Origin of the sequence: Amycolatopsis japonica (assembly GCF_000732925.1) — a bacterium.
Classification (GTDB): domain Bacteria; phylum Actinomycetota; class Actinomycetes; order Mycobacteriales; family Pseudonocardiaceae; genus Amycolatopsis; species Amycolatopsis japonica.
Genome location: NZ_CP008953.1, coordinates 8144356 through 8368437, shown reverse-complemented (window position 1 = coordinate 8368437; position 224082 = coordinate 8144356). Strand labels below are relative to the sequence as shown.

Annotated in this window: 228 protein-coding genes, 1 tRNA gene and 3 pseudogenes (2 of these 232 cut by a window edge); 133 read left to right on the top strand and 99 right to left on the bottom strand. The window is 68.6% G+C overall.

The genetic code is table 11. The features are described from left to right. The 5 genes from AJAP_RS38865 to AJAP_RS38845 form a co-directional block, all read left to right on the top strand. Nucleotides 1–43, top strand: partial view of an SDR family NAD(P)-dependent oxidoreductase gene (locus AJAP_RS38865; protein ID WP_038520932.1) — the final stretch only. It extends 773 nt beyond the left edge of the window; 43 of the gene's 816 nt are visible here — the last part of the coding sequence; the start codon falls outside the window, past its left edge; its stop codon occupies nt 41–43. After that, nucleotides 43–972, top strand: a complete 930-nt coding sequence (locus AJAP_RS38860; protein WP_037335167.1) for a hypothetical protein — start codon at nt 43–45, stop codon at nt 970–972. The genes AJAP_RS38865 and AJAP_RS38860 overlap by 1 nt, the downstream gene beginning before the upstream one ends. Further along, the gene (locus tag AJAP_RS38855) at nt 969–1454 is read left to right on the top strand and encodes an NAD(P)/FAD-dependent oxidoreductase (protein ID WP_038520929.1); all 486 of its coding nucleotides are present in this window, start codon (nt 969–971) and stop codon (nt 1452–1454) included. The genes AJAP_RS38860 and AJAP_RS38855 overlap by 4 nt, the downstream gene beginning before the upstream one ends. Continuing rightward, the gene (locus tag AJAP_RS38850; RefSeq protein ID WP_038520926.1) at nt 1451–2938 is read left to right on the top strand and encodes a flavin-containing monooxygenase; all 1488 of its coding nucleotides are present in this window, start codon (nt 1451–1453) and stop codon (nt 2936–2938) included. The genes AJAP_RS38855 and AJAP_RS38850 overlap by 4 nt, the downstream gene beginning before the upstream one ends. Before the next feature lie 72 nt (nt 2939–3010). Next, the gene (locus tag AJAP_RS38845) at nt 3011–4543 is read left to right on the top strand and encodes a PstS family phosphate ABC transporter substrate-binding protein (RefSeq protein WP_038520923.1); all 1533 of its coding nucleotides are present in this window, start codon (nt 3011–3013) and stop codon (nt 4541–4543) included. Between the two features lie 91 nt (nt 4544–4634). Here AJAP_RS38845 and AJAP_RS38840 read toward each other — a convergent pair whose 3' ends face one another. Then, entirely contained in the window at nt 4635–5099 is a 465-nt protein-coding gene (locus tag AJAP_RS38840; RefSeq protein ID WP_034310019.1) for a GreA/GreB family elongation factor, read from the bottom strand. A 123-nt stretch (nt 5100–5222) separates the two neighbouring features. On the opposite strand from AJAP_RS38840, the gene AJAP_RS38835 reads away from it, so the two are divergent. From AJAP_RS38835 to AJAP_RS38810, 6 genes are all read left to right on the top strand, one after another. After that, entirely contained in the window at nt 5223–5810 is a 588-nt protein-coding gene (locus tag AJAP_RS38835; protein WP_037335180.1) for a TetR/AcrR family transcriptional regulator, read from the top strand. 115 nt (nt 5811–5925) lie between these two features. Then, a complete protein-coding gene (locus AJAP_RS38830) occupies nt 5926–7152 on the top strand; it encodes a M14 family metallopeptidase (RefSeq protein ID WP_038520917.1) in 1227 nt (408 codons plus the stop codon). An 82-nt stretch (nt 7153–7234) separates the two neighbouring features. Beyond that, nucleotides 7235–7756 (top strand): gamma carbonic anhydrase family protein, encoded by a 522-nt coding sequence (locus AJAP_RS38825; protein WP_037335186.1) that lies wholly within the window; start codon nt 7235–7237, stop codon nt 7754–7756. A gap of 33 nt (nt 7757–7789) precedes the next feature. Next, nucleotides 7790–8221: an uL11 family ribosomal protein gene (locus AJAP_RS38820; protein WP_038520914.1), complete on the top strand. Its 432-nt coding sequence runs from the start codon at nt 7790–7792 to the stop codon at nt 8219–8221. Then, the gene (locus AJAP_RS38815; protein WP_038520911.1) at nt 8218–8631 is read left to right on the top strand and encodes a CGNR zinc finger domain-containing protein; all 414 of its coding nucleotides are present in this window, start codon (nt 8218–8220) and stop codon (nt 8629–8631) included. The genes AJAP_RS38820 and AJAP_RS38815 overlap by 4 nt, the downstream gene beginning before the upstream one ends. A 111-nt stretch (nt 8632–8742) precedes the next feature. After that, nucleotides 8743–10011, top strand: coding sequence for a serine hydroxymethyltransferase (locus AJAP_RS38810; protein WP_037335192.1), 1269 nt, complete (start codon nt 8743–8745; stop codon nt 10009–10011). A gap of 85 nt (nt 10012–10096) precedes the next feature. Here AJAP_RS38810 and AJAP_RS38805 read toward each other — a convergent pair whose 3' ends face one another. Further along, nucleotides 10097–10615 (bottom strand): inorganic diphosphatase, encoded by a 519-nt coding sequence (locus AJAP_RS38805; RefSeq protein WP_016337787.1) that lies wholly within the window; start codon nt 10613–10615, stop codon nt 10097–10099. A 152-nt stretch (nt 10616–10767) separates the two neighbouring features. Between AJAP_RS38805 and dacB the strand changes: the two genes are divergently transcribed. The 14 genes and pseudogenes from dacB to folK all read left to right on the top strand — a co-directional run bounded on the left by dacB (nt 10768) and on the right by folK (nt 25123). Then, nucleotides 10768–12825, top strand: a complete 2058-nt coding sequence (dacB, locus tag AJAP_RS38800) for a D-alanyl-D-alanine carboxypeptidase/D-alanyl-D-alanine endopeptidase (protein ID WP_148311637.1) — start codon at nt 10768–10770, stop codon at nt 12823–12825. A 100-nt stretch (nt 12826–12925) separates the two neighbouring features. Next, nucleotides 12926–13954: a zinc-dependent metalloprotease gene (locus AJAP_RS38795; RefSeq protein WP_038520905.1), complete on the top strand. Its 1029-nt coding sequence runs from the start codon at nt 12926–12928 to the stop codon at nt 13952–13954. After that, a complete protein-coding gene (gene tilS, locus AJAP_RS38790) occupies nt 13951–14925 on the top strand; it encodes a tRNA lysidine(34) synthetase TilS (RefSeq protein ID WP_038520902.1) in 975 nt (324 codons plus the stop codon). The genes AJAP_RS38795 and tilS overlap by 4 nt, the downstream gene beginning before the upstream one ends. 13 nt (nt 14926–14938) lie before the next feature. After that, nucleotides 14939–15502, top strand: a complete 564-nt coding sequence (hpt, locus tag AJAP_RS38785; protein WP_016337783.1) for a hypoxanthine phosphoribosyltransferase — start codon at nt 14939–14941, stop codon at nt 15500–15502. Nucleotides 15503–15646: 144 nt separating this feature from the next. Next, complete coding sequence (locus tag AJAP_RS38780) at nt 15647–16012, top strand: hypothetical protein (protein WP_038520899.1); 366 nt, start codon at nt 15647–15649, stop codon at nt 16010–16012. A gap of 17 nt (nt 16013–16029) precedes the next feature. Beyond that, the gene (locus tag AJAP_RS38775; RefSeq protein WP_038520895.1) at nt 16030–17406 is read left to right on the top strand and encodes a WXG100 family type VII secretion target; all 1377 of its coding nucleotides are present in this window, start codon (nt 16030–16032) and stop codon (nt 17404–17406) included. Between the two features lie 64 nt (nt 17407–17470). Continuing rightward, the gene (locus AJAP_RS38770) at nt 17471–18265 is read left to right on the top strand and encodes an ESX secretion-associated protein EspG (RefSeq protein WP_038524720.1); all 795 of its coding nucleotides are present in this window, start codon (nt 17471–17473) and stop codon (nt 18263–18265) included. A 186-nt stretch (nt 18266–18451) separates the two neighbouring features. After that, entirely contained in the window at nt 18452–19285 is an 834-nt protein-coding gene (locus tag AJAP_RS38765; RefSeq protein ID WP_038520893.1) for an ESX secretion-associated protein EspG, read from the top strand. Between the two features lie 189 nt (nt 19286–19474). Then, nucleotides 19475–21892: an ATP-dependent zinc metalloprotease FtsH gene (ftsH, locus tag AJAP_RS38760; RefSeq protein WP_016337778.1), complete on the top strand. Its 2418-nt coding sequence runs from the start codon at nt 19475–19477 to the stop codon at nt 21890–21892. Continuing rightward, a pseudogene (locus AJAP_RS42660) lies at nt 21861–22133 on the top strand (GTP cyclohydrolase I); the annotation flags it as partial. The gene ftsH and the pseudogene AJAP_RS42660, both read left to right, overlap by 32 nt. 969 nt (nt 22134–23102) lie before the next feature. Then, nucleotides 23103–23447 (top strand): annotated as a pseudogene (folE, locus tag AJAP_RS38750) (GTP cyclohydrolase I); the annotation flags it as partial. Further along, nucleotides 23444–24286 (top strand): dihydropteroate synthase, encoded by an 843-nt coding sequence (gene folP, locus AJAP_RS38745; protein ID WP_037335215.1) that lies wholly within the window; start codon nt 23444–23446, stop codon nt 24284–24286. The pseudogene folE and the gene folP, both read left to right, overlap by 4 nt. Further along, nucleotides 24279–24638 carry a dihydroneopterin aldolase gene (folB, locus tag AJAP_RS38740; protein WP_020632060.1) on the top strand — a complete coding sequence of 120 codons (360 nt, stop codon included), beginning with the start codon at nt 24279–24281 and terminating at the stop codon, nt 24636–24638. The genes folP and folB overlap by 8 nt, the downstream gene beginning before the upstream one ends. After that, nucleotides 24635–25123, top strand: a complete 489-nt coding sequence (gene folK, locus AJAP_RS38735; protein WP_038520890.1) for a 2-amino-4-hydroxy-6-hydroxymethyldihydropteridine diphosphokinase — start codon at nt 24635–24637, stop codon at nt 25121–25123. Before folB ends, folK begins: the two co-directional genes overlap by 4 nt. A 158-nt stretch (nt 25124–25281) precedes the next feature. On the opposite strand, the gene AJAP_RS38730 is transcribed toward folK, so the two are convergent. Beyond that, on the bottom strand, nt 25282–26223 hold the full coding sequence (locus tag AJAP_RS38730) for a MerR family transcriptional regulator (RefSeq protein WP_038520882.1): 942 nt from the start codon (nt 26221–26223) through the stop codon (nt 25282–25284). Nucleotides 26224–26283: 60 nt separating this feature from the next. Here AJAP_RS38730 and AJAP_RS38725 point away from each other — a divergent pair, with 60 nt between their 5' ends. From AJAP_RS38725 to AJAP_RS38695, 7 genes are all read left to right on the top strand, one after another. After that, the gene (locus AJAP_RS38725; RefSeq protein ID WP_038520876.1) at nt 26284–26745 is read left to right on the top strand and encodes a DUF3180 domain-containing protein; all 462 of its coding nucleotides are present in this window, start codon (nt 26284–26286) and stop codon (nt 26743–26745) included. A gap of 69 nt (nt 26746–26814) precedes the next feature. Further along, nucleotides 26815–28827 carry a DUF6779 domain-containing protein gene (locus AJAP_RS38720; protein WP_038520873.1) on the top strand — a complete coding sequence of 671 codons (2013 nt, stop codon included), beginning with the start codon at nt 26815–26817 and terminating at the stop codon, nt 28825–28827. Nucleotides 28828–28855: 28 nt separating this feature from the next. After that, entirely contained in the window at nt 28856–30025 is a 1170-nt protein-coding gene (locus tag AJAP_RS38715) for a PrsW family intramembrane metalloprotease (RefSeq protein WP_084098492.1), read from the top strand. A 135-nt stretch (nt 30026–30160) separates the two neighbouring features. Next, the gene (locus AJAP_RS38710) at nt 30161–31078 is read left to right on the top strand and encodes a Rossmann-like and DUF2520 domain-containing protein (protein WP_378415295.1); all 918 of its coding nucleotides are present in this window, start codon (nt 30161–30163) and stop codon (nt 31076–31078) included. Then, complete coding sequence (gene panC / locus AJAP_RS38705) at nt 31075–31983, top strand: pantoate--beta-alanine ligase (protein WP_016337768.1); 909 nt, start codon at nt 31075–31077, stop codon at nt 31981–31983. Before AJAP_RS38710 ends, panC begins: the two co-directional genes overlap by 4 nt. Before the next feature lie 12 nt (nt 31984–31995). Next, nucleotides 31996–32490 (top strand): aspartate 1-decarboxylase, encoded by a 495-nt coding sequence (gene panD, locus AJAP_RS38700; RefSeq protein ID WP_016337767.1) that lies wholly within the window; start codon nt 31996–31998, stop codon nt 32488–32490. 4 nt (nt 32491–32494) lie between these two features. Continuing rightward, nucleotides 32495–33274, top strand: a complete 780-nt coding sequence (locus AJAP_RS38695) for a type III pantothenate kinase (protein ID WP_038520863.1) — start codon at nt 32495–32497, stop codon at nt 33272–33274. A gap of 46 nt (nt 33275–33320) precedes the next feature. On the opposite strand, the gene AJAP_RS38690 is transcribed toward AJAP_RS38695, so the two are convergent. Further along, nucleotides 33321–34085 (bottom strand): class I SAM-dependent methyltransferase, encoded by a 765-nt coding sequence (locus AJAP_RS38690; RefSeq protein ID WP_038520860.1) that lies wholly within the window; start codon nt 34083–34085, stop codon nt 33321–33323. After that, complete coding sequence (locus AJAP_RS38685) at nt 34082–34855, bottom strand: class I SAM-dependent methyltransferase (protein WP_038520859.1); 774 nt, start codon at nt 34853–34855, stop codon at nt 34082–34084. The genes AJAP_RS38690 and AJAP_RS38685 overlap by 4 nt, the downstream gene beginning before the upstream one ends. 96 nt (nt 34856–34951) lie before the next feature. Between AJAP_RS38685 and lysS the strand changes: the two genes are divergently transcribed. Then, the gene (lysS, locus tag AJAP_RS38680) at nt 34952–36463 is read left to right on the top strand and encodes a lysine--tRNA ligase (protein ID WP_038520856.1); all 1512 of its coding nucleotides are present in this window, start codon (nt 34952–34954) and stop codon (nt 36461–36463) included. 151 nt (nt 36464–36614) lie between these two features. Beyond that, the gene (locus AJAP_RS38675) at nt 36615–36968 is read left to right on the top strand and encodes a histone-like nucleoid-structuring protein Lsr2 (RefSeq protein WP_005165380.1); all 354 of its coding nucleotides are present in this window, start codon (nt 36615–36617) and stop codon (nt 36966–36968) included. A gap of 6 nt (nt 36969–36974) precedes the next feature. On the opposite strand, the gene AJAP_RS38670 is transcribed toward AJAP_RS38675, so the two are convergent. After that, nucleotides 36975–37814, bottom strand: coding sequence for a helix-turn-helix domain-containing protein (locus AJAP_RS38670; RefSeq protein WP_038520853.1), 840 nt, complete (start codon nt 37812–37814; stop codon nt 36975–36977). A gap of 66 nt (nt 37815–37880) precedes the next feature. On the opposite strand from AJAP_RS38670, the gene AJAP_RS38665 reads away from it, so the two are divergent. Continuing rightward, the gene (locus AJAP_RS38665; RefSeq protein WP_038520850.1) at nt 37881–38462 is read left to right on the top strand and encodes a TIGR03086 family metal-binding protein; all 582 of its coding nucleotides are present in this window, start codon (nt 37881–37883) and stop codon (nt 38460–38462) included. Here the strand turns inward: AJAP_RS38665 and AJAP_RS38660 are convergent. Next, nucleotides 38459–39217, bottom strand: coding sequence for an iron-sulfur protein (locus AJAP_RS38660; protein ID WP_228694796.1), 759 nt, complete (start codon nt 39215–39217; stop codon nt 38459–38461). The two genes, AJAP_RS38665 and AJAP_RS38660, sit on opposite strands and share 4 nt — an antisense overlap. Nucleotides 39218–39624: 407 nt before the next feature. On the opposite strand from AJAP_RS38660, the gene AJAP_RS38655 reads away from it, so the two are divergent. The 3 genes from AJAP_RS38655 (at nt 39625) to AJAP_RS38645 (ending at nt 44746) form a co-directional block, all read left to right on the top strand. After that, the gene (locus AJAP_RS38655) at nt 39625–42183 is read left to right on the top strand and encodes an ATP-dependent Clp protease ATP-binding subunit (RefSeq protein ID WP_038520844.1); all 2559 of its coding nucleotides are present in this window, start codon (nt 39625–39627) and stop codon (nt 42181–42183) included. Between the two features lie 408 nt (nt 42184–42591). Continuing rightward, entirely contained in the window at nt 42592–42930 is a 339-nt protein-coding gene (locus AJAP_RS38650) for an XRE family transcriptional regulator (protein ID WP_037335250.1), read from the top strand. Nucleotides 42931–42991: 61 nt separating this feature from the next. Beyond that, complete coding sequence (locus tag AJAP_RS38645; protein ID WP_038520842.1) at nt 42992–44746, top strand: Hsp70 family protein; 1755 nt, start codon at nt 42992–42994, stop codon at nt 44744–44746. On the opposite strand, the gene pcp is transcribed toward AJAP_RS38645, so the two are convergent. Together pcp and AJAP_RS38635 are read right to left on the bottom strand one after the other, a co-directional pair. Next, a complete protein-coding gene (pcp, locus tag AJAP_RS38640) occupies nt 44747–45382 on the bottom strand; it encodes a pyroglutamyl-peptidase I (RefSeq protein WP_038520840.1) in 636 nt (211 codons plus the stop codon). Between the two features lie 26 nt (nt 45383–45408). Beyond that, nucleotides 45409–46824 (bottom strand): M1 family metallopeptidase, encoded by a 1416-nt coding sequence (locus AJAP_RS38635; RefSeq protein WP_038520838.1) that lies wholly within the window; start codon nt 46822–46824, stop codon nt 45409–45411. A 151-nt stretch (nt 46825–46975) separates the two neighbouring features. Between AJAP_RS38635 and AJAP_RS38630 the strand changes: the two genes are divergently transcribed. Beyond that, the gene (locus AJAP_RS38630; RefSeq protein ID WP_038520835.1) at nt 46976–50161 is read left to right on the top strand and encodes a BTAD domain-containing putative transcriptional regulator; all 3186 of its coding nucleotides are present in this window, start codon (nt 46976–46978) and stop codon (nt 50159–50161) included. Between the two features lie 65 nt (nt 50162–50226). Here AJAP_RS38630 and AJAP_RS38625 read toward each other — a convergent pair whose 3' ends face one another. Together AJAP_RS38625 and AJAP_RS38620 are read right to left on the bottom strand one after the other, a co-directional pair. Further along, a complete protein-coding gene (locus AJAP_RS38625) occupies nt 50227–51027 on the bottom strand; it encodes an ABC transporter permease (protein WP_038520832.1) in 801 nt (266 codons plus the stop codon). After that, complete coding sequence (locus AJAP_RS38620; RefSeq protein ID WP_038520829.1) at nt 51024–52001, bottom strand: daunorubicin resistance protein DrrA family ABC transporter ATP-binding protein; 978 nt, start codon at nt 51999–52001, stop codon at nt 51024–51026. Before AJAP_RS38620 ends, AJAP_RS38625 begins: the two co-directional genes overlap by 4 nt. A 137-nt stretch (nt 52002–52138) precedes the next feature. Between AJAP_RS38620 and AJAP_RS38615 the strand changes: the two genes are divergently transcribed. Then, nucleotides 52139–53167, top strand: a complete 1029-nt coding sequence (locus AJAP_RS38615; protein ID WP_038520826.1) for an endonuclease/exonuclease/phosphatase family protein — start codon at nt 52139–52141, stop codon at nt 53165–53167. A gap of 25 nt (nt 53168–53192) precedes the next feature. Further along, nucleotides 53193–54023: a hypothetical protein gene (locus tag AJAP_RS38610; RefSeq protein WP_038520823.1), complete on the top strand. Its 831-nt coding sequence runs from the start codon at nt 53193–53195 to the stop codon at nt 54021–54023. Here AJAP_RS38610 and AJAP_RS38605 read toward each other — a convergent pair. Beyond that, complete coding sequence (locus AJAP_RS38605; RefSeq protein WP_038520820.1) at nt 54016–54828, bottom strand: SIR2 family NAD-dependent protein deacylase; 813 nt, start codon at nt 54826–54828, stop codon at nt 54016–54018. The genes AJAP_RS38610 and AJAP_RS38605 overlap by 8 nt on opposite strands. Then, complete coding sequence (locus tag AJAP_RS38600; RefSeq protein ID WP_038520818.1) at nt 54821–55129, bottom strand: antibiotic biosynthesis monooxygenase family protein; 309 nt, start codon at nt 55127–55129, stop codon at nt 54821–54823. Before AJAP_RS38600 ends, AJAP_RS38605 begins: the two co-directional genes overlap by 8 nt. Before the next feature lie 61 nt (nt 55130–55190). Here AJAP_RS38600 and AJAP_RS38595 point away from each other — a divergent pair, with 61 nt between their 5' ends. After that, on the top strand, nt 55191–56393 hold the full coding sequence (locus tag AJAP_RS38595) for an FAD-dependent monooxygenase (RefSeq protein ID WP_038524711.1): 1203 nt from the start codon (nt 55191–55193) through the stop codon (nt 56391–56393). 171 nt (nt 56394–56564) lie between these two features. Here AJAP_RS38595 and AJAP_RS38590 read toward each other — a convergent pair whose 3' ends face one another. Then, nucleotides 56565–58007 carry a M1 family metallopeptidase gene (locus AJAP_RS38590; RefSeq protein WP_038520815.1) on the bottom strand — a complete coding sequence of 481 codons (1443 nt, stop codon included), beginning with the start codon at nt 58005–58007 and terminating at the stop codon, nt 56565–56567. On the opposite strand from AJAP_RS38590, the gene AJAP_RS38585 reads away from it, so the two are divergent. After that, a complete protein-coding gene (locus AJAP_RS38585) occupies nt 58006–58803 on the top strand; it encodes an alpha/beta fold hydrolase (RefSeq protein WP_148311636.1) in 798 nt (265 codons plus the stop codon). The genes AJAP_RS38590 and AJAP_RS38585 overlap by 2 nt on opposite strands. Here AJAP_RS38585 and AJAP_RS38580 read toward each other — a convergent pair. The 3 genes from AJAP_RS38580 to AJAP_RS38570 all read right to left on the bottom strand — a co-directional run bounded on the left by AJAP_RS38580 (nt 58785) and on the right by AJAP_RS38570 (nt 60628). After that, nucleotides 58785–59219 carry a thioredoxin family protein gene (locus AJAP_RS38580; protein WP_038520812.1) on the bottom strand — a complete coding sequence of 145 codons (435 nt, stop codon included), beginning with the start codon at nt 59217–59219 and terminating at the stop codon, nt 58785–58787. The genes AJAP_RS38585 and AJAP_RS38580 overlap by 19 nt on opposite strands. A gap of 12 nt (nt 59220–59231) precedes the next feature. Next, complete coding sequence (locus tag AJAP_RS38575; RefSeq protein ID WP_037335273.1) at nt 59232–59582, bottom strand: rhodanese-like domain-containing protein; 351 nt, start codon at nt 59580–59582, stop codon at nt 59232–59234. Nucleotides 59583–59674: 92 nt separating this feature from the next. Beyond that, on the bottom strand, nt 59675–60628 hold the full coding sequence (locus AJAP_RS38570; protein ID WP_038520809.1) for a LysR family transcriptional regulator: 954 nt from the start codon (nt 60626–60628) through the stop codon (nt 59675–59677). A 159-nt stretch (nt 60629–60787) separates the two neighbouring features. Here AJAP_RS38570 and AJAP_RS38565 point away from each other — a divergent pair, with 159 nt between their 5' ends. The 3 genes from AJAP_RS38565 to AJAP_RS38555 are packed head-to-tail and all read left to right on the top strand — an operon-like array spanning nt 60788 to nt 63767. Next, the gene (locus AJAP_RS38565; RefSeq protein ID WP_038520806.1) at nt 60788–61474 is read left to right on the top strand and encodes a tRNA-dependent cyclodipeptide synthase; all 687 of its coding nucleotides are present in this window, start codon (nt 60788–60790) and stop codon (nt 61472–61474) included. A gap of 2 nt (nt 61475–61476) precedes the next feature. Then, the gene (locus AJAP_RS38560; protein WP_038520803.1) at nt 61477–62790 is read left to right on the top strand and encodes a purine-cytosine permease family protein; all 1314 of its coding nucleotides are present in this window, start codon (nt 61477–61479) and stop codon (nt 62788–62790) included. After that, nucleotides 62787–63767: a LysR family transcriptional regulator gene (locus tag AJAP_RS38555; protein WP_038520801.1), complete on the top strand. Its 981-nt coding sequence runs from the start codon at nt 62787–62789 to the stop codon at nt 63765–63767. The genes AJAP_RS38560 and AJAP_RS38555 overlap by 4 nt, the downstream gene beginning before the upstream one ends. Nucleotides 63768–64136: 369 nt before the next feature. Here AJAP_RS38555 and AJAP_RS38550 read toward each other — a convergent pair whose 3' ends face one another. Further along, on the bottom strand, nt 64137–65576 hold the full coding sequence (locus AJAP_RS38550; protein WP_038520798.1) for a M1 family metallopeptidase: 1440 nt from the start codon (nt 65574–65576) through the stop codon (nt 64137–64139). A 166-nt stretch (nt 65577–65742) separates the two neighbouring features. Between AJAP_RS38550 and AJAP_RS38545 the strand changes: the two genes are divergently transcribed. Then, nucleotides 65743–66897, top strand: coding sequence for an MFS transporter (locus tag AJAP_RS38545; RefSeq protein WP_038520795.1), 1155 nt, complete (start codon nt 65743–65745; stop codon nt 66895–66897). Here AJAP_RS38545 and AJAP_RS38540 read toward each other — a convergent pair. The 4 genes from AJAP_RS38540 to AJAP_RS38525 form a co-directional block, all read right to left on the bottom strand. Continuing rightward, complete coding sequence (locus AJAP_RS38540) at nt 66842–67804, bottom strand: peptidoglycan recognition protein family protein (protein ID WP_148311635.1); 963 nt, start codon at nt 67802–67804, stop codon at nt 66842–66844. The two genes, AJAP_RS38545 and AJAP_RS38540, sit on opposite strands and share 56 nt — an antisense overlap. 88 nt (nt 67805–67892) lie before the next feature. Further along, nucleotides 67893–68768 (bottom strand): HhH-GPD family protein, encoded by an 876-nt coding sequence (locus tag AJAP_RS38535; RefSeq protein WP_038520792.1) that lies wholly within the window; start codon nt 68766–68768, stop codon nt 67893–67895. An 18-nt stretch (nt 68769–68786) separates the two neighbouring features. Further along, nucleotides 68787–69278: a beta-class carbonic anhydrase gene (locus AJAP_RS38530; protein WP_037335294.1), complete on the bottom strand. Its 492-nt coding sequence runs from the start codon at nt 69276–69278 to the stop codon at nt 68787–68789. A 51-nt stretch (nt 69279–69329) separates the two neighbouring features. Continuing rightward, a complete protein-coding gene (locus AJAP_RS38525) occupies nt 69330–70430 on the bottom strand; it encodes a LacI family DNA-binding transcriptional regulator (protein ID WP_005165317.1) in 1101 nt (366 codons plus the stop codon). A gap of 200 nt (nt 70431–70630) precedes the next feature. On the opposite strand from AJAP_RS38525, the gene AJAP_RS38520 reads away from it, so the two are divergent. The 3 genes from AJAP_RS38520 (at nt 70631) to AJAP_RS38510 (ending at nt 73450) form a co-directional block, all read left to right on the top strand. Continuing rightward, nucleotides 70631–71560, top strand: a complete 930-nt coding sequence (locus AJAP_RS38520) for a metal ABC transporter solute-binding protein, Zn/Mn family (protein ID WP_038520789.1) — start codon at nt 70631–70633, stop codon at nt 71558–71560. Next, a complete protein-coding gene (locus AJAP_RS38515) occupies nt 71560–72393 on the top strand; it encodes a metal ABC transporter ATP-binding protein (RefSeq protein WP_038520787.1) in 834 nt (277 codons plus the stop codon). Before AJAP_RS38520 ends, AJAP_RS38515 begins: the two co-directional genes overlap by 1 nt. Nucleotides 72394–72568: 175 nt before the next feature. Beyond that, nucleotides 72569–73450 carry a metal ABC transporter permease gene (locus AJAP_RS38510; RefSeq protein WP_038520784.1) on the top strand — a complete coding sequence of 294 codons (882 nt, stop codon included), beginning with the start codon at nt 72569–72571 and terminating at the stop codon, nt 73448–73450. On the opposite strand, the gene AJAP_RS38505 is transcribed toward AJAP_RS38510, so the two are convergent. From AJAP_RS38505 to AJAP_RS38490, 4 genes are all read right to left on the bottom strand, one after another. Next, nucleotides 73447–74760 carry an alginate O-acetyltransferase AlgX-related protein gene (locus AJAP_RS38505; protein WP_038520782.1) on the bottom strand — a complete coding sequence of 438 codons (1314 nt, stop codon included), beginning with the start codon at nt 74758–74760 and terminating at the stop codon, nt 73447–73449. The genes AJAP_RS38510 and AJAP_RS38505 overlap by 4 nt on opposite strands. A gap of 228 nt (nt 74761–74988) precedes the next feature. Further along, nucleotides 74989–76212: a DUF445 domain-containing protein gene (locus tag AJAP_RS38500; protein ID WP_038520779.1), complete on the bottom strand. Its 1224-nt coding sequence runs from the start codon at nt 76210–76212 to the stop codon at nt 74989–74991. Nucleotides 76213–76262: 50 nt separating this feature from the next. After that, complete coding sequence (locus AJAP_RS38495; protein WP_038520776.1) at nt 76263–77489, bottom strand: DUF445 domain-containing protein; 1227 nt, start codon at nt 77487–77489, stop codon at nt 76263–76265. A 50-nt stretch (nt 77490–77539) separates the two neighbouring features. Continuing rightward, complete coding sequence (locus AJAP_RS38490) at nt 77540–78769, bottom strand: DUF445 domain-containing protein (protein ID WP_037335314.1); 1230 nt, start codon at nt 78767–78769, stop codon at nt 77540–77542. Between the two features lie 123 nt (nt 78770–78892). Here AJAP_RS38490 and AJAP_RS38485 point away from each other — a divergent pair, with 123 nt between their 5' ends. Continuing rightward, the gene (locus AJAP_RS38485) at nt 78893–79852 is read left to right on the top strand and encodes a coiled-coil domain-containing protein (RefSeq protein WP_038520773.1); all 960 of its coding nucleotides are present in this window, start codon (nt 78893–78895) and stop codon (nt 79850–79852) included. A gap of 4 nt (nt 79853–79856) precedes the next feature. Here the strand turns inward: AJAP_RS38485 and AJAP_RS38480 are convergent, their stop codons facing one another. From AJAP_RS38480 to AJAP_RS38465, 4 genes are all read right to left on the bottom strand, one after another. Further along, nucleotides 79857–81296, bottom strand: a complete 1440-nt coding sequence (locus tag AJAP_RS38480) for an FGGY-family carbohydrate kinase (protein WP_038520770.1) — start codon at nt 81294–81296, stop codon at nt 79857–79859. After that, nucleotides 81293–82627: an MFS transporter gene (locus tag AJAP_RS38475; protein WP_038520767.1), complete on the bottom strand. Its 1335-nt coding sequence runs from the start codon at nt 82625–82627 to the stop codon at nt 81293–81295. Before AJAP_RS38475 ends, AJAP_RS38480 begins: the two co-directional genes overlap by 4 nt. Before the next feature lie 315 nt (nt 82628–82942). Further along, on the bottom strand, nt 82943–83737 hold the full coding sequence (locus tag AJAP_RS38470; RefSeq protein ID WP_038520764.1) for a DeoR/GlpR family DNA-binding transcription regulator: 795 nt from the start codon (nt 83735–83737) through the stop codon (nt 82943–82945). After that, on the bottom strand, nt 83734–84360 hold the full coding sequence (locus tag AJAP_RS38465) for a histidine phosphatase family protein (RefSeq protein WP_038520762.1): 627 nt from the start codon (nt 84358–84360) through the stop codon (nt 83734–83736). Before AJAP_RS38465 ends, AJAP_RS38470 begins: the two co-directional genes overlap by 4 nt. Before the next feature lie 77 nt (nt 84361–84437). On the opposite strand from AJAP_RS38465, the gene AJAP_RS38460 reads away from it, so the two are divergent. The 7 genes from AJAP_RS38460 (at nt 84438) to AJAP_RS38430 (ending at nt 91150) form a co-directional block, all read left to right on the top strand. Next, nucleotides 84438–85124 carry an HAD family hydrolase gene (locus AJAP_RS38460; protein ID WP_037335327.1) on the top strand — a complete coding sequence of 229 codons (687 nt, stop codon included), beginning with the start codon at nt 84438–84440 and terminating at the stop codon, nt 85122–85124. Continuing rightward, the gene (locus AJAP_RS38455) at nt 85121–86806 is read left to right on the top strand and encodes a dihydroxyacetone kinase family protein (protein ID WP_038520759.1); all 1686 of its coding nucleotides are present in this window, start codon (nt 85121–85123) and stop codon (nt 86804–86806) included. The genes AJAP_RS38460 and AJAP_RS38455 overlap by 4 nt, the downstream gene beginning before the upstream one ends. Continuing rightward, a complete protein-coding gene (locus tag AJAP_RS38450; protein ID WP_037335333.1) occupies nt 86807–87262 on the top strand; it encodes a ribose-5-phosphate isomerase in 456 nt (151 codons plus the stop codon). A 37-nt stretch (nt 87263–87299) separates the two neighbouring features. Further along, nucleotides 87300–88334, top strand: coding sequence for a 2-hydroxyacid dehydrogenase (locus AJAP_RS38445; RefSeq protein WP_038520756.1), 1035 nt, complete (start codon nt 87300–87302; stop codon nt 88332–88334). Continuing rightward, a complete protein-coding gene (locus AJAP_RS38440) occupies nt 88331–89779 on the top strand; it encodes an FGGY-family carbohydrate kinase (RefSeq protein WP_038520753.1) in 1449 nt (482 codons plus the stop codon). The genes AJAP_RS38445 and AJAP_RS38440 overlap by 4 nt, the downstream gene beginning before the upstream one ends. A 2-nt stretch (nt 89780–89781) precedes the next feature. Next, on the top strand, nt 89782–90432 hold the full coding sequence (locus AJAP_RS38435) for a class II aldolase/adducin family protein (RefSeq protein WP_038524701.1): 651 nt from the start codon (nt 89782–89784) through the stop codon (nt 90430–90432). A gap of 121 nt (nt 90433–90553) precedes the next feature. Next, entirely contained in the window at nt 90554–91150 is a 597-nt protein-coding gene (locus tag AJAP_RS38430) for a hypothetical protein (RefSeq protein WP_038520750.1), read from the top strand. Between the two features lie 4 nt (nt 91151–91154). Here the strand turns inward: AJAP_RS38430 and AJAP_RS38425 are convergent, their stop codons facing one another. From AJAP_RS38425 to AJAP_RS38405, 5 genes are all read right to left on the bottom strand, one after another. After that, nucleotides 91155–91856 (bottom strand): HD domain-containing protein, encoded by a 702-nt coding sequence (locus AJAP_RS38425; RefSeq protein WP_038520747.1) that lies wholly within the window; start codon nt 91854–91856, stop codon nt 91155–91157. Nucleotides 91857–91923: 67 nt separating this feature from the next. Further along, the gene (locus tag AJAP_RS38420) at nt 91924–92562 is read right to left on the bottom strand and encodes a hypothetical protein (RefSeq protein ID WP_016337711.1); all 639 of its coding nucleotides are present in this window, start codon (nt 92560–92562) and stop codon (nt 91924–91926) included. A 40-nt stretch (nt 92563–92602) separates the two neighbouring features. Further along, entirely contained in the window at nt 92603–93649 is a 1047-nt protein-coding gene (locus AJAP_RS38415) for a hypothetical protein (RefSeq protein ID WP_228695034.1), read from the bottom strand. Nucleotides 93650–93798: 149 nt separating this feature from the next. Next, nucleotides 93799–94404: a transglutaminase-like domain-containing protein gene (locus AJAP_RS38410; RefSeq protein ID WP_038520744.1), complete on the bottom strand. Its 606-nt coding sequence runs from the start codon at nt 94402–94404 to the stop codon at nt 93799–93801. Next, nucleotides 94401–94961: a TetR/AcrR family transcriptional regulator gene (locus AJAP_RS38405; protein WP_038520742.1), complete on the bottom strand. Its 561-nt coding sequence runs from the start codon at nt 94959–94961 to the stop codon at nt 94401–94403. The genes AJAP_RS38410 and AJAP_RS38405 overlap by 4 nt, the downstream gene beginning before the upstream one ends. A gap of 87 nt (nt 94962–95048) precedes the next feature. On the opposite strand from AJAP_RS38405, the gene AJAP_RS38400 reads away from it, so the two are divergent. Beyond that, entirely contained in the window at nt 95049–95768 is a 720-nt protein-coding gene (locus tag AJAP_RS38400; protein WP_038520739.1) for an alpha/beta fold hydrolase, read from the top strand. Nucleotides 95769–95903: 135 nt separating this feature from the next. Beyond that, nucleotides 95904–96767: an alpha/beta hydrolase gene (locus AJAP_RS38395; protein ID WP_038520736.1), complete on the top strand. Its 864-nt coding sequence runs from the start codon at nt 95904–95906 to the stop codon at nt 96765–96767. Nucleotides 96768–96808: 41 nt separating this feature from the next. Here AJAP_RS38395 and AJAP_RS38390 read toward each other — a convergent pair whose 3' ends face one another. The 11 genes from AJAP_RS38390 to AJAP_RS38340 form a co-directional block, all read right to left on the bottom strand. Then, complete coding sequence (locus tag AJAP_RS38390; protein WP_038520733.1) at nt 96809–97273, bottom strand: HIT family protein; 465 nt, start codon at nt 97271–97273, stop codon at nt 96809–96811. A gap of 9 nt (nt 97274–97282) precedes the next feature. Continuing rightward, on the bottom strand, nt 97283–97627 hold the full coding sequence (locus AJAP_RS38385; RefSeq protein ID WP_016337706.1) for a hypothetical protein: 345 nt from the start codon (nt 97625–97627) through the stop codon (nt 97283–97285). A 10-nt stretch (nt 97628–97637) separates the two neighbouring features. Beyond that, entirely contained in the window at nt 97638–99071 is a 1434-nt protein-coding gene (locus AJAP_RS38380; RefSeq protein WP_038520731.1) for an MBOAT family O-acyltransferase, read from the bottom strand. A gap of 85 nt (nt 99072–99156) precedes the next feature. Further along, entirely contained in the window at nt 99157–100113 is a 957-nt protein-coding gene (rlmB, locus tag AJAP_RS38375) for a 23S rRNA (guanosine(2251)-2'-O)-methyltransferase RlmB (RefSeq protein WP_037335364.1), read from the bottom strand. 37 nt (nt 100114–100150) lie between these two features. Continuing rightward, nucleotides 100151–101548 carry a cysteine--tRNA ligase gene (cysS, locus tag AJAP_RS38370; protein ID WP_038520728.1) on the bottom strand — a complete coding sequence of 466 codons (1398 nt, stop codon included), beginning with the start codon at nt 101546–101548 and terminating at the stop codon, nt 100151–100153. 46 nt (nt 101549–101594) lie between these two features. Further along, nucleotides 101595–102281: an HAD family hydrolase gene (locus AJAP_RS38365; protein WP_038524696.1), complete on the bottom strand. Its 687-nt coding sequence runs from the start codon at nt 102279–102281 to the stop codon at nt 101595–101597. Nucleotides 102282–102388: 107 nt separating this feature from the next. After that, a complete protein-coding gene (locus AJAP_RS38360; RefSeq protein ID WP_037335370.1) occupies nt 102389–102784 on the bottom strand; it encodes a PPOX class F420-dependent oxidoreductase in 396 nt (131 codons plus the stop codon). 14 nt (nt 102785–102798) lie between these two features. Continuing rightward, a complete protein-coding gene (locus tag AJAP_RS38355; RefSeq protein ID WP_038520725.1) occupies nt 102799–103194 on the bottom strand; it encodes a PPOX class F420-dependent oxidoreductase in 396 nt (131 codons plus the stop codon). Nucleotides 103195–103222: 28 nt separating this feature from the next. Further along, nucleotides 103223–103693: a 2-C-methyl-D-erythritol 2,4-cyclodiphosphate synthase gene (gene ispF, locus AJAP_RS38350; protein ID WP_034310203.1), complete on the bottom strand. Its 471-nt coding sequence runs from the start codon at nt 103691–103693 to the stop codon at nt 103223–103225. Next, complete coding sequence (locus tag AJAP_RS38345) at nt 103690–104340, bottom strand: IspD/TarI family cytidylyltransferase (protein ID WP_407639389.1); 651 nt, start codon at nt 104338–104340, stop codon at nt 103690–103692. Before AJAP_RS38345 ends, ispF begins: the two co-directional genes overlap by 4 nt. Before the next feature lie 59 nt (nt 104341–104399). Continuing rightward, a complete protein-coding gene (locus tag AJAP_RS38340) occupies nt 104400–104891 on the bottom strand; it encodes a CarD family transcriptional regulator (protein ID WP_005165253.1) in 492 nt (163 codons plus the stop codon). 297 nt (nt 104892–105188) lie between these two features. Here AJAP_RS38340 and AJAP_RS38335 point away from each other — a divergent pair, with 297 nt between their 5' ends. Then, complete coding sequence (locus AJAP_RS38335) at nt 105189–105917, top strand: copper chaperone PCu(A)C (RefSeq protein WP_038520721.1); 729 nt, start codon at nt 105189–105191, stop codon at nt 105915–105917. Nucleotides 105918–106028: 111 nt separating this feature from the next. Next, nucleotides 106029–107387 carry a DNA repair protein RadA gene (gene radA, locus AJAP_RS38330; RefSeq protein ID WP_037335382.1) on the top strand — a complete coding sequence of 453 codons (1359 nt, stop codon included), beginning with the start codon at nt 106029–106031 and terminating at the stop codon, nt 107385–107387. On the opposite strand, the gene AJAP_RS38325 is transcribed toward radA, so the two are convergent. Both AJAP_RS38325 and AJAP_RS38320 read right to left on the bottom strand, forming a co-directional pair. Continuing rightward, nucleotides 107384–108481: a CU044_5270 family protein gene (locus AJAP_RS38325; protein WP_228694794.1), complete on the bottom strand. Its 1098-nt coding sequence runs from the start codon at nt 108479–108481 to the stop codon at nt 107384–107386. The two genes, radA and AJAP_RS38325, sit on opposite strands and share 4 nt — an antisense overlap. A 10-nt stretch (nt 108482–108491) precedes the next feature. Beyond that, nucleotides 108492–109121 carry an RNA polymerase sigma factor gene (locus AJAP_RS38320; protein WP_037335389.1) on the bottom strand — a complete coding sequence of 210 codons (630 nt, stop codon included), beginning with the start codon at nt 109119–109121 and terminating at the stop codon, nt 108492–108494. 158 nt (nt 109122–109279) lie between these two features. Between AJAP_RS38320 and AJAP_RS38315 the strand changes: the two genes are divergently transcribed. The 4 genes from AJAP_RS38315 to AJAP_RS38300 all read left to right on the top strand — a co-directional run bounded on the left by AJAP_RS38315 (nt 109280) and on the right by AJAP_RS38300 (nt 112496). Then, the gene (locus tag AJAP_RS38315) at nt 109280–109933 is read left to right on the top strand and encodes a C39 family peptidase (protein WP_038520717.1); all 654 of its coding nucleotides are present in this window, start codon (nt 109280–109282) and stop codon (nt 109931–109933) included. A 115-nt stretch (nt 109934–110048) separates the two neighbouring features. Next, on the top strand, nt 110049–111005 hold the full coding sequence (locus tag AJAP_RS38310) for a glycoside hydrolase family 6 protein (RefSeq protein WP_038520715.1): 957 nt from the start codon (nt 110049–110051) through the stop codon (nt 111003–111005). 165 nt (nt 111006–111170) lie between these two features. Next, entirely contained in the window at nt 111171–112223 is a 1053-nt protein-coding gene (locus AJAP_RS38305) for a sialidase family protein (protein ID WP_038520713.1), read from the top strand. Further along, nucleotides 112224–112496, top strand: coding sequence for a MoaD/ThiS family protein (locus tag AJAP_RS38300; protein ID WP_038520710.1), 273 nt, complete (start codon nt 112224–112226; stop codon nt 112494–112496). 78 nt (nt 112497–112574) lie between these two features. Here the strand turns inward: AJAP_RS38300 and otsB are convergent, their stop codons facing one another. From otsB to AJAP_RS38285, 3 genes are all read right to left on the bottom strand, one after another. Beyond that, nucleotides 112575–115103, bottom strand: coding sequence for a trehalose-phosphatase (otsB, locus tag AJAP_RS38295; protein ID WP_038520708.1), 2529 nt, complete (start codon nt 115101–115103; stop codon nt 112575–112577). Nucleotides 115104–115138: 35 nt separating this feature from the next. Continuing rightward, entirely contained in the window at nt 115139–116590 is a 1452-nt protein-coding gene (locus AJAP_RS38290) for an alpha,alpha-trehalose-phosphate synthase (UDP-forming) (protein WP_038520705.1), read from the bottom strand. An 81-nt stretch (nt 116591–116671) separates the two neighbouring features. Beyond that, nucleotides 116672–118246: a threonine/serine exporter family protein gene (locus AJAP_RS38285; RefSeq protein ID WP_038520702.1), complete on the bottom strand. Its 1575-nt coding sequence runs from the start codon at nt 118244–118246 to the stop codon at nt 116672–116674. A 149-nt stretch (nt 118247–118395) separates the two neighbouring features. Between AJAP_RS38285 and AJAP_RS38280 the strand changes: the two genes are divergently transcribed. After that, on the top strand, nt 118396–119964 hold the full coding sequence (locus tag AJAP_RS38280; RefSeq protein ID WP_038520699.1) for an alkaline phosphatase D family protein: 1569 nt from the start codon (nt 118396–118398) through the stop codon (nt 119962–119964). A gap of 44 nt (nt 119965–120008) precedes the next feature. Continuing rightward, nucleotides 120009–120084, top strand: a tRNA-Thr gene (locus AJAP_RS38275). Between the two features lie 62 nt (nt 120085–120146). Here AJAP_RS38275 and AJAP_RS38270 read toward each other — a convergent pair. From AJAP_RS38270 to AJAP_RS38260, 3 genes are all read right to left on the bottom strand, one after another. Then, nucleotides 120147–121040, bottom strand: coding sequence for a TIGR03619 family F420-dependent LLM class oxidoreductase (locus AJAP_RS38270; RefSeq protein ID WP_038520696.1), 894 nt, complete (start codon nt 121038–121040; stop codon nt 120147–120149). 46 nt (nt 121041–121086) lie between these two features. Beyond that, nucleotides 121087–121485 carry a hypothetical protein gene (locus tag AJAP_RS38265; RefSeq protein ID WP_051972736.1) on the bottom strand — a complete coding sequence of 133 codons (399 nt, stop codon included), beginning with the start codon at nt 121483–121485 and terminating at the stop codon, nt 121087–121089. Nucleotides 121486–121590: 105 nt separating this feature from the next. Further along, nucleotides 121591–122271, bottom strand: coding sequence for a hypothetical protein (locus AJAP_RS38260; protein ID WP_148311634.1), 681 nt, complete (start codon nt 122269–122271; stop codon nt 121591–121593). Nucleotides 122272–122565: 294 nt separating this feature from the next. Between AJAP_RS38260 and AJAP_RS38255 the strand changes: the two genes are divergently transcribed. The 3 genes from AJAP_RS38255 (at nt 122566) to AJAP_RS38245 (ending at nt 126416) form a co-directional block, all read left to right on the top strand. Beyond that, nucleotides 122566–123357: an ArsR/SmtB family transcription factor gene (locus AJAP_RS38255; RefSeq protein ID WP_038520693.1), complete on the top strand. Its 792-nt coding sequence runs from the start codon at nt 122566–122568 to the stop codon at nt 123355–123357. A 32-nt stretch (nt 123358–123389) separates the two neighbouring features. Next, nucleotides 123390–124169 (top strand): DUF3800 domain-containing protein, encoded by a 780-nt coding sequence (locus AJAP_RS38250; RefSeq protein WP_038520690.1) that lies wholly within the window; start codon nt 123390–123392, stop codon nt 124167–124169. Nucleotides 124170–124274: 105 nt separating this feature from the next. Beyond that, nucleotides 124275–126416: a terpene synthase family protein gene (locus AJAP_RS38245; protein ID WP_038520687.1), complete on the top strand. Its 2142-nt coding sequence runs from the start codon at nt 124275–124277 to the stop codon at nt 126414–126416. A gap of 4 nt (nt 126417–126420) precedes the next feature. On the opposite strand, the gene AJAP_RS38240 is transcribed toward AJAP_RS38245, so the two are convergent. Further along, complete coding sequence (locus AJAP_RS38240; RefSeq protein WP_038520684.1) at nt 126421–127608, bottom strand: beta-1,3-glucanase family protein; 1188 nt, start codon at nt 127606–127608, stop codon at nt 126421–126423. Between the two features lie 304 nt (nt 127609–127912). On the opposite strand from AJAP_RS38240, the gene AJAP_RS38235 reads away from it, so the two are divergent. From AJAP_RS38235 to AJAP_RS38220, 4 genes are all read left to right on the top strand, one after another. Continuing rightward, nucleotides 127913–128533, top strand: coding sequence for a sigma-70 family RNA polymerase sigma factor (locus tag AJAP_RS38235; protein ID WP_038520681.1), 621 nt, complete (start codon nt 127913–127915; stop codon nt 128531–128533). A gap of 238 nt (nt 128534–128771) precedes the next feature. After that, the gene (locus AJAP_RS38230; protein WP_228694792.1) at nt 128772–129605 is read left to right on the top strand and encodes a GAF and ANTAR domain-containing protein; all 834 of its coding nucleotides are present in this window, start codon (nt 128772–128774) and stop codon (nt 129603–129605) included. Nucleotides 129606–129634: 29 nt separating this feature from the next. Next, nucleotides 129635–130348, top strand: coding sequence for a GAF and ANTAR domain-containing protein (locus AJAP_RS38225; RefSeq protein WP_038520675.1), 714 nt, complete (start codon nt 129635–129637; stop codon nt 130346–130348). 52 nt (nt 130349–130400) lie between these two features. Continuing rightward, nucleotides 130401–131312 carry a LysR substrate-binding domain-containing protein gene (locus AJAP_RS38220; RefSeq protein WP_038520672.1) on the top strand — a complete coding sequence of 304 codons (912 nt, stop codon included), beginning with the start codon at nt 130401–130403 and terminating at the stop codon, nt 131310–131312. On the opposite strand, the gene AJAP_RS38215 is transcribed toward AJAP_RS38220, so the two are convergent. Continuing rightward, the gene (locus AJAP_RS38215) at nt 131294–132301 is read right to left on the bottom strand and encodes a small ribosomal subunit Rsm22 family protein (protein ID WP_038520669.1); all 1008 of its coding nucleotides are present in this window, start codon (nt 132299–132301) and stop codon (nt 131294–131296) included. The two genes, AJAP_RS38220 and AJAP_RS38215, sit on opposite strands and share 19 nt — an antisense overlap. Before the next feature lie 133 nt (nt 132302–132434). Here AJAP_RS38215 and AJAP_RS38210 point away from each other — a divergent pair, with 133 nt between their 5' ends. Together AJAP_RS38210 and AJAP_RS38205 are read left to right on the top strand one after the other, a co-directional pair. Next, complete coding sequence (locus AJAP_RS38210) at nt 132435–132851, top strand: YciI family protein (RefSeq protein ID WP_038520666.1); 417 nt, start codon at nt 132435–132437, stop codon at nt 132849–132851. A gap of 30 nt (nt 132852–132881) precedes the next feature. Further along, complete coding sequence (locus tag AJAP_RS38205) at nt 132882–134156, top strand: RNA polymerase sigma factor (RefSeq protein WP_038520663.1); 1275 nt, start codon at nt 132882–132884, stop codon at nt 134154–134156. 45 nt (nt 134157–134201) lie between these two features. Here the strand turns inward: AJAP_RS38205 and AJAP_RS38200 are convergent, their stop codons facing one another. The 6 genes from AJAP_RS38200 to AJAP_RS38175 all read right to left on the bottom strand — a co-directional run bounded on the left by AJAP_RS38200 (nt 134202) and on the right by AJAP_RS38175 (nt 139657). Next, nucleotides 134202–134642 (bottom strand): sigma factor-like helix-turn-helix DNA-binding protein, encoded by a 441-nt coding sequence (locus AJAP_RS38200; protein ID WP_228694790.1) that lies wholly within the window; start codon nt 134640–134642, stop codon nt 134202–134204. Between the two features lie 76 nt (nt 134643–134718). Continuing rightward, complete coding sequence (locus tag AJAP_RS38195; RefSeq protein ID WP_038520660.1) at nt 134719–135591, bottom strand: hypothetical protein; 873 nt, start codon at nt 135589–135591, stop codon at nt 134719–134721. Nucleotides 135592–135895: 304 nt separating this feature from the next. Next, nucleotides 135896–137578, bottom strand: coding sequence for an L-lactate permease (locus AJAP_RS38190; RefSeq protein ID WP_038520658.1), 1683 nt, complete (start codon nt 137576–137578; stop codon nt 135896–135898). Between the two features lies 1 nt (nt 137579). After that, complete coding sequence (locus tag AJAP_RS38185; RefSeq protein ID WP_037335451.1) at nt 137580–138362, bottom strand: IclR family transcriptional regulator; 783 nt, start codon at nt 138360–138362, stop codon at nt 137580–137582. 280 nt (nt 138363–138642) lie between these two features. After that, the gene (locus tag AJAP_RS38180) at nt 138643–139050 is read right to left on the bottom strand and encodes a CoA-binding protein (RefSeq protein WP_037335452.1); all 408 of its coding nucleotides are present in this window, start codon (nt 139048–139050) and stop codon (nt 138643–138645) included. A 34-nt stretch (nt 139051–139084) separates the two neighbouring features. Beyond that, nucleotides 139085–139657, bottom strand: coding sequence for a hypothetical protein (locus AJAP_RS38175; RefSeq protein WP_038520656.1), 573 nt, complete (start codon nt 139655–139657; stop codon nt 139085–139087). 13 nt (nt 139658–139670) lie between these two features. Here AJAP_RS38175 and AJAP_RS43915 point away from each other — a divergent pair, with 13 nt between their 5' ends. Together AJAP_RS43915 and AJAP_RS38165 are read left to right on the top strand one after the other, a co-directional pair. Next, nucleotides 139671–140780 (top strand): hypothetical protein, encoded by a 1110-nt coding sequence (locus AJAP_RS43915; RefSeq protein ID WP_148311633.1) that lies wholly within the window; start codon nt 139671–139673, stop codon nt 140778–140780. After that, nucleotides 140777–141331, top strand: coding sequence for an NUDIX domain-containing protein (locus tag AJAP_RS38165; RefSeq protein ID WP_051972734.1), 555 nt, complete (start codon nt 140777–140779; stop codon nt 141329–141331). Before AJAP_RS43915 ends, AJAP_RS38165 begins: the two co-directional genes overlap by 4 nt. A 48-nt stretch (nt 141332–141379) precedes the next feature. On the opposite strand, the gene AJAP_RS43380 is transcribed toward AJAP_RS38165, so the two are convergent. The 4 genes from AJAP_RS43380 to AJAP_RS38145 all read right to left on the bottom strand — a co-directional run bounded on the left by AJAP_RS43380 (nt 141380) and on the right by AJAP_RS38145 (nt 144742). Further along, nucleotides 141380–142552 (bottom strand): FAD-dependent monooxygenase, encoded by a 1173-nt coding sequence (locus AJAP_RS43380; RefSeq protein ID WP_158509820.1) that lies wholly within the window; start codon nt 142550–142552, stop codon nt 141380–141382. Then, nucleotides 142549–143655 carry an MAB_1171c family putative transporter gene (locus tag AJAP_RS44210; protein WP_051972733.1) on the bottom strand — a complete coding sequence of 369 codons (1107 nt, stop codon included), beginning with the start codon at nt 143653–143655 and terminating at the stop codon, nt 142549–142551. The genes AJAP_RS43380 and AJAP_RS44210 overlap by 4 nt, the downstream gene beginning before the upstream one ends. Next, entirely contained in the window at nt 143652–144197 is a 546-nt protein-coding gene (locus AJAP_RS38150; protein ID WP_038520651.1) for a hypothetical protein, read from the bottom strand. The genes AJAP_RS44210 and AJAP_RS38150 overlap by 4 nt, the downstream gene beginning before the upstream one ends. A gap of 65 nt (nt 144198–144262) precedes the next feature. Beyond that, a complete protein-coding gene (locus AJAP_RS38145) occupies nt 144263–144742 on the bottom strand; it encodes a hypothetical protein (protein ID WP_038520648.1) in 480 nt (159 codons plus the stop codon). A 300-nt stretch (nt 144743–145042) separates the two neighbouring features. Here AJAP_RS38145 and AJAP_RS38140 point away from each other — a divergent pair, with 300 nt between their 5' ends. Together AJAP_RS38140 and AJAP_RS45270 are read left to right on the top strand one after the other, a co-directional pair. Continuing rightward, nucleotides 145043–147343, top strand: coding sequence for a helix-turn-helix domain-containing protein (locus tag AJAP_RS38140; RefSeq protein WP_038520646.1), 2301 nt, complete (start codon nt 145043–145045; stop codon nt 147341–147343). Between the two features lie 306 nt (nt 147344–147649). Beyond that, nucleotides 147650–148105 carry a DUF6355 family natural product biosynthesis protein gene (locus AJAP_RS45270; protein ID WP_321167107.1) on the top strand — a complete coding sequence of 152 codons (456 nt, stop codon included), beginning with the start codon at nt 147650–147652 and terminating at the stop codon, nt 148103–148105. A gap of 361 nt (nt 148106–148466) precedes the next feature. Here the strand turns inward: AJAP_RS45270 and AJAP_RS38135 are convergent, their stop codons facing one another. Next, nucleotides 148467–149114 carry a prepilin peptidase gene (locus AJAP_RS38135; protein WP_038520644.1) on the bottom strand — a complete coding sequence of 216 codons (648 nt, stop codon included), beginning with the start codon at nt 149112–149114 and terminating at the stop codon, nt 148467–148469. Nucleotides 149115–149336: 222 nt separating this feature from the next. Between AJAP_RS38135 and AJAP_RS38130 the strand changes: the two genes are divergently transcribed. The 11 genes from AJAP_RS38130 (at nt 149337) to AJAP_RS38080 (ending at nt 158031) form a co-directional block, all read left to right on the top strand. Beyond that, a complete protein-coding gene (locus AJAP_RS38130; RefSeq protein WP_051972732.1) occupies nt 149337–149912 on the top strand; it encodes a hypothetical protein in 576 nt (191 codons plus the stop codon). A 164-nt stretch (nt 149913–150076) separates the two neighbouring features. Continuing rightward, complete coding sequence (locus tag AJAP_RS38125; RefSeq protein ID WP_228694788.1) at nt 150077–150922, top strand: hypothetical protein; 846 nt, start codon at nt 150077–150079, stop codon at nt 150920–150922. A gap of 124 nt (nt 150923–151046) precedes the next feature. Beyond that, a complete protein-coding gene (locus tag AJAP_RS38120; RefSeq protein ID WP_228694786.1) occupies nt 151047–151757 on the top strand; it encodes an SAF domain-containing protein in 711 nt (236 codons plus the stop codon). A gap of 65 nt (nt 151758–151822) precedes the next feature. Further along, complete coding sequence (locus AJAP_RS44205; protein ID WP_228694782.1) at nt 151823–152683, top strand: carbon monoxide dehydrogenase maturation protein; 861 nt, start codon at nt 151823–151825, stop codon at nt 152681–152683. After that, nucleotides 152680–154056: a CpaF family protein gene (locus AJAP_RS38110; protein ID WP_038520637.1), complete on the top strand. Its 1377-nt coding sequence runs from the start codon at nt 152680–152682 to the stop codon at nt 154054–154056. Before AJAP_RS44205 ends, AJAP_RS38110 begins: the two co-directional genes overlap by 4 nt. Then, on the top strand, nt 154053–154982 hold the full coding sequence (locus AJAP_RS38105; protein ID WP_051972885.1) for a type II secretion system F family protein: 930 nt from the start codon (nt 154053–154055) through the stop codon (nt 154980–154982). Before AJAP_RS38110 ends, AJAP_RS38105 begins: the two co-directional genes overlap by 4 nt. Beyond that, nucleotides 154979–155872, top strand: a complete 894-nt coding sequence (locus AJAP_RS38100) for a type II secretion system F family protein (RefSeq protein ID WP_038520634.1) — start codon at nt 154979–154981, stop codon at nt 155870–155872. Before AJAP_RS38105 ends, AJAP_RS38100 begins: the two co-directional genes overlap by 4 nt. A gap of 51 nt (nt 155873–155923) precedes the next feature. Further along, nucleotides 155924–156121, top strand: coding sequence for a hypothetical protein (locus tag AJAP_RS38095; protein ID WP_038520631.1), 198 nt, complete (start codon nt 155924–155926; stop codon nt 156119–156121). A 2-nt stretch (nt 156122–156123) separates the two neighbouring features. Continuing rightward, nucleotides 156124–156576, top strand: coding sequence for a TadE/TadG family type IV pilus assembly protein (locus tag AJAP_RS38090; protein WP_084098480.1), 453 nt, complete (start codon nt 156124–156126; stop codon nt 156574–156576). A 52-nt stretch (nt 156577–156628) separates the two neighbouring features. Then, nucleotides 156629–157564 carry a hypothetical protein gene (locus AJAP_RS38085; protein WP_038520628.1) on the top strand — a complete coding sequence of 312 codons (936 nt, stop codon included), beginning with the start codon at nt 156629–156631 and terminating at the stop codon, nt 157562–157564. A 62-nt stretch (nt 157565–157626) separates the two neighbouring features. Beyond that, nucleotides 157627–158031 (top strand): TadE/TadG family type IV pilus assembly protein, encoded by a 405-nt coding sequence (locus tag AJAP_RS38080; protein ID WP_267284118.1) that lies wholly within the window; start codon nt 157627–157629, stop codon nt 158029–158031. Nucleotides 158032–158036: 5 nt separating this feature from the next. Here the strand turns inward: AJAP_RS38080 and AJAP_RS38075 are convergent, their stop codons facing one another. Beyond that, nucleotides 158037–158561, bottom strand: a complete 525-nt coding sequence (locus tag AJAP_RS38075) for a M41 family metallopeptidase (protein ID WP_038520626.1) — start codon at nt 158559–158561, stop codon at nt 158037–158039. A 90-nt stretch (nt 158562–158651) separates the two neighbouring features. On the opposite strand from AJAP_RS38075, the gene AJAP_RS38070 reads away from it, so the two are divergent. The 21 genes from AJAP_RS38070 (at nt 158652) to AJAP_RS37985 (ending at nt 174497) form a co-directional block, all read left to right on the top strand. Next, entirely contained in the window at nt 158652–159041 is a 390-nt protein-coding gene (locus tag AJAP_RS38070; protein WP_038520623.1) for a pilus assembly protein TadG-related protein, read from the top strand. A 34-nt stretch (nt 159042–159075) separates the two neighbouring features. Beyond that, a complete protein-coding gene (locus tag AJAP_RS38065) occupies nt 159076–159495 on the top strand; it encodes a hypothetical protein (protein ID WP_038520620.1) in 420 nt (139 codons plus the stop codon). Beyond that, on the top strand, nt 159495–162422 hold the full coding sequence (locus AJAP_RS38060) for a BTAD domain-containing putative transcriptional regulator (RefSeq protein ID WP_038520618.1): 2928 nt from the start codon (nt 159495–159497) through the stop codon (nt 162420–162422). The genes AJAP_RS38065 and AJAP_RS38060 overlap by 1 nt, the downstream gene beginning before the upstream one ends. Before the next feature lie 942 nt (nt 162423–163364). Then, nucleotides 163365–163529 (top strand): hypothetical protein, encoded by a 165-nt coding sequence (locus tag AJAP_RS44475; RefSeq protein ID WP_167551729.1) that lies wholly within the window; start codon nt 163365–163367, stop codon nt 163527–163529. 39 nt (nt 163530–163568) lie between these two features. After that, on the top strand, nt 163569–163865 hold the full coding sequence (locus AJAP_RS38055; protein WP_038520615.1) for a hypothetical protein: 297 nt from the start codon (nt 163569–163571) through the stop codon (nt 163863–163865). A 46-nt stretch (nt 163866–163911) separates the two neighbouring features. Then, a complete protein-coding gene (locus AJAP_RS38050) occupies nt 163912–164238 on the top strand; it encodes a hypothetical protein (protein WP_038520612.1) in 327 nt (108 codons plus the stop codon). A gap of 78 nt (nt 164239–164316) precedes the next feature. Continuing rightward, nucleotides 164317–165516: an AAA family ATPase gene (locus AJAP_RS38045; protein WP_038520609.1), complete on the top strand. Its 1200-nt coding sequence runs from the start codon at nt 164317–164319 to the stop codon at nt 165514–165516. Between the two features lie 51 nt (nt 165517–165567). Next, nucleotides 165568–167325 carry a VWA domain-containing protein gene (locus tag AJAP_RS38040; protein WP_038520606.1) on the top strand — a complete coding sequence of 586 codons (1758 nt, stop codon included), beginning with the start codon at nt 165568–165570 and terminating at the stop codon, nt 167323–167325. A gap of 92 nt (nt 167326–167417) precedes the next feature. Continuing rightward, a complete protein-coding gene (locus AJAP_RS38035; protein ID WP_038520603.1) occupies nt 167418–167648 on the top strand; it encodes a hypothetical protein in 231 nt (76 codons plus the stop codon). Continuing rightward, complete coding sequence (locus AJAP_RS38030) at nt 167648–168199, top strand: hypothetical protein (protein ID WP_148311631.1); 552 nt, start codon at nt 167648–167650, stop codon at nt 168197–168199. The genes AJAP_RS38035 and AJAP_RS38030 overlap by 1 nt, the downstream gene beginning before the upstream one ends. Continuing rightward, nucleotides 168196–168837, top strand: coding sequence for a hypothetical protein (locus AJAP_RS38025; RefSeq protein ID WP_038520601.1), 642 nt, complete (start codon nt 168196–168198; stop codon nt 168835–168837). Before AJAP_RS38030 ends, AJAP_RS38025 begins: the two co-directional genes overlap by 4 nt. Further along, nucleotides 168834–169751, top strand: a complete 918-nt coding sequence (locus tag AJAP_RS38020; protein ID WP_038520598.1) for a hypothetical protein — start codon at nt 168834–168836, stop codon at nt 169749–169751. Before AJAP_RS38025 ends, AJAP_RS38020 begins: the two co-directional genes overlap by 4 nt. 32 nt (nt 169752–169783) lie before the next feature. Further along, the gene (locus AJAP_RS45160; RefSeq protein ID WP_267284117.1) at nt 169784–169909 is read left to right on the top strand and encodes a hypothetical protein; all 126 of its coding nucleotides are present in this window, start codon (nt 169784–169786) and stop codon (nt 169907–169909) included. A gap of 32 nt (nt 169910–169941) precedes the next feature. After that, nucleotides 169942–170259 (top strand): hypothetical protein, encoded by a 318-nt coding sequence (locus tag AJAP_RS38015; RefSeq protein WP_051972729.1) that lies wholly within the window; start codon nt 169942–169944, stop codon nt 170257–170259. Between the two features lie 43 nt (nt 170260–170302). Further along, nucleotides 170303–170746 (top strand): hypothetical protein, encoded by a 444-nt coding sequence (locus AJAP_RS38010; RefSeq protein ID WP_038520595.1) that lies wholly within the window; start codon nt 170303–170305, stop codon nt 170744–170746. A 62-nt stretch (nt 170747–170808) separates the two neighbouring features. Next, complete coding sequence (locus AJAP_RS43905; RefSeq protein ID WP_148311630.1) at nt 170809–171000, top strand: hypothetical protein; 192 nt, start codon at nt 170809–170811, stop codon at nt 170998–171000. A gap of 13 nt (nt 171001–171013) precedes the next feature. Further along, nucleotides 171014–171502 (top strand): hypothetical protein, encoded by a 489-nt coding sequence (locus AJAP_RS38005; RefSeq protein ID WP_038520592.1) that lies wholly within the window; start codon nt 171014–171016, stop codon nt 171500–171502. Then, on the top strand, nt 171499–172311 hold the full coding sequence (locus AJAP_RS38000; protein ID WP_038520589.1) for a hypothetical protein: 813 nt from the start codon (nt 171499–171501) through the stop codon (nt 172309–172311). Before AJAP_RS38005 ends, AJAP_RS38000 begins: the two co-directional genes overlap by 4 nt. 40 nt (nt 172312–172351) lie before the next feature. Further along, nucleotides 172352–172705, top strand: coding sequence for a hypothetical protein (locus AJAP_RS37995; RefSeq protein ID WP_038520586.1), 354 nt, complete (start codon nt 172352–172354; stop codon nt 172703–172705). Beyond that, on the top strand, nt 172702–173034 hold the full coding sequence (locus tag AJAP_RS37990) for a hypothetical protein (RefSeq protein ID WP_038520583.1): 333 nt from the start codon (nt 172702–172704) through the stop codon (nt 173032–173034). The genes AJAP_RS37995 and AJAP_RS37990 overlap by 4 nt, the downstream gene beginning before the upstream one ends. A gap of 212 nt (nt 173035–173246) precedes the next feature. After that, entirely contained in the window at nt 173247–174497 is a 1251-nt protein-coding gene (locus tag AJAP_RS37985) for a DNA/RNA helicase domain-containing protein (RefSeq protein ID WP_051972728.1), read from the top strand. A 313-nt stretch (nt 174498–174810) separates the two neighbouring features. On the opposite strand, the gene AJAP_RS37980 is transcribed toward AJAP_RS37985, so the two are convergent. The 13 genes from AJAP_RS37980 to AJAP_RS37920 all read right to left on the bottom strand — a co-directional run bounded on the left by AJAP_RS37980 (nt 174811) and on the right by AJAP_RS37920 (nt 191607). Continuing rightward, a complete protein-coding gene (locus AJAP_RS37980) occupies nt 174811–175662 on the bottom strand; it encodes a prolipoprotein diacylglyceryl transferase (protein ID WP_038520580.1) in 852 nt (283 codons plus the stop codon). A gap of 372 nt (nt 175663–176034) precedes the next feature. Beyond that, a complete protein-coding gene (locus tag AJAP_RS37975) occupies nt 176035–176493 on the bottom strand; it encodes a hypothetical protein (protein ID WP_038520577.1) in 459 nt (152 codons plus the stop codon). A 105-nt stretch (nt 176494–176598) separates the two neighbouring features. Further along, nucleotides 176599–177738 (bottom strand): hypothetical protein, encoded by a 1140-nt coding sequence (locus AJAP_RS37970; protein ID WP_228694780.1) that lies wholly within the window; start codon nt 177736–177738, stop codon nt 176599–176601. 6 nt (nt 177739–177744) lie between these two features. Further along, nucleotides 177745–178338 carry a hypothetical protein gene (locus AJAP_RS37965; protein WP_038520574.1) on the bottom strand — a complete coding sequence of 198 codons (594 nt, stop codon included), beginning with the start codon at nt 178336–178338 and terminating at the stop codon, nt 177745–177747. Between the two features lie 323 nt (nt 178339–178661). Next, nucleotides 178662–179636 carry a C40 family peptidase gene (locus tag AJAP_RS37960; RefSeq protein ID WP_038520571.1) on the bottom strand — a complete coding sequence of 325 codons (975 nt, stop codon included), beginning with the start codon at nt 179634–179636 and terminating at the stop codon, nt 178662–178664. A 71-nt stretch (nt 179637–179707) separates the two neighbouring features. Continuing rightward, nucleotides 179708–180787 carry a replication-relaxation family protein gene (locus AJAP_RS37955; RefSeq protein ID WP_038520568.1) on the bottom strand — a complete coding sequence of 360 codons (1080 nt, stop codon included), beginning with the start codon at nt 180785–180787 and terminating at the stop codon, nt 179708–179710. 130 nt (nt 180788–180917) lie between these two features. Further along, a complete protein-coding gene (locus tag AJAP_RS37950; protein ID WP_038520566.1) occupies nt 180918–183479 on the bottom strand; it encodes a type IV secretory system conjugative DNA transfer family protein in 2562 nt (853 codons plus the stop codon). 68 nt (nt 183480–183547) lie between these two features. Continuing rightward, nucleotides 183548–185518 (bottom strand): VirB4 family type IV secretion system protein, encoded by a 1971-nt coding sequence (locus AJAP_RS37945; RefSeq protein ID WP_038520563.1) that lies wholly within the window; start codon nt 185516–185518, stop codon nt 183548–183550. Between the two features lie 6 nt (nt 185519–185524). Then, nucleotides 185525–186778, bottom strand: a complete 1254-nt coding sequence (locus AJAP_RS37940; protein WP_038520560.1) for a PrgI family protein — start codon at nt 186776–186778, stop codon at nt 185525–185527. Nucleotides 186779–186791: 13 nt separating this feature from the next. Then, entirely contained in the window at nt 186792–189026 is a 2235-nt protein-coding gene (locus AJAP_RS37935) for a hypothetical protein (RefSeq protein ID WP_228694777.1), read from the bottom strand. A 117-nt stretch (nt 189027–189143) separates the two neighbouring features. Beyond that, nucleotides 189144–189467, bottom strand: a complete 324-nt coding sequence (locus AJAP_RS37930) for a pilin (protein ID WP_038520555.1) — start codon at nt 189465–189467, stop codon at nt 189144–189146. Nucleotides 189468–189676: 209 nt separating this feature from the next. Then, a complete protein-coding gene (locus AJAP_RS37925) occupies nt 189677–190771 on the bottom strand; it encodes a hypothetical protein (RefSeq protein WP_038520552.1) in 1095 nt (364 codons plus the stop codon). Nucleotides 190772–191406: 635 nt separating this feature from the next. Then, entirely contained in the window at nt 191407–191607 is a 201-nt protein-coding gene (locus AJAP_RS37920; protein ID WP_148311629.1) for a hypothetical protein, read from the bottom strand. Here AJAP_RS37920 and AJAP_RS37915 point away from each other — a divergent pair. The 3 genes and pseudogenes from AJAP_RS37915 to AJAP_RS45010 form a co-directional block, all read left to right on the top strand. Further along, the gene (locus tag AJAP_RS37915) at nt 191597–192391 is read left to right on the top strand and encodes a hypothetical protein (RefSeq protein WP_038520546.1); all 795 of its coding nucleotides are present in this window, start codon (nt 191597–191599) and stop codon (nt 192389–192391) included. The genes AJAP_RS37920 and AJAP_RS37915 overlap by 11 nt on opposite strands. Before the next feature lie 68 nt (nt 192392–192459). Next, entirely contained in the window at nt 192460–193542 is a 1083-nt protein-coding gene (locus tag AJAP_RS37910) for a DNA methyltransferase (protein ID WP_038520543.1), read from the top strand. 141 nt (nt 193543–193683) lie between these two features. Then, a pseudogene (locus AJAP_RS45010) lies at nt 193684–194160 on the top strand (DNA cytosine methyltransferase); the annotation flags it as partial. Nucleotides 194161–194322: 162 nt separating this feature from the next. On the opposite strand, the gene AJAP_RS45005 reads toward AJAP_RS45010, so the two are convergent. Then, the gene (locus tag AJAP_RS45005; RefSeq protein WP_228695041.1) at nt 194323–194658 is read right to left on the bottom strand and encodes a hypothetical protein; all 336 of its coding nucleotides are present in this window, start codon (nt 194656–194658) and stop codon (nt 194323–194325) included. 94 nt (nt 194659–194752) lie between these two features. On the opposite strand from AJAP_RS45005, the gene AJAP_RS44655 reads away from it, so the two are divergent. From AJAP_RS44655 to AJAP_RS44650, 7 genes are all read left to right on the top strand, one after another. Then, nucleotides 194753–194959, top strand: coding sequence for a hypothetical protein (locus tag AJAP_RS44655; protein WP_051972726.1), 207 nt, complete (start codon nt 194753–194755; stop codon nt 194957–194959). Further along, a complete protein-coding gene (locus tag AJAP_RS44565) occupies nt 194913–195404 on the top strand; it encodes a hypothetical protein (protein ID WP_174492077.1) in 492 nt (163 codons plus the stop codon). Before AJAP_RS44655 ends, AJAP_RS44565 begins: the two co-directional genes overlap by 47 nt. Nucleotides 195405–195503: 99 nt before the next feature. Then, nucleotides 195504–196193, top strand: coding sequence for a recombinase family protein (locus AJAP_RS37895; RefSeq protein ID WP_084098473.1), 690 nt, complete (start codon nt 195504–195506; stop codon nt 196191–196193). A gap of 2 nt (nt 196194–196195) precedes the next feature. Next, nucleotides 196196–197182 (top strand): hypothetical protein, encoded by a 987-nt coding sequence (locus tag AJAP_RS37890; RefSeq protein WP_228695032.1) that lies wholly within the window; start codon nt 196196–196198, stop codon nt 197180–197182. Nucleotides 197183–197345: 163 nt separating this feature from the next. Next, nucleotides 197346–197627 carry a helix-turn-helix domain-containing protein gene (locus tag AJAP_RS45000; RefSeq protein ID WP_038520537.1) on the top strand — a complete coding sequence of 94 codons (282 nt, stop codon included), beginning with the start codon at nt 197346–197348 and terminating at the stop codon, nt 197625–197627. 79 nt (nt 197628–197706) lie between these two features. After that, a complete protein-coding gene (locus AJAP_RS37880) occupies nt 197707–199212 on the top strand; it encodes a tyrosine-type recombinase/integrase (protein WP_038520535.1) in 1506 nt (501 codons plus the stop codon). A 414-nt stretch (nt 199213–199626) separates the two neighbouring features. Beyond that, the gene (locus tag AJAP_RS44650; protein WP_038520532.1) at nt 199627–201012 is read left to right on the top strand and encodes a hypothetical protein; all 1386 of its coding nucleotides are present in this window, start codon (nt 199627–199629) and stop codon (nt 201010–201012) included. A gap of 478 nt (nt 201013–201490) precedes the next feature. On the opposite strand, the gene AJAP_RS37870 is transcribed toward AJAP_RS44650, so the two are convergent. Continuing rightward, entirely contained in the window at nt 201491–202258 is a 768-nt protein-coding gene (locus tag AJAP_RS37870) for a hypothetical protein (RefSeq protein WP_202965555.1), read from the bottom strand. A 226-nt stretch (nt 202259–202484) separates the two neighbouring features. On the opposite strand from AJAP_RS37870, the gene AJAP_RS37865 reads away from it, so the two are divergent. Further along, nucleotides 202485–203852: an MFS transporter gene (locus AJAP_RS37865; protein ID WP_038520526.1), complete on the top strand. Its 1368-nt coding sequence runs from the start codon at nt 202485–202487 to the stop codon at nt 203850–203852. Between the two features lie 120 nt (nt 203853–203972). Here AJAP_RS37865 and AJAP_RS37860 read toward each other — a convergent pair whose 3' ends face one another. After that, complete coding sequence (locus tag AJAP_RS37860) at nt 203973–204398, bottom strand: MerR family transcriptional regulator (protein ID WP_038524650.1); 426 nt, start codon at nt 204396–204398, stop codon at nt 203973–203975. A 28-nt stretch (nt 204399–204426) separates the two neighbouring features. Here AJAP_RS37860 and AJAP_RS37855 point away from each other — a divergent pair, with 28 nt between their 5' ends. Continuing rightward, a complete protein-coding gene (locus AJAP_RS37855; RefSeq protein ID WP_051972724.1) occupies nt 204427–205212 on the top strand; it encodes a methyltransferase domain-containing protein in 786 nt (261 codons plus the stop codon). Nucleotides 205213–205261: 49 nt separating this feature from the next. Here AJAP_RS37855 and AJAP_RS37850 read toward each other — a convergent pair whose 3' ends face one another. Continuing rightward, entirely contained in the window at nt 205262–206107 is an 846-nt protein-coding gene (locus tag AJAP_RS37850; protein ID WP_038520521.1) for a class I SAM-dependent methyltransferase, read from the bottom strand. Nucleotides 206108–206231: 124 nt separating this feature from the next. Then, nucleotides 206232–206786 (bottom strand): hypothetical protein, encoded by a 555-nt coding sequence (locus AJAP_RS43895; protein ID WP_148311628.1) that lies wholly within the window; start codon nt 206784–206786, stop codon nt 206232–206234. A 280-nt stretch (nt 206787–207066) separates the two neighbouring features. Here AJAP_RS43895 and AJAP_RS37845 point away from each other — a divergent pair, with 280 nt between their 5' ends. After that, the gene (locus AJAP_RS37845; protein ID WP_038520518.1) at nt 207067–207273 is read left to right on the top strand and encodes a heavy-metal-associated domain-containing protein; all 207 of its coding nucleotides are present in this window, start codon (nt 207067–207069) and stop codon (nt 207271–207273) included. Beyond that, the gene (locus AJAP_RS37840; protein ID WP_228694775.1) at nt 207273–207512 is read left to right on the top strand and encodes a CDGSH iron-sulfur domain-containing protein; all 240 of its coding nucleotides are present in this window, start codon (nt 207273–207275) and stop codon (nt 207510–207512) included. The genes AJAP_RS37845 and AJAP_RS37840 overlap by 1 nt, the downstream gene beginning before the upstream one ends. 51 nt (nt 207513–207563) lie before the next feature. On the opposite strand, the gene AJAP_RS37835 is transcribed toward AJAP_RS37840, so the two are convergent. Next, complete coding sequence (locus AJAP_RS37835) at nt 207564–207845, bottom strand: metal-sensitive transcriptional regulator (RefSeq protein WP_016331924.1); 282 nt, start codon at nt 207843–207845, stop codon at nt 207564–207566. Nucleotides 207846–208009: 164 nt separating this feature from the next. Between AJAP_RS37835 and AJAP_RS37830 the strand changes: the two genes are divergently transcribed. From AJAP_RS37830 to AJAP_RS37815, 4 genes are read left to right on the top strand one after another with little or no spacing between them, the layout of a single operon-like run. Beyond that, nucleotides 208010–208291, top strand: a complete 282-nt coding sequence (locus AJAP_RS37830; protein ID WP_038520514.1) for a metal-sensitive transcriptional regulator — start codon at nt 208010–208012, stop codon at nt 208289–208291. A 31-nt stretch (nt 208292–208322) separates the two neighbouring features. Further along, entirely contained in the window at nt 208323–208529 is a 207-nt protein-coding gene (locus tag AJAP_RS37825) for a heavy-metal-associated domain-containing protein (protein WP_038520511.1), read from the top strand. A 49-nt stretch (nt 208530–208578) separates the two neighbouring features. Beyond that, nucleotides 208579–209550, top strand: a complete 972-nt coding sequence (locus AJAP_RS37820; RefSeq protein ID WP_038520509.1) for a hypothetical protein — start codon at nt 208579–208581, stop codon at nt 209548–209550. A gap of 27 nt (nt 209551–209577) precedes the next feature. Further along, the gene (locus tag AJAP_RS37815) at nt 209578–211833 is read left to right on the top strand and encodes a heavy metal translocating P-type ATPase (protein WP_038520506.1); all 2256 of its coding nucleotides are present in this window, start codon (nt 209578–209580) and stop codon (nt 211831–211833) included. Between the two features lie 348 nt (nt 211834–212181). Here the strand turns inward: AJAP_RS37815 and AJAP_RS37810 are convergent, their stop codons facing one another. Genes AJAP_RS37810 through AJAP_RS37800 form a run of 3 tightly spaced genes read right to left on the bottom strand, consistent with a single transcriptional unit; the run spans nt 212182 to nt 214092 of the window. Continuing rightward, nucleotides 212182–212979 carry an alpha/beta fold hydrolase gene (locus tag AJAP_RS37810; RefSeq protein WP_038520503.1) on the bottom strand — a complete coding sequence of 266 codons (798 nt, stop codon included), beginning with the start codon at nt 212977–212979 and terminating at the stop codon, nt 212182–212184. A gap of 11 nt (nt 212980–212990) precedes the next feature. After that, nucleotides 212991–213545 (bottom strand): DUF4396 domain-containing protein, encoded by a 555-nt coding sequence (locus tag AJAP_RS37805; protein ID WP_084098471.1) that lies wholly within the window; start codon nt 213543–213545, stop codon nt 212991–212993. Then, on the bottom strand, nt 213535–214092 hold the full coding sequence (locus AJAP_RS37800) for a carboxymuconolactone decarboxylase family protein (protein WP_038520497.1): 558 nt from the start codon (nt 214090–214092) through the stop codon (nt 213535–213537). Before AJAP_RS37800 ends, AJAP_RS37805 begins: the two co-directional genes overlap by 11 nt. 302 nt (nt 214093–214394) lie before the next feature. Between AJAP_RS37800 and AJAP_RS37795 the strand changes: the two genes are divergently transcribed. After that, nucleotides 214395–215831 carry an MFS transporter gene (locus AJAP_RS37795; protein WP_038520495.1) on the top strand — a complete coding sequence of 479 codons (1437 nt, stop codon included), beginning with the start codon at nt 214395–214397 and terminating at the stop codon, nt 215829–215831. Between the two features lie 192 nt (nt 215832–216023). Then, nucleotides 216024–216320, top strand: coding sequence for an STAS domain-containing protein (locus tag AJAP_RS37790; RefSeq protein ID WP_228694774.1), 297 nt, complete (start codon nt 216024–216026; stop codon nt 216318–216320). 8 nt (nt 216321–216328) lie between these two features. Here the strand turns inward: AJAP_RS37790 and AJAP_RS37785 are convergent, their stop codons facing one another. The 9 genes from AJAP_RS37785 to AJAP_RS37745 form a co-directional block, all read right to left on the bottom strand. Further along, nucleotides 216329–217264, bottom strand: coding sequence for a M56 family metallopeptidase (locus AJAP_RS37785; protein WP_038520489.1), 936 nt, complete (start codon nt 217262–217264; stop codon nt 216329–216331). Then, nucleotides 217261–217623 carry a BlaI/MecI/CopY family transcriptional regulator gene (locus tag AJAP_RS37780; protein WP_038520486.1) on the bottom strand — a complete coding sequence of 121 codons (363 nt, stop codon included), beginning with the start codon at nt 217621–217623 and terminating at the stop codon, nt 217261–217263. Before AJAP_RS37780 ends, AJAP_RS37785 begins: the two co-directional genes overlap by 4 nt. Before the next feature lie 37 nt (nt 217624–217660). After that, nucleotides 217661–218683, bottom strand: coding sequence for a C40 family peptidase (locus tag AJAP_RS37775; protein WP_228694773.1), 1023 nt, complete (start codon nt 218681–218683; stop codon nt 217661–217663). A 193-nt stretch (nt 218684–218876) separates the two neighbouring features. Continuing rightward, entirely contained in the window at nt 218877–219248 is a 372-nt protein-coding gene (locus tag AJAP_RS37770; RefSeq protein ID WP_038520479.1) for a hypothetical protein, read from the bottom strand. 260 nt (nt 219249–219508) lie between these two features. Next, entirely contained in the window at nt 219509–220159 is a 651-nt protein-coding gene (locus AJAP_RS37765) for a DUF305 domain-containing protein (protein ID WP_038520476.1), read from the bottom strand. A gap of 60 nt (nt 220160–220219) precedes the next feature. Beyond that, nucleotides 220220–220630: a DUF6153 family protein gene (locus tag AJAP_RS37760; RefSeq protein ID WP_038520473.1), complete on the bottom strand. Its 411-nt coding sequence runs from the start codon at nt 220628–220630 to the stop codon at nt 220220–220222. 49 nt (nt 220631–220679) lie between these two features. Beyond that, complete coding sequence (locus AJAP_RS37755) at nt 220680–221936, bottom strand: MFS transporter (RefSeq protein ID WP_038520470.1); 1257 nt, start codon at nt 221934–221936, stop codon at nt 220680–220682. Next, complete coding sequence (locus AJAP_RS37750; RefSeq protein ID WP_051972723.1) at nt 221933–223051, bottom strand: PLP-dependent cysteine synthase family protein; 1119 nt, start codon at nt 223049–223051, stop codon at nt 221933–221935. Before AJAP_RS37750 ends, AJAP_RS37755 begins: the two co-directional genes overlap by 4 nt. Nucleotides 223052–223969: 918 nt before the next feature. Then, nucleotides 223970–224082, bottom strand: partial view of a TetR/AcrR family transcriptional regulator gene (locus AJAP_RS37745; RefSeq protein ID WP_038520464.1) — the 3' portion only. The gene runs 457 nt beyond the window's last position; the window shows 113 of its 570 coding nt (coding positions 458–570); the start codon falls outside the window, past its right edge; its stop codon occupies nt 223970–223972.

Here is a 224082-nt window from a genome sequence, read left to right as displayed (position 1 = left end):
CGGTCTGCTCGGCCGGTTCCTGCCCGCCGAAAAGGAGAAGTGATGGCCTACGACTTCGCGGCGATGCTCCAGACCATCAAGGACAAGCAGTGGTCGCTGGCCGACATCGACTGGGACGCGCCCGGCGCCGAGACGATGACCGACGAACTGCGCGCCAAGATGCGGCCGTTCATGGCCGACCTCGTGTGGATCGAGCACGTCGGCGCCCGCGGGTTCGCCTCGCTGGCCAAGAAGGCACCGACTCCGGTGATCCAGGAGATCTACCGCTACTTCCACGCCGAGGAACAGAAGCACGCCAACGCGGAACTGGCGCTGATGAAGCGCTGGGGCATGCTCGACGAGCACGGTTCGATGCCCGAGCCGAACATCAACGTCAAGCTCGCCATCAAGGTCCTCGACGACTTCGGCGACACGCTGCCGCTGACGGCGCTCGCCACGCTCATCCCGCTGCTCGAATGCGCGCTGGACGGCGCGCTGGTGAAGTTCCTGCTGGACGAGGTCTCCGATCCGGTGTGCCACCAGGTGTTCCGGCATATCAACTCCGACGAGGCCCGGCACATCACGGCCGATTTCGAGGTGCTGGAACTGATCGGCGCCGGATCCACGACCAAACTGCTCACCGAATCGATCGGCTCGCTCAAACCGCAGATCGTCCTGGGCCTGATCGTGGTGTTCGTGCCGCTGATCAACAAGATGCGGGACAACATCGTCGCGATGGGCCTGCCGGAGAAGAAGCTGTACAACGCCGTGAAGCGGTTCTCCACCATCGGCGGCCGCGGCGAGTTCACGAAACGCATCCCGGCGTACCACGTGCTCAAGGCGCAGGCGGCGATGATCGTCGACCGTTCGCACGTCTACCACCGGCTGCTCGCCGACCCGATGGTGAAGGCGACCCGGCTGATTCCCGCGCGGCTGCTGGGAAAGCCGCAGTCGTGGACCGAGGAGATCACCCACGAACCGGTCGCGTCATGACGCTCGGCGCCTTCCGGGGCGAGGTGCTGCGCGGCACCGAGTGGTTCGGGCACGACTTCACCGGACAGCGTGTCGCCGTGCTCGCGCCAGGCCGCGAGGCGGCGCAGATCGTGCCCGAGGTGGTGGCGACCGCTCGGTCGGTGAAGGTGTTCCAAGAGGAGCCGGACTGGGTGGTGCCGATGCCGGTCCCCGGCCCGACCGTCCTCGGCGTCGCCGTCGCCCGGGTTTTCCTGCGCTGGCAGGTGAAAGACCCCTGGATCCGCAGGCTCCTGACGCCCGACCGGCGCTTCGGCTCGCGGCGGACGGCGCCGGGCCTCGGCTACTACGGAGCGCTCCGGCGGCCCGGCTGCAAGCTCATCACCTGGCCGGTTTACGCCTTCGCTCCCGACGGAATCCGCACCGCCGAAGGTATCGAGCACCAGGCCGACGTGGTGGTGCTCGGCCCCAGCTCACTGTTCGCCGAGGAAGGACTTCCCGCATGACGCCGGACCACGAGATCGCGATCATCGGCGGGGGATTCTCCGGGATCGGGGCCGCGATCCTGCTGCACCAAGCCGGTTTCGAAGACTTCCTGATGCTGGAGGAGGGCGATGGTGTCGGCGGCGCGTGGCACTGGAACACCTATCCCGGTGTCGCCGTCGACATCCCGTCGTTCAGCTACCAGTTTTCCTTCGAGCAGATTTCCGGCTGGTCGCGGGTCTACGCGCCCGGCCGCGAGCTGAAGGCGTACGCCGACTACTGCGTCGACAAGTACGACATCCGCCGCCGCACCCGCCTCGGCAGCAAAGTCGTCTCGGCGACCTTCGACGACGAGACGCACTTGTGGCGCCTCGAAACCGCCGAAGGGTGGTCGATGACGGCACGGTTCGTCGTCGGCGCCACCGGCGTGCTCACCCAGCCGAAGCCGCCGGACATCGAAGGCATCGACGCTTTCCGCGGCACGGTGATGCACACCGCGCGCTGGGACCACGGCGTCGACCTGCGGGGCAAACGCGTCGCCGTCGTCGGCACCGGGGCTTCGGCCGTGCAAGTGATCCCGTCCATCGCGCCGGAGGCCGCGCATCTGACGGTGTTCCAGCGCACGCCGATCTGGTGCCTGCCCAAACCCGACGCCGCGTTGCCCCGGACGGCGCGGCTCGCGCTGCGGCGGCTGCCGGGCGCGAAACTGGTGTCCCGGCTGGCCAGCCAGGCCCTCGTCGAGGTGACCTTCCCGCTGGCCGCGCATTTCCACAACCTGCTGCCGACCGCGGGCGCCGGCGAGCGGATCGGGCGCGCGCATCTGCGCCGCGCGGTCAAGGATCCCGAAACCCGCGAGAAGCTGACCCCGCGCTACGCCTTGGGCTGCAAGCGGCCGAGCTTCTCGAACGAGTACCTCCAGACGTTCAACCGGGACGACGTCAGGCTGGAGACCACCGGCATCGACGCGATCACCGAATCCGGGGTGCGCACCGCCGACGGCACCGAGCATCCGGTCGACGTCCTGGTGCTGGCGACCGGGTTCAAGGTGTTCGAGAAGGGCAACATGCCCGCCTTCACCGTGCGCGGTTCGGGCGGCGCGGACCTGGAGAAGTTCTGGGAGGAGAACCGGTTCCAGGCCTATCAGGGCGTCAGCGTCCCCGGTTTCCCGAACCTGTTCACCATTCTCGGGCCCTACGGCTACAACGGTTCCTCGTACTTCAACCTCATCGAGACGCAGACCGCGCACATCATCCGCTGTCTGCGCAACGCGAGGAAGACCGGCGCCACGCGCGTGGAGGTCACGAGCGAGGCCAACGACCGCTACTTCCGCAGCATGCTGGACCGGCGCAAGCATCAGGTCTTCTTCCAGGACAGCTGTTCACTGGCCAACAGCTACTACTTCGACGCGAACGGGGACGTGCCGTTCCGCGCCTCGCCGACGCTGGAAACCATGGTGACGAGCCGGTTCTTCGACCTCGACGACTACGCCTTCGCGGACGGCCGGTGAACACTGGCTGAAGTCCGCCGTCCCCGGCCGTGACGGGCCTTAGGTTCGATTCCCCGAACCTGGAGGCTGGTCTTGGAAGGCTTTCCCTGGGACGTCCTGCTCGCGGTGGCCGGGATCGCCGTCCCTGCCGTCGCGTTCCTGTGGGAGTTCGCGCTCGTCGGCCGCAAACGGCTCGGCTACCGCGTGCAGATGGACACCCCGACGGCGTCCGGACGCGGGTTCGCGCCGACCGCCGACGCGCTGGCGCAGCTGCAGCACGAGAACGGCGAGCGGCTCGTCGACCCGTCGTTCGTGCTGCTGCGCATCGAGAACAACGGCACCACCGACATCGACACCGACGACTACGCGGTCAACGAGAACGACCGCGTCGGAGTCCGCGTGAAGTTCCCCGGCCGCACCGTGGCGGGGATGGTGGTGACCGAACTCAGTTCGCCGCATCTGCACGAATGTTTCGGCGACGACTCCGGTTTCGGCGCGCGCGACGAGAATCCCGAGCGGCCGGCGGGCGTGATCGACCTGCCGAGGGTGCCGCTGAACCGCGGCGCGCACTACAAGATCCTCGCCGTGCTCGACCGGATCCCCAACGGATCGCCCGACGATTTCGACGATCCCCAGGTCGTCGGCGAGATCAAGGGTGGCAGCCTCCGCGAGACCAAAAGCCGCACCGGCCCGACGAGTTCGGTGATCGCGCTCATCCTGTTCCTCGTGGTGATCAGCATCTTCCAGCTGACCCGCTCCCTGTTCTTCGACGAGAAGCCGCCGCCGCTGGACTGCGCGTCCGGGAAGCTCACGATCACCGGATCGACGGCGTTCGCGCCGGTGCTGAAGGAAGCGACGGCTTCCTACGCGAAGACGTGCCCGGGTGCGTCGTTCGTCTTCGACACCCGGGGGAGCGCGGAAGGGCTCGGCAGCCTGAACCAGGCCGGGAACGAAGGCGTGCTGGCGTTCTCCGACGGCGCCAAGGGCGAGGGCTTCCCGCAACTGCTGCCGCGTCCGGTCGCGTTCTCGCTGTTCACGCTCGTGATCAACAAAGAGGCCGGGGTCCAGGACCTCACGCTCGCGCAGATCCGCGACGTCTACGACGGCAAGATCGCGAACTGGCGGGAGATCGGCGGCAAGGACCGGCCGGTCCGGCTCGTCGACCGGCATTCGGACTCCGGCACGCGGCGGACGTTCGAGGGGCAGATCCTGGCGGGCAAACGGGAGCCCGGCGACAACTCCGACGACTGCCTCAAACCGGCGCCGGGTGCCCAGCCGGGAGTGGTGCGGTGCGCGAAGCCGTCCACGAACGACGTCCTCGACGCGGTGTCGCGGGTGCCGGGCGCGCTCGGGTACAGCGAACTGGGCGCCGCCACGAAACGCGAGGACGTGCTGCCGGTGCGGATCGACGGCCACCAGGCGACGCTGGAGGGCGCGATCCACGCGGCCTATCCGTTCTGGGAGACCGAGTACGCGTACACGTTCGGCGAGCCGAAGGCCGACTCGCTCGTCGCGAGCTTCCTGCGGTACCTGACGAATCAGGTCGGCAAGGACATCGTGCGGTCGCACGGGCATCGGCCGTGCGCCGAGCTGGCGAATCCGGTGCTGTGCCGTCCGGGCGCGTGAAGCCTGACCGGTGCTCAAGTGTCATGAAAGGGTCGTTCAGGACGAAAAGTGTCCTGAACGACCCTTTCATGACATCCGGGGGAGTGCCAGGTCAGGCAGGCGGCTTCAGCGTGACGACGGTGGCGCTGGTCTCGCCACGCGGCGTCCGGTACGTGATCTCGTCGCCCTCCTTCGCGCCGACGAGCGCGAGGCCGAGCGGGCTGTCCGAGGTGACCGTGGAGGCGTCCGCGTCCTCGCCGGGGATCGTGACGATGTGGAGCTCGTCCTCGTCGCCGTCGGCGAACCTGAGGGTGACGGTGGTGCCGTCGGGGAGCAGGCCCTTGCTGTTACGGCCGCCGTGCTCGAGTTTCGCCGCGACGTCGGCGATGCGCCGGTCGAGGTAGGCGGCGGCCTCCGCGCGGTCCAGCACCTCGGCCTGGTCGGCGGCGTCGCCGGTTCGTTCCTGCTCGCCGACGAGCGGCGCCATCGCGTCGCGCTGCGCACGCAGATCGGCGAGTTCCTTCTCCAGCTGCCGTCGTGCGGCCGGGCTGAACCCGTTGTCCCCTGAGGTCACCATGCCGGGCATTGTCCGCTACGGATCGACGGCTAGCCACCTAGATTTTTCACCCGCTGTGATCGGACAGGACACTTGCCCTAAGATTCAGGGCTCATGTCCTGACTACTTGGTGTAAGGAACTTCGTGACCGCCGTTCCCGGCCGCAGCGCGCGGCTCTCCCCGAATCAGCTGCAGAAACAGGAACAGATCGTCGAAGCGGCGCGTGTCGTGCTCGCCAGGGACGGGCTCGCGGGCTGCACCGTGCGGGCGATCGCGGACGCCGGGCCGCTCACGAAGAGTGCGATTCATTACTACTTCGCGGACATCGACGTCTTGATCGACCGGGCGATGGCGGCGCACATCACAACGTTCACCGCCGATTTGCGCAAAATATCGGCGAAACACGATCACCCGGATGAGCGGCTCTTCGCCGCGCTGGAGGCCTTCCTCGCCGAGTTCTCCGGCCGTCCGAACGCGGCCTTCCTCTGGTTCGAGTACTGGATCGCCGCGGGCCGCGCGCAGCACCCTCAGGCCATCGACGTGATGCTGACGTCGATCACCGAACTGCTCGCGGAACTGCTCGCCCCGCTCGACGTCGAAGACCCGCGGGCGCGAGCGCGGGCCCTACTGTCCTATCTGCTCGGTGCGATCGTCCAGCAGCGCGTCCGGCGGCGGCCGTTCGCCGCACTGCGTGGTGACATCGAAGCGCTCTGTTTCGCGAACTACGGCTAGAAATACGCATTAGATCCGTACCGTTACGGATTGTTCCCCCTGCCTGCTCCGGCCATGGTGAGGTTCCCTTCCCTTGCCTGAGAGCTAGGAGACGACGATGCGCATAAGACGGTGCATGGCCGTGGCGATCGCGGCCGTCGCGGCGTTCACCATCCCGGTCGCCGCGAGCCCGGCGACCGCGGACCAGCAGGCCGAGGACGCGCAGGTCCAGATCTACGAGGTCTTCGGCACCGGGACTTCCCAGCAGCGCACCCAGATCTCCCGGCTGGGCGTCGACGTCCTCGGTTCCGCGGGCGGCACGACCACGTTCATCGGCGAGGCGCGCGACGCGGCGAAGATCCGCTCGCTCGGCTACCGCGTCGAGCAGCGTGGCGTGGTCGACCGGTCCGAGAAGGTCGGCACCAACGCGATCAACGACTTCCCGCCGTCGGACTCCGGTTTCCACAACTACGCCGAAGTGACGACGGAACTGCGCAACGCCCAGTCGAACTACGGGTCGATCGCGCGGTTGAGCAGCGTCGGCAACTCGTATCAGGGCCGGGCGTTGAACATGCTGAAGATCAGCGACAACGTCGGTACGGACGAGAACGAGCCGGAGGTCCTGTTCACCTGCAACCAGCACGCGCGTGAGCACCTCACCACCGAGATGTGCCTGCGGATCGTGAACCGGTTCACCCAGGGCTACGCCTCGGACCCGGCGATCAAGCGCTTCGTCGACAGCACCGAGATCTACGTGATTCCGAACGTCAACCCCGACGGCTCGGAGTACGACATCTCCGGCGGCAGCTACAAGTACTGGCGCAAGAACCGCCAGGGCAACGGCACCGACCCCAACCGCAACTGGGGTTACAACTGGGGCTGCTGCGGCGGTTCGTCGGGCTCGACCACCAGTGAGACCTACCGCGGCCCGTCGGCGTTCTCCGCCCCGGAGACCCGCGCGGTGTCCAACTTCGTCAACTCGCGCAAGATCGGCGGCGTCCAGCAGATCAAGGCGAGCATCGACTTCCACACCTACTCGGAGCTCGTGCTGTGGCCGTTCGGCTTCACCTACAACGACACCGCACCCGGCATGACGGCGGCCGAGGCGCAGCGGTTCCAGACGCTGGGACGGCAGCTGGCGGCGACCAACGGCTACACGCCGCAGCAGTCGAGCGACCTGTACATCACCGACGGGACGATCGACGACTGGATGTGGGGCACCCACAAGATCCTGAGCTTCACCTTCGAGATGTACCCGCGGGGTTCGAACCCCGGTTTCTACCCGCCCGACGAGGTGATCGTCCGGGAGACCACGCGTAACGACAAGGCCGTGGACCTCCTGTTGAACACCGCCATCGGCTGACGGACGTTCCGTGAAGGCCTCCTTGAGGGACTCTGGGTCTCTCAAGGAGGCCTTCACGGACTTTCGGCATAGGGTGCGGGGCATGCCGATGTTCGAATTCGAGGGGCTGCGTCCCCAGGTGGATCCCGAAGCGTGGATCGCCCCCACTGCCACCCTGATCGGCGACGTCGTCGTCGAGAAGGGCGCCTCCGTCTGGTACGGCGCCGTGCTGCGCGCCGACTTCGGGAAGATCATCGTCCGTGAGGGCGCCAACGTGCAGGACAACTCGGTCATCCACGTCAACGGCGGCGTGACCGAGGTCGGCAAGAACGCCACCGTCGGGCACCAGTGCCTCGTGCACGACTGCACGGTCGGCGAGCAGGCGCTGATCGGGAACGGCTCGACCGTGCTCGACAAGGCGCAGATCGGCGCGAAGGCACTGGTCGCCGCCGGCGCCACGGTGACACCCGGCATGGTCATCCCGCCGGAGACGGTCGCCATGGGCAGCCCGGCGAAGAAGCACGTCCCGCTCGACGGCACCGCCCGCGGCTGGGTCGAGCACAACGCGGTGATCTACCAGGAGCTGGCGCGCCGTCACGCGGAGACCGTCAAACCGATCGATTGACTCTCCAGTAACTGGAGACCATAGCTTCGGCGCATGGCACCGAAGTCGAAGAAGAAAACACATCAAGCGACCCTCGAGCTGACCGCCGGCAACGCGCCGGTGGTCGACCTCGGGAAGACGCTCGGGCAGACCGGCGTGAACCTCGTCGAGGTCAAGAAGGCCTACGACACGGCGACGGCGGCGCAGCGGGGCGACATCGTCCCGGTGGTCGTGTCGGTGTTCGAGGACCGGTCCTTCGAACTTCGGCTGAAGACCCCGCCCGCGTCGTTCCTCATCAAGAAAGCCTTGGGCGGCAAGGGATCCGGCCGTCCAGGACATGAGGTCGCCGGGAAGCTGACCCGGGAGCAGCTGCGCGAGATCGCCGAGCGGAAACTGCCGGACCTCAACACCGGCGACGTCGAGGCGGCCATGCGCACGATCGCGGGCACCGCTCGCTCTATGGGCGTCGCGATCGAAGAACCGTGACGCGCAAGCACGTGATCGTCCCGCCTTTCCGCGACCTCGACCCGGCGCTCGAGATCGCGGAAAGGCTGCTGGCCCAAGGGAATCCGTGGCTCGCCGGGGTCGTCTCGGCGCTGCCGGACGAACCCGCCGCCGCCGACCGGCTCAACCGGATCCTCGCCGGGAACGGTGCCGCGCCGCGGCTGGTCGAGTCCGGAACGGGGTGGCGGCTGGTGCACGTGACGGCGCGGCCCGGCTGCGGTGACCTGGTCGCGGGAGCCTCCGGGCTGGCGGAACTGGTCGCGTTCGGCGGCTGGCGGCGGATCAAACGCTGCGCCGTCTGCGAACAGGCGTTCTGCGACCGCACGGCCGGATGCAGCCGCCGGTGGTGCGCCGGACATCGTCCGCACGCCGGGCCTCGCGCCGTGCTCTAGGCTTGTCCGCACCAGCGACTGGCGCCATTTGAGGTGGAGCACCACCGGGAAGCGACGACAAGGCCGGTACCGCGCGCCTGGGTCCGGCCGTCTCTGGCAGGAGTACGTCCGATGACACACCAGCCCGAACTTTCCGCGCTCGCCGCCGCCGACCCGCAGATCGCGGGGCTCGTGGAGGACGAGGCGAAACGCCAGCACGACAAGATCCGCCTGATCGCGTCCGAGAACTACGTTTCCCAGGCCGTCCTCGAAGCGACCGGCACCGTCCTCACCAACAAGTACTCCGAGGGCTACGCGGGCAAGCGGTACTACGAGGGCCAGCAGCTCATCGACCAGGTCGAGACCCTCGCCATCGAACGCGCGAAGGCCGTCTTCGGCGTCGACCACGCGAACGTCCAGCCGTACTCCGGCTCCCCGGCGAACCTCGCGGTGTACCTCGCTTTCGCGCAGCCGGGCGACACCGTGCTCGGGATGGCGCTGCCGGACGGCGGCCACCTCACGCACGGCTGGAGCGTGTCCGCGACCGGCAAGTGGTTCACGCCGGTCCGCTACGGCGTCCGCAAGGAGACCGGCCGCGTCGACCTCGACCAGGTCCGCGAACTCGCGCTGAAGCACCGGCCGAAGCTGATCTTCGCGGGCGGCACCGCGATCCCGCGCACCATCGACTTCCCGGCGTTCGCGGAGATCGCCCGCGAGGTCGACGCCGTGCTGGTCGCCGACATCGCGCATATCGCCGGGCTGGTCGCCGGCGGCGCGCACCCGTCGCCGGTCGGGCACGCGCAGGTCATCACCACGACCACGCACAAGACGCTGCGCGGCCCGCGCGGCGCGATGATCCTTTCCGACGCCGACCACGCGAAGGCCGTCGACAAGGCGGTGTTCCCCGGCCTGCAGGGCGGCCCGCACAACCACACGACCGCCGCGATCGCCGTCGCGCTCGGCGAGGCGCAGAAGCCGGAGTTCTCCGCGTACGCGCACCGCATCGTCGCCAACGCGCGGGCGCTGGCGGAGGCGCTGGTGGAGCGGGGCTACGACCTCGTGTCCGGCGGCACCGACAACCACCTGCTGCTGATCGACCTGACGAACAAGAACGTGCCGGGCAAACCCGCCGCGCAGGCGCTGGACCGCGCCGGGATCGAACTGAACTACAACACCGTGCCGTTCGACCCGCGCAAGCCGTTCGACCCGTCCGGCATCCGGCTCGGCACCTCCGCGATCACCACCCGCGGGCTCGAGCCGGAGCACCAGGTCAAGGTGGCGGAGTGGATCGACCGCACGATCACCGCGGCGGCGGGCGAGGAACAGTCCGCTTTGGACACCATCGCCGCCGAGATCCGCGAGTTCCTGGCGCCGTTCCCGATCCCGGGCTACTCGGCGTAGACGGTCTCGTGAGTGGACGGACGAGACGCGAAGGGGCCCTTCACCGCATGCGATGCGGTGAAGGGCCCCTTCGGTGCTTAAGCGACTAGTGAGCCGCCGGACCGTCGATGGCCTCCTTGGCCAGCCGGTCGGTCTCACGGTCGAGCGAACGCTTGATCTCGGCCTCGGCCTCGGAACGCCCGACCCAGGTCGAACCCTCGACGCTCTTGCCCGGCTCCAGGTCCTTGTACACCTCGAAGAAGTGCTGGATCTCGAGCTTGTGGAACTCGTTCAGGTGGTGGATGTCGCGCAGGTGCTCGAGCCGCGGGTCGTTCGTCGGGACCGCGAGGACCTTGTCGTCCGGGCCCTTCTCGTCGGTCATCCGGAACATGCCGATCGCGCGGCAGCGGATCAGGCAGCCCGGGAAGGTCGGCTCCTGGACGAGCACCAGCACGTCGAGCGGGTCGCCGTCCTGGCCGAGGGTGTCGTCGATGAACCCGTAGTCGGCGGGGTACTGGGTGGCGGTGAACAGCGTCCGGTCGAGTTTGATCCGACCGGTCTTGTGGTCCACCTCGTACTTGTTGCGCTCCCCCTTGGGGATTTCGATAGTGACGTCGAATTCCACGCCGGCCTCGCTGCTCTCGTCTTTGGTACGCCCCGCCGTCGCGGACGGCTCACCGAAATCATCGTCTTGTCTTCACTAGTGTGGACCACGGGGGCTCGGGCGGTCGCATCGATGTGGTCGTATGTGAGCTTGGCCCCTTCCCCGGACGGTGGATGAAGGAGTGTTGCGTGCCGGAAAACGATGTCCCGATGTGGCCGTCGGACGACAAGGACACCTCATCCACCGAGCCCAAGGGCACCAAGGGGGAGAGTGAGGCCACCGTCTGGCTGCCGATGACGGGTCTGGCGAACGGCAAGACCGAAGAGCTGGCCGTGCCGAAGGTCACACCCGAAAGTGGCTCGTGGTTCCAGCCCGTCGTGGAGGTGGAGGAGGAGCCCGACGTCCCGGAGACCCCGACGCCGCAGTGGTCCGCCTTCGAGCCCGCGACGCCGGTCGAGGCCGTCAAGCCCGAAGAACCCGAAGCACCGAAGACGGTCTTCGTCCAGCCCGTCCAGCCGCGGCAAACGGACAAACCCGACTGGGAGCAGTTCGACCGGGGCGCCCCGACGCCGACGCGGGATCACGAGCTCGCGAGACCCGAGCCGCGGCCGGAACCCCCGCCGCAGCAGCCGCCGCGCCGTCCCGAGCCGAGCCGGGTCGAGCCGCCGTCGCCCGCGCCGGTCCCGTCCGCGACCATGCACGCGCGTCCGGTCCGCATCGAGCCCGCCGAAGAGCGCTTCGACGCCGAAGCGACCGTCGGGATCCAGCAGCCCGAGCCGCCTTCTCAGGAGCCCCCGGCCGCCGAGGCCGAATCCGCGCCCGCGCCGAAGCCGAAGCGCAAACGCAAGGCCCTGCTGATCACGACGCTGGTCGTGGTCCTGCTGCTCGCCGGGATGGGCGGCGCCGCCGCGATGCCGAAGGTGTCGAACCGGCTCGGCCTGCCCTGGGCGCCGAACGCGCCGAAGGGCGAGATCCCCAAGCCCGCCGGTGTCACCCGCGTCCTGCACGGGCCGGACATCAACGGCGCCGGGCCGACGAAGGACGGTCTCGCGGCCGCGCTGGCCGGCCCCGCCGGTGCGCCGGACCTGGGCACGCTCACCGGCACCGTCGTGGACGCGGCGACCGGTGAGGTCCTGTGGGACAAGAACTCCGGCACCCCGCTGACCCCGGCGTCGACCACGAAGATCCTCGTCGTCGCGGCCGCTCTGTTGTCGATGGAGCACGGGACGCAGTTCTCGACGAAGATCGTCCAGGGCGCCGAGCCGGGCACGGTCGTCCTCGTCGCGGGTGGCGACCCGTCGCTGACCGCGTTGCCGCTGGGCACCGATTCGCCGCTGTACCCGGGCGCGGCGCATGTCGACGACCTCGTCGCCCAGGTCAAGAAGGCCGTGGGCGGCAAGATCTCCAAGGTCCAGCTGGACATCAGCCTGTTCAAGGGGCCGACGGCGGCGAAGGGCTGGGACCCGGAGGACACCGCCGCCGGGAACACCTACATGGCGCCGGTCCTCCCCGTGATGGCCGACGGCGGCCGCACCGATCCGAAGAACGACCACTCGCCCCGCGTCGCGAATCCGGCGGCCGCGCTGACCCAGAAGATCGCGGGGAAGCTCGAAGCCCAAGCCGGCGGTACGACGACGGCGCCGAAGGACGCGAAGGTGCTCGGCGAGGTCAAGTCGCAGCCGCTGACCGAGTTCGCCAACTCGCTGCTGCAGCTCTCGGACAACCTGATGGCCGACGTCCTCGCCCGCCAGCTCGCGCTCGCGAAGGGCGTCGAGCCGTCGTTCACCGGCGGCGCGGCCGCGACGATGGACGTGCTCAAGCAGGCCGGATTCGACCTCACCGGGGTCCAGATCAACGACGGAAGCGGGCTGTCCGACCAGAACAAGATCCCGGCCAAGGTGCTCAGCGAGATCCTCGCGGTCGCGGCGGCACCGGACGGCAAGGACCCGAGGACGCCCAAGCTGCGGCCGCTGCTGGCGGGCCTCCCCGTCGCGGGTGGCAGCGGGACGCTGGAGAAGCGCTACGGCGACCCGGCGTCGTCGGCGGGCCGGGGTTGGGTGCGCGGCAAGACCGGGACGCTGTCCGGCGTGAACACCCTGGCGGGCGTGGTGCTGGACACCGACGGCCGGATGCTGGTGTTCGCGCTGATGTCGTCCGGTTCGGACCAGAACAAGGGCAGGGCGGCGCTCGACGTCGTCGCCGCGACCCTGCACAAATGCGGCTGCAGGTGAGCGACCGGAATCGGAGCGTGAGGAACTCGGGACGGAAACCGGTCTTCCAGCGGGTAGCGTCATAAGAGTGACTGAGGAAACGCCGACCAAGACACGTTCGATGGTCGACTGGTCCCTGGCCGCCTCGACGGGCGCCCTCCTGGTGCGTGGCGGTCCGGTGGTCGACCGCGAAGAGGCCGAAGAAGCCGTCGCCGAGCTACGTGACCTGACGAGCGAGGCCGAGGGGCACGTCCGCGAGCTGACCGGGCTCGGCCTCGACCTGCCGTTGCTGCCCGCCGAAGTCGTCGACAGGCCCGGTTGGGTCCGTTCCGCCGCGGCAGGGCTCGACGCGCTCACCGGTCGCGCGCTGCCGGAAGCGCAGGGCGGCCCGCTGGCGCCCGTGCTGGCCGGTGGCGCCGGTGTCCAGACCGGACTCGTGCTCGCCTTCCTGGCGTCCCGCGTGCTCGGGCAGTACGACCCGTTCGGCGGGCCGGACCGCACCGGGCAGCTGGTGCTCGTCGCGCCGAACGTCGTCGCCGCCCAGCGCGCGATGGACGTGCCGGGGCACGACTTCCGGCTGTGGGTCTGCCTGCACGAATGCACCCACCGGCTGCAGTTCACCGCGGTCACCTGGCTGCGCGACTACTTCGCCGACGAGGTCGAGCGCCTGATCGGCGGGCTCGCCGGCCGGGACGCGGACGGGCTGAGCGATCTGGTCGGCCGCCTGCCGGACACCATCAAGCAGATCGGCAAGGGCAAGGCGGGCGGGGCCGGTCTCGCCGAACTCCTGCAGTCGCCGGGCGAACGCGCGGTGTTCGACCGGCTGCTCGCCCTTTCCACCCTGTTGGAGGGGCACGCCGACTTCGTGATGGACGCCGTCGGGCCGCAGGTGGTGCCGAGCGTCGAGCTGATCCGGTCGCGGTTCACCGCCCGGCGCAAGGGCGGCGGCCTGATCGACCGCGTGCTGCGCAGCCTGCTCGGCGTGGACGCGAAGCTGCGCCAGTACGAACAGGGCGCGAAGTTCACCAAGCACGTCGTCGACGCCGTCGGCATGGACGGTTTCAACGCCGTGTGGACGTCGCCGAACACGCTGCCGACCAGGGCCGAGATCGGCGATCCGGCGGCCTGGGTGCGGCGCCTGCACGGGTGAGCGGACCCGATCCGGCGATCGCGGCCGTGCGGACGGCCGTACGGGAGTTCCTCGCGTCGGCAAACCCGCGTGACGAGGTGTACGTCGCGGTCTCCGGCGGCGCGGACTCCCTGGCGCTGACCGAAGCCGCCGCGTTCACCGGCGGCCGCGCGGGGCTGAAGGTGCGCGCGCTCGTCGTCGACCACGGCCTTCAGGACGGTTCCGCCGAAACCGCCGCCCGGGCCGCGAGCACCGCGCGAGAGCTGGGCGCCGACACCGCCGAAGTCCTGAAGGTGCGCGTCGAGGGTGCGGGCGGACCGGAAGCCGCCGCCCGCCGGGCCCGCTACGGCGCCTTGCGCTCGGCGCTGCCGGACGGACACGGCCTCGTCCTGCTCGGCCACACCCTCGACGACCAGGCCGAAACCGTCTTGCTCGGCCTCGGCCGGGGTTCCGGCCCGCGCTCGCTGGCCGGGATGCGGCCGCTCGACCCGCCATGGGGACGGCCGCTGCTCGGCGTCACCCGCGCCACCACTCGGCTGGCTTGCGCGGCGCTCGGCGTCGACCCGTGGCAGGACCCGCACAACGAGGATCCGCGGTTCACCCGTGTCCGGTTACGGACGGAAGTACTGCCCCTTCTGGAGGAGGTGCTGTCCGGCGGTGTCGCGGCCTCGCTCGCCCGCACGGCGGCGCAACTGCGCGAGGACACCGAGGCGTTGGACACACTCGCCGCCGACGTGCACCTGAGGGCTTTCACCGGCGAAGGGCTCGACGTCGCGGTGCTCGCCACCGAACCGCCCGCCCTGCGTCGACGCGTCCTCCGCAGGTGGCTGCTGGACTCCGGGGTCCGCGAGCTCACCGACGCCCATCTGCGTTCGGTCGACGCGCTCGTGGGGAACTGGCGGGGTCAGGGCGGGGTCTGGCTACCCGGCGACTTGGTGGCGAAGCGGGCGCATGGCAGGCTCATGCTCGAAACACCCCAGTCCACCACCTAGAGGGGAACGTCCTGTGTACGAAGGCGAGATCGCCTCCGTGCTCGTCACCGAGCAGCAGATCAACGACAAGATCGCCGAGCTGGCCGCACAGGTCGCCGCGGACTACCCGGCCGACGGCCCCGGCTCCGGGCAGGGAGACCTCCTGCTCGTCGGCGTGCTCAAGGGCGCGGTGATGTTCATGACCGACTTCGCCAGGGCTCTCCCTCTTCCCTCCCAGCTCGAGTTCATGGCGGTCTCCTCCTACGGCTCGGCGACGTCGTCGTCCGGCGTGGTGCGGATCCTCAAGGACCTCGACCGCGACATCGCCGGCCGCGACGTGCTCATCGTCGAGGACATCGTCGATTCCGGGCTGACCCTGTCCTGGCTGCTGAAGAACCTCGCGAGCCGGAACCCGGCGTCGCTGGAGGTCGTCTCGCTCCTGCGCAAGCCGGAGGCGGTCAAGGTCGACGTACCGGTCAAGTACATCGGGTTCGACATCCCTAACGAATTCGTAGTCGGATACGGCCTGGACTACGCGGAGCGTTACCGGGACCTGCCCTACATCGGCACCCTGGATCCGCACGTCTACACGTCCTGAGAACCGCTTGCCCGTTCGTGGGGAAATGCGGAACCCTGAGCGCGGAGAACGCGTCATAGGCTGCGATCAAGTGCGTTAACCTATGCGAAGACCTTTGCCACGAAGCCGTCGTGGCCTGGCCCGGGGGAAACGGAGAGAGCTCAGATGGGGAACAGCAGCCTGGCGGACGCGAACGCGTTCAAGAACGCCGCGGCTCAGGGGCAGGTCGGGATCGACCCGGACGCGGCCCAGACCGCACTGAACAAGATCCGCACCGGCAAGGACGCCGTCGAAGCGCTGCTCCACAGCGCCGGCGACCTCGGACAGGCGCCGAAGCTGGGCAACAACCCGGTCGGCAACGCGATCGCGGCGAAGGTCGCGAACCGGGCCGACGGCGGCGGCGACTCCTACACCGCCGCCCTCCAGAACCTTTACCAGCAGTACGAGGCGGCCGAGTCCGGCATCGTCACCGCGATGGCCCGTTACCACGAGATCGACCAGGCCGCGGCCGAGCCGTTCCGGAACGTCTGAGGGGGAGTCAGAAAGCCATGCCACCGAAGCACAGCGCCGACTCTTACGGCGAGAGCAGCACCAGCAGCACCCCGGTCCAGCTCGGCGACAACTCGGAAGCCGCGAACATCGTGTCGTCCGCGCGAGGCCGTTCCGACGGCTTCGACATCGGCGCCGACCGCGCCATCACGAACCCGCCGAACTGGGAGAGCGCGCCGAGCAGCCAGGACCTGTGGAACCAGGCCAACCTCGGCAACGACCCCAGCACCGCGACCGCGATCAGCCAGTCCTGGGGCTCGCACGGCAGCAAGCTGAGCCAGGCGTCGAACGACCTCTACAACGCGATCTCCGAACTGGGCGCCGCCTGGATCGGGCAGGGCGCGGCGGCCGCGCAGGGTTCGCTGGTCGCCATCGCGAACTCGGGTTCGCAGGCCTCCGAGGCGGCGCACACGATGTCGGACAGGCTGCAGAAGCAGGCCGACGCCGCCACCAAGGTCAAGCTCATGCCGAAGCCGACCGACTACAGCCCCGAGAAGGCCATGGGCCAGGCGCTGGCGGCGGGCCCGGTCGGCATGATCACCGACCAGAAGCCCCTCGCCGACCAGGACAAGGAAGTGCGGGCGGAGCAGGCCAGGTTCCTCGAGGCCTACACCAAGGAGATGAGCGAGGTCGACAGCTCGACCCCGAGCTTCGGCCCCGAATCCCTCGGCATGAAGCCGACCGCCACGCACAACAGCGCTTCGTTCAGCGGTGTCGGCAACATCGCCGGCGGCGGCCTCAATTCCGGCGCCGTCTCCGGCACCCCCGTCCTCGCCGGCACGCACGGCTACGGCGGCGCGCAGGGCAGCGGCGCGGCTCCGATCCACGCCGGTCCGGACTCGGGTGTGTTCTCGCAGGCCGGCTACAACCCCGCCGCGGGCAACCTGCCGGCTTCCGGTGTCGCGCCGGGTGCCGGCGTCGCCTCCGGCGCGGGTGCCCCGATGACCCCGCACGCCCCGGCGAGCGGCGGCAACGGACTCGGCCAGGCCCTCACCGCGGCCGGTCTCGGCGGCGCTCTCGGCTACGCGGGCGCCAAGACGCTCGGACAGGGCAACAAGTCCGGCGCCAAGGACACCGACAGCACCGACGCCGCGGCCACCGAGAAGGGCGGGCCCGCGCAGAGCGCGGCGTCCCAGGCCGTGCCGCAGCAGGGGATCGTGTCCTCCAGCGGCACCATCGGTGGTGGCGCCACCCCGCCGATGCAGGGCATGGGCGGCGGCATGGGCATGGGCGCCCACGGCGCGCAGGCCGAGCAGGAAGAGGAGCACACGCACGCGTCGTTCCTCATCGAGCCGGACCCGGACGACGCCTTCGGCGCCAACGAGGCGACCCCGCCGCCGGTCATCGGCGCCTGGACCGAAGACGACGAACGCTAGAACGGTTTTCACCGGGCGCGCGGCCGATCGGCCGCGCGCCCGCTGACTTGTTTGGGGGCGGATGATGGCGAACGGTGAACTGCTCACCCCGGTCGAGCTGGACTTCCTCTGGGAGAGCGCGAACGCCGGAGAGCTGCCGTACCCGCTACGGCTCCGCTCGCACGGGGCGACCATGGACGAGCGCGGCGCCCTGCGCACGCAGACGCTCCAGTCGCTGAACCAGCGCCGCCTCGCCGACGAGCGCGGACGCCCCGAGCCGCATATCGAGGACTACTTCGGTGTCCTCGCGAGGCCGGACCTGAGCCTGGACTGCGTCCAGCTCAACAATCCCAACACCGAACCGCTGCTCGCGGTCGCGTCCGTGCTCGGCGGCCAAGGCCTGCTGACGGTGCAGGACCCGCGCGGTTTCCACTTCCACCCCATCGCCCCGGACGGCCTCGCGAGCGCGATCGTCTCCCTCCTGCCGCCGGGGACCCGCGGCACGGAGAAGTCGATCACCCTCCCGCTGGACGGGCTCGTCGGCGCTTCGGGGGCGGACTTCCTCCAGCGTCGCCAGCCGCAGATCGACGGCACGGCGACGTCCGACGAGGACCGCAAGGCCCTGTCGCGGCTTCAAGCCCAGCCGCGGCTTCGCGGTGGCCAGTTCGGCGCGAACGCGCGCAGCAAGCACGGCACGCGGAGCCGGTCTTCGGTGCTGAGCTGGTTCGACACGCAGTCCGGCCGGTACTTCACCCAGGCCACCCGCGGTGCCGACGGACGGGACTGGATCACCATCGCGCCCGCGGATCCGGCGACGTTGCGGCACCGGCTCACGGAGATGCTGGGGAAGATCGCTTCCGAAGCGTCTCTCGCGCGCTGACCGGCCCCCTCACGCCCGTGCCATGAAAGGTCCTTTCCTTGCAAAATTTGCAAGGAAAGGACCTTTCATGGCGTTCGACCCGGGCACTTACCGCATCCGGACGACGACTGTCGTACCCCTTCGCTATCGTGAACCCGCTGGGCGTCCCGAGGCCCAGAAGCCGAGGTGCCGGGAGGGCACGGAGCAATGCACCAGGAACATTTCACGCCGATGGCGTTCGACTTCCTCTGGGAGTCCGCCGAGCTCGGCGACCTGCCGTACCCGCTGCGCGTCCGGTCGCACGGCGCGACCGAGCTCGAGCGGCGGGCGCTGCGCCAGCGTGTCGACAACGAACTCCAGGCCCGCGGCATCCGAGACGGCCGGGGCCGGCTGGACCGCAAGATCGAGGACTGGCTGTACCTCCTCGCCCGCGGTTCGCTGACCATCGACGCGCTGCACATCCCCGATTTCCAGGCCCCGACGATCGCCGTGCTCGGCGCCACCGACGGCCGCGACGCGGTGATCGCGATCCAGGACCAGTCCGGGATCTGGCTGCGTGAGGCACCCGCCGACGGGCTCCCGACCGCGGTCGTCGACCTGCTGCCCCCGGGGCAGCGCGGTTCGGAGGCGTCCATCACGCTGCCGATCGACGACGCCCGCCGCACGGAGCCGATCCGCGCCGCCATCAACGCGACGAAGCAGTCCGAAGAGCCCGAAGCGGCGAAGGCCCGTCGCAAGGACAAGCCGCGCGTCTCGCTCAGCGAACGCATCACCGCGGACCCGCGCGAGGCGTTCGGCAAGCTCACCGGCCAGCCGAGGCTCCGCGGCGGTCAGCTCGCAGCGAACAGCCGGTCCCACGTCGGCGCCAAACAGCGATCCCGCGTCCTCGGCTGGTTCGACACCGCCAGCGGCCGCTATCTCAGCACGTCACAGGCCGGTCCGGACGGCCGCGAATGGGTCACCGTCTCACCCGCGGACGTCAAGACACTCCGGATGAGGCTGGGTGAAATGGCCGCCGGTGTGGCGGTCGACACACGTTGAGACCCGGCTCCGGGAACCCTCGCGCGGCGTCCGCCGTTTACGTCCGAGAGGCTCACCACCCTCATCCGTCCAGGCGGGCGGTATCCTGAGGGGCGGGTGTCGGAGCACCATGGGTCGTCAAGATCGTGATGGCGGGTATCACAGGAGCCGCCCAACCAGGAAGGGTCGAGGCCACCAGGGCCGAGTCGTATGAACCGGAAGAGCGTGCTCAGGAACCCAGTGCTCTGGATTCTCGCGGCGGTACTGGCGTTTCTCGCATACAACACGATCTTCGACAGTGATCGTGGCTACACCCAGGTGCCGATCTCGATCGCGAACCAGCAGATCACCGCGAACAACGTCAAGGAAGCCTCGCAAGAGGACAAGGAGCAGCAGATCAAGCTGCTGCTGAACAAGAAGATCGAGGTCGACGGCCAGCAGGTCGACCAGATCATCGCGCAGTACCCGGCGAACGTCGCGGGCACCATCTACGGCCAGCTCATCGGCCTCAAGAGCGGTGACAACCCGGTCAAGTTCACCACCAAGGTCACCCAGCAGAACGTCCTCACCCAGATCCTGATCTTCGCCATCCCCTTGGCGCTGGTGCTGGGCCTGCTGATGTGGATGATGAACAACGCCCAGGGCGGCGGGAACCGCGTCCTCAACTTCGGCAAGTCGAAGGCCAAACAGCTCAACAAGGACATGCCCAAGACGACCTTCGGGGACGTCGCGGGCGCCGACGAGGCCGTCGAAGAGCTGTACGAGATCAAGGACTTCCTGCAGAACCCGGCGCGCTACCAGGCGCTCGGCGCGAAGATCCCCAAGGGCGTGCTGCTCTACGGGCCGCCCGGTACCGGTAAGACGCTGCTCGCGCGAGCCGTCGCCGGCGAGGCGGGCGTGCCGTTCTACACGATCTCCGGTTCCGACTTCGTCGAGATGTTCGTCGGTGTCGGCGCCTCGCGAGTCCGCGACCTGTTCGAGCAGGCCAAGCAGAACGCACCCTGCATCATCTTCGTCGACGAGATCGACGCGGTCGGCCGCCAGCGCGGCGCCGGCCTCGGCGGCGGCCACGACGAACGTGAGCAGACGCTGAACCAGCTCCTCGTCGAGATGGACGGCTTCGACGCGCGCGGCGGCATCATCCTGATCGCCGCGACCAACCGTCCCGACATCCTCGACCCGGCGCTCCTGCGCCCCGGCCGCTTCGACCGCCAGATCCCGGTGTCCGCGCCGGACATGCGCGGGCGCAAGGCGATCCTCGAGGTGCACGCCAAGGGCAAGCCGATCGCGCAGGGCACCGACCTGAGCAGCCTCGCCAAGCGGACCGTCGGCATGTCCGGCGCCGACCTGGCGAACGTGCTCAACGAGGCCGCGCTGCTCACCGCCCGCCAGAACGGGCACGTGATCACCGACGCCGCGCTGGAGGAGTCCGTCGACCGCGTCGTCGGCGGCCCCGCCCGCAAGAGCCGGATCATCTCCGAGAAGGAGAAGAAGATCACGGCCTACCACGAGGGCGGGCACGCGCTCGCCGCGTGGGCGATGCCGGACATCGAGCCGGTCTACAAGCTGACCATCCTGCCGCGTGGGCGCACCGGCGGGCACGCCCTGCTCGTCCCGGAGGACGACAAGGAGTTGATGACCCGTTCGGAGATGATCGGGCGCCTGGTCTTCGCGATGGGCGGCCGGACGGCGGAGGAACTCGTCTTCCACGAGCCCACCACCGGTGCCTCCTCCGACATCGAGCAGGCGACGAAGATCGCCCGCGCGATGGTCACCGAATACGGCATGAGCGCCCGGCTCGGCGCCGTCAAGTACGGCCAGGAACAGGGCGACCCGTTCCTCGGCCGCTCGGCCGGTCGCCAGGCGGACTACTCGCTGGAGGTCGCGCACGAGATCGACGAGGAGGTGCGCAAGCTCATCGAGACCGCGCACACCGAGGCGTGGCACGTGCTGAGCACCTACCGCGACGTGCTGGACGAGCTGGTCATCGAGCTCCTCGAGAAGGAGACGCTGACCCGCAAGGACCTCGAGCGGATCTTCGCGACCGTCGAGAAGCGCCCGCACATCACCATCTTCAACGAGTTCGGCGACCGGAAGCCGTCCGACAAGCCGCCGATCAAGACCCCCGGCGAGCTGGCCATGGAGCGCGGCGAGCCGTGGCCCCCGCCGGAGGAGAAGAAGGAGCAGCCGGTGCTGCAGCCGGCGCCGACCCCGGTCGGCACCGCGCAGGGCGGCGGCGACCTTCCCGGCGGCCCGCCGTACACGCAGCCGGCCCCGCCGCCGGACCCGAACGCCAACCCGTACGCCCCTCCGCCGCCGGGCGCCTACCCCAACGGCGGTCGCCCCAACGGCGGGCCGAACGGCACCGGTCACTGGCCCCAGGCATATGGTGGGCAGCAGCCGGGCGGACCGGCAGGCGGTTACCAGGGTGGGCCCGTAGGCGGCCCGCCGAACTACGGGGCTCCTCCCGGATGGACCCCGGCGACCCAGCCGGGCGGCCAGCCGAACCAGCCCTGGCGTCCCGCCGAAGACCGCCCGCGCGACGGCTGGTTCGCTGACCAGCCCGGCGGTCAGCAGGACGAAGGACAGCAACGGCGTGACGACGGACAGGACGACACCAAGCGATAACGGCGACCGCCCGGTCTTCGACCAGGACCGGGCCGAGAAAGCCGTACGCGAACTCCTGCTCGCCTGTGGTGAGGACCCGGACCGGGACGGTCTCTTGGAGACCCCGGCCCGGGTCGCTCGCGCTTACCGGGAAATGTTCGCCGGTCTCTACACCGAACCGGACCACGTCCTGGACCGCACGTTCGACGAGGCCCACGAAGAACTCGTGCTCGTGACCGACATCCCGATGTTCAGCACCTGTGTGCCGAGCAAGCAGACGGTGAACGCGGTCGGAGGCCGTAAGCAGGCGGCCGAGGTCGAAGTCGGTGACAAGCTGTGGACTCTGTCGGGTGGCAAGGTCGAGGAGACCACGGTCACCGAGATCAGCTCGCACCAGACTCGTGAGCTTGTCGAGGTCACGACCGCAGGCGGAAGTTTCAAGGTCACTCCTGACCATCCTTTGGCGACGCCCAAGGGCTGGGTGGAGGCCAAGGACGTCGAGGGTTCCTTCATCGAGTGGACCCACGCGCGCAAGCTTTGCCGGGATCGCTGGAAGCCGAAGTTCGGCTACGACTTCGGCTATGTCATCGGTGCGACCTGCTCGGACGGAACCGTCGCCGAGCGCTACGTCTCGCTGGTGGTGAACGACCGCGACTTCGCAAAAAAGTACGCCGAGTCGCTCTATCGTGCCTTCGGGATCGAGGCGAAACTCGAACCGGTCACGCGACCGTCGGGCTACCTTGAGCGCGATGTTCCGGGATTTCGGGTGCGAGTCGTCTCGTCGTTCCTCGCGGATCTGATGCGGCAGTACGTCGGTGGCGATGCCCACCATCAGCGACAGCGATTCCCCATGGTCGTGCTCAACGACCGAAGCACTTTCAACGGCTTTCTCGATGGCTACATCGACGGGGACGGCTGCGACGACAAACGACACCCGGGCCGCCTGATCACCAGCGCGAACATCCCTTTCCTCGAAGACTTGGCCACGATCATCGGAGCGAGGTTCACGCCGCGTAAGGCGCCTGCCTCAGTTCTCTACGTCGCTGACCGCTGGTTCGAGCGGCATGGCTTCCCCCAGGACGACTACACGACGGACCTCATCGAGTCGGACTACGTGGAGGTAGAGTCCGTCCGGCCGGTGAAAGCCACGGGAACCAAGCCCTACACGGTGTACAGCTTCAAATGCGAACCCCACCCGACCTTCCTGATCGCCGGGCACCTGACGCACAACTGTGAACACCATTTGCTTTCATTCCACGGCGTTGCTCACATCGGGTACATCCCCAACGAGCACGGCAAGGTCACCGGCCTGTCCAAACTGGCCCGCCTCGTCGACCTCTACGCCAAGCGTCCGCAGGTCCAGGAGCGGCTCACCTCCCAGGTCGCCGACGCGCTCATGCGCAAACTCGAACCCCGCGGCGCGATCGTCGTGGTCGAGGCCGAGCATCTCTGCATGGCCATGCGCGGTATCCGCAAACCCGGCGCCAGGACGACGACGTCCGCCGTGCGCGGGCTGCTGCAGTCTTCGGCGTCCTCGCGGGCGGAGGCGCTGGACCTGATCAAGGGCCGTCGATGACCGCCCTGCCCCGGCCCGGCCGGTGTGCGGTGATGGGCATCCTGAACGTCACCCCGGATTCCTTTTCGGACGGTGGCCGCTACCTCGGCGTCGAGCAGGCACTGGAGCACGCGCACGAGATGTGGGCGCGCGGCGCGGATCTGATCGACGTCGGCGGGGAGTCGACGCGGCCGGGAGCGTCCCGGGTGGACGCCGAGACCGAGATTTCCCGGATCATGCCGGTGATCCGCACGCTCGCCGCCGACGGCGTCGCGATGTCCGTGGACACCACCCGCGCCGAGGTCGCCCTCGCCGCCGTCGAGGCCGGCGCTTCCGTGATCAACGACGTCTCCGGTGGGCTGGCCGATCCGAACATGGCGAAGGTCGCCGCCGAGACCGGTGTCCCGTATGTGCTGATGCACTGGCGCGGGCACAGCAAGGACATGAACGCGCTGGCGTCCTATGAGGACGTCGTCGCGGACGTGCGCGCCGAGCTGCTGTCCCGAGTGGACGAAGCACTCGCCGCGGGCGTCGACCGCGGCGCGATCGTGCTCGATCCCGGGCTGGGTTTCGCGAAGAACGCCGAGCACGACTGGGCGTTGTTGAACGGCCTGGATTCCTTTCTGTCACTGGGTTTCCCGGTCCTCGTCGGCGCGTCGCGCAAACGGTTCCTCGGGCGCCTGTTGTCCGGAAAGGACGGAAAGCCCGCCCCGCCGGACGGTCGCGAGAACGCGACCGCGGCCGTGTCCGCGCTCGCCGCGGCGGCCGGAGCCTGGGGTGTGCGGGTGCACGAGGTCGGCGCGAGTATCGACGCCGTGACCGTCGCGGCGGCTTGGCGGAAGGGGAGTCCTGTTGTCTGACCGGATCACGTTGACCGGATTGAGGGTCTTCGGCAGGCACGGGGTCTTCGACCACGAGAAGCGGGACGGACAGGAGTTCGTCGTCGACATCGTGGTGTGGCTGGACCTCGGCCCGGCCGCCGCGTCCGACGACCTGACCAAGACGCTGCACTACGGCGAACTGGCGGAGCTCGCCGCCGGGATCGTGGCGGGCGAGCCGTACGACCTCATCGAGAGTGTCGCCGGGAAGATCGCCGACGAGGTGCTGCGCGACGAGCGGCTGACCGCCGTCGAGGTGACGGTGCACAAGCCTTCCGCCCCGATCCCGCTGAACTTCGACGACGTCGCCGTGACGGTGCGGCGGGAGCGATGAGCCGCGCGCTGCTCTCGCTCGGTTCCAACCTGGGTGACCGGCTCGCGTACCTCCGGTCCGCCGTCGACGCGGTCCGGCCCTCGGTCGTCGCGGTGTCGTCGGTTTACGAGACCAAGGCTTGGGGCGTCGAGGACCAGCCGGACTTCCTCAACGCCGTCGTCCTGGTCGACGACCCGGCGCGCGATCACTGGGATTGGCTGCGCACCGGGCAGGCCGCCGAGCAAGCGGCGGAGCGCGTGCGCGAACTCCGGTGGGGTCCGCGCACGCTGGATGTCGACATAGTGGCCGTGGACGGGGTGCGCTCCGACGACCCCCAGTTGGTGCTGCCGCATCCCGGCACGCCGGAGCGCGCGAGCGTGCTGATCCCCTGGCTGGAGATCGAGCCCGACGCGGTGCTTCCCGGCCACGGTCCCGTCGCCGGCCTCCTCGCCGCCCGCCCCGCCTCGGACCGCGACTCCGTCCGCCTCACGCATTTCGTCCTCTGAATGCGGTAGTTCGTGATGCGAACCACCGCATCCAGAGGACTAAACGCCCCCCGAGGTTGCGAAAGTGGCTTTCGCAACGCACCCTCGCGACCCAGTCGACCACTGCATCCAGAGGACGAAACGCGGGGCGGGTAGCGGGTGGTAGCAAAGGTCCCTTGCTACCTCAGCGCGGAGCGCAGGGCCGCGATGATCCACTCCGCCTGCCGCATCTGCGAGGGGAACGACGGCCAGCCGTTCATCTTCCCCATCAGCAGCCAGTACCGCTCGGCCCGCGGGTCGGAGCTGATCGCCATCCCGTCGGCGAGCCGCTTCCGCCAGGCGGGGTCGTGCGGGTCACGGCCGTTGCGCGAAGACTGCGTGAAGATCGTCTCCGCCAGTTCCCGGCCTTCGGGCGAGTCCGGTGCGAGGCCGGCTTCGAGGGCTTCGGTCGCCTTCGCGCTCCACGCCATCCACAGCTCCTGCTGCTTCGCGCCGAAGTCCGCCCCGTCCTCCTTCCGGAGCTGCGAGTGCCACTCGCTCATCCGGCGGATGGACGCGCGGAACTCTTCGTCCTGCACGAGTTCGGCGAACTCGATCCACGCCTCCAGCTGCTCGGGCGTCGGGTCGGCGGGCAGTTCCGGTTTCGCCGAGACCATCCGCTCGTAGAACTCCGGATCCAGCTCGAGCCCTTCGACCATGTCCGCCCAGAACTCGTCGAGCAAACGTTTGCGGTCTTCGTCCGACATCGACGCGAGTTTGTTCATCAGTTCGACCTCCTCCAGTGGTGAGTCCCGTTTGGCCACCGCTCGCAGGACCGCGCGGCGCAGCTCCAGCCGCCGGATCTGCTCGTCCAGGGCGGCGACGTGCTGGACCGCGAGGTCCCCGATGGTCGCTTCCCTGGTCAGCGCCCGCTCCACGTCCGCGAGGCCCAGCCCGAGTTCCCGCAGAGTCCGGACCAGCTCCAGGCGCGCCATCGCGGTGGCGTCGTAGAGGCGGTAGCCCGAATCGGTGCGGTCGGTCGGGGGCAGGAGCCCTTCGTCGGAGTAGAAGCGGATGGTCTTCACCGGCAGGCCGGTCCGTTTGGCCAGCTCCCCGATGGTGAAAACCGCTGCGGTGCCCATATGCTTCATCGTCGACTCTCCAGTTGGTGGAGAGTCAAGCCTGCCAGGTAGCGTTGGACCATGCACTTCACCCGGCCACGCGAGCTGGCGGTGGCCGGCCTCCTGGGATTGGTCCTGGCCTATCTGCTCTTCCAGGTCGCCTACGGATCCATCCCCGCGCTTCCGCTCTTCGCCGGAATCACGTTGCTCGTCCTCGCGCTCTGCGAGGTCGTGCTCGCCTTCATCATCCGTGCGCGGATCAAGAGCAACCGCGTGCTCGCCGCGATCTCCGTCGCCCGATCGGTGGCCCTCGCGAAGGCCTCTTCGCTCGCCGGATCCGTCATGACGGGGGTGTGGCTGGCGGCTTTCGCGTATCTTTTTCCGCGACGTGACGAACTCCTCGCGGCGAGCGGTGATCTCCGCTCGGCGACGGTCGGGATCGTCAGCTCGGTGGCGCTGGTAGCTGCGGCTTTATGGCTCGAACACTGCTGCCGGACCCCCGAGGGCGGCGATCGGGAGCGCGATCCCGAGCCGACCGGTTAACGCTCGAGAGCCACCGCTCGAAGTACCGACTAGGTCTCGTTCGGATTACTAGAAGGTACGGTGTTGGGCATGACCGGGGTGGGTGACGACTCGCGCGGCCGCCTTGCGGGTAGGCCGTGGCTTGTCGTCGGCTTGGTTCTCGCCGTCGGCGCGACTCTCGCATTGGTGCTTTCCGACGACCTCCGCTACTTGCGTTTGGGGATCGTCGCGGCGCTGTGGGCCGCCTTGATCGGTGCGTTCCTCGCGGTCCGCTACCGCAAGCACGTGTCGCAGAGCGAGGACGCCGTCGCCGAGGCACAGGCCGTCTACGAGCTGGAGCTGGAACGCGAGATCGCCGCCCGCCGCGAGTTCGAGCTGGAGATCGAGGCGGAGACCAGGCAGGCCGCCGAGAGCCGCTCTCACGACGAGCTCGAAGCGCTCAGAGCCGAGGTGAGCGCCCTGCGTGAAAGCCTCCAGTCGCTCTTCGGCGGTGAGGTGCTCCTCGAACGCGTCGCGCTCACCGCGCAGGCCACCCGGATGCGGTCCCTCGACAACAAGCAGCTGATGAGCGCGGGGTCCGAGAACGGCAACGGCAAACCCCAGCTCATGGCGGCCAAGAGCACCACGATCGACGTCGACGAGCGTGAACGCGAGCGCGAGCGCCCGACCGAGATGATCGACCGCGTCCTCGAACCCGCTTCCGCGCGGGCGGGCACGCCGCCCGCCGCCCGCCGCAAACCGGCGAACGGCCAGGTCAACGGCACCAACGGGTACGGGCAGAGCAATCAGGTCCAGCGGCCGAAGCCGGTCGACGAGTCGACTCGCCGCAGTATGCGCAAGGCGGATGCCCGCGCCTCGAAAGCGGCCGAGGCGCTCGCCGCCGAAGCCGCTCGCCGCGAGCGGATGGAGATGTCGAACCCCGGCATGTCGCCCGCCGAGGTCTCCCGGCCGATGCCGAGGGTCGAGGCCCAGCGCAAGACCCCGCCGCCGGTGACGCCCGCCGAGGTGTCCCGCCCGTCGATGCCCGGGGTGTCGCGTGCCGAGGTCTCGCAGCCGTCGATGCCCACCATCGCCCGGCAGCCCCAGCGGCCGGAGCCCCCGCGCAACGAACCGCCCCGCCGCCCGCAGCAGTCTTCGCTGCAGCAGCGGCTCGACGCCGGCACAGTGCAGCGTCCTCCCGCGACGCGGCCCGAGGAGCAGACCCGGAAGCAGACGCCGCCGGTGAAGCCCCCGGCGCAGGCGAAGCCGGTGAAGAAGGTCGAGCCGGACCGTCCCCGGCCGAACCGCGAGCTCGGCCTGACCCGCCCCGGGATGAAGCCCGTCGAGCGGCCGCGTCCGGCCGGTGGCACGCCGCCGCCCGCGAACAAGCCCGCCACGCCGGAGCCGATGGAGGCCACCGGCGAGTGGAAGCCGTCGTGGACGCAGGAGCGCCCGGTCTCCGATCTGAGCGCCGCGTTCCCCCGGAAGGACGACTTCCAGGACCGGTTGCGGCCCACGCCGCCTGCCAAGCCGCAGCCCGCGGCCGCGTCGCGTCCGGAACCTCGCCCCGAGCCGCGTCCGGAGCCGCGTCGCGACCCGGAGCCGCCGACCCCGCTGTCGATCCCGGCCGTGTCCGAGCCGCCTCGCCGGGCCGAGCCCGTGCGGCAGCCGGAGCCCGAACCGGTGCGCCGTCCGGCGGCCGAGGCGCCGTCGCGGCACGGATCCCCGGCCGCGGAGGAGCCGCCCGCGGTCAACCCGACGCTGCCCGAAGAGATCCGGCTGGCGCAGAACGGTGGCGGCGGACGCCGTCGCCGGGCCGCCGAGGACTCCTCGGTCTCGATCACCCCGGCCCCGAACGTCCCGGAGCCCACCGGAGGCGGCCGTCGCCGTCGTCCGGACGGGGAGCCCCCGGCCTGGCAGAGCACCGAGTCCACCGGCGGCCGTCATGGCGGCAGGCGGGCGAAGCCGGACGACGAGGCGCCGTCCCGGAACGGGTCGTCGCACAGCCGTCCGGAGACCTCCGACGCGGGCTCCCACGCCTCCGGCCGATCGGTGATGGACCTGCTCGCCGCCAACGGCGCGAACGAATCCACTCCGCGGCGCAGGCGGCGTGCGGAGGACTGAGCCCGTACCGACGGTAGGGTGACCCGCTGTGAGCGAGCCTTCCTCCCCGGCGCCCGGTCTCGACCGGCCCCGCCGGTCTCGGTCGATCACCGTGCTGCTGCCGGTGCTCGGGTTGATCGCCGTCGCGCTGTGCGGGTTGTTCGTCTTCGGCACGGTGACCGAAAAGGTGGGCCCGCTCGCGGTGGGGATCGGTGTGCTCGCGGCGCTGGTCCCGGTCGCCGTGGTGGTCACCGCGTTCCTGTGGGTCGACCGCTGGGAGCCGGAACCGCCGAAGCTCCTGCTGCTGGCCTTCGTCTGGGGCGCGTGCGTCGCGACGATCATCGCGTTGCTGCTCAACAGCGGCGCCGAGGCCGTCGGTGACCTGCTGCTCGGTACGGGCGTCGGCGGCAAGATCAGCGGGCTGGTCTCCGCGCCGCTGGTCGAGGAGGCCGCGAAGGCCGTTTTCATCCTGTTGCTGTGGTGGCGTCGCCCGAGCGAGTTCGACGGCGTCGTGGACGGCATCGTCTACGCCGGGTTCACCGCGGCGGGCTTCGCCTTCACCGAGAACATCTATTACTTCGGCCGCGCGTTCGCCGAGCACGGCTTCGGCGACGGCACGAGCGCCGGTGTGCTCGCGGCGTTCTTCCTGCGTGGTGTGCTCTCGCCGTTCACGCATCCGCTGTTCGCCGTGATGACCGGGATCGGCCTCGGGGTCGCCGCGAGCAGCAAGGTCCGCTCGCTGCGGATCCTGGCGCCGATCGGCGGCTACCTCGTCGCCGTCCTGTTGCACGCGCTGTGGAACGGCGCCGCGCTGCTCGGCGGCGCCAAGACCTTCCTGAACGTCTACTTCCTGATCATGGTGCCGCTGTTCATCGGCGTCTTCTCGGTGGTGGTCATGCAGCGGCGCCGCGAGCAGCGGATCGTCGCCGCGGCCCTGCCGATGATGGTCGACGCCCGCTGGATCGCCCCGTCGGAGGTGTCGCTGCTGGCCAGCCTCTCCGGACGGCGGTCGTGGCGGAAACAGGCCCGGAAGCAGTCGGGGCGGGAGGCGGCGAAGGCCGTCGGCCGCTACCAGGCCAGCGTGACCGAGCTCGCGTTCCTGCGGCGCGGCCCGAAGCTCACCGACGAGGCGAAACAGCGGCAGAGTGAACTGTTGCGGGTGCTCAAGACGTCACGGGCCGAGGCCGTCCGGCTCGCCGACGGCGCGCCGCGCGGGTGACCACGGTCAGGTGAAGCTGGTCACGAGCGCCGGGTCAGACCCGGGGCGGAGGGTTACCCTCGCGCCGTCGTCTGGTACCCGCGACCGCAGAGCGGGACTGGAACGAGTTGAGGAGTTTTCGACCATGAGCGTCCCCTGGCGCACGCCATGATGAGGCCCGCTCGCTTGGCCGTGGGCGTCGTTTCCGCAGGTCGCGTCGGCAGTGTCGTAGGCGCGGCGCTCACCAGGGCCGGGCACACGGTCGTCGCCGCTTCGGGCCTTTCCAACGCTTCGGTGCGCCGGGCGGAGCAGCTGCTCCCCGACGTGCCGCTCCTGCCGCCCGACGAGGTCGCTCGCCGGGCCGACCTGGTCCTGCTGGCCCTGCCCGACGACGCGCTCGCCGGGATGGTGCGCGGTTTCGTCGCCACCGGTTCGCTGCGCCCGGGACAGATCGTCGTGCACACCTCCGGGTCGCACGGCATCGACGTCCTCGCGCCCGCCGCCGAGGCGGGCGCGCTGCCGCTGGCGCTGCACCCCGTGATGACCTTCACCGGCCGTCCCGAAGACCTCGACAGGCTCGCCGCCTGCAGTTTCGGCGTCACGGCGGCGGAGGGTGACGAGGCGGCGTGGAACGTCGGCGAGGCGTTGACCGTGGAGATGGGCGCGGAGCCCGTCCGGGTCCCCGACGAAGCGCGAGCGCTCTATCACGCGGCGTTGGCGCACGGTGCGAACCACCTGATGGCGCTGGTCGCCGACTGCGCGGAACTGTTGCGGGAGGCGGGAATCGCCCAGCCCGAACGCCTGGTGGCTCCGTTGTTGTCGGCGGCGTTGGATAATGTTCTGCGACACGGGGACCGCGCACTGACCGGGCCGGTGGCCCGTGGTGATCTCGGCACCGTGCGCAAGCATCTCGCGGTGCTGGCCGAACGTGGCCCCGACATCGCCCCGAGCTATCGCGCGCTGGCCAAGCGCACGCTGGCGCGCGGCGACGCCGCCGGGCTCTTGGACGCCTCGGCCGCCGCCGAGCTCACCGAACTCCTCAGTGACCCCGCCGAAGGGCAGCAAAACCAGTGACCACACCGAAATTCGCCCGAGGCACGCTGCACACCTTCCAGCCGCCGGAGCAGGTCAGCCAGGTGACGCGTGCGCTGCACGGCGTCGGCCGCAAGGTCGCGCTGGTGCCCACGATGGGCGCACTGCACGCCGGTCACCGCGAGCTGATCCGCCGGGCGAAGCGGCTGCCGAACACGGTCGTCGCGACGTCGATCTTCGTGAACCCCCTGCAGTTCGGAGAGGGCGAGGACTTCGAGGCGTACCCGCGTCCGCTGGACAAGGACCTCGAGGTGCTGAAGGAGGACGGAGTCGAGCTGGGCTTCCTGCCCAAGGCGTCGGATCTGTATCCCGAAGGGGCCACCGTCACGGTGCATCCCGGCGCGCTCGGCGACGAGCTGGAAGGCGCGGTGCGGCCGGGGCATTTCGCTGGCGTGCTCACCGTGGTGGCGAAACTGTTCAACATCGTGCGGCCGGACTACGCCTTCTTCGGGGAGAAGGACTACCAGCAGCTGGTGCTGATCAAGAAGATGGTGCGCGATCTGAACTTCGACACCCGCGTCATCGGGGTGCCGACGGTCCGGGAGCGCGACGGGCTGGCGTTGTCCTCGCGGAACGTCTACCTGACTCCGGAACAGCGCGAGGACGCGATCGTGTTGTCGGCGGCGCTCACCGCGGGTGCCTTCGTCGGACGCGACGGCGCGGAAGCCGTGCTGGCGACCGCCAGGCAGACCCTCGCCGCGCGACCCGCGGTCGAGGTCGATTATCTGGAATTGAGGGGAACCGACCTCGGGCCCGCGCCCGTCGACGGTGAGGCGCGTCTGCTGATCGCGGCCAGGGTGGGGAGTACCCGGCTGATCGACAACGTCCCGGTGGTGCTCGGCGCGGCCGTGGACCATCCGGAACACGCGCCGGACGCAGGGGAATAGGGAGAGTCCACGATGTACCGCACGATGCTGAAATCGAAGATCCATAGGGCGACGGTCACCCAGGCCGATCTCCACTACGTCGGATCGGTGACCGTCGACGAGGACCTGATGGACGCGGCGGATCTGCTGCCGGGCGAACAGGTGTCCATTGTGGACGTCACCAATGGCGCGCGGCTCGAGACCTACGTGATCGCGGGCGAACGCGGCAGCGGGGTGCTCGGCATCAACGGCGCCGCGGCGCATCTGGTGCACCCCGGCGATCTGGTGATCCTGATTTCGTACGCGCAGATGGAGAACGCCGAGGCGGCCGCGTTCCGGCCGCGCGTCGTCTTCGTCGACGCGGACAACCGGATCGTCGAGAAGGGCGCCAACCCCGGGCACGCGCCGGAGGGCTCCGGCCTGTTGAGTGGCACCGTGACCCTGGCCGACGACGACACGATGACCTTCCCGGTCGCCGAAACCGCCGACGCCCGCCGTCTCGACGCGCTGCTGCACGCCGAAAGCTGAGTCCTTGCTGCTCACGATCGACGTCGGCAACACCAACATCGTTCTCGGGCTGTACTCGGGAAACGACCTGGCCGGTGACTGGCGGATGCGCACCGACGCGCGGATGACCGCCGACGAACTCGCGCTCACCATGCGCGGGCTCCTCGGCTCGCACGCGGACGCGGTCACCGGGATCAGCGCGCTGTCCACGGTTCCCGCCGTGCTGCGGGAGCTGCGCGTCATGCTTTCGCGGTACTACGCCAGGGTGCCGAAGATCGTCATCGAGCCGGGGGTGCGCACCGGCGTGCCGCTCCTGGTCGACAACCCCAAGGAAGTGGGCGCGGACCGGCTGGTGAACACCCTGGCCGCGCATCACCTGCACCCGTCCACCGCCTGTGTGGTGGTGGATTTCGGGACTTCGACCAATGTGGACGCCATCTCCGCCAAGGGCGAGTTCCTCGGCGGCGCGTTCGCGCCCGGTATCGAGATCTCGGTCGACGCGCTGGCCGCCCGGGCCGCGGCGCTGCGGAAGGTGGAGCTGGTGCCGCCGCGGTCGGTGATCGGGAAGAACACCGTGGAATGCCTGCAATCCGGCATCCTCTACGGTTTCGCGGGCCAGGTCGACGGCCTGGTGAAGCGGATCAAGCGCGAGCTCTCACCGGGCGGGGTGGATCCGGTCGCGGTGATCGCGACCGGCGGCCTCGCGCCCTTGGTGCTCGGCGAGTCCGAGACGATCACCGAGCACGCGCCCGATCTGACGCTCCTGGGCCTCCGGCTGGTCTACGAGCGCAACCACCGCGTTTAGTCCTCTGAATGCGGTCCTTGCGTGGGCAACTACCGCAATTAGAGGACTAAACGCGGCGGGAGGCGATCATCAGCACCCGCCGCGTCATCAGGTCCTGGTTCCGCAGCGTCTGTTCGAGGCTCGCCCGGAGCCGCGAAGGATCGTCGCCCGATTCCGCCGCCAGCTCCTCCAGCCGTTCGAGCGAAAGCTCCATGGTCCGCCGCTGCCGCGCCCGCCAGTCCGGTGTCTCCTCGTAGGCGAGGACGTCGAAGCCTGCCGCCTCCAGCAGCGGCCGGTGGTCGGCGACCTGGGGCGGCCGGTTCACCGGCTGCCCGTCGAAGTCCCAGGTCGTGACGAGCAGCCGCCCGCCCGGCGCGAGGATCCGTGCGAACTCCTCGCAGGCGCACCGCTTGTCGGGCGCGAACAGCAGCGCGTCGACGCTCATCACCGCGTCGAACGAGGCGTCCTCCAGGCCGGTGTCCTGGAAGTCGCCGATCCGGAAATCGGTCGCCTCGACGTCCATCGCCTCCGCCCGACGCCGTGCCGACGCCAGCGCCGTCGCCGCGATGTCGATGCCGGTGAGCGTCGCGTACGTGCGTGCGGCGACCCAAAGCCCGGGACCGCCGCGCCCGCAGCCGATGTCGGCGAGCCGCCCACCGGGCTCCAGATGCGCTTCGGCCGCGATGCGGCGCAGGTCGGTCCGGGTCACGAAGCTGTAGGTGTCCAGCTCGGCGGGGTATTCGTCGCCGTAGACCTCGGCCCAGATCCGCGCGGACACCGCCGACGCGGGGGCGCCGAACGTGGTCGTGAACGCCGCCTTCCAGTCGGTCATCGCTTACGCGCCCGGAAGACGGTGGTGGTGATCGGGAGATCGAATTCCCCGGCCGCGGTTTCCGGATTCCGGTCGAGGAATTCCCGCGCCGTGCGAAGTTTGGCTTCGCGTTCCTCCGCCGTGGCCACCAGCATGTGCGAATGGGTCGCGAGAGTGGCCACCAGGGTTTCCGCCGTCCTGGGTTGTTTGTGGCCGAACGTCTTCTTCTCGAACGGCTCGAGAGCCTCGTGTTGCGGCAGCGATTCGTAGTCGCTCAGCCAGCGCCTGCTCATCGAGGTCTTGATCAGCGCGTTCAACTCCGCCAGCCAGCCCGCCGACTCGTCGTCGTGGTTCCACAGCGCCGCAACGACTCCGCCCGGCCTCAGCACCCTGGCCATCTCCGGATAGGCCCGGTCGAGATCGAACCAGTGGACGGCCTGGCCCACCACGACGGCGTCCACGGATCCGTCCGGCAGCGGGATCTCCTCGGCGGTCCCGATGAGCGGGGTCACGGCGGGGAGTGTCCTGGTGAGCTCGGCGAGCATCTTCTCGTCCGGCTCGACGGCGGTGACCTCGACGCCCAGCGCCAGCAGTCCTTCGCTGACCTTGCCGGTCCCGGCCGCCAGGTCCAGGACCCGTTCCGGGGTTCCCGCCGCGCCGGCCAGCCCCCAGGCCAGTGCCTTTTCCGGATAGTCCGGCCGATGCGCGGCATAGTCGGCGGCCTTCGCGCCGAACGAGGCGGCGCGGCGTGCGTGCAGTTCGGGTTCGATGCCGGGAGTGGATGAGTTCACGCGCTCAAGGTTAATGGAGAGAAAACCGGCCGGTCCGGACCCGGAAAAGGTAATCCGGTTGGCGTAGGGAACCGGCGGGTTCGTACGCTGTGCGCCATGACTGAAATCCCCGCATCCGAGGGCGTGAGCCCCGACGAAGACCTGCCGGAACAGATGCGGGTGCGCCGGGACAAGCGCGACCGGATAATCGCGGAGGGTATCGATCCGTATCCGGTCGAGGTGCCCCGGACGCACTCGCTGGCCGAAGTGCGCGCGAAGCATTCCGGTCTTCCTGTCGACACCGCCACCGGCGACATCGTCGGTATCACCGGCCGGGTCATGTACATGCGCAATACCGGCAAACTGTGTTTCGCGAGTCTTCGTGAAGGCGACGGCACCGAGTTGCAGGCGATGCTCAGCCTCGCGAAGGTGGGCGAGGACGCGCTCGCGGCGTGGAAGTCCGATGTCGATCTCGGTGATCACGTATTCGTCTCCGGTGAGGTCATCACCTCCAAGCGCGGTGAGCTTTCCGTGATGGCCGACTCCTGGCGCATCACGTCGAAAGCATTGCGCCCGTTGCCCGTGGCGCACAAAGACCTGGCGGAGGAAACGCGGATCCGGCAGCGTTATGTCGATCTGATCGTGCGTCCCAAGGCGCGGGACGTGGTCCGTACCCGCGCCGGTGTGCTGCGTTCCCTGCGTGACTCGTTTCACGGCCGGGGATTCCTCGAGGTCGAGACCCCGATGCTGCAAACGCTGCACGGCGGTGCCGCGGCGCGGCCATTCGTCACGCATTCGAATGCCTTCGACCTCGATCTGTACCTGAGGATCGCGCCGGAGCTGTACCTCAAGCGTTGCGTGGTCGGCGGTATCGAGAAGGTCTTCGAGATCAACCGCAACTTCCGGAACGAGGGCAGCGACTCCTCGCACTCGCCGGAGTTCGCCATGCTCGAGTACTACGAAGCGTATGCGACCTATGACTCCAACGCGGTGATGACGCGGCAGCTCATCCAGGAGGCGGCGCAGAACGTTCTCGGCACTCAGGTGGTCACTCTCGCCGACGGTTCGGAGTACGACCTGTCCGGCGAGTGGACCACGCTCGGAATGTACGAGTCGTTGTCCGAGGCGTTGTCGGAAGAGGTCACTCCCGAGACGTCCGCGGACAAGCTGCGTTCCTATGCCGAAGCGCGAGAGCTGGAGCTCGACCCGAAGTTAGGCCACGGCAAACTCGTCGAAGAACTTTGGGAACATCTCGTCGGCGATCATCTCCACGAACCCACTTTTGTCCGTGATTTTCCGGTCGAGACATCCCCGCTGACCAGGCAACATCGCAGCAAGCCGGGGGTCGCCGAGAAGTGGGATCTGTACGTGCGCGGATTCGAACTGGCCACCGGATACTCCGAGCTGGTCGATCCCGTGGTAGAGCGTCAGCGTCTGGTGGAACAGGCTCGGCTGGGTGCGCAGGGTGATAGTGAGGCCATGAACCTGGATGAGGATTTCCTCCGCGCGCTGGAGTACGGAATGCCGCCGAGCGGTGGTGTCGGAATGGGGATCGACCGGTTGCTGATGGCGCTGACCGGCCTTGGTATCCGGGAGACCATCCTGTTCCCGCTCGTCCGCCCCGAATAACCCGTCCGCGTGAGAGATACCTCGATCGTTCTCGTAAACAAGATTTGCGTTATGAGTCGGTAGCGGGTATTAATGTCGCTAGACAAAGTCTTCTGTCCGGGGCATGCCCCGTACCAGATCATTCGTGTAAGCCCCCAGCAGGAGGAAACAGATGGCACAGAAGGTGCTCGTCTCGCTCGTCGACGACCTCGACGGCACTGAGGCGGAAGAGACCGTCGAGTTCGGTTTGGACGGTGTGAGCTACCAGATCGACCTTTCCGCGGAAAACGCGGAAGAGCTTCGTGACGCGCTGGCCCAGTATGTGGAGCACGCCCGTCGCGCGGGTGGCCGTAAGCGCACCGCCATTCGTCCGGTCGCCGGCGTGAAGGCCGCCGCCCGTCCCGCGACCGTGGACCGCGAGCAGAACCAGGCCATTCGCGCCTGGGCCCGCAAGAACGGCTTCCAGGTTTCCGACCGTGGACGTATCCCGTCCGAGGTCGTGGAGGCCTACCACAAGAAGAACTGAGGTCTTTCAGACCAGACGGCCGCCGGGAAACCTTTCCCGGCGGCTTTCTTGTTCTTGTACACGGTTCAAGCGGGCGTACTCGGTGGGCGCCCATCCGGTCACGGAGCGGAAATCCCGGGTGAAGTGCGCTTGGTCGCTATAGCCCAGCGTGAACGCCAGTTCCGCGTAGTCCGGCCGTTCCTCGGCAGCGATCCGTGCCGCCGCTTCGTTCAATCGGTATACCTGAATCGCCCATTTGGGGGCGGTGCCGACATGTTCGGCGAACAGGCGTTGCAGGCTTCGTTGAGACAGGCCCGTCCGGCTTGACAGCTCGGCGACCCGGGTAATGGACGGCTCGGCCGCGATTGTTTCCACCGCTTCGATGGCCGTCACGGCCGCGGCGGTGAGCACGGGGCGTTTCGCGAGGAGCAGTTCCTCCGCGGCACGGACCATTTCGAAGTCGTCCGTCGCATTCCGTACCGATTCCGTCACTCCTCCGGCGCCGGGGAAGAGATCGGTGAGCGGAACGGAACCGCCGGAGATCATCGAGACCGGACCGCCGAGGAATGCCCGGAATGCCCCAGGACGGAATCGCACGCCGATACCGTGGTCCGTGCCCTCGACGAGGTAGCGGAAAGGCCGTTTCCCCGGCCCGAACGCGCCGGCCGCGAGGCGGAAGAACGTGACGTTCACCGCGAGATTGGGCAAAACCGCCTGTTCCTCGCCCGGTCTGCCGCGCAGATCCCACCGCAGCACCCAGTGGTGGTCGACGTACGGGCGCAGTTCCGGCGAGGGCGGATGCCGGACGAGGCTGAACTTCGCCGCCCGCGCGTTGACGATCCCCGCCGGGATCCGGTGCCCGCTCACCGGATCAACCTAGCCGTGTCGCGTTTCTTCAAGACAGCGCGCGGGTCCCCGTGAACTCATGGCCTCATGTCCGAATACGCCACCCTGATCGCCCCCGCCGCCGCGGAGTTCACCGGAATCCTGCGCGGGATCGGCGAATCCGACCTCTCCGCCCGCACGCCGTGCGCCGAGTACGACGTCCGCGCGTTGCTGAACCACCTTCTCTACTGGGGTCCCTGGCTCGAGGCCGCCGGGAGCAAGACCGCACCGCCCGAAGTGTCCGTCGGTGAGGCCGAAGCGGGCCTCGTCGACGGCGAATGGCTCAATGCCATCGAGAAGCAGACCGCGCGGCTCGTGGACGTCTTCGGGACACCCGAAGCGTGGCAGGGCACGACGGCGCTCGGCACGGCGGAAATGCCGTCCTCGTTCGTCGGCGACATGGTGCTCGGCGAGTTCGTCTTCCACGGCTGGGACCTGGCGAAGGCGACCGGCCGCTCGCTCGACGTCGCACCCGAAGTGGCCGAAGCCGTCTTGGCGTCCGCCGCGGCGATGGGCGAACAGGCCCGGGCGATGAAGGTGTACGGGGAAGAAGTGCCCGTCGCGAAAGGCGCGACGACGTTCGAACGCGCTTTGGGCGCGACGGGGCGAAACCCCGGCTGGCTCCCTTAACGGACCCGCGGACAACCGCCGCATTCCGATTCCGCGGGAAGCAGATAGTTGTAACAGCAGCCTTCGCGGTTTCTCGTCCACTCGCGGCGTCCGTCGGCTCCCGATGTCAGCGTCAGCTTCGACGCGGACGTCAGCGGCGGGAACCGCGCTTCGAGTACCAGGGCGGCGTCCGCGACCCCGGCGCCCTCGGCCTCCGGGGTCCCGCCCAGCCGTCCCGCCGACCACAGCGCGTTGTCGAGCGCGTCTGTGGCGGCGGCCCACAACTGACGTCGCCCGAGCCTCGTCAGCGGGCCGTAGATGTCGATGAACCGGCTCGCGTGCGCGACGTAGCGGCCTCGCAGGACGGTCGCCAGCGCCCGCTCGTCCGGAGCCACGATGGCCTTCGGATGTGCCGAGCCAGGGTCGGTCGGCAGGCAGTGGAACCCGTCGCCGAGGACGGCCACGGAATCGGGATGGGGCCGGTCGGCGCCGATCCGGAACGCCAGCGCGGACGGCGCCAGCGAGGGGACGCGGCGCTCGTGATGGAGCAGCATCGCGCCGGCCAGGGCCGGGACGTGCAGGTACCAGGAAAGGATCCAGCTCGCCGGGGTCCGCTCGGGGATCGAGGCCGCCTCCGGATACGTCTCGGCGAGCCAGCCGGTGAGCCGCTCCCGCCAGCGCACGAGCCGGGCCGGTTCGCCGAGCAGGTCCCCGCAGCGGACCCAGCCCGGCTCGCCCTCCGGCACGTCCGCGCGGAGCCGGGCGTCTTCGGGCATCCTCGACAGGGAGGCCCGGAGCCCGTCCTCTGGCGACACGAGCGTGCGGGGATACGACACACCGGCCTCCCGTCATTAGGTACGCCTAACCTTACATACCGTCCGTGACTACTCCGGACGGGTGTCCATCCACTGGGCGGAGCCCGTGTTCGCGCTCAGCGGACAACCCTCGTCCGGCGGAATCCGGACGCGTGTTCGCACGTTGGGCTTGACGTAAAGGTGCAGGGCAACCGGAAGATGAAAGAGCGCACGGCCGGAGAACGGCCTGGGCGCGAACGGGCCGCAATCAGCCGTAGTGGTACGCCAGCGCGACCGCATGGCTACTAGAGTGGTCTCACGGTGCTGAATCCATCGCGGTGAAAGCACGATGGAAACGGGCCGCCGTCGCAGCAGTCGAGGGAGTGCACATGTTTGAGAGGTTCACCGACCGCGCGAGGCGGGTGGTCGTCCTGGCCCAAGAAGAGGCCAGGATGCTCAACCACAACTACATCGGCACCGAGCACATCCTCCTGGGTCTGATCCACGAGGGTGAAGGTGTCGCCGCCAAGGCGCTGGAATCGCTGGGCATCGCGCTGGAGGGCGTCCGCCAGCAGGTCGAGGAGATCATCGGCCAGGGGCAGCAGGCCCCGAGCGGGCACATCCCCTTCACCCCGCGGGCCAAGAAGGTGCTTGAGCTGTCGCTGCGCGAAGCGCTGCAGCTCGGCCACAACTACATCGGCACCGAGCACATCCTGCTCGGGCTGATCCGCGAGGGAGAAGGCGTCGCCGCACAGGTGCTCGTCAAGCTCGGCGCGGACCTCAACCGGGTGCGTCAGCAGGTCCTGCAGCTGCTGTCGGGCTACCAGGGTGGCAAGGAGTCGACCGAGACCGGCTCCGGACGCGGTGAAGGCACCCCGTCGTCGTCGCTGGTGCTCGACCAGTTCGGCCGCAACCTGACCGTGCAGGCCCGCGAAGGCAAGCTCGACCCGGTCATCGGCCGGGGCAAAGAGATCGAGCGGGTCATGCAGGTGCTGTCGCGGCGCACCAAGAACAACCCGGTCCTCATCGGCGAGCCCGGCGTCGGCAAGACCGCCGTCGTCGAAGGGCTCGCGCAGAACATCGTCAAGGGCGAGGTCCCGGAGACGCTGAAGGACAAGCAGCTCTACACCCTCGACCTCGGCTCCCTGGTCGCCGGTTCCCGGTACCGCGGTGACTTCGAAGAGCGCCTGAAGAAGGTGCTCAAGGAGATCAAGACCCGCGGCGACATCATCCTGTTCATCGACGAGCTGCACACGCTCGTCGGCGCGGGTGCCGCCGAGGGCGCGATCGACGCCGCGTCGATCCTGAAGCCGATGCTGGCCCGTGGCGAGCTGCAGACGATCGGCGCGACCACGCTCGAGGAGTACCGCAAGTACATCGAGAAGGACGCCGCGCTGGAGCGCCGCTTCCAGCCGATCCAGGTCGGCGAGCCGTCGCTCGAGCACACGATCGAGATCCTGAAGGGTCTGCGTGACCGGTACGAGGCGCACCACCGCGTTTCGATCACCGACGGCGCGCTGGTGCAGGCGGCCACCCTCGCGGACCGCTACATCAACGACCGCTTCCTGCCGGACAAGGCGATCGACCTGATCGACGAGGCCGGCGCCCGGATGCGCATCCGCCGCATGACCGCGCCGCCGGACCTGCGCGAGTTCGACGAGAAGATCGCCGACGTGCGCAGGGACAAGGAGTCCGCGATAGACGCGCAGGACTTCGAGCGCGCCGCCCGCCTCCGCGACGAGGAGAAGACCCTCCTCGGCCAGAAGGGCGAGCGGGAGAAGCAGTGGAAGGACGGCGACCTCGACGTCGTCGCCGAGGTCGACGAGGAGCAGATCGCCGAGGTCCTCGCCAACTGGACCGGGATCCCGGTGTTCAAGCTCACCGAGGAGGAGACCACGCGTCTGCTCCGCATGGAGGAGGAGCTGCACAAGCGGATCATCGGCCAGGAGGACGCGGTCAAGGCCGTCTCCCAGGCGATCCGCCGCACCCGCGCCGGCCTGAAGGACCCGAAGCGCCCCTCCGGCTCGTTCATCTTCGCCGGCCCGTCCGGTGTCGGTAAGACCGAGCTGTCCAAGGCGCTCGCGGCGTTCCTGTTCGGCGAGGACGACGCGCTCATCCAGATCGACATGGGTGAGTTCCACGACCGCTACACCGCTTCGCGGCTCTTCGGTGCCCCTCCGGGCTACGTCGGCTACGAAGAGGGCGGCCAGCTGACCGAGAAGGTGCGGCGCAAGCCGTTCTCGGTGGTGCTGTTCGACGAGATCGAGAAGGCCCACCAGGAGATCTACAACACGCTCCTGCAGGTCCTCGAAGACGGCCGTCTCACCGACGGTCAGGGTCGTACGGTCGACTTCAAGAACACCGTGCTCATCTTCACCTCGAACCTGGGTACCTCGGACATCTCCAAGTCCGTTTCGCTCGGGTTCTCGTCCGGCGGTGACAGCACCAACCGGTACGAGAAGATGAAGCAAAAGGTCAACGAGGAGATGAAGAAGCATTTCCGGCCGGAGTTCCTGAACCGGATCGACGACATCATCGTCTTCCACCAGCTGACCAAGGAACAGATCATCGAGATGGTCGATCTGATGATCGCCCGGGTCGAGACGCAGCTCAAGGCCAAGGACATGGAGCTGGAGCTCACGCCCAAGGCCAAGTCGCTGCTCGCCAAGCGCGGCTTCGACCCGGTGCTGGGCGCGCGGCCGCTGCGTCGCACGATCCAGCGCGAGATCGAGGACCAGCTGTCGGAGAAGATCCTGTTCGGCGAGGTCCAGGCCGGGCAGATCATCCTGGTCGACGTCGAAGGCTGGAACGACGAAGAGGGCGAGAAGGACGACAAGGCGCACTTCGTCTTCCGTGGCGAAGCCCGCCCCTCGTCGGTCCCGGACGCCCCGCCGGTGAGCATCGGTGCCGGCTCGACCGAAGAGAACGGTGAAGCCGAGGGCGAGTAACGCCTCACTGCTCCGGAAGTGCCCGTCGCGGTTCGCCGCGGCGGGCACTTCCGCGTTTCGGTGGTGTGTCGCCCGTCTGATCACGCGTGTCCCGCCTCCAATCACGCGAGTTCGCCGTTGGATCACGCGAGTTCCGCCTCCGATCACGCGAGTTCCGTGTTCCGTCACGCGAGTTCCGTCTTTCCGCACGGACGCCATTCGTGTGTGGGTGGACGACACGCGTGATTGGGCGGACGACACGCGTGATTGGGCGCGGGACTCACGTGATTGGGGCCGTGACTGGCGTGATTGGAGGCGGAACTCGCGTGCGGTCCTTGGCCGGAAACTGGAAACGGTGGTACGACATCAACATCCCGATCGCGGAGGAGCGATATCGGCACCATCTCGACGCGATGGAGGAAGGCTGAAATGGGTCGGTCCTGGAAAGAGGTCAAGGCCGAAAAGCTCGCCGCGGACCGTGACGCCGGCCGCGACGTCGAAGCCGCGCGGGCCGAGGCGCGGGAAGCCACTCAGGCGTACGTCCTCGGCTTCCGGCTGTCGCGACTGCGTGAGGACGTCGGACTGAGCCAGGCCGAGGTCGCCAAGCGGATGGGCGTCAGCCAGCCGCGGATCAGCCAGCTCGAGCAGGGTGATCCGAGCCAGATGGAATTGGACACGCTCCGCAGGTACATCGGCGCCTTGGGTGGCCGCATGCGCGTGGTCGCCGATTTCGACGATCACGACGTCACCATTTCCACCGCCGTCTGAACCCGCCCCGGTCTCCCGATCTTCGCGTGAGACGATGCCTTCGGGTCCGGGAGGGGGTCAGGTGGACGTTCTGGCGATCGATTTCGGTACCTCCAGCACGGTGGGGGTGCTTTCGATCCACGGCAGGGGGACGCAGGTCGTCGAGATCGACGGGTCGGTGACGATGTCGTCCGCGATCTACGCCGACAAGGACGGCACGGTCTTCGTCGGCCGCGACGCCGAACGCCGGGCCCGGCTGGATCCGAGCCGGTTCGAGGCGAATCCGAAGCGGCGCATCGACGAGGGCGCTCTCCAGCTCGGTGACCTCTCGCTTCCCATCGCCGACGCCTTCGCCGCGGTCCTGCGCCGGGTCGGCGAAGAGGCCGAGCTGCTCCTTCAGCGGATGCCCGCGCAGGTGCGCATTTCGCATCCCGCGGGCTGGGGCCCGGATCGCAAGCAGATCCTCCGCGACGCCGCGCTCAAGGCCGGATTCCCCACCACGGTGCTCATTCCCGAGCCGGTCGCGGCCGCCGCGCATTACGCCTCGCTCAACAGCGGCAGGCGCCCGCCCGGTCCGATCGCGGTGTACGACCTCGGGGCGGGGACCTTCGACTGCGCCGTCGTCGGCGTGAGCGCGCAGGGGTTCGCCGTGCTCGCCGAGGACGGGCTGCCCGATCTCGGCAGTCTCGACATCGACCAGGCGCTGCTGGTGCACATCGGCCGCGAGGTGTCGCATTCCGATCCCGCGCACTGGCAACGGATCCTGCGCCCGCAGTCGGTCAGCGACCGCCGGACGCGCCGGTCGTTGCTGCAGGATGTCCGGGACGCCAAGGAAAGCCTGTCCCGCCACCAGCAGACCGAGATCCCGATGCCAGAGCCCTTCGGCGACGTGCGGGTGACGCGGATGGAGCTCGAAGCGCTCGTCCGGCCGAGTTTCCTGCGCAGCGGCGAACTCCTGGCGACCACGATCCATCGCGCCGGGCTGACCCCGGACCGGCTCGGCGGCGTCTACCTCGTCGGCGGGCCGAGCCGGATGCCGTTGCTGGCGAGCCTGCTGGCGAACCAGCTCCGGATCGCGCCGACCACGCAGGACCAGCCGGAGACGGCGGTCGCGTTCGGGCTGCATCACGTGCCCACCGGCGGCGAGGATTCCCAGCTGACCGTGCCCGCTTTCGCGCCGGTGCGGCCACAGCCGGTTCAGCAACAGCCTCCGCCTGCACGGCGTCCGCAGCCGCCGCGCTGGACACCGCCGCAGCCACCGCCCGGCCGGAACTGGCAGAAGCCCACGACCTACGGCGTCGTCGCGCTCGCCCTCGCGGCGATCGTGACGACGATCGTCCTGCTCACCGGCGGCGAGGACGAGCCGGTCGCGGCACCGGCCCCGGCGAAACCGGTGACCTGCGATCAGCCCGGGGCGAAGGACGCGCAGGGGTTCACGGACTGTCTCCGCCGGATCGCCGCCGTCATCCCGCAGCGGGACGAATGCCGGGACGCGCCGGACGCGGCCGCCACGGTGGGCGCGTCGTCGGCGGTCACCTGCGTGTTCAAGGACGCCAAAGGATCGAACGCGATCAACTACTACCAGGGCGTCGCGATGACCGGCCTGGAGGACGGCGTCCGGCAGCGGATGACCAAGGGAAAGCCCGCGGAGGGCACCTGGGCGGCCGACGGCCTCCGAGGGCGCTATGTGGCGGGCGTAGGCGCGCGAAGCGGCATCGTGCTCTTCGGGACCGAAGACGCGCCGTTGAGCGCGATGCTCGTCTCGACCCGCAGCGACGGCACCGCGCGGACGACCGCGGAGATGGTCGAGTTCTTCACCGCACAGCTCAAACCTTGATCAGTGCAGGGTGCCGGCCGGCGTCGAAAGGTCTTCGGTCACCGAAAGCGCGGTGTCCACGATGATCTCCAGCGCCTCGGCGGCGCGGTGCACGGCCAGGCTCGGCGCGGTGGTCCGCGCGGCCTGCTCCGGGGTGTACGGCACGTGCACGAAACCGCCGCGTACTCCGGGAAAGTCGTTGTCCAGCAAGTGCATCAGGCCGTAGAAGACCTGGTTGCACACGTACGTCCCGGCGGTGTGCGAGACCGACGCCGGCAGCCCCGCGTCCTTGATCCCCGTGACACAGGCCTTCACCGGCAAGGTGGTGAAGTACGCGTTGGGCCCGCCGGGGATCACCGGGACGTCGACGGGCTGCGAGCCCGCGTTGTCCGGGATGCGCGCGTCGATCAGGTTGATCGCGACCCGCTCCGGGGTGACGTCGGGGCGGCCGCCCGCCTGGCCGACGCAGATCACCAGATCCGGGCGGTACTCGTCGATCGCGTCGCGCAAGGTGACCAGCGAACGCGAGAAGACGCACGGCAGTTCGACGGCCACGGTGTCGTGCCGACGGCCGGTGAGCAGGGAAACCGCCTGCCACGACGGATTCACCCGCTCACCGCCGAACGGTTCGAAACCGGTGAGGAGCACAGACGTCATGCCCTCACCCTAACGTGTGACACACCTCAGGCGGCGGGCTTGAGGTCCCCCGGGTAGAGGTACTCGGGCGCCGGCTTGGTGTTGCCGTAGAACCACGCGTCGAAGAAGCCCTGAAGGTTCTTGTGCGCGACGCGCTCGGCGAACTTCTGGAACTCCGGCAGGCTCGCGTTGCCGTCGCGGTGGATGGCGGGCCACGTCTTGAGGATGCGGTCGAACGGCGCCGCGCCGATGTAGTTCTTCAACGCGTGCAACGCCGCTGGGCCCTTCGAGTACACGTACGTGAACTCGTTACCGGGCCCCATGTCGTACAGCTTCCCTGCCCAGAACCGGTCCGTCGCCTTCTGCACGGCGTTCAGGTAGCGCGCCTTGAGGTCCTGGCCCGACTTCGCCTCGGACCACAGCCATTCCGCGTACGACGCGAAGCATTCGTTGAGGCAGACGTCCTTCCACTTGTCGACGGCGACCGAGTCACCCCACCACTGGTGGGCGTTCTCGTGCACGATCGTCGGGATGTTGCCCGCCGCGCCCGAGTAGATCGGCCTGCTCAGCGTCTCCAGCGAGAACCCGATCGGCTCGGTGAGGAAGATGCCGCCCGCCGCGTCCACCGGGTAGCGCCCGAACTTCGACGCCAGGAAGTCGATGATCTCCGGCAGCCGCGCCTCGGCCTGTTTGGTCGACGCGGGGGTGCCGGGGGCGTAGGCGTTGACGACCGGGGTGCCGTCGGACAGCTTCGTCCGCTCGAACTCCCATCTGTCGATCGCGACCGTCGTCATGTACGGCACGGCCGGGGTCTCTTCGGCCCAGACGTAGGTGGTCTTCGGCCCGTCGGCGAAGTGCCCGCGCTCGCGGCCGTTCGAGATGACGCCCCATTCCGAGGGCACGGTGACGGCGAGGTGGAAGGTCGCCTTGTCGCGCGGGGTGTCGTTGACCGGGTACCAGGTGGTCGCGGATTTCGGCTCGCCCGCGACGAACGCGCCGCCGGATTTCGCGTACTGCCAGCCGTTCTCGCCCAGCGCCGGATCCTCGATCGGCTGCGGGACACCGTGATACGCGATTTCGGCGGTGAACCGCTCGTGGTTCCGCAGCGGACGCGCCGGGGTGATCACGAGCTCGTGGTCGCCGGTGCGGGTGAAGGCCGCCTTCCGCCCGTTGACCTTGACCGAGTCGACGGTCAGCCCGTGCAGGTCGAGGTTGAACGAGCTCAGCGCCTGGGTGGTCCGTCCGGTGATCGTCTGCAGGCCGGTGAGCTGCTTGGTGGCGGGCTCGTAGCCGATTTTCAGGTTGTAGTCGCCGACGTCGTAGCCGCCGTTGCCGTCTTGCGGGTAGTAGCTGTCGCCCGCGCCGTCGGCGCCGGGTTTCCCGGTGTCGGCGAGGGCGGTCCCGCCGCCGAGGACACTCGCGGCCAGAACGGCGGCGATGACGGCCGCACTCCGGTACCTCATTCACGCTCCCAGTCGATCGGCTGTGACTTGGCCTCGAACGTAGCGCCGTGACGTCGGCCTACCGCCCGGAAAGCTCCCTGGTGCCCGGATAATCCCCACTTCCGTCGCCTGTCTGGGGTATGCGTTTGCGGCTTCTGGAAAGCTGGGGTCCGTGCGTGTGACGCTGCTGGGCCCGGTCGGAGCGGAGGCCGGTGACGGCACCCCGGTCGACATCGGCGGTGCCCGCCTCCGCATGCTCTTGGCCAGGCTCGCGCTGGAGCCCGGCCGCGCCGTCCCGGCGACGGCCCTCGTCGACGGTCTTTGGGGCGCGGAGCCGCCCGCCGACGCGGCGAACGCACTGCAGTCCCTGGTCTCGCGGCTGCGCAAGGTCCTGCGCGCCGAAGACGTCGCCCTCGACTCCGGCCCGGGCGGTTACCGGCTGGACGTCGCCCGCGAGGACGTCGACGTGTGCCGCTTCGAGCGGCTGGCCGCGGAGGGGCGCGCGGAACTCGCGGCGGGCCGGGACGCCGGTGCGGCCGCGATCCTCGCGGAGGCGCTCGGGCTCTGGCGTGGTCAAGCGCTGTCCGACGTCCTCGACGCTCCTTTCGCGCAGGCGCCCGCGACCCGCCTGGAGGATCTGCGTCTCGAAGCCGCCGAAGACCGGTTCGAAGCGGAGATCCGGCTCGGTGGACAAGACCGGGTGCTGGCGGATCTCAAGGAGGCCGCCGCGCGGCATCCGCTGCGCGAACGGCTCGCCGGGCTGTGGATCCGGGCGCTGTGCGCGGCCGATCGCCAGTCCGACGCCCTCGCGGTCTACGAGGAGGTCCGGGCGGCGCTGGCCGATCAGCTCGGCGTCGATCCCTCGGCCGAACTCCAGGAGATCCATCTCGCGGCGTTGCGCGGTGAACTCGGCCCGCCACCCGCGCCCGCCGATCATCTGCCGGTGCGGCTGACCAGTTTCGTCGGCCGTGACGACGAGTTGAAGCTGATCGCCGAACTCCTCGCCGGTGCGCGGCTGGTGACGCTCGTCGGGCCCGGCGGCGCCGGGAAGACGCGGCTGGCCACGGAGGTCGCGACGCGGCATCCGGCGCACGCGCGCGGACGCGTCTGGTTCGTGCCGCTCGCCGGCGTCCGCGACCCCGGCGACCTGCCCGGCGCGGTCTTCGCGGCGCTGGAGCTGTGGGATCTCGGCCTTTCGCACGCCGGTGATCCGATGCGCCGCCCGGCGGACGCGCTGGCCAGGGTCGTGGAGACGCTCGGCGCCGGTGAAGCGGTACTGGTGCTGGACAACTGCGAGCATCTGGTCGACGCGGCGGCGGAGCTGACGAACACTTTGCTGCGGCGGGTGCCGACCTTGCGCGTCCTCGCGACGAGCCGGGAGGCGCTCGCCATCGACGGCGAGACGCTGTGCCCGCTCGGTCCGCTGTCCGTCCCGGAGGGCACGCCGACGGTTTCCCAGGCGGCCGAGGCGGGCGCGATCCGGTTGTTCGTCGACCGGGCGGCGGCCGTGCGCCCGGATTTCCGGCTCGACGAGTCCACAGTGGACGACGTCGCACAGATCTGCCGCAGGCTGGACGGGATGCCGCTGGCGCTGGAGCTGGCCGCGGCGCGGCTGCGGTCGATGACCGTCGCGCAGATCTCACAGCGTCTCGACGACCGGTTCCGCCTGCTGACCTCCGGCAGCCGGACGGCGCTGCCGAGGCAGCGCACGCTGCGTGCCGTCGTAGAGTGGAGCTGGGACCTGCTCGACGACGCCGAACGCGTGCTCGCCAGACGGCTTTCGGTGTTCGGGGGCGGTGCCGAGGTCGAAGCGGTCGAAAGCGTCTGCGCCGACGAAGTCCTGCCCGCCGAGGACATCCTGTACGTCCTCGGCTCGCTCGTCGAGAAGTCCATTGTGGACGCGATCGCGGGTGAGCACGGCGAGCCGCGCTACCGCATGCTGGAGACCATCCGGGCGTACGCGGCGGAACGTCTCGACGAGGCCGAAGAGCGGGAACGGCTGAGGAAGGCCTATCACCGCTACTACGCCCAGCTCGCCGAGCGGCTGGAGCCGATGCTGCGGACGGCGGATCAGCTCGTCGCCATCTCCCGGTACGACGAGGAGCACGGCAACATCGTGACCGCGCTCCGCCAGGCCATCGACGCAGACGACGTCGAGATGGCGATGCATCTGTTCGGCAGCACGTTCTGGTACTGGCTGATCAAGGGCGACAGCGACCGGGTGGAGTCCTTCGTCGCCGAAGTGCTCACCTTCGGCGACCGCCTGGAGGACGACTTCGCGGCCGCGTTCCGCGCGATGCGCGAGATCACCACGATGGTGCCCGGCGTCGGCGACCCGGAAGCCGTTCGCTCTCTCATCGACGAATGCGTGCGGACCGACGCGTACACCCGGTTCGCCGGGCTGGCCATCGGCCTGCCCATGCTGGCCTTCTTCTCGCAGGACAAGAAGCTCGCGCACCGCGAGGTGGAACGGGCACTGTCGAGCGAGGATCCGTGGTCGAGGGCGGCGGGATCGTGGGCGCACAGCTTCGTCCTCACCGACGACGGTGATCCCGACGGCGCCGAACAGGCCAGGGACCGGGCCTACGAAGGGTTCCTGGCGCTGGGCGACCGGTGGGGCACGGCGATGGCGCTGGGCATGAAGGCGAGCGACATCTCGATGTCCGGCGATCACGAAGCCGCGCTCGCGCTGTACCGCCGAGGGCTCGCCCTCGCGCTCGAACTGGGCTCGCAGGACGACGTGATCCAGCAGCGCTGGCGGCTCGCGACGGAGTACGCGCGGGCGGGCGATCTCGACACGGCGACGCGCGAGATGATCGAGGCCGAGCGCTACGCGAACGAAACGGGCAACGCCCAGCTCGCGGTGATGGTGCTGGTGGGCAAGGCCGATCTGCTCTGCCGCGCCGGACGAGTGGACGAGGCGCGCGAGGCCGCCGTCCGATTCCGGGAGAAGATGGCCTCGGTCGCGGCGCCGGGCATGTTCGGCGAGGAGTTCGGCGGGTACATCGACACCGAGATCGGGTTGGCCGCCGGGGATCTGGCCGCGGCCGAGCGCGGTGCCGCGGTCGTCGTGAAGTCCACCGCGGACCGCGGCGACATCGCCGATCTCGGGCGGATCGTCGAGGTCTGCGGCCTGATCCGGTTCCGGCAGGGCGACCCCGAGACCGCCGTCCGGCTGCTCGGCGTGGCGAAACTGCTGCGCGGCAGGCTGGATCTCGGCGAGCCCGCCATCCGGGACCTGATCGGCGAACTTCGCGAGCGATTCGGCGAAGAGCGCTACGAAGCCTTGCTCACGCAGGATGCCGGGCTTTCCCGCCCCGCCCTGATGTCCTGGGTACTCCAGGAAGTGGGCGAGTGAAGAAGGGCCCCTCGCCCGGCAGTGGCGAGGAGCCCTTCTTCACGCGCGTTCCCCCTGACCCGGAGTCAGACGCGCTTCCGGTATGCCCACGTGGCGAGCGGGAAGAAGACCGCGAGCGCGGCCGCCATCCAGATCAATGCCCCGGTCAGCGGCCCGGCGATCGGCCCGCCGTTCATCAGCCCGCGCAGGACGTCGGACATCTGGGTCACCGGGCTGATGTCGGCCCACGCCTTCAGCCAGCCGGGCATCGTGCTCGTCCCCACGAACACGTTGCTGCCGAAGGTCAGCGGCATCAGCACCACGAACATCAGGCCCTGCACCGCGCCGGGGCTCTTCACCAGCATCCCGACGAACACCGAAGCCCAGCAGAACGACAGCGCGAACGCGATGACGAGCAGGATCGCCAGCGCGAACTCGGCGGGCCCGGTCTGGATCCGGTAGCCCATGATCGTCGCCACCACCATCAGCACGACCAGGCACACCAGGTACCGGACGATATCGGCCAGCACGGCGCCGATCAGCGGCGCGGACCGCGCGATCGGCATGGCGCGGAACCGGTCGAACACACCCTTGGTGACGTCGGTGTTCAGCTGGACGCCGACGGTCATGCTGGCCTGCAGGATGTTGAACACCATGATGCCGGGCACGATCATCTGGAGGTAGCTCTCGGTGCTGCCCATGATCGCGCCACCGAACAGGTAGACGAACATGACCAGGAAGATGATCGGCGCGAGCGTGACGTCGGCCAGCTGCTCCGGGTTCTTGCGGATCTTCAGCACTCCGCGCCAGGCGAGGGAAAGCCCGTGCCGCGTGCTGCTCGACAGTGATACGCGCCGTGGTGGTGCGGGCGCGGCGATGGTCGTCATACCAGGCTCCCTTCCGGAGTAGCGTCCTTTGTGGACTCGTCGGTCTTCTTGCCGGTCAGCGCGAGGAACACCTCGTCGAGGCTGGGCAGCCGCAGCGCCAGCTCGTCCGCGGTGATCCCGGCTTCGTCCAGCTTGCGGACCAAAGTGGACAGCAGGACGGGATCGGCGACGGGTGCGGTGAGCAGCCCGGTGTCGTCGTCCCGGTTCGGCCGGACCCCGGTGAGCCCGGCCAGGATGCGCTCGACGGCGTCGAGGTCGGCGAGCGCGGACGGCCGCACCTGCAGCGTCTGGCCGCCGGTCCGCCGCTTGAGCTCGTCGGCCCGCCCGTTCGCCACGACGTGCCCGTGGTCGAACACGGTGATCGTGTCGGCCAGCTGGTCGGCCTCCTCCAGGTACTGCGTGGTGAGCAGCACCGTCGTGCCGTCGGCGACCAGCGTCCGGACCACGGCCCAGACCTCGTTGCGGGCGTGCGGGTCGAGCCCGGTGGTCGGCTCGTCCAGGTACAGCACCTTGGGACGGCCGACCAGGCTCGCGGCGAGGTCGAGCCGCCGCCGCATCCCGCCCGAGTAGGTCTTGATCGCGCGGCCGGCGGCATCGGTGAGCTCGAACCGCTCCAGCAGATCGGCCGCGCGCTTCTTCGCGTCCGCCCTCGAGAACTCCAGCAGCCTGCCGATCAGGACGAGGTTCTCCGTACCGGAAAGGTCCTCGTCGACCGACGCGTACTGCCCGGTCAGCCCGATCATGCTCCGGACCGCCATCGGGTTCTTGACGACGTCGTACCCGAAGACGCTCGCGTGGCCGCGGTCCGGCCGGATCAAGGTGGCCAGGATCCGGACGGCGGTCGTCTTCCCCGCGCCGTTCGGCCCCAGCACCCCGACCACCTTGCCCGCCGGGACCTCCAGATCGACCCCGTCGAGCGCCTTCGTCTCCCCATAGTGTTTGACCAGGCCCTCGGCCCTGATCGCGTGAGTCATCGCTTTCCTCCTGTGGATCTCGCCCCGCGGACAAAGGTGCACCCCTGGCCTGGCAGACCGCGCACAGCGCGCTGGCAGCGGCTGACAGGAACTGATAAGCGCTGGTAGACGCCGCGTGAGGAGGTTGTGAAGGTGTTGTGGAGACCGCCGCCCCGGCGCGCTCGATCGGCATACTCGACGGCATGGTGATCGAAGAACGTCCGGTTCGTCCGGCGGCGCGTCCCGGCGCCGGACGGAAGCTGGTCAGCGGGCTCCTCATCGCGGCGGTCGTGCCGTTCGCGGTGCTGACCGGGCTGCGGCTGGTCGGCTACGACGGCAACACGTACACGATCGCCGCGCTCGCGCTGACCCCGTACGCCGGGATCGCGACGCTCGTCCTCGGCGTTCTCGCGCTGGTGCTGCGCCGCTGGTGGACCGCGGTCGTCGCGCTGGTGCTGACCTGCACGATCGCGTCCATGGTCCTGCCGCGCGCCTTCGCGAACGAGCAGAAGGCGCTCGACGGGAAGCACGTCCGCGTGCTGGCGTCGAACATGCTCGGCGGCGGGGCGGATCCGGCCAGGATCGTCGGCTACGTGAAGGAACACCAGGTCGACGTCCTGAGCCTGACCGAGCTGACCCCTGAGGCGATCACCGCGCTCGACCGGGCCGGGTTGTTCCAGGTCCTGCCGTACCACGTGCTGCATCCGGCCGAGTGGGCATCCGGCTCCGGGCTCGTGTCGAAGTACCCGCTCACGCCGTTGAAACTGAGCGGCGACTCGGATTACAAGCAGCCCAGCGCGAGCGTGGATCTCGGGGACGGTGTCCGCGTCGAGGTCGTCGCGGTGCATCCGTCGGCGCCGATGTGGGACCGGCACGAGTGGGTCGCCGAGGCCAAGGACCTGCCGTACGCCGACGCCGAGCACGACATCCGGATCCTGGCGGGCGACTTCAACGCGAGCCTGGACCACGCGCTCTTCCGTGAGTTGCTGACCAGGGGATACGTGGACGCGGCCGACGAGCTCGGGAAGGCGTTGGAGGGGACCTGGACGAACGGGATCGCGCCGCCGGTGGCCATCGACCACGTGCTGGCGGACAAACGGACGGCCATCGCGGACTTCAAGGTGCTGGAGACGCCCGGCAGCGATCACGACGCCGTCTACGCGGAAATCGTGCTGCCCGGAAAGTGACCTGCCGCTGGCAGGCTTCCCGCCCATGAGGAAGCTCTGGGGAGTGCTCGCGCTGTCGCTGCTCGCGGCCTGTGTCCCGGGGCAGTTGCCGCCGAGTGAGGCGAAGAGCGCGCTGGGCTTCGCCGCCCGGCCCGGCGAGGCGAACGCCTTCGGTGTCCAGGATCCGGTCGCCGAGATCCAGCGGCTGTTCCGGCCAGGGCCCGGCCGGACCGGGGTGGCGCTGACCCGCGCGGGCCGGACCGCGATCGGCGTCGGCTTCCGGGAGTTCCCCGGGGAAAGCCGGTCGGACCCGATCGCGTGGGTATCTGGGGACGGAGGCACCCGAGAGATCGTGTTGCCGCAGGACAGGCCGGGTCACTGGGCGCCGACCGCGATCGCCGCCGACGGCGAGCGGGTGCTCGTGACCGCGGCCCTCGGCGGAGACGTCCGGGTGTGGGCATCTGGTGACGCGGGCGCCACCTGGACGGTCTCGCAGGTGCTGGTGCGGGCGAGCGACGTCTGGTTCTCCACCGCGCTCCGGGTGGGCGGGAAATGGCTGCTGGCCGGAGGTTCCGCGGCCGGTGCGCTGGTCGTGACCGGCGAGCCCGATGCCTGGGAAATAGCTCCGCTCGGCGATGGCCGGATCCTCGGCGGGACCGTCGGCAAGGCGGGTGAGCCCGTGCTGTTCGGGGACCGCGTCGAGTGGAACCGGGGCAAGACGTCGAATCGGTCGTGCTCGGTGGTGTGGGTCGGGCAGGGAGGCTGGCAGCGCGGTGAGCTCGGCTGCCCGGCCGGACGGCTCACCGCCGCGATGACCCTCGACGACGGGCGTGTGGTGCTGAAGGGCGACCGCGACCTGTGGGTGCGGCCTAGCTGAGCAGGGCGTCCAGCGCTTCGAGGGTTTCCAGGCCGTTGGTCGCGAGGGAGACACCGCGGCCGTGCCGGATCCCGGGTTCACGCGGGTTGATCCGCACCAGGGCGCCGGTCGCGGCGCTGGCCAGCTCCGAGTACCGCCGCACCGTCGGCACGGCCTGTCCGGCGCCGAGTTCCACCACCACGAGGTCGCGATGCGCGCGGCGCCACGCGTTCAGCTCGTCGAGCTGGGCCTGGCTGCGCTGTCCGAGCCAGTCGTAGTCGCCGAACATCAGGATGTTGGGCCGGGCGAGACCGCCGCAGCGCGGGCAGGACGGCAGCGGGGTCCGCGCGCGCATGGTGTCTTCGTCGATCGGGACCTCGACGTCGTCCGCGGACCAGATCTCCTTGGTGCATTTTTCGAGGCACTGAAGGTGATGGATGGAGCCGTGCGCCTCGGCGACGTGCGGATAACCCGCCTTCTGGAACTGTCCGTCCACATTGGACGTGAAAGCGCGGGTGCCGCCCGGTTTGCGTGCTCCCCAGGACGACAGGAGACGGAACCCGTCGTGCGGGACGGTGGCGCGGTACAGCGCGAGCCGATGCCCGTAGAAACCCCAGGCCAGCTCGGGATCCTCGGCGAAATGCCGCGGGTCGGCGAGCTCGACGAAGCTGATGCCCAGCCGCTCGTACGGCGGATATGCCTTCCAGAAACCTTCATCGCCCCGGAAATCGGGCAGGCCGGAGTCGACGCCCATCCCGGCACCGGCGCAGACGAGCAGCGCGCCGGCGCCGTCGATCAGTTCCGCGGCTCGTTCGAGTTCACTCACCCGGCTTCGAAGCCTGGACGACCTCGAATTCCAGCAGGTTCGCACCCGTGGAGACCGGCTTCGCGCGCTCACCCGCGTGCGCCTCACGCGCCGGGCCGGACGCCCACGCCTGGTACGCCTCTTCGGACTCCCACTTGGTGTAGACGAAGTAGCGCGACTCGCCGGAGACCGGGCGGAGCAGCTCGAAGCCGAGGAAACCGGGCTGATCGTCGACGGCGTGCAGCCGCGCGGCGAACCGCTTCTCCAGCTCGGGGCCTGCGCCTTCGGGTACCTCGATCGCGTTGATCTTCACGACAGCCATGCCGCCAGCCTACGACGAAATCGTTTTGCGCCGCGATGTGATGCGTGGGACCTTCCAGGCGATGGCTGACACCAAGATCCTCATCTCCGGAGCGAGCGTCGCCGGACCGGCCTTGGCCTTCTGGCTCACCCGGTACGGCTTCCAGGTGACCGTCGTGGAGCGCGCGCCGTCGTTGCGTCCCGGCGGCCAGGCCGTCGACCTGCGCGGAACGGCCAAGGAGGTCGCCCGCCGGATGGGGCTCGACGAACGCATCCGCGCGGCCTGCACGGACACGAAGGGCGAGACGCTCGTCGACCGGAAGAACCGCACGAAGGCCACCATCCGCGCCGACGACTTCGACGGCGACGGCGTCGTCGCGGAGATCGAGATCCTCCGCGGTGACCTGACCGAAGTGCTCTACGAAGCGACCAGGGAGCGGGCGGAGTACGTCTTCGGCGACCGGATCACCGCGCTGGACGAGCGGGCCGACGGCGTCGGCGTCACCTTCGCGAGTGGTTCGAGGGCGACGTACGACCTGGTCATCGGGGCGGACGGGCTGCATTCGGGCGTGCGGGCGCTGGCCTTCGGAGAGGAGTCCCGGTTCGTCCGGCATCTCGGCTCGTACCTGGCGTTCTTCGCCGTGCCGAACCGGCTCGGCCTGCGGAACTGGGCCGTCGGCTACGACGACGTCGGCCGGGCCGCCGGGATCCGCGGCGTCCGCGACGGCGACCAGGCGATGGCGTACTTCGGGTTCGCGTCGCCGAAAATCGACTACGACTACCGCGACGTCGAAGCGCAGAAGGCGCTGGTCCGCCGGTTCGCCGCCGGAATGGAGTGGGAAGCGCCCTGGCTGCTGGACCGGATGGACGAGGCGCCCGACTTCTACTTCGACTCGTGCGCCCAGGTGATCATGGAGTCCTGGTCGCGCGGTCGTGTCGGGCTGCTGGGCGACGCCGCTTTCTGCCCCTCGCCGCTGTCCGGGCAGGGCACGAGCCTGGCGTTCGTCGGCGCGTACGTGCTCGCCGGGGAACTCGCCGCCGGTCTCGACACCGGGCTGAAGCGCTACGAAGCCGTCATGCGCGAGTTCGTCGAGAAGACCCAGGAGCTGGGGCGGGAGAATGCGGAGTCGATCTTCGCGAAGTCGCGGACGGGTTTGCGGATGCGGTATCTGGCGATGCGGGTCATGCGGCTGAAGCCGTTCGCCGCCCTGGCCTCGCGGAAGATGCGGGACGTCGTGAACGGCATCGCCCTGCCGGACTACCCGGCCCCGCATTCAGAGGACTAAACGCGTGGGTGGGGGTGCCGCGGCGGCTGGGTCGCGTGGGCTCCGCCGGTGTCGCGAAAGCCACTTTCGGGACATCAGACGTCGCGAAAGTGGCTTTCGCGACGCGCCAGTGCGTGGGCGAGGTGCCCGCATGGACCGCATTTAGAGGACTAAATGCGGGGTGGGGTGGGGTCAGCCTCGCAGGGTGCCCGGAAGGAGTTCCGCGTCCGGCGGGATCGTCGTCCCGTGGAACCAAGCGTCGAAGAACGGCCGCAGGTCCTGCTCCGAAAGCTTGATCGTGAACGCCTCGAAATCCGCCCAGTTCGCGTTGGCGTTCCGGTGCGCCGCCGGCCATTCCTTCAGCAGCCGCGCGAAAGCGCCTTCGCCGATCTTCCGCCGCAGTGCGTGGACGGCCAGGATCCCCTTGTCGTAGACGCCGTGGAATTCCTGCCCCGCCCCCATGCCGACCAGCTTCGGCTTCCAGAAATCGGTGCTGCCCCGCATGATCTCCAGCGCGGCGCGATAACGGTCGTCCAGGTTCTCGTTGTCCCGCGACTCCTGCCACAGCCATTGCGCGTACGAGGCGAGACATTCGTTGAGACAGATGTCCGACCAGGAATTCAGCGTCACCGAATCGCCGAACCACTGGTGCGCGGTTTCGTGCACCACGGTGATCAGGTCGGCCCATTTCGCGTAGGTCGGCCTGGTCTGGGTCTCCAGCGAGAAGTGGATGTCCTCGTCGAGATAGATGCCGCCCGCGGCGTCGACCGGGTACGGCCCGAACTTCGAGCTCAGGAAGCCGATGATCTCCGGCAGCCGCCTGCCCGTGTCGCGCCGGTCCTCGGCGCCCGGCGCGTACGCGTTGACCACCGGCGTCCCGTCCGGGAGCGCCATCCGGTCGACGGTGAACTTGTCGATCGCCACCGTGGTCAGGTACGCCGCCACGGGGGTGCGTTCCTGCCAGGACGTCGTCGTCCAGCCGTTCGCCGCGGTCTTCTGGATCTCGCGTCCGTTCGAGATGACGGTCCAGCCGTCCGGCACGCGGGCGTTGAGGGTGAACATCGCCTTGTCGCGCGGGGTCTCGTTGACGGGATACCAGAACGACGCCGAATGCGGCTCGCCGACGATGAACGCGCCGCCGTCCTTCGACTTCTGCCAGCCGTTCTCGCTGCCGCCCGCCTTGGGCGTCGCCGACGGGTCGCCGCCGTAGAGGACCTTGGTGCGGAAGGATGTCCCGTTCCGGATCGGCTCGGCGGGCGTCACCACCAGTTCGAATTCGCCCTCGCGCGCGAACTTCGCCGGTTTCCCGTCCACTTCAACGGATTGGACCGTCAAGCCGCGTAAGTCCAAGTTGTACCGATTGAGGTCTTGGGTCGCTTTCGCGATCACCGTGGTGTCGCCGTCGAGACGTCCTTTCGCGGGGTCGTAAGTGATCCCGACCTGGTATTCGGTCGCGTCGTAGCCGCCGTTTCCGTCCATCGGGTAGTACGGGTCGCCCGCGCCCGAAGCACCCGGCGCCGGGTTCATCGGCGGCGGCGGAGGGGGCGTGGCCGGAGGAGGATCGGCGGTGCAGCCGATAATCAGGGCGCAGACGACCCCCAGGACCAGACCGGCGGCGGGGACACGGCTGCGCATGGAGGGGAGCTTAGTGGTGATTCAGCGCGACGGGTTGGTCACTTTCGGCGGTGACGGGCCGCCCATCGTCCTGCTGCACGGGCTGATGGGCAGGGCGACGACGTGGTGGCGGGTCGCGCGAAGGCTCGAACCGTACGGGCGTGTCCACGGCCTCGACGCGCGAGGACACGGACGCGGGCCGCGCGGCGGGCCCTGGCGCACCGAACGGTTCACCGACGACGTCGCGGAGGTGCTGCGGACCTTCGACGAACCCGCGGTCCTGATCGGACATTCGATGGGCGGCCTGCACGCGTGGGTCACCGCGGCCAGGCATCCCGAACTCGTCCGCGCCGTGGTCTGCGAGGACTTCGCGCCGGATCAGCGCGGCCGGACCGTGGACACCTGGCGCGGGTATTTCGAGTCGTGGCCGGTCCCGTTCCGGTCGCTGGCCCACGTACGCGAGTTCTTCGGCGACACCGGCGACTACTTCATCGAATGCGTCGAGGAACGCGAAGACGGCTATCACCTGATCGCGTCGCTCACGGACCTGTACGAGATCGCGGCCGAGTGGGGACGGCGTGATTTCTGGGAGTTCGTCGAACGCGTCAAGTGTCCGCTGCTCGCGATCGAGGGCGAACGCACCGCGATGCCGCACGGCCAGCAGGCCGAACTGGCCGCCCGCGTGCCCGGCGGCCTCGGACGGCACATCGTCGTCCAAGGCGCCGGGCACGTGGTGCACGACGAAGCGCCGGAGACCTACCTCGGTGCCGTCGAAGCGTTTCTCTCCGACGTCATCGGTCAGCCCTTCGCGAGCTGAGCGTCGATCCAGGCGCGCAACCGCGCTTCGCCCGGGTAACCGATGTTCCGCGACGACGGCAGTTCGGCGGCGTTGCGGACGCCGACCAGCGTCGGGAGGTAACGGATGTTGTACCGGGTGGACAGGTCACGGCTCCGGTCGACGTCGACCTCGCCCAGCAGGAACCGCCCGCCGTATTCACCGGCGAGCCGCTCGATCACCGGTTTCATCTGGCGGCACGGCGGGCACCAGGTCGCGCCGAAGTCCATGATGACCAGCTTCTGCTTCGAGATGTCCATGACCTCGGCGTAGTTGGCCGAAGTCACCGTCATCACGTTCTCGGCCTTCGGTGCGGCCGAAGCCACGCCGCCGCCGAATCCGGTGACGAGTGCCAGCGCACCGGCCAGCACGCAGACGAATCGTTTGACCTTGGACAAGACGATCTCCTTTCAGGACGAAGACCAGGTCGGAAGATCGTTCGCGACCCAGTCTTCGATGCCTTCGCGGTACTTGCGGACGTTCGTGTATCCGAGCTCCAGCAGCCGCCGTCCGACGAATTCACTGTTGCGGCACGGCGTGTTCGCGCAATAGACGACGATCGCGGCGGCCTTGTCCGGAAGCACCACGGGTGCCAGCCGGTCGGTGAATTCGGCGGCCCGTTCGTACGGGAAACCCGGAATGTTGCGCGCTTCCGGCAGATGTTCCTTGTCGAAATAGGCGACCGGCATCGTGTCGACCACGACCACCGAACCGGACTCCATCCGGGAAAGCAGTTCCGTACGGGTGATCAACGGCAGCATGGTGCCCCTTCTTTCGGCGACCGTGATTGACGATTCACATCGTCGGACGCCTCGCGGGACACGCTCTAGTGCCGCCTCGGCATGCCGAGGGGTTATCCGGCGGCCACCCTTCCGTGGCGGTGCAACCAGGAGCGGTACGACGCCGTCCGTTCGGCGAGCCGCCAATAGCCCGCCCTCGCCTCGGTGGCGAGTTCCGGGACCCCGTGCGCGCATGGACCGTCTTCCCGCCACGCCAGCACATGCCGCACGCACATCGGCGCGCCCGCCAGCGGCCGGATGGCCAGCCCGTCCGCCGGTGGCCGGGTCGGCTGGACCAGCCCGACGCCGTACCCGCCGCTGACCAGGTCTTCCCGTGCGGTGTCGATGTCGACGTCGTGGGTGATCCGCGGATCGAAACCGTGCGCGAGACACATTTCGCGGAACACCACCCGGCAGCCGTCGCCGCCGCTCGACACGATCCAGTCCTCCCCAGCGAGTTCGGCGAGCTCGATCTCCTCTTCGCCGGCGAGCGGATGTTCCGCGGGGATGGCGACGAAAGACGGCTCCTCGACCAGCGTCAGCGTCCGCACTTCCGGCGGCACGGGGAGACCGCGACGGCCGCAGATCATGATCAGCGCCAGGTCGATGCCCCGGTTCGCGACCTGCGCGAGCAGCCGCGTGCGCGAAGTGTCGGCGCGCGTGCGGAACGGCTCGCCGGGACGCAGGTCGCGCAGGCCGCCGAGCAGTGAACCCGTGATGGCGCTGTCGTTCCAGCCGATCCGGATCGATTCGCCCGTCTCGGGTTCCTGACGGTGGAAGTCGTGCTCCAGTTCGTCGAAGGTGAGCACGATCGCCCGAGCCCGCCGCAGGATCAGGGCGCCGAGTTCGGTGGGCCGCACCCCGTGCTGGTCGCGGTGGAACAGCGGGCCGCCGACCATCCGCTCGATCCGGCGCAACTGGTGGCTGAGCGCGGGTTGCCCGAGCCCCAGCCCGGCCGCGGCACGATTGAGACTGCCGGCGGCGGCGATCTCACAGATCACGCGAAGATGCCGAACCTGAATCTCCATGACTTCGTATACCGCGACCGGTTCGCGCCCGGCACCCCCGAAAGTAGAGACAGCCGATTTCTCATAACCCGGTGACAACATTCGCCGGCAATACCCGCGCAGGAGTGCCGTGGCTACGTTCGGTCGACGCCCCGCAGATCACGCGAATCAGGAGCCGTCTTGCCGCGACCACTGCCACTCACGGAGCATTGCGCCGATCCGCTGGCGAGGGCCGAGCACGTTTGTCTCGGCGTCAGCCCGTTCAACAGCCATTTCACGGTGGAACGTATCGCCGATCTCGCCCGCTGGGCCATGTCGGCCTTTCGGGGATTCCATTTCTTCGTCCCGGACGGCCCGTCCGCGTTCACCCTCGAAGCGCTCGGTTACGACCCGGTCCGCGCCGCGCAAAAGGCGCAACGACAGGGCAATTACACGCGTAACAAGATCGTCCGCGCGCTACAGCAGGTCTGCCCTTCGGATCCGCACACCTTGATACTGGACGCCGCGGCGCTGGAGGCCGACAGCGCGTACCTCGGCCTGCTTTCCGAGGCGCACCAACGGTTCGCCACCGATCCGGAGTTCGCCGAGCAGTGCCTCGGCGCCACGGGCTGGGTGCTGGACCGGCGCCTGCCCGAAGGCGAACACCCCACTCGTGACCAGTTGCGCAGCGCGGTCCGGTACTTCCTCGCCGAGTTGCCGATGTTCGTCGGCACCGTCGCCGTGGCCGGTGTCGAAAGCTCCGTGTTCGCCTATCACCAGCGGGTCGGCTTCCTCGAACGGCTCTACCGCGGCGAACTCTCGTGGCGGCCGTTGCCTGGCCAAGGTTTCGTCGTCCTCGAACAAGCCGTCCCAGAACGCGTGGAGTGAGCGTGGAACACGACGACTTCTCCCTGCGCCGGGTACCCGCCGATCGCCGATACTCCTGGGTTTCCGTCGCGCTGCAACGGTTCGGGCAGGTTTCCTCGTTCCATCAGTTCCTGCTCGGCGCGGTGCTGGGTTTCGGGATGACGTTCTGGGACGCGGTCCTCGCCATCACGATCGGTTCCGTGCTGCTGGAGATCATCACCATCCTGATGGGGGTCGCCGGCACCCGGGAAGGGCTTTCGACGTCGGTGCTCGCGCGCTGGGCCGGGTTCGGCACCGGCGGATCGTCGCTGGTCGGGCTCCTGATGACGGTGAGCCTGGCCGGCTGGTTCGGGGTGCAGAACGACGTCTTCGCCCACGGTCTGCACGCGTTGATGGGCGGCCCGCCGGTGTGGGTGTGGGCGCTCGCGGGCGGCGCGCTGGTCACCGCGATCGTCGTGTTCGGCTTCCACGCGATGGCGTGGACGGCGTACCTGACGGTGCCCGCTTTCCTGGCGCTGGCGGGGTTTTCGATCATCTCGGCGCTCGGCGACCATTCGCTGCCCGCGCTGATGGCCGAGCCGCCGCCGGGGCCGTCGATGTCGCTGGCGCAGGGCACCACGCTGGTGGCGGGTGCCTTCATCATGGGCGCGATCATGACGCCGGACATGACCCGGTTCAACCGGACCGCGTCCGACGTGGTGAAACAGACCCTGGTCAGCGTCACCCTCGGCCAGTACCTGATCGGCCTGATCGGGGTGCTGCTCGCGCACGCGGCGAAAAGCGCCGACGTGGTCGGGATCATCACCTCGTCGTCCGGGGTGCTCGGCACGCTGATCCTGGTCACCGCGATCCTGAAGATCAACGACTGGAACCTCTATTCGTCCTCGCTCGGACTGGTGAACGCCGTGCAGGTGCTGCTGTCCCGGCGGCTGGACCGCACCACCGCGACCCTGCTGCTCGGCGGCCTCGGCACGGTGCTCTCCGCGATCGGCATCCTCGACCACTTCACCACCTTCCTGACGTGGGTCGGCGTGCTCACGCCGCCGGTGGCGGGGGTGGTGATCGCCGAGTACTACGTGGTCCGGCGCTGGAAACCGGAGCTGGACGCCACCCGTGCGTCGGGGGAACTGCCGCCCACCTGCCCGTCCTGGGTTCCCGCCGCGCTGATCTGCTGGGCGGCCGGGGCGGCGGTGGGGGTCTGGCTGCCGTGGGGAATCCCCACGGTGAACTCCGTTTTCGCGGCTTTTCTGCTGTATGTTCTTCTCGGCAGACGGACCACGGTCGCGGCGGTTCCCGCGGCCACGACTTCTTCCGGCGGGTCGAAAACCCGTTCGTGACAAAGGAGTTCGACGTCGTACAGCTGGATGTCCACCACCTGCGGGTGATCCGGGCGATCGCGGACACGGGCAGCCTTTCCCGTGCCGCGATCGCGCTGGGCGTCACCCAGCCCGCGGTTTCCGCGCAACTCAAACGGCTGGAGAACATGCTGGGCTACCAGCTGTTCGACCGGTGCGAAGGCGGCGTGACACCGACTCCGATGGGGGAGCTGCTGTTGCGCCGCACGGCCGCTTTGCTGCCACAGCTGGACAAACTGCTCGAAGACATCGAGCAGCGCGTCTGCCCCAGCGGTCCGCCGGCCGTGGTCCGAGTGGCCGCGGTGGCCAGTGCGCTGGTGGCTTGTCTTCCGTCGCTGGTGACCCGGTTGTGGCCGGAGGTCTCCGAGGTACAGGTCGTGCACGACGACCATCCCGAGCGGCTGTTGCCGCTGCTGGCCCAGCGGCGCGCGGAATTGGCGCTGGTCAAGGACTATCCGGGTTACGAGCTCGAAATCCCCGCGAACGTGGACACCGCGGTGGTGGTGACCGAGCCGACCTTCGTCCTCCTGCCGGCTTTCCATCCGCTGGCGCGGGAGAAGGTCGTCGACCTGTGCGACCTGCGGGACGAATCGTGGGTGATGGTGTCCGATTCATCGGCGGCCACGTTCACCAAGTACTTCGCCGACACCTGCGCGCGGCACGGTTTCACGCCGTCGTTCACCCATCAGGTGACTTCGCAGCAGGTGGCACTGTTGGTGGTCAAAGCGGGCGCGATCGGGCTGTCCCAGCCGATCTGCGATCCGGGCGACCACGGCGTCGTGACGCGGCCGCTGCGCGGGGATGTGTTGCCGCGCAGGCATGTTCTCGCCTGGAACAAGGAGACCTTTGTGGCGGGGCGGCGGGAAGAGCTGCTCTCCGCGGTGGTCGACGCTTACTGGGCGGAGGCGCGGACGGCGCCCGTCTACGCGGAATACCTGGCCGGGCCTCGTGAGTGGTGAGGCAAAGGTGGCGTGTTGTGCGCGGCCTACCGTCCACAAGGGACACCAAGGGGTCACCGCGCTCTTCCACCTGTCGAACGCGTCGCGAAAGTGGGTTTCGCGACACGGGCGCTGGCAGCGGGGTGGTCGGCGCGGGTGGGTGACGGGGTGAAGGCTCCCTTCACCGGATTAGACGCGGCGAAGGGAGCCTTCGCCCCACCGCCGACCCCGCCCGCGAGCACCACCCCTCAAGAGAACCACCGGCGATGTGTCGCGAAAGCCACTTTCGGGACATCAGACGTCTCGAAAGTGGCTTTCGCGACATGATCGCCAGGGCGGTACCGGGCCCAGGCACGGCAACCCCACCGTCCTCACCACTCACGACGTCGTTCAGCTCCCCGGAAAGAGCAGCGAGTCCGGCGGCCGCACCGTGCCGTCCAGCCAGGCGTGGTTGAACTCGCCGAGATCACGTTGCGTCATCGCGGAGACGTAGAGCTCGAAGTCGTGCCAGTTCTGGTTTCCCTGCGGATTGATCACCGGGAAGCCCGCCAGGATCTGGAAGAACGCGTCGTCGCCGACGAGACGGCGCAGCGCGTGCACCATCAGCACCGCTTTGGCCGTCGGCGCGAATTCGGTGCCCTTGCCCGGATCGGTGAGCTTCGGCGCCCAGAAAGCCGCGTCGTCGCGCACCTTCGCCACCATCTCGCGGTAGCGACGATCCGGATCGACGCCGTTCTTCTCGTCCCACAGCCACACCGCGTACCGCGCGATGGACTCGGGCATCAGCGCGTCGCGCCACATCTTGCCGCTCACCCCGGCTCCCCACCATTGGTACGCGCTCGCGTACACCAGATCGGCGATCGTGGCGGCGCGGCCGTACACCGGCCTGGTCTGGGCGCCGTGCGTGTAGCCGAGGGAGCGGTCGAGGAACAGCCCGCCCGCCGCCGACTGCGGATAGTCGCCGAACTTCCCGGTGAGGAATTCCAGGACCTCCGGCAGCCGCCCGCCGATCTTCCGCTTGTCCACGGCGCACGGGTGGTAGGCGTTGATCGCGGTCCGCCCACCGGGAAGGGTGATCCTCTCGACCTCCCAGCGGCCGATGCCGAGCATCGCCGTGCTCGGCGCGAGCGCGGTTTCCTCAGACCAGGTGACGGTGTGCCGCCCGACGCCGGCGGGCACGTCGGAGACCTGAAAACCGTTGCCCAGCACGGAGAATTCGTCCAGCACGGTGACGGAGACGCGCAGGGTCGCCTTGTCGACTTCGGTGCCGTTGACCGGGAACCAGGTCATCGCCGAACGCGGCTGCCCGGTGGCGACGGCGGAATCGCCGTACGTGGCCAGCCAGCCGACCCGTCCCCGCGCCGTGGCGATCGGTTCCGGACGCCCGTCGTAACCGACCACCACGGTGAACCGCGCACCGTTGGCCAACGGGGTCCGTGGCGTGATCACCAGCTCGTGTTCACCCTCCCGGCGGAACGTCGCGGCCACACCGTCGACGGTGACCGAACGGACGGTGAGACCCCGCAGGTCGAGGTCGAACCGGTCCAGCTCCTGGGTCGCGGTCGCGGTGATGGTCGCCTTGCCGCTCAAGAACATCGAGTACGGCGCGTAGTCCAACGCGAGGGAGTATCGGTCGACGTCGTAACCGCCGTTGCCGTCCTTCGGGTAGTAAGGATCGGGTCCGAGGACGGTGCCGTCGGGTGAAACGTGCACGTACCCGTCGCTGCCGGGGGCCGGCTTGGCCACCGCCGAAGCCGGGCAGGCGCCGAGCATCGTGGTGGCGAGCAACGCGGTGCACAGTGGCTCCTGCCACCGAATCCGCACGGTCATGAACGAGCCTTCTCTCTAACGGGGAGGGTGCCCGGTCATCGTGCGTACGTCCGCGCGGCGCGCGGCACTGCCAGCCGGTCATGCCGCCGGGTTATCCCGGCCGATAACCGCGCGGCATACCCGCCAGGGACTATCCGCGTCACCCAGCGGAAGAGATCGTCGAGGCATGCTGCCCCTCCCGGCGCTGCTCGCGCTGACGACCACGGTGTTCCTCGGCTGCCTCACCGAAGTGCTCCCGGCCGGACTGCTGCTGGGCATGTCCGAGGACCTGGGCGTCTCGCCGTCGGCCACCGGGCAGCTGGTGACGGTCTACGCGATCACGACCGCGGTCACCGCCATCCCGCTCACGGGCGCGACCCTCCGGGTGCCGCGCAAACGCTTGCTCCTGGCGCTGATCTTCGGCTTCCTGGCGACGAATCTGGTGATCGCGGTGTCCTCGTCGTACCCGCTGATCCTCGCGACACGGGTGGTTTCCGGTGCGCTGACCGGGGTGATGTGGTCGCTCGTCGCGGGTTACGCGATGCGGCTCGCCCCGCCGGGACTCACCGGGCGCGCACTGGCCGTCGCGATGTCGGGCACGCCGATCGGCTTCGCGCTGGGCGTGCCCGCCGGTACCGCGCTCGGTGAATTCGCCGACTGGCGCTGGGCTTTCGCCGCGATGGCGCTGATCTCCGTGCCGTTGCTGGCCTGGGTTTCCGCCGTGGTCCCCGCCGTGCCCCCGGAAGCGTCGCGGCCCACCCGGCCGCTGGCCGCGTCGAGGCTGCCAGGGATGCGTCCCGTACTGGCGACGGTGGCGCTGTTCTCGTTGGGGCACAACGTGGCCTACACCTACATCGGTCCGGTGCTCGCCGGGCTCGACGCGGCACCGATGCTGGGCGCGGTGCTGCTGGTGTTCGGCTGCGCCACGGTGGGCGGGCTGGTCGCGGCCGGCTCCGCGCTCGACAGCCGTCCGCGCGCGGTGCTCGTGTCGTGCTCCGCCGTGACGGCCGCCGCCATCGTTCTGCTGGGGGTCAGCGACGGCGTCCACGGGCTCGTGCTTGCCGCTGCGGCCTTGTGGGGCCTCGGATTCGGCGGCGCGCCGACCGCGTTCCAGGCCGTCACCGCCTTGCTCGCGGGCCCCACGGCCGACGCCGCCCAGTCGCTCACGATCGCGGCCTGGAACGGCGCCGTCGCCGGGGGAGCCCTCGTCGGCGGGCTGCTGCTGCCACTGGGAACGTCGTCGCTCCCGTGGTGCGCGGCCGTGCTGATCCTCGCGCCGCTCCTGGTCAGCCGGCGAGTCGTGCCTTCAGCGCCCGCGGATCGGTGCCGGAGCCGACGATGAGCGGCCAGACGTCGGAGCCGAGGAACCCGGTCTCGTCGGTCGCCGCCGTCGCACCGCAGGTATCGCGCTCCAGCCCGTTGCGGGCCGCCACCGCGGCGACCGCGTCCTTTGTGGACTGTCCGAACAGGCCGTCGACCGGGACGGCGAAACCGCGTGCCCGCAGGAGTTCCTGCGCCGTCCGCACGCGAGGTCCGGAGTCGCCGGGTTTGAGCAGCGGCCACTCCGGCAGGTCCACCTTGGGCGACGCGGTGCCCAGCAGCTTGCCGACCTCCGTGCGCAGCTCGGGAAGCCGGTTGTACAGCACGGTTCCCGGGCATTCGGTCGAGTTGAAGTCCCGGTGTCCCTTGATGAACTCCGGCGAGATCCCGTACTGCGACGCGATGTACGCGACCAGCTTCACCAGCGAGTCCCAGAGCGCGGGCGTGACGTCCTCTTTGCTGTAGAGGCCCTCGTTCTCGATGCCGATGCAGGTGCTGTTGTTGTTGCCCACGTTCGCGCCCAGCACGTGCCGGGTCCCGCCACGCAGGATCTCCAGGCTGCGGTGCCGCCCTTCGGTGATGTGCCCGCCGCGGCTGTTCGTGAACTGCTGGCCGGTGTCGATCCAGCCACGGGTGTCCATATGGAAATTCTGGATCGAACGCGACGCCCAGAAGGCGTGTTCGAGCGTGTAGTCGGTGACGTTCCCCGGATCGACCGTGTGGTGCACGACGATGTACGTCGGTTTGTGGTTCTGCACCTCGATCGCCCCGGCCGGCGGGCGGGCGTTCCAGGCCGTCGTGTCGTGAATCTTGGGTTCTGCCACCCCAGACGCCGCATCGGCGGCGGAAATCGTCGCTGTCCCCAGTAGCCCGACGGCGCTTACCGTCAGGCCGCCCTTGAGCGCGGTACGTCGGTCGAAGTCGGCCACGGGCGTAACTCCCATCATGCGCGTTGGCCGGAAAACTAACCCGCCATCGCGCCGATGACAACCATTGACCAACTTTTGTCGTAATGCGTTAGTGTTCGCCAGGGAGTGCGAACAGACCGTCCTGGGTCTGTTCGAGGAGGCCGTCGACGAGCAGGGAGTCGAGGCAACGGTCGCGCTGCCCGGATTCGTCCCACACGAGATCGAGCCGCGCCTTCTCGACCGGTCCTTCGCTGCCGCGCAGGACGTCGAGCAGTAGTCCGCGCACCTGACGGTCGGTGCCGGCGAACTTCTGGATCTGCTTCGCGGGCCCGGCGTAAGCGGGTTTGCCCGCGCGCTGCCACGCGCAGTCTTCGTAGATCGGGCAGTCCGCGCAGCGCGGCGAGCGCGCCGTGCAGACGAGCGCGCCGAGTTCCATCAGTGCCGCCGAGAGTTTCGCGGCGGGCGCGTCCTCCGGCGGGAGCAGCGCCTCGACGTCGGCCATGTCGCGGGTGTTCGACGGCGGCCCGGCGTCACCCGCGCCGTGCACCGCCCTGGCGACCACGCGCCGGACGTTCGTGTCCACCACCGGCGCGCGTTTGCCGTAGGCGAAGGCCGCGACCGCGCGGGCGGTGTACGCGCCGATCCCCGGCAACGCGAGCAGAGTGTCCACATCGGACGGAACGACGTCGCCGTGTTCGGCGGCGATGACGGCCGCCGCGGCGTGCAGCCGCAGCGCGCGCCGCGGGTAGCCGAGTTTGCCCCAGGCACGCACGACCTCGCCCTGTGACGACGCCGCCAGCGCCGACGGCACCGGCCAGCGCGCCATCCATTCGAGCCAGATCGGCTGGACGCGCGCGACCGGGGTCTGCTGCAGCATGATCTCGCTGACGAGCACGCCCCAGGCGGAGCATTCCGGCTCACGCCAGGGCAGGTCGCGCCCCACTTCGTCGAACCAGTCGGTCAGCACATCCGCGTCGACGCCCACTGGGCCAGCTTAAAACCCTTACTCGACCTCGGTCAGGCGGCCCAGCTTCACGTCGTAGACGAACCCGCGCACGTTGTCGGTATGCGCCAGGAAGTCGCTGCGCCGGACCCGCTGCACCGACCGGCGCACGCTGTCCTCCACCACCCGGAACGCCTCGACCGACCACGTCGGGCGCAGCCCGCTGGCGGCTTCGAGTTCGTCCTTGAAGTCGTCTTCGGTGACCATGGACAGGCCGCAGTCGGTGTGCTGCACGATCAGCACCTCGCGCGTGCCGAGCTTCCGCTGGCTGAGCGCGAGCGAGCGGATCATGTCGTCGGTGACGACGCCGCCCGCGTTGCGCAGGATGTGCGCTTCACCCTGGATCAGGCCGAAGATCTCGAACACCCGGATACGGGCGTCCATGCAGGTCAGGATCGTCACGTGGAGCGATGGCCTCGGAGACGAGCGGTCACCAGGAGTGACATCACCCAGCTCCTGGTTTCGCTTGAGCAGTACGTCGATTGAGGTCACGTGTTCATTGGAACCGACGCGCGGGGCGACGGCAACGCGTGCGGACGCAGATCACGGCCCGAACCAGCGTTCTTCGGCCGTTCGCGGCGGCGCGGACGTGCGCCCGACCCGGAGTTCCGTCTGCAGCGTGATCACCTTGGGCCCGACCCGGTCGGCGGAGCTGAGCAGCAGCTTGCCCGCCGCCTTGCCCTTTTCCAACACCGGCTGGTGGACCGTGGTGAGCCCGGAACGCTCGGCCTCGGTGATGCCGTCGAAGCCGGTGACCGTCAGATCCTGCGGCACCCGCAGCCCGCGGCGCTCCGCCTCGGCCAGCGCGCCGAGGGCGAGGATGTCCGAGGTGCAGATCACGGCTGTGACCTGCGGATACGCGTCGAGCAGCTGGCGCGCGGCCGACGCGCCGTCGTCCACGGTGTGGTCGAAGCGCTCGACCACCGGCACGGTCGCCCAGTCGACCCCGGCCGCCGAGAACGCGGCGGCCAGCGCCTCCAGCCGGATCCGCTGGACGTGGAAGTGGGCGGCGCTCTGCCGCTGGATGGAGACGAAATCGTCGTTGCGCTCGCGGGCCAGCCGCATGCACAGCACGCCGATCTGCCGGTGTCCCAGCGAGATGAGGTGCTCGGCCATGGCGGTGACCGCGGCCGCGTCGTCCGGGCCGACCCGGTCGACGCCGTCCACGCGCGGCTGGTCGACGATCACCGTCGGCACCGGGCGCTCCAGCACGGCGCCCAGATGCGGGTCGTCGTCGGGTACCGAGTAGACGACGAAGCCGTCGACGCCGGCGCGGTGCACGGCCGCGACATCTTCCCGGCCCGGGCTCGCCGGGACCAGGTGCAGGCCGACGCCCGCGTCTTCGCAGGCCAGCGCGAGCCCCTCGAGCACGCCGACGGCGGCGGGGTCGCGGAAGGCGTAGGACAGGTTTTCGGTGAGCAAAAGACCGACAGCGCCGGCTTTGCGCGTCCGCAGTGAACGGGCCACCGGGTCCGGGCCCGGGTAGCCGAGGCGGCGCGCGGTCTCGAGGACGCGGCGGCGCAGCTCAGGGGACAGCTGGTCGGGTCGGTTGTAGGCGTTGGAGACGGTGGTCCTCGACACACCGAGCTCTGCGGCCAACGACGCCAGTGTCGCCTGCCTCCTGGTGCGGATAGGACGGCCCATCCGCAAACCGTAACGGTTCAGAACGTTTTGCAGAAGCATCACCCGACGTGTGGCAGGTCTCGATTCAGAGTGACCCTGGGTACAGCTCGTGCCTGGACGGGGAACATGGTCATCCGGATGGGGTACAGTTGAATCTGACAACGGTTTCCATTACCCGGCATTGGGGACACCTGGCCTGGGCATCCGCAGGAGTGCAGTAAATGAATTCCCGCCGTACTAAGAGTGTTTTCGCGGCCGTGTCGGCCCTGGCCATCCTCGCGCTCGGCGCGACGGCTTGCGCGTCGAGCGACAAGGCGTCGACGGGCTCCGGTTCGCCGAACGCGTCCGCCGCGAACCCGGGTGGCGAGAAGATCAAGGTCGTCGCCTCGACCGACGTCTGGGGCAGCGTCGTGACCGCCGTCGGCGGCGACAAGGTCGAGGTCACCTCGATCATCCACGACCCGTCGGCCGACCCGCACTCCTACGAGACCACCGCGAGCGACGCCATCGCCGCGAAGAACGCGAAGCTGACGCTGTCCAACGGCGGCGGCTACGACGAGTTCTTCTCGAAGCTCGCCGACCAGGCCACCGGCGCGCAGAAGCTGGTCGCCGTCGACATCGCCGCGACCGGCAACGAGAACGAGCACGTCTGGTACAGCCTCCCGGGTGTCGAGAAGATCGCCGACCAGGTCGCCGCGAAGCTCGGGGAGATCCAGCCCGCCTCGAAGGACGCCTTCACCGCCAACGCGACCGCGTTCAAGGGCAAGACCCAGGAACTGCTGAAGAAGGTCTCGGGCCTGGGCGCCTCGAACGCCAAGGTCGTCGCGACCGAGCCCGTCGCGCACTACCTGCTCGACAGCGCGAAGGTCACCGACGCGACTCCGCCCGCCTTCGCCGAGGCCGTGGAAGCGGAGCAGGACGTGCCCGCCGCCGCGCTCAACGAGGTCAAGCAGCTGATCTCCGGCAAGCAGGTCAAGGCCCTGATCAACAACGCGCAGACCACCACCCCGGTCACCCAGCAGGTCGTCGGCGACGCCAAGAACGCCGGCATCGCGGTCGTCGACGTCACCGAAACGCTCCCGCAGGGTGTGACCGACTACATTGCATGGATGACCAAGGAAGTGGACGCGCTGGCCGGAGCACTGAAGTAGTGACCTCCGTACCCGCCGAAGCCCGCCCCGCGGTCCGTGTCCGCGGGGCGAGCCTCGCGTTCGGCACCAGGACCCTCTGGTCCGGGCTCGACCTCGACGTCGAGCCCGGCGAGTTCCTCGCGATCCTCGGGCCCAACGGCTCCGGGAAGAGCAGCCTGCTCAAGGTGCTGCTCGGTCAGCAGGGGCTGCCCGAGGGCACGGTCGAGATCGCGGGGCGGCGCCCCGGCGGGACGAACCGGCGGATCGGCTACATCCCGCAGCAGCGCGCCCTCGACGAGGGCCTGACGATGCGCGGGGTGGACCTGGTCGGCCTCGGCCTGGACGGGCACCGGTGGGGCACCGGGCTCTTCGGGATCTCGAAGCGGCGTCAGCTGGTGGCGAAGGCGATCGAGTCCGTCGGCGCCCAGGCGTACGCGAAGCAGCCGGTCGGGCGGCTTTCCGGCGGCGAGCAGCAGCGGCTCCGCGTCGCGCAGTCGCTGGTCGGCGACCCCGAAGTCCTTCTTTGCGACGAGCCGCTGCTCTCCCTCGACCTCGCGCACCAGCGCGCGGTCAGCGAGCTGATCGACGAGCGTCGGCGTTCGGCGGAAACGGCCGTCCTGTTCGTCACCCACGAGATCAACCCGATCCTGTCCTATGTGGACAGGGTGCTCTATCTGGTGAACGGCCAGTTCCGGGTCGGCAAGCCGGACGAGGTGATGAACTCGGAGACGCTGTCCGAGCTGTACGGGACGCGGATCGAGGTGCTCAAGGTCGGCGGGCAGATCCACGTCGCCGGGGCGCAGAGCGCGTTGTGCGAGGACGAACCCCACCACATCGACGAACAGGTTTCGTAGCGGAAGTGGTAGACGAAGTGAGGTCATTCGTGCGGCCTGGACCACACGCAGAACCCGCCCTGGCCGGAGGCCCCGCGATCGGGGAGGCAGGGCGTCTTGGTGAATCAACGCGCTCGATGACGCGAACTCGCGCCCTGGCGACGCGATCGCGGTCGCGGGTTCTCGGATAAACGCCGTGGACAAGATGTTCGACTTCGCCCTGACCGGCGAACTCCTCGGCCTCGACTTCGTGCAGACGGCGCTGCTCGCGGCCGCCGTCCTCGGCCTGGTGGCCGGCGTGCTCGGCCCGCTGGTGGTCATGCGGCGGATGTCGTTCGCCGTGCACGGCACCGCCGAACTCGCCTTCACCGGCGCGGCGGGCGCGCTGCTGCTGGGCGTCGGCGTCGAACTCGGCGGCCTCGCGGGCGCGGTCATCGCCGCCCTGCTGATCGGGATCCTCGGCGGCCGCGAATCCGAACGCGACTCCGTGATCGGCGTGATCCTCGCCTTCGGCCTCGGCATGGGCGTCCTGCTGCTGTCGTTCTACGAAGGCCGCAGCGCCAACAAGTTCGGCATCCTCGTCGGGCAGATCATCACCATCGACTCGACCAATCTGAACCTGCTCGTCGGCGCGTCGGTCGTGGTGCTGGTGGTGCTCGCGGTGATCTACCGGCCGCTGCTGTTCGCCACGGTCGACCCGGCGGTCGCGACGGCGCGCGGCGTGCCGGTGCGGCTGCTGTCGCTGATCTTCGCGGTGCTGGTCGGGATCTCGAGCGCGCTCGGCGTGCAGATCGTCGGCGCGCTGCTGGTCGTCTCGCTGATGGTGACCCCGGCCGCGGCGGCCGCGCGGGTCACGGCGAGCCCGTGGAAGGCGACCGTGCTGTCGATCGTGTTCGCGGAGATCGCCGCGCTCGGCGGGATCATCCTCTCGCTCGCGCCGGGGAAGCCGGTGAGCGCGTTCGTCACGACGATCTCGTTCGTGATCTACCTGGTCTGCCGTCTCGTCGCGTGGCTGCGCGGACGTACGTCGCGGGTCCGCGTCGAGCCGACGGCGACGGCGCAGCCCGCCCTGCGCTAGCGGATCGGATTCTCGGCGAGCGCCTTCTTCAGCGGTTCGAGGAAATTCGGGTCGATGAAGGCGAGCTGACCGCCGGCCACGCTGCGCTCCACGGCCTCGACGACCACGACGTTCGCGTTCACGAACGCGTCCACGGCCTCGGCCTGCGACGTCTTCTGAGTGAAGTGCGCCAGCATCGTCAGGTTCGTGAACGCGCCCGAGAGATATCGCGAAGACGCCTTCGTGAACGAGTCGCCGTAGATCAGGACCTTGTCGTCCACGGTCCCGATCAAAGGGCTGGCCGTGCGATAGATGGGCCGGTCGATGTCGCCGTTCGGCTCGCCCGCGCGTTCGGCGACGCCGTCCGGGCGGAGGCTGTACAGCGTGTTCGTCTTCGTGCCCTGCTTGTTGATCAGCGGCGGCAGATCGGCGACGGTGTCGTACTGGCCGACGGGAACGCTGACCCAGGTCTGCGTGACCCCCGGCTTGATCGCGTTCGCGATGGCGCGCGTCATGACCAGTGCGCCCTCATCGGCCCAGTGGGTGTCGTTCGGCGGGTAGATCGGATGCTGCACGCGGCCCTCGGACGCGCGGAGTTCGGGCCGCAGGTCGATCGCGCGCGCGTCCTTGAGCATCCGGTGCCAGGCGGACGCCTCGGCCGACCGCGAACAGTCCTTGCCGGGGTAGGTGTCCGGCAGGAACTGCGGCACCATCGTCGACTTGTCCGGCGCGATGACGAGCTCGAACCTGCGCCCGGACTGCTCGACCGCGCGCCGCAGCTCGTTGATCTTGGCGATGGTCTCGGGCAGCGGACGGGACGGATCGCATTTCGCGTCGGCGTCGTAGCCGTAGTACAGCCAGCCGTCGCGGCCCTGCACGACACGGCGGTAACCGGACGCGGCGTTCGGCGTCGGCCCCTGGGTCGGCGCGGTCTTGGACGGCGCCGGTGCCGGCGGCGCGGGGATCGGGCCCGCCTGCTGCCGCGGTGGCTGCTGGTCGAGCGGGGCGCTCTCGCCGAAGACGCCGCGGCTGATCGCGTCGGCGGCGGCGATCGCGCCCGGCCGGAACGACAGCTGGTCGATCGCCCAGGTCGGCATGTCGGTGAAGAAACCCCAGCCCCGGTCCAGCCCGGGGAAGCTCGCGAGCTTGTGGTTCTCGATCTCGCCCGGCCGGACGCCGAACACCCACAGCAGCGCGGGGGTGGTGAAGAACAGAAGCGCGCTGATCAGCGCGGTCAGCTGCCTGCCGCCGTGGCGGGGACGGTGCAACGCGTGCTCGCGCGGAAGCCACGCCTCGTGGACGGCTGGCAGCTGCTGGGGTTCGGACGCCACCCCTCCACCGTAATCACCCCGTGTCTCCCGCATGTGAGAACGCCTCACTTCCGCGCCCCGGATCGCGTTTAGCCCGCTAAACGCGATCCGCCCGCTCCGGGAGCGATGTCCCCAATGTGGCATTGGAGACACTGAGCGTCCCCAATGCCGCATTGGGGACATCGAGCCCCCGGCGGTCCCACACCCCTCGCGCCTCCCCCGGATCGCGTTTAGCCCGCTAAACGCAGGTCAGTGCAGCATCAGCAGGACCTGCAGTTCACCGACCAGGAAGCCGATGAGCCCACCCACCGCGATCAGCTTCCACTCGTCCTGCCGGAACGCGGGCCTCAGCAACCCCTCGAACTCCAGCGGCGTCAGCCCGAGCATCCGCCGTTCGACGATCTTCGCGACGTCCATCGCCTCGGTCAGGTAGCCCTCGGCGTACCGGATCGTCGGCGGCAGTCGCTCCAGCGCCTTCCGCGCGGCCGCCTGCTTGATCTCCTGCAGCCGTTGCCCGCCGACGGCCATCACGACCATCGGTTTCGCGACACTCGCCTGCTCGTCCACGGCGTGCGCCACCAGCCGCTCGACCAGCGCGTACAGCCGATCCGACCGCGGCCCGCGCAGCACGGCGTCGAGCAGGTTCGGCACGGTGAGGATCTCGTTCGCGATCATCTCGCCGTACTGATGCGCGACCTCGGCCCGCCGCCGCTGGAACTTGCCCTGCAGGATCACCCGCCCGACCCGCACCGGCTCGCGCGGCACGAAGATCAGCTTGATCGCCAGCCAGTCGGTGAACAGCCCGATGCAGCCACCGAAGATCGGCAGCACCCACGGCTCCTTCGTCAGCGCCCAGACGAACGCCTGCACGATGCCGAGCCCGAAGCCGAAGTAGATCCCGGTGCGCGCGATGAACGCCATCTCCGGCCGCGACGTCTCGCGGATCAGCCGGACGAGCAGCTTCTTGTCCCTGGTGAGCCGCTGCACGGTCATGTGCTGGAAGTCGAGCACCTCGTCGAGGTTCTCGGTCATCTCCTCCATGAACTCGCGCACCAGCCGTGGCGTCGACGCCTGGACCTGCTTGATCAGCAGTTCCTGCGCCATCGTCGGCATGACCTCCCAGAGCCTGGGATGGTGCTTTTCGAGCACTTCGCGCGCGACCTCGTCCACGGCCCGCAGCAACGGCTGCTCGATCTCGCGCGTGATGATCGCCGGATCGATCCGGCGGAAGACCTCCTTGACGTCCAGCAGATTCGACGTCAGCAACTCGGTCGCGACGGCGGCCATCCGCCCGCCGTGTTTGGGCACCACGCCCTGCCAGCCGAGGAAGGGTTTGATCCCGACGAACTCGAGCGGTTTGAACATCATCTCGATGGCGACGCGTTTGGTGACGTAGCCGATCAGCGCGGCGACGAACGGGATCGCGGCGTACAGCCACCAGTGCCGGGCGAGGTCGTCCAGGACGGCGTCCACACGACCTCCTCGCTTCGCTCAGGGAAGGGGGAAACCGTATCGGTTGGCCTTCAGTGAAGCAGTAGAAGCACCTGAAGTTCACCGACAAGGCCGCCGATCACCGCGCCGACGGCGATCAGTTTCCACTCGTCCTGCCGGAACGCCGGGCGCAGCAGCTGCTCGAATTCGAGCGGGTTCAGCCGCCGCATTCTGTCCACAATGGTGTTCCGGACGTCGAGCGCGTTGACCGCGTAGCTTTCGGCGTGGCGGATCGTCTCCGGGATCCGCGCCGCGGCCTTCGCGGCCGCTGTCTGCTTCATCTCCTGGAACCGCCTGCTCCCGACGGCCATCGCGACGAACGGCTTCACAACACTCGCCTGCGCGTCGATGGTCCGCTGTACCTCGCGGGTGATCATCGCGAACAGCTTGTCCGATTTCGGCCCGCTCAGCACGGCTTCGAGCAGGTTCGGGATGGTGATGATCTCGCGCGCGATCATGTCGCCGTAGTCGGCGGAGACCTGGTCCTTGCGCTTCTGGAACACGCCTTGCCAGGTGTAGAAACCGAAGAACCGTTTCGGCTCGCGCGGCAGGAAGATCATCTTCAGGGCGATCCAGTCGGTGAACCAGCCGATGCCGATACCGAACAGCGGCAGCACGATCGGCGACTTCGTCAGCGCCCACACCAGCAGCTGCACACAGCCGAGGGAGAACCCGAAAACGATCCCCGACCGCGCGATGAACCGCATCTCCGGCCGTGAGATGTCGCGGATCAGCCGGTTCAGCAAGGCCTTGTCGCGCACCAGGTTCGTCACGACCATGTGCTTGAGGTCGAGGACGTCCTCGATGTTCTCCGAGATCTCGCCCATGATCTTCGTGATCGCGCGCGGCGCCTCGGCCTGCACGCGTTTGAGCAGTAGTTGCTGGGCGGTGTTCGGCAGTACTTCCCAAAGTCTGGGCTGGTACTGCTCCATCACCTCGCGGGTGACGTCCTCGACGATCCGCAGGAGCGGTTGCTCGATCTCCTTCGCCACCTGGGCCGGGTCTAGCCTGGCGAAGATCTCCTTCGGGTCGACGAGGTTGTTCGTCAGCATCTCGGTGGCGGTGGCCGCCATCCGCTCCGCGTTCGCCGGCAGCACTCCCTGCCAGCCGAGGAACGGTTTGACGCCGACGAATTCCACCGGTTTGAACATCATCTCGATGGCGACGCGTTTGGTGACGTAGCCGATCAGCGCGGCGACGAACGGCATGGTGACGTACACCGGCCAGTGCTCGCCGAGATCGGCGATGACGGCGTCCACTTCCGAGCCCCTCCCGCGTCTTGCTTGAAGGGCAACCTAGCCGCCGGTCCTCAATGGAGGAGTAACAGGACCTGAAGTTCACCCACGAGCCCGCCGATCACCGCGCCGACCGCGATCAGCTTCCATTCGTCCTGCTGGAAGGCGGGACGGAGGATCCCCTCGAACTCGAGCGGGGTCAGCTGCTGCATCTTCGTGACGATGGTGTTGCGGACGTCGAGCGCGTCAGTGGCGTAGCTCTCCACGTGTTTCACCGTTTCGGGGAGATACGCGATCGCCTTTTCCGCCGCGGCCTTCTTCATCTCCTGGTACTGGACCCCGCCGACGGTCAGCGCCACCAACGGTTTCGCGATGCTCGCCTGCGCGTCGATGGTCCGTTGCACCTCGCGGGTGATCATCGCGAACAGCTTGTCCGATTTAGGCCCGGTGAGCACGGCCTCCATCACGTTCCGCACGGTGAGGACCTCGTCGGCGATCAGCGCGCCGTAGTCCTTGGCGACCGCCTGGCGGCGTTTCTGGAACATGCCCTGCCAGCTGAAGAACAGGAACCGGCGCGGCTCACGCGGGTAGAAGATCATCTTCAGCGCCAGCCAGTCGGTGACGAACCCGGTGACGAAACCGAAGATCGGCATGATCAGCGGCTGTTTCGTCAACGCCCACGCGACGAACTGGATCAGGCCGATGACGAAGCCGAACCAGATGCCGGACCGGGCGATGAAGCGGAGCTCCGGGGTCGCGACCTCCTTGATCAGGCGGCAGGTCAGCGATTTGTCGCGGACCATCGAGTTGATCAGCATCTCGTTGACGTCGAGGACCTCGTCGATGTTCGTCGACACCTCGCGCATCAGCCGCGCTACGACCTTCGGCGCCTGCGCGCGGACCTGGTCGACCAGCATGCGCTGCGCCCGGGTCGGCAGCAGTTCCCACAGTCTGGGCTGGTACTGCTCCATCACCTCGCGGGTGACGTCCTCGACGGCCTTGAGGAGCGGCTCTTCGAGTTCCTTGACCATTTCCTCGGGATCGAGCCGGGAGAAGATCTCCTGCGGATCGACGAGGTTCTTGGTCAGCAGGTCGACGGCGGTGGTCGCCATCCGGCGCGAGTTGGCCGGGATGACCCCCTGCCAGCCGAGGAACGGTTTGATCCCGACGAACTCCAGCGGCCGGAACATCATCTCGATGGCGACGCGTTTCGTGATGTACCCGATGAGCGCGGCGATGAAGGGCATCGTGGCGTAGACGTGCCAATGCTCGCGGATGTCTTCGAGGATCGCCGAGATGTCCAACCGGGCCTCCGCTGCTTACGACCTGTCAACAATGCAGGATGCCATGTGATCGGTCCACCGCACGCCGAGTGCAGCCGTTTGGCGGTACTGCCCGACGGGTGCCAGCTCATTAAGGTGGCCGCCATGGTCGCTCCTGAGAAGACGGCGCCTCAGGCGCCCTCAGCGAAATCGTCCCCGTTCGCGGGCTCTGTCCGCGGCTATGACAAGCGTCAGGTCGACGAGCACCTCGCCGAACTGGCGACCGAACTCAAGCAGACCTCACGCAGCCGCGACGAGGCCGTGGCGACCGCCGGTGAACTCACCAAGGCACTCGGCCACGCCCAGAAGGAACTGGACGAGACCAAGGCCGCCCTCGTGCGGATGAGTTCGAGCCCGTCCGGCGCCGGCGCGATGGCCGAACGCGTCCGCATGATGATGCAGCTCGCCGAGGAGGAGATCGCCGACCTCAAGGCCGCCGCGGAAGCCGATGCCAAGTCGACCCGGGCCGAAGCGGACAAGTACGCCCACGAGACGCAGCGCGCGATCGAGAAGGCGGCCAAGGACGCGCAGGCCGAGCGGGAAAAGCTGCTCGCCGACGCCAAGGCGGAGATCGAGCGGCTGAACTCCGAGGCGGCGCAGAAGCGCAAGGAACTGGACATGGAGAGCGTCCGGGCCCGCGCCGCCGCGGACAAGAAGGCCGAGGAGGCTTCGGCGGCTCGCCGCGCGGAGGCCGAGAAGGCGTCCGCGGACAAGATCGCGGAAGCCGATCAGGTGTCGGCGGCCAAGCGTGCCGAGGCCGAGCGGATCTCCGCGGAGAAGATCGCCAAGTCGGAGAAGTCTTCGGCGGAGGACATCGCCGCGAAGCAGGAGCAGGTCGCGGAGGCCCTCACCGACGCGAAGACCCAGCAGGCCGAAGCCCAGCAGGCCCGGAAGCTCGCGCTGGAACTCCGGTCGAAGGTCGCCGATCGGCTCTCCGCCACGGACGTCGCCGTCCAGGAGGCCATCCGGCTGCTGGCTCCCGCCCCTGATGCCGCCGAGGCACCCAAGCCGGAGGCCGCGCCGAAGCCCGCTCCCACCAAATCCAACGGCCCACGCCCTTCCTGATCGCTTAACGCCGGACGACGGCGAACAGCTCGTCGTCGATCCAGCCCCTGGTGTGCAGCTCGGCGCAGAATCGCTGGTACGACTCGGCGAGCGCGGCACTTTCGCGCTCGTCGGGCTCGACCAGCGTTCCCCCGCTGAGCCCTTCGGACGCCTCGGTGAGCCCGCCCGGCAGGACTCCCGCCGCGGCGAGCAGCGCGGCGCCGTAACCCGTTTCCGCCTGTGGCGACACCCGCAGGCCGAGGCCGGTGACGGTCGCCCTGATCCGTGTCCACAAAGGACTTCTGCTGCCGCCGCCCGCCGCCAGCAGCGGATCGGTGACCGTGACGCCGAGGCGGCGCAAGTGGTCCAACGCCAGCCGCTCGAGGAAGGCGACCCCCTCCAGCCTGGCCCGGTGCAGCTCTACCTCGTCCGCTTGGCCCGACACGAAGCCCTCCGCGTCCGGGCTGGCGAACGGAAAGCGTTCGCCCTTGCGCCGCAACGGATACGCGACCACCTTCGCCGGACCCAGCTCGGCCGCCGCCGCGTCGAGTTCGGGAAGGTGATCCTGCCCGGCGACGGCCTCGCCGCCGGTGTTCGACGCGCCACCGGGCAGCCACCAGCCGTCCGGGTGACGGTGGCTGTACATCGCCCCCGTCGGATCCGGCACCAGCTCTTCGGTGACTCCCTTGAGCACGTACGTCGTGCCGAGGATTCCGACGAAACTCCCGGGAGCGACCGCGCCGGCCGCGAGCTGGCCCGCGCAACCGTCGGTCATCCCGGCCACGACCGGGCAGCCCGCCGGGAGTCCGGCGACCGGACGGGCCACCTCGCCCAGCACGGTGGCCGGCGCGACCACCGAAGGGAGCAGGCTCGCCGGCACGCCCAACGCCTCGAAGACCTCGGCGGGCCACTCGAGGGCGAGCGGGTCGTAGCCGCTTTTCAAAGCATGCGACCAGTCGGCCGCCACCGGCCCGCCGGTGAGCTCCGCGGCGATCAGATCGGGGGTGTGGCGGATCCCGGCGACGTCGGGGACGTGCCCGGCCAGCCAGGCGATCCGGCCGAGCGCGGCCGTGGCGGACACGCCGAAACCGAGCCGCCGCCAGCGATCCGCGCCGAGCGCGGTGGCCTCGCGGTTGAGTTCCGCACCCCGCCTGTCGTCGTACATCAGCGCGGGCGTGACCGGCTCACCGGACGCGTCGACCCCGACGATCGTCCCCGACGTCGCGGCGATGGCCACCGCGGCGACCTCGCCGCCCCTGCCCGGCAGCTCGCCGGTGACCTTCGCCAGCACCGTCTTCACCGCCGGCCACCAGGACCGGGCGTCCTGCTCGCTGTGTCCGCGGCCGTCGCGGACCGGCGCGGGCAGCGGCCCGGCGGCCGAAGCGAGGACGGTGCCGCCGCGCACCGCGAGGGCTCGGACCCCCGCGGTGGCGACGTCGATGCCGATCGTGACGGGTTGGTTCACGTGGTGACGACCTTCTCTCCGACTTCTTGCAGACTTTTGTCCTCTTCGATCGCCTTCGCCGTCTCATCGGGCAGCTTCAGGTAGCGCACCATGACCGCCGCGACCAGATACAGCGCGGCGAAGACGATCACCACGCCGGCCGCGCCCAGCGGGCCGAGGAACACGCTGACGATCGCCGGCCCGACGAACGCCGCCGCGCCCGCGCCCAGGTTCAGCAGGGCCATCGCGCCGCCCTTGTTCTCCGGGGCGAGCGAGGGGAGCAGTGCCGAGATCGGCACGAATCCGGCGAGCGTGGCGCCGTACAGCGCGCCGACGAGCAGCGCGAGCCAGTAGTACTCGGCGCCCATGGCGATCGGGACGAAGTAGAGCAACAGGATCGAGACGGCGCAGCCGATCGCGCCGAACCAGAAGATCGTGGTGCGCCAGCCGATCCGGTCGCTCAGCACGCCGAAGATCAGGTTGAAGAAGATGTTCGTGCCGTAGATGACCGAGACCAGGAGGAGCCACCGGCTCTCCCCGAACCCGATCTCCTCGATGAAGATCGTCGGGAAGAACACCAGCATCCCGAATTCGGGCGCGGTGTTGATGACGCGGACGAGCATCCCGACGCCGACGCGGGGCTTCTTCCACGCGATCGACACGCTGGAAACGAGGCTCTGCACCGGTTTCACGTCCGGCGGCGCGAGCCGGGTGTACCCGGTCCGTTGCCGGACACCGAAGATCGCGAGCAGACCGCCGAGCGCGAGGAGCGCCACCGACACCCAAAGCGTCCCGTACTGGCCCAGCACCGGGTTCGTGAAGCTCGCGACCAACGCGCCCAGCGTCGGAAGCCCGCCGGTGAAGGCGAAGTAGAACCAGCCCACCGCCGCGCCGAGCCTGGCGACCGGCGCCACCGCGGTGATCCAGACCAGGAAACCGAACGCGAACATCGGATAGCCGAACCCGCGCAGACCGTAGAACACCAGCATCAACGGGTAGTTCTCACCCGATACCGCGACCGCGAGGAACAGCACGTCGAACACCAGCCAGATGGCCAGACCGATCATCATCACGCGACGCGGGCCCCACAGATCCGACAGCGCGCCCGACAACCACGACGCCAGCATCACGGCGACGCCGTACACGGTGATCACGTACGAAGCCTTGATCTCGGTGCCCGCGCCGTTGTCCGCCATGAACGGCGCGATGAAGCCCGACTCGACCCCGTCGCCGATCATGAACAGCAGCAGCCCGGCGTAGCCGAGGAACAGCGGGGCGGGCAGGCCCCAACGGTTCAGTAGGCGGGCGAACCCGCTCCCGGATCGCGATAACGGCGGTGTTACCTGGTTCATGCACGCCTCCATGACGTCGTGTTCAGCGTATCATGGATCGTGTTAACTTAACTTTCAAGATGTTACATCGGTGGATTTTCGTGTTAGCCTCGCGCGCCCGGCTCGGTCCTGCGGCGTGAGTGACCGGGTGAAGACGCGTTGCGAAAGCCACTTTCGCAACCTTCAACGTTGCGAAAGTGGCTTTCGCAACGGCGCCTTCGGTCCATGAGTGCCTGGGTCATCCGCCAGCCTCTGAAGTACGTGAAGGCCCCCTTCACTGCGCTAGACGCAATGAAGGGGGCCTTCACGTACTTCAGGTCTCGGCAGGCGTACGCCTCAGAGTTCCGCGAGGTCCACTTCCACCTGGCTCCGCATCTCCTCGACCAGGTGCTCTTCCACTCCGTCGTCGACGATCAGCACGTCGAAGTCGCTCAACGGCGCCAGCCGGTGCAGCGCCGCGCGTTCGGTCTTGCTGTGGTCCATCAGCAGCACCTTCGTCCGGGCGCTGGCCAGCATCGCGCGCTTCAGCATCACGATCTCCGGTTCCTGATGGAACGTCATCCGCGTGTTCATCGCCGAGGTCGAAACGAAGGTCGCGTCGACGTTGATCCGCTCGATCGCCTCCAGGCTCTGCATGCCGAGGAACGAGTCGTGGGTCGCGGAGTAGTCGCCGCCGATGCAGATGAGCCGCAGGTCGGGAACGCCTTTGAGCAGTTCGATGGCGCCGAGGTAGTTCGTCGCGACGGTCAGCGGGGTGACGCGGTGAAGCATCTTCGCCAGCGCGAGCGCGCTCGTCGAGTCGTCGAGCAGGATCGACATCCCCGGCTCGACGCGCGCGAGCGCGTGCGCGGCGATGGCCATCTTCTCTTCCGAATGCACGTTCATCCGGTAGTCGGCGTTGCTTTCGAACACCGTCGACGGCATGGCCGACACGCCACCCCGGTACTTCCGGAGCAGGCCGCGCCGCGCCAGTTCGTCGACGTCGCGGTGCACCGTCATGGTGCTGACGCCGGTGAGTTCCACCAGTTCGGCGATGCTCGCGGAACCGGTTGTGAAGACGTGTTCGGTGATCAGCTGCTGACGCGTGTTACGAGAGTGCGCGCTCGCACCGGCCGTCTTCTCATCGCTCATGTCGTCCAGTATCGCGTGCGGGCGGGCTGATTGAGGCGCAGCAGGCCGGTGCGCGTGCCGTCGATCTCGATCTCCGTGACGGCCGCGTTGTCCAGCCGCGGGAACACGGTGCGGTAGTTCTCGAGCGGGATGCCGAGCAGCGCGCACAACGTCAGCCTGATCAAGGTGTTGTGCGCGACGACCAGCACCGTCTCGCCCGGCGCCTCGGCGGCGATCCCGCGCAAGGCGCCGGCTCCGCGGGCGGCCGCGTCGGCGGGCGGCTCCGAACCGGGGAACGCGCCGCTCACGGGATCGGCGAGAAACCTTGCCACCGCAGCGGGATCCGTCTCCGCCAGCTCGGCCCTGGTGCGCCCCTCCATCAGTCCGAAGTGGACTTCGTGCAGCTCGTCGACCACCCGCAAAGGCAGGTCCAGGGCCTTGGCGGACGGCTCCGCGGTGCGCCGTGCCCGGCTCTGCGGCGAGCAGAACACGGCGGACGGCTTGGCCGCCGCGGCGAAGCCGGCGAGCTCGTCCGCCTGCCGGAGCCCTTCCTCGGTCAGCGCGACGTCACTGCTGCCCGCGTACCGGTTCTCGGCATGCCATTCCGTTTGGCCGTGCCGTGCCAATAACAACCGTGCGACCACGCGATCCCTCCTCGGGGCTTGTTCAGATCACATCATCGATGTTAACTTAACAGCATCGATGTGAAAGGAGATGCCGGATGGCACTCGCCGCGGTGGTGTTCGACCTGGACGGTGTCCTCGTCGACAGTGAACACCTTTGGGAGGAGAACTGGGTGGCGTACGCCGCCCGGCACCGCACCGAATGGACCGCCGAGGACACCGCGTCCGTGCAGGGGATGAGCGCGCCCGAATGGGCCGCGTATCTCGCGAAGCGGTCCGGCACCCCGGAAAGCGCGGCCGAGGTCGAGCGTGCCGTGGTCGACGGCATGATCGCCGCGATCGAGGCGGGCGAAGCGCCCCTCCTGCCCGGCGCAGGGGAGATGGTCCGCGAGGTGAGCGCGAAGGTGCCGGTCGCGCTGGCGTCGTCGGCCGCCCGCCGGGTGATCGACGCGGTGCTCTCCAAGCACGGGCTCACCGGCGAGTTCGCCGCGACCGTCTCCAGCGCCGAGGTCGCCAGGGGCAAACCGAGCCCGGACGTCTATCTCGAAGCGGCGGCCAGGCTCGGCCGGTCCGGTGAGGAATGCCTCGGCGTCGAAGACTCCAGCAACGGCATCCGCGCCGCCGCCGCGGCCGGGCTCACCGTGATCGCGTTGCCGAATCCGGTGTACCCGCCGAAGCCGGACGCGCTGGAGCTGGCCGCCGAAGTCGCGGAGAACAACGACGACGTGCGCCGCAAGCTGCTCGCGTACCTGTCCGGTGAATTCGCGGAAGCGAGCGGGCGATGACGGTCCTGGGCGCCGCGGAGACGTTCAAACGCGACTGGCTGGACGGGTTCGTCACGGCCTACGGGCGTTCGGTGCGCAAGGTTCCCGGCGCCTATGGCGTGCTGCGCCGGGAAGAATCCGCACCCAAGGTCGCGGTGGTGATCGGCGGCGGCTGCGGGCACTATCCCGCGTTCGCCGGGCTGGTCGGTCCCGGTCTGGCCGACGGAGCCGTGGTGGGCGACGTGTTCACCAGTCCGAGCGCCGAGCAGGTCTATCGCACCGCGCGGGCCGCGGAGAGCGGGGCAGGCGTGCTCTTCGGTTACGGCAACTACCAGGGCGACGTGCTGCATTTCGGGCTCGCCGCGCGCAGGCTGGCCGCGGAGGGCATCGAGAGCAGGACGATCCTGGTCACCGACGACATCGCCAGCGGTCCGGCCGACGCGCCGGAAAGGCGTCGCGGTGTCGCGGGCGACTTCCTGGTCTTCAAGATCGCGGGCGCCGCCGCCGAACGCGGTGACGATCTGGCCGCCGTGCACGCGATGGCGGAGAAGGCGAACGCGAACACCCGGACGTTCGGCGTGGCGTTCGGCGGGTGCACGCTGCCCGGCGCGTCCGCTCCGCTGTTCACCGTCGGCGAGAGCGAGATGGAGCTGGGGCTCGGCATCCACGGCGAGCCCGGCGTCCGCACGGTCGGCAGGCTGAGCGCACGGGAGCTGGCCGACGAACTGGTCGACGGTCTCCTCCCGGAGCTGCCCGACGGCGACGGACGCGTGGTGGTCCTGCTGAACGGGCTGGGCCGCACCAAATACGAGGAGATGTTCGCGACCTACACCCGGGTGCACGAGCGGCTCGCCGCGGCGGGGCTCAGCCCGTCGCACACCGAGGTCGGCGAGTTCGTGACTTCGCTCGACATGGCGGGTGTCTCGCTGTCGATCCTGGTGCTCGACGACGAACTCGCCGAGCTGTACGCGGCCCCCTGCGACACGCCTGGCTACCGGAGCACCGGCGCCGCGCTGGCACAGGTGCCGCTGGAGTCCACAGTGGACGCTCTGCTGGCGGAGGCCGAGCCGGGGCAGGGCATCGTGGATCGCGCGCTGACCGTGGCCCTGCGCGATATCGAGGCCAACGAAGCCGAACTCGGCCGGTTGGACGCGGTCGCGGCCGACGGCGACCACGGACTGGGGATGACCAGGGGCATGCGGGCCGCGGTCTCCGCCGCCCGGCGCGACGGAGACTCGCTGTCCACCGCGCTCCTGGCCGCCGGGACGGCGTTCGCCGACGCGGCGGGCGGGGCGTCCGGCGCGCTGTACGGCGTCCTGCTCGCCGAGACCGGCGCGGGACTGCGTGGCCTGGCGGCCGAAGAGGTCACCACGGGAACACTCGCCGGCGCGGTGGACGGCGCGGTGAAGGCGTTCGTCGAACTGGGCAAGGCCGAGCCCGGCGAGAAGACCATGCTCGACGCCATCGAGCCGTTCCGGCTGGCGTTGCGCGAACAGGCCGAGGCGGGCGCCGACGTCCCGCAGGCCTGGCAGAAGGCGGCCCAGGTCGCGGTGAGCGCGGCCGAGGCCACGGCGGACCTGCTGCCCGTCAAAGGCCGGGCGGCGCGATTGGCGCGGCGCAGCGAAGGGCACCCCGATCCCGGGGCCACTTCGTTCGCGCTGCTCGTCACCGCGGTCGGCCAGGCTCTCGGAAAGGAAGACTGAATGCGGATCGTGGTGGCGGCGGACAACGCCGGGGTGGCACTCAAGGACCAGCTGCGTGACCTGCTCCTCGCCGACGACCGGGTGGACGAGGTCACCGACCTCGGCGTGGCCGACGGGTCCGACGACAAGGCGTACCCACTGCTCGGCCTGGCGGCGGCGGAGACCATCGCGCGGGGCGAGGCGGATCGCGGCGTCCTGGTCTGCGGGACCGGGATCGGCATGGCGATCTCGGCGAACAAGGTCCCCGGTGTCCGGGCCACGGTCGCGCACGACTCGTACTCCGCCGAGCGTTCGGTCAAATCGAACGACTGCCAGGTGATCACCTTCGGCGCCCGGGCGATCGGTCCGGAGCTGGCGAAGAAGATCGTCGCCGAATGGGTCGGCCATCGCTTCGACCCGGCATCGGCCAGCGCGAGCAAGGTCGCGCACATCACCGAATACGAGCAAGCTCACTGAACGCGGCCCGACACGGGCACGGAGAGAGGACGCAGAGTTGCGGATACTCGCTGCGGGAGACCATTTCGTCGGCACCGGCCTGCTGGCCGACGCCGTCCGTGCCGAGGTCGGCGCCGGGCACGAATTCTCGGAACTGACCCTGCCGTGGCCGGTGGAGCCGTTCGGCCCGGTCGCGAACGTCCACGAGGCCAGCGGCACCGAGGAGCAGGTGATCGAGGCCTTGGCCGGAGCCGAGGTCGCGGTGACCCAGATGGCGCCCTTCACCAAGCAGGTGTTCGCGGCCGCACCCGGGCTCAAGCTCGTGTCGGTGTGCCGGGGCGGCCCGGTCAACGTCGATCTCGCGGCGGCCACCGAAGCGGGCGTCGCGGTGACGTACGCGCCCGGCCGTAACGCCGGTGCCGCCGCCGAATTCGCGGTGGGGATGATCCTGGCCGCGATGCGCCGGATCTCGACGTCCTCGGCCGAACTGCTGGGCGGCACCTGGCGCGGCGACTACTACGCCTACGACCAGACCGGTCTCGAACTCGACGGGACCACCGTCGGCCTGGTGGGGTACGGCGCGATCGGTGCGCGGGTGGCCAAGGTGCTCGTCGCGTTCGGTGCGAAGGTGCTGGTCTCGGACCCGTTCGCCGACCCGGCCCGGATCAGTGCGGACGGGGCGGAGCTCGTCGAACTGGACGACCTGCTGCGCCGCAGTTTCGTGGTGAGCCTGCACGCCCGGCTCACCGAGGAGACCCGGCACCTGATCGACGCCGCCAAACTCGCGTTGCTGCCGGAAGGCGCCGTGCTGGTCAACACCGCGCGCGGCGGCTTGCTGGACTACTCCCCGCTGCCGGAAGCCCTGCGCTCGGGACGGCTCGGCGCGCTCGCGCTCGACGTGTACGACGTCGAGCCCCCGCCCGCGGACTGGGCGTTGCGCGACGCGCCGAACGTGATCGCGACGCCGCATCTCGCCGGGACCAGCAAGCAGACGGCGGAGCGGGCGGCGAGCATCGTCGCCGCCGAAGTCGGCCGGTACGCGCGCGGGGAGGCGCTCGCGAATCTGGCGAACCCCGAGGTCCTGCGGCCATGATCATCGGCGTCGACATCGGCACGTCACTGACCAAGGCGGTCGTCTTCGACAAGGCCGGGATGTCCGTGGCGAGCGCGTGCACCACGTCCGAGGTGCACCACCTGCCGGGCGGGTTGGTCGAACAGGATCTCGATCAGGTGCTGGGCACCGTGGCGACGGTGGTGCGCGAGGTCGCCGCCAAGCTCGACGGTCCGGTCACCGCACTGGCCCTCACCGGTCAGGGCGACGGGCTGTGGCTGCGCGACGAATCCGGCGAGGCCGTGCGCCCGGCGATCTCGTGGCTCGACGGCCGGGCGAACTCGTTGCTCGCCCAGTGGCAGGCAGGCGGAGTGGCCAGGGAGGTGTTCCGCCGTACCGCGTCGGGAATGTTCCCCGGTTGCGCCGCGGCCATCATGTCCTTTTTGGACACTCATGAACCGGAGTCGCTGGACAGGGCGGCGGTGGCGGGTTACTGCGTCGACGCGGTACTCCAGCGGCTGACGGGCGAGATCACGGTCGACGCGTCGGACGCTTCGCTGCCGTTCCTCGACCCGGCCACCCGGCGGTACGACGAAGACGCCATCGCCGCCGTCGGTCTCTCCCACCGCCGGAACCTGTTCGCGGAGCCGGCGGCGCCGAAGACCGTGTTCCGCTTGGACGAACGCGGCGCCGGACTGCTCGGGCTTCCGGTCGGGCTGCCCGTCACCGCGGGGCCGTTCGACCTGCCCGCGAGTGCCATCGGCGCCGGTGTACGACGGCCGGGCGACGGCATCCTCACCGCCGGCACCACTCTCGCCTGCCAGGTCCTGACGGACTCGGCGGAGTTCGATCCGGAAGGCGAGCCCGCCGGGATGTTCCTCTGCACGCAGGAAGAAGGCCAGTTCCTGCGGGCGATGCCGGCGATGGTCGGCACGGCGGGGATCGACTGGATGTGCCGCCTGTTCGGAATCGAGGTCGAGGAGATCGGCTCGCTGCTCGACACGAGCGAGCCCGGGGCTGGCGGGGTCCGCGCGCTTCCGTTCCTCTCCGCGTCCGGTGAGCGGGCGCCGTTCGTCGACGCGTCGGCGCGGGCCCAGTTCTCCGGGCTGAGCCTGGAGAGCGAGCGTGGGGACATCGTCCGGGCGCTGTGCGAGTCGATCGCTTACGCGGCAAGGCAGTGCTTCGAGGCGGCAGGGCTCACCGGCACGTTGTACGCGTGCGGCGGCGGGGTCCGGTCGCTCGAATGGACCCGGATCTTCGCCGACGTTCTCGGACGGCCCATCGTGATCCCCGGCGATCCCGGGGTGGGCGCGCGAGGCGCGGTGATCGTCGCGGCGGACGCCCTCGGCGAGCCGGTCGACCGGGAACTCTGGGCGGAGAGCGCGCGCGTCGTCGAGGTCCGGCCCGAGAACGTAGGGTTCTACGAGCAGGGCTATGCCGACTATCAGGCCTCACTGGCCGCGGCCCGCGGACTTTGGAGGTTGTGACGGTGATCCTGGCCAAAGAACGCCTGGCGGTCTGCGAGTTCGCGCGCCGGATGACCGCGGACGGGCTCGTGGTCGGTACCTCCGGCAACGTCTCCGCGAGGCAGGGCGAGCTGGTCGCCGTGACCCCGACCGGGGTCGACTACGCCGGGCTGCGGCCGGAAGACATCCCGGTGGTCGGCCTGGACGGTGAGATCGTCGAAGGCACGCTCAAGCCGACCAGCGAGCTCCCGATGCACCTCACGGTGTACCGGCAGGCGACGGATCCGGACGGCAAGCCGATCTCCGCGGTGGTGCACACGCATTCCGTGCACGCGACGGCGGTCTCCACCCTCGTCACCGAGGTGCCGCCGATCCACTACATGCTCGCCGCGATCGGTCCGACAGCCCGCGTCGCCGCCTACGCGACGTACGGCACCGAAGAACTCGCCAAAGCCATGCTGGAGGCGCTGGACGGCCGTCGGGGCTGTCTGCTGGCGAACCACGGCACCACCACCTTCGGCGACAGCCTCGGCTCGGCGTACAGCCGCGCGCAACAGCTCGAGTGGGTCTGCCAGGTATGGCTGACGGCCCGGGCGGCCGGAACGCCGAACCTGCTCCCGCCCGACGAGATCGAGCACGTCGTGGAGAAGCTCCGCGGCTACGGCCAGCGCTAGGCCACACCTTCCCCCAAGCGACGGACCGGGTTCAAACCGGCGAGGGACGCCAACGGGCAGCAGCGGCTGTGATCGTGGGAACCGATCAAGTGATCGGCATCCGATGGTCCGAGGAGCACGCATGACTGTCCACCACCCCACCGCGCCCGGGCGGCTGCGCGCCGCCTGGCACAACGCGCACGCCCCCGTGCCGGGAGTCCCTCGGTGGGCCCGGATCGCCGCCTACGCCATTCCCTTCGTCGTGCTGCCCTCCGGTCTGTGGCGGATCATGACCGTCGTCTTCCACATCGGTGACGACGCCACGCACGGCTCGGGCCAGCTCCCGTCGTGGTTGCCGGGGCCGGTGTACATCGTCGGCCTGTCCGTCGTCTCCGAACTGCTGGCCTTCACCGCCATCGGACTGATCGCCTCCTGGGGCGAGGTCGTCCCTCGCTGGATCCCGTGGCTGGGCGGACGCCGAGTGCGGCCCCTCGCCGCGATCCTGCCCGCCGCCCTCGGCGCCACGATCCTGACCGTCCTGTGGACCACCGCCTTCGTCACCGGGATGTCCGGGCTCACCATCCAAGGCGACCCGCTCCCGGCCGACTACCCCGCGAATGCCATGCACGGCTGGCAACTCGCGTTCTTCGAACTCACCTACGTGCCGCTCCTGCTGTGGGGCCCCTTGCTGGCAGCGGTCTGCTTCGCGTACTGGCGGAGGCGCCGGCACGTTCACTGACGTCCTAGGACGCCGCGGGCTCGACTTCGAAGTCCGTGGCGTCCACGGCGTCCACGGCGTGCACCGCGTCGAGCAGTTCGACGACCGTCGGATCGTCGACGGCTTCCTTGATGCACTGCCACAACTGGAGATTCGCCAACGCCCAGCGGGAGTAGTTCTCCGCCGCTTTCGGGTTGTAGAAGTAATAGCCACTGTCGTGGACGTCGCGTTGTTCGCCGACGATCTTGTGTGCCAGTTCGCGGAGGCTCAACCCGTTCTCCCGCAGATAGCGGTGGGCGAGGACGACGGGCGTCACCGGCAGCGCCTTGAACAGGGTGTCGGCGTCGCTCAACGCCTGGGCTTCGAGCGAGATGTGGCGGCCTCTGGTGGCCATTTCGGCTTCGTCGATGATCTCGTCGATCCATCGGCCCACGTTCTCCTCGACCCCGCATTCTCGCAGGATGTCCATCCGGAGGTCTCGTCCGGCCGCCGCGGGGGAGTTCCGGAGCACGATGTAGTTCACATCGTGCACCAGTGCCGCCACTTCGACGACGGTGCGATCCGCGCCGTTGTGGTCGGCGAACCCCGCGGCCTTGGCCCGGACGAAACTCACGTGGTGCCAGCCGTGGAACTGCAGTTTGTCCGCATAACGCCAGCACAGTCTCCGGACGTGCTGTTCGACGGCGTCAATGGTGTGGGAAGGAATCGTGCTCTTTCGCGCGCGCATACACCTCTCCGATCCCGTTCAGGAGACGGGTGGAGTAATGGTATGCGCCTTCGACGGCGGTGTGTAGTTAGATGCGGCCGGCGAGATCCCCCAATCGGACCTCAACCGGAACGTGACGATGCCCTGTCCCGGTCTTCGGGTCAAAGGAAAGACTGAACTCGCTCACGGGGCGTGATTTCACCAAAAACGTCATAGTCCCTTCGGTGGCCTCGGGAATCCGATGGAACTCGTCCGCGTACATGACGCCTACCGACCCGGTCTGACACAGCGTGCTACGTCGTAACCGAACCGATGTGATCAATCCGGAAAGCTGGTCGCGCAGGGTCGAATAACGTTCGTGGACGTAGTTGCCACGGAGGATCGTGGTGCAGAAGTGGTATCTGTGATTGTGCACGGAATCGGCGTACCCCTCACGCCAGTCCTCCGGCGCCTTGTACTCGTGCAGCCAGACCGAAAAAGGATCTGTCGGACAATCGAGCAGGCACCAGGCGAAATGGGTGGTGGTCTCCCTGGACCGCTCGAGTACCGCGCTCGCCTCGTCCGGGCTCAGCGAATCCAAATGCCGCCGGAGGTCGTCGCGCAACTCTGGTCTCGACGTCCAGTCGCGGAAGATCCCGTCGACGATCCGCCAGTGCTGCGCCAGCGGCAGGTCCGTGGTCCGGAGCAGCGCGGAGAGCTGGGTGAGGGGGGACAAGCGAGTGAGCAACTGCAGCTCCTCAAATCTAGTGCTCTGCGACGCCGAGAGGTCAGGGGTTCAACTCGGCGAGTGTGGTGAACTCCTTCCGGAAGGAATGGAATTTCCCTTCCAGTTCGAGGAAGTTCTCTTCGGACAGGGGAGAGCCGGTGATCTTTTCGTACAGGGCGAGGAAATCCGCCCGCGTCGTCGTGGTGGAGATGCGGAAATGCCGTCCCGACCGAGACTGGGACACGCGCAGGAACTCGGAGCGTTCCTTGTTGTACAGGAAGGATCCTTCGCTGAACCGCAGCGTTCGCGGATACAACGTGGTCGCGCCGCGGATGTCGCTGTACAAGGTCACCCAAACGCTCTCGTCGAACACTTCGAGCCGGTCCAAGGGCGGGTCGGCGACGACGGTGATGTCCACCAGCGAGCACCGGCTGCGCGCCAGGAACAGCCCGACCAGGCCGATGCTGATCTCGTCGTTGAGCCGCGACCGGATCGTCTCGTAGTCCATGCCCGCTTCTTCGCTGCGCAGGAGATACCGCGCCCTGCCACCGATCGCGCCCTCGTCGCGTGGGTCGGCGATGACCACGCGGAGCTCTCTTTCGGTGCGGGACAACAGCAATCGGGCCGCGGCGTGCCTGCCGGAGAACCCGCGGAAGAAGTAGTGCCTGGCCACGTCGAGGTCTTCGGTCATGACCCGGTTGAACAACGGATCCGGATCGGTGGTCGCTTCGAAGACGTGGGTGGGGAAGAATTCCTTGTTGAGCGAACGGTATTCGGCGCTGAGCGCTTCCAGCGCTCGTCGGCTTTCCTCGATCACCGGGGTCACCATCGCGCGTTGTGACGCGGTGGCGGTGATCAGGGTCTGGCCGAAGCCGACCACCGCGGAGATCAGGGTGCCGGTGCCCAGTGAGGTGAGCAGTGTCTTGCCGGCGCCGGGATCCATCATGCTGGAGATCCACAGGCTGAGGCCCGCGACGACGACCAGTACGGTGAGCAGAAGACTCGTCCTGGTCCAGAAGATCTCTTGCAACGGGGTACGGCGGAGCCGGTCGGCTTCCGCGGGCACGAGGGTCACCTCCTTGATCAGCACCCGAACGGACGAACGCAGTGCGTATCTGTTCGAGTGCGGGGAGTTACTCTACGCGCATCGTGACAATGTCGAAATAAGAAAATCGGGGGAAAGGGACCAACAACGAATGTGACGCTAGGCGATGCCGGTTTCGCATCGGAGGTTTCGCCGGATCGCGGAAAAACCACTCACGGAGCGTGCGGAAGGATTCCTTCGTACCACGCCGGGCCGGGCTTCGCGGACGACAAGGTTTCGACGACGGCTGAAGACGGTGCGGTGTACACGGTGGGGAAGTCGATCTCGCCCTTCGACGGATCCAGCGTCCAGGCGAGCCGTTCGTCTTCCGGCTGACTCGCTCGTATGAAAGGAAAGTGCGCGTCCGCGCCGTTCTTGTTGCCCCTCGGGTCCAGCCGGATCCACCGGTCCGGACCACTGAGGTACACGGCGTTGAGCCCGTGCAGGACGCCGATCCGCTGATAACAGAACCCGGCCGGGATGCCTTGGCTGCGAAGCAAAGCGGCCAGCAGATGGGCCTTCGCGTAGCAGAGCCCGACTCGCTCGCGCAGAACCTCGGAGGCCATAAGGGTGACGCGGGAATCGGCGGCGTCCACCGTATGGGCGATCTCGTCGCGCACGAAGTGAAACATCGAACGAATCACGTCGGCTTCGGTGCCGCCGGTCGGTGACAGGCTGTCAGCCGTTTCGCGGATCAGCGGATGATCGTGATCGACGATCGCGTCGGCGGCCAGATAATCTTCGAGCCGTTCGGATTCGATCTTCAGCGTGATTTTCACGCGGCACCACCCAGCGCTGTGTCGACGACTTCTTCGAGGAATTTCGGACCGGTTTCGCCGCCTCGCAGCAGCAAGCGGAACCAGATCGCCCCCGCCAGCAGATCCATCACCAGTACCGGATCGACGCCGGCGCGCAGTTCGCCTCTCGCGGTGGCGCGTTCGAAGATCGGCTCCTCGCGGGCCATGCGGTCGGCGAAGAAACTCCTTGCCACGTCACCGAGTTCCGGGCGCCGGGGGCCCGCGGTCAGGGCCGCCGTGACGACCGGCGCGGTGCGCTCCGAAGTCAGTAAACGATGGATTTGCGTTGCCACGGCGACAAGATCGCCGCGCAGGCTGCCGGTGTCCGGGACGTCGACGGCGAACAGGCCCGAATCGCGCAACGCGGCGGCCAAGAGCGCGTCCTTCGACGGCCACCAGCGGTACAGCGTCGTCTTGTTGACACCGGACCGGGCGGCGACGGCCTCGATGGCGAGCTTGTCGTAGCCGTGCTCCGCCAGGAGTTCGAGGGTCGCGGCGAAGATCGCCTCCGCCTTGCGAGGGCCGTTCCGAGTGCTCACCGCCCGAGAATACAACGCACCGTTGCGTTGCGCGACGATCGGGCGTACTTTGCAACGCAACGGTGCGTTGCACTAAGGAGGCAGTCCATGGTTCCCGTCGTCTTCGTCCACGGCATCCGGCTCAGCGGTGCCGCCTGGACCGAGCAACTCCACCTGCTCGGACATCCCGCGAAAGCGGTCGATCTCCCGGGCCACGGCACCCGGGGAGGTGAGCGGTTCACCTTGGCCGCGGCGGCGGACGCGGTCGCCGAAGCGATCGACGAGCCCGCGCTGGTCGTCGGACACTCGCTCGGTGGCTACGTCGCGATCGCAGCGGCGGCGAAGTATCCGGAGCGCGTGGCGGGGCTCGTCGTCGCGGGCTCGACGTTCCTGCCCGGCAAGGCACTGGAGACTCCGTTCCGCTTGGCGCATCGCTTGCTGATGCGGCTGCCGGACCAGGGCGAACGGCTGAGCCGATGGCAGTTCCGAAGCGCCCTGCCGCCGAAACTCGCCGAAGCGGTGATCGGCGGCGGCATCGCGACCGAAGTCATCCCGGACGTCGCAGAGGCCTTCGCGGGCTTCGACGTGCTCGCGGACCTAGCGGCCTATCCGGGGCCCACCTGGCTCGTCAACGGCTCACGCGACCACTTCAGGCGCCATGAACGCCGCTTTCTCGACGCCTGCGCCGACGGCAGGCTGATCAACGTCCCGAAGGCGGGGCACTACCTGCCGATGGTGCGGGGCAAGGAGTTCGCCCGGCTGGTGCTCGACGCGGCCCGATCTCCGGCACCCGGTAAATCGGAGGCGGCCGGTGTCGCCTCCGGCTAAGGTGATCACCATGTGTTCCGTCATCCACAATTGGCAGGCCCTTCGCATCCGGTCGACGCGCTGACCTGGTGCCGCCCCTCGGCGGCGTCGAGGTCCACGTCCACCGTTCGCCAAGGATGACAAGGATCTTTCACCATGCGCGCACTTTCGCGCCCTGTTTTCGTCTTCGTTCACGGCGGTTCCAGTAACGCCAGGGCCTGGGGCCCGTTGCAGAACGAGCTGGCACTGCTCGGATACCGTTCGCACGCCGTCGACCTGCCCGGCCACGGCGACCTGGCGGACAGCCCCGCCGCCTACTACAACCAACCCCAGGACCTCGCCGCGTTGGCGGCCGCTCCCTCCCCGATGCGCGGGGTCACGTTGCAGGACAACGTGCGGCACGTGGTGGACACGCTGCGGCGCCTCGACGGCCGGGGGCCGGTCGTCCTGGTCGGCAACAGCCTCGGCGGTCTGACGATCAGTGCCGTCGCCAACGCCGTGCCGGAACTGCTCGACCGTGTCGTCTACCTGTCCGCGCTCTGTCTCAGCGATCCGGCCATGCTCACCGAACCGTGGGACGTGGTCGACGACAACCTGCTGGACGCGGTGTCGGCGCGGATCGCCGTCCCGGGGGTGAGCGAACCCGGTGTGGCCCGGCTGAACTGGCGCTCCGCCCACGGCGACCCGGCGCTGTTCGCCGAGTTGAAGGCCGCCATCATGGCCGACTCCACCGACCACCAGTTCCGGCTTTTGCTGGACTCGCTGGATCCGGACGAGAATTACGCGGTGCTCGAGCCGGGCGCGGTGGTCCGGGCGGACGGGTGGGGGCGGGTCCCGCACACCTACGTGCGGCTCGCCGAGGATTTCGGCATCACTCCGGCCGTGCAGGACTACATGATCCGCAAGGCTGACGAGCTGACTCCGCACAACCCGTTCGAGGTGCGCACCCTGGCCTCGTCGCACGTCGGTTACTTCAGCCGGCCGAGGGTCTTCGCCGAAGCGCTGATCGACCTTCTGTGAACGAGCGCCGAGAGTGCCCCGCGGGGCACTCTCGGCGCTCCTCAGGTCCGCAGCCTGTCGATCTCTGCGGTCAGTTCAGAGCGCAGCGAGTCGTGCTCAGGCCCGAGCGAAGCGGCCCAGTTCTCCACCGGATACAGCCAGACCGGCCGTCCGACCACGTCGGCCGGTTCCCAGTCGTACCGCGGCCAGACGTGCGCGTGCAGGAACGGATCCGTATTGCCGAGGATCTCCAGGTTCACCCGGCGGAAGCCCGGATCCCTTCGCGCGCAGACGTTTTCGACGGCTTCCCCGAGCAGATCCATGTCCGCCAGGAACTCCAGCCGCCGCGGCCGCGATAGATCGCTCAACCTGCCGACGTCGGCGGAATCGGTCAGCAGGACGCAGTAGCCCGGAAGGAACTGCGTATCGCCGATCACCGCGAAACCCGCGTCCAGGCGCCGCAGTACGGTCGGATTCTCGCCGCGCAGCGCCGAACCGATGCGATCCCGCTTCCACCCGTCGGTCATGAGGCCAAGCTAGCCGACCGGGAGGATCGAACCGCCCTGGCTGGTGAGCTGGGTGGCCAGCCGGACCGGCTCGTGATGCGGCGCCAAGACGATCGAGGCGAACGGCGTCGCACTGGACCCGGCCCCGTAGTTGGTCTGCATGTGGACGCTGACGTGCACGTTCCGGTCGGCGGGGATCTCGAACATGACCGACCCCCACGAGACCACGTACTGCCTGCCGTCGATGCTCGCGAACGGCACGTAGGTCAGCCTCATGCTCGGAAAGGGACGCATGTCGACCGTGAGCAGACGGCGAGGACCGTCGTGGTTGTCCACGTACGGGATCACTCCGGGCTGGGCTGCCAGGTTGGTCATTTCGGCTCCGTCAGAACTGGTAGTAGAGGAACGGGCTGAACGTCCCGGTCGCGATCAGGATGGCCGCGTACACCAGGCCGACGGTCATCACGCCGATCCGCAGCGCCGTGGCCGGGCGGCTCCGCGACGACTCCAGCAGCGGCCCGGTCACCGGATGCGCGGGCAGGAACACGATCGCCAGCGCGCACAGCAGGATGAGCAGCCGCTGGTTGGTCACGGCGCTCTCGACGACGTCGGTGAGCCCGGTGAAGTCCGGCAGCACCATGTGCCCGATCATGCCGAGCGCGTGCGGCAGGTCCTTCGCGCGGAAGAACACCCAACCGAAGACGACGAGCACGAGCGTCAGCGCTCGGCGGCCGATCCGGGCGGCCTGGGACTTCGGGGTGACGTCGTAGCCGAATGCGCGTTCCACGATCAGCAGCGCGCCGTGGTAGATGCCCCAGATCAGGAACGTCCATTGCGCGCCGTGCCAGAACCCGGTCAGCACGAAGACGATGCACAGGTTCCGGTACGTGTGCCCGGCGCCGGTGCGGTTGCCGCCCAGCGGGATGTACACGTAGTCGCGGAACCAGCGGGACAGCGACATGTGCCAGCGTCGCCAGAATTCGGTGATGGTCACCGACGAGTACGGTCTCGCGAAGTTCTCCGGCAGCCGGAAGCCGAGCATGCGGCCGAGCCCGATCGCCATGTCGGAGTACCCGGAGAAGTCGAAGAACAGCTGCAGCGTGTATCCGATCGCGCCGAGCCAGGCGATGGCGAAGGTCATCTGGTCCGGTGGCGTGTTGAAGCAGGCGTCCACCATCGGGCTGAGCGAGTCCGCGATGATCGTCTTCTTGCACAGCCCCAGCGCGAACCGCGGGAAACCGGCTGCGATGTCGTCGAGGCGGTGCGACCGCTGCTGCGGCAGCTGGTCGGCGATCTCGCGGTACCGCACGATCGGCCCGGCCACCAGCTGCGGGAACATCGCGATGTACGCGGCGAACGACACCGGATCGCGCAGCGCGCGGCGTTCACCGCGGTAGATGTCCACCACGTACGAGATGTGGTGGAACGTGTAGAACGAGATGCCGATCGGGATGACCAGGTCGGCCACCGGGAAGCCGCCGCCGAACCAATGCGTCACGGCCGCGATCTGCTGGGTCGCGAACCCCGCGTACTTCCAGATCAGCAGCATGCCGACGTTGAGGCCGATGACGCCGAGCAGCAGCCGCTTGCGCCGTTTGTTCTGCAGGTCCCACGCGTTCGGCTCCAGCGCGGGCCCGGCGAAGAAGTTGACCACCATGCAGCCGAGCAGCACGAGCGTGTACGGCCCGGCGCCGGTGGCGTAGAAGATCAGGCTGCCGACCGCGACGATGCCGTTCCGCCAGCCGCGCGGGCACACCAGCACGGCGAGCAGGACCGCCGGCATGAAGTACCACAGGAACAGCGGTGAAATGAACGACATCGGTGCGGGGTCCCCCAGGGCGGTTACGCGTTATCCGCTGGTGACCTTAGCCTGCGCACCCCGCACCGTGTGCCGAAGTGCGGGGTCAGACACGTCCCGCGAGCCGTCGGCGGCGCGCCACCTCGGCCAGCAGCACCCCGGCCGCGACCGACGCGTTGAGCGATTCGACGCCGGCCGCCATCGGGATCGAGACGGTCGCGTCGCAGGTCTCGCGCACCAGGCGGGACAGACCGCGGCCCTCGGAGCCGAGCACGATGACCAGCGGGTCCGCCGCGAGGTCCAGCTCGTCGATGTCGACCGAGCCGTCCGCGTCGAGGCCGACGACCATCAGGCCCTCGTCCTTCCACGCTTTCAGCTGACGGGTCAGGTTGGTCGCGACGGCGATCGGCAGCTTGGCCGCGGTACCGGCCGAGGTCCGCCACGCGACCGCGGTCATCCCCGCGCTGCGCCGCTCCGGCAGGAGGACACCCTGTGCGCCGAACGCGGCGGCCGAGCGGATCACCGCGCCGAGGTTGCGCGGGTCGGTGACACCGTCGAGCGCGACGAACAGCGGGGTCTGCCCGGAGTCCTTCGCGACGGCCATCAGGTCGCGCGGGTCGGCGTAGACGAACGGCGGGACCTGCAGGCCGAGACCCTGGTGCATGGCCCGGTTGGTCTTGCGGTCCAGTTCCTCGCGCGGGATCTCCAGGATCGAGATGCCCTTGTCGCCTGCGAGCCGGACGGCCTCGTTGACGCGGTCGTCGATCTCGATGTTGATCGCCACGTACAGCGCCGTCGCGGGCACGTCGGCGCGCAGCGCCTCGACCACCGGGTTGCGGCCGGCGATCAGTTCCGGCTTGTCGGCCTTCTTCTGCCGCGCCTGGTCCTTGCGGTCACGCGCGTTGGCCATCCGGTACGCCTTGTGGCCGGGCCGGTCCTCGGCCTTGGGGGTCGGGCCCTTGCCTTCGAGGCCCTTCCGGCGCTGGCCGCCGGAGCCGACGACCTGACCCTTCTTCGTGCCGGGCTTGCGAATAGCGCCCTGGCGCCGGGAGTTGCCTGCCATCAGTGAGAATCCTTGAGCTAGAAAACGCGAGTAAGGGTCAGACGTCCTTGACGGTCCACTGTGGACCGTTCGGCGTGTCCTCCACCACGATGCCCGCCTGCTGGAGACGGTCACGCGCGGCGTCCGCACGGGCGAAGTCCTTGTCGGCGCGGGCCTGCTGCCGTTCGGTCAGCAGCCCTTCCACGAGATCGGACAGTGCCTGCCGGGTGGGCGTCTCATTGCCGCCCGCCTCGGACCAGCGCGCGGAGAGCGGGTCGAGGCCGAGCACGTCGGTCATCGCGCGCACGGAGGCGGCGATTTCGAGTGCCTTGGAATTGTCGGCCGCGTCGAGGGCCGCGTTACCGTCCCGGACCGTGTTGTGCAGCACGGCGAACGCCTGTGGGGTGGCCAGGTCGTCGTCGAGGGCGGCGGCGAACCCGGCCTGGATCTCGCCGAGGGGCACGGCGCCGGCGCCGCTCGCGGTCCGGCGGAGGAACTGCTCGATCCGCCGGTAGCCCTGCGCCGCCTCGGTGAGCGCGCCCGGGGAGTACTCGATCGTCGACCGGTAATGCGGCTGGACCAGGTAATACCGCAGTTCGGGCGCCCGGTACTCGCGCAGCATCTCCGGGATCGAGACCGTGTTGCCCAGCGACTTGGCCATCTTCTCGCCGGCCATGGTCACCCAAGCGTTGTGCAGCCAGAACCGCGCGAACGGATCACCCGCGGCGTTCGACTGGGCGCGCTCGTTCTCGTGGTGCGGGAACACCAGGTCGACGCCGCCGCCGTGGATGTCGAACTCGGCGCCGAGATACGTCGTCGCCATCGCCGAGCATTCGAGGTGCCAGCCGGGGCGGCCGGAACCCCACGGCGTCGGCCACGACGGTTCGCCCGGCTTCGCGCTCTTCCACAGCGTGAAGTCGCGCGGGTCGCGCTTGGCCTCGCCGCCACGCTTGTCCTCGCCCTGCTGGACCTCGTCGAGCTTCTGGCCGGAGAGCTCGCCGTAGCCGTCGAACGCCTTCACCGAGAAGTACACGTTGCCGTCCGCGGCGTAGGCGTGCCCGCCGTCGATCAGCCGCTGCATGAGCTCGACCATCTGCGTGACGTGCCCGGTCGCCCGAGGGGCGATCGAGGGCGGCAAGCAGCCCAGCGTCTCGTAGGCCGACTCGAACGCGCGCTCGTGCGTCGCCGCCCACTCCCACCAGGGGCGACCCGCCTCCGTGGCCTTGTTGAGGATCTTGTCGTCGATGTCGGTGACGTTGCGGACCATCAGCACGTCGAGTCCACTGTGGACGAGCCAGCGACGCAGGACGTCGTAATTCAGCGCGCCGCGGATGTGGCCGATATGCGGGATGCCCTGCACGGTGGCACCACACACGTACATGGACGCCGTTCCACTACGGGCGGGATGGAACTCCCGCACGCTTCGGGTCGCCGTGTCATAGAGGTGTAGTGCCACCCTAAAAGGGTACGGGGTCGGCGTGAGCGGTGTCGCAGTGACCGTATTACAGCACGTTATGGGTGCGCAGGGCGCTGAGCAGGGCGTCCGGCCGCTCCGTCGTCGGCAGCGGCTCTACCAGCGCGAACGCGCAGCCGATGTCGCGCGCGGCGCCGTCCGCTTCCTCGCTGTCGCCGACCATGAGCGTTTCCGCCGGGTCGACGCCGAGCCGCTCGACGGCCGCGCGGAAGATCTCCGGCTCCGGTTTCACCGCTCCGACCTCGAACGACAGGATGAACTCGTCGACGTAGGCGTCCCAGCCCCGGCGGCCGAACGCGGGCCGGATGTCGAAGGCGATGTTGCTCAGCACCCCGAGCTTCACACCCTTGCCCGAGACGCCCTTGAGGACGGCCTCGGTGTCCGGGTACGGCGTCCACTGGGTGGGATCGATCAGCCGGGTGTAGAGCGCGAGGGCCTGGTCGGCGTGCGGCACCCCGGACTGCTTGAGGACCTCGAGGTACACCTTCCGGTGCAGCACCGGGTCGCGGTCGCGGTGGTTCCAGGCGTACAGGTGCTCCTCGTCGAGATCGACGACCTGGCCGACCGGCGCGGTCATCCGGCGCATCAGTTCGGTCTGGGCCTCGATGTCCAGGCTTTCGCCCTCGTGGTCGGTGAGGTCGGCGAGCCAGGTCTCGTCCTGTTCGAGCCGGAAGACCGTGCCGGAGAAGTCGAACAACACAGCGCGAAAGGTCACGAGGTCCACATTAGCCACGATCGTGGGGTTCCTGCCGCCCCTCGCGTGTGAGATGAAAGGTCCTTTCCTTGCGAAATTTGCAAGGAAAGGACCTTTCATGGCGCGTGTCAGGCGGCGTTGCCGGTGATCTTGGTGGGCGTGATCCGGACCAGGACGCGGACGACCTCCGCAGGCTCGTCCGGGTAGTCCTTGCCGAGGTACTTGTGCGACAGCTCGTTGATCAGCTCGCGGCCGCCCTCGTCGGTCATCTCCACGGTCCCGCGGATCTCGACGTAGTCGTACGGGTTCTCCTGATCGAAGACCGAGACGGACACCCGCGGGTCCCTGGCCATGTTCCGCTCCTTGAGACGGCCGCGGACGGTCGCGAAGATCACCGTGTCGCCGTCCCGCTTCGCCCACAGCACCGACGTCTGCGCGGAGCCGTCGGCGTTGATCGTCGCCAGCACCGGGAAGTTGTTGCCGTCGAGGAGTTTCTTGGTCGCGTCGTTGAAGGTCACACCCATGCCCGAGAGCCTAATCACCGGACGTTCCCGGCGATCCGTTCGACGCGCAGGCGGACGATCACCCGCTCGACCTCGTCGCCCTCCGGCGGCGGGTCCTGGCCGAGGTACTTGTGGCTGAGCGCCTTCGGCAACGTCTTCCCGGGATCCGGGGTGATCGTGACCGTGCCGCGCAGCTGCGTGTGCCGATACGGGTTCTCCGCGTCGGTGATCGACACGCTCGCGCGCGGATCGCGGCGCAGGTTTCGCACCTTCAGCCGGTCTTCGGTGGCGCTGAAGACCAGATCACCGTCGTCGAGGCCCACCCAGACGACCGAGGTCTGCGGGCCGCCGTCGGCGTCCAGCGTGGCCACGGTCGCGAAGTTCTTGCCGTCCACCAGTTCGCGGACCGGTTCGGGAAGTGTGACTGCCATGACAGCCCGAACCGGCTTCCGGCCGCGGCTATTCCTGCGAGGGCAGCAGCAATGCCGTCGCGAACGCCGCGATGCCCTCGCCGCGTCCGGTCAGGCCGAGCCCGTCGGTCGTCGTCCCGGACACGCTCACCGGCCCGCCGACGGCCTCGCTCAACACCTTCTGGGCCTCTTCGCGGCGCTTCCCGACGCGCGGCGCGTTGCCCACGATCTGGACGGTCGCGTTGCCGACGGTCCAGCCACCCGCCTCGACCAGACGCCGCGCCTCGGCGAGGAATTCGACGCCGTGCTTGCCCGCCCAGCGCGGATCGCCGGTGCCGAACACCGCGCCGAGATCGCCGAGCCCGGCCGCGGACAGCAGCGCGTCGCACAACGCGTGCGCGGCGACGTCACCGTCGGAATGGCCCGCGCAACCGTCGACGCCGGGCCAGAGGAGCCCGGCGATCCAGCATTCGCGGCCCGCCTCGACGGGGTGGACGTCGACGCCGTTCCCGATCCTCACAGCACTTCCTCTGCTTCCCCGGCCCGAGCGATCGCTTCGGCCAGCTTCAGTTCGAACGAATTGGTGACGCGCATCGCATCCGGGTGTCCGGCGATGGTGTGCGCGCCGTCGAGAGACGGCTTGCCGGCATACGAGAGAAAAGTCTCACGAGTGAAGCCGAGCGGGGTTTGCGCCGTGCGCAGATACGCCCGGTCTTCGGTCCCTGTAATCACTTTCGCCGCATCAGTCACCTTCACGGTGTCCGCCATCGGAAGTACGGGAATCACGAAAGGAGATCCCGCACGGACCGCGTCCGCGACGGCACGGACCGTGTCCGGGGGAGTGAAGGCGCGCAGGGCGTCGTGCACGAGGAAAACCGGATTCCCGGTGATCTCTTTTTCGACGGTGTCGAAAGCATGCTTGAGCGACGAGCCGGGTACTATCCGGCAACGCTCCTCGAAGCCGCTCAAAGCGGCCGAAAACAAATCAGCACACCGCTCGGGGGCCGCTACGACCACCAGATCGAGATCCGGCAGAGCGAGCAGCCCCCGCACAGTGTGCGTGAGTAGCGCTTCACCATTGACCGGCGCGAGAGCGAGCTCCGCGTCGGAGGCATGGTGTCGAACGACAGTGACGAACACGATTGTGCTCATATGGACGGTGCTCATATGTGCGCGATCGTAGAGGTATCCCTCGCAGCCTCACCTGGCGTGGGACACCCGCCGGTTCAGACTGCCGCGGTTTCCAGAACTTCGTCGAGGAGGACTTCAGCCTTGTCCTCGTCGGTGCCCTCCGCGAGCGCCAGCTCGCTGACCAGAATTTGCCGCGCCTTCGCCAGCATGCGCTTCTCGCCGGCTGAAAGTCCGCGGTCCTTCTCTCGCCGCCAGAGGTCGCGCACCACTTCGGCCACCTTGTTCACATCGCCGGAGGCGAGCTTCTCGAGGTTGGCCTTGTACCGACGAGACCAGTTGGTGGGCTCCTCGGTGTGCGGAGCACGCAGAACGTCGAAAACCTTGTCCAGTCCTTCTTGCCCGACGACATCACGAACGCCGACGATCTCGGCGTTGTCTGCGGGCACGCGAACCGTAAGATCCCCTTGCGCGACTTTGAGGACGAGGTACTTCTTCTCCTCGCCCTTGATCACGCGGGTCTCGATGGCTTCGATGAGTGCGGCACCGTGGTGCGGGTAGACGACGGTCTCTCCGACCTTGAAAACCATGTGTCCTCTGCCCCTTTCGCTGAATTCATCTTAGCACGTGCCGACGAGGCCCACCTAGTGGCCCGCGATCGTCGTCGCAGGTCAGCGGCCTGACGGTGGTCCGCCCGGGGGTTGACAAACCCAATTCGCCCATGCTCACGCTGGTGAGAAGCGAACGATTTCCAAATCCTTTGTGGACGGTTGATCTTGGGCACGTCACCGCATTGGTGGGGTGCCAACACGCACCGGGTTCTTGGCCCGCGAAGGCGCCCGGCTAGTCTTCGCGGTGAAGAGGCCGTGAGATGGAAGGACTCCGACGTGAGGCTGCAGAATCGTCGCGTGTTCGGCGCAGGTGTGCTGGCGCTCGGCGCCGCGCTCGTGCTCGCCGGCTGCGGTGCTGGTCAGATCACCCAGACCGACTCGCAGCAGCCCGCGGTCAACGGGACGTACGCGCAGGCGAAGGAGCTGGTGCTGCGGAACGCCGCGCTCCAGTTCCCGACCGAGGGGCAGGCGTACCCGGCCGGTGCCGCCGCGCCGCTGACGCTGACCATCGTGAACCAGGGCAAGCTGGACGACGAGCTCGTCTCGGTCTCCTCCGAAGCCGCCACCGGTGACGCCAAGATCACCGGCGCCAAGGTCATCGTGGCGAGCCACGCGCTCGTGATCGGCCCGTCCGACGCGGTCGAGTCGACCAAGGAGGTCGCGCCGACGAGCGCCCCGGCGTCCTCCGCGCCGGCTTCCTCCTCGGGCGCGCCGTCCTCGTCGGGTGCGCCCTCGTCTTCCGGTGCCCCGTCGTCGAGCGTCGCCGGGACGGTCACGCCGTCCGCGGGCCCGGAGACGACCAACGCGCCGGACCAGGTGGGCAAGGCCACGATCGTCCTGCAGGGGCTCAAGCAGCCGGTGTGGGCGGGCCAGACCATCAAGGTCACCTTCGTCTTCAAGAACTCCGGCTCGATCACCGTCGACCTGCCGGTCGCGGCGCCGTCGCACCCGGGCAGCCGGGCGCCCGCGCCGGAGAAGCCCAAGGCCGAAGGCGGCGGGCACTAGCTCCCTCGTAAGTACATGAAGGCCCCCTTCCTTGCGCCTAGGTACAGGAAGGGGGCCTTCATGTACTTGTCGCTCCCCGGGTTTGTCGGTGGTGGCCGCTAGCCTCGCGGGGTGGTCAAGAAAGGCAGCACCTACCGCTGCGGCGAGTGCGGGTACGAGGCGCCGAAATGGGTCGGGCGCTGCCCCGAATGTCAGGCGTGGGGAACGCTCGAGGAGCGCGGCGACGCCCGTCCCGCGATAGCCAGGGTCGCGGCGGGCGCGCCCAGTGCTCCGGCGCGTCCGATCGGCGAGGTCGACGTCGAGACGGCGCGCGCGAAGCCCACCGGCGTCTCCGAGCTGGACCGGGTGCTCGGCGGCGGGTTCGTGCCGGGCGCGGTCATCCTGCTCGCCGGGGAGCCCGGTGTCGGCAAGTCGACCCTCCTGCTGGAGGTCGCCTATCAGTGGGCGGCCACCGCGGGCCGCGCGCTGTACGTCACGGGCGAGGAGTCGGCGGGGCAGGTGCGCCTGCGTGCCGAGCGCACCGGCAACGTCCACGACGAGATGTTCCTCGCGGCCGAGAGCGATCTCTCCGCGATCCTCGGCCACGTCGACGCGGTCAAACCGGGCGTGCTGATCGTCGACTCGGTCCAGACCATGGCCTCCCCGCAGGTGGAGGGCGCGCCGGGCGGGGTCACCCAGGTCCGCGCGGTCACCTCCGGGCTGGTCGCGCTGGCCAAGGAACGCGGGCTGCCGATCGTGCTGGTCGGCCACGTGACGAAGGACGGATCGGTCGCCGGGCCGCGGGTGCTGGAGCATCTGGTCGACGTCGTCCTGCAATTCGAGGGCGACAAGCATTCGACGTTGCGGATGCTGCGCGGCATCAAGAACCGCTTCGGCGCCGCCGACGAGATCGGCTGCTTCGAACTGGTCGAGGAGGGCATCGTCGGCGTGCCCGACCCGTCGGGGCTGTTCCTCAGCCACACGGCGGAGCCGGTCGCGGGCACCGCGGTCACGGTGACCATGGAGGGCAAGCGGCCGCTGCTGGGCGAGGTGCAGGCGCTGGTGTCGGCGACCCAGTCACCGCAGCCCCGGCGCGCGGTGAGCGGTCTCGATTCGGCCCGAGTCGCGATGGTGCTGGCCGTGGTGGAGAAGCGGGCGGGTATCAAGGTCGGCGACAAGGACGTCTACGTCGCGACGGTCGGCGGCATGAAGATCACCGAGCCCGGCATCGATCTCGCGGTCGTGCTGGCGCTGATGTCGTCGGCGCGGGACACCCCGCTCTCGCCCAAACTCGTCGCGATGGGCGAGGTCGGGCTCTCGGGTGAGGTCCGGCGGGTGCCGAGCGTCGGGCGGCGGCTCGCGGAGGCCGCCCGGCTCGGCTTCACCTACGCGCTGGTGCCGCCGGATTCCGGCAAGATCCCGCCGGGTATCCGGGTGCTGGAGGTGGCCGACGTCGGAAGCGCGCTCAACGCCGCGAAGCACGCTCGTTAGGGACCGTTCTCGTCGGTGATCACCACCGAGATCGTCGTGTCGAACAGGGTCAGCCCCGGCCAGCCCTCTTCCCTGTCGTTCGCCCGGACGGCGCGGCTCCCGACGACGGCCGCCGTCGCCCGGTCGACGATGAACGTGCGTGTCCGGTCGGGCATCGTGACCGAGAACGACAACGCGGAGCGACCGTCAGGAGTGGTCACGGTCTCCAAGACGATGCCGGGCATCCTCGCGAGTGCTTTGCACAGAGCCACCCGTTGCGCGCCGAAGCCCTGGGACGAGCGGAGCACGTTGAAGGCCATCTCGAACATCTCGGGCGGCGAGTTCGGCTGTTCCGCGGGGCGGCCGTCCGGCCAGATGCCGTCGTGGCGGAGCCGCTCGGCCATCTTCCCGGCGTCGATGGGCAGTTCCGCGAGGAAGTCCGGGGCGGGTTGCGTCCAGCCGCTCTCCGAAGGGAGCCGGTCCTGGGGCGGGAGGACCGGAGGTGCCGGCGACGTCGTGGTGGTGGTCGGCGGCGGCACGTTGTTCTCGCTGACCGAGGACGACGGCCCCGGCAGCGCCTCTCCGTTCCTCATCGCCGTCGGGTAGTCGCCCTTGACCCAGCGGATCTCGCCGGTGCCGGTGAACCGGGTCTTGATCGGCTTCCAGCCCGGGGCCGGCAGCCAGCGTTCGAGGATCTCGTGGGTCTGGTAGACCAGCCCGGACTTGGTGACGCGCGTGGTCCAAGTGGACTCCGTGACGAGCCGGTACTGATCGTCGCGAAGAGGGAAGTCGTCGCCGTGGAGGGATTCGAGCGCGTCTTCGTTCGGGCCGACGACCGAATGGTCCGCGGGGGCCGGGCCGTCGCCGCCGGTGAAGGCGTTCGTCGCCACGATCCCCCCGCCGGACACCAGGGCCGCGGCCGCCGCGGCGGCGATCCATCGCCACGCGCCGGGCCGTTTCTTCGGCGGGGGCGCGAGCCTCGGGAGCAGTTCGTCCTCGACCTCGCCGGCGGCACGCAGGAGTGCCGCCTTGGCACGGGACAGTTCGTCCCGCCGGGTTTCCGGTTCGGCGTGGAGGCAGGCCAGCGCCTCGTCGAGTTCGGCCTCCGACCACACCTTCCTGACGCTATCGCCGTGCACTTTCGCCCTCCTCGTTCCTGCTCGATCCGTCCTTTGTGGACTCCGGTGCGTTGGCGCGCAGCCATCTCCTGATCCGGTGCAGCCGCGATCTCACCGTCCCGGCGGGAATCCCCAGCGCCTCGGCGACCTCGCCGGGATCAAGGCCCGCCCACGACACCAGCAGCAGGGTGTCGCGGTCCGCGACGCTCAGTTCGGCCAGCGCGCCAGCCAGCTGGGCCGCGCGGGACTGCGCGTCGACCCGCTCGGCGACGCGGCCGTCGTGCCCGGCCGAGACCGCCTGGCCGGCGGCCGCGAGCCGGGCCGTCGCGTTGAGCGCCCTCGTCTCGGTGCGGACATGATGCCGCAGCAGGTTCGTCGCGATGCCGTAGAGCCACGCCCGCGCCGTCCCCGCCTCCGGGCGGTACGTCTCGCGTCGCCGGAGCGCCACGAGGAACGTCTCGGCGACGAGGTCGTGCGCGGTCTCCGTGCCGACGCGGCGCGCGAGATAACGCTGCAGCGGTGCCGCGTGGGCGTCGAAGAGCATGCCGAAGACGGGTGCGGGATCGGGGCCACCGAGATCGGGTCTGTCCGGTCCGCGCGAGCCGGCCTGCTCGTGATCGTCTTTCATCACCTGCACGATCGCTATTGCCCGATGGCCATCGAAGCGTTCATCCGATCCTACTTTCGTCGTGGGCCGACCGGGGAAAGCGCAGGTGAAGCCGCAGACAAAAGCCGCGGGACCGGCGATCATGTTCACTATTCACCATTCAAAAGTGAAACTGGGGAAGGATTACCATGCGTCGACTCAGGACCGTGGTCGTCGCCGCGCTCGCGGCGTCCGCCTTGATCACCGCTCCGGCGGTGGCGCTCGCCCAAGGTGAAAACGCCGTCGATGTGACGTCGATGGCCCCGCCCGCCAAGGTCGAAGGGGTCAAGGCGGCCGCGGAGCTCAACATCCAGTACCAGATCCAGGAGACCGGGTACTGGTGCGGCCCGGCCGCCACCCGGATCGCCATTTCGGCCAAGAACGGCAACCCGCCGAGCCAGCAGCAGCTCGCGAACGAACTGCCGACCACCACCAACGGCACCGACTGGATCGGGCAGGTCACCCGCGTCCTCAACAACCACGTCGCCGGTGGCTGGTACGAGACCAAGGAGATGCCGAACGACCCGCCGACCCAGGCGCAGCGCGACCTGCTGTGGCGCGACATCGTGCTGGACGTCGACAAGGGCTACGCGATCGTCGCGAACATCGTCGCCCCGGCGAACAACCACCCGCCGGGCTACCCGAACTACACGATCTACCACTACTTCACGATCATCGGCTACAACAGCGACAACATGACGGTGAAGATCGCCGACCCGGCCAACTTCGGCGGCAACCAGATCTACTGGCTCACCTTCAACCAGCTCGCCACCCTGATCCCGCCGAAGGGCTACTCGGCCTGACCCACGCCGCGTTTCGTCCTCTGAATGCGTTACTTGCGCGCGCAAGGATCGCATTCAGAGGACGAAACGCGTGGGTTGTACGAATCTTGTACGGAAGGGCCCGAAGCTGGGGAACATGCGCATCAAGACGCTCGGTCTGCTGGCCGCCTCGTTGCTGGCCCTGGTCGCCTCGCCGGCCATGGCCGCCGACGGCAACCCGCTCGAGAAGACCAACGGCTTCTACGTCGACCCGAACTCCAACCCCGCGGTCTGGGTCAAGGACCACCCGGGCAGCACCGCCGACAAGATCAAGGCCGCCATCTCCACCAAGGCGGGCGCGCGCTGGTTCGGCAACTGGAGCGGGAACATCAAGACCGCGGTCGACGGCTACACCTACGCCGCCGACGTCGCGGACAAGCTGCCGATCCTGGTCGCGTACAACATCCCCGGCCGTGACTGCGGCGGTCACTCCGGCGGCGGCGCGGGCAGCCCGGACGCATACCGGACCTGGATCTCGAACTTCGCCGACGGCATCGGCGGCAAGCCCGCGGTCGTCGTCATCGAGCCGGACGCGCTCGCGCAGCTCGACTGCCTGCCCACCGGTGAGCGCCAGACCCGCCTCGACCTCCTCAAGTACGCCGCGGAGCAGTTCGCCGCGAAGGCCCCGAACACCTGGGCGTACATGGACGGCGGCAACTCGACCTGGATCCCCGCCGCGACCATGGCCGACCGGCTCAACGCCGTCGGGGTGAAGTCGATCCGCGGTCTCGCGATCAACGTGTCGAACTACAAGACCACCACCGATTCGGCGAACTACGGCAAGGCCGTCAGCGCCGCGCTGTCGAGCAAGTACGGCTACACGAAGCCGTTCGTGATCGACACGAGCCGCAACGGAAACGGCCCGCTGGGCTCCGAGTGGTGCAACCCGGCCGGGCGCAAGCTCGGGGCGACCTCGCAGACCGGCGGCGGCGCCGAGATGCTGCTCTGGGTCAAGGTGCCCGGCGACTCCGACGGCAAATGCGGGATCGCGCCGAACGTCGAAGCCGGTCAGTTCAGCCCCGATCTCGCCCTGCGCCTGATCAGCGGCACCTGACCGCCCCGAAAGCCCGTCGCGCCGGCTGCTCGTCTGTGACCCTCGTTCTCCCGAGAAGGCGAAGGCCACGACCCCTTGGACAGCAGCCGGCGCGACGCCTCCATTTCCCCGCTCCTGGTAGTACGGTGACCTGGGTCACATCACCGGAGCGAGGAGGACTGCGTCGTGGAGTTCCAGCTGGGGATCGGTACCAGGAAGGGCTTGTTCCTCGCCCGCAGCGAGGATCGCGAGAACTGGGAGCTCTCCGAGCCGAAGTTCCCGATGGAGGCGGTGCGCGCGGTCGCGCTGACTCCCGGCAAGGTCTACGCGGCCGCGGTCAACGAACACTTCGGACCGACGATCGCGACGTCCGAGGACTTCGGCGAGACCTGGTCCGAACCCGATCACGCCCCGGTCGCCTTCCCCGCCGACACGGAGACCGCGCTCGAAGGCATCTGGCAGATCGTGCTCGCCGGGGACGTCGTCTACGCCGGTGTCGAGCCGTCCGCGCTGTTCCGGTCCGAGGACGGCGGCGGGACCTTCGAACTCGTGCGCGGGCTGTGGGACCACGAGCACCGTCCACACTGGACACCCGGTGGCGGCGGCCAGATGATCCACACGATCCTGCCGCATCCCACGGATTCCCGGCGGATCACCGTCGCCATGTCTACGGGTGGCGTGTACCGGACCGAGGACGGCGGCAAGAGCTGGACGGCGTCGAACCGCGGGATCAGCGCGGGATTCCTGCCCGACGAGGAACCCGAATTCGGGCAATGCGTGCACAAGGTCGCGATGCATCCGGCGCGGCCCGAACGGTTCTTCCTGCAGAACCACGGCGGTGTCTACCGCAGCGACGACGACGCGAAGACGTGGAAGTCCATCGCCGGCGGCCTGCCGAACGACTTCGGATTCGCCATGGTCGTCCATCCGACCGAGCCGGACACCGTCTACAACTTCCCCTTGGTGGCCGACGTGCTCCGGTTCCCGCCGGAGGGCCGCTGCCGCGTCTACCGCAGCGAGGACGCGGGCGAGACCTGGACGGGACTCGGAAACGGCTTGCCGGACAAGGGTTTCTACGCGGGTGTGCTTCGGGACGGCATGTGCGTCGACGCGCGGGACGGTATCTACTTCGGCACGCGATCCGGTGAAGTGTGGGCCGGCCCCGATGGGGGCGACACCTGGCATCAGGTGGCCGCGCATCTGCCGGACGTGCTGTGCGTCCGGGCCCAGGTGGTCTAGATGGTCCGGGTCCTGCTGCCCGCGATGCTGCGGTCGCTCGCGGGCGGAGAGGCGACGCTCGACGTCGACGCCCCGACGCTCGACGCGGTCCTGGACTCGCTCGGCGCCGGTTTTCCCGCTCTGGAACGGCGTTTGCGCGACGAGACGGGTGCGCTGCGGCGCTATGTGAACTTCTATGTGGACGGTGAGGAATGCCGACGGCTTGATGGGGCGAAGACCTCACTCGCCGAGGTGAAGGAGGTCCAGATCATTCCGTCGGTCGCCGGGGGCTGAGCATCCGCCGAATGTCAGGAAAGGGTCGTTCAGGACGAAAAACGTCCTGAACGACCCTTTCCTGACACGTGAAGCGATCTACTGGGAAAGCAGGTTCGCGCACCGGATCAGCCCGATGTGCGAGTACGCCTGCGGGTGGTTGCCCAGCGAGCGTTCCGCGATCGGGTCGAACTGCTCGGGCAGCAGGCCGGTCGGGCCCGCCGCGTCGACGATCTGCGTGAACAGTTCCTCGGCCTCGGTGCGCCGCCCGGTGAGCAGGTACGCCTCGATGAGCCAGGCCGCGCAAATGTGGAAACCGCCCTCGCCGCCGGGAAGGCCGTCGTCGCGGCGATACCGGTACACGGTGGACCCACTGCGCAGTTCCGCCTCGATCGCGGTCACCGTGGACTGGAAGCGCGGGTCGGCCGGGTCGATCAGCCCGGTCAGCCCGACGAACAGCGAAGCGGCGTCGAGGTCCGTTCCGTCGTAGGCGGTGGTGAAGGCCTGGACCTCTTCGTTCCAGCCCTTCTCCAGCACGTCCGCGGCGATCTCGTCGCGCAGCGAAGGCCACGCGCCCGGCACCGCGCGGCCGTAGACCTCGCCCAGTTTCACCGCCCGGTCGATGGTCACCCAGCACATCACCCGCGAGTACACCCGGTGGCGCGGCACGTGCCGTTCCTCCCAGATGCCGTGGTCCGGCTCGTTCCAGCGTCGCGTGACGGCCTCGGCCATCGCGCGCACCATCTGCCAGTCCTCGTCGCGCAGTTCACCGCGCGCCTCGGCCAGCGTCTGCACGAGTTCGACGACCGGGCCGAACACGTCCAGCTGTACCTGGTGGTTCGCCAGGTTGCCGACGCGGACCGGCCGCGAACCGGCGTATCCGGGCAGCGATTCGATGACCGCTTCAGCGCCGATCACGCTGCCCGCCAAGGTGTACAGCGGGTGCAGCCGTTCCGGACCGGCCAAAGTGGACAGAACGCCGTGCAGCCACCGGAGGTAGCCTTCGGCCTCTTCGGTCGAGCCGAGGTGGACCAGTTCGCGCACGGTCATGGCCGCGTCGCGGATCCAGCAGTAGCGGTAGTCCCAGTTGCGGACGCCGCCGATCTCCTCCGGCAGCGAGGACGTCGCCGCCGCGAGCACGCCGCCGGTGTCAGTGTTCACCAGCCCGCGCAGGGTGAGCGCCGAGCGGCCGACGAGGTCGGTCTGGACGCTGGGCAGCTTGAGCGTCCGTGCCCAGGTGCTCCAGTAGTCGCCCGCGCGCGTCCGTCGCTCCATTTCGGACAGTTCGTGCTCGCTGAGATCCGAAGTGCCGCAACGGAGTTCGAGCACCACCGGGTTTTCCGGGGAGGGAGTGACGAGCGCCGTCGCGGTGTCGTTCATACCGTCGGAGGTGATCTCCCACTCGACGCCGGGCGAGCGCAGCGCGAACGGTTCCGAGGTGCCCTGCACCAGGATCCCGTCGCTCTGGGCGAGCAGCGTCACCGGGACGCCGCCGAATTCGGGCCGCGGCGCGAACACGATCTCCGCCGCCGTCTCACCCGAGATCACCCGGACGAGATCCGTGCGGTGCGCGGGGCTCTCCGGTTCGAGGTAGTCGGTGACGAGCAGGCGCGACCAGCGGGTCTCGACGGTCATCGTGTTCGGCAGGTAACGCTGCCCGAGCGGCAGGCCGTTGCGGTGCGGCTTGATCGAGAAGTGGCCCGCGCCGGCACCGCCGAGCAGGTCCGCGAAGATCGCGGGCGCGTCGGGGCCGGGGTGGCACAGCCAGGTCAGCCTGGCGTCCGGCGTGACCAGCGCGACCGAACGTTCGTTGGCCAGCAGGGAAAGCCGCTCGATCGGCGGGGCCTGCTCGCCGTAGAGCCAGTTGCGCCGCTCTTCGAGCAGGAACGCGAGCGCCATCGCGACGTCGACCGTGTCCGGAACCCGGTACTGGGCCAGGCTTTCGCCGTCGCCGACCTTCACGCCGAGGTCCGGGCCGGAGATCCGGGCGAACGCCTTCTCATCGGTGACGTCGTCGCCGAGGAAGACCGCCGCCGTCGCACCGACCTGGTGGCGCAGGGTGTCCAGCGCGCGGCCCTTGTCCGTCTGGACGACCGCGAGCTCGACGACCTCCTTGCCGTCGGTCGTCGAGACGCCCTCCCATTTCGAAGGTCCATTGTGGACATCGCGGAGGACTCGTCGTCCGGCCTCGTGCTCGGCGCGGCGGACGTGCACCGCGATGCTCGCGGGTTTGACCTCGAGCGAGACACCCGGCACGTCGAGCACCAGGTTCTCCAGCTCGGCCTCGAGCCGTCTGTGGAGTTCGCGGGCCTTGTCGTCGAGCGCGTGGATGAAGCCGATGTCGAACTCGGATCCGTGGCTGCCGACCAGGTTCACCTCGGCCGGAAGGCGGGAAAGAGTGGCGAGATCACGCAACGCGCGGCCGGAGATGACCGCGGTGGTCGTCTCGTGCAGGCCGGCCAGCGACCTGAGCGCACCTACCGATTCGGGCAGGGGACGGGCTTCGTCCGGGTTGGCCGTGATCGGAGCCAGCGTGCCGTCGTAGTCGCAGGCGACCAGCAGCCGCGGGGTGCGCGCGACCTGAACGATCGCACGCCGCAGCTCGGCGGGCAGTGCCTCGGCGGTCAACGATTTCTCCTCGGGAACTATGCGGGGTAGGGGGATCAGTCGGCCGGTTCGGCACCGAGCGCTTGGAGGAACGAGCGCGCCCAGCGGTCGACGTCATGCGTGAGGACCTGTCGACGCATGGCGCGCATACGGCGGCGTCCCTCTGCGGGGTCGAGCGTAATGGCAGTCTCCAAGGCGTTCTTCACCCCGTCCAGATCATGCGGGTTGACCAGGAGCGCACTGGTCAGCTCGGCCGCGGCGCCGGCGAACTCCGAAAGCACGAGCGAACCGCCCAGGTCGTGGCGGCAGGCGACGTACTCCTTGCAGACGAGGTTCATCCCGTCACGCAGGGGAGTGACCACCATGACGTCGGCCGCGGAGAAGAAGGCGGCCAGCTCCGTCCGGTTCACGGACTGATGCAGATAATGCACGACCGGGTGACCTACGCGCGCGAATTCGCCGTTGATCCGCCCGACCATCTGCTCGATGTCGCCGCGCATCCGCTGGTAGTGCTCGACGCGCTCGCGGCTCGGCGTGGCCAGCTGGACGAACGTGACGTCCTCCGGACGGACGCGGCCCTCGTGCAGCAACTCGTGCAGCGCCTGCAGCCGCAGGTCGATGCCCTTGGTGTAGTCGAGCCGGTCGACGCCGAGCAGGACCTTCTTCGGGTTGCCCAGGTCACGGCGCAGCTGGGCGGCGCGTTCGGCGACGCCCTTGGTCTTGGCGAGTTTGTCGAGGCCGATGGCGTCGATGGAGATCGGGAACGCGCCGACCCGCACCGTGCGGTCGCCGACCTGCATCAGGCCGGGGCGGGTGCGGATGCCGACCGCGCCGCGGCTGGATTCGAGACCGGCCAGCTGCCGCGCCAGCCAGAGGAAGTTCTGCGCGCCACCCGGCCGGTGGAATCCGACGAGGTCGGCCCCGACCAGGCCTCGGACGATCTCCGTCCGCCACGGCATCTGCATGAACAACTCGACCGGGGGGAACGGGATGTGCAGGAAGAACCCGATCCGGAGGTCGGGACGCAGTTCGCGGAGCATCGCCGGGACCAGCTGCAGCTGGTAGTCCTGGATCCACACGGTCGCGCCCTCGGCGGCGACCTTGGCGCTCGCCTCGGCGAAGCGCCGGTTCACCCGGACGTAGGACTCCCACCAGCTCCGGTCGAACACCGGCCGCGCCACCACGTCGTGGTACAGCGGCCAGAGCGTCGCGTTGGAGAAGCCCTCGTAGTAGTCACGGACGTCGTCCGACGTCAGGGAGACCGGGTGCAGCACCAGGCCGTCGTCGTCGAACTCCTCGACGTCGACGTCGGGCACACCCGGCCACCCGACCCAGGCTCCCTTGCGCGACCGCAGGAACGGCTCGAGCGCCGACACCAGTCCGCCGGGGCTCGCCGTCCAGCGCCTGCTCCCGTCGGCGGTCCGTTCGAGGTCCACCGGTAGCCGGTTCGCCACCACCACGAAATCCGCGGAGGCCGTTCTGCTCGTCTCGGCAATCACATCGTCCACCAGCCGCTCCCTCGAATCGCGGGTCGCTGCCCTAAGCGGAAACCCTATCGCGCGAGGAGGCCACGGCCCGTCGCCGAGCGATCACTCCAAGCGTCGTTCGGCGGGTTCCAGCGGACCCGCCATCCGCGGCCCGGCGAATTTGCGTTCCAGCCTGCCGAGCCCCGTGCGCACCGGCTGCGCCAGGTATTCGCCGAGTACCACACCCGCTGCCAGGGCAAGCCCGATCGCGACCGCGGTCATCAGCGTCGAGATGTTCCCGCCGGGCTCGACGCCCAATTGGTATAGACCACGATAGGTGGAGAGACCGGGGAGGAGGGGCGTGATGCCGGACACAGCCACCACGAGCGGCGTCACCTTGAGGCGCCTGGCGAGCACGCCGCCGCAGAAACCGACCAGCGTCGCGGCGACCGCGGAGGAGCTGACGGCCTGGAAGTCGGTCAGCATCAACGCGCCGTACACGGCGCCGCCGATCGCCCCGGCCGCTCCCGCGACGATCATCGCGCGCAGGGTCGAATACGAGGCGAGCGCGAAGCAGGCCGACGCGCCGACGCTGCCGATGATGATGATCGGCAGCTGTTGCGGCGTCGAGGAAACGACCTCGGGCAGCGGCGTCAGCGGCAGGCCGAGCAGTACCGCGATCTTCAGTGCGAGCACCACGCCCGCGATCAGCCCGGCGCTCATCAGCGCGGTCTCGGTCGTGCGCCCGGCCGCCGTGACGTAGTAGCCGGTGATGGCGTCCTGCACGGCGGAAACCGTGGAGAGCCCGGACAGCAGCACGGTGACGGCCGCCGCGACGACCAGCGTGGGTTTGTCCGTGGTGAGCAGGTTGCTGCTGACTATCGCCATCGCGGACAACGTCGCGACCAGGCCGCCGATCACCTGCTGGAAGAAGAACGGCAGCGCGAAGCGGTTCAAGAACCGGCCGAGCCGGTCGATGACCGCGCTGATCACCAGCGCGACCAGCGCGACGTCGATGCTGCCGCCGAGGATCAGGGTGATGAACGCGGCCAGCCCGCCCCAAGCGGCCGTGGCCACCCAACGGGGGTACGGGTGCGGCGCGGTCGTGATCCGCTGCAGTTCCTGCTGGGCCTCCTCGGCGCCGATGTTGCCGCGGACGATCCGGCGGACCAGGGTCTCGGTCTGGGTCAGCCGCGTGTAGTCGAGGCTGCGCGAACGGACCACGCGCAGCGCCGTGACCGGGGCCATGTCGGTGCCGCGGTGACAGGTCACCGTGATCGACGTGAAGATCACGTCGACCTCGCAGTGCGGGAGGCCGAGCGCGGAGGTCAGCGCGATGATCGTCGCGGTGACGTCGGAGGCGCCGGCGCCGCTCGACATCTGGACCTCGCCGATGCGCAGGACGAGATCCAGGACGAAGTTGACCGTCGTGTCGTCCGGCGGCTGCGGGCCCATCGCCTCTTCGACGTCGACGGCGGGCTGCTCGGCCGTCGGCGCTTCGAGGATCTGCCAGGCGCGGCGGCGCAGCAGATTCGGCCGGTGCGAGCGAGTCTGGGGGATCGATCGCTCTCCGTCACGCTGGCGCGGCGCTTCCAGCAGCCATTCGCCACGTTCGGGTGTTTCGTCCTGGTTCTTTTCGGCACTGTGCCCGCTCTGTTCGCCGTGCTGGGCTCCCTTGGTGTGCTCGTTGATCTTCATGATCGATCCACCTCCTCACTCTGGTTCGAGGGACTTTCCCGAGGAGCATCGGGGCCGGTGCCTCGACCGTTGCAGGAAACCCGAAGTGGCGTCCGCCACGTCGGAGGAAGATCATCGCGACCTCGCCGGTTTACGGCACACTGCATGCCATGGCGTCCTCTGTGAGCAGGCGTTCCGTTCTTCGCGCGGCCGGTGTGACAGCTGCCGGAACCGCGGCGACATTCACCCTTTCGGGTGCATCTAGCGGGGCGGAAGCCCCGGTTTTCGCGCACGGGGTCGCCTCGGGTGACCCCATGCCCGATTCGGTCCTTCTCTGGACCCGGGTCACGCCTTCGCCCGAGGCCGCTCCGGGATCCGGAAAAGGGGCGGCGGTGGACGTCCGGTGGGAGGTGGCCGAGGACGCCGGATTCACCCGCGTCGTCGCTCGCGGTCACCTTCGGACCGGCCCGGAACGCGACCACACGGTGAAGGTGACGGCCGGCGGGCTGTGCGCGTCGACCGGGTACTGGTACCGGTTCACGTCTCAGGGGAAGGTCTCGCAGACCGGCCGGACCCGCACGGCGCCTCCGCGCGACGAGGACGTCGAGAGCCTGCGCTTCGGCGTGGTCTCGTGTGCGAACTGGGCTGTCGGTCACTTCGCCCCCTACGGCTATCTGGCCGGCCGCGACGATCTGGACGCCTTCATTCACCTGGGTGACTACCTCTACGAAGGGAATCCCAACCCTGCGGGTGATCTCCGGCCGTCGGTACCGCCCAACGAGTTGATCACCCTCGCGGACTACCGGCAACGTCACGCGATGTACAAGACCGACGAGCACCTGCGGCGCCTCCACGCCCGGCATCCGATGATCGCGACCTGGGACGACCACGAGGCCGCCGACAACGCCTGGTCCGGCGGATCGCCGTCACACGACCCGGCGACCGAGGGCGACTGGGCGGACCGGATGCGGGCCGCGCACCGGGCGTACTTCGAATGGATGCCGGTGCGGCATCGCGGCGACCGGCTGTACCGGCGGCTGAAGTTCGGGAAGCTGGCCGACCTGACCATGCTGGACCTGCGGACGTACCGGACGCGGCAGCCCGGCCCGGTCTCGGCGGACGACACCATCCTCGGCGCCGATCAGCGGCAGTGGTTCCTGGACGGCCTCGCACGCGGGACCGCGTCCTGGAACCTGATCGGGAACTCGGTGATGGTCACGCCCATCAAGATCCCCGCGCTGCCCACGCGCGAACGGCTCGCGCTCGACGACCTGCTCGACGGCCAGCCGACCACGGTCAACACCGACCAATGGGACGGCTACACCGCCGACCGCCGACGGGTCCTCGACACCATCGCCGCGCAAGGCCGGGGCAACACGGTGTTCCTGACCGGCGACGTCCACTCGTCGTGGGCGAACGACGTGCCGCGAGACGGAGCGAGCGTCGCCGTCGAGTTCGTCTGCCCGTCGGTCACCTCGGACAACATCGACGAGCAGCTCGGCGTCCCGCCGCGGACCGGCTCGCTGAAGGTCGAAGCCGCGATCCGCGCGCTGAACCCGCACGTGCGCTTCGTGGAACTCGACTCGCACGGTCCGGCCGTCCTCGAGGTGACCCCGGACGCCGTTCGGATGAACTGGTACTACGTCGCCGACCGCCGGGACCCGGCGACCGCCGTGACGTTCGCGCACGCCTTCCGGACGGTGGCCGGGGACCCGCGGGTGCGCCCTGCGGAGCGCTGAACGGGCGCCGATATACTGGCCCTGTCCAGGCTGTCCTGGGCAAGGCCGCTATAGCTCAGCTGGTAGAGCATCTGTCTTGTAAACAGAAGGTCAGGGGTTCGAGCCCCCTTGGCGGCTCCAGATCGACATGCTGATGCCTCGCGTTTCGCGGGGTCTGTTCATGGCCCCTATGGGCTCCGCTTTCAGCCTCGGGCGGTCAGTTCCAGCAGGCGGCCGGTGAGGTCGATGTGCTCTTCCACGCTGCTGGTCAGGTAGGTGAGGTCGACGAAGGTGTGGTCCGGCGCAAGTGTCGCGACGATCTTCGTCACCGACTCGGCGATGAGTTCCGGCTTCGTGTCCGGGGCGGCGTTCACTCGCAGCGCCACGCCCAGTGTCCGCGGGTCGCGACCGGCTTGTTCGGCGTCGGTCCGGATCTTGGCCAGGGTGGAGGTGAGCATGTCGGCGGGGATGGTTTCGGGCACCGTCCAGACCGGCAGCCAGCCATCCGCCCGCTCGGCGACCCGGCGCAGTGCCCTCTCGCCGAACCCGGCCAGGTGTACGGGCGGCTTGCGTACCGGCTTCAGGTGGACGTGGGTCTCCGGAATCGTGTAGCCGATGCCGTTGTGTGACACGGTGTCCTTGGTCCACCAGGTGTCGAGAAGATCGAGCAGATCGTCCAGCCGCTTGCCGCGTTCCGCCATCGGAACGCCTACGGCCGCGTATTCGTCGGGTGACCAGCCGATGCCCAGGCCGGGGAGCAGACGGCCGTTGCTGGCCACGTCGATGCTGGTCAGCAGCCGGGCGAAGTTGGCAGGCTGGTACTGCGTCGCGTTGATGGTGCTGGACCCGAGGATCGCGGTTTCGGTCACGGCGGCCGCGACGGCCAGTGCGGTGAACGGATCTTGGGCGGTCCAAAACTCCTCGGGCATGGTGTCGTAGCCCGGGTAGGCCACTTCCGGGTTTACCGGCGACAGCAACCGGTCGCCGACCCAGAGACTGGCCGCCCCGGCCTGCTCCGCCGTACGCGCGTACCGCGCGATCCCACCTGGTGTGGCCGCCGCCTTGCCGAACACCGGAAGGCTGAACCCAAGACGCATCGATACTCCCCTGAGGTATGGACGGACCGTATCGGCCTTGGTGCCACTAGTACTCGCATTTGGTTGCGCGTTCAAGTATCTCGGGCGCCGCCGCTTCCCGTGGCAGGGGCCGGATCCGGCTCAGCTGCACGAGGCTGAAGCCGAACAGCAGGACACCGAGCGGGACGTGGACCGCCGTCACGTGCGCGATCCCGAGGAACACCTGCACCAGTGTGAGACCGAGGAACACGGCCGCGGGCAGGATCGGCTTGGCGGAGCCGCCACCCGGCCGCCACACGAGGATCGCGATGAGCACGTGCAGCATCGCGACGACGAACAGCGTGTAGGCCGTGGCGCTGTGCAGGGTGTGGCCACTCGGCACGGTCAGCAGGAGACCGGCGGAGATCGGGGTGAGGAAGACGGCCAGGGTCTGCACGGCGATCGCGACGCGCAACGGGGTCGGCATGGGAACTCCTTCGAGTGGACGTGTCGCCACCTGGACGAGGGAGTCGGGGGAAACGTGACGGGGCGTTCGCGGGCGCCCGCGAACGCCTCGATCAGAGAACCGGCGTCAGCACTTCACCTTCGGGATGTAGAAGTTCGCGGCGGCGAATTTGAAGATGCTGTAGCCGATCACCGTTCCGAAAGTGAGGATCGGGTAGTCGAGTGCGAAGCCGAACTCGATTGCGGGAATGAGCAAGACCGCCACGTAGACCGGCAGCGACGGTTCCGGTTCTTTGCGGCCCCGTGCTTTCTTGGCCTTCAATTCCGCCGCGTGGCGGGCGGTCTTCCCCCAGGGTTTGACGACCGAGACCCAGAGCAGGAAAGCGGTGGCGCACGCCATCCCGCACGTTCCGACGAGGATCGGGATCCGCGGCTCTTCCGCTCCGGCTCGCAACGCCTCGACGACCGACGGCAGCAGCCTGCTCACCACCGTGCTCGCGATGACCAGCAAGGCGACCGTGATGACGAACTTGACCATCACCCAGCGATGTTTGAAGAAACCCCATGACGTCAGCGCAGAGAGCATCATCCCGGTGTAGGCGGAAACGATGGCCGCCGGATCGAGGACCGTGTTCTCGAGGAACTCGGCGAGTTCGAAGGTCGCCAGGCGGGCGGGGCCGTCGGACGACCAGCCGCGCAGCAACAGGGCCAGCTGCGCCAGCTGCATCGTGCACCAGGCGACCGAGGCCAGCACATGCAGGCACAGCAACAACCGTCTGGCGTGCTTCGTCCGCGAATCGGCTTTCATGGAAATGAAGCGTGTCGGAACCGATTCTGCCGAGCATCCGGGCATATCCCGAGACCTCGGAAAGGCGCCCTTAAGGGGAGATGGCGGTCCGATACCGAGGCTGTTTCATGAATAGGGGATGTCGCGAGGGAAACCGTGGTATTCGCGTCTTCTTCGTGTGGAAACCGACTGGCTGAGCCTGGTCCCGGGTCCGCGCGTGCTCGGTGAGAACCCTGAGCAGCCGGCTTGACATGCAGCCGTGCGGCTGCCTAATCTGCAAAGGCAGCCGCGAGGCTGCATATCAGGGAGAGCGGCATGGACGAGGTCTTCAAGGCGCTGGCCGACCCGAGCAGGCGGCGGTTGCTCGACGACCTGAACGCCCGCAACGGGCAGACCCTGCGCGAGCTGTGCGCGGGGCTGGACATGGCGCGGCAGTCGGTCAGCAAGCATCTGGCCGTGCTGGAAGCGGCGAATCTGGTGACCACGGTGTGGCGTGGCCGCGAGAAGTTGCACTACGTGAACGCGGAGCCGATCAACGCGATCGCCGAGCGCTGGATCGACCGGTACCACCAGGGCCGGGTCGACGCGCTCGCCGACCTCAAGAAGGCATTGGAGCAGGAACCCATGAGCACCGACGAATTCGTGTACACCAGCTACATCAGGACGACGCCGGAGCGGCTGTGGCAGGCGCTCACCGATCCGGTCTTCACCAAGCGGTACTGGGGTTGCGAGTTCACCTCGGACTGGAAGGCCGGGTCGACGATGGCCTGGGAGCAGCTCGGCGTGAAGCTGGAGGATCCCGAACAGGTCGTCCTCGAGTCCGACCCGTATCGACGGCTGTCCTACACCTGGCACACCTTCACGCCGGAGTTCGCCAAGTCGGTCGGGCTCGACGACGACGTGTCGGCGAAGCTCCAGGCCGAGTCGCGGTCGAAGGTGACGTTCGACCTCGAACCCGTCGGCGACATGGTGAAGCTGACCGTGGTGCACGACGGTTTCGACCAGGGCAGCACCGCGCTGGAGATGGTCAAGGGCGGCTGGCCGTCGATCCTGTCGAGCCTCAAATCGCTGCTGGAGACCGGCGAGCCGCTGCCCGAACCCGCATAACCCGGTCGACCCGGCCCTCGCGATCGGGCACGATGCGCAGCGTGCCCCTGGAGATCGCCTGCGACGAGTCCGGGTCCGAGGGCGAGAAACTGATCGGCGGCCGGACCGGCGTGTTCGCGCACGCGGGGGTCCGGCTGAGCCTCGAAGAGGCCGCGGCTTGCCTGGTCGAGCTGCGGCGAAGGATCCGCTCGCCGGCGGTCGAGTACAAGGCGAACCACCTCCTCCGCACGAAGCACCGGCGGGTGCTCGAATGGTTCCTCGGTCCGCGCGGCCCGGTCCACGGGCGTGCGCAGGTGTACCTCGTGGACAAGAAACGGCTGCTGGCGAACGAACTCCGGACGCTCGTCGGCCCGGAAATCCGGCCGGACGACGAGCTCCTCGCCGCGTTCAACGACGTGCTGCGGACCAGGAACCGCCGGGATCCGGCGGCGGGGTCGTTCTTCGCGATGGCCGGGGACACCGCGGAATTGCGGGCGAAGGTCGGCCGGACGCGTGACGCCAAGAGCCTCGATCCGCTGGTGCCCGCGATCCTCCGCGCCATCGAGTACTGGAGCGCGGGAGGGGAGCCGGTCTTCCTCGTCCACGACGAACAACCGTCGCTCAAAGGGGACCGGCTCGCCCGGATCGAGTCGAGTCCGGGGTTGGCCGGGGTGAAGTTCGTGGATTCCCGGACCGATCCGCGGGTGCAGGTCGCCGATTTCCTCGTCGGCGTCGCCCGCCGGATCGCGGAGGACGCATTGAACGGGAACGGCGACGAGATATTGACCGGATTGCTCGTGCCGTATGTCGATCCGGAGTCACTCTGGGACTGATTCACTCCATGGCACACCGAATCGCTCGGCTGGACGGTTGCCCGGCGCGGCGGCGGGCTGGAAACGTCGGAACGGATCCGACCCCGGCCCGGGAGGCAGTCGCAGATGCAGGCTTTCACCTTGCCCGAGTTCTACCTGCCCCATCCGGCCAGGATGAATCCGCACCTCGAAGCGGCGCGGGCGCACAGTATGGCCTGGGCCGGGGAAATGGGGATGCTCGATTCGCCGTCGCCGTCCGGTGACGTCGTCTGGACCGAGCAGGCGCTGGCGAAAATGGATTACGCGCTGCTCTGCGCGCACACCCATCCGGACTGTGACGGGCCGTCCCTCGATCTGGTCACGGACTGGTACGTGTGGGTGTTCTTCTTCGACGACGATTTCCTCGCGCAATTCAAGAACACCCGGAACACCGAGGGCGCCAAGGCCTATTTGGACCGCTTGGAACTGTTCATGACCGGGCCGGGGGAAACGTCACCGGAACCGGCGAATCCCGCCGAAGCCGGGCTTGAAAACCTTTGGGCACGCACCATTCCTTCGATGTCCGAGGCCTGGCGACGGCGATTCGTCACCAGCACGCACAATCTGATGGTCGAATCGCTCTGGGAACTGGACAACATCGACCGCGGCCGCATCGCGAACCCCATCGAATACGTCCAGATGCGCCGTCGTGTCGGCGGGGCGCCGTGGTCGGCGAACCTCATCGAGTTCGCCGTCGGCGCCGAGGTGCCCGACGGGATAGCGGCGACCAGGCCGATGGAGGTACTGCGCGACACGTTCGCCGACGCCGTCCACCTTCGCAACGATCTCTTTTCCTACCAACGCGAAGTGCGCGAAGAAGGTGAGAACTCCAACGCCGTCCTCGTCTTCGAGAAGTTCCTCGACTGCCCGACGCAGGAAGCCGCCGAACTCACCAACGACCTCCTGACCTCGCGATTGCAGCAGTTCGAGAACACCGCGCTCGTCGAGGTGCCCGCGTTGCTCGCCGAGCGCGATGTCTCGCTGCCCGAGCAGATCGCGGTCGGCCTGTACGTCAAGGGCCTGCAGGACTGGCAATCCGGCGGTCACGAATGGCACACCCGGTCGAGCCGGTACATGAACGAGGGCGCGGCCGCCAACGGGCCTGGGCTCGTTCAGCGGATACGGCAGCAGGCGCCGCCGCCGTTCGCGAAAACCGGGCACCTGCCGTTGCCGGAATTCCGCATGCCGTATCCCGTGCGCACCAGCCCCCATCTCGCCGCCGCCCGTGAATACGCGCCCGGCTGGGCGCGGGAGATGGGGATGCTCGACGGCGGGGTCTGGGACGAGCGCCGGTTCCGCGGGCTCGACCTCGCGTATTGCGCCGCGATGATCGATCCGGACGCGGACCTCGATGGGCTGAAACTGTCGACCGACTGGCTCACTTGGGGCACGTTCGGCGACGACTACTTCCCGCTGCTCTTCGGGGCGAAACGGGACGCGGTCGCGGCGAAACTGTGCAGCGACCGGCTTTCCCTGTTCATGCCGCTCGAAGGTGAGCCGGTGCCGAAGCCGTCGAACCCGATCGAGGTCGGCCTCGCGGACCTGTGGGGCCGCACCGCGGGACCGCTGTCCCCTCGCACGCGCGCGGGGTTCCGGCAGGCGGTCGAGAGCATGACCGCGAGCTGGGTCTGGGAGGTCGGGAACCAGGCGCAGAACCGCGTCCCCGACCCGGTCGACTACGTGGAGATGCGCCGCCGGACGTTCGGCTCCGATCTGACCAAGAGCCTCGCGCTCCTCGAACTCGGCGACGTCGTGCCCGCCGAGCTCTTCCGCAACCGCGTGCTGTTCGAACTCGACACGGCGGCGCAGGACTACGCGGCGTTCTCCAACGACCTGTTCTCGTACCAGAAGGAGATCGAATACGAGGGCGAGACGCACAACCTCGTGTACGTCGCCGAGCGGTTCTTGGACGTCGACCGGAACGAGGCCCGCGACATCGCCGCCCGGCTGGGCAACGCGCGGATGGCGCAGTTCGAGCAGCTCGCCGACGAGGACCTGCCGCGGATGTGCGACGACCTCGGGCTCGGCGACGACGTCCGCGCGGCGGTCACCGGGTACGCGGACCACCTGAAGGACTGGATGGCGGGAATCCTGGAATGGCACCGGAAATGCGTGCGGTACACGCCGGAGGAGCTGGCGCGCGTCCACGCTCCCGAGCCGCCGGTGTTCTCGCTCGTGCCGAGCGGGATCGGCATGTCGGCTTGGCGGATCGGGAGCGGGGCGCGCTGATCGTCTAGAAAGCGGTCAGCGTGATCCGCGCGGTCCGCGGGTCCCCGTCGTGCACCAGCGACTCGAAGTGCCCGACGTCGTCGAAGGCGAAGCCGTACGCCTTCCCGTCGACCATCTGCTCGTGCACGATCCGCGAGTAGTGGTCGGTCACGGACTGCTTGTAGAACTGGCCCGCGTCATACGTCGGCTGGGTGTGCAGCGAGCCGAGCGTCGAGCGGTGCAGCGCCGCGCACAGGGTCCGCGCGATCGGGCCGACGACCTGGTCGTTCGGCGCGTGCAGCCGTCCGTCGCAGTTGAAGACGTCGCGGGTGCTCGGCTTGCTGAACGACGCCACTTCGGCACCCGAGGTGTCGGTGAAGCGCAGGACGTCGTCCCCGCCGGTCCGGCCGGTGAACTTCTTGCCGGGTTCGGCCTCGAACGGGACGACGGTGAGCGGCGTCGACTTGTAGGTGTTCCAGGCGCTCGTGACGTAGCCGTCGAGGTAGTTGCCACTGAACTTGCCGGTGTCGAGCCCCTTGCCCGGCGCGAGGACCCGCAGCCGGTTGTACACCAGGTTCGAGAACCCGGACTGGCCCTGGACGGCGTTGAAGATGTTCTCGCGGCCACCGGGCTTCAAACGGCCGGCCTCCTTGTTCGCGCCCGCCCCGTTGGTCAGCCCGACGGCGTGCGGCACGCTGAACATGTCGACCTGCGAGCTGTTGATGAACAGCCCGCCGTTGTCGTAGGTGAATTCGCTCCAGTCGAACAGGATGTCGCGGTTCGGGTCGCCGTCGGCCCACGGCGCGGGCTGGACCAGGCCGTCCGGGGTGAGGAAGAACTTGATCTTCTGCCCGAACGACATGTAGACCCGGCCCGAGAGCATGCGCGGGATCCGCAGCGTGGTCGAGCCGCCGTTGCCGGGGCCCGCGATCGAGACGTCCGGCGCGGGGCTCGGCGGGTTCGCGCCCGGCGGCCACGCGGTGAAGGCGCCGGCGGCGTTGACGTAGCCGAGTTTCCCGGTGTTGAGGTTCGTGCCGAGCACGTAGAGGTGGACCGCGTCGGAGCGGTTCGAATTGTTCGTCACGGTCAGCGGCAGCGGATCGGGGCCGGCGGCGGCCGCGGTGGACGCCGAAAGCGCCGAAACACCGGTGACCAGGGGGAGGGCGACCGCCAACGCGGTCAAAACGCGCCGGACTTTCTTGCGGATGCGCACAGTTCACTCCTCGGCGGAATCCCGCCGCGGAGCGTGGACGCGCCGCGGCGGTGCTTGCGGATGTCGGCCGGGGGCGCGTTCCCGGCCTGGGCGTGACCTTGGCGAGGGGTCTCAGCACGGGAAGTTACGTCGCGGTATGCCGACATGTCCAGACCACTGGTGGGAATCTGTCCGGTTTTGCGCCGGGACGGACAATTCGTCGCGGGCCTTCGCCGATTGAGGTGGCCGGATTCCTCGACTACCGTTGTCCGGGTTCCGTCCTGGACCCCGGCGGCCGGGTTTTCTCATCCGTGGGGAGCGGGACATGAGCGACGAATTTCCGATGCCGAGAACCGGCGGCGGTGAGACGTGGATTTCCGCCGCGGGCTGGGACGGCCTCGTGAAGGCCGCGGTGGACGGCGAGCCGCGCGGCATGGACGACCTCATGTCCGCTGTCGCGGCGTGGGCGCGGCAGTACACCGAGACCCGCCTCGGCGGCCACGAGCTGACCTATCTCGAACCGGCCGACGTGGCGCAGGAGATCTGCCTCGCGGTCCTGGTCGCCGTCCCCGGGTACGGCGTGCGCGGCGGTTCCTTCCTGTTCCTCCTGCGCGCCATCGCGGCGAACAAGGTCGCCGACGTCTTCCGGAAGGTCGCGCGGAGCAAACAGGTCCTGACCGACGAACTCCCCGAAAGACCGGCGGGATTCGCGGACGAACCGGAGCAGCGTGCACTGCGGACCGAACTCGGGGTCCGGCTCGGCAGGCTGATGCGGACCCTGCCCGTCTCCCACCGCGAAGTGCTGGGGATGCGGGTGATCGGCGAACTCACGTCGAACGAGACCGCGGCGGCCCTCGGCACGACGTCGTCACGGGTAAGGGTGACCAAACATCGCGCGATCAGCAGGCTGCGGGCCTGTGTTCAGCGCCAAGAGGTTTTGAGCTGAATACGGATCAACAGGCGGATCAACGGATTCTCCCGTTTGGCGCGGGTTTCGAGAATGCGAACGCACATGGCCCCTCCAGAGTTTGCCGGCGAGCGCCGTTGCCGAGGGCCAGGACAAGCGGTCTCGGCCTCCACCCTAGGCGTGGTCCGGGGAGCCGGAACCGGCTGAACGGACGATTGACGGCCACCCGCACCCGCCGTTCAGCTCTTCGGGCTACTGCATTGGTGCCGAAAAGTCGTTGAAAGCGCGGCAAAGAGACGAAACCGTGCGAAGATGGGCGTGGCGCGCGAGCGCTTTTCGCTCCGGCCCCCGGTGGTCTCGTCCGAATCCGGACACGCCCGGGAGGCATGCCATGACGTTTCCACGGCATGATCGCGCCGCCTTGGTCTGGTCGAAGATGCGTTTTCTCGCTTCGGAAACCGATTCGGCGGTGACGGTGGAGCACGCCTGCGTCGTTTGCGGGGAAGTGCTCGAGGCGGCCGGTGCCGGGCTCACGCTCGCCACCGGAACGGGTTTGCCGGAGCCGGTCTTCGCCACCGATGCGCGCAGCCGTGAATTGGAAGAGCTGCAGTTCACGTTGGGTGAAGGACCGGCTCTGGACGTTTCCCGCAGCGGTATGCTCGTCGTCGTAACCGATGTGACCAGTTCGGAGGCGACACTCCGATGGCCGATGTTCGCGCCCGAGGCGATCGACAGCGGCGTGAAATCGATCATCGCGGTGCCGGTTCAGGTCGGTGCGATCACTTTGGGTGCGGTCGGCTGCTATCGCGAATTCGCCGGGCTCCCTTCGAAGGAGGGTCTGGCGAAGGCACTCGTCTGCGCGGAGGCCGTCATCACCCTCGCCTTGGCCGATACCGGTGAGCCGGTTCTCGGTGAATTGATCGATCGTGAATTCACCGAACACCGCGCCCGGGTGTATCAAGCCGCGGGTGTGGTGTCGGCTCAGCTCGAGATCGGGCTTCCGGACGCGCTCGCCCGCTTGCGCGCCTACGCCTACCTCAACGACCGGAAGCTCGACGAGGTCGCCGAGGACGTGGTGCGGCGCCGGGTCACGTTCCGGCCCGAGTCATGACGGATGTGCGATAAGGAGATACCGGAAAGATGACCGACCTGGCGGCCGACCTGAGGGAAACCTTCGTGCAGCTGGCGGACACCCTGGTGGACGACTTCGATCTCGTCGAATTCCTCGACGTGCTCGCGTTCAGATGTGTCGAACTGCTCGGCGCCAGCACGGCGGGGTTGGTGCTCGCCGACCTGCGCGGCACGCTCACCATGGTGGCCGCGTCCGACGAACAGACCCGGTTGCTCGAACTGTTCCAGCTGCGGAACTCCGAAGGGCCGTGCCTGGACTGCCATCGGGAAGCCGAGCCGATGCTCTGCCCGGATCTGGCGCGTGTGCGCGGAAGATGGCCGAAGTTCGCGCGGGAGGCGGAAAACGCCGGATTCCGTTCCGTGTACGCGTTGCCGATGCGGTTGCGGGAAGAGGTGATCGGCGCGCTGAGCCTGTTCGGCACCCGTCCCGCCTTGCTCGACGACGAGGGAGTGCGGCTGGGGCAGGCACTCGCGGACGTCGCCACGATCGGCATCCTGCATCACCGGTTGCTGGAGCGGCAGGAGATCATCACGACGCAACTGCAGACGGCGTTGAACAGCCGGGTGATCATCGAACAGGCGAAAGGTGTTCTGGCCGAACGGCTCCACGTTTCGGTCAGCGACGCGTTCGGCGTACTGCGCGCCCACGCGCGGAGCAACAACCGCAAGATCGTCGCCGTGGCCGCCGGGATCATCGACCGCACAGTGGAAATCCCGCGCTGAGCGATACCGGTTCGGCGCTTGTCCGCCCCAGGCCGATTCCTAGACTGGATGGGTGTTCTCCCTGGAGCAGCTGGTGAGTTTCGTCGCGGTGGCCGAGGAACTGCACTACGGCCGGGCGGCGGAGCGGCTCTCGATGACGCAGCCGCCGTTGAGCAGGCGGATCCAGCTGCTGGAGCGGGAACTCGGGGCCGAGCTTTTCGATCGTACGCACCGCACCGTCCGGCTGACCCCCGCCGGACGGGTTTTCCTCGCCGAGGCAAGGAAGATCCTGCGTTCGTCGCATGAGGCGACGTTGTACGTCCGCCGCGTGAAGAAGGGTGAGGTCGGCGTCGTGACGCTCGGTTTCACCGCCACGGCGGCGTATTCGTATCTCGAACGCGTCATCGCCGCGGCGAACGCCGAGGTGCCCGGCGTCGATCTCGTGCTCCGGGAGATGGTGACGGCGGCGCAGGTGGAGGAGCTGCTGGCGGGCGGGATCGACCTCGGCATGATCCGGCCGCCGGTCGCGGGCGCCGACATCGTGACCCTGCCGCTGTGGCGGGAACCGCTGCTGGCCGCGCTGCCGTCGGCGCATCCTTTGGCGCGGCGCAACAAGAATCCCGACGTCCGCGATTTCGACGCCGAACCGTTCATCATGTATTCGCCGTCGGAAGGCCGGTACTTCCACGATCTGCTCGTCGCGGTGTTCCGCGCCGCCCGTGTGTCGCCGGAGTACACGCAATACCCCTGTCAGGTGCATACGGTGCTCGCGCTGGTGAAGGCGGAACTCGGCGTCGCGCTGGTCCCGGCCGCGGCAAGCACGCTGCGCTTCGAAGGTGTCGTGCTCCGTCCGGTGGACGGGGTCGAGGGCCGTCCGGTGGAACTCGACCTGATGTGGCGGCGCGGCAACGACAATCCGGCGCTCGGCGCGCTGCTCACCGCCATCGGCAATCCTCCGCGGCGCCGTCAGTCCACTGTGGAGTGATCGGGCCAGGCGTCGCCCCATTCCGCGTCGCGGGCAGCGCGGTAGGCCGGGCCGTGCCGTTTGGTGACGATCTTCTCGGTGAGCCCGGACTCGGCGCACAGGGACAGGCTGACCATGCCCTTGCGTTTGGCCGGATGCCGCAGGACGCGGGCGTCGGCGCGTTCCGGTGCCGTGCGGGAGGCGACGACGTAGGAGAACTTCTCGTCCTCGAAGCCGAGCGTTCCGGACTTGAGCTGACGGTGCAGGCCCGTGCGCGGGAGGCGCGCGGAGAAATGGCACCAGTCCTTGCCGCGCGGGATCGGGCACGCGCCCTCGTGCGGACAGGGCGCGACCAGGGAGAGCCCGAGTTCGACGAGCTGATCTCGCGCCGCGACGATCCGCTCGTAACCCGCGGGGGTGCCGGGTTCGATCAGCACCAGCATCGAGGCCTTCGCCGAGAGCCAGCGGACGGTGTCGGCCCGGCGCGCTTCGGGCAGCTCGCCGAGGACATAGGAGAGGGTCACCAGATCGGCCTCGGGCGCGGGCGCCGCCGGGTCGATCAGGCCGCGCCGCCAGGTCGCGCCTCGGACGGCCTTGTCCCCGGCGTTCTCCGCGAGCCGCCGCCCCAGCTCGATCGCGCCAGGGACCTGTTCGACGACGGTGCTCTCCTCCAGCGTCGGCCACACGTCGGTCGCCGCCCAGATCGCGGCGCCGGTTCCGCCGCCGATGTCGATCTGCGTGCGCGGAGCGAACCCAGGGGCGCGAAGGGCGGCTTCGGCGAGGACGGCGTGTACGGCCGCGTACGTGGCCGGCATCCGGTAGCCCGCGTACGCCGCGATGTCCGCTTCGGACGAGAGGATGGGGGCGCTCGCGGGGGCGTTCTCGCGGTAGCGCGTGCTGAGCCGCTCGACGGACTGCGTCAGCCTGTTCTGCGGGTACTTGCCCAGCTCTTCGTCGAGGGCGGAGCGGAGGGTTTCGGGAAGTCCAGGCACGATCGGGGATTCTCGCATGGGTGGTTGACCTGCGGTTTTCCGGCTGCTCGAATATCGGCGGAAAAAAGTTCGGGGACCGTGTCGAATCCCGGGGTGCCCGATCGACGCGTAGATGTGGCAGGGACGAGCCCCGCCGGGAACGGAGACTTCGATGCGGTTCATGGTGATTGTCAAGAGCGACGAGAAGACCGACGTGGCCGGCGCCCAGCCGAGCGCCGAGGAGCTGCAGGAGATGGGGAAGTTCAACGAGGAACTGGTGAAGGCCGGCGTCATGCTCGCGGGTGAAGGCCTGCTGCCCAGCTCCGAGGGTTTCCGCCTCCAGTACTCCGGCACCACCGAGGCGCGCGTCGTCGACGGGCCGTTCGCCGAGAGCAAGGAACTCATCGCGGGTTTCTGGATCCTGCAGGTCAAGGACCGGGCCGAGGTCATCGAATGGATGAAGCGCGCGCCGTTCCGCGAGGGCGAGATCGAGATCCGCCGGATCGCCGAGCTGGACGACTTCGACAACGCGACCCCGGAGATCGTCGAGCACGAGAAGAAGCTGCGGGAGCAGGCCGAGGCGAAGTAATGGTTGCGGTCGCCGCGCCGACGATGTTGATTGGTCGGCGTGACGGCAACGACAGACTCCCGTTCGGCGATCGACGCGGTGTGGCGGATCGAATCGGCCCGCCTCATCGCCGGCCTCGCGCGGATGACGCGCGACGTCGGCCTCGCGGAGGAGCTGGCGCAGGACGCGCTGGTCGCCGCGCTCGAACAGTGGCCTGAGTCGGGCGTCCCGAGGAATCCGGGCGCCTGGCTCATGACCACGGCCAAACGCCGGGCGGTCGACACCTTCCGGCGCAACGAGCGGTACGAGAAGAAGCTCGGCGAGATCGGCCGCGAGCAGGAGTACGAGGAGGAACCCGACTTCACCGCGGGCCTCGACGACCATATCGAGGACGATCTCCTGCGGCTGGTGTTCACCGCCTGCCACCCGGTGCTTTCGACCGAGGCGCGGGTGGCGCTGACGCTGAAGATGATCGGCGGGCTGCAGACGCACGAGATCGCGCGGGCGTTCCTGGCCAAGGAGACCGCCATCGCGCAGCGGATCGTGCGGGCGAAGAAGACGCTCGGCGACGCCAAGGTGCCGTTCGAGGTGCCCGAGGGGGCGGACAGGGTCGCGCGCCTTTCCTCGGTGCTCGAAGTCATCTACCTGATCTTCAACGAGGGCTATTCGGCGACGGCGGGCGAGGACTGGATGCGGCCCGCGCTGTGCGAGGAGGCGCTGCGGCTCGGGCGGATCCTCGCCGGGCTGATGCCGAAGGAACCCGAGGTGCACGGGCTCGTCGCGCTGATGGAGATCCAGGCTTCGCGATCCGCCGCCCGCGTCGGGCCGAACGGCGAACCCGTGTTGCTGATGGACCAGGACCGCACGAAATGGAACCGGATCCTGATCGGCCGCGGCCTCTCCGCGCTGGAGCTCTCCGAGTCGCTCACGGGCGGCGCTTTCGGCGTCTACGCGGCGCAGGCCGCCATCGCCGCCTGCCACGCGCGGGCGCGGACGGGCGAGGAGACCGACTGGGCGCGGATCGCCGTCCTGTACGAAGGGCTCGGGAAGCTGAACCCGTCGCCGGTGATCGAACTGAACCGCGCGGTGGCGTTGTCGATGGCCGTCGGGCCGGAGGCGGGGCTGGAGATCGTCGACAAGCTGACGTCGGAGCCCGCGCTCAAGGCGTACCACCTCCTGCCGAGCGTGCGCGGCGACTTCCTGTCGAAGCTCGGCCGCCTCGACGAGGCCCGCGCCGAGTTCGAGCGCGCGGCGGAGATGACCGGGAACGACCGGGAGCGCACCCTGCTCCTGAACCGCGCGGCCGAATGCACCCCTCGCGTTTAGTCCTCTGAATGCGGTGGTTCGACCGCATTCAGAGGACTAAACGCGTCAGGCGGGGGCGGGGCGAAGCGCGGTCAGCGCCCGGTGCTGCCCCAACCGGACCGCCTGGACGGAGCAGCCGAGCGCGAGCGCGGTGTCGTCGGCGGAAAGCCCGACGAGCGACCGCAGCACCATGATCTCGCGCTGCTGCCCCGGCAGCCCCGAAAGCGGGTTCGGCAGTTCGGCGGCGGTCCGGTGGAAGTCGTCGACCAGACCGTGCGTGACGTCGTAGGCGAACGCGAGCAGGGCGCGCGCACCGGCCGTCCCGGCGACGATCTCGCGGCAGCTGTCCTTGGCGACCGCGTCGGCGATGTCGTAGGTGCCCGAACGACGACCGATCCGCGCCCGGCAATAACGCACGACCAGGACGCGGACGGCGTCGACGAGTTTCGAAGTCGGCTCCATCCGCCCGTCGGCCTCCTCCGGCCGTCGCGAACCGTGTCCTTCCATCGGCTCCCTCTCCCACCTTTCAGATGAGCACGGCCGCGGGGGAGGGAGGTACGGTCTTTTTGCCCACACGAGCGGGTCAGGCCTCGATGAAGACGATCCGCTCGGGCTCGATCGTGAGGCTCACGGTCTGCCGTTTCACGCTCACCAAGGTCTCGAATTCCGTCGCGTGCCCGTCCGGGACGGTGAACAGGCGATCGTTGCGGGAATCGAGGAAGTCGGAGAAGCCGGTCAGCGAGACCCCGCCGCTTTCGTCGAGCGCGAGGTAGTCGACGAGCCGGCGGAACAGTTTCGGCAGTATCACCAGTTCGTCGGCGAGTTGCCGCCGCGACGCGAGCTTGAACCCGGAGTTCGTGACGTCCTGCGGCCACAGCCCGAGCCCGTTCTGGCGGGCTTTGACCGCGGCTTCGGCCAAGGCGTCACGGAGATCGGGATAAAGCAGTGAATAGAACGTCGGATAGACGAGACCGTCCGCGACCTGCCGGTAGTTCGCGGAGTTCTTCAGCGTTTTGACGTCGAGATGGACCTTGGAAAGGTCCGCCGACCGTCCCGGCCGCTGCCCGGGAAAGGCGAACGCCACGGCTCGTCCGTATTTGTCGGCGAATCGCGTCAGTATGTGACCGGCTACCTTGATCGGCGTCGACGATGTGACCCTTCCCCGTTCGTCGCGTTCGACGGTTTTGAAGCCGAGGCACTTCAGCAGGTTCGCCGCGGCGGCGTCGGCGAATTCCGCGGGCTGGTGCCACATCCCGCCGGTTCCCCTGGCCTGGTAATGCGTTTCGAGCGCGTCGATCGCGTCGAGCCGCAACTGCATCCCGCCCCGCGAATTGAGCCGGACCTTCAGGCCCGCCTTCTTGGTCGCCTGCGGGTCTTCGGGATAGAACCGCACCGAATCGCCGTCCGGTGAGGCTCCGACAAGCTGGAACGTACCTTTGATCAGCGTCATGGGCATGAGGACAACGGTAGTTCGCATTCCGGTGAACGGATCCGGTGTTCATCCATCCAGCCCAATGGCCGGTTAAGATCGGATGACCAATGTGGACATTCTCGAAAGGGTAATGACGGCCTGCGCCGAAAGTCGGCGAGTCGTCCGTCTGAACACGCGTGTCGTCCGTCCCGTCACGCGTGTCGTCCCGCCAGTCACGCGAAATCCCCGCCGGGCACGGGGCGGTGACTCTTGAGGCCTTCACTACGCCTCTGTGTCGTGCCCTTGGCCCTGGCCGGGGCGCGACACGGTCGCCGACCGGCATTCACGTTCACGACGGGATCATGAACCGCAGCACCGTCGCCTGGAGCAACGAGATCACCCCGACCACGGCGGTCAGCACCACCGACCACAGGAACGTCTGCCGCAGCAGCGCGCCTTCCTTCCCGGACTGGCCGATCGCGGTGGCGCCGATGGACAGGTTCTGCGGCGAGATCATCTTGCCCATCACGCCGCCGGAAGTGTTGGTGGCGCCGGCGAGGATCGGGTCGACGTGCAGTTGCTGAGCCGAAATCACCTGCATCGGCCCGAAGAGACTGTTCGTCGACGCGTCCGAGCCGGTGAGGAAGACGCCCAGCCAGCCGATGTAGGCGGAGAACAACGGGAACAGCACCCCGGTGGTCGCGAGCGCGAGGCCGAGGGTCTGCGTCGCGCCCGAGTAGTTCATGACGAACGCGATCGCGAGGATCATGAAGATCGTCGCCAGCGCCCACCGCATCTGGTGCAGTGTCCGGCGGTAGGTCGCCAGCAGCAGCCGCGGTCTCGCGCCCATCGCGAACCCCGCCACGATCGCCGCGATCAGGGCCACCGTTCCCGGCGAATAAAGGAAGTCGACGGTCAGCGTCGCCGCGTATGGCGTGTCCTTGGGCGTGATCGGCGCGTGCTGGACGACCTCCTTGTGCAGCCCCGGCCACGCGAACACCCAGTCGGCCTTGTGCAGCAGCTTCGTTAGGTCCAGCCATTCGGGCAGGTTCTTGAAGATCGTGCCGATCCGGGAAAGGAAGATCGCCGCGATCAGGACGATGTACGGCGCCCACGCGTACAGCGCGCCGCGTCCGGCCTTCGCCGCGCCGAGACTGGCCTTCACCGGTTCTTCGCCGTCGAAACGCCAAATCGCCGACGGCTGCCAGAACCGCGTCAGTATCCACAGCGACGCCATCGCGGCGAGCGCGGCGACGACGTCGACGAGGCTCGGGCTGATGAAGTTCGAGGTGACGAACTGCATGACCGCGAACGACAACCCGGCCGTCAGCACGGCGGGCCAGACCTCGATCATCCGCTTCCAGCCCGCGAGGACCACGATCAGGAAACCGGGGACGATCAACGCCAGCAACGGGAGCTGACGCCCGACCATCGACGAGAACAGTTCCGTCGCCTGCTCCTGTTTCAGATCGAGGATCGGCGCGGTCAGCCTGCCCAGCACGATCAGCGGATTGCCGAGACCGCCGAACGCGACCGGCGCGGTGTTCGCCAGCAACGCCAGGACGACCGCCTTCACCGGCGGGAAACCGAGCGCGGCCATCATCGCCGCGGTGATCGCGATCGGCGAGCCGCCGCCCGCGATCCCTTCCAGCAGCGCGCCGAAACCGAACGCGATCAGCAGCGCCTGGAGACGGCGGTCCTCACTGAACCCGGCGAGGACCGCCTTGATGTCGTCGAACCGTCCGGTCGCGACGGTGACGTTGTGGAAGTACACGGCGTGGAACGCGATCCAGGCGACCGACCACACCCCGAAGACCAGCCCCATGGCGGCGGAATCGAGGGCGAGCCCGGCGGGCATGCGATACAGCAGCACCGCGACCAGCAGCGCGGTGATCAGCGCGAGCCCGGCCGAGAGGTGCGCCGAGCGGCGCAGGACTCCCAGCGTCACCAGCAGCACGATGATCGGCAGCGCCGCCAGCGCGGCGGAAAGCCACAGCCCGCCCGCCGGCTGGTAGTCCTGGAGCCAGCCCACCTCAGGCCCTTTGCGCCCGGACGTAACCCAGGCGGAGCGACAGCGCGGCGGCGGTCCCGGCCACCGTCGCGCCGAGTTCGTCGGTGCGACGGAGGACGCGGCCGGCGGGACCCGCGACGCTGATCGCGGCGATCGGCCGTCCGGTGTGGTCGCGGACGGCGGCGGCCACACAACCGACGTCCGGTTCGTTCTCGACGTCGTCCACGGCCCAGCCGCGACGGCTCGTCCTGGCGAGATCGTCGAGCAGCCGGACGGGATCGTTGATCGTCTTGAGCGTGAGACTGTCGAGTTTCATCCGGCGGATGCGTTCGACGCGGTCCTGTTCGGGCAACGCCGCCAGCCACGCCTTGCCCAGTGACGTCGCGTGCTGCGGACGGCGGGTGCCGAGGCGGCAGGCCAGCGTGACGGCGTTGGCGCTGCGTTCGGTGGCGACATAGACCATCGTGTCGTTGTCCGGGACGGCGAGATACGTGGTCTCGCCGCTCCGCTCGGCGAGGGACGCGAGGTAGCGCGGCGCGCAGCGGTGCAGATCGGTCGCCGCCATCGCGCGGGCGCCGAGTTCGACCAGCCGGGTACCGAGCCGCACCCGGCCGGTGGCGCGATCGGCTTCGAGGTATTCGAGATTCTTGAGGGTGCCGACGATGCGGTAGGCGGCGCTCCGGGAGAGACCCAGTTGCCTGGCGATCGCGTTGGTGGAAATCTCCTGGTTCTGGCCGACGTGCTCGAGAACCGCGAGACCGCGCTCGAGTGTGCCACTGGAATCCAGCCCGCGTGGTGTGCCCACTTCGCCCTCCGTAGGACCGGGGTGCCACTGACCGGCACCTGTTTCCGCTAAGCGGATTCGGACGTTAACAGTTCACCGGACCCTTGGGAAGGTTTCTTAACAAACTGGCGACCGGACAAGTTTTCCCAGCTCGCGGGCTTCCCGTCAAGATCACCGGTTTGGACCAATCCGTTCGGCGGGTCCGATTCGGCGTATGACTTCAGAGGTCATTCTTCTGTTCACGGATATGAAAGAACCCTCGCCGGAAAATCGCGGCGAGGGTTCGGGGCGGAGTCCGTTTCTAACGCACCGAGAGGTTTCCGATCGCTCGGACGACCGCCGTGCAGCGATCTTCGACGTAGTCCAAACCGCCTTCTTCGGCGATCCGGCGGGACTCGGCGGAGACGATGCCCTGCTGCAGCCAAAGCGCCTTCGCGCCGATCGCGACGGCCTGTTCGGCGATCGGCGGGGTGTCGGCGGACGGGCGGAAGACGTCGACCAGGTCGACGGGCTCCGGGATGTCGGTGAGCGAGCGGTAGACCTTCTCACCCAGCAGTTCGTCGGCCGACGGGTGGACGGGGATGATCCGGAACCCGTGTGCCTGCAGTACGGCGGCGACCCCGTGCGAGGACTTGGCCGGATCGCGGCTCAGGCCCACGACGGCGATCGTCTTCGATCCGGCGAGGATCTCGGTGGCGCGATCGGTCATATCCCGTACAACGGCCACCGGCGCAAAGGAATTCCTAGAGCTTCCAGAGCCGCAGCCCGCGCACCCGGTACACCGGCCAGACGACGTGCCACATGCGGCGCCGCAGGAAGACCGCGGAACAGGTGAGGACACTGCGCGCGGACGTCGTCGCGACGTCGTGGCGGTCCGGCCAGATCTCGCCGTGCCGTCCGGCGGCGATCCGGAAGACGTTGACCAGGCCGCGGCCCTGCATGTCGAATTTCGCGCCGGTGTCGCCCGAATCCGGGGTCAGTGACGCGATCTCCGGGCCGAACGCGGCCGCGGGCGCCGGCCCCGCGTCGGCGGGGAGATCACCGACGGTCGCCGAGACGGCCTTGCCGTAGAGGCGCCGGGTGTAGCGCTGGAGCAGCAGCCGCTCCCACAACGGCAGGACCCGGCGGTGCTTGAGCAGTGCCGAACACTCCGCGTGCCCGATGGCGAAGATGTCGGTCAGCTCGTCGTAGGCGTTGTGCGCGGCGGGCTCGTTGAGGTGCACCCGCACCTCGTAGCGGATACGCGCGGTGAGCTCGTCGAGCTCCTCGCGGCGGTCGATCCTGGTCTTCGCCCGGGAGAGCGTCCAATCGGACATGGGAGCAGGCTAGGTGATGATCGGGGTCGTGCGAGACCCTTTCGGCCTAATCCGTGATGATGCGTTAAGAGCCTTGGAAGCAGTGGCTCTCGTTGACAACGGGGCGGACACGAAGCCCGGTATGCGTGTCTTTGAAGGGCGACTGCCCGCGCAGGCGGTCCGTGCTTGGCGTTTCGGTGTGGAGTATTTCGATGTGCCGACGACCGGAGCCCCGGCAAGTGTACGCGACATCGACGAGATTAAAGCGACGACTACTGCGCTTGATCGCCTCGATCGCCAGTTTGGCGGAGACTACTGCCGCGGGCTAGCTGTGAAGTATCTGACGAGCCGTGTATTGCCGACCCTTCGGAGGCCTGTATCTGATTCGGTGCGTCGTGAGCTATTCCAGGCCTCGGCAGTATTAGCCGAGGTTATCGGATACATGGCCTATGATTCTCAGCTTCATCGTCTCGCGCAGCACTATTTTGTCCACTCTCTCCGGCTTGCCAAAGAAGCGGGTAACCCTGCCTACGGATCGTTCGTTTTCGCCACCATGAGCCATCAGGCGTTGTACCTTGATCGACCTGACCAGGCGTTGGCGCTTGCTCGGGCTGCACAGGAGACTGCTTCGTCCGGCACCGTCGCGGCAGTGAAGACCGAAGCAGCCATGCTCGAAGCAACTGCATCCGCAGCCCTTGGCGATCACAGGGGTAGCACTGAGGCCTTACGCCGAGGTGAGAGGTCGTACGACCATCACGGTTCGGCAGATGAGACGCCCTACTGGATGGCACACTGGGATGACGCGGTGTTCGCGAGCTTCGCCAGCTCGGCATGGCTCGATCTAGGAGATGTTCGCGCGGCGGAACCGTACCTGCAGCTCCTGGTGGACAGGGCCCAGGGGCAGGTGCGTCGCGAGGTTTTCGCGGCTGGGCAACGCGCCAAGGCTGCCCTGCTCGAACAGGATGTGGAGCGATGTGTTCACTATGGCACGATGGCGGCCAAAGCCGCTGCGGCCGCCAACTCGAAGCGCTCGCATCACATCGTCCGCGACCTGCTCAGCCAGCTTGAAGGGCACCGGCAGCTGCGGCCTGTACGCGAGTTGACAGAGACGGTGGCCACGCTCCTACCAAGTGAGGCACCTTGACGCAAGAGCAGCCCAACCACTGCGGTGATCGCACAGTCTTCCAGCACGACTTGAAGGACGAGGGCGATCCAGAGCCCGAGTTCAACGTGGGAATCGCCGAGCGGCTGCCGCGAAAGAACGTTGCAGCAGGTGTGCTCATCCGTGACGATTCGGGTCGGATCCTCTTCATATCCCCGACCTACAAGCCGTTTCTGGACATACCGGGAGGCTTGACCGAGGACGAGGAATCGCCGCTAGCCGCTTGCTACCGCGAGGTTCGGGAGGAACTTGGGGTCGACTTGCAGATTGGCCGGCTGTTACTCATTGACTGGATGCCAACTCACGGCGTGTGGCGTGACAGTGTCCAGTTCATCTTTGACGGTGGCGTACTCGGCGTCGAGCAGATCGAGGCGATTCGACCGGCGGCCAACGAGGTCAGTCGCCTTGAGTTCCTCCACGTTGACGCTGCCAAACAACACCTTCGCCCATCAATGGCTCGGCGAGTTAGCCTGGCGCATCGAGCACTTCTGGACGGTTCGACGTATTACGCCGAGTTCGGTCGAACCCCGTAGGGTCGCAGCAGAAATAGAAGTAGAACAGATAGTGGTCGCTAAACTTTCTTAGTCCCAAACGATTTTGTGGTCGTGTAACCACGCTGGTGGATCCATGGCGCCGCTTTGAGCTGCCTGGGCAATTCTGCGATCGCGGCTTCGCTGTTCGATCCACCGCGGTGTGCCGCGTCGGTGCGTCGTGCGGCTGCGGCGGCTAGCCCCAGCTCGAATGACTCTTTCACGTCGCACGGCCTCGAAGGCTTCGAGTGCCGTCGCTGCCTCTTCGTTGCTGCGAAGTTGTTGAGCTAGAACAACTGCGTCTTCGAGGGCTAACGCGGCGCCTTGCTCTGTAGCTGGTGGGACGGCGTGGGCTGCGTCGCCGATGAGGATGAGCTGGTCTCTGCGCCATGTCGGCATGGTGTCGAGGGTGCGCGTGTTGGAGGGCAGGATGGCGGTCGCGGCTCGGATGATGTCCACGGCTGGCGTACGGTCGCGCCGAAAGAGCTTCACGAGGCGTTTGCGCCAGGTTTCGGTGTCGCGCGGTTCCTCCGTAGATAGTGGCTCTGGCGAGGCGATATTGGCATACCAGTAGATGTCGCCGCCAGCGGTTGTATAGCCAAACGTCGCCTTCCGCCCCCAGTAGATGTGAAAGGCGTCCGGCGACGGAGGAGCGGCGGTGCTCGCGGGGGCGTAGCCGTAGACGAGGTGGGTTCCGGCGTAGCGAGGTTTTGGTGCGGCGGGAAAGGTCAGCCGGCGGGTTGTGGAGTTGAGTCCGTCTGCGCCGATGAGCACGGTTCCTTCGGCTGTGGATCCGTCGTCGAAAGTTGCTAGGACGCTGTCGGAGCGGCTCGTCGCGGCTATCAGGCGCTTGTTCATGGTGACGGCCGCTCCGCGGTCGGCGGCCGCGGAGCGCAAGACGCGGGCGAGGCGGGCGCGGGGCATCGTGCGGGGGATGTCGTTGGGTTCGTTGCCGGTGAAGGAGACCGTGCCGAGGTGTCGGCCGGTGCCTGAGCTGAGTTCCGTGTTGGCGACGGGGTAGGAGATCTCGGTGACGATGTCGTGTGCGTCGATGGCGCGCAGGGCGTTGAGACCGTTGCGTGGAAGGCGTAGCGCGGCTCCGCTGTAGTCGCCTCCGTCGTGCCGAGCTTCATAGAGTTCGGCTGTGATGCCGGCTTTGCGCAGAGCTAGGGCAGCTGCGGATCCAGCGATGCCGCCGCCGACGATGATCGCGTGATGGGTCACGCGGCCCTCCCTGAAGTAGCTGAACGTGTGGCAGCAAAGGCACGTGAGAGCGCTACGAGTTCGTCGACCTCGTCGTGCGCCGAGTTGGTCTCCGGGATTGCGAGAGGGACGGCCCGCTGATGCTCGCCGTCGACAGGGGAGCCCTGGAGGGCTTCGGCGATGAGGTCTGACAGCGGCGTGTTGGCTGGATGGTCTTCGCGGAGTTTCGCTACGCGTGGGCTGATTCGGACGAGTCCGTCTCGGCATTCGATCATCCGCCGGTAGTAGCGCCGGTGCACGTCCCATACGCGGAGGGAGTCCCACGGCGTGGTGGAGGCGCGGAGAAATTCGTCTTCAGGGAACGCGTGGTGTAGCGCTGTCCACAACGGCCCAAGTGCTTGGTAGGCCTGACGTTGCCGCCACCAGATACGTATGGCGGTCAGTCGCATGCGGGCCGCCGGATAGAGAAGGCCGACCACGATCGCGACGATGCCGGTGAACGACAGCGTCCCGTTCACGCCGATGATGTTCATGAACAGGGTTCCAGTGAACCAGTACTCCACGTCGATCGCTGCGAATATTCCGCTGGTTACGGCTGTCAGTGCGAAGCCGACAGCCGCGACGCGGAGTCCCAGGGCCAGTCGCCGCTCGGCCTGGCGCGCGTAGCGCAGTGCTGAGATTGCACAGGCGGCCAGCGCGCAGCCCATGAATGCGTTCGCGGCGAAGTAGATGACCGACATGTACGGGATGGACATCGGCGCCGGCGCCAGGATGGCGGCACCGATCATGACGACTTCGGCGGCGAGGAGGACCAGCACGTTGCGACGGGTGCGGCGTTTGGCCACCTGTCGAGGCAGCGTCGCCGCATCGAAGAAGAACAGCAGGGAGAGAACGGCGGCCGACGTGGGAGCGTGCCATGCGACGGCGGACCACACCGGGCCCCCGCGCACGAGCGACGCGTCGCCGACGACGTCACGCAGGATGCGCCCAATGAGCGCGAAGGCGAGGAAGCCGACGATGCCTTGTAGGGGGAGGTTCCAGGGTTGCCTGCTGAGCTGATAGCCCTTCCAGATGAGGCCGCCGAGGAGGCAGCAGATCAGTGCGGCGCTGATGAGCCAGCTCATAGCCAGCCGATCCGGGCGCCGAGAGCGGTGTCCATGCCGCGCGCTGCGCCGTCAGAGGGCCGCGGGGCCGCGATGTTCAGGATGGACGCCCACTCGAGGATGATCGTCGCGACAGCTTCGGCCTCCCGTTCGTGGTCGGTGTCGTAGGCAGTTCTCCGAAGCGCCCGTTTCACCGCGTCATCGCCGATATCCGGGTACTGCTCGCTCAGGGATCGTGTGTCTGGCGTCGTGAGCCCGTCGGGAAGGACGTCGCTGTCGAGAGCACCCTGGTGGCCGCCGAGGATGTGGCCGAGTTCGTGCAGGACGATGTGGTCCTGGTGCAGTTTGGACGTTTCCTTCTGGAAGAGGATGTAGTCCGCTTCTCGTGTGGAGATCCACATGCCGAAAGGGCCGGGGACAGGGATGGGGTAGGCGATTAGGCGGATCGGTTTGCCGCGGATCTCGCCCATCTGACGGCATAGCTCGGTGACGTCCAGGGGCGGGCGAATATCGAGCTTGCTCAGCATCTCACGGCATTGTCGGCGTATGCGCCGTTCTGACACCCGCACCCTCCCCTCGCAGCAGCGACTTCAGGCAGCATCGCAGAAATCGCTATGGCCAGTCCGTTCTAGACGCCTGGAAGCCCTCCATCGGGTGGCGTGGGCCTCTCGGCTCGCTCTTGCTGGTAGACGAGTTCGAGCATGTCCTTCACCAGCTTCAGTCGTTCGGGTGACAGCTGGCCGGCGCGCATCGCCAGCAGCTGAATCTCCTCGTCACCGGACAAGCTGGCCATCCTGGCGCGCTCCGCCTTCAGCGCTTCCAGCTGTTGGTCGACTTGCCGTACCAGCTCGTTGTCGTCATCGAAGAAGTACGCGACCGGGACCTCGAAGAAGGCAGCTAGCCCTTCCAGGTAGCTCTTCGTCGGATTGGTCTTCGTGCCGTTACGGAGTCCCCAGATGTAGCTCTGAGATGCCGTCCTGGCGTATCCGCCAGCGACAATGAATTCGGCGACCTGCTCGTTGCTGTACTCCTTGCCGTCCGGTCGCTTCTTCGTCGCGAAGAGGTCGTTCAGCTTCGCGGCGAGCGTTCGCGTCGCTTGCCCTGCCACCCCAGGCCTCCATGACAGCCGCCGTGTCTTCACTGATGAGACACCCAATCGGGTGATCACTTTCTCGTCAGTTGAAAAGAACTTTCTCCTGAGAATAGTCTCGAGTCCACGATGTCTCAACTGAGGAGAAAGTTCGCCACCCAGGTGGGCTAGCGGGCTTGGAGCCTCAAGGTCGGAGGAAGTTGATGGTGACCGCAATGGCGCCAGTGCAGGAGGCAGGTCCGGGCTCGCCCCGGCGCAGCGGGGCAAGAGCGGCTCGCGTCTAGCGCGGCCGATTGCTCTGCGGATGGGGAGACGCAGATGCGACAAATCAACAGCTTTGCCGAGGCGGTGCACCGGCTGCGCCGTGAGCGGGGAATGAGCCTGGGTGATGTGGCCGCGAAAGCCCGCTACAGCCCGAGCTACTTATCCAAGCTGCTCCACGGCCAACGGCGCCTTCTGCCGGAGGTCGTGCGCCAGATCGACACGGTCCTCGACGCGAAGGGGCAACTCGAACGCCTCGCCGAACAACAACGCTCCGAAGGCTCGGCGGGCGGGGACAAGCCGATGCAGTTGCCCGCCGACGTCCCAGGGTTCGTCGGGCGGACAGACGTCCTGCGGACGATGGACGACGCACTCGCGAGCCGGGCGGAGGGGGGCGCCCATACGATCGTGATCGAAGGAGGCTTCTGGGTCGGGAAAACGGCCCTGGCCGTGCACTGGGTTACTCGAAATCTGGATCGGTTTCCCGGCGGCTGCCTCTTCGCTGATATGCGCGGGCTCGGCCCCGGTACGCCCAGTACGCCGGAGGAGGTACTCGATGGCTTCTTGCAGGCATTGGGTGCCGGTCAAGCAGACCTGAGCGGCGCACTTGAGGTCCGGGCCGCACGGTTCCGATCGATCCTCGCCGAACGCCCAGCCGTGGTGGTCCTCGACAACATCGCTGACTACAGCCAGGTGCGGCATCTGCTGCCCGGCGGCGGCAGCGTCGTCGTTGCTACCAGCCGCGAGCACCAAGCCAGCCTGCTGCTGCGGACCGGCGGCGTGTCGATCGACTTGCCCGCCCTGCCGGTCGCCGACGCACTGACCTTGCTTGCCAGCCGCGCCGGCCGTCATCGGCTAGCCGCGGACCCCGTTGCCGCGGAAGCGGTCGTACGGCGCTGCGGCCGGCTTCCCATGGCGGTCCTGATCGTCGCGGAACACCTCCAGCAGCGTCCCGACAGCACGCTGGGCAAGATCGCCGCCCAGCTGGCGACCGACCGCCACCGGCTGGACCTCTTCACCTCGCCGGACCCTACGGTCAACATCCATGGCGTGATCGACCTGTCCTACCTCGCTCTGCCGCCGGCCGCGGCACGGCTGTTCCGTCTGTTGGGGATCTGTCCCGCGTGCATCGTCAGCGCGGACTCCGCTGCCGTGCTCGCCGGCATCGAACCCGACCTTGCGGAGTCACTTCTCACCGTGCTTCGGGAGGCTCACCTGGTAACGCCCATGCCGGATGGCCGCTACTGCATCGACTACCTCCTCCGGGCGTACGCACATCAGCGTGCGCTGGTCGAGGAGCACCTCCGGGACGTCGAGAAGGCCCAAGACCGGGTTCTCCGGTGGTACACGGCGCGGGCGCTTTCCGCCAACAACTCGCTTATCCCGAACTGGCGTGACTCGACGATCGATAGCCTGCTCGCGAACTTCGACCAAGGCAGCCCTGGCTTCGATGAGGCGATGTCCTGGTGTCAGACCGAGGTCGCGACCGCCCTGCAAATCGCGAAGAACACCCGCAGCCACCTCGCAAAGGACCTCCTGTGGGTCCTACCGACGGCATTCCTCCCGTACTTCGCCATCACTCGAAGCTGGACCGACTGGCTCATTGCCGCCAACGACGGGCTCGACGCCGCGATCGCGGCGAAAAGCACTGCGGGCACTGCTCGTAGCCTGCAAGTCCTCGGCTGGGCCGAGCGGGACCTCGGCCGGACGTCTGAAGCCATCTCGCATCTCACGCAAGCCCTCGAGCTATTCGTCGAACTCGGCGACGAGCTGCCCGCGGCATGGACCGCACACGGCTTGGCGCTCGCTCTCGCCGATAGCCAACGGCACGGTGAAGCGATCGCCCACTTCCTGGTGGCGGACGACCGGTTCCAGGCACTTCACCACGGCATCGGCGTCGTCATGAACCGGGCAGCACTCGCCCTTGCCTTCCATGAGGCCGGTGATCGCGAGCGAGCCGTCGACACTGCGCGCGAGGCGCTGAGTCTCGCTCAAAGGCGTGACTCTGATGACATCCACAGCTTCGTGCACCACAGCCTTGGCCTCCTGCTGCAGCGCAGAGGCGAACATAGGGCGGCTCTTACGCACTTCGATGCCGCGGTCTCCCTTCGCCAGCGTCCGTGGCAACGATGGAACCTCGCTGACACACTGATCGCCCGAGCGGATTCCCTGCTAGCCCTGGGATTTCGTCCGCAGGCCACAGCCGCCTACGAAAAAGCCGCCGACATGCTGGAAAGCCTCCGCGATTCCCGGGCACACGAAATTCGCGCGCGCGCCGCGTTGGGCGGAAAACCTGAGTGGGCAGCGAAGAACGAGCCAGCTGGTACAGTTCCACTCTTTCCTTCGTGGGCACGATAACGCATTTGTAGCCACGGTTGAATGCGATGGTTCGAGCCTGTCGTGCGGCTAAGCAGGCATGCGCTCTCTGGTTCATGAATTTGGTATTCAGTGTGAGCCCAGCCAGATCTAGCCTGGCTGGTCTCACACTGGTTTCGGCGCCTGGTGGCACGTTGTCTTCCTGGGCTCTAGAGGTCTTCGTGGTTAATGAAAACCATTGCCATCTTGACAGGGTCATGACAAGATCAACACAGAATCGGCACAACGTTGTGCTCGCCTGAAGGGTTCCCGCACAACTTGCGGCGGTGGATAGTGAATAGCAGAACAATGCAACCCGCCACGAGATCGATTTCATCGGTCTCGTGGATTATCAGTGGCTCGTCGTTCGACTATTCGGTTCCATTACTCTTAAGGGTTGAGGATATGATTGGAATTTCGCGGACTCGTGCGGTTCGATACGGTTTGGCTGGAGCGGTCGCAGCGCTCGCGGTCGCAGGGTCGGGTGTGACGGCAAACGCTGCCATGGCAAGGGAAGCAGCGGCTGGCAGTCCTGTCACCGTCAGCGAGGGATGTGGCTTTCTCGGCTGGGGAAAGTATCGGCACTGCGATGGCGGTACCGGGTCCACTGTGATGCTGGACGTCGAGGATATCTTTGGTGGTCTCTTCCGCTACTGCGTCGGGCCCGGCACGACCGATCTCCAGCCGGTCATCAGATGGCGGGTGACTGGTGCCTGGTGGAACGGGGGCTTCGGCTGTATTCCGGGCTATTACGGCCCAGCGTGATCGAGACTCGCCAGAGTTGCCACCGCTGGCCCGAGACTTGCTGATCGGCGGTTGCCCTGGTGCTCCGGGGAGGTCAGCGCCCCGGACGCGGCGTGGCGGGAATCCAAGCTCTCCGCCCCAGTTTGGCCCGTCACGCCGCACCCCAACTAGTTGCTTGCAACAAGCGCTCCGTCGGTGTCATCGGGGGATCGACGGAAGCCGCCGGGGTGGCGCGCCCCTCCCCTCAAGCGCCACCCCGGCAACCCCGCAAGCGCACAAAGCCAGCAGGTACGACAGTCCCGCTACGACGTTGTCAGGGAAGCAGGGAAGAACGATGACGAGCCGGGCACCCGTGGAGTCACATCGCACGGCGACAGGCGTTCTAACCGTTCGCCAGCACCATAACCAGCGTGCCGGCCAGAAGGCACGGGCCGAACGGCACCACCACGGTGCCGTCGTCATCACGGCGTCGGACGCCGGGCGCAGCGACCATGACCAGCGCGAGCAACGAGGCCGTCAGCAGTGCCCCGGCGACCTGGGCCCAGCCGATCCAACCGGTCACCAGTCCGACCACGGCGGCGGCGCTGACGTCGCCGGCACCGATACCCCCGCTGGTGGCCATGGCGAGAATAAGGAACAGTCCTCCCGCTGCGGCGAGTGCGGCAAGCGCTCGTACACCCGGCGCGGGGTCGCGACGGACCAAACACAGGACAGCGAAACCCGCCATGGCGCCGGCAAGCAGAGGCCACATCAAGGCCCGGGGAAGCCGGTGTTCGCACCAGTCTATTACCGCCAGGGGAACCGCCAGGACGGTCACGAACCCGTAGACGGCGAGTTCGCCGCGTGCTCCCACTCGCCAGCCCAGCAAGCCGAGGGTGGCGGCCGTGAGCACCGCGCCGAACCACCACGCTGCGGCCAGCCTCCGCTCCTGTCGCAGGAACCGGCGTGTGAGCCCGCTCGCCGCCGCACCGAGCACCAGGCCGGCGGCGGCACCGCAACTCCACCACCAGCTGCTCGCCGTCAGCTGCACAAGTCCTCCACCCCTCGTCTGATCACCTTGTACGCCATCCTGCCCGCCCGATCTTCCGGTCGACCGGCTCTCAAACCAACGGGTGAACTTCACGCGAGTGCTGCTGTCCGGAGCGCCATCACCACGAAAGTCGGTCTTGAGGCGAACCTGCTGCAGTGGAGCATCACGGAGGTGCGGTCCGCCCGCTCTGATCTGCGATCGTCGATGAAAAGGGGGACCGTAATGACCCACTACCGCAGCACCCGCCTCGCCCTGACCGGCCTTGCCGCCGCGGCCGGACTTGGCTTGAGCGCCTGCAGCTCGGACGACAGCGCAACCCAGCCTTCCGTAACGCCAGCCCCGCCAATCGCTCCCAGCACCACAGCCGTCTCGCCCGCCGACATCGCCAAGCAGAAGGCCACTGACGCCTATCTGGGCATGTGGAGCGACATGGCCGAAGCCGCGACGACCTCGGACTGGCAAACACCAAAACTGGCTCAGAACGCGACAGGCGAGGCGCTGCAGACCATTTCCCGAAGTTTGTACGCCGATCACTACAATGGCCTGGTCACCAAAGGGCAGCCCGTCAATCACCCGAAGTCGGCTTCGGTAGAGCCACTGGACAACCCGACTTCGGTCACGCTCACCGATTGCGGCGACTCGACGAACTGGCTCAAGTACCGGGCTGACAATGGCCAGCCAGCCAACGACGGGCCAAGCGGACGCCGACAGATCGAGGCCTTGGTGAAGAAAGCCGTCGATGGCTCTTGGAAAGTGACGACCTTCGCGGTACACGAGGTCGGATCATGCACCGGGTAAGCAGGACCGCACTTACAGCGGGCGCGGCGATCGTGCTTTCTCTCGCTGCGGCAAGCCCGGCTTTGGCCGATGGTTGGGGCAACGTCAAGTGCGGTGAAGCCGGAAACCCGTCCTGCGATCTCGGCGCTGGTCGCGGCGGCCACTCCGCTCCTATCCCGGGCCCCGTGCCCGGCCCGAAACCTGGTGGCCCGAAGTCGCAGGCAGGCGAACAGGGCAAAGCCGCTCCGCCGCCCGGCGACCGGGTTGTCGGCGGCGACGACAACCAAGCCGATTGCTCGTACGTGCGCAGCAACTACCAGCCACCGGCGAACGGTGTGCAGACGATCCGCTTCCACCCACGCCGCTCGGATTCCGGTGGGGTGCAGTTCGTGTCGCTGGCCCGTCCGCGGCCCGAAAGTGTGGTGCTGGCACAAGGTCCAGGGCCGGGCGGCGCGTGGTACGTCTATCAGTGTTCCGGTCAGGGGCAGCGGGACGCGCTCTACCGGGCGCCGGTGTGGATCCCCGATGGTCAGGCACCAGGTGCCGCGCCGCTGCCCTCGCCAGAAGAGTTGGCCGAGCAGGCGCGGTCGCAGCTGCGGTTGCCGAGTCCGGTGATCGCGTCGAGCCCGGCCGGAACCCAGCTGGTGCAGCTGCCGACGTGGCTGTGGCTGGACCGGGCGATGTGGCGGCCGCAGTCGGCGACGGCTTCGGTTCCCGGGGTGTCGGTCACCGCGACAGCGACCCCGACCGGGGTGTCCTGGGCCATGGGCGATGGCAGCACCGTGTCCTGCGCTGGACCGGGCACACCGTTCCCCGCCCACGGGGATCCGCGGGCGGCGTCGCCCGATTGCGGTCACACCTACCAGCGTTCGTCGGCCGGTGCGCCGGGCGAGCGGTTTCCGGCCGTGGCGACGGTGTCGTGGCGGATCACGTGGTCGGGCGCCGGGGCGTCGGGCACGTTCCCGGACATGACCACCAGCGCGACAGCGTCCTTCCGGGTCGCCGAGGCTCAAGCCTTGGGCACCGGATAACCCGGACGACGTCCCCAAACTGAATCAGCAGTTCTCTTTCCTTTTCCTGACCGTGTATTCGCGGCGGCATTTGCTAGCCGGGTGAATACGTGGTGCGGGTGAGCTATGCCTGGAGGGGTTTATCGTGACCAGTACCGACAGTCCCGCGCGCGGCGACAACGCGACCGGCGAAGCACGGCCTGTGTCGTGGCTGGATTCCTCGGGTTCACCGGCAAGGTCGGCCGCGCGTCGCGGTCGGCAGCGCCGGTTGCCGCATCTGGTGGCCGGGGTGCTGCTGGTGGTGCTGTGTGTCGGTGGCGCGGTGTGGTGGATGACCAGCACCCAGGACCGGGTTCCGGTGCTGGCGCTGGCGAAGCCGGTACCGCTCGGGCATGTGCTGACGCCCGCGGACCTACGCAGCATCGACGTGTTCGCCGCGCCGGGCGTGGCACTGATACCGGCGGATCGGGCGGCGAGCGTGCTGGGGCGGCCGATGGCGACCAGCCTCGGCGCGGGAACGCTGCTGACGCCGGACGCGGTGGGCGCTGCCGCGATCCCAGCGGTGGGCCGGGCGGTGGTCGCGGTCGTCGTGAAGCCGGGGCAGGCCCCGCCCGAGCTGGCCGCCGGAGCCCCGGTGACCGTCGTCGTGACCGCCGCCACCGCGGCAGGAACCTCGGCCACCGGACAAGCACCAGGAACGTCCTGGCGTGCCACGGTCGTCGGGGTCACCCCAGCAGGAACGGATCAGACCACCGTGGTGTCGCTGGAAATCGACACCACCGCGGCTTCACAGCTGGCTCAGGTCCCGGCCGGCCAGCTGGCGTTGGTGATGCAACCGGCGGGCGGTGAGCGGTGATGCTGATCGCCTTGTGTTCGGTGAAAGGCTCGCCGGGCGTGACGACCCTGGCTGTCGCGCTGGCCATGACCTGGCCGCATGCCGAGAGCATGCGCCGTCTGGTCGCCGAGGTCGACCCGTCCGGAGGCGATCTGGCGATGCGGTTCGGCCTGCCGGCCGCCCCAGGGCTGGTGAGCCTCGCCGCCGCGGCACGCCGCACCCGTGATCCCGCGGTGGTGTGGGACCACACCCAAGCGTTGCCCGGCGGCGCCCGCGCGCTGGTGGCCCCGCCGGGTGGCACGCACGCGCGCGCCGCACTGTCGACCCTGGCCACGGCCCCGGACGGGCCGCTGCTGCCCGTCGTGGCCCGCGACGAGGGTGTGGTGGTGTTCGCGGATTGCGGGCGGGTGGATCCCGGATCACCGGCCGAGGCGATCGCGCGCTGCGCCGATGCTCTGGTGTTGGTGATTGGTTCTCAGGGCGACGACCTCGCCCACGCCGCGGCGCGGCTGGGGGAACTGGCGCGCTGGACGCCACGCCCCGGCTTGTTGCTGACCGGTGATGGTTATCCGACCGTGGATGTCGAGCGTGAGCTGGGGGTACCCGCGATCGGGCGTCTCCCGCACGACCCGGCCGCTGCCGCCACGCTGACCGGTCATCGGCCGCCATCCGCTCGCCGCCGCGGTGACAACGGTGGCCTTGCCCGCCACGCTGCCGCTCTCGCCCGCACCCTGGCCGAACCCGCCACTCCCATCGCCTCACCACCGGCGACCATGCCGCCCGGTGTCCCGGGTGTACCTGCCCAGCAGGTGCGCCGGCCCGGTGGCGTGCTCATCAGCCCGCCCGGCCTCGGGCCACACCCGGCGTCCGCGCCGCCGCCGCAGGTGAGGGATCCGCGACACAACGGCCATCAGCCCAGCTCTGCCGGGAAGGAGCAACGCGCATGACAGAGGCCGACCACCCCGCCATGTCCGCCGCCGCGACCGGCCCGAGGGATGCCGAGCAGCGGTTACGCGCCCGGCTCCGGCAGGCGTTGACCACGGACCTGCCCGGCCGGGTCGAGACCGTGTCCCGGACGAGCGGCGGTGCGTTGAGCGTGGCGCGGCGTCGCGAGATCGGCCGCGAGGTCCTCGACACCGCGGTCGCCGCACACAGTGAGACCGAACTCCTGGCCGGGCGTGCCCTGGTGGATTCGGCTACGGAGCAGCGGGTCGTCGACCAGGTCTTGGACGAGGTGTTCGGCTTGGGCGGGCTGCAGCCGCTGCTGGCGGATCGCTCGGTGGAGACGATCGCGGTCAACCGCTTCGACCGGGTGTTCGTGCAGTACAACGACGGTCGCCGTGCCCAGGTGGCGCCGGTGGCGGCGTCGGACGTGGAGTTCACCGACCTGATCCGCACTCTCGCGGCTCGGGCGTCGTCGGAGGAGCGCCGGTTCGATCGTGGCAGTCCGGCGCTGAACCTCCAGCTTCCCGGCGGCGAGCGGCTCTTCGCGGTCCTCGGTTTGACGGCGGGTGGGGTGACGGCGTGCACGATCCGCCGGCACGGCTACCTCACCGCCACCCTCCCGCAGTTACGTCGCCGCGGCACCCTCGACATCGGGCTGGAACGGTTCTTGCGCGCGATGGTGCGGGCGCGGAAGAACGTGCTGATCACCGGCGGAACCGGCGCAGGGAAGACCACGCTCCTGCGGGGCCTGGCGGCGGAGATGGACCCGCTGGAGCGGATCGTCACGGTCGAGGACGCCTTCGAACTCGGTCTCGACCGGGATCCCGAGCTGCACGCCGACGTCACCGCCCTGCAGGCCCGCGAACCCAACGTCGAGGGCGAGGGCGCCATCGATCAGGCGGAGCTGGTCCGCTGGGGCCTGCGCATGTCCCCGGACCGGGTCATCGTCGGCGAGATCCGCGGGTCTGAGGTCATCCCGATGTGCAACGCCATGTCACAGGGCAATGACGGCTCCATGGCCACCCTCCATGCCAGTAGTTCGAAGATCGCGTTCACCCGCCTCGCCTCCTATGCCGCCCAGGGACCGGAGCGGCTCCCGTTGGAGGCCACTGCGCTGCTCGTCGCGTCAGCGGTGCATTTCGTGGTCCACCTCGACCGCGCCACCGACCGGACGACACGGGTGATCGCCTCGATCCGGGAGGTGATCGACGCCGAGGACGGGGCGGTGATCTCCAACGAGGTCTACCGCCGCGGCCCGGACCGCCGCGCCGTCCCGGTGGCCGGCGCTCTGCGTGCCGACACCCTCGACGACCTCGCCGCAGCCGGATTCGACCCCGACCTGCTGGCCCGTCCGGAGGGGTGGTGGACACCATGAACATCCACACCACCATGCTCGCCGCCGCTCTCGGCTTGGGGGCGGGCGTCGGTCTGCTGCTGATCGTGGCCGCCTGGCGCCGGCCCGCGGCAGTGCCGTCGTCCTCGCGTCCTCACACGTTGCTGCGCGCCGCACGCGACCGGGCCGGAGGCCGACGGGTGCTGCTGCGCCTGGCCGTGGCGGTCGGCGCGGGCGCGCTGACCGGGGCCGCGACCGGGTGGGTGGGCGGCGCGGTGCTGGCCGCCGCTGCGGCGTGGTTCCTGCCCCGCCTGGTCGGCCCGGACCGCGCCCACGCCCGCCGGGTCGCGCGGATCGAGGCGATCGCGTCGTGGACGGAGATGCTGCGCGACGTCCTGTCCGCCGCGGCAGGGCTCGAGCAAGCCATCCTCGCCACCGCCCCGCTTGCGCCCGCGGCCATCCGGGGCGAGGTCACCACCCTCACCGCGAGGCTGGAAAGCGGGCAGCGCCTGGCGCCGGCCCTGCGAGCACTCGCGCGCGAGCTGGACGACCCGACCGCAGACCTCGTCCTGGCCGCCCTCGTCCTCGCGGCCGAGCACCAGGCCCGCCAGCTCGGCGACCTGCTCGGCTCCCTGGCCACCACCGCCCGCGAGCAGGCCGCGATGCGGATGCGCGTGGAGACCGGCCGCGCCAGGACCCGGACCTCGGTGCGGGTCATCGTCGCCACCACCCTCGCCTTCGCCGCCGGGGTCGTGCTGTTCAACCGGGCCTACCTCGACGTCTACAACGCCGCCACCGGCCAGATCGTCCTGCTGCTCATCGGGTCCCTGTTCGCCGCCGGGTTCGCCTGGCTCGCCCGGATCGCGACCGGCGGACGGCAACCACGGGTCCTCGCCCTGGACACCCCAGAGGCGACCCGTCCGCGAGACGGCGAGGGCGTGACCGTCGGGGGAGGTGAGCGTTCATGATCCCGGCACTCGTCTTCGGCTCCGGTGCTGGCGCCGGGCTCTGGCTGCTCCTGGCCTGGGCCGTGCCGCCTCGCCCGGCGCTGAGCGACCAGCTCGCCAAGGTCAGTGCCAGGCGGCTGGCTACGCCGATCGTCCTCACCGGCGAGGCCGCGTGGGTGCGCGCCTGGGGCCGCGTTTTCGTGCCCGGCCTGCGGATTCTCGGGCTGCCCGGTACGAAGATCGAGGCCGATCTGCGGGTCGCCGGCCGCGGCGTCGACACCCACCTGGCATCCAAAGCCGTGCTCGCCATGTCCGGGCTGCTGGCGCCGTGGCTCTTGCAAGCCGTGCTGGCACTGGGCGGACTGTCGCTTGGTGTCGAGGTGCCACTGCTGGCCGGGCTCGTGCTCGCCGCGCTCGGCTTCCTGTCCCCGGACCTCGAGGTCCGCGCCAAAGCCACCCAGTCGCGGCGCGAGTTCCGCGACGTACTCTCGGCCTTCCTCGACCTCGTCTGGATCACCCTCGCCGGGGGAGCTGGGGTCGAGGCCGCTCTCGGCGACGCCGCGGCCGTCGGGACAGGGCCGGCGTTCGACAAGATCCGCCGCGCACTGCACGCCGCCCAGCTGACCCGCACCACCCCCTGGGCCACGCTGCGCCGGCTCGGCGAGGAACTCGACATCACCGAACTCGCCGAACTCGCCGCGTCGATCTCCCTGGCCGGGACCGAAGGTGCTCGCGTCCGCGCATCCCTGGCGGCGAAAGCCCAAGCACTGCGGACTCACCAAGTCACCGACGCCGAAACCGATGCCCAGGCTGCAACCGAGCGCATGGCACTGCCGGTGACGTTGCTGTTCCTCGGATTCTTGGGATTCATCGCCTATCCCGCTGTCATTCAGGTCCTCAACGGGCTTTAGACCGCGTGGAGTTGCGGCGAGAAGCCTTGCACGGAAACGAAAGAAGGAGCCATGAAGCAATACGTCCGTACGATATGGACAGTGGTATCGGTGAGGATCGCCGTGCTGCGAGCGGAACCTGAGCGTGGTGAGATCACCACCACCGTCATCGTCACCGCGCTGATGGCCATCGCCGCGATCGCGATCATCGCGATCATCGTTGCGAAACTGACCGAAAAGGCCAACTCGATCAACCTCGGGATCGGCTGACCATGCCGATCCGAAACCGCTCACCGCGGCGACTACGCGGCCCGCTGGCTCACCGGGTCCGGCACGCGCTGTCCGGCGACCGCGGCGAGGTCACCGTCGAATTGGTCATCGCCACACCGTTGCTGCTGCTGGCTTTGCTGGCGATCATCCAGTTCGCCGTGTGGTCCCACGCGACCCACGTCGCCCAGACCGCCGCCTCACAAGCCCTCGCCGCGGCCCGCGTCCAGCACGGCACCGCCCGCACCGGACACGCCGCGGGACAGCGGCTGCTCGACGACCTCGCCGCCGGCCCACTACGCGAGCCCCAGCTCACCGTGACCCGTGACGCGACCTCGGTGGCGGTGAGTATCCGTGGTGAGGCCGCCGCGGTCCTGCCCGGCGTGCAGCTGCACGTGCACGCCGAAACCGCCGGCGAGGTCGAGCGCTTCGTGCCCGACACGGGCACCACGCCCTGACTTTTCCTTATCCAGAGCCAGTTTCTGGTGCGAGATCGACAGGAGTCTTCTAATGGGCAACCTCAGCCGTTCGCCGGTGCTCGACGGGGTGTTCCCGGACGGGCCGGACACCGTGCTGCTTCATCCCGCCGTTACCGCACGCCGCTGGCGGCGTCGGCAGATCGTCGCCGCGGTGCGACCGGGAACTGTCCTGAAAGGACTGTCTGGGGCAACTGTCGTGGGATTCGCGCTGGTGGTGGGAAACGGATTCGCCGGGAAGTTCATTTTCACCGCCGTGGTCCTGATCGTCGTGCTCGCCGGATGGCGTGCTACATGCGTGGCCCGCGAGGGGCGGGGGCCGCACGGTGATACTCCCGGTACCCGGTTGCGTCGCGGTGAGGGTTGGCGCAGCAGGGACTTCGCCGACCTCGGAGCCGACACCGCGAGGCAGGTGCGAGAACTGCTGGCCGGAGTCGACGAGCTGCACCGCACACCGGCCCGCGTCTGGATCGACCCCGCGCTGCCCGGTGAGGCGCACCGGGTGGTGTGGCAGGCCCTGTGCTGTCTCGACCGCAGCCGCGACGCGCGCGCCCTCGCCGAGGAACTCGCCACCGATCCCTACGCCGGCGAGGACCTGGTGGCCGCGGCACGCCAGGCGGTCACCACGATCGACCACGGCCTGGGCGAGGTCGCCCGGCATCTGCATGGCTGCCTGCTGCTGACCCGAGCGTGGGAAGCGAAACTGCGGCGCACCGACCTGACTCACCGCACCGGCAATGTTCTAGCCGCTCTGCCCGGCCACGACCACCTTCGCCGACTGACCCAGGCCGCGGAAGTGCTGCCGCAGAACGTGTTCGCTCACGTCACCGCGGCCCGCGACCTCACCCAGGCCGGGGAATTCCCCTGGGAACGGCCATCCACGGAGTGGCCCCGGCTGACGCTGGTCCCACCTCACCGTGCGACCGCACCGCGTGGCGCCGGCGGCCCGGCAGGGGAGGGCTTGTCGTGACGCGGCGAGAGAGCCGACAGGCGGGAAGGATCCGGGTCTGGTGGTGTGCTGAGCGCGGCTCGGTGACTGCCGAAGCCGTGCTGGTGACGCCCGTGCTGGTCATGCTGCTGGTGTTGCTGGCCGTGGTGGTGCACCGTGGTGTCGACGCCCGGCTGCGGCTCGACGACGCCGCCCACCAGGCCGCCCGCGCTGCCACCCTGCACCGCTCCATCACGGCCGCCGCCACCGCCGCTCGCGACACGGTCGGCACCGCGCTGGCTCAGGCGGGTGTGGTGTGCCGCGAGGTGACCACCACGCTGTCGGGCTCGCTGGTTCCCGCCAGCGCGGTGACCGTGTACGTCAGGTGTTCCGTCGACTTTGGACAAGCCACGCTGCTCGGCGTCCCCGGCGAGAAAACCCTGGAATCGTCCGCCAGCGAAGTTGTGGACACCTACCGGTCCCAAGCTCGCCCTGGCGGTGCCCGATGACGTCGTCAGCGCGCGAGTGGAAGCCCCGGCACGAGAGCGCGGAGCTGGGCGCCGGTCAGCGTCCGGTGCTCGAGCAGCGCCTCGGCGATGCGGCTGATGTCCGTCCAGTGCCGGTCGACGAGGTCCTGCGCGATCTCGGCCCACAGATCGGGCTGATCGTCGGCGAGTCCGTACGCGCGGCGGGCTTCGACAATCAGGGCGAGGTCGTCGTGCCCGCCGTGCAGGTAGGCGCCGAGGCGAACATCCTCTGCGGTCACGCCCTCATGCAGCCGTTCGGCCTCGCTGGTCACCTCGAGGACATGACGGGCCTGGGCGAGCGGCCCGGCGTGCGCGACGACCGCCACCGACGACAGTTCGACGCGGCGCGGCCGGACAGCGGTGAAGCCCACGCGCCCGATGCCACGAGGCCGCAGCGTCACGTAGCGCAGCGACCGGCCCTGCAGCAGATAGACGACCACGTGCCCAGCCTCATGCCACGCGGTCAGACGATCCTCGCCCAGGTCGGGCGGTTCCGTCTCGGGCGCGGTCATGCCACCCATTCTGCTCACCCCGCAGGCAGGCCGGGCAGCGGCACGTCCGTGTACCGCTTGCGCTGGTGGTGGCGGGCGGAGGAAGGCCGGGTGACCGCGTTCGTGATCGCCCTCCTGCTCGGACTGCTTGCGCTGACCGGGCTGAGCCTGGACGGCGGTCTCGCCCTGGCGAGCAAGGTCCGCGCTGGAGGGCAAGCCGAGTCCGCAGCCCGCGCCGGCGCCCAGGCGCTCGACCTCGCCGCATATCGCGCCAACGGCATTGTCCGCATCGAACCGGGGCGGGCTCGTGACCTCGCGCAGCGGTACCTGGCCAGCGTCGGCGCCACCGGCACTGTCGCGGTCGCCGGGGACACGGTGACCGTCGAGGTCACCGCCGTGTACCGGACACAGCTGCTGTCGCTGGCCGGGATCGGCGACATCCACACCCACGGGCGGGGCGCCGCCCATCCGCAGCGCGGGGTCAGCGGCATCGAGCCCTGACCCAGTTGGCACGTACTGGAGGGAGAACACCGGCATGGTGACCACCGACGACGAGATCACCCGCCGCCTCGAGGAGCGAGATTCCGCGCGCAGCGCGCGCCGGGCCCAGGCGGCCGGCACGGTGGGCGAGCTGGCCCGCCGGCACGCCGAACTGGCCGAGCGGCTCGCCGACCTTGAACGCGAGCTCGGCGAGGTCCTCACCGCGGCCGGCGACGTCATCGACGTGCCCGAGCTCGCCGAGGTCACCGACGTTGCCACCGCCGACCTCACCCGCTGGCGAGACCAGGTGACCAAGCCCGCCCGCGGCGGCAAACGCAAACGCCCCGGCACCGCGGCGAACAACCGTGTCCCAGGCACCCTCGCGGCCACCGAAACCCGCACCGCCCAGCCCGCCGCACCTGCACAGGACGCTGGCCGCCGCGGCAGCGCAGCGGTCGGCGCGGCGAGTAGCTGATGTTCGGCCGTGCGCCGCTCACGCGCACCGCACGGTTGCTGGGCCGGGCGGTGCGTGGGCTGCTCGCCGCAGTCGTGCTGGCCGCGCTGGTTGCCGGGGTTCCGTGGGCGCTGGTTCACGGCGTGGGCTGGCCGTTGCCGGATCACCTGCCGAGCCTGGACGAGATCGGCACTGCGCTGATGACACCCATGTCGGCACGGTTCCTGCTCGACGCCCTCGCCTGCCTGGCCTGGCTGGTGTGGCTGGTGTTCGTCCTCGACCTCGCCGCGTGCGCGGCCGACGTCGCCCGCGGCGGGCTGCCGGACCTGAAACGGCAGACAGGCCCGGTGCGGCGGGTCGCGGCCGTGCTTATCGGCGCCCTGCTCGTGGCCGTGCTGGGCCGCACGGCCACCGCCGCGCCCCTCAACCCCGCCGACATGTACCCCGCCGGTCATTTTGAGGTGGCCGTCACCGCTCCCGTCTCCACGACACCGGTCGTCCATGAGCAGCTTCCGGTCCAGCCCGGGATCGAGCGGGTCCGGCCACCGGAGAACGGGGTGTACGACTCGCTGTGGAGGATCGCGCAGCGCTGCCTGGGCGAGGGTGATCGCTGGCCGGAGCTCTGGGCCCTCAACCGCGGCAGCGTCCAGTCCGGAGGACGGATCCTGACCAATCCGAACCTGATCCACCCCGGCGACACCCTCCACCTTCCCGCCACCAGCCGGCCACCTGACCCGCCGACGCCGCCCCAACCGGAGCCGCCCGCATCCTCGTTGTCCGCGCCCGAATCAGCACCACCGGCACCGAGTACGACCACGCCACCCTCCTCGCAAACTCCTCCGGTCACGACGTCCCGCCCGACGCCAGCGGCCGTCCCTGCCGCGGATGGACCTGCCGGGGGCGCGGTGAGCTGGGGGAGCGGTGAGGTGTTCGTCAGCCTGGGCCTGGCCGCGGCGGTCAGTGCCCTGCTCGTGCTCGCGCGACGGCGGCGCCACGCGCGCTACCTGCCCGGCAGCGGCCGGCGCGACGACGACCTGCCGGTCGCCCCGGTGGTGTATCAGCTGCGGCTGGCCCATCTGCGCGCCCGACACCACGACGAAGACCTCGACTTGAACGCCGAGACCGACACCGCGATCGGCGGCCTGGCCGGTCGTGAGCATGGTCGTGAACCTGGTGGCGGAGACCTGGCACCGCGGTCGACCACCGCATCAGAAGGAGCTGGTGACGAGGGGCGGCTGAGGGTGCTCGCGCCTCGTGTCCGCTGCGTGATCGGCGCCGCCACACACACCGGAACTGGCGTCGGACCGGCGACGCTGCCGTCCGTGGTCGACATCGCGCTCGACACCACGCCCCCTGACCTCGACGGCAAGGCCGCCGCAGCAGGTGAGGGGACTCAGGTCGCCCTCGACCTGGCCCGTGTCCACGGGCTCGGCCTGGTTGGGCCCGGCGGTTACGCCGCGGCCCGCGCCCTGCTGCTCACCCTCCTGGCCACCTCCTCCGAGAACGCACCCACGCTCAGGGTCTACGTGCCCAGCGCCGACGTGGCCCGCCTGCTCGGTGTGCCAGGAGCGGCCACCGACCTGCCCACATCGATCACAGTGGTGGACGACCTGGACACCGCCCTGACCGCCTTCGCCGCCGCGGCGCCGCCGCGGCGCGCTGTCGTGATCGCAGCCCCACCCGGTGACCCTGGGCAGCAGTTGCGGCTGCAGCACCTGCTCGACAACAACGGCCAGCACGGGATCACTGCGCTGCTGCTGGGCCAATGGCGCGCCGGCGTGACCGCCTACGTCACCGCCGGCGGAGTCATTTCGGCCACCGATCCCGGACTCGGCGAACCCCTGCGAGGAACCCGCGCCTTCACCCTGCCCGAGACCGCGACCCGAGACCTCCTGGCCTTCCTCCGCACCACCGCACCCCACAGCAGCGGCACCACCGACGCGGCCCCGCCCCGTGCCAACCCCGCACCTGGGAAGACAGTGACACCACCGGGCACGACGCCCCGGGCCGCGCCGCAGAACGCCGCAGGCGACCCGCGACGACTGGAGATCACTGCAGGACCGCCCGCGCCGGATTCACCCCCGGCCAGCGAACCGGGCGAGGAACCACACCCACATGTGGCCGGCAGGGATCCGAGCCCACCGGCGCCGCTCGCGCTGACAGTGTTCGGTGCCCCTGCCCTGCACTGGCGCTCCGACCCTCGCAAGGCCGAGGGGGAGCTGCGCGACGTGTCCGGCGCGCTGAGCAACCGCCCGCTCGAACTGCTGGTCTTCCTCGCAGTACATCCCGGAGGGGTGTCCCGGGATGCGATCGTCGACGCTCTTTGGCCGAACGACCCGCCCCGCAACCCCGCCAGCGTGCTGCGCACCGTTCTGTCCCGCATCCGCCGCGCCCTCGACACCGCCACTCGCGGCACCGCCGGCGACCTGGTCCTGGCCGAGCACGGCCAGTACCGGCTCGACCCCGCCGTGGTGGAGGTCGACTACTGGTCCTTCGCCGACGCGGTGACCCGCCGACGCACCGCCGCGGCTGAGCGACGCACCGACGCCTATGAGGCGATCGTGGCGCACTACGGCGGCGCCCTGGCCGACGGCCTGGACTCCGACTGGCTCATCGCCGCCCGGGAAGCGACCCGGCGCGACGCGCTCGACGCCGTGGCCGCGCTCGCCCGCGTCCGCGTTGAGGCCGACCCCGACTACACCTTGGATCTGCTGGAAACCGCGCGGGCGTTCGATCCGCACAACGAACTGATCTACCGCGACATCATGCGCCTGCAGCACGCACTCGGCCGGCACGACGCGATCTCCCGCACCTTGGACCTCCTGCGAACCCGCCTCGCTGAAATCGACACGACGCCCACCGCGGACACCGCCGACCTCGCCGAGCGGTTACGCGCCCGCGACACCGGGATACCGGTCGGGGACTTCTCCCGATCCACGGCGCCATGAATGAACACGCCACCGGTTCGCGAACACGCCCTGCCCATTCGGGATCGAGGCGCCTTTCCCGTGCGGTAAAGGTATTTGTGCGGAACAGCGAAATGCCTCGATTTCCCGCCGCGATTTCGCCCGCGCCGATGCTAGCGTCGACCGTGGCAGCACAACCATCGAGGCCAAAGAAAAAGAACTTCGTGGGCGCACAACCGCATTCCCCTGCACCTCTGACATCGACTCTCGTCGAGTGTTATCGGCGACTCTCGCGCGCCACAAAAACACTCCGGCGCCACCGTGGCGACCCGTATACCCGGCGCGCGGACACCGCCTTGAACACCAGGCCCGAGCCGACGGCGCGGTCACTCAGTGTCGCCCCCGCCGCCTCCGACTATGCGAAGCGTGACTGCCAACCGTGGGACCGCCGACCCGGCCAGTCAGCCTCGTTCTCCGGTATCCGCTTAAGGCGGATCCCCCCGTGTCAGCCGTTCCCGCAGGTCACGCCCCCTGAAGGGGGATCCACCGGTATCCCAGACTCGCTTGACACCAAGCAGGTGAACACATCAGGCCCGGCGGCGATGTCACGCGGCTTCCTCATTGTTTCACCAGCGCTCACCCTTGCACCTCACTCACCTGCCCCCTTTCTTCCTTTCTCTTTCTCTCTTTTATTAAAACAAACTACATTTATACGCGGTTTCGGGTGTAGCCGGCCGCTCCCTTCTTGGGCAATCTGCAACCGCCTGACCTGGGCAAACATGTCCGTGAAAGTGTGCGCATTCACGCGAAAATATAGGCAAAATTCCCCGAAATTGACCCCGGAAAACTATTGCGCGGCGCCCGGGGGTCGAGTTACGTTTGTTGTGTCACCGGGAAAACCGGAAATCATCACAAACCGCCGCACCGGGCGCGAATGTTCCCCCGGAAAGCGGAAAACCGGCAAACACGTGATTGGGGATTGCTATGTGCTACGCCGACACCACCGACAACCCGGACGGCACCGCCGTCGCGCACTGCTATTGCGGTTGGTCCAACACCTACCCCGACCACGACGCCGCCGACGCGGCCGCCGAATCCCACACCCGGGACGCTGAAGCGGCGGAAGCCGAATTCGCCGCCACCCACTGACCGCGCCCACCGTGCCCACCGCGAAAGGGGCCGAACACCATGAACCACAACACCACCACGCCGCACCCGGACGTGCCGACCATGCGCGCGGCCACCGTCGCCACGATCACCGCCCACGACTGCGAACGCTGGGTGTGCGTGTGCGGGAACACGCCACACAGTAGCGGTTTTTGCATGATCGACAGCAACGGCGATGACACCGCCCACGCCCCCGAACGGTGGGTCGAACCCTTGTACAAGTGCGACGGATGCGGGCACGTGATCGACGCCGCGACCTACGACGACACCACCCACACCGTCGCCGTCGTCGGCCGACTTCCCCGCCGCGCCCACTGATCACTCGACCGCGAAACCGCGACACCGCAACGAAAGGGGCAACACCATGAACCACGACGACAACCCGCCGGAACGCGTGGTGTACGTGGTCGACCCGACCATGAGCCGCGACGTGCAACCCGAAGTGGTGACCCGCACCAACACCGAAAACGACTGCACCGTCACGGGTGTGTTGATCGACCCCGCCGACCGTCAACAACTGTTGTACGGCACCGTAACCGGTCCCGACGGGCGTTTCATCGGTAGCTACTTTCCCGCCGACATCGTGCGGCAATCCGAATGGCGGGTGGTGACCGCCGACGGCACCGAATACCCCGCCCCCAGCGAAGGCCACGCCGTGGTCGCGCTCATCACCACGTTGCGCCGCGCGTAGCCGCCCCGCGCCACCCCGCCCCGGTCCCCGCCGCGCTATGACCGCCGAAACCCATTGCTGTGAAGGGAAACCAGCACGATGACCACGCACGCCACGACTCCGGCCACGGGCACCGCGCCCGCCGCCCCGGGCGCGGCACACCGGTTGCCCAACGGTGAACTCCGTCGCATGGTGGCCGAACTGCTCAGCCAGCAACCCGCCAATGCCGGACTGACGGTGAGCGCCGCCGCCCGGCTCCTGAACCGGTCATCCGGCGCGGTGGGCAACGCCCTGGAAACGCTGGTAACGCGCGGGGAAGCGGACTACATGGGGCAGCCGTCCCGCGCCTACCGCGCCAACGCCAACACCCCCACCGCCGCCGCGACCGCCGTGATCAGCACGCGCACCACCGACCCTGCGACAGGCGACGTCGCCACGCCGCCCGCGCCCATCGCGCCGAAACGCTGCCCCGGGCCGAAAAAGGCGGCCGCGCCCGCGCTGGTGACCGCACCGGTACGGCGCCCGAACGGGCAGCTTTACCACCCGCGCAAGCTGGCGGGCAGTTCGGATGTGACGGTGTTGCGGCGGTTGCGGCAGAACAAGATTCCCTCGCTGCTGTATGGGCCCCCGGGTACGGGCAAGACGTCGCTGGTCGAGGCCGCGTTCGGTGACGCGGTGACGTTGCCGGGTGACAGTGACACCACGGTGGATGACATTGTGGGCGGGTACGTGCCCACATCGGGCGGGAGTTACGCGTTCGCGCACGGGCCGCTGGTGACCGCGATGCGTGAGGGGCGCGCGTTCTTCATCGACGACTTCACCCTGATACCCGCACCCGTGCTCGCGGTGGTGTACCCCGTCATGGACGGGCGCGGGCACATCATGATCAAGGCCAACGACTGGGAGCGTGTCGACGCCGCACCCGGGTTCTACGTGGTGGGTGGGCACAACCCCGGGGTGCACGGCGCGGTACTGAGCCCCGCGCTGGCGTCGCGGTTCCGGGTCAAGATCGAGGTGACCACCGACTACGACCTCGCCGCGCGGATCGGGGTCGACCCGAAAGTGGTGCGGGTCGCGAAAAATCTCGCCGGACGGCAGAAGAAGGGCGAGATCGGGTGGGCGCCCCAGATGCGCGAACTCCTCGCCGCGAAAGACACCGCCGCCGCGCTGGACCCGATGACCGCCGCCGGGAACCTGATCGCCGCCGCGCCGGAAGAAGACCAGGACATCGTCGCCGACGTGGTCCGCAACACCTTCGGCGCCCACGTCGCCCCGCTCACGGTCGGCGAACAGTTTTAGTCGCGTCCCCACCGGTTTCTGCCGCCTGTGACCGTCCGGAAAGGACATACGATGACCGCGCACATCGCCGCACCCGCCGCCACGCTGACCGCCGTGTTTCCCGCCGCCCCGGGATGGCTGACCCTGTCGGCCCGGTTCGGGGACGAGGTCCCCGCCATCGCCGACCGCGACGACCTCGTTGTCACCGTCGCCCCCGGTGCGGGACACGACGCCCCAGCGTGTTTCTTCCCCGACCTCGCCGCCATCGAAGTCGACGGAATCCACCTCCCCAGCGGGGTCGACCCCGCCACCGTCGAACCACACCGGGTCGGGGACCGCAAGCGCTACCGCACAGCATGGGGGCTGCTGACCCACGAATCCGCCCACGCGAAACACTCGGTATGGCGTGAACCTCCCGGGGCGCCACCGGGCGCGGCGGCGGCCGCGATCCTGCTGGAAGAGTCCCGGATCGAAGCCGCGCAGTTGCGGCGCCGCCCGCAGGACCGGTACTGGCTGCGTGGCAGCGCGACGAAGCTCATCCTCGCCGACACCCGGGCGAACGACCCGGCCGCCGCACCGACCATGACGAAACAGGATGCCGCGCAGTCCGCCGCGCTGTTGCTGGCACGTGTGGACGGCGGTGTCCTCAACGGTCGGGAAGTCGCCCGGGTCGAACGGGTCGTGCGCGGCATTCTCGGCGACGACACCCTCGCCCAGTTGCGGGCTATCTGGCGTACGGCGCACCGTGTCGCCGACGACAACGCCACCGCCATGATCGAACTCGGGCGCCGCTGGTGCGAGGTCCTCGGCGACGACCCCGACCAGCCGCCGCCCCAGCGCGGGGCCGCCGACGCGGGCGCGCAGCCCGGTAGTGGGAACGGTACGCCGTCACCATTGGCGCAAGCGATCACCGCCGCAGCCATCGCCATCGTCAACTCGGCTGCCGCCGACCCCGCGCCCACCGACCCCGTCACCGACGCCATGGAGGCCCGTGCCGCCGAGGACGCCGCCCGCGCCCGCGCGGCCAGCGCGGCGAACAAAACCTTCGGGAGCGGGACCAGCCCGAACGCCAACCACATCACTGGCACCCGCCCCCCGACCACGGCCGAACGCACCGCCGCGCGTCAACTGGCCCGTGCGCTGACCACCGCCGGAGTGCGTGACCGCACCACCACCACGACCACCTCCGCCATACCGCCCGGGCGGCTGCGGGTGCGCGGGGCGATGACCGCCGCCGCACAACGCGCGGCGGGCGCCATCCCCACCGCCGAACCGTTCACCCGCACCACCCGCAAAACCGTGCCCGCACCGCCACTCCGGCTCGGCATCGCCTGCGACGTCACCGGGTCCATGAAGGCGTACAGGAAACCGGTCGCCTCGGCCGCGTGGATCCTCGCCCACGCCGCCCACCACACCGACGTGCCCGCCACCACCGCCACCGTCACCTTCGGCTCAGGCCGCATCACACCGATCACCCACCCCGGCACCACCCCCGCACGGGTCACCGAATTCACCACCGGTTACGGCGGACACGCCATCGACGACGCCGCCGAGGCCCTCGACGGCGCGCTGGAATTGTCCCGCCCGAACGCCGCCCGCCTCCTGGTGATCATCTCCGACGGCATCTTCGAAAAACAGACCCGTGAACCGGGCCAGCGGCTCCTCGATCGCTTGCGCGCCACCGGGTGCGCGGTCCTGTGGCTGCTACCCGACGACGACCCGCGCAATCAGCCGATGGACGGCGTCACGCTGCACACCCTCACCGACCCCGCCGCCACCGCCCGCGCCATCGGACAAGCCGCCACCGCCGCACTACGAGCCACACGCTAACCACCCACAGACCCCGGGCGGGGCGGACACCCTCCCCCTCATGCCCGCCCCGCCCGGGCCCACAACCACCCGCGAACTGGAGATGACCACCGATGACCGACACCACCATCGCCACCGTCGGCGAGCTGATCGCCGCCCTCGACCACTACGACCCCGCCGCCCCCGTACGGCTCGCGACACAACCCGCCTACCCCCTGGAAAACCTGCTCGCGCGCGTCGTGTGCACCCCGGATCGCGCCGATCAGCCCGTGGTGTGGCTCGGCGCGAGTGACCAGGTCGGATACGTGCCCGCGCCCGTCACCGACGCGTTGGGGTGGTCGTGATGACCACCGACGAAACACCCAGCAGGACACCTGCCTCGCTGGCCGACCGCGCGATCACCGTCGCCCGCCTTCACCGCGCCATCGCGCCGCGCGCGTTCGCCGATCGTCACGGTGCCCAGTCCTCGTGGAATCGCCGCGCGATCACCACAAGCCATATCGCGGCCGCGCTCGGCGTCGGTGCCGACACCGTGCTCGTGCGTGACGACCCGGACCGCCACTGCGGCACCGGGGCCACCCTCGCCCCGGGAGATTTGATCGAGGTCACCAACGACGGCCGCCGCTGGTACTTCATCCCCGACCTGTCCGGGTTCGTGATGTGGTCCTGGCTGCTGCTCGGCCCGTGCCCGGACTGCGGGGCACCGCGGGTCCCCATCGCGCGAGTCGCCGGCCTCGCCGACCTCGGCGCCCACCTCGACACCGAGTCCGAGGAGCACTTCTTCGACACCGCACCCTTCGAATTCCAAGGCGACCCCGCCCATCACCCGCACTGCCTCTACTCCGCGAACGCGTCGGAACTCCGCGCGGGACACCGAAAGGAGCCCCTGTCATGACAACGACAGCCGTCGAGACCGCTGACAAACCCGCACGCATCAGCAAAGAAGATCGGGTGGCTCTTGCTGCGACCGACGTCGCGACCGCGCTACCGGGCAAGTGGACGGTTGGCCGTGGCCGAAACCGAGACCAGGTCGCCGACGTCGTGTGCTTGGCCACCGGAGTCAGTGTCGGGTTCCAACCGGTACCAGGGCCGGGCGCGTGGTGTTACCAGCTCGTTCCCGGGGACCTCCCGCGAGAACTTGACGATGTCTTCCTTTGGCACCGCCGAGACCCATTCCCTGTTGTCAGGTTCGCTGTCGGTGCCCCGGCCGCCGAGGTCGCGACACACATCCACCAGCGACTGATCCCGGCCTTCCACCAGTGGCTCGACCGCGCCCAGACCGCCCGACGCGAACGCATCCAAGCCCAAACGCGCCAATACAAAGCTCAGTGCGAGATCGCCGACCAGTTGGAAAGCGCGTTTCCGCAGGCACCCGAGCCCGCCCGCATCTACTGCCTGAGGGGCGACCGCATGAGCATCACGCTGACCATGTCGGTCGACGACGCGCTCGCCCGCATTCCCGCGCTCGCACAGGCACTCCGTACCGACACCACCACACCATCCACATCGACGGAAACCCAGGAGACGACATGACCACGATCAACGCCACCCTCACAGGCCTGCGCCCCCGCAATAGTCACAAGGTCTCCCGCGTTGAGGTCTTCCTCGGCACGGGCCCAGGGACCCAGTACGTCGGCTACCTGGAATCCGCATACCCGGACGGGACACCAGATCCCGCGACCGTCGCCTTGCTGCCTGTCGGACGGCGATTCCTGACCGCTGCCACCGAGACCGACTTCTATGCCGCGCTGGACACCCTGGCTGAGGCGTGGTCGATGTGCGGTTTCGGGCCAGCGGTGTCCGGCTGCAATCACGACCTCGCGACGTGGAAGACGTGGCGGCGCAAGGACCTCCACGTGGGCGGCGCATACACCTTCGACGGCCGTCGAGTGTTGTACCTGCCCGACGTTGTTCGCGGCATCGACAACGTCGAGAATGACTGGCACAGCATCACTCTTCACAGCGAGAGGCCTCCGGCTTGCCGAGGTACCACGCTTGCCGGGCGCGCTCGCGAGGCCTTCGACCGGGCCCGCCGACAAGACCCGGGTTCTGACGTCGGCCGTGATCCCGCCTACCTCAAGCGTGCCGCCCTCCGCCGCGCCTTGGGGCGTGACGTGGCCGAGGAGTTCGGTGTGGCGAGGACGGCGGTGACGGTGACCGATGACCCCGACCGTCAGCACGGCGGGTGGCACTGGTTTCTGGTGACCATCGCCGACGGCGGCACCGAGTACCGGTTGACCTGTTACAACGGCGAAGTGGACGACCTGCGTGTCCTCGGGCCGTGCCCGGAGTGCGATGGCGAGGTGCCGCTGCTCGCGGCCAACGACCCTGCCGCGCTGGGCCGCTACCTCGACGCACGGGCCACGGGCACCTCGGTGCCGTGCCCGCCCGGACTGACCTTCGGCGTCGGCCACACACCTGGATGCCCCGTCCGCGAGGACCTCTGACCCAGCAAGCCCACCCAGGAGAGGACCTCGTGATGGTCACGCGCACCGACTTCTACCTCGACACCGGACCGACAGCGCACTGGCTGGGTTCGCTGCAGTTCGCCTGCCACCCCGACAACCTCCTCAAGCTGTCCTGTCCCCCGGCCGCGCCATACTGACCGCGCGGGAGCCGTCGGCCTACCGGACGGCGGTGAAGGACCTGCTGCTGATGTGGGCGGTCGGGGGACTCGGCGCCGCACACGAACCCCGGAACGGGTGGCCATGGGACTGGGAATCCAGCCACAGCAACGACTGGATCCTCACCCACTTCGATGGTGCCGCGCACATGGCGGCGGGTGGTGGCGACCGCTGGCACCGCCTCGACCCCGACGACCCGCGCCCGCCGCTGCGGTGCGGACCGCCGGACTTCGCGGCGTGGCTACGCGACCCCCGCGCGGCACCAGCGGTCCCGCTCCCGGTGCACCGCCCGCCCGATACACCCGCCACCGACTACTCGCACTTGCTCTGACGCAAATCTCACGACCTCAGAGTCCAGAAAGGACAGACCAACGATGACTACGTTCCTGCCTATTCCCCACGACCTCTACCGTCACGCCGAGCCCGGAGCGGGCGAGATCCTGCCCGCCCTGACCGGACGGGATAGGCGGTACCGCCCGGTCGAGCGATTCGACCCGAACTGGGGTTACATCCTCTCCGGTCGCGCGTCGACTGTCGCGGTGGTGTCCGCGCTGTATTGCGGCGAGCTCGACGTGCCCGAGCGCGCGTGGCCCGAGGTACTGCGCCTGTATTGCCCGGACGCGTGGCGGATGCTCACCGAGGCGGAGGTCTCGTTCGAGCAGTGGGCTAGCGGCCGTTGCGAGGCGGTGCTGGGCGGCCGGGTCGGGGCCACCGCCAACACCGAACTCGGCGGCTACGCCGTATTCGCGGTGATGGACGTGCCCGCCGTCGTGGCCGAGGTCGTCGGCACGCTGGGCGCGATTCCCACCTTCAGCTGACCAACCCATTTTCCGAACTACAGAAAGGGCGACACATCATGCGTGACACGAAGAAGCGTCTTATGTGGACAGTGCTGGCTGTGATGTTGCCCGGCCCGTGGACCCCGGTGATCGTGCTCGCTTACATCCTCGGCCGCGCCACCGAACACGACCAGGACGCCACCCACGACGGCGACGCTCCACCATATCCGCCGCCCGATCCGTACGCCTGTGTCCCGGCACCCGTGACCCCGAACCCCCATGCGTCACGATAAGGGGGACCTGGCGATGTCGAGCAACACCGACTTCTATCTCGGACGCGGCGAGGACGCGGAATGGATCGGCTCCCTGCACGGGGAGTGCTATCCCGAGAACTTCCTCGCTGTCCCACCTGTGCGGCTGGCGGTGACCGCGACGACCGAGGCCATCTTCCGCGCCGCCGTGGCCGACGCTTTCGATGTGTGGGAGGAGGAACGTCTCGGCCGCGCGTATCGGCGCGAGGGCGGCTGGCCGTGGCCGTGGTATTCCAGCCACAACAGCACCTGGATCATCACCTTCGACCCCGGCGACGGCGCGGTGTTCGCCACGGTGGGCGGTGGTGTCCGCTGGCACCGTATCGACCCGAGTAACCCGTGGTTTCCCGAGGGGGACGACCCGCTCGGGCCGCCCGATTTGTACGCGTGGCTGCGTGATCCGGCAGCGCCACCGTCGGTGCCGATGCCGCTGATGCGGGAGAAACCCGCCGACATGCCCATCATCGGCGGTGACGCCCGATGAGCAGCACGACGCACGACTTCTACCTCGGGCGCGGCCCGGACGCCGACTGGCTCGGATCCGTTCGCCTCGGCACCCGCAACGGCCGCTGGCTCGACGAGATCACGCGAGCCCGGTCCGCGGGAGGGTTCATCACCCTCGTCGCCCTCTTCCTGCGCACCGCCGAGATTCAGGAGGCCGGCGAGGTGACGTTTGGAAACCGTGAGTGGCCGTGGCCCTGGCCCACCAGCCACGGCACCGACTACGTGTATGCCTTCGACACCGACGCGGTGTGGACCGCGCGACGAGGTGACCGGTGGTCGCTGCGCGCCGACGAGTACATCCCACCCGGGCCCGACGAGACACCACTGGAATTCCCGCACATGCGCGACAGCTGCTGCTACACCGGGATCGACGCTGCCGACACCACGGCCCGCCGCTACGGCCCACTGCTGGGCGACACGTACCGCCACGACCTGCCCCAGCTCGGGCTGCGGATCCTCGCCGATGTCACCGGACCGCCCGGCCCGGGCGAACCCACCGCCCTCACCGACCTCCGGGCACAGCTGCCGCCGCACCTGCGCTACACCCTCACTGCCGACGAGACGGACGTGGAGCTGGCATTCGAGGTCTTCGGCTACCGCGACGGCGACCCCGCCGCCGACACCGTCGCGCACGCCCTGTCAATGCTGCCCGCCCTCTACGGATGGACCGACCCGTCCGGCGGGCCGCCCCGCTTCGGCGTACGGGTCGGCATCGCCACCGACGAGCGCCACACCTCGCACCCGGTGCTGGACGACCCCCGCGCCCGCGCGGTGCTCACCACCTACTGACCTCCGCCTCCCAGACCCACAACCTGAAGGAGAAGACACCATGTCACCGGACACCGCACCTGTCGACTCCGCCTCCACGGAGGCGGGGGAGCCGCGCAGCGCCGCCGAGCACTGCGCCGCCGCCGAGGCCCTCTTCTCCCGGGCCCGCGCGATCTACCCGACGTTGAGCAGCCGCGCCGTAGACCAGGGTGAATACCGGCGCTGCCTCGATTGGGCGCATCTGCATCTTCGGCTCGCCGAGGCCATCACCTCCGGAGCCGGAGTGGTCTTCGCGCACCGTCACCTGCTCGCGAACCCCGATGTGCGCCTGCATGACACCTACGTGAGCGGCGAAACACAGGAGTGGAACGAGTACTTCGAAAGCCAGCACAACGCGACCAGGAGGTCGGCATGAGCACCCAGCCCACGACCCCGTCGCTGGAGCCGTCATGCCCGGACTGCCACGCCGAGATCGGCCATGTTCACCACGAGTGGTGCGACGTGGCCCGCTGTCTGGCCACCGGGCTGCAGCGCACAGGCCACGACGAAGCATGCCCATGCCCGAAAGACACCTGGTCCGGGCGATGGCCCGGCGCGGCCGAATGCTTCGAGTTCGGCTGGACATACGGGGAAGGGCTCCCCGACCTCAACCGCTTGATGACCACCGCCACCTGGGACCCGGACACTCACCGCTGGATTCGTCCCGGCCACCAGATAACGACCGTCGAAGCAGAACCGCGATGACCACACTCTGCACCGCCGCGGGCTCGCCCGGCGCACCCCCGACCTCGCTCGCTGGGCGAGCACCAGATCCCGTCTCGGAGAAATCCGAGGGTAGGGTGCGCCCGGCCGCGACACCGTCGCCAGAGCAGGTGACGGATCCGGTGGAGGTGTGGGCCGACGTCCTGAGACCCTGACGCACGTTCGTCTCACCAGTGAGGAGGACCGAACTCATCATGCCGACCGCAGGATCCCCCTCGCGCCCCGCGGCGCCCACGCTGTTCGATCTCGCGGCCCGCTCACTCAACCACGTCGACGTGTTCGCCCTGTCCGACGATCAGCAAACCGTCCTCGACCACGTGCGACGGTGCCTCGCCGACAAGGACGGCCCGAGGGCCGTCGTGGTGGTCGCCGGCGCCGCGGGCACAGGCAAGAGCGCCCTCGCGCTGACTCTGCTCGGCGAGGCGGTGCGCGCCGGCTACCTGGCTCGCCACGCCACCGGCTCGCAGGCGTTCACCACTGCGCTGCGCAAGACCGCCGGACACGGCTCCCGTGCCACCCAGAAGCTCTTCCAGTACTTCGGCACCGCCACCGACACCGAGCCCGACGGGCTGGACCTGCTGGTGTGCGACGACGCGCACCAACTGCGTGCCACCTCGAACACCCGCTACACCCCCGCCTCACGCCGCAGCGACCGCACCCAGGCCGCACAGCTGCTCGAGACCGCCCGTGTCGTGGTGTTCCTCCTCGACGAGGACCAGGCGATCCGTCCCGGACAAATCGGCACCCGCGGCTACCTCGCGACAGCCGCCCGAGCCAGCGGCACCACCGTGCACATCGCCGAGCTGACGAGCCAGCACCGCCATCACAACGTCCGCTACGACAGCTGGGTCCGTCGCCTACTCGGCCTCGACGACCCACTCAGCCCGCCGACCTCCTGGAGCGGGGACAAGGACGCCGCGCCGCGGTTCGAGCTGCGGGTGGCCGACAGCCCCGGCGAGCTGGAGCAGTTGCTGCGTCCGAAGACCGAGGTCGGGGCGAGCGCCCGGATCACGGCCGGGTTGTGCTGGCCGTGGAGCGACGCGAGTCCAGGAAATCCGTTGGTCGAGGACATCGTGATCGGCGACTGGCGCCGCCCGTGGAGTGTGAAGGGCCAGCGCTCGGTCAACGGGCTGCCGCCCTCGCCATTGTGGGCGATCGATCCCGCGGGCGCCGGCCAGATCGGCAACGTCTACAGCGCGCAAGGCTTCGAGTACGACTACGGCGGCGTCATCCTCGGCCCCGACCTCCTGTGGCGCGACGACCGGTGGATCACCGACCCCGCCGCTACCCACGACGACGCCCTCGACGGCGCGACCACCGACGACGTCGACTTATGGGTGCGTCGCACCTACCGCGTGCTGCTCACTCGCGCCACGGCGGGCACCGTGCTCTACTCCACCGACGCCGAAACCCGCGCCCTGCTGCACGCCATCATCGACGCGTAGCCGACAGGCCCCCGGCCGCTGTCACCAGCGCATGGGATGCGGCCCATCGACGGTATGGGGCAAGAAAAGAAACAACCACGTTCGTGTCCGTGGGGCGGGGAACGATGCCGCCAGTGGGCGGCCGGAATAGTGCCACCGCCATACCGGACCGGCGCGGCCGAGGCTATCGCTGGCCATCGCCCGCTTAACCCGTGGCGTAGGCGATCGCGGCGCTAACGGGGGGGCTGGACCAGCGCGCCGGAGTCATGAGAAGTCCGCGCGCAGGACCGGTTGCCCAAGGGGCGGTCCTGCGCGCGGACTAGGCGGGCGGGCGTCAGGATTTCAGCGCGGGCTCGGTGGCGTCGTCGCTCGTGTTCGGGACGTCGGTCTTGTCCGGGTTGATGGCGAACCGCTTCGGTGCCTCGCAGGTTTTGCGCGCGTACCCATCGGCGACGAGCTTCTCCAGGGCGTTGTTGACCGCGCCGCCCGAACGGCCGAGGTCTTTACCGATTTTGGCGGGCCCGAAGTCCTCGCCCAGGTGTTCGGTCAGGTACTCCTCCACCATGGCTCGCAGCCCGCCCTTGGGCAGTCGGTCCTTGTCCGGGCGTGCGGTGTCGGTGGCCGCAGGCGACCCCGTCACAGACCGTTCGGGCTTGGTTGCGCCGTCCGTCGGATCCTCTGGAGCCGTGTCGGGCAAGGGAGTGGTTCCGGCGTCGTCGGCTGCAGTAGTCGGACCGGCATCGTCCTGGGCGGTGTCCGTGGCGGTGGATTTCGGGGCGTCGTCGGCGTCGGACACGGTCTTCGTCGCTTCGCTGCTTTCGGCGGTGTTGCCCGCCGGAGCGTCCGTCTGTGCGTCGTCGGTATCGGGCGCGGTGGTGTCACGGTCCGACGGGGCGAGCGTCCATGTGTCGGGGTTGCGCGGGCCGTCTCCGGCGGTCCGGATCGCGGTGCCGTCGCGTCCCCAGCGGGCCAGGATCTTCGCGGCGGTCGAACGGCCGACTTCTGCGGCCGTCGCCAGAGTGGCGGTCGTGGAGGCGGGATTGGCGGTCAGCGCGGCCAGCACTTTGTCTTCCGTGGTGGGCGTGTTCTGTGTGCCGGGTGCATCGGACACGGCGTGCAGGTGGCGGTCGCTGTCAGTGGCATCGGGGACCGGGGCGGTGCTGATGTTGCGGTTCTTGCGGGACATGACGGACTCCATGCGGTTGGGTATGGAACGGGATGGTCATGCCCCGGCCGGGGCGTTGGCCCGCCGGTGCGCATCCGGTTGTTCGGGCTACACGTCTATGGACGCTTCGTCACCGCGCCATTGTCAAGTGATCCGTCAAACAAGACACGTGTCTCATGTGGACACATTGTGTTTTAGTGTTTGTCCCCTATACGAACCGGGCCAGGCGTGGGTGCCGCCGTCGGGTGCTTCGGCGTTTTGCGATCCCCCCGGTTGTCACGCAACCGGGGGCGGCACCGGTACGGGCGACGGTGCCGTAGCTGACAACCCATTACGGGGCGCGGCCCGTGATGGCCGCGCCCCGTAGTGGGCATGTTGTCGTTTCGGGGCGGGTCAGGTCTGGGGCAGCGTGCCCCAGAGACCGATGCCGCCGACGCCTTCGGCGTAGACGGTGCCGCTGTTGTGGACGGCTTGGATGACCACGAGGTACCGCAGCTGATAGGGGCTGCTGACGAACCGGTTGTAGTGGCTGGCGAGTGCGAATGCCGACCGGAAGACCTCCCGCGTCACGTCCATGGTCGGCGCGTCGGCGGTGCCGTGGTCGCTGTGGGGCAGTCCGGTGATCGTGATTCGGATCTGGTTCTGCGGACCGGATTCATCCGCCGCGACGGCGAACTCCGCGTCGGCGTGGATCATGTCGTCTTCCTGGATCGCGACGAGGTCCTCGCGGATGCGGGCGGCGATGTCCCGGAGCGGCAGCTCGGCGGTGTCGTCGTGAAAATCGCCCACGATCGCCACGGGGGCCGGAGTTGGTTGGGTCACCGGGGTGCCGATGCTTTCTGTGGTGGTCATGTTGCGGGTTCCTTTCCCATTGTTTTCAATCGCCTGCGGGTGCAGGTCGTCTGTTGTGGACAGTCGCGGCCCGATCGCGTCACGGCAGGTGGCTGTGTCCGGGCGTTAGCGGCGCAGGACGTTGACGCGTTCGCCGCCGATGAGGGGTTTGTCTTCTGGCCCGGCGAGGTGGTCGGCGATCCAGATGGGGCGGTGGTCGTCTCGGCTGCGGTAGTACTGGTTGCGCCAGTGGCCGCGAACGATCCAGCTGTGGTGGTATTCGCGTGTGCCTTGGCCGAAGGCGTCGCTATGGCGGTCGGCGGGTGTGGTGCGGGCGCGCCGGAGGTCGACGAGCCGGACGCCCTGATTGAGGGCGGGGTCGTAGCGTTCGATGCGGCGGCGGGCGGCGCGGGGCGCGGCTATCCGTTCGGAACGTACGAGGGTCTGGCCCATCAGGAGCCAGGTGGTGAGGATGGTGCGCTGCAACGCGAGCTGTGCGTCGATCGTGGCGGCGGAGGTGCCTTCGGTCAGTGCGCTGGGCCAGCCCTTCATGTCAGTGAACGTCATGGGGGTGAGGCCGCACCATTGGTAGCCGTGTGGCGGGGAGAAACTCGGCGGAATCGGTGCGCGTTCGGTATTGCTCATGAACGTGGCTAGGAGGTGTTTGGCGGCTTGGTCGACGGCGTCGTCGTGGCTGGAGGGTTTGTTGCCCAGGGCGGGTAGCGGCAGGTTCAGCGCGGCGGCTTTCCGCATCTGAGACAGGGCGTGGTCGCGGGGTAGCCGGGCGAGCTTGCGGCCCACGTCGACCGCTGTTGGCAGCGGATCGGGGATGGTGCCCCAGGTCTGCACCCACAGGCCGCCCCGCCCGGGGCCCCACGACACGAGAGAGACGTCGTTGTGCAGTGCGTTGGCGGTCCGGGTGACGGGCGGGTGCTCGTAGACCATGAGTCCCACGGGGGCGGGCAGGTCTTCGGGATGGAGGCGGTAGTCGACCAGCGTGGTCGCGGCGTGGCTGGCGAGGTCGGTCAGGTCGGCGGAGACGTAGAACAGCTCGGCGGCCGGGATCTGGGCGCGGAGTGTGTCCGCGATCGTGGCGCCGACGTCATCCAGTGGCGGGAAGGCTGGCTCTCCCGCCGAGTCCTCGGGCCGGGGGCCGACGAAGAACAGGTACCAGTTGCCCGCGCCGTTCAGGCCGGGGTCCCGGGTCCATTCGGTCATGCGGGCCCGGATCTCGGGGACGTCGTAGGCCGTGACCACCGCTGTCATCGGTGGTCACCGGTCCAGGTCAGTGGCGAGTTTCGCCAGCGCGGTCTCGATGCCGCGCCGTAACGACGACGGCGCACCGGGATGATCGGTCAGGTACGCCACCATGTGCGGGACGGGGGCCGGGGTGTCGTCGCGTGCCAGCGTGACCAGTGCGTCAGGATGCCGCTGATACAGCTCACCGACCGCCACCGGGGCGACGGGGTACCACAGGTCACGGATCTCGTAACGGCCGTCGTCCCCGGGCCGGATCACGCGCGGCGGTGAACCGTCGGCTTCGCCCCAGGGGCCGCCGTCGTGGATTTCCAGGATGTCCCCGCGCCAGGTGAAGCGGTACTCGGCGTTGCTGTAGAACGGTTCCAGATGGATCCCGATCCAGCGCGCGACGGCGGGGCGGCACCGCAGTCCGACCTCGACGTCATTGTTTAGATTGTGCAGGGCGGGGAACCGGGTCTGGTCTTCGATGACGCCCGGTGGTGTCTCGTCGCCGGGGATGATGCCGGGGAATGCCGGTTTGTACGGCATCGCCACCCACACCTCGCCCTCCGGCAACACCGGAAGTGCCGCGGCATAGCCGGGAACGGCTGCCCGTGTTCCGTCCATAAGAGACACATCCCTTTGTTGGCATGGTGCGCGATCCGCGCTATGGCATGTCCAGGGACGCTCCGTACACGTCGGAATGTCAAGCCAGGTATATGTTTTGCCTCGGCGCATCCGTGTAATGTCACGGGATCGGGAATTTTCGGCGATAGCCTCGACGGTAGCGACGGCGCGCATTTGACATTCGCGACAGGTCAGGCGTGGATGGCGTTATGAGACCAGCCGAAAGCAAAGCCACGCGTACGATCCGCCGACCTCGAAGGCTGATTTGTACTGCGACTTGAGGCACAAGATCTGCGCAGCAGCAGAGCTCGCTTGCAGCGAGATCACTGTGCGGGCCGTGTGGCGCCCGCGTAGTCGTCGCCGGGACGCCGGTAGTCGTCGATTCGCACGACTTGACCGAAGTCCGGGGCGTTCACCATCTTCCCGGCCCCGATATAGAGCCCTACGTGCCGAATCTTCGAGGGTGTGCCATAGAAGACGAGGTCGCCCGGCAGGAGCTGCCCGTCGGGTACTCTTGGCCCGGCGTGGTATTGAGTGTGTGCGGTGCGGGGAAGCGAGATATTGGCTGCGTGGTACGCCGCCTTAGTCAAGCCTGAGCAGTCGAATCCGCTGTCACCGTTCAACGGACCGTTGCCGCCCCACACATACGGCAACCCTCGTTGCCCGCACGCGTAGTTGATGGCGGTCATCGCGGCAGCGTTCGGCGCCTGGATGTCGTTGCAGTCACCGGTTCCGGCCGTAGCGGGCGCGGGCTGACAGCGCACCCCGGACACAGCCGCGACGACCGCACGCGCCTTGTCCTCGTGCTGTGCGTATGCATTGGGGAACCCTGAGCCCTGCACGGTCTGTGCGGCGTCGTTGACGCTCATGCTCTGCCAGTTCGGTGTTGCATTGAGACGCTCGAAGAACTTCGTCGCCGCGTAGGTCGGTGTGGTGATCTGTTGCGGGGTGCCCCAGCCCATCGAGGGGCGTTGCTGGAAAAGTCCGAGGGAGTCGCGGTCGCCGTAGTGCAGGTTACGGAGCTTGGACTCCTGCATCGCGGCGGCGATCGCGACCACCCAGCCAGGCTCGGGTATCGCCATCTGTCTGCCGACCGCGACGATGGTGGCGGCGTTGCCCATCTGCTCGGCGGTCAGGCCCGTCACCGTGCCGGTCGGTGTCCCGTCGGGTGTGCAGAGCAGCGAACTCGCGCCGTTGCCGCCGGACAACGAGCTGACGATGCCGGCGACACCGGCGCCGATGAGCAACGGAATGGCGAGGATCACGGCGGCGACGGCGGCCCCGAGTTTGCTTCCCATGGCTGGATCGCGCTCCTTTCACGGCGATAGGTGGCAACGGGACGCGTTACGGACGAGTTGGCGCTGCCAGGTCAGTTCTCGCCGCGCGCGATCCGGTTCGGCGTTGCCCGCGGTGGGATCGGACTCGGTGGTGGCAGCCGGTACGGCGAGGCCGCCGCGGCGGCCTCGCCGTCACCGTCCTCGGTGCCGGGGCCGGCCGGTGGTTTCAGGCCGGGCCAGGCGTCGGCAAGGTCGGCGAGGCTGTAGCGCGGGTCGGCGCGATCGGTGCGGGCCGAGGTCAGTGGTAGCCAGACCGCCTCGGCCGGGCTTGGATGCGGTGCGGCGGGGTCGAGCAGGTCGGCCGCGGCGGTGGCTACCGGCACCGTGCGAGGGGCGTCGAGTCCGGCGTGGACGCGGGCCAGGGCGGTGCGGGCACCGGCTTCACGGCGGGTGGTCGGTAGCCACATCAGCACCGGCGTCGCGATCCCGGTCGACTCGGCCAGCCGCGCGTATCCGGCCAGCTTCCGCCCGACCTTGGTGAGGGACTCGGTTCCGGTGTCGAATTCGAGGAACCACTCCACCTCCTTCGTGGTGCCGTGGTGGTGGGTGCGCCAGCGGCCGTAGCCGTCGGGGATGACGAGGTCGCCGAAGTGACGGGCGCAGCGGGATTCCGACCACCAGGCCGTCACCGCCTCGTCGGCCTTGGTGTGGCGGGTGTGGGCGATGAGAGAGGTGAAGAAGTCGTTGACGCCGACGGTGTGGGCGAGGCGCTGGTTGTGGGCGATGGCCATGGCACGGTCGTGCCGGTAGCCGAGTTCCTTGACCTCGAGGCCGTGTTCGGCGGCGAGCACGGCTGCGCCGGCCGGGCCGAGGACGTAGTGCATCGGGGCGGAGCCGAGTTGCTGGAACGGCCGGAACCGGGAGATCGCGCGCCAGAGGTAGAGGTCGAGCACCCGCTGGCGTGCCGACCGGCCGGAGGGGAAGGCCGCGTCCTGGATCTGGAAGCTGGTCAGGACCCGGTGCTCGTGCAGCAGGGCCAGGAGCCACTTGTCGCGGGCGGTGAGGCGGGAGGCGAGCATGGCTTGGTGCTCGACCGAGCTGGCGGCGCGGGCGGTGTGACGTCCGGGCAAATGATCCCGCAAAGTGTGCTGGCGGGTAGTGGTCGTGATCAACGAACGCTCCCTTGATTGTCAACAGGCTGTGGACAACTGCTGTGGGCAGACCGATGCAGGCCACGGATGAGAACCGGGGGCAGCGGCTGTTTCCGTGTGGCGCGAAGGCGAATCCGCGTCCGGCGGGCGCCTAGGGGCGGGTGCGGCGTGGGTCGGTCCGGGGCGGCCGGGTCGGGGAAACCCGGCGCTCTACCCGCGTCGCGGTGGTGGTGGCCGCTGGGCTTCCGGCGCGGGAGGTTGTGCTGGTTGCGGTGTTGTGTGCGCGGCGCTGGGCGCGGAGCACGGCCCGGATTTCGCGCGCCCGGCCGGGGATCGGGTCGGGCAGGGGTGTGGTGGTCATGGTGAAGGGCTCGGTTTCCTCGCCGTGCACGACCAGGCGTGCGGCGGCGTGGTAGACGCCGAGGTGGGAGAGGTCGTGTTCGGAGAGCCGGGGTGTGGTGTGGCGGGCGAGTTCGCGGGCGTCTTCGGGTGATGAGGAGTAGATGATTTTGTTGCGGGCGTTAGTGGAGAGGCCTTCTTTCAGTTCTCTCGACAGTTGGCCGAGGTGCTGGTGGGCCAGGATGAATCCGTTCCGGAACGCTCGTGCTTCGGCGAGCATGTCTTCCATGGGGTAGGGGAGATGCAGGAAGTTGTGGCATTCGTCGATGACGGTGTGGGCGTCGGGGCGCAGGCGCTGCGGGACGCGGGCGCGGGCGGTGGTGGCCTGCCAGGTGCGCGCCACGACCAGCGATCCGACCAGGCGGGTGGTCTCTTCCCCGAGGGACCCTTTGGGGATGCGCACGAGGCAGATCCCGCCCTCGTCGAGCACCTGGGACATGTCCACTGTGGACCGTCCTCCGGCGATGGCTTCTTTCACGAAGGGGCGCAGCAAGAACGCGCGAAGCTTGTTCATCAACGGCGAGATCACCTGAGAACGAGAGCTATCGGTGAGTCCGTCGTACCACTCCCAGAAGCCGCGCAGCACCGGATCGGTCAGCCCGCTGGTGATGCGGGACCGGAACGCTTCGCTGGTGAGGAGTTTCGGGAGGTCGGCGAGGGTTGGTACGGCTTCTTGGGCGCGCAGGGTGAGGCAGGCGGCACGCATGAGGTCGTCGGTGCGTGGTCCCCAGAACGCCGAGTACACGCGGCGGAAGACGGAGACGAGGTTGTCGACCTCACGGTCGGTTTCCCCGCCCTCCAGCGGGTTGAGGATGGGTGGTCGGTGCCGGGAGTCGGCGTCGAACAGCACCACTCTTTCGGCCGCGCGGCGCGGGAGCCGGTTGAGGATGTCGGTGACCAGGTCGCCTTTCGGGTCGATCAGGACGACACCGCGCTGGTTGTCGACGTCGTCGAGGATGATCTGGCCGAGCAGGGTGGACTTCCCGGAACCGGTCGGTCCGATCAGGTGCAGGTGGTAGCGGGCGTCGGCGAGCCGCAGGCCGACCGAGCGGGCGTGGCCGGTGTCGGACTGTCCCAGGGGCATCACACCCGGGCCTGGGGTCGGGATGCCGGGCGGTGGGGCGACGGCTTTGGCTCCGGCGCGTTCGACGCCGGGGATCTCGGCGTCGGTGGGCAGATGCGCGAGCGCCGCGAGTTCAGGCACGGAGAGCAGGTCGCCGCGGCCGAGACGCCGGTCGGCGAGCGTGGGGCCGGGCCGGTGGAGGCGGGTGCGGGTGTAGTGGTTGTGGTCGGTGTAGGCGGCGAACGCGGCGGCCAGCGCGTGCGCGCGCCCGCGCGCGGTGTCACGGGCCTGGTGCACCAGGTTGTCGGCCGCGTCGGCGGGAAGGTCGGTGGCCACGGCGTACCGGATCACCGTCTCGTACTGCGAACCCCGCTGTTTGTTCACGATCGCCTTGTTCTGTGTCGAATATTCCAGCGACAGCTGCGGATCCTGGCTGATCCTGCGCGAGTCCGAGGTCCGGCGAGTGCGGGTGGCGTTCGCGCCGGGGGTGATCGCATCGAGGAGCCGTCCCCCGAGCCGTCCCGAGGAGCCGTGGTGGACCCGGCGGGCGGCGCGGCGGGCCTGGGCGACGCGGCGGCCGGTGACCGGGCGGGCGAGGATCTGCACGCAAGCCCGCTCGTCGCGGCCGAGTCCGACCGGCGCGCCGAGCAGCCCGCGGATCGGGTCGGCGTCGAACGCCGTGCGGATCGGGAGGGCCTCGGTGCGGGCGAGGCGTAGCTGGCCGCCGACGGTGATCCGCCGGCGCCCGGTCTCCAGCGCGGGGAAGGGTGAGGTGGCTGGGTTGGTGCGGGTGTGTGCGCCGGGCCAGGCGGCCTCGACCGCTCGTTCCACCAGTGAGGGTGGGATAAGGCCGGGGACCCAGAACTGCACGGTGACGCCGTGCTCGCCGAACACGTACTCCATCGCCAGATGCGGTTGCCCGGCCCAGAACCGCCGCCAGGCGGGGCGGAGGAGACCGACGAGGTTGGACCAGACCGCGGCCCCGCCGGCGGGATCGACGGTCGGCGGGGCGAGCACGGTGATCCGGCGAGCATCGGCCAGCAGCGCGGCGTGGCGGCGACTACGCCACCAGCGGCGCGCGACAACAGCGCCCGCCAGGGCGACGGCCAGGGCCGGGACGATGACCGGTCCCGAGGTCAGTGCCCAGTCGCCTGCGGCGGTGAGCAGGCGACCGGTGACGCCGCCGGGGTCGCGCAGATAGTCACTCACCCCGTTCTGCGTCACCGGGGATGCCGCGTTGTGTACGGACATGACGGAACTCCCTTCCGGGAAAACTCCTGTGAGACGAGGGAAAGCCGGGAAGCGGCACGGGGCCGGGATCACGCGGTGTCGAGGTCGACCTGTCTTGCGTCGTCGAACCCGTCGTCGATGTCGGCCCTGCCGGCCTCGTAGACAGAGCCGGTGGTCTCGGTGGGGCCGAGGTCGATGTAGGCCTCAGCGAGGCCGCTGTCGGTGGCGTCCGGGTCCTGTTCGGCGAACCGGGCCAGTTCGGCGGGATCGGTGGTGATCAAGAAGTTCTCTGTGGGCGAGGCCAGTGACTGGACCGCCACTCGCAGCGTGCCGGAGCTGAGCAGGCCTTGGCCGCGGTCGGCCGACAGCAGGAAGCGCCGCTCTCCGACGGAGAGGTCGAAGGCCTCGGCGATCTCGTCGATCGCCTGCGGTGCCGCGCGAAGGAGCACCTGGGTCGCGGCGTTGCTCACGATGGCTTTGCCCAGGTCGCTGCCGAGCAGATCAGCGGCGTCCTGGGTGGCCACGGTGAGCCCGCACCAGTGTTTGCGGGCGGCTTTGGCCAGGCGCAGTAAGAACAGCGCGGCGACGTGCTGGCGCATGAGGACGCCGGCTTCGTCGACCACGACCAGCCGGGGCCGGCGGTCGGCCGGGTTCGAGACGCGCCGCCAGACGGTGTCGAGCACGAGCAGGGTGCCGATCGTGCGTAGCTCGTCGGGCAGGTCGCGTAGGGAGAACACGACGAGGTGCCCGTCCGGGGTGGTCGTGGTGGGCCCGTCGAAGAGGTCGGCGTACGAGCCGTCGACGTAGGGGTGCAGCCGGGCGGCGAGGTCGGCGGCCATCGCGTCGCCACCGTCGCCGGTGGTGGCGAGCATGTCGCGCAGGTCGCGCAGCAGTGGCGCTGGGCGCGTCCAGGTGCGGGCGTCACCGGTGATGCCCGCGCGGTGGTAGGTGGCGGTGATCGCGGTGTCGAGCACGGCTCGTTCGGCGGCGGTGACCTCCGCGCCGAACAGCACAGCCAGGACGGTGTGCAGGAATAAGCTGCGCCGCTTGAGGGCGTCCTGTGGCGCGGTCCGGCGTCCGTTCGCGCCGAGGTGCACAGGCAGGTCGAACGGGTTCAGCCGGACTCCGCCCGCGCCGAGGTGGACGTAGGTGCCGCCGACCTGGGAGGCCAGGCGGGCATATTCGTCTTCGGGGTCGATGACGAATGCCTGGACTCCGTGGGTGGCCCATCCGTTCTCGGTGTCGCCGAGTCGGCGGTAGAGGCTGCGCAGGGTCTCGAGCTTGACGAAGTAGCTCTTACCCGCGCCGGAGCGGCCGAGGACGACGGAGTTGTAGTTGTCGCAGGCGAACCGGTCCCAATGGACCAGCCCGGAGGAGCCGACGTTGTAGCCGTAGAGGACCCCAGAGGGGGCGGAGGTGGTCGGGTCGGTCGGCGGGAGGTCCGGCGAGGTGAACGGATACGCGGCGCTGACCGCGGCGGTGTCGAACGTCCTTTTCAGACCGAGCGGGTCCAGTCCGAGTGGCAGGGTGCTCACCCAGCCCTGCAAAGCACGGTAGGTCGCGGGTTTCGCGTCCAGCAGCAGGGACGCGCACAACGACCGCAGCGCGGAGACTTCCTCAGCGAGGGAGGTTTCGTCCGGGGCGTGCACGGTGAGATACAGCCCGAAGCGGAACAGGCGTCCGTCGCCGCGGGCGATGCTGCGCGAGAGGTCGGCGGCGTCCTCGGCGGCGGCGTCGAGGTCTGGGTCGTCGAGCCGGTCATGCTTTGCGTTGCGGCGGCGGGACGATTCGAGTTTGGCGCGTTGCTTGCGCAGTCCGCTCGCCGCGGTCGCCGGGTCGACGGGCTGGACGTGGACCGAGACGTCCAAGCGGGCGGGGTAGGTCAGCAGCGGGGCGAGCCAGCCGGGGTAGACCTCCTGCGGATAGCCCGTGACGCCGAAGCTCGCGACGAATTCGTTGCCGACCTCGAGGTGCCGGGCGGACACCGACAGCGCGTCCGGGGTGAACGCTCCCGCCGACCCGGACCGGGCCACGGTGCTGTGGTTTCTGGTGCGTGCCATCAGGGGTTACCTGCTTTCGATCTCGTCGTCGTCGTAGTCCCAGTCCTCGTCCTCGGACAGCCACGGGCCCGGCGCCTGCGAGCGACCGGAGCGCGGCGCGACAGTCGATGGACGCGGCGGAGCCGGGTGAGACGACGCCGCGAGGTCGGCATCGCCGGCGGGGTCGTCGGGGCCGTAGAGGTCGGTGAAGGTGGTGGTGGAGGTGACGACCTCGTCGGCCCCTGCCAGTGCGGCCGAGGGCGGCAGGAAGGTGTCGGGGTTGCAGGCCGCCGCGAGTACGCCGGTCGCGGCGGCGGCGTCGAGTGGGGTGGCCACGATCCCGGCCGGGGTCAGCAGCTCGATGGCCTCGCCCAGGCGGCGCACCAGGCGTTGTTCGGCCGCCTGCCGTACTCCGTTCTCCACCGGTCCGTTGTCGTGGCGGTGGTGCCGCCATGGCAGCACGCTCGACGCGGTGGCAGGTGTGGCTGGGCCGGTTCGCAGCGGTTCGCGCAGCACAAGCAGCACTTGGCGGCGGAGCAGATCCGCCTGGGCGGTGAGCTCAGTGAGGTAGTCCGCGTGGTCCCGCGCGGCCGCTTCCAAGGCGGGGTGCGGGAGACCGCCGGCGTGGGCGCGGAGTTCGGCGATCTGCGGGGCGAGGTCGAGCCGTTCGGCGCGGATGAGGATCTGCACGGGCGCGGTCAGTGAGTGTAGGTAGCGCGCGAAACTGGCGACGAGCGCTTCTTGTTCCCCGGGTGTGCGCAGCGAGAAGTTGACGGTGCTGCACACGGCGATGACCGCGCGCCCGTCCGTGCCGAGGTCGACGATCCCGGCGTGTGCGCCGGTGTCGGCGACACCGTGGGCGGGCAGCTCCAGCGGTGCCGGGGACACCGGCTTGGTCCCGGTCGGTGACCGACGCCGTCCGCCACGGCTACGGGCGCGGGTGTCGGAGTGCTGGGCGGTGAGCCAGGCCGGGGCCGCGCGGACGCCTTCGGGCGCGGCGACCCGGTGCCGCGGAGACAGGTGCTGGCGGATCGCGGCGAGCGCGAGGCGGTCCAGGGGCAGCCCGTCGCGCTGCCCGAGAGCCAGCACGGTGGCCGTGATCCCGACCGGGATGGCGACGATGAGGAACACCGGCAGCGGCACGAACCCACGGGTCAGCGAGTACAGGCTGTAGAGCAGGAGGCCGGTGACGCCGAGGATCGTGAGCTGCCGGGCGGTCAGCGGACCGAGCACCCTGTCCGGGCGGTCGACGTCGGCGGGCACACGCACAGGAGAAGTCATGGCGAATCGGTCCTCACTTCGTCTTCGGGCCCCGCCGGGCGGGCAGGTCCAGGGGCAGGCGTAATTGCGTTCCGGCTCGCCGTTTCGGCGGAGGTGAAGCGCTCGCGTCGCTGGCAGGTGGCGGGGGTGTGGGCTGGCGCCGGACGCCGAGGGGAAGCGGGTACTGGCCGGAGGCGAGTGACCGGTTGCCGGTGTAGGCATCCCGTGCCGGACGGCGGGAGGCGCGGGCCGCGCGGTTGATCTGGCCGGACGGGGTGATCAGCCCAGGCCCGGTTTGCCGCGGTGGGCGGGCCGGCACCGGGTTGGTGAGGTCATCGGCGAGCGACCGCCGAGGCGTAGCCGGGGGTGCTGGACGCAGGTGGATCGGCAGCATCCCGGCGCTCGGCGCGATCAGCGCGCGGGGTAGATGCGCGGGCGGGCGGGCATTGCGGTTGACCCGCCCATCCGAAGTGAGCAACCCGGGCTGGGGCACCGGCGGCGGCATCCCGGCGCCTCGTGCGGCGAGGTCGTCGGCCAGGGACCGGCGTCCGACCCGGTCGGGGATCCTGCGTGTGGTGATCGGCAGCCCGAGCTGGTCACGGGGCAGCGCGCCGGGCAGAGAGTCCGGTGGGAGCGCCCGCGGGTTCGCCGCGACTGTCTGCTCGTCCCCGGAGCCACTCGTGGTGAACATCGACAGCTGTCCCTGTCCGGGTTTCCTCCCCGCTCGAGTGCCGGTGTCCGTCATCTCACCCAGACGCGGGGATCGCCCGGGAGTAAGGCGTGTGCGGCGGACCCGTATCGGCAGCATGAACTGGCCCGAACGGGTCGACGGCGGATCCGCGGGTGCGGTGTCGCGTCCGCGCGCACGATGTGCCGGGCCGGGCTTGCGGCCCTTGCGGCCGAAGAGCGAGGTGGCGCCGCCGAGCAGGCCCATGGTCTTGTAGGCGATCGCGCCGCGCACCAGTGACCCGAGCAGCGACCGGCCGCCACCGCCGCGCAGCGGTTGCAGGCACCAGAAGGGGATCTTGACCAAAATCCACATCAGCGCGACGCAGAACAGAAGATTGGTCAGCCCGTTCAGCGTCGGCCCGAAGATGGTGAAACCGCCGGGGGTGAAGAACACCCGCAGCGACGCACTCAGCGCACCGGCCTGTCCGATCGGGATGATCAGCAGCAGACCGTAGGCCTTCCACCAGAACACGGCGACGCCCTCGGTGTGCGGCAACGCGTGCCACATCAGCACGAACGGCGCGGCGGCGATCAACAGCATCGTCGCGAGGACCCGCACGATGAACGTCAACAGCAGCACGACGAGCAGCGCGGCGAGCGCGAGCCCGATGAACAGCAGCCAGCCCTGCCCGCCGTTGAGCGAACCGAGGATCATGTCGGTCATCGCCTTGGCAGCTGTGTTCGGATTGACCGCGTCGGTCATCAACGTCGCGCTCACGGCGTTGGAGATCTCGATACCCTGGGTCGCTAGGAACAGCGACAGCGTCCCGGCGAGGAACCCGGCCGCGAGCCGGGGCGCGATCTCCTTGATCGTGTAGCGGGTCTGCAGGGTCTCGTAGGCCATCAGGATCAGGCCCGCGATCACGACGATGCTGCCGTAGAAGGCGAGCATCAGGTGCCAGGACTCGGTCCAGGCCTGGCCGATGCCGGGCAGGAGGCTCGGGTCCGGTGTGGACAGCACCGTCTTGCCCAGCAGATCGAGCAGCGGGTTCAGTGCGCCGATCACCAGGCCGCGGAAGAAGGTGTCGATGGCCTCGGTGACACACGCGACCGGGTCGGTGAACCCGCACTCGCTGTCGTCGTCACCGGGGTCGCGGGGTACTGGCTGGGGGATGCAGTTCGGGCCGTCACAGGGCTGGCTCGTGGGCGGCTGGGTGGGGAGATTGCCGCACTCGGGCAGCACCGATCCTGGGAAACACGACACCGGCGGCGTTGACGAGCCGGGAACCAGCGGTGCACTCGGGAGTCCCGTCGGCGGCGCGGGGCGCGGCGACGACGTCCCCGGCAGAAGGCACGCCGGTTCGGCAGAGCCTGGCACGCAGCTGGGGTTGGGCGGCAGCGGCAGTACCGGTGGCTGCGCGGGCACCAACGCCGCCACAGCCGCCACGGGCGTGGGCACGGGTGCGGCCGAGGCTGTCAGCGCGATTCCGGCGACGGCAGCCAACAGCGGCACCAGCACCGCGAGCGCGCGGGCCCACTGCCGCTGGGGCAGCCAGCGTCCGCGACGGCGTCGGGCGGGTGCTGCCGGTGGTCCGAGCATGAGCCGGTCGCCGCGCCCCGACCTCGTGTCCGTGCCGTCATGGTGAGGACTGGATTCGGCAGTTCGGGTGGGGTGGCGTGGACGGAAGGACGGTGTGTGGCGCGGGGTGGTCATCGCTCACACCCCGCCCACGATTCCCTTGAGGATCTCGACCACGAGCGGGGCGAGTGCGGCGAGCCCGAAGCCGATGCCGGCGGCTTTGAACGCGCCCTTGGCTTTCTCGATTTCGCCGGGGTCGCCCGAGGCCATCAGGTAGCGCAGACCGCCGATGGTGATGAACACGACCGCGACCCCGGCCAAGATCCCCATGACCCAGTTGCGGATGTTGCCGAGGACCTGATCGACAGTCGCCGCGAGCGCGACATAGTGGACGGTCTCCGCCCGCGCGGCCGAGGACGTCAGCACCACTACGGTGGCGATCAGCCACCCCAGGAGCAGCACGACGCGGCGTCGGTGCCCATGTCGCGGTTGCCATGCCGGTGTCGTCGTTGAGGCGGTGCCAGCGGAACCTGCGCAGCGATGCTCGGCGTGCCGCACGTCTGCGGTCGCGGCCCGGGGTATTGCCCGGCGTGGGCGGGTCGCTGGGGCAGGGGAGCCGGGACGGCTGGATGCCGTGCCGCGTGTGGGCGCGCGGAGATGGCGGCGTGGTGTCAGTCGCATGAGTGGACCTCCCGGCTGGTGTGCGCGGCCGGACCGGAACTGGTGCGGGCGGCGTGCGAACGGCGATCTGCGGGGTGCGGGGCCCCGCGGGAGGCAATGCGGGATTTCGGGCCGTTTTGCGACACGGTTCGCCGAACTTTTTTCTCCCGCACTGCTCCACCCCTGGTCACGGTGGGTAATTTCGTGCGACCGGTCTCGGTAGCCCCGGCGTTAGTGGGACCACGACGCACGCGAGCTGGCGCGGACGACTCCGCCCCATCGGCCGGTGGCGTCTCGGAGGTGTCCGCGGACTGCTTGGTCAGGTAGGAGACGAGACGGGGTTCGGCGCGTTCGCGGATTTTCGCGAGTTGTTTGTAGGTCATTCCGCGCGCCTGTGCGGCTTCGGCCAGAGAGGTCGTGCCGAGGCGGGTCACGGAGATCAGGCCCGCTTCGTCGGCGGTGATCGCGCCAGCGCGTACAGCAGCGGCGAGCACGAGATCGAGATCGAGATCGAGATCGAGATCGGGGTGTTCTTCCGGGCTGGGCGACTCGGCGAGCTCATTGATCAGATCGCCCGCAAGGATCGGGCCACCAGTGGCCTCGTCCAACGCCACCCGTCCCTCGCGGTAGGCCGCGTAGTACAACCGAGCGAGGATCGCCGGCCGGACCAGATCAACTTCGTGCAGGCCGGTGAGGAACCCGGTGAGCACGGCAGCGTTGAGGTCATGGGTGTCACCGGTGAAGTGGCGGGTCACGATGGTCGCCACGCGCAGCAGCACCGGCAGCCCCAGCCCGACACACGCCACCATCCACGTGCCGCGTTCGGCACGGGCGCGAGTGATCAAGTACGCCCACGCTGCGTCGCGTGTTGCCTGCGCGCAATCCTCAGCCAGCAGCAGCGTGCCGAGCTCGTCCAGCGGCACCGGACGCTGTGGCAACCCGGGGATCTCGCGTCCGTCGACACTGACCGGATCCGGCCCGGTCACCAACCACGCGAAGCTGGAGCGCGCCAGCGCGAACACGTCGGAGTCTTTGACGAAATCGGGATTAGGGCCCAAGCGGAACACGCGTTCCTGGCCCTTGATTTCATGTGAGGGAAAATCCATGACAGCTCCCATGTGAATGTGGTGATTCGTGAGCTGCCATCAAGTCATTCGGGCCGCCTCAAAACCGCCTCAAGGTCGCCTCAAAGTCGCGACAAAAGCGCCTCGTAAGCGCCTCAAGTGGACAAGTATGTGATGGCTTGATTGCCAATTCCGGGACAGGGCCGGTGGACTTTGTTGATCTTTGAGGCGCCTCTGGATAGGCGTTTGAGCTGTGCCAAGCGCTCTATTTGGACTGTGCCTCCGAGAGGTGCCTCAAGGTGGAGTGCTGGTCGATGACGGTTTGAGGCATCCGCATGGAAGCTGGGTGAATAATCCTTATCGCTCTGAGCTCTCGAATTTCTTCGGGAGAGTTGATAGTAAGAATCCCTGGTCGGTGACGGCTTCTTGTTGGGTGTGGGCGGCGACTGGGGCGAGGTCGAGAATTCTCAAAAATTTTGGCGAGAGCGTGTCGCAAATCGGGGGGTTTCTCGGTATTGCCCGCCGACAGCACGAACCAGGCCGGGCGTCGTCCCGGCTGTTCTCGCTCGCAGGAGGACTCTCATGGCCCAGCGTTCGCAGTTCCCGGACGGCCGTCCGGGTCGCCGGACAGACTCGGATCGTCCGCCGCGCACCCGGCGCGGTGGCGACCGCGCTCCCTACCCCGGAGCGCGCGTGCACAGCACCACGGCAGGCGTCGGCGGGACCGACAGCACCTCGCGTCCCGAGGGCACGCCGACCTCGTCGCGTCGACGCCCGGCGCCGTCGTCGACCGCGCCGACACCGGCGACGGTGTGGACGTGCGGGCCGGACCCGATCGACGCCCACGCGATGTGGCCGGTACCGATCGTGGAGTCCATCACGGCGGCGTTCACCGACCCCGGTGCGCACGTCGTCCTGGTCGACCTCGACCCCGCACCGATCACCGGCACGCGCTCCGGCACGGACGGCTCGGCGACGACCGGCGAAGCGTCCGTGGCAGCGGCGCACGAGGCGGTGCGCGCGGTCGGCCGCACCGCCGACACGGTTACCTTCCACCGCGGCGACGGTGGCTCCGCCGCGTCGTCGCGACCGTTCTGGGCTGATCTCGTCACCGACGCGAGTGATCCGTCCGCGGCGCTGGCCGGAACACCGTCGGTCCCGGCGTGCACCGGGCTCCCCTCCAGCGCGGAAGGACCGGAGTCCGAGCGCGGCGCGCGGGCGGATCTCGTGATCGTGTCCCTGCCCGGCCACGCCGCCGAGTCGGTTTCGTTGGACCGGCTCGCGCTACTGGCGGCGAACCGTCTGCGTCAGGGCGGCATCCTCGCGGTGTACACGCACAGCGACTGGACGCGGGGTCGGCTGGTCGATCCGACCGGCGCGATCGTCGCCGCTGCGCAGCACGCCGATCTGCTCTACCTGCAGCACATCGTCACGTTGCACGCTCCCGTGGAGAAGGGGCGCTTGCGGGCCGCGCCGAGCGTGGCGGTGGCCGCCGAGTACGACCGCGCCCGGCATCGCGCGGCGGTGCGCGGACTGCCTGCCCCGCATCTGCGCGCGCATGGCGATGTCCTCGCGTTCGCGCAACCGGCCGACCTCGGCGCACCGCTCCCCGGGGCCGGTCCGGCGCCCGCCCCGCCCGGCGGCGCCGGACGTGACCAATGACCCCGCCCTCGCCGCACTCGGCCGGGCCGTCCCCGGCCACTCCCGCACCTGCGAAAGGCAGCGCCCTCATGTGTCACCAGCACCCCGCGACATCGACCAACCACGGCAGCGCTGACCCGACCGTGCCGATCTCCCGCGCGCTCATCGACGCCCTCGACACCAGCCCCACACCGACGGACATCGCGACCGGACACGATCCGGTCAGTCCGAGCGGTAGGACCTGTGGGTTCGACCTCGGCGATCTGCCGTTGTCGGTGTGGGCGACCGCGCAGACCTCCCCGGCCACCCAGCGCAAAGGCCGGTATGTGCCCGAGTCGACCGCGCACCCGGCGAAGATGCTCCCTGCCGTCGCGGCGCACGCCATCCGTGCCTACACCCGTCCCGGGGAGCTGGTGTTCGATCCGATGGCCGGGTCCGGCACCACCTTGGTGGAGGCGATCGATGCCGGGCGCCGCGCGGTCGGTGTCGAGTACGAGCCGCACTGGGTCAGCGTCGCCCAGGCGAACCTTGACCTGGCCCGTCAACGCGGCCACGAGCACGACGGCGAGATCGTGCACGGCGACGCCCGGCAGCTGCCGTCCCTGCTGCCCGAGAAATATCGCGGGCAGGTCGCGCTGGTGATCACCTCCCCGCCGTATGGGCCGTCCACGCATGGGCAGGTCGTCACCGCCAGCACCGACTCGCATGACGGGAAAGTGCACAAGTACCACCACCGCTACGGCAGCGCGTTGGATCGCGGGAACCTGGCCAACGTCGGCCACCACCGGCTGCTGGCCGGCTTCACCCGCATCCTCACCGGCTGCGCGGCCGTGCTGCGCCCCGGCGGGCACATCGCGATCACTGTCCGCCCGTGGCGCGAGCACTCGGAGCTCATTGATCTGCCCTCGCAGATCATCGCCTGTGGCCAGGCCGCCGGGCTGGTCCCGGTCGAACGCTGCGTCGCCCTGCTGGCCCGAGTCGCCGACCGCGAGCTGGTCGCCCGCGGGAGCTTCTTTCAGCGCGACTTCATCCGCAAGCAGCGTGAGCAGGGCCTGCCCTTGCATCTGATCGCGCACGAGGACGTCATCGTCCTGGCCAAGCCCCTCACGGCCAGCGTCACGCCGGCCTTGTCGGGTGACGGGGACGCGAGTCGTGGGCGGAGGGCATCGTGAGCACGCGGGTGCACTGCCGGGACTGCGGCTGGGACGCGCACTTCCGGCATCCCGCCACAGCCCGGCGCGCCGCCACCCGACACCGCTGCCCGCCGCCGAGGGACGACTCGGACCGGCGACCCGTGGCGCGGGAGGCGCACCATGCCTGAGCGCCACACCGACGCTGCGGATCCGCTGCGGTTCGTCGCGACCGACGGCCCGGTGATCGGGTCGCTGTGCACCGGCGTGGCCGGTCTCGACCTCGGCGTCGCCGCCGTGCTCGGCGGGCGCATCGCCTGGTACTGCGAGGTCGACCCGCACGCGGCCGCGATCCTCGCCGCGCGGCTGCCTGGCGTGCCGAACCTGGGCGATCTGCGCGCGGTCGACTTCGCCTCCGTCGCACCGGTCGAGGTGCTCACGGCCGGCTTCCCTTGTCAGGACATTTCCGCCGCCGGTCGGCGCGCGGGCATCGAGAAAGGCGCTCGCAGTGGACTGTGGCACACCATCCTGGACGCCATTCGCGTACTACGACCCCGCCTCGTCGTCGTGGAGAACGTCGCCGCCCTCCGCTGGAAGAACGGCGGCCTCGACCGTGTACTCGGCGGGCTGGCCGAAGCGGGGTATGACGCGGTCTGGCGTTGCGTACGAGCCGCCGACATCGGCGCCGCCCACCGCCGCGAACGCGTGTTCCTGTGTGCCGTCCCCGCCCCGGGACGGGATGCGGATGATGCCGACCCCGCAGGCCCGCGACGGCGAACCCCGCGGACCAGTCGATCCAGCACGGCGGCGCGCGGGCGGACATCAGGTAAACCTCAACGACGTGGTCGACTCGGTCGTCAAGGCTGCGCACCTTCTGCCGGCCCCGACCCCGACAGCGGCGGACTCGCGGTCGGCGGCGAGCCAGACCGTGCGGAAGCCGGGCCGCCCGATCCCGGCAGGGTGCGTGACGCTGACCGACTCGGTGCGGCTGCTGCCGACCCCGACCGCCTCGGACGCGAAGAACTGCACCCACGACACGCACGACGGCGGACCGTCTCTTCCCGACCGCGCCCGCGCCCTGAGCACCCCGACGCCACCGCTGGACGGAACGTCGTGCGCCGCGGCCCACAGCGCAGGGATCGATCGCTGCCTTTCCACCGGTGCGTGGGGCCCTGCCGCCGACACCCGACCGCGCACGGTGGTTCGTCCACCGCAATCTCCGTCACGCCCATGACAAGGAGGCCCAGCTCTCATGGACACGCCACGACTTCTGCCGACCCCGCGCGCGACCGACGGCACCAAAGGCTGTCCCGCGCAGCGCGGCTCGAAGGGCGATCTGATGCTGCCCTCGGTCGTCATCGCCGTCACCACACCCGCACCGAAGTCCCGAGCGCGGAAGGGGGTGAAGGACCGTGACGACCGCACGCGCATCGCGCGCCCGCCGCACAGCACGCGGTGAACGCGGGCCGGTGAACTGGGGCGAGTATGCCGCCGCCGTGCACCGATGGGAACTCATCACCGGCCGCCCCGCCCCGTACCCGACCCAGCCCGGCCGGCACGGACGCCCCGTGCTCGCACCGCCGTTCGTCGAGTGGCTCATGGGCCTTCCCCCAGGCTGGGTCACCGCCGGGCACCTCGAGCTGCCCCGCACCGCGCAACTTCGCGCTCTGGGCAACGGGGTGATGCCCCAGCAGGCCGCGCGCGCACTACGCCACCTGCTGGACGACCTCACTCACCTGCACCGTCCGCCCTGCCACCCATCGGCCTGCCCGACGACGCGGGACAGGCGCTCCGGTGTGAGCCGACCGGGCCGGGCGGGCGGTCGCGTGACGCACCCGCCAGGTACCACCCGGACCTCCACCGCTGCGGGTCCCCGCCGCAGCGGTACCCGCTCGCGTCGCTGAACCTGTGGTGCTCCGGGGCGAGGACACCGCCGAGCCCGCCCCGGAGCGCCACGCTCCACCCGCTTCCACAAAGTCGACTTCCTGAAAGGGCTCTTCGCCATGCCCACACGCAGCAGGACACGCCACCCCGCGACCTATCTGCGCCACTGGTTCCGTACCGCCCGCCACCGCCTTCGGCTGCGCGACCGGCGGCCACCGAGCCGAGCACTCGCCAGCCACACGCCCTCCGGTGTCCAGCCCGCGCAGCATCCGGTGACGCGACGGTCGGCCGAGGCGATCGCGGTCCTGATCCGAGAGGGCTGGAACGTTCACCACCCGCCGTACGGCTACACCACGATGACCGTGACCGGAGCGCAGAGCCGCCGCGGAAGACCTCGCACCCGCCTGACACCGGACCCTCGCCGCGCCCTGGTGGTGCAAGACGTCTTCTATTGGCGCGCGGTCACCGGTCTGTCTGTGGAGCACATCACCGCGCGGCTCGACGCCGACCATGACCGCTATCCACCGCCCGGGACACACATCTCCTGGCCGCCCGCAGCGGTCGACTCGATGTTGACCGACATCAAGTACACCGGCTATCAGGCCACCGGTACTCGCGACGAGAACGGCGTCTTCCGTCCCGTCGAGTACTGGGTGCTCTCCGACCAGCCCGCGCACCGTGCCCTGGTCACGGCCGCGCTGTTCTGGGCGGCTCAAGATCCCGCGACCAGTGTGCGGCGCATCCCGCACCGACTCCTCGCCCCCGTCCACGGATTCGCCACCAGCAGTGACGGGAAGGAGGAGCGGTGAGCATGGCATCGCGTTCACCGTCCGCAGCGCGTGCCGCCACCTCACGCCCGCCGACACAGTTATCAGCGCGCCGCCGTCCGCCCACGACACCGGCGGCCCGTCGATCGGGCACTCTGCGTCGTGAGCGCTATCCCGGCCGCCCGCGCGGTCGCTATCTGAGCCTCGGCGCCGGCGTGCAAAGCCTGTGCGTGTTCTTGCTCGCCTGCGACGGTGAGATCCCGCCCTTCGACGCCGCCCTCTTCGCTGACACCGGCTGGGAACCCAAACAGGTCTACGCCCAGCTCGACACCGCGCGTCGCATCGGCGCGCGGGCAGGGATTCCTGTCTTGACCGTGTCAAACGGCAACATCCGTCACGACGCCCTCAAACCAGAGTCCCGGTTTGTCACCATGCCGCTGTTCGTGAAGAACCCTGACGGCACGAGGGGGATGGCCCGCCGGCAATGCACCGGCGAGTACAAGATCAAGCCGCTCAAGAAAGCCATCCGCCAGATCCTCGGCTACCCGCATCCCACGCGAGTGCCCCGTGGTGTGTTCGTCGACCAGGCGATCGGCATCTCCAACGAGTTTCACCGTGCTAAGGACTCCGACGTCAACTACACTCGCAACATTTTCCCGCTCCTCGACCTCGGGCTATCCCGCTCGGACTGCCTGACGCTTCTCCAAGAACGAGGTATGGGCACGGTCGTGAAAAGCTCGTGCATCGGTTGTCCTTACTCGGGAAACTCGCGGCTGCGGTTCATTCGGGACACCGATCCTCACGCGTGGGCCGACCTGGTCGAGTTCGACAAAGCGATCCGTCACGGCAGTCCCCGCGCCAACGCCAACGGCAAACCGCTGCGCGGCCAGTTCTTCATCCACCGCTCGCTCCGGCCGCTCGACCAAGTCGACCTCGACGCCACACGCGGCACCGTCAACGCCGATGAAGACGACCCGGACGGCTGTAGCCCGTTTTCCTGCCGTAGCGGTCCTCCCGCCACCACGCCCTGAAACCTGCAGTACCACTCAGATCGTCGTACTGGGCCCGACAGTCCCGCTGACACGCCTGCCAAGCCGTTCCTGGCCCCAACAGGCGAGAAACCGTCGCAGTGCCCAGGTACGGCCATCGACGAGAAGTGACTATCCCAACCTGCCCTCGTCCCAGGAGGCCACCGTGCACCACAAACCACAGCTCGTCATCGACGCCCACACCGAGACCTCCGCATCCCTCGACGAGCGTCGCCCTGCCTGGTCGCGCGAGCACCTCCGCGGCCTCGGTGTCACCACCACTCTCATGACCGCCGCCAGCATGCTCGGCATAGGACGAACGACGGCGTACCGCCTCGCACGGCAAGGCGACTTTCCCGTGCCCGCCATACGGGCCGGACGCAACTACCGCGTCCCCGTGGCGCGCTTGGTCGAGCTTCTCGGGCTGGACGAAGAGCCTCGTCGCTAGTCCTTCCTCTCTGTCCCCATTGGAGCGTCCATAGCCGTGATCCGAACCACGCCTGCGGATTTCGGGAGGAACGAATCCGATGCACGAATTCTCCGCCAACACCTTCAAGCGCTGCACCTGCAAACACCCCGAAACCGGGCAACAGCTCGGAGCGAAATGCCAGAAACTCAAACGCCGCAACGGGTCCTGGAGATCCGACCACGGAACCTGGTACTTCCAGGCCGAACTTCCCCGCCGTAGCGACAGAACCCGTCGCACCCGGCGACGCGGGGGATACGCGACCCAGACCGACGCACAAACCGTGCTCGACAAAATGGCCGCCCTGGTCGAGGCAGCGCAACCACACGGCGACACCGCCGTCGTTGCCATCGGCGACCTCATCGACACCTGCCTCAAGAGCGGAAAATCCTTCCCCACAGCGGAAAGCATCACCCAAGAACTCGAGTCAGGTGACACGCCGAACCTCGTACCGACCGTCGGAGAGTGGCTGCACACCTGGCTGGCCAGCCGCAAAAAACTGCGCGGAAGCACAAGGCTCTCCTACCACCAGCACATGAGACTCTGGCTCATACCGCACCTCGGGCACTACCGCATCGACGCGCTCACCGTCGAACACGTCGCCGCGATGTTCGACGCCATGGCCGAGCGCAACGACTTCATCACCGCCGCGAAAGCCAGTGACGACCCCGACATCCGCAAAACCGTTCACGGCCTGCGGATCATCAGCGCCGCCACCATGCAGCGCTACCGCGCGACCCTGCGCGCCGCGCTCAACGCCGCCATCCGCGACCCCAAGATTCCCCTACGGTTCAACCCCGCCTCCCACATCGAACTACCGTCCGGGCGCCGACCCAAAGCGCTCCTGTGGACCCCAGAACGGGTCGAACGATGGCAACGCACAGGAGAGCGGCCCTCCCGGGTGATGGTGTGGACACCCGAGCAGACCGGCACCTTCCTCGACCACGCCGAAGGCCACCCCCACTACGTACTCCTGCACCTCATCGCCTACCGAGGTCTCCGCCGTGGCGAAGCCTGCGGACTGCCCTGGTGGGACATCGACCTCGCGAACCAGAGCGCCACGATCACCTCAGCCCTCGTCCAGATCGGCTGGGAAATCGAGTTCGGCGAACCGAAGAGCGAAGCCAGCGGACGCGTCATCGCCCTGGACAACGACTCCGTCCACGCCCTCCGCGCTCAGAAACAGCACCAAGCCGACCTGCGCGATGCAGCAGGCGACCGCTGGGTCGAACACGGCCTTGTCTGCACCGAGTCGGACGGCAGCCCCCTGCACCCGGCCAAACTCACCGACAGCTTCCAAGCGATCGCCGAGGAAGCTGGACTGCCACCCGTACGCCTGCACGACCTCCGCCACGGAGCGGCGACCCTGATGCTTGCCGCAGGCGCCGACCTCAAAGAAGTCCAGGAACTCCTCGGGCACTCCAGCATCGCCATCACCGCCGACACCTACACCCACGTACTCCCAGAACTCGCCCGCGAGTCCGCAGAGGCTGCCGCATCACTCGTGCCCCGTCAGACACGGCGCAAGCTTCCCCCACCGCCGCATAGCGGCGCCTCAGGTGCGTGACAGGTGATGCCTGGCCCTGCTTGCGACATCAAGTTTCGTGGAGCTCAAGAACTGGGTGCTTGAAGCGAACTTGGGCCTGTCCGGGGTATCGCCCGGACAGGCCCGCGAGGTAGACAAAGTCCTCGGTTGCTTACTGTAGCCGCTCTTCTGAGCGACGTCTTACAAGGCGGCGAAGGACGTTTAGCCTGAGTCTTGCTGCCAAGGATCCGGACCCGTGATCACGGCTACCTGGCTGCACAACCTGCCCCTTGGAACCAAGGGAAGGCCCGGATTCCTGCCCTCGGGTGCACCTTGAGCCCACTGCACACAGCTCCCGGACGACGAAAGAGCCTCAGCGCTAACCTTGGCGGGCTGGTCCGTAGCGTTCTGGGCTCGCCTGAAGAGGTACAGCTGTGGTCGACGGAGGTGGCGCATATGGCAGCGGATCTGGAGACACTGATCGCACAGGTGTGGAGCCCGGAGGTGCGACCACTCGCCGAGGAGGCGCTGCGTTGCTACAACGCCGGCGCGGTTCGATCGAGCATCATCGCGTCCTGGGCGGCGGTGACTGCGGACATCATCGTGAAAGTGACACGGCTTGCTGATGAAGGCGACACGCAGGTCAAGTCGTTCTGGGAAAGAATCGTGGAGGCGCAGCAGCAGGGCCTGAACCGCGCAGGTGTGCAGCTGATGCAGAGGATCGAAGCTGACCTGGTGGACAAGGCGGTGGAGTTCGAGCTGATCGACACCATCGGCCAGCGAGAGCTTGACCGGATCAGGGAAGACCGCCACCTGTGCGCGCACCCTTCCCTGCGGGCCGAGGGCGAGGTCTACATCCCACGGCCGGAGATGGCGCGCGGTCACCTCGCTGTCGCGTTGACCACGTTGCTGATTCACCCACCCACCCAAGGTCGCAAACTGGTTGAGAAATTCAAAGACCACGTCTGCGACCCACTCTTCACGCCGTCTATTCCGTACTTGCAGGCCACCTTTCACGATCGCGTGCGAGAAGCGACCCGCAAAGCGATCATCACCGTCGCGGCCAAGGCCGCAATGCTGGAACTCGATCCGGGCGGTCGGATGTCCGCAGCCGCGCACGCCGACCGGATGGCTATCACGCTTCTCGCCTTCGCCGGTTGCGCCCGTCAGACTGTCAGCAATGCCGTCGTCCAAACTCGTGACCGCTTCCAGCTGGCCAGCGGTGACGTGCAACTGCGAACCCTGGTGCGAATGGCCGACCAGGACTACTTCTGGGACACGGTCGATCCAGGAATGGCCAGCAAGCTCGAAGCGATGATCAACTCTCCGATCACGGTCGGCGAGTACGAGCCGTTGCCTGCTGAGATCGCCACCAGCGCTGCGCTTGTCGGTAGTAAGTACGCGCGCGATCGGATGCCAACCTTGCTGGCTCGATTCGACGGCTTGTCCATGCAGCAACGTATATCTGTCATGGAAGCCCGGCCGAGCGGCTACTTCGTTCCGACGATCACCGAACTTCTCGCCTCGATACGGGGTTTCCGGTTCGCCGAGCAGATCGGTCGCCTGGCCGTGCAGCATGCCCAGTTCCTGGAGTCCGAAACGCTGCGATCAGTCCTTGCGGCCTGGTTCGACAACTACCAGTGCCGACGTGCTTCGGACATGCCGCATCTCGCCGTTCAGCTTTTTCACGCCACAGCGCACCTCGGGCCGGCGCGAGGGAACGACTTCGTTGAGTTCCTGGCCAAATGCAAACGTGATGCGGAAACGGACAACGATCACTACTACAGCTACCCGGCGTTGGAGACCACCTTGCGGACGGCGGGCGTCATCACCTCAAGCTAGAGCCGGACCCGGCTCAGAGAGTGAACGTCCGAATCGTATACACGATCAGCAGCAGCAGAACGAGGATCAAGATCGGTGCCGTAGCCGCCCAGCTACCGACGTTCGACAGCGCGATGGGGACCGACACCACGACCGGGGAGCCCGCGATCAGGGCGGATCCGAAAGTTGGGCGTCTGGAGGCCGAACCTGTAGGCGATGCGCGTGGAGTGGCGCCAGGCGGCACCCGCCAGACGGGCGATTAACCGCGCTTTCGCGTCCGCCAACCCGTGGGCTCATCGCGCGAGTCGACAGTGACGCTGTTCTTTCCCCCGGCGCCAGCGATCTGGAGCTGCTGGCCGAGGACATCCGCGACTTCTTCCTCGCCCTGCTCAAACAGCGACGGTCCGACGAGTCACCACTGACCAAACCGGCCTACGGCATCTGCGGAACGGACCGGCGCGGGCAAGCGGGGCACCAGAACATGCCGTACCCCCGCGGGCTACTCGGCGACAAGGGTGAACTGGGCGGTGCGGACCACGTCCTCGTGTTTGAAGTCCAGGAACAGCCGGTAGGTTCCCGGGCCGGGAACGTGGGCCTGGAAGGCGATCTCCGGGCCCGGCTGCGTCTCGCCGTCGCCGGGGGCGCCGTCCGGGTGGACGTGGACGTAGGCGAGGTCTCCCAGCCGCAGCGTGACAAGGTGCCCGTAGGCGCCGAGGTAGGGCTGCAGATCCGTCACCGGTTCACCGTCGCGGTGCACCGCGAGCACCAGCTGGTTGGTTTCCTCGGGCCGCAATTCGCCCTTGATGCCGACCTCGTAGCCGTCGATCTCGAACACGTCGGCCGGCAGGGGCACCGGGCGCGGCTCGTAGGCACCCGCCACGGCCAGGTCCGCGCCGAGCGTGAGTCCCTTTTCCGCCCCGTCCGGCCAGAAGTCCGCGAACACCCGGTACTCGCCCGCCTCCGGCAAGTGCAGCCGGACCGTCCAAACACCGTCGCCCAGCTCGGCGGGGTGCAGGTGCCAGAACCCGGTGAGGTCCCGGCGGGCGACGATCAGATGGATCTTCTTCTCGTGGGTCTCGGCGAAGGCGGTCAGCGGAACGCCGTCCTTCCCGAGAATCCGGAACCGGTAGTCGACCTCCTCCCCGGCCGTCAGCCGCAGTGTCTCCGGAACGAGGACGTAGCCGTCCTTGGCGATCTGCAGCCCCTCCACGGCGGCACCGCCGTGCCCGTGGTGAGCGTGGTGGGCCTGGTGCGTTCCCATGTTCATCGCGATCCCCTTTCGCATACCCCTGGGGGGTGTGTTGTCCGATGTTGGAAACAGTGCCCGCAACCCAGTGGAAGTTCAATGTGTTCTAGCCCTCACTACCCCGCAGGGGTATGAGCCACGATCACCGTTGACGCATACCCCCAACCCGTATATAAACATCCCAGCACACATACCCCCCAGTGGTATGCGGAGGAGTGCGGCAGCGATTGCCCGGGAGGAGAAGGACATGGGATTGTTCGCGATTCGCGACTACCGGCGGCTGTTCAGCGCTCAGATCATCGCGTTGTTCGGTACTGGCTTGGCTACCGTCGCGCTGGGGCTGCTCGCGTACGGGCTCGCGGGTCCGCGTGCCGGCGCGGTTCTCGCCACCGCACTGACGATCAAGATGGTCGCCTACGTCGTCGTCGCACCGCTCGCGGCCGCCTACGTCGATCGGCTGCCCAGACGCCTGTTCCTCACCATCCTCGACGTGGTGCGTGCGCTGGTGGTGATCGCGCTGCCGTTCGTCACCGAGGTGTGGCACATCTACGTCCTGATCGGGGTTCTCCAGACCGCGTCAGCGGCATTCACTCCGACTTTTCAGGCGGTCATCCCCGACATCGTGACCAAGGAGGCCGACTACACTCGCGCGCTGTCCGCGTCGCAGGTGGCCTCCACCATGGAGAGCCTGCTTAGCCCTGTGCTCGCGGCTGTGGCGCTGACCTTCATGTCGTTCAACCTGCTGTTCCTCGGCACCTCCGTCGGGTTCGCCGTGTCCGCGCTGCTGGTCTTGTCCACGCGCATTCCCAACGCGCGCCCCAGTTCGCATACGAACGCCTGGGACCGGGCCTTGGCGGGGATCCGCACCTTCGCGGCAACTCCGAGCCTGCGCGGCGTCATGGCACTGAACCTCGTGGTCGCCTCCGCCGGCTCCATCGTGGTAGTCAACACCGTGAACTACGTCCGCGACGTTCTCGACGGAACCCAATCCGACGTGGCCTGGATGCTCGCCGCGTCCGGAACGGGGACGCTGCTGGTGGCCGTCGTCCTCCCGCGTGTCCTGGACCGGGTGGCGGACCGGTCCGTGATGCTGATCGGTGCCGCGGTACTGGTGCTCGCGGTCGGCGCGGCGGTCGCGATGTCCGCGGCGAGCATCGCCGCAACGCTTCCGACCGGGGTGATCTGGGTGGCGATCGGCGGCGGGATGGCGCTGATCATCACGCCGACCGGGCGGGTGCTTCGCCGGGCGGTCGACGCCGCCGGAATTCCTCAGGTCTTCGCCGCCCAGTTCTCACTGTCCCACCTGGCCTGGCTGGTCACGTATCCCATCGCCGGCTGGGTCGCCACGCAAGCGGGCTTCACGACCACCTGGACCGTGCTGGCGGGCCTCGCGGCGATCGGAGCGGTCACCGCACTGGCGGTCTGGCGGCGCGACGAGAAGGTCGAGGCCGGAGAGCAGACGGTAGTGGCGGTCCAGCCACACACCGGGAAGGCCGAAGCCGGAGGCCGCGCCGCGGTCGCCTCCGGCGGGACAAAGGTCGCCACGAGGGAAGCCGCGAAGGCCGCGGAGGGCACGCTCGCGGCAGGCCAGTGCGCCTGCGTCCGCACTGTCTGAGGTCGCCGTCCGGAGATCATCGGGTCGCCCAGGGCGGCGATGGCGCCCCAGATTTCCCAGTACTCTGGCCAGTGTGGCCGAGGTGCGTGGCCGCCCCGAGCGGACGAACGACTGAGCGCTTCAGGTCAGGGCGTTCGGCGCTGATGGCGGGTTGATCCGGGCAGTCACAGCAGCCTGGAAATGCGGGCAGCTGACGATGTCTTCGTGGTCGCAGTCCAAGGCGCAGTCGATCAGCTCCAGGGACGCCTGAGCCGCGGCGATCCGCGCGGCCAGCTCGGTGCGGTGCCGACGCAGGAGCCCGGTCCTGGTGGCCGGGTCTCGTGCGTCGAACAGCTCGCGGATGTCCTCCAGACCGAACCCGGCTTCCTTGGCCCGGAGGATCACCGCGACCCGGTAGATGTCGTCGGAGCCGTAGCGGCGACGAGACGCGGTGGCTCTGGCGGGGGAGAGCAGGCCCATCGACTCCCAGTGCCGCAGCACGTGGGTGGCCAGCCCGAACCGTTGTGCGACCTCGCCGATGCTCAAGTCCGCGGTGCTTGACTTCATGTCGCCATTAAGTCGCAGCATGGCGGCCATGTCCAACGACACGAGAACACAGCCCGAGACCACCCAGCCTGATGACGCGACCGAGTCCCTGATCCGGATGCTGGACGTCGTCGACGACCTGCCTGGCGTCGCCGAGTTGCGCTCCGACACGTACGACCTCCTCGCTCTGGCTCCGGGGCAGGCAGTCGTGGACGTCGGGTGCGGCGCGGGTCGCGCGGTCGCCGAGCTCGGCGACCGAGGTATGCGTGCGGTCGGGATCGACCCGGATCCGCAGATGATCGCCGTCGCCCGTCGGCGCTGGTCCGAACAGGAGTTCCGGCTCGGCACCGCCGGCGAGTTGCCGCTGGACGACGGTTCGGTGGCGGGGTATCGGGCGGACAAGGTGTTCCACGCCGTCCCTGATCCCGCAGCTGCGACGGCCGAAGCGCGGCGTGTGCTGGCTCCCGGTGGGCGGATCGTGCTCATCGGCCAGGATTGGGACACCTTCGTCATCGATTCCGGCGACCCCGAGTTGACGCGGACGATCGTCCATGCCCGCGCTGGCAGCGTCCCGAGTCCGCAGGCCGCTCGTCGTTACCGCAATCTCCTGCTGGACAGCGGGTTCGCCGATGTCACGATCGACGTGCGGACCGCGATCTTCACCGATGGGTTGATGCTGCCGATGCTGACCGGGTTCGCCGAGTCGGCCTGTGCTGTCGGCGCCATCGATCGCGGTCAAGCCGACACCTGGATCGCCGACCAAGCACGCAGGGCCGAGGTCGGACGCCTGTTCGTGGCTATTCCGCTGTTCCTTGCCGCGGCCACGCGTCCTTGACGACCAGGTGCGGTCCATCGGCGTAGCCTGCGGTGGACCGCACCTGAGTTCACCTGTTGGACAGGAAGAAATACGCGTAGCGCTCGTCGAGTTCGTTCCGTGGGACGAGGTGCACCGCTTTCGGAGTGAAGCCCCAGCGCACCGCGATCTCCCAGAACTCCTCGATCCGGTAGGTCGTCATGTCCGCCAGGCCTCTCGCGTAGGACCGTCGTCGAGGTCTGGTACGCCAGGTGCCGGCGTCGTACTTGATCTGAATCAGGGCCAGTCCGCCCGGTGCGAGGAGCTCGTGAGCGATGCGTAGCAGTCGCTCACCGTATTCCGGGGTCGGTATCAGTTCGAAGACGTAGAAGGACAGGAACACGTCGCACTCGCCGTCGATCTTGCCGAGCGCGGCCTCCGGCTCCGCCACCTCGATGGTCACCGGCAGGAACGGAGTGTCGCAGGCGTTCGCGACCTGCTTGCCGCATTCGGCGAGCGACTCTGTGGAGATGTCGACGCCGATGAACTCGCCGGCGCGGGGAGCGAAGCGCACGGCATTGGCGCCGCCGCCACATCCCCATTCGACGATGCGCTTCCAGGGGCGGGCGAACTCGGCCATGCGAGCACCTGCCTCGAACAGGGCGAGGTGTTCCTGGCCGATCTTTTCCCACAGGTCGTTGCCACGAAACGCCGATGAGTCCCGCCAATGCGAGTCGGCGGACCATCGGGGGCCGGAGGGTCGGTGCCAGTAGTCCTGGGCGTCCGCGGAGATCCTCGATTCGGGCTGGCGGAGCCCAGTTGCCACCAAGACGCGCTGGAGGATGTCCTCCGCGGTGACAGCGAACCGCTTGCCTCGGGTGATGAAGGTGGGGAAGAGTCTTCGGATCTTGTCGGCAGGTGCTGGTTTGCCGGACATGGAGAAACCTTTCGTTGAGACTGGGTGTGGCCGATGCGGGGGCGTGGAGCGGAGGCTCGAACACTGAGATCCGGATCGGCATATGTGCAGGCGCGCTGGTGGCAGCGACGGTGTAGGGAGTACTTCAGCGTGTGGCTGGTGGCCCGCGACGTGGCTGTGAACGACGGAGAAGGACTTCGGTCACGGTACTCGGCGCGACCGCACGAGTGAGTGGGGTCCAAGGCAAGACACGTGGCGGAGTGGGTGATGCCGTCACCCAGCGCAGCGTTCGCCATACGAGTCCGCATAGCGCCCGCACGGCCGTATCGGCTTGGGTGAGCAGGACCCCGAGCAACACGATCGCCAGTACGTGTGAGCTGAACTCGACGATCGGGTTCAGACCGGTGAGAACGGGCGCGACATGCGAATGAGTCACGCGTGAGGGGACCAGCAGAACGGCCTGCAGGATGAGCTGCGCCGCCGTCAGCGCACCGACCGCCGCGACGACGCCTCGGCAGCGGTCGGCCACGGCGATACCGGCCGAACCGGCCAAGCCGCCAATGAGAAGGGCCATCCCGGCATTCGGAACCGTGCCGTCGCCGAGAACGTGAGCCGTCATGCCGAGGGCTGCGGCTGCGACGGCCAGAACGACACCACGGGCGACATGCATCGCGGAGGGAAGTCCGGTGGCCGCGGTCATCAGCGCAGTTTAGAGGCTTGGCCGAGCTCATGGTTCCGCCGTGCGCAGCAGATTTCTTCGTCGGAGACGGTCCGGCATGCGTCCCTGTTCGTGGGAAATGATCGGAGAACCTGTGGGTCGAGACGTTGCTCGTCGCCGGCGACAAGCTCGGGAGGTCGATCCTTGTTGTGGGACAAGAACGACAGCTTCTTTACATACCCTACGGGGGTAATGTTAGTGTGGCGTCGTGACGGCGAAGGGATCGCCGCGGAACAAGTTGTCAACCGAAGGGTGAGAGCTGATGGACACCACTGTGTACGCGGTCAAGGGCATGACCTGCTCGGGTTGCATGACCAAGGTGACGACGGCGGTGAACGGTGTGGCCGGGGTCAGCGACGTGGACGCGGACGTCGCGACCGGCGAAGTGACCGTCGTGAGCGAGGGGCCGGTCGACGCGGAGCTGGTGCGGTCCGCGGTCAAGGAGGCGGGCTACGAGGTGGTCGGCTGATGTCGATGGCCGAGGAGACCGGAACTGCACCGGCTGTCGTCATCAAGGTCGTGGACAACGGGCCGTATCAGGTGAAGGGGCCCGTTCGGCTGGTCGACCACAATGGTGAGGAATACGAACTGACCGGTCGCACTCAGTTGCTGTGCCGGTGCGGGAATTCGGCGAAGAAGCCGTTCTGTGACGGCGCCCATGTCCGGACCGGGTTCGCGGCGACCAGGGCGGTCGTTGAGGCGGAATAGAAGCGGGCGGATGACCTGAAGGTCATCCGCCCGCTCTTCGTGATGCAGACGTCAGGAGCGCACCAGGCGTGCGATCGCTTCGGAGGCTTCCCGGATCTTCCTGTCCGCCTCGGGGCCGCCTTTCGCGGCGGCTTCGACGACGCAGCCCGCCATGTGCCGCTCGAGGAGTTCGAGGGAGAACGATTGCAGGGCCCGGGTGGCCGCGGAGACCTGGGTGAGGACGTCGATGCAGTATTTGTCCTCTTCGACCATCTTCTGCAGGCCCCGGATCTGCCCCTCGACGCGTCGTAGGCGTTTGAGCTGACGCTCCTTGTCGTCGCCGTGATCGGCCACGCTCACTCCTCGGCTCGGGATCCGCGTACGGCTCAATCATGCCCGTTCAGGGGCGGTGCGTCGAAGCCGACTGCCGCGCAAGCGGGCCGTGGCATACGTCACGGGGGTATCGCGCTTGCCCTACCCCCCTAGGGTATGTAGAGTCGTCCTCAGGAGGCCGAGAGATGCACGGATACACGCAAGGCAAAGACGAATACGTGACCCGGCTGCGGCGGATCGAGGGTCAGATCCGGGGCCTGCAGCGGATGGTCGAAGAGGACAAGTACTGCATCGACATCCTCACGCAGGTGTCCGCGGCCACGAAGGCGTTGCAGTCGGTGTCACTCGGACTGATGGACGAACACCTCAGGCACTGCGTGTCCGACGCCATCGCCAAGGGCGGAACCGAGGCCGACGAGAAGATCCGGGAAGCGAGCGACGTCATCGCCCGCCTCGTCCGTTCCTGAAACCACGCGACGAATCCGGAGGAGAAGAACGATGAGCGAGACCACCTACACCGTCACCGGCATGACCTGCGACCACTGCGTCCGGTCCGTCACCGAAGAGGTCGGCAAGATCGACGGCGTCACCGGCGTCCGGGTGGATCTGCCCACCGGCGCGGTGACCGTGACCAGCTCCCAGGAACCCGAGGTCGCGGATGTCCGTGCGGCCGTCGAAGAAGCCGGATACGAGCTGACCGCCTGATTCGCGGTTCGCTCCCGATCGCGGGCACCGCCCGCACAAGGGACTCGAGATGAACACAGTTGCGAAGCTCTCCGCCTACGGTGTGGCGCTTGCCCTGGTCGCCGGTGGCGCCTGGGCCGCAGGCACCGCTGTCGGTCCTTTCGCCGGCGCTGCCGGCCTGCCCGGCGGCGAGGACGCCGGGCATGGGGACGCTCACAGCGGCACCGTCGCGGAGGCGGCGCCGACCGACGAGCCCGGCGGGCTCGCGTCGTCCAGGGGCGGCTACACCCTCACGCCCACCACCACGACGCTCACCGCGGGCACGACCCAACCCTTCTCCTTCAGGATTCTCGGCCCGGACGGCAAGCCCGTCACCGCTTACGACGTCGAACACGAGAAGCGGATGCACCTCATCGTCGTCCGCCGTGACACGGCCGGTTTCCAGCACGTGCATCCCGAACTCGGCCCCGACGGCGTGTGGAGTGTCCCGCTGGCCCTTCCCCAGGCCGGCAGCTACCGCGTCTTCGCCGATTTCAAGCCGACGGGCGGCTCGGCCTCGACACTCGGTGTCGACATCGCCACCGCCGGAGATTTCCAACCCGCCGAGTACCAGCCGTCGCGCGTCGCGGACGTCGACGGCTACCAGGTCCGCCTGGACGGCGAGCTGACGCCGGGCAAGTCGTCGAAGGTGACCTTGACGGTGACCAAGGACGGCCGCGAGGTGACCGATCTGCAGCCGTACCTGGGCGCCTACGGGCACTTGGTGGCGTTGCGCGGCGGCGACCTCGCCTACCTGCACGTCCACCCGGACGGCGAGCCCGGTGACGGCCGCACGAAGCCCGGCCCCACGGTGACCTTCTTCGCCGAAGTCCCGTCGAACGGCACTTACCGGCTGTTCCTGGACTTCCAGCACCAGGGCAAGGTCCGCACCGCCGAGTTCACCGCCGCCACCACAGGCACACCCGCCCCGGCCCCGGCCCCCTCGACAACCCAGAACCCAACCCCACCTCCGGCCGATGACGGACACGGCGGACACGGCTGACGCGAGCGTCGAAAAGGAGTGAGCACGATGACATCCGACGTGGACCAGACGCGGACGACCGACGTCGAACTCGCGATCAGCGGAATGACCTGCGCGTCCTGCGCGATGCGTATCGAGAAGAAGCTGAACAAGCTCGACGGCGTCACCGCGACCGTCAATTACGCCACCGAGAAGGCGAAGGTCACCTTCCCGGTCGACGTCGAGCCGCAGCGGTTGATCGAGCAGGTGGAGGCGGCCGGATACTCGGCCGCCGTGCCCGCACCGGAGAAGACGACAGGCCCGGACGAGCCTGGTGAGGAGGCCGATCCGATCGCCCCGTTGCGGCAGCGGCTGATCGGTTCCACGGTGCTGTCGGTGCCGGTGATCCTGCTCGCGATGGTGCCGGCGCTCCAGTTCACCTACTGGCAGTGGATCTCACTGACGCTGGCGGCGCCGGTGCTGGTGTGGGCGGCGTGGCCGTTCCACAAGGCGGCGTGGGCGAATCTGCGCCACGGTGCGGCCACCATGGACACGCTGATCTCGATGGGCACGCTCGCCGCGTTCCTGTGGTCGTTGTACGCGTTGCTGTTCGGCAGCGCGGGAACGCCGGGCATGACGCACGCCTTCGAGCTGACCGTGGAGCGGATGGCCGGTGACGGCAACATCTATCTCGAAGTCGCGGCCGGGGTGACGACGTTCATCCTCGCCGGACGCTACTTCGAGGCGCGGTCCAAGCGCCGGGCCGGTGCCGCGCTGCGGGCGCTGCTGGAGCTGGGCGCGAAGGACGTCGCGGTTCTCCGGAACGGCGAGGAAGTGCGTATCCCGGTCGACCAGCTCGTCGTGGGCGACCAGTTCGTCGTGCGGCCGGGGGAGAAGATCGCCACCGACGGTGTCATCACCGAAGGCAGTTCCGCCGTCGACGCGAGCATGCTGACCGGCGAGAGCGTCCCCGTCGAGGTCGGACCCGGCGACGCCGTGGTCGGCGCGACGGTCAACGCGGGCGGACGGCTCGTCGTCCGTGCGACGCGGGTCGGCGCGGACACGCAGCTGGCGCAGATGGCCAAACTGGTCGAGGACGCGCAGACCGGCAAGGCGCAGGTCCAGCGGCTGGCGGACCGGGTATCGGGCGTGTTCGTGCCGATCGTGATCGCGCTCGCCGCCGGCACGCTGATGTTCTGGCTCGGGGCCGGTGGTTCGGTCGCGGCGGCGTTCACCGCGGCGGTCGCCGTGCTGATCATCGCCTGCCCGTGCGCGCTCGGTCTCGCGACGCCGACCGCGTTGCTGGTCGGCACCGGACGGGGCGCGCAGCTCGGGATCCTGATCAAGGGACCGGAAGTGCTGGAGTCCACCCGGTCGGTCGACACGGTCGTCCTCGACAAGACCGGCACCGTGACCACGGGGCAGATGTCGCTGGTGGCCGTCCACGTCGCCGAGGGCGTCGACGAGGAGACGACACTGCGCTTGGCGGGCGCGCTGGAGAACGCGTCCGAGCACCCGATCGCGCAGGCCATCGCCCGCGCGGCCGGCGAACGGGTGGGCGAGCTGCCCGCCGTCGAGGAGTTCACCAACGTCGAAGGCCTTGGGGTACAAGGAATCGTCGACGGCAAGGCGGTACTGGCCGGACGCAGCGCGCTGCTGGAGGAGTGGGCGCATCACCTGCCGGAGGACCTCGCCGAGGCGAAGGCCGCCGAGGAGAAGGACGGCCGTACCGCGATCGTGGTCGGCTGGGACGGGAAGGCTCACGCTGTTCTCGTCGTCGCCGACACGGTCAAGCCGACCTCCGCCGAAGCCATCACGCAGTTGCGGGCGCTCGGCCTGACCCCGGTCCTGCTCACCGGGGACAACGAGGCCGTGGCCCGTGCCGTGGCCGCGGAAGTCGGGATCACCGAGGTGATCGCGGAGGTCCTGCCCAAGGACAAGGTCGACGTGGTCAAGCGGCTCCAGGGCGAGGGCAAGGTCGTCGCGATGGTGGGCGACGGCGTCAACGACGCGGCCGCGCTGGCACAGGCCGACCTCGGCCTGGCCATGGGCACCGGCACGGACGTCGCCATCGAGGCGTCGGACCTGACCCTCGTCCGCGGGGACCTGCGGGCGGCGGTGGACGCGATCCGGCTCTCGCGGCGGACCCTGCGCACCATCAAGGGCAACCTGTTCTGGGCCTTCGCCTACAACGTCGCGGCGCTGCCACTGGCCGCGGCGGGGCTGCTCAACCCGATGATCGCCGGCGCCGCGATGGCGTTCAGCTCGGTCTTCGTGGTCACGAACAGCCTGCGACTCAAGGGATTCCGCAGCACGGCGAGCTGACCCTCGCTCGAGACGAGGCGCTCGTGCGGCACTTTCGGTGCCGCACGAGCGCCTCTCTGTCGTGTCGGGCTGGTGACTCTGTCCTCAGTGGATCGACCTGGTTTCGGATCAGCTCAGGGTGCCGATCAGGTCCTGGCAGGCTGTTCGTAGCGGCGGCGCACCCCTCGGGAATGGCCCCGTGTCAGATTCACGTCGTAGCCCATGCGTCGGGACAGACCTGACCCGTGGTCGCGCAGATGTCCGCACAGACGAGATCATGCGGCCGCGGACGCTGGCCAGATCCGCCGCGTAGGTGCGGAGCATCGCGGCTGCTCGCACAAGGACTGAGCTCGCTCGCCACTACGCCACCTAGTAGTCGTGGTGCTCAGCGAGGAATTGGTGAATGGCCGGTGCGAACGCGTCGGCGAGGTCTTCGGCGGTGCGCAGGGTGTCCGACAGGGAAACCGGCGCGAGACGGCCGTTGGGCAGGACACGGGCGACGTTCTCCGCCAGCGCGGCCGGATGCCGTTCGTCCATACCGGGGAAGACCAAGGTGGGCGTGGTGATCGCGGCGAGTTCATCGACGGACCGGAACGAGCGATCGTGGCCGATGGCGGCCGCGGCGGCGATACTCGCGGGGTCCGAGCGCGGGATGGCGTCACGTACGAGCGCGCAGATGACCGGAGCGAGCCCAGGCAGAACCGGTGCCCACGCAGCTTCGATGCCGTCCGTCCGGACGCGTTCGGCGAACGCGTCCATGAACGCGATCTCGGCCTGCTTCGCCTCGTCGTCTTCGATGTCTTCGACGCTGATCAGGATGGCTGCGCGGACCCTGCCGGGATGTTCGAGGCAGGTGCGCTGGGTGATCGTGGCGCCGAGCCCGGTCCCACCGACGAAGGCGCGCTGGAAACCGAGGTGATCGAGTAGCGCGGCGACATCGTCGGAGTACTGGGTCCAGGTGTGCCGGGCGGGGTCGGCGCAGACCGATCGGCCGTAGCCTCGCACGTCGGGGAGGATGACGCTGTAGCGGTCCGAAAGCTGCTCGGCCAGGGGGATGAGGCTGTGATGATCCGGGCCGCCCCCGTGCAGAAGCACAAGGGGCGGCCCGGATCCGATGGAGATCGCGTGGAGCGGACAGCCGTCGCCGCCGTGGTACGTGATCTCCATTGTGGACCTTCCTAGTGGTGGTAGGCGTGGACCACCGCGTGCCCGGAGCCGCGGCCGATGAGCCACTTGTTGACCGGGGTGGTGAGCACGAAGGCGACGAGCAGCGCGAAGGCGAGCGCGCCCCAGAAAAGCCAGCTGCCGAGCCCGGCGTCCATCGCGCCGGGGACGGCGATCATGACGCCGTTGTCGACGATCTCCATGACGAGGATCGACACGGTGTCCGCGGCGAGGGCGATCTTGAGGGCCTGCTTGAAGCCAACGCCGGCGCGCAGGACGCCGCGCATGGTCAGCGCGTAACCGAAGACGAACGCCAGCGCGACGGCGAGCACGATGGTCGCGACGTTGCCCCAGCCCAGCGCGGTGCCGATCACCATGCCGAGCACCTCGCCGATGGCACAGCCGGTGAGGCAGTGCAGGGTGGCCGATGCCGCCATGCCCCAGGACGCTTTGGCGGGTTGGTGGTGTTCGTGGCCCCCATGGTCACCATGACCACCATGACCACCATGACCACCGTGCTCACCGTGGTGCTGGTGTTCGTGGTGCGAGTGGTCGTGCTCAACCGACATGGTTGTGTTTCTCCTTTGTGGACTGCTCAGCAGACACGGGTTCGAGTCCTGCGACGAGATTGAACGAACCGGTCAGCAGGTTGAGCGACACCAGTCCCACCGTGTCGGCGATGATCTGATCGCTCCAGCCGTGCTCTCGCAACTCGGCGACGTCCTCGTCGCCGATCGACGCCGGTTCGGCGAGGACCCGCACGGCATACGCGATCAGCGCGGCCTCCCGCCGATCAGTCGAGGTGCCCTGCCGCGCCAGCGCGATGTCGTTGTCGCTGAGCCCGGCGGCCTGCGCGGCGCGCGTGTGTGCCTGCAAGCACAGCGCGCAACCGATCCACTCCTGCAGCGCGAGAGAAACCTTCTCGCTGAGCGCCCGGGGAAGCTTGACCCGCTTCATGGCCCGCGAGAAGTCGAGGTACCCCTGAAGGAGTGCAGGGGAGTGGGCCATCGCGGCCACCATCGGACCTACCGAGCCGCGACGGCCGATGATGTCGTCGAGCAGCTCGGCGGACTTGGCTGGCGCGTCGCTCGGGTCGAGCGAGTGAAGACGCTGCACGGCTCCTCCTGATGCTGTCGGTCGGTCGCAGGAACTTTATACCCGTAGGGGGTACCTGTCCAGCGCTGATGGCTCGCGGTTGGGCCACAAGTCCTGCCTGGTCTCGGCGACCTGCCGTTGAGGTCTTCGATGTTGTACGTGACGACCCTTTGCCGCGCAACGGGTTTTGCCATGAAAACGACACCTGTGACGATCGTGACACCAATACCCCCTAAGGGTACTTGCGCCACGCTGATGATCAGGTCTACGTTCAGGTCCGAAATACCCCCTAGGGGTAATTTAGTCTCGAAAGGACGGTCGTCATGGCGGAGACAACCCCGGACCCACGACGGTGGTGGGCGCTGGGACTCATCGCACTGGCCCAGTTCATGGTCATCATGGACACCTCGATCATCGGCGTCGCCTTACCCGCGATGCAGCAAGACCTCGGGTTCTCCCCGGGAGACCTGTCATGGGTGTTCAACGCCTACGTCATCGCGCTGGCCGGGCTGCTGCTGCTCGGCGGGCGCCTCTCGGACCTGTTCGGCGCACGCAAGATGTTCACCGCGGGCTGGGTCGTCACCCTCGGCGGGTCGGTGGTCGCCGCGGTCGCGGGCACCGCGTGGGTCGAACTCCTCGGCCGGGTCCTGCAAGGAGCCGGTGCCGCGTTGATCGCGCCGTCGGCGTTGACGCTGCTGATGATGCTGTTCGGCGCGCGGCCGCGTGAGCTGACGAAGGCGCTCGCGCTCTACGGCGCGGCCGCGCCCGCCGGTGGTACCGCCGGGGTGTTCCTCGGCGGCGTGATCACCGAGTGGCTGTCGTGGCCGTGGATCTTCTGGCTCTACGTCCCGATTTCCCTGGTCGCGATCGCGGCGACGGGCAAGCTGATGCCGTCCGCTCCCGCCCGGCGTGGTTCGGTCGACCTGGCAGGCGCCGTCGCGGCGACCGCGGGTCTCGGGCTGACCGTGTTCGGCGTCGTGCGGGCACCGGAAGCCGGCTGGGCCGCGGCGGGCACCTGGGGCGCGCTGGCAGGCGGTATCGCGCTGCTCGGAGTGTTCGTGCTGATCCAGCGTAAGCGGGAGGTGCCGTTGGTGCGGCTGGGTATCTTCCGGACGCCTAACCTCGGTGGCGCGAACCTGGCGCAGTTCCTGCTCGGTGCGGCGTGGATCCCGATGTGGTATTTCCTGAACCTGTACCTGCAGCAGGTCCTCGGATACGGGGCCTTCGCCAGTGGTGCGGCGTTGCTGCCGATGACGGTGCTGATCGTGGTGTTGATGGTCGCGGTCGCGCCGAAGCTGATCGGGCGCTTCGGGCCGAAGAAGATGGTCATCGGCGGCCTGTGGGCACTCGCCGCCGGGCTGGTGTGGCTGTCGTTCGTCAGCCCGACCGGCAACTTCCTCGTCGACGTCCTGCCCGCCTCGCTGGTCGCGGCACTCGGCCAGGCGCTCGCGTTCATCCCGTCACTGGGCACCGCCATCTCCAGCGCGAAACCGGAGGAAGGCGGACTGGCGTCTGGCATCGTGAACACCTCGTACCAGATCGGCTCGGCGCTCGGCCTCGCCGCGATGACCGCGGTCGGCGTGTCCTTCGGCGCCGGAAGCATCGGGGACCCGGTCGCACTGACCGGCGGATACTCGGCCGCGTTCCTCGGTGCCGCGGGCATCGCGATTGCCGGTGGCTTCCTGGCCATGGCCACCCTGCGGACCCCGAAGGCCCAGCCGAGCGAAGTCGCCGGAGGTGACCCGGCGGTCGTGCGATGACCGGCTGTACCACCGCGTGGAGGGCGAGACCGTTCAGGTCTGCCCTCCACGCGGCGTTTCAGGGGAAGGTTTAAATCGAGATTACGGTGGCACCCTGGTCTTGATGCGAAGCTCGACGAGAACGCAGCCGCCCTAGGGAAGAGGATGACCGTGTCAGGCGGAGACGATGGAGACAGGACGCATCCACTGTCCGTGACGACCACCAGCGCAGGTCCAGGACACGTGATGATCGCAGTGTCTGGCGAGATCGATCTCGTGACCAGAGAGTTCCTCGAAGCGGAATTCCGTCAGGCGTTCGACCCGAGACCGAACAACGTGGTGGTCGACCTGAGTGACGTGGACTTCTGCGATACCAGCGGTCTGTCTGCCCTGGTCGGCCTCAACACTCGCTGTGTTGCCGACCGTATAGCCCTTCGGTTCCTGCCCTCGGCGACGATCCGCCGGTTGCTGCGGCGTACCGGGCTATCGGACCTGTTGCCGATCGGCTGAGCCGGCTCTCAACAGAAGGCCAGGCTGAACGCCCCCATGAGGGCGACGGCAACGACCGCAGGGGCGGTCAAGCAGGCGAAACCGCCGATGATGCTGGTCATGCCGGACCGTAAGGGCAACCGCTGACGGTCCTCGAGCCGGCTGATCCGGATCGAGGTGTCACCGCCCGACATCGCGAGCGCTTTCTTCGGCCCGCCCGGGGCTCCGATGGTGAGCAGCGCCGATCGGACCGGACCGGCTCCGCATTCCGCGGCTGCCGTCCGGTCGGCGGCCAGCTCGACGAACAGGCTGATCGCTTTCGGCAGCTCGCGCATGAGCGGGACGAAGCGCAGCGTCCTGCCCAGCACATCGGCACATCCGGTGAGCAGATGGTGACGGCTGCGAACGTGAGCGTTCTCGTGGGCGAACACCGCCTGCAGTTCGGCAGGGGTGAGCCGGGAACGCAGCCCGTCACTCGCGACGATCATGGCGCGGCGTCCACCCAGGCTGTAGGCGATCGGGTCCTCGTGCGGCAGCCACAAGGTCCGGACGCGATCCGATGGCCTGGATCCGGCTAGCCGCAGCGCGTCGAGATGACGTCGATGGAGCTGGTTGCGGTGTCGGCGACGCCTGACGGAGGACGAGAGCAGGCGGACTAGCGCGAACGTCAGCAGGACTCCGGCCGTACCGCCGGCCACCAGGTCAAGGGACGGTATCCCGTCGTGACTGATCGAGGACAGGCAAGCGTCGATCAAGCGCGTGATCTGATCCGCGGGGCCATGGCCGGGCAGCGCGAGAAGGAGTACGCCGCCGACCGTGCCGATCAGCAGGCCGAGCGCGGTCATGAGCCACCAGGCGATCGCCGCCGCCGGGCTGCCCTGCGGCGTCCCGAACCTCGCCAGGACCGGTGGGGAACACCAGCCGACGATCAGGACGCCGAGGAGAAGCGCGGCGGCGGGGATCACCGCTTTCGCTGCTTTCGGCGTAAGGCGCGGCTCAGGATGTCCGACTCTTCCTCGGACACCGACTGTGCGAAGTGCAGCAGTACCGATTCCGGGTCGCTCGCCGAGTCGAGCACGTCACGAAGAGCCTGAGCAGTGGATTCCTCACGGGAAGTGATCGCTCGGTAACGGTACGCGCGGCCTTCCATTTCCCGGACGACCCATTCCTTGCGATACAGGTTGTCCAGCACGGTCATGACCGTGGTGTACGCCAGATCCCGCTCTTTGGCGATCTCCTGAAGCACCTCGCGGACCAGCATGGGTTCCGAACCGCGCCACAGCACGTCCATCACCGTGGCTTCGAGCTCGCCCAACCGACGCATGACACCTCCTGCCAGGGAGGATACCGTCCCGCCCTGGTCAGCCGACGATGCGCCTCGCGCCGATCAGGTGCCCGTCACCCTTCATCGAGCGCACGTCGACGAGCTGTCCTTCGGTCGGAGCGTCGACCATCTTCCCGCTGCCGACGAACATGCCGACGTGGTGGATGGCACCGGGATTTCCGGTCCCGTCGTCATAGAACAGCAGGTCGCCGGGCTGCAATTGGTCGAGGGAGACCGGTTTTCCGGCCGTGTACTGCTGTCGGCTGGTGCGGGGGATGTTGACGCCGGCCTGGCGGTAGGCCCAGGAGGTCAAGCCGGAGCAGTCGAACTCGGCGGGGCCGGTGGCGCCCCACTCGTACTGTGAGCCCCTTTTGGACAGTGCGGCTTGCAGCGCGTCGTTCGCCGCTCCGGGAGGGCCGAGATAAGAGCCGCTGTCCTGGACCTTGCCCAGTTTGGCCTTGTCCTGCGCAGGAAGCGCTCCTAGAGCTTGGCGTACCTGCTTGATCTGCTTGTCGAGGTCGTTCTTCCGGTTGGTGACCTGATCCACGGCCCACTGTGCGGCCGCTGTCGCCTCGCTCGCCCGCTTCTGGGCTTCTGCCGCCTGTGTCCGGCCTTTGGCGGCCTTGTCGAGGACGGTCCGCAGCCCGGCGAGCGCGTCCGCTTTCTGGCCGGACAGGAGGGAGATGGCCGCGGACTTCTGCAGGAACTCCGTCCGGCTGTTGCTGTCGAGCAAGGCCGCGAGCTGATTGACCGAAGACGCTCCCTGGAAGTTCGCGGCGACGAGTTTGTCGACCTCGCCCCGGAACTTCGTGATGGAGCCCTCCGCGTCCGCCAAGGCCGAGTTGGCGGCCGCGAGGTCGGCGTCGGCCTTGGCGCTCGTGGCTTTCCGTGCGGCGAGGTCATCTTGCGCGGCGGAGAAGTCTTCTTCGGCCTTGGCGGCGTCGGCGCCGAGCCGCTGATAGCGAGCCATCGGGTCCTGCGCCTCGGCGGGCGGCGGCGCGGGCTGCGCACTCGCGGGGATCGTGCTCAATCCGAGCGGGAGAAGAACGGCGGCAGTCAAGACGCGCAGTGAAGCCGTACGGCGTCGGTGCGGTGTCACGGGTGCTGGATCTCCTGTCGTGTTTTCGAGCCTGGTCACGGACCGCCCCGAAGGCCCGCGGGTCACCGTAAGGTAACGAGCCGCACTTGTCCACTATTTCACTTAGTACTAAGTAGGTGGCGTAGAGTAGCGAGAAGCAGAAACGTGATGGTCGCTACTGCTTCCGTCGGTACAGACTCGCGACGGTCGTATCGCCGGAGACTTCGCTGAGCTGGCAGCGGTGGACGCGACGCAATCCCGCCATCTCGGCGATCAGATCGAGCTCGTCGGCGATGTGGATGTGCGCGCCGTGCCGCGGTTCGGTTCGCTCGGCCGACGTCGCGGGGCATACCTCGACGACAACGATGCCACTCGGCGTGACGTGTTCGGCGGCCTTGTGGAGCAAATGGATCTGAGAGCGCAGACTTTCCCTGCTGGACAAGGCTTCCTGGCTCAGCAGGATCGACCCGAAGGACGTTCCGGCGGGCAAGGTGATGTCGAGATCGTCCACATTGGTCGCGACGGTGAGGATGAATCCCGCGTCCACTAGCGATGCTCTTGCTCCATCGTCCACGGCGCCGATGTGGAGGATGCGAGGCTCCTCTGTCCATGAGTGCAGGAGCTGCACGAGGAGGCTCCGGGGCGGCGTAACGATCCGGAGCGCATGACGCGACATCGATCACCTGTCGTCTGAGTCGGAAGAGAACCACGGCAAGTAGTACTAAACGTGATAGTACCTACTGGCGAGGGATCCCGTCGAGACCCGATGGCGGCCGCCGGGCGCGGAAAGCGCCCGGCGGCGGTGAATCAGCCCTGCGGGAGCAGACCCTGCATCTCGCGGATCTCAGCCTCTTGGGCATCGATGATCTTCTGGGCGAGCGCCTTGGCGTCGGCGTTGGACCCCTTGGCGAGTTCGGTCTTCGCCATGTCGACCGCGCCCTGGTGGTGCCGGATCATCATGCCGAGCCACATCTTGTCGAAGTCGGTGCCCTTGGCCTGCTCGAGTTCCTTCATTTCGGCCTCGGTCATCATGCCGGACATCGAGCCGTGGTCCATGCCGGAAGTCGGCGCACTGGGGGTCGCCGACATCGAGCCGTGGTCCATGGGCATGCTCGAGCTCGCCGCGGGGCCCGCGCCCCACGCGGTCAGCCACGCCTTCATCTGCTGGATTTCCGGATCCTGGGCCTTCTCGATGCGGCTCGCGAGGTCGATGACCTGAGGGTTCGTGCTGCGCGACGGCACCAGCTTGGACATGTCCAGTGCCTGGCTGTGGTGTTCGATCATCTGCTGGGCGAAGGCGACGTCATCGGCGTTCTGGCCTGCTTGCTGCCCCGACGACGGAGCCGCCGACGAGTTGTTGTGGTCCATGCCGGACATTCCGGCGTCGTTGCCACTGCAGCCCGCGAGAACAAGCGCGGCGGCCATGGCGACACCGCTGACGATCAGTGATTTGCGCATGGTGAATACATCCTTGTTTGTCTTACTGAAATGGGTGTGATCGACGAGGAAACCCGTCCATCACACGCGCAATACGCACAAGGAGTTCAAAATCAGCCTGCCGGGCCGGTCCGGAGGTCTGGACGGTGGCGGCGGGGCCCGTGGACTGGCCGGTTCGGCCGCCCTGAACACCGGATGGGCCCGGCGTAACCGGAAAAGCAGTCCCAGCCCGGCGAGCAGGGCGCCGATCGCACCGAGTACGGCGAGGCACAGGTGCAGAAAGCCGTGGTCGTCGTGCGGGGAGGTGGGATGGCCGCCATCCTGCTCGGTGGCGGCGGTTCCTTCACCGTGCCCGACGCTGGTGACCTGCGCCGCCGGAGACATCTCCGGCATACCGGTCGACGTCGTGAGGTGATGCATCGCCACGAGGCAAAAGGCGAGCACACCCAGCAGGAAGACCCGCTGGGTTCTGCTGAGCGCGCTCGCCGTCATGACCCAAGGTTACCTATCCGCTGAGGCCGATGCGTCAGGGTCACGGCATTCACACCGCCACCGGGGTCAGGCGTTCGGCCTTGTCGAGTGCGCGCAGGCACCAGGCGCAACCGGCTCCGATCACGGCGAGGGCGGCCCATGGTGCCGCTGGTACACCGGCATTTCTCGCGAGGTCCAACGCGGTGCCGGTGAGCAGGTTGCCGAGCAAGATGCCCACGCCGACCACGGTGTTGTACAGCCCATAGTGAGTCGCGACCAGTTTGCCGCCGGAGAGGGCGACGATCGTGTCCATTTCGAACGGAAAGACCACGATGGTCCCGAGCGCCAGCAGAGCAGCCGAGAGAATCAGCGATGCCCAGCTCAACGCCGCCGGACCGGTCGTGGCGTCAGCGGTGAGCATGGGCGGGAGAAACGCCGCTCCCATGAGCAGGAGGCCGACGGCGAGGCATTTGCCGGACCCCCACCGCCGCCTGCACCAGGCGGTGATCCGCAGCTGTCCGGCGATCGCCAGCCCGCCGGACACCGCGAACAGCAGCGCCACCAGTGTGGTTCCGGCCACTCCGGGCCCACCGACCCGGCGAGCTTCGAGTGGCAGGGCGAGATAGACCTGGAACGACAGCACGTAGGAGCCGATCATCGCGAGCGAGAACAGCACGAACGAGCGGTTGCCGAACGCGGTCGCCCAGTCCTGCCGGATCGAGGTCCGTGCGGCCGGGTCGCCCTTGGCACGCCACCGAGGCGGCAGGGACCGGATCTGCAGCACGGTCAGGACCGCGAACACCGCGGCCGCGACGAGGCAGGTCACCTGGAAGGCGAAACTCGTCAGGACCAGCCCCACGACCGGGCCCAGCAGGATGCCTGCCTGGTAGAACACGTTGAACAACGCGAAGGCTTCGACCCTCCGCTCCTCGCCGGCGTCTTCGGCGAGGTAGGCCCGTACCGCGGGATTGAACAGCGCGCCCGCGAATCCGGCGGCCGCCGAGGCGATGATCAGTGCCGGAACCGAATCGACCAGGCCGAGCAGGGCGAAACCGCCCGTCCGGAGCGCGCAGCCGGCGACGATCAGCGGTTTGTAGCCGAGCCTGTCGGCCAGGGTGCCACCGATCAGGAACATGCCCTGCTGGGAGAAGTTCCGCACGCCCAGGATGAGGCCCACCGCCCAGCCCGCCAGCGCGAGATCCGCGGACAGGTGCCCGGCGAGGTAGGGCATCAGCATGTAGAAGCCCAGGTTGATGGTGAACTGGTTCAGCATCAACAGCTGGGAAGGGCGGTCGAACGACCGGAACTTGACGGCCAGATCCTTCACGCCCGCACCTCGGACGGGTCGATGACATGGGCGCAGCGCGTCCACCGCTCGACGACCTGGTCAGCGGGATCGTCGACGACGTCGGGCTCGTCTGCGGGGGTCTGTCCGAGCAGGCCGTTCGCCGCGCAGTAGTCGTCGTTGTAGACGGTGTCGAAGTAGCGGTGGGGTCCGTCGGGGAAGATCGTGACGATCCTCGTGTCGGCGGCTTCGGTCCTGGCCAGCCAGCCGGCGACGAGTGCGACCGCTCCGACGCTCCACCCGCCGGTCGCGTGGTGGGACGCGGCGAGCCGGCGGCAGGTCCACACCGCCTCGGCCGGTGCGACCCAGTGGACTTCGTCGAAACCGCGGTAGTCCACATTGCGCGGATAGATGCTCGACCCGAGTCCGCGCATCAACCGGGGACGCGCCGGCTGGCCGAAGATCGTGGAGCCGATGGTGTCGACGCCGACGACCTTCATCCGCGGGTAGTGCTCGCGCAGGACCCGCGAGACGCCGGCCGAATGACCGCCGGTGCCGACCGAGCACACCAAGACGTCGACGCGGTCGAGCTGATCCACCAGCTCCAGCGCGAGCGGCTGGTAGGCGTCCACGTTGTCCGGGTTGTTGTACTGGTCGGGGCAGTACGCGCCGGGCTCTTCGGCCAGGAGCTGCTGCACGCGGTCCCGGCGGGCTTGTTGCCAGCCGCCGGTCGGATGCGGGGCGGTGACGAGCTCGACACGGGCGCCGTGCGCGGCCAGCATCCGGTGCACGATCGGCTCGAGGCCGGGGTCGGTGACCACGGTGACCGGGTGGCCGTAGACGATTCCGGCGAGCGCGAGGCCGAGTCCCAGCGTGCCACTGGTCGACTCCACGATCCGCGCACCAGGAGCCAGGTCGCCCCGTTCGCGTGCGCGGGCGATCATGTGCAAGGCCGGGCGATCCTTCATGCCGCCGGGATTGAACCCTTCGAGCTTCGCCCAGAAGCCGCGGCCCGGCGCCGCGTCCGGCTCGTGGATCCAGAGCACCGGGGTGTTGCCGACCGCACTGGCCGGATTGCGGCCGTGCGTGCTGGTCCTTTGGCCGGGGAGGGTGGTCCCGGACACGGTCGAGCCATTGGCGGACAAGGGTGTCCTCATCGAGATCTCTTTCAGTGAATCGTCGCGGGGCGCGACGGTCGAACGGAACGGGGTCGGCTGGGTCGTTGAGCCCGATCACGTTCGCGTGACACAGATCTCGGTGAGCAAGGTGCGTCCGGGTATGCACGGATCCCGTCCCGGGCTTCCGTGGCCGGGAGAACGAACCGGTGAGCGGAATAATCCGGTAAACGTATTCCCGAGGGGAATCGCCGACCACGTCGTATCCGTCGTTCCGCGGGTACCGCGATGAATAGCGTCCGTGGTCGTGTGTTGTGGATGTGCGTGGTGCTCCGGCTCGCAGTCGTCGGCCAGTGGGGCCTGCGTCGCGGAGCTGGTGGTGACGTGCTCGTCCGCGTGGGCGTGTGCTTGCGGGAAACATTGGCCCAGCTGCAGCGAAAAAAGCCAGAAGAGCAGAGTGACGAGCCACAGCAGTGGCTTCACTCTGCGACGCGGCGTAGTCGGATAGCCCCTCACAGTTATCGGACCGTATCAGCAAAGATCTTCCGTCTGCTACCTTCAATCGTATTAGTTCTACTGCTGGCGAATAATTCACTCGATTTCACCTTGGACTACTACCCATGGTAGTTGTGGGTGAACTTCATTTGAACGCAGTGTGATCAAGTGTCGAGCGAGCCGTCTATCGCGTCCCGAGATGCGGGAATGCCGATGCACGGCGCCAGCGAGGTGCCATATTCGCGATTAATCGGATTTTCCATATGGCGCCGACGATACGAAAAGGCGGGTGCGGAGTCATGCGGGACCCCGCACCCGCTGACTCGCGTCGCCAAGGGGGAGGGTCGACGCGGGCGGTGCGGAACGCTACGAGAGCGCTCTGGCAAACTTGATACTAAGAGTAATAGTAGTTGTTTGGCAAGTCTTTACCTTGTGGTGGCGGGGACACCTGTTTGTTCTCGTTGCTCAGGAGTGGCGAAGCAGCCCGGCCAGGGTGACCTGGACAAGGCGCCGGGCGGCCGCCTTCGACCGCATTCCGTCGGCCGCGGTGAGCGCGTGCAGGCAGAAGGTGGCGAGCT

What these genes read in the sequence shown, in the direction of transcription:
- AJAP_RS38380 (WP_038520731.1), bottom strand. Translation starts at nt 99,071, where the DNA reads ATGTCGTTCATTTCACCGCTGTTCCTGTGGTACTTCATGCCGGCGGTC.
- AJAP_RS38545 (WP_038520795.1), top strand. Translation starts at nt 65,743, where the DNA reads ATGCTGCCCCTCCCGGCGCTGCTCGCGCTGACGACCACGGTGTTCCTC.
- AJAP_RS37845 (WP_038520518.1), top strand. Translation starts at nt 207,067, where the DNA reads ATGGACACCACTGTGTACGCGGTCAAGGGCATGACCTGCTCGGGTTGC.
- AJAP_RS38385 (WP_016337706.1), bottom strand. Translation starts at nt 97,627, where the DNA reads ATGACCAACCTGGCAGCCCAGCCCGGAGTGATCCCGTACGTGGACAAC.
- AJAP_RS38460 (WP_037335327.1), top strand. Translation starts at nt 84,438, where the DNA reads ATGGCACTCGCCGCGGTGGTGTTCGACCTGGACGGTGTCCTCGTCGAC.
- AJAP_RS38585 (WP_148311636.1), top strand. Translation starts at nt 58,006, where the DNA reads ATGGAGGGGAGCTTAGTGGTGATTCAGCGCGACGGGTTGGTCACTTTC.
- AJAP_RS38085 (WP_038520628.1), top strand. Translation starts at nt 156,629, where the DNA reads ATGGGCAACCTCAGCCGTTCGCCGGTGCTCGACGGGGTGTTCCCGGAC.
- AJAP_RS38200 (WP_228694790.1), bottom strand. Translation starts at nt 134,642, where the DNA reads ATGGAAGGACACGGTTCGCGACGGCCGGAGGAGGCCGACGGGCGGATG.
- AJAP_RS43905 (WP_148311630.1), top strand. Translation starts at nt 170,809, where the DNA reads ATGTGGACAGTGCTGGCTGTGATGTTGCCCGGCCCGTGGACCCCGGTG.
- AJAP_RS38595 (WP_038524711.1), top strand. Translation starts at nt 55,191, where the DNA reads ATGGCTGACACCAAGATCCTCATCTCCGGAGCGAGCGTCGCCGGACCG.
- AJAP_RS38770 (WP_038524720.1), top strand. Translation starts at nt 17,471, where the DNA reads ATGGCGAACGGTGAACTGCTCACCCCGGTCGAGCTGGACTTCCTCTGG.
- AJAP_RS37780 (WP_038520486.1), bottom strand. Translation starts at nt 217,623, where the DNA reads ATGCGTCGGTTGGGCGAGCTCGAAGCCACGGTGATGGACGTGCTGTGG.
- AJAP_RS44210 (WP_051972733.1), bottom strand. Translation starts at nt 143,655, where the DNA reads ATGAGCTGGCTCATCAGCGCCGCACTGATCTGCTGCCTCCTCGGCGGC.
- AJAP_RS38260 (WP_148311634.1), bottom strand. Translation starts at nt 122,271, where the DNA reads ATGAAAGCCGATTCGCGGACGAAGCACGCCAGACGGTTGTTGCTGTGC.
- AJAP_RS38840 (WP_034310019.1), bottom strand. Translation starts at nt 5,099, where the DNA reads ATGGTGACCTCAGGGGACAACGGGTTCAGCCCGGCCGCACGACGGCAG.
- dacB (WP_148311637.1), top strand. Translation starts at nt 10,768, where the DNA reads ATGAAGGAGTGTTGCGTGCCGGAAAACGATGTCCCGATGTGGCCGTCG.
- AJAP_RS38250 (WP_038520690.1), top strand. Translation starts at nt 123,390, where the DNA reads ATGCGCAGCGTGCCCCTGGAGATCGCCTGCGACGAGTCCGGGTCCGAG.
- AJAP_RS37850 (WP_038520521.1), bottom strand. Translation starts at nt 206,107, where the DNA reads ATGTCCGGCAAACCAGCACCTGCCGACAAGATCCGAAGACTCTTCCCC.
- rlmB (WP_037335364.1), bottom strand. Translation starts at nt 100,113, where the DNA reads ATGGCAGGCAACTCCCGGCGCCAGGGCGCTATTCGCAAGCCCGGCACG.
- folK (WP_038520890.1), top strand. Translation starts at nt 24,635, where the DNA reads ATGAGCCGCGCGCTGCTCTCGCTCGGTTCCAACCTGGGTGACCGGCTC.
- AJAP_RS38030 (WP_148311631.1), top strand. Translation starts at nt 167,648, where the DNA reads ATGACCACCGACGAAACACCCAGCAGGACACCTGCCTCGCTGGCCGAC.
- AJAP_RS38675 (WP_005165380.1), top strand. Translation starts at nt 36,615, where the DNA reads ATGGCACAGAAGGTGCTCGTCTCGCTCGTCGACGACCTCGACGGCACT.
- AJAP_RS38050 (WP_038520612.1), top strand. Translation starts at nt 163,912, where the DNA reads ATGAACCACGACGACAACCCGCCGGAACGCGTGGTGTACGTGGTCGAC.
- AJAP_RS44655 (WP_051972726.1), top strand. Translation starts at nt 194,753, where the DNA reads ATGGACACGCCACGACTTCTGCCGACCCCGCGCGCGACCGACGGCACC.
- AJAP_RS38850 (WP_038520926.1), top strand. Translation starts at nt 1,451, where the DNA reads ATGACGCCGGACCACGAGATCGCGATCATCGGCGGGGGATTCTCCGGG.
- AJAP_RS37820 (WP_038520509.1), top strand. Translation starts at nt 208,579, where the DNA reads ATGAACACAGTTGCGAAGCTCTCCGCCTACGGTGTGGCGCTTGCCCTG.
- AJAP_RS38225 (WP_038520675.1), top strand. Translation starts at nt 129,635, where the DNA reads ATGACCGACCTGGCGGCCGACCTGAGGGAAACCTTCGTGCAGCTGGCG.
- AJAP_RS38395 (WP_038520736.1), top strand. Translation starts at nt 95,904, where the DNA reads ATGCGCGCACTTTCGCGCCCTGTTTTCGTCTTCGTTCACGGCGGTTCC.
- AJAP_RS38010 (WP_038520595.1), top strand. Translation starts at nt 170,303, where the DNA reads ATGACTACGTTCCTGCCTATTCCCCACGACCTCTACCGTCACGCCGAG.
- pcp (WP_038520840.1), bottom strand. Translation starts at nt 45,382, where the DNA reads ATGACGTCTGTGCTCCTCACCGGTTTCGAACCGTTCGGCGGTGAGCGG.
- AJAP_RS38285 (WP_038520702.1), bottom strand. Translation starts at nt 118,246, where the DNA reads ATGAAGATCAACGAGCACACCAAGGGAGCCCAGCACGGCGAACAGAGC.
- AJAP_RS38455 (WP_038520759.1), top strand. Translation starts at nt 85,121, where the DNA reads ATGACGGTCCTGGGCGCCGCGGAGACGTTCAAACGCGACTGGCTGGAC.
- panD (WP_016337767.1), top strand. Translation starts at nt 31,996, where the DNA reads ATGTACCGCACGATGCTGAAATCGAAGATCCATAGGGCGACGGTCACC.
- AJAP_RS38110 (WP_038520637.1), top strand. Translation starts at nt 152,680, where the DNA reads ATGACAGAGGCCGACCACCCCGCCATGTCCGCCGCCGCGACCGGCCCG.
- AJAP_RS38575 (WP_037335273.1), bottom strand. Translation starts at nt 59,582, where the DNA reads ATGCTGCCGTTGATCACCCGTACGGAACTGCTTTCCCGGATGGAGTCC.
- AJAP_RS38485 (WP_038520773.1), top strand. Translation starts at nt 78,893, where the DNA reads ATGGTCGCTCCTGAGAAGACGGCGCCTCAGGCGCCCTCAGCGAAATCG.
- AJAP_RS37760 (WP_038520473.1), bottom strand. Translation starts at nt 220,630, where the DNA reads ATGACGGCGAGCGCGCTCAGCAGAACCCAGCGGGTCTTCCTGCTGGGT.
- AJAP_RS38765 (WP_038520893.1), top strand. Translation starts at nt 18,452, where the DNA reads ATGCACCAGGAACATTTCACGCCGATGGCGTTCGACTTCCTCTGGGAG.
- AJAP_RS37980 (WP_038520580.1), bottom strand. Translation starts at nt 175,662, where the DNA reads ATGTCCCGCAAGAACCGCAACATCAGCACCGCCCCGGTCCCCGATGCC.
- AJAP_RS38780 (WP_038520899.1), top strand. Translation starts at nt 15,647, where the DNA reads ATGGGGAACAGCAGCCTGGCGGACGCGAACGCGTTCAAGAACGCCGCG.
- AJAP_RS38610 (WP_038520823.1), top strand. Translation starts at nt 53,193, where the DNA reads ATGAGGAAGCTCTGGGGAGTGCTCGCGCTGTCGCTGCTCGCGGCCTGT.
- AJAP_RS44650 (WP_038520532.1), top strand. Translation starts at nt 199,627, where the DNA reads ATGGCAGCGGATCTGGAGACACTGATCGCACAGGTGTGGAGCCCGGAG.
- AJAP_RS37815 (WP_038520506.1), top strand. Translation starts at nt 209,578, where the DNA reads ATGACATCCGACGTGGACCAGACGCGGACGACCGACGTCGAACTCGCG.
- AJAP_RS38450 (WP_037335333.1), top strand. Translation starts at nt 86,807, where the DNA reads ATGCGGATCGTGGTGGCGGCGGACAACGCCGGGGTGGCACTCAAGGAC.
- AJAP_RS38215 (WP_038520669.1), bottom strand. Translation starts at nt 132,301, where the DNA reads ATGCGAGAATCCCCGATCGTGCCTGGACTTCCCGAAACCCTCCGCTCC.
- AJAP_RS38005 (WP_038520592.1), top strand. Translation starts at nt 171,014, where the DNA reads ATGTCGAGCAACACCGACTTCTATCTCGGACGCGGCGAGGACGCGGAA.
- AJAP_RS38390 (WP_038520733.1), bottom strand. Translation starts at nt 97,273, where the DNA reads ATGACCGACGGGTGGAAGCGGGATCGCATCGGTTCGGCGCTGCGCGGC.
- AJAP_RS38310 (WP_038520715.1), top strand. Translation starts at nt 110,049, where the DNA reads ATGCGCATCAAGACGCTCGGTCTGCTGGCCGCCTCGTTGCTGGCCCTG.
- ftsH (WP_016337778.1), top strand. Translation starts at nt 19,475, where the DNA reads ATGAACCGGAAGAGCGTGCTCAGGAACCCAGTGCTCTGGATTCTCGCG.
- folP (WP_037335215.1), top strand. Translation starts at nt 23,444, where the DNA reads ATGACCGCCCTGCCCCGGCCCGGCCGGTGTGCGGTGATGGGCATCCTG.
- AJAP_RS38035 (WP_038520603.1), top strand. Translation starts at nt 167,418, where the DNA reads ATGACCGACACCACCATCGCCACCGTCGGCGAGCTGATCGCCGCCCTC.
- AJAP_RS38045 (WP_038520609.1), top strand. Translation starts at nt 164,317, where the DNA reads ATGACCACGCACGCCACGACTCCGGCCACGGGCACCGCGCCCGCCGCC.
- AJAP_RS37925 (WP_038520552.1), bottom strand. Translation starts at nt 190,771, where the DNA reads ATGGATTTTCCCTCACATGAAATCAAGGGCCAGGAACGCGTGTTCCGC.
- AJAP_RS38635 (WP_038520838.1), bottom strand. Translation starts at nt 46,824, where the DNA reads ATGAGGTACCGGAGTGCGGCCGTCATCGCCGCCGTTCTGGCCGCGAGT.
- AJAP_RS37895 (WP_084098473.1), top strand. Translation starts at nt 195,504, where the DNA reads ATGCCCACACGCAGCAGGACACGCCACCCCGCGACCTATCTGCGCCAC.
- AJAP_RS38650 (WP_037335250.1), top strand. Translation starts at nt 42,592, where the DNA reads ATGGGTCGGTCCTGGAAAGAGGTCAAGGCCGAAAAGCTCGCCGCGGAC.
- AJAP_RS38095 (WP_038520631.1), top strand. Translation starts at nt 155,924, where the DNA reads ATGAAGCAATACGTCCGTACGATATGGACAGTGGTATCGGTGAGGATC.
- AJAP_RS38315 (WP_038520717.1), top strand. Translation starts at nt 109,280, where the DNA reads ATGCGTCGACTCAGGACCGTGGTCGTCGCCGCGCTCGCGGCGTCCGCC.
- AJAP_RS38040 (WP_038520606.1), top strand. Translation starts at nt 165,568, where the DNA reads ATGACCGCGCACATCGCCGCACCCGCCGCCACGCTGACCGCCGTGTTT.
- AJAP_RS38425 (WP_038520747.1), bottom strand. Translation starts at nt 91,856, where the DNA reads ATGCGCGCGCGAAAGAGCACGATTCCTTCCCACACCATTGACGCCGTC.
- AJAP_RS37865 (WP_038520526.1), top strand. Translation starts at nt 202,485, where the DNA reads ATGGGATTGTTCGCGATTCGCGACTACCGGCGGCTGTTCAGCGCTCAG.
- AJAP_RS38210 (WP_038520666.1), top strand. Translation starts at nt 132,435, where the DNA reads ATGCGGTTCATGGTGATTGTCAAGAGCGACGAGAAGACCGACGTGGCC.
- AJAP_RS38020 (WP_038520598.1), top strand. Translation starts at nt 168,834, where the DNA reads ATGACCACGATCAACGCCACCCTCACAGGCCTGCGCCCCCGCAATAGT.
- AJAP_RS37795 (WP_038520495.1), top strand. Translation starts at nt 214,395, where the DNA reads ATGGCGGAGACAACCCCGGACCCACGACGGTGGTGGGCGCTGGGACTC.
- AJAP_RS37855 (WP_051972724.1), top strand. Translation starts at nt 204,427, where the DNA reads ATGTCCAACGACACGAGAACACAGCCCGAGACCACCCAGCCTGATGAC.
- AJAP_RS38720 (WP_038520873.1), top strand. Translation starts at nt 26,815, where the DNA reads ATGACCGGGGTGGGTGACGACTCGCGCGGCCGCCTTGCGGGTAGGCCG.
- AJAP_RS38775 (WP_038520895.1), top strand. Translation starts at nt 16,030, where the DNA reads ATGCCACCGAAGCACAGCGCCGACTCTTACGGCGAGAGCAGCACCAGC.
- AJAP_RS38855 (WP_038520929.1), top strand. Translation starts at nt 969, where the DNA reads ATGACGCTCGGCGCCTTCCGGGGCGAGGTGCTGCGCGGCACCGAGTGG.
- AJAP_RS37805 (WP_084098471.1), bottom strand. Translation starts at nt 213,545, where the DNA reads ATGTCGGTTGAGCACGACCACTCGCACCACGAACACCAGCACCACGGT.
- AJAP_RS37910 (WP_038520543.1), top strand. Translation starts at nt 192,460, where the DNA reads ATGTGTCACCAGCACCCCGCGACATCGACCAACCACGGCAGCGCTGAC.
- AJAP_RS38810 (WP_037335192.1), top strand. Translation starts at nt 8,743, where the DNA reads ATGACACACCAGCCCGAACTTTCCGCGCTCGCCGCCGCCGACCCGCAG.
- AJAP_RS38570 (WP_038520809.1), bottom strand. Translation starts at nt 60,628, where the DNA reads ATGGAGATTCAGGTTCGGCATCTTCGCGTGATCTGTGAGATCGCCGCC.
- AJAP_RS38355 (WP_038520725.1), bottom strand. Translation starts at nt 103,194, where the DNA reads ATGGCAGTCACACTTCCCGAACCGGTCCGCGAACTGGTGGACGGCAAG.
- lysS (WP_038520856.1), top strand. Translation starts at nt 34,952, where the DNA reads ATGACTGAAATCCCCGCATCCGAGGGCGTGAGCCCCGACGAAGACCTG.
- AJAP_RS38065 (WP_038520620.1), top strand. Translation starts at nt 159,076, where the DNA reads ATGGTGACCACCGACGACGAGATCACCCGCCGCCTCGAGGAGCGAGAT.
- AJAP_RS37970 (WP_228694780.1), bottom strand. Translation starts at nt 177,738, where the DNA reads ATGACAGCGGTGGTCACGGCCTACGACGTCCCCGAGATCCGGGCCCGC.
- AJAP_RS38690 (WP_038520860.1), bottom strand. Translation starts at nt 34,085, where the DNA reads ATGACCGACTGGAAGGCGGCGTTCACGACCACGTTCGGCGCCCCCGCG.
- AJAP_RS38265 (WP_051972736.1), bottom strand. Translation starts at nt 121,485, where the DNA reads ATGCCGACCCCGTTGCGCGTCGCGATCGCCGTGCAGACCCTGGCCGTC.
- AJAP_RS37975 (WP_038520577.1), bottom strand. Translation starts at nt 176,493, where the DNA reads ATGACCACCACAGAAAGCATCGGCACCCCGGTGACCCAACCAACTCCG.
- AJAP_RS38270 (WP_038520696.1), bottom strand. Translation starts at nt 121,040, where the DNA reads ATGCGTCTTGGGTTCAGCCTTCCGGTGTTCGGCAAGGCGGCGGCCACA.
- AJAP_RS38825 (WP_037335186.1), top strand. Translation starts at nt 7,235, where the DNA reads ATGCCGATGTTCGAATTCGAGGGGCTGCGTCCCCAGGTGGATCCCGAA.
- AJAP_RS38400 (WP_038520739.1), top strand. Translation starts at nt 95,049, where the DNA reads ATGGTTCCCGTCGTCTTCGTCCACGGCATCCGGCTCAGCGGTGCCGCC.
- AJAP_RS38660 (WP_228694796.1), bottom strand. Translation starts at nt 39,217, where the DNA reads ATGCCCGAAGACGCCCGGCTCCGCGCGGACGTGCCGGAGGGCGAGCCG.
- AJAP_RS45160 (WP_267284117.1), top strand. Translation starts at nt 169,784, where the DNA reads ATGGTCACGCGCACCGACTTCTACCTCGACACCGGACCGACAGCGCAC.
- AJAP_RS38255 (WP_038520693.1), top strand. Translation starts at nt 122,566, where the DNA reads ATGGACGAGGTCTTCAAGGCGCTGGCCGACCCGAGCAGGCGGCGGTTG.
- AJAP_RS37945 (WP_038520563.1), bottom strand. Translation starts at nt 185,518, where the DNA reads ATGGCACGCACCAGAAACCACAGCACCGTGGCCCGGTCCGGGTCGGCG.
- AJAP_RS38140 (WP_038520646.1), top strand. Translation starts at nt 145,043, where the DNA reads ATGCGACAAATCAACAGCTTTGCCGAGGCGGTGCACCGGCTGCGCCGT.
- AJAP_RS37940 (WP_038520560.1), bottom strand. Translation starts at nt 186,778, where the DNA reads ATGACTTCTCCTGTGCGTGTGCCCGCCGACGTCGACCGCCCGGACAGG.
- AJAP_RS38725 (WP_038520876.1), top strand. Translation starts at nt 26,284, where the DNA reads ATGCACTTCACCCGGCCACGCGAGCTGGCGGTGGCCGGCCTCCTGGGA.
- AJAP_RS38730 (WP_038520882.1), bottom strand. Translation starts at nt 26,223, where the DNA reads ATGGGCACCGCAGCGGTTTTCACCATCGGGGAGCTGGCCAAACGGACC.
- AJAP_RS38655 (WP_038520844.1), top strand. Translation starts at nt 39,625, where the DNA reads ATGTTTGAGAGGTTCACCGACCGCGCGAGGCGGGTGGTCGTCCTGGCC.
- AJAP_RS38105 (WP_051972885.1), top strand. Translation starts at nt 154,053, where the DNA reads ATGAACATCCACACCACCATGCTCGCCGCCGCTCTCGGCTTGGGGGCG.
- AJAP_RS37765 (WP_038520476.1), bottom strand. Translation starts at nt 220,159, where the DNA reads ATGCGCAAATCACTGATCGTCAGCGGTGTCGCCATGGCCGCCGCGCTT.
- AJAP_RS38180 (WP_037335452.1), bottom strand. Translation starts at nt 139,050, where the DNA reads ATGACCGATCGCGCCACCGAGATCCTCGCCGGATCGAAGACGATCGCC.
- AJAP_RS38830 (WP_038520917.1), top strand. Translation starts at nt 5,926, where the DNA reads ATGGCCGTGGCGATCGCGGCCGTCGCGGCGTTCACCATCCCGGTCGCC.
- AJAP_RS38620 (WP_038520829.1), bottom strand. Translation starts at nt 52,001, where the DNA reads ATGACTCACGCGATCAGGGCCGAGGGCCTGGTCAAACACTATGGGGAG.
- AJAP_RS38360 (WP_037335370.1), bottom strand. Translation starts at nt 102,784, where the DNA reads ATGGGTGTGACCTTCAACGACGCGACCAAGAAACTCCTCGACGGCAAC.
- AJAP_RS37950 (WP_038520566.1), bottom strand. Translation starts at nt 183,479, where the DNA reads ATGTCCGTACACAACGCGGCATCCCCGGTGACGCAGAACGGGGTGAGT.
- AJAP_RS38300 (WP_038520710.1), top strand. Translation starts at nt 112,224, where the DNA reads ATGGTCCGGGTCCTGCTGCCCGCGATGCTGCGGTCGCTCGCGGGCGGA.
- AJAP_RS38590 (WP_038520815.1), bottom strand. Translation starts at nt 58,007, where the DNA reads ATGCGCAGCCGTGTCCCCGCCGCCGGTCTGGTCCTGGGGGTCGTCTGC.
- AJAP_RS38090 (WP_084098480.1), top strand. Translation starts at nt 156,124, where the DNA reads ATGCCGATCCGAAACCGCTCACCGCGGCGACTACGCGGCCCGCTGGCT.
- AJAP_RS38280 (WP_038520699.1), top strand. Translation starts at nt 118,396, where the DNA reads ATGGCGTCCTCTGTGAGCAGGCGTTCCGTTCTTCGCGCGGCCGGTGTG.
- AJAP_RS38245 (WP_038520687.1), top strand. Translation starts at nt 124,275, where the DNA reads ATGCAGGCTTTCACCTTGCCCGAGTTCTACCTGCCCCATCCGGCCAGG.
- AJAP_RS38130 (WP_051972732.1), top strand. Translation starts at nt 149,337, where the DNA reads ATGACCCACTACCGCAGCACCCGCCTCGCCCTGACCGGCCTTGCCGCC.
- AJAP_RS38525 (WP_005165317.1), bottom strand. Translation starts at nt 70,430, where the DNA reads ATGGGCCGTCCTATCCGCACCAGGAGGCAGGCGACACTGGCGTCGTTG.
- AJAP_RS37825 (WP_038520511.1), top strand. Translation starts at nt 208,323, where the DNA reads ATGAGCGAGACCACCTACACCGTCACCGGCATGACCTGCGACCACTGC.
- AJAP_RS38175 (WP_038520656.1), bottom strand. Translation starts at nt 139,657, where the DNA reads ATGTCCGATTGGACGCTCTCCCGGGCGAAGACCAGGATCGACCGCCGC.
- AJAP_RS37880 (WP_038520535.1), top strand. Translation starts at nt 197,707, where the DNA reads ATGCACGAATTCTCCGCCAACACCTTCAAGCGCTGCACCTGCAAACAC.
- AJAP_RS37870 (WP_202965555.1), bottom strand. Translation starts at nt 202,258, where the DNA reads ATGAACATGGGAACGCACCAGGCCCACCACGCTCACCACGGGCACGGC.
- AJAP_RS38625 (WP_038520832.1), bottom strand. Translation starts at nt 51,027, where the DNA reads ATGACGACCATCGCCGCGCCCGCACCACCACGGCGCGTATCACTGTCG.
- AJAP_RS38475 (WP_038520767.1), bottom strand. Translation starts at nt 82,627, where the DNA reads ATGAACCAGGTAACACCGCCGTTATCGCGATCCGGGAGCGGGTTCGCC.
- AJAP_RS37890 (WP_228695032.1), top strand. Translation starts at nt 196,196, where the DNA reads ATGGCATCGCGTTCACCGTCCGCAGCGCGTGCCGCCACCTCACGCCCG.
- AJAP_RS37965 (WP_038520574.1), bottom strand. Translation starts at nt 178,338, where the DNA reads ATGGACGGAACACGGGCAGCCGTTCCCGGCTATGCCGCGGCACTTCCG.
- AJAP_RS38195 (WP_038520660.1), bottom strand. Translation starts at nt 135,591, where the DNA reads ATGCCCATGACGCTGATCAAAGGTACGTTCCAGCTTGTCGGAGCCTCA.
- AJAP_RS38430 (WP_038520750.1), top strand. Translation starts at nt 90,554, where the DNA reads ATGACTGTCCACCACCCCACCGCGCCCGGGCGGCTGCGCGCCGCCTGG.
- AJAP_RS43895 (WP_148311628.1), bottom strand. Translation starts at nt 206,786, where the DNA reads ATGACCGCGGCCACCGGACTTCCCTCCGCGATGCATGTCGCCCGTGGT.
- AJAP_RS38440 (WP_038520753.1), top strand. Translation starts at nt 88,331, where the DNA reads ATGATCATCGGCGTCGACATCGGCACGTCACTGACCAAGGCGGTCGTC.
- AJAP_RS38075 (WP_038520626.1), bottom strand. Translation starts at nt 158,561, where the DNA reads ATGACCGCGCCCGAGACGGAACCGCCCGACCTGGGCGAGGATCGTCTG.
- AJAP_RS38550 (WP_038520798.1), bottom strand. Translation starts at nt 65,576, where the DNA reads ATGACCGTGCGGATTCGGTGGCAGGAGCCACTGTGCACCGCGTTGCTC.
- AJAP_RS37750 (WP_051972723.1), bottom strand. Translation starts at nt 223,051, where the DNA reads ATGAGGACACCCTTGTCCGCCAATGGCTCGACCGTGTCCGGGACCACC.
- AJAP_RS38860 (WP_037335167.1), top strand. Translation starts at nt 43, where the DNA reads ATGGCCTACGACTTCGCGGCGATGCTCCAGACCATCAAGGACAAGCAG.
- AJAP_RS38055 (WP_038520615.1), top strand. Translation starts at nt 163,569, where the DNA reads ATGAACCACAACACCACCACGCCGCACCCGGACGTGCCGACCATGCGC.
- AJAP_RS37920 (WP_148311629.1), bottom strand. Translation starts at nt 191,607, where the DNA reads ATGGACTCCACGATCGGTACCGGCCACATCGCGTGGGCGTCGATCGGG.
- AJAP_RS38060 (WP_038520618.1), top strand. Translation starts at nt 159,495, where the DNA reads ATGTTCGGCCGTGCGCCGCTCACGCGCACCGCACGGTTGCTGGGCCGG.
- AJAP_RS38100 (WP_038520634.1), top strand. Translation starts at nt 154,979, where the DNA reads ATGATCCCGGCACTCGTCTTCGGCTCCGGTGCTGGCGCCGGGCTCTGG.
- AJAP_RS38340 (WP_005165253.1), bottom strand. Translation starts at nt 104,891, where the DNA reads ATGGTTTTCAAGGTCGGAGAGACCGTCGTCTACCCGCACCACGGTGCC.
- AJAP_RS38345 (WP_407639389.1), bottom strand. Translation starts at nt 104,340, where the DNA reads ATGAGCACCGTCCATATGAGCACAATCGTGTTCGTCACTGTCGTTCGA.
- AJAP_RS37810 (WP_038520503.1), bottom strand. Translation starts at nt 212,979, where the DNA reads ATGGAGATCACGTACCACGGCGGCGACGGCTGTCCGCTCCACGCGATC.
- AJAP_RS44205 (WP_228694782.1), top strand. Translation starts at nt 151,823, where the DNA reads ATGACCTGGCCGCATGCCGAGAGCATGCGCCGTCTGGTCGCCGAGGTC.
- AJAP_RS38000 (WP_038520589.1), top strand. Translation starts at nt 171,499, where the DNA reads ATGAGCAGCACGACGCACGACTTCTACCTCGGGCGCGGCCCGGACGCC.
- AJAP_RS38025 (WP_038520601.1), top strand. Translation starts at nt 168,196, where the DNA reads ATGACAACGACAGCCGTCGAGACCGCTGACAAACCCGCACGCATCAGC.
- AJAP_RS44475 (WP_167551729.1), top strand. Translation starts at nt 163,365, where the DNA reads ATGTGCTACGCCGACACCACCGACAACCCGGACGGCACCGCCGTCGCG.
- AJAP_RS38665 (WP_038520850.1), top strand. Translation starts at nt 37,881, where the DNA reads ATGTCCGAATACGCCACCCTGATCGCCCCCGCCGCCGCGGAGTTCACC.
- AJAP_RS38520 (WP_038520789.1), top strand. Translation starts at nt 70,631, where the DNA reads ATGAATTCCCGCCGTACTAAGAGTGTTTTCGCGGCCGTGTCGGCCCTG.
- AJAP_RS38820 (WP_038520914.1), top strand. Translation starts at nt 7,790, where the DNA reads ATGGCACCGAAGTCGAAGAAGAAAACACATCAAGCGACCCTCGAGCTG.
- AJAP_RS37935 (WP_228694777.1), bottom strand. Translation starts at nt 189,026, where the DNA reads ATGCTCGGACCACCGGCAGCACCCGCCCGACGCCGTCGCGGACGCTGG.
- AJAP_RS37840 (WP_228694775.1), top strand. Translation starts at nt 207,273, where the DNA reads ATGTCGATGGCCGAGGAGACCGGAACTGCACCGGCTGTCGTCATCAAG.
- AJAP_RS38235 (WP_038520681.1), top strand. Translation starts at nt 127,913, where the DNA reads ATGAGCGACGAATTTCCGATGCCGAGAACCGGCGGCGGTGAGACGTGG.
- AJAP_RS37960 (WP_038520571.1), bottom strand. Translation starts at nt 179,636, where the DNA reads ATGGGAAGCAAACTCGGGGCCGCCGTCGCCGCCGTGATCCTCGCCATT.
- AJAP_RS45270 (WP_321167107.1), top strand. Translation starts at nt 147,650, where the DNA reads ATGCAACCCGCCACGAGATCGATTTCATCGGTCTCGTGGATTATCAGT.
- AJAP_RS38600 (WP_038520818.1), bottom strand. Translation starts at nt 55,129, where the DNA reads ATGGCTGTCGTGAAGATCAACGCGATCGAGGTACCCGAAGGCGCAGGC.
- AJAP_RS38795 (WP_038520905.1), top strand. Translation starts at nt 12,926, where the DNA reads ATGGTCGACTGGTCCCTGGCCGCCTCGACGGGCGCCCTCCTGGTGCGT.
- AJAP_RS37985 (WP_051972728.1), top strand. Translation starts at nt 173,247, where the DNA reads ATGCCGACCGCAGGATCCCCCTCGCGCCCCGCGGCGCCCACGCTGTTC.
- AJAP_RS37990 (WP_038520583.1), top strand. Translation starts at nt 172,702, where the DNA reads ATGAGCACCCAGCCCACGACCCCGTCGCTGGAGCCGTCATGCCCGGAC.
- AJAP_RS37860 (WP_038524650.1), bottom strand. Translation starts at nt 204,398, where the DNA reads ATGAAGTCAAGCACCGCGGACTTGAGCATCGGCGAGGTCGCACAACGG.
- AJAP_RS37995 (WP_038520586.1), top strand. Translation starts at nt 172,352, where the DNA reads ATGTCACCGGACACCGCACCTGTCGACTCCGCCTCCACGGAGGCGGGG.
- AJAP_RS37830 (WP_038520514.1), top strand. Translation starts at nt 208,010, where the DNA reads ATGCACGGATACACGCAAGGCAAAGACGAATACGTGACCCGGCTGCGG.
- AJAP_RS38470 (WP_038520764.1), bottom strand. Translation starts at nt 83,737, where the DNA reads ATGAGCGATGAGAAGACGGCCGGTGCGAGCGCGCACTCTCGTAACACG.